The sequence below is a fragment of the Micromonospora purpureochromogenes genome (genome assembly GCF_900091515.1).
Taxonomy (GTDB): Bacteria; Actinomycetota; Actinomycetes; order Mycobacteriales; family Micromonosporaceae; genus Micromonospora; species Micromonospora purpureochromogenes.
Genome location: NZ_LT607410.1, coordinates 5,089,902 through 5,317,375, shown reverse-complemented (window position 1 = coordinate 5,317,375; position 227,474 = coordinate 5,089,902). Strand labels below are relative to the sequence as shown.

The window sequence follows — 227,474 nt, the reverse complement described above, 5'->3', positions numbered from 1 at the left end:
CCACCGCCGCGCTGGCCACCATGCTCGCCGACGTACGCGGGCTGACCGTGGTGACCAACTCGATCCCGGTCGCCGACGCGCTCTACCAGAACCCGCGCGCCGACCAGACCGTGGTGCTCACCGGCGGCATCCGCACCCCGTCGGACGCGCTGACCGGCCCGGTCGCCGAGGCGGCGATCAGTGCCCTCAACGTCGACCTGCTCTTTCTCGGCGTGCACGGGATGAGCCCGCGGACCGGCTTCACCACGCCCAACCTGCTGGAGGCGGCGGTCAACCGGCGGCTGATCAGCGCCGCCCGGCGGCTGGTCGTGCTGGCCGACCACACCAAGTGGGAGACCATCGGCATCGCCACCATCTCCCCGCTGGAGGAGGCCGACGTGCTGATCACCGACGCGAAGCTGCCGCCGGAGGGGCGCCGGCAGATCGGCGAGCAGGTCGGCGAGCTGGTCGTCGTCGAGGCCGACTGACCGGCGTCCTCCCGGCCGCCGGGCCACGCCGGACGGTCCGCTGCGGACGTCACCTGAGACCGGCCGCTGCCGTGTCGAGGTGGGTGAGGAACCGCCGTACCGCCGGAGGTCGGCTGCGGCCGGCGACGGTGGCGGCGAAGATCCGCCGGACGGACGCGTCGTCGGGGTGTACGCGCAGCAGCGCCAGATCGGGCGGGGCGGCCCGGACGGCCAGGGCCGGGACCAGGGCGACGCCCAGGCCGGCCGCCACACAGCCGAGCTTGCCGGTCCACTCGGCGGCCACGATGTCGATCCTGGGTCGGAAGCCAGTGGGCAGGGTGGCGCGCAGCAGGGTCTCCTCCGCGGTGGCCGAACCGGCGATGAACGGATCGTCGGCCAGCTCGCGCAGCCGGACGGTGCGCCGTCGGGCGAGCCGGTGCGCCCGGGGCACCGCCACCAGCACGGCCTCATCGAGGAGGTGGTGCAGGTCCACCCGCTCGCTGTCCAGCGGCTGATCCGGTGCGGCGCTGAGCACCGCCACGTCGGCGTCGCCGTCGACGAGGCGTTCCAGCAGGCGGGGCGTCAGCCCCTCGACCAGGGAGAGGGCCACGTCGGGATGGTCGGAGCGGAACGTCGCCAGAGCGCGCGGCACGAGCGCGGCGACCGCCGTGGGAAAGGCGCCGACCCGGAGCCGGCCGGCGGTCAGGTCGCGCAGTGCGGCCATGTCCCGACGCGCGGTGTCGAGCCGGTCGAGCACCGCCGTGGCATGGCCGAGCAGGCACCGGCCGTGCTCGGTGAGGGCGACGCCACGGGGCAACCGGTCGAACAGCGGGCAGCCGATGTCGGCTTCCAGCGCGGCAATCTGCCGGGACACCGCCGACTGGGTGTAGCGGAGAGTCCGGGCCGCGGCCGTGATGGAGCCGTGCTCGGCGACGGTGCGGAAGACCCGAAGGGTGTGTGGCTGCACCGGGCCATGCTTACACCGCATGGCGGAGATGACAAACAGTCGCTGGTCGCATGAGTGCCATCCGCCTAACGTTTCCGGTCATGGACGCCACCGCACTGCTGGGCACGGGCACGATGGGTACGGCGCTCGGCCGCCGGCTGCTGGCCACCGGGCACCGGCTCACCGTCTGGAACCGCACCGCCGAACGCACCGGGCCGCTCGTCGACGCCGGTGCCCGGGCCGCCGCCAACCCGGCGGAGGCCGTCCGGGACGCCGATGTGGTGATCACCATGCTCACCGATGCGACCGCCGTGCGGGAGGTGCTGTTCGGCGTCGACGGGGCGGCGGCCGCCCTGCGGACGGGCGCCCACCTTGTCGAGATGTCCACGATCGGCCCGCCGGCCGTCCGCGAGCTGGCCGAGCGGCTGCCGCGGGGCGTACGGCTCGTGGACGCGCCGGTCACCGGCAGCGCGGGCGCGGCGCAGGCGGGTCGGCTCGTGGTGCTGGCCGGGGGCGAGGAGGTAGCCGTGGACCAGGTCGCCCCAGTGCTGGCGAGCCTGGGGACGCTGCGCCGCTGCGGTGGCCCCGGCGCCGGCGCCGCCATGAAGCTGGTGCTCAACACCGCCCTGCTCACGGCGGTCGCGGCGGTCGCCGACGCGCTGGCCGTCGCCGACGCGGTGGGCGTGGATCGCCGTACGGCGTGGGAGGCGCTCGCCGCCGGACCGCTCGGCGGCGCGGTCGCCCGAGCGAGCGCCACCGACGCCGCATTCGCCGTCGCGCTGGCCGCCAAGGACGCCCGGCTCGCTCTCGACGCGCTCGGAGGCCGTCCGGCACCCGTGCTGAGTGCCAGCGCGTGCGTGCTGGCGGCCGCGTTGCGGCCCGACGCCGACATCGCCACCCTCACCGACGTACGCCCCGCGGACGTCGCCACCCCTGACAAGGAGAAATTGTGACCGTCACTCTGGACAACCCCGCGACCGTGTCGGCGCCGTTCGGCGACCGGTTCGCCCACGTGGCCCGCCTCGACCTGGCGGGCGGTGCGCTGCTCGTGCTGTCCGGCCAGGTCGCTGTGGACGGCGGCGGCGCCGTGGTGGCACCCGGCGATGTTCGGGCGCAGGCCGAACGGATCTTCGAGCTGATCGGTGCCCTGCTGGCCGCGCACGGCGCCACGTTCGCCGACGTCATGCATGTCCGCACGTTCATGACCGACTTCGGTGACCTGGCCGGCTACGCCGCCGTCCGCCGCCGGTACTTTCCGGACGCCAAGCCGGCCAGCACCACCGTGGAGGTGAGCCGGCTCTTCCTGGACGGCGCGGTGTTGGAGGTCGAGGTGACCGCCGCGGTGACCGGCGGCTGAATCGCCCACCGGCGGCGCCACGGCGCTGTCCATGACGGTGTTCTTCGCAGTCGGCGTCCATCGCGCTGGGGGTGATCCTCCGCGGCGGCGCTTTCCCAGGCAGCTCACAGTCGTCCGAGTTAGGGTGCCGTCGGTAACCGTGCGCTTCGGGGTGGAGCGCGTGTGGCGGGAAGCGGGAGTTCCGATGGTCTTCAAGAAGATGTTGAGCGCGTTCGGTGTGGGTGGGCCGAGCGTCGACACGGTCCTGGCCAACCCGAACACCCGGCCGGGCCTGACCCTCGACGGGCAGGTCAACCTCGTCGGCGGCGACGCACCGGCGAACATCGAGCAGATCACCGTCGGCCTGGTCACCCGGGTGGAGATCGAGGGCGGCGACACCGAGTACGCCGGCATCATGGAGTTCCAGCGAATGGCGGTCAGCGGGCCGTTGCAGCTGGCGCCGAAGCAGCAGCTGTCGATCCCGTTCCAACTGCCGGTGCCGTGGGAGGCCCCGATCACCGACGTGTACGGCCAGCGCCTGCACGGGATGACGATGGGTCTGCGTACCGAGCTGGCGATCGCCCGGGCCGTCGACAAGAGCGACCTGGACCAGGTCAACATCCACCCGCTGCCGGTGCACGAGCGGATCCTGGCGGCCTTCCAGCGGCTGGGCTTCCGGTTCAAGCACGCCGACCTGGAGCGCGGTCACCTCCGCGGCACCCAGCAGACGCTGCCGTTCTACCAGGAGATCGAGTTCTTCGCCGCGCCGCAGTACGCCCAGGCGGTCACCGAGGTCGAGCTGACCTTCGTGACCAGCCCGCACGGCGTCGAGGTGATCCTCGAGTGCGACAAGCGCGGTGGCTTCCTCAGCGCCGGCCACGACGCGTTCGGCCGGTACACCGTCTCGCACGCCGACGCGGACCGGGTCGACTGGGCGCAGGTCGTCGACGGCTGGCTGCGCGAGACCACCTCCCGCTACGGCAGCCTGCGCGCCGCCGGCTTCGGCGCCCCGCACGGGTACGGCCACGGCCGCCGGGGTCACGGCATGGGCGGCATGGTCGCCGGGGCGGCCCTCGGTGTCGCCGGTGGGCTGGTCGCCGGGGAGATGATCGAGGACGCCTTCGAGGGTGACTTCGGCGGCGGCGACTTCGGCGGCGACTTCGAGTGAGCTGACGCGACGATGGCCCCCGGGACGAATCCCGGGGGCCATCGTTCTCACGGCGTTGATCTCGTGGGTCAGTGACGGGCCTTGCGCTCTTCACCGCTGCGGAAGTTGCTGCCGGCCTTGGCCAGGCCCCGGCTGCCCAGGTAAGCGATGGTCAGCAGGGTGATGAAGAACCAGGCCTGCGGGGCGCGGAAGATGTCCACCCCGGCGGCGTTCTTACCGACCAGGTACGACGCGGCCAGCACGCCGATCACGCCGGCGATGTAGACCCAGAATTCTGTGGTCGCGAACGACGGCTTGGTCTCCGTCCCCGGTGCCTGCATAATCTGCTCGCGGTGCCCGTCCTGCATCATCGGCATCGGACGGGTCGGAGCCTCGTTCATCGCCGCCCGGTTGGGCGCGTCCTGCATCGGCCGGTTGATGGGCCTGGTGGATGCAGCCTGCGTGCTCATCTGGTCCTCCTCAGGATTTGATGAGTACCTGCACTCCCTCGCCCCGGTACCGCGTTTCGGCCACGGCACGGTTCGCGTTCATGGCGCGGGCAACCTCCGTCTACCCGACGCCTCCGAGAGGTAACACCGGCTCACCAGCGGATTGCGCCGCCGGTGGCGCCCTGCGGGAGAGCGCCACCGGCGTGGTACGTCAGCGCAGGCCGTTGCGCACGGCCACCCGGACGAGCAACTCCGGGTCGTCGGTGATCAGGCCGTCCACTCCCAGGTCGATCACCCGCTGCATGACCGCCGGGTCGTTGACGGTGTACGGCACGACCGTGAGCCCGTACCGCCGCTGCAGCTCCGGCACCCGGGGGCCGTGGAAGTAGGCCGGGTCCTCCCGCAGGTACCAGTCGGCCGAGGCGACAGTGCCCTGGCCCGGATCGTGCACCTGCCAGTTGGCGGAGACCGTGGTCGCGCCGGAGGCGCGGACCAGCTTGCCCAGGTCCTGGTGCTGCCACCAGTCGAGGCCGCCGGTCCACGGGCTCGTGACCGACGGGTCGCCGTAGACGGCGCGCAGCGAGCACTCGTCGGCGAGGGCGGCGCACTCGGCCGGGCCGTACTGCCAGATCAGGGCGACCGTCCCGATCCGCGGGTCCAGCCGGTGGGCGTAGCGGATGGTGCGCCAGTCGAACGACTGGATCGTGGTCCGGCGGGTGAAGCCGGCCCGCTGGATCGCGCCGACCAGCCTGCGGGTGAAGCTCGGGTACGACTCGGTGTCGTCGACCAGCGGGCTGATCTTCGTCTCCACGTTCAGCCGCACGTCGTCGCGGCCGCTGGCGCGCACCAGGGCGAACACCTCGTCGAGGGTGGGAATCCGGGCGCCGGGCGCGGCTACCTGGGCCGGGAACTCCGGCAACGTCCGCGAGCCGCAGTCGACGGTCTTCAGCTGGGCCAGGGTCAGCTCGTGCACCGGCTTGCCGACGTAGGGGAACTGCGGGTCACCCGGGCGGACCGGCGCGGTGTCGACGCAGTGCGAGCCGTTGACGGTCCGGTCGTGCAGCACCACCAGGTGCCCGTCGGCGGTGACGCCGGTGTCCAGTTCCAAAGTGGAGATCGCCGGGTGCTCCAGCGCGTGCGCGAAGGCGGGCAGGGTGTTCTCCGGGCGGGTGGCCCGGCCGCCGCGGTGCGCCTGGATGTCGAACGGCGAGGCGTACGCCGCAGGCAGTTGCCGGCCGCGCGTGGCCAGCAGGTCGCGGAGCCGGTCCGGGTAGTCGGTGATGAGCCCGTCGACCCCGTCGTCGAGCAGCTTCGCCATGGTCGGCACGTCGTCGACGGTCCACGGGATCACCTTGATCCCGTTGCGGTGCGCGTGCTCCACCATGTCCCTGGTGACGTACGGCCGGTATCCGGGGTCGGTGACGGTGCCGTTCTGCGGGAAGCCGTGCACCGGGGAGAACGCGCTCGCGCCGAAGCTGCGCACGGCCCGGATCGGGTCGCCGGCGAAGTCGTCGATGTCCAGGCCACCGAGCCAGGGCGACGCGCCGGGCGGCCGACCTGGAGGAAGTCGTAGTTGGTCAGGGCGACCAGGGGCAGCCGCGGCTCGGCCTGGCGCATCCGCATCAGCGCGCCCCAGTCGAAGCTCTGGACGGTGACCTGCTTGAGCAGCCCGGCGGCACGGATCTCCCGGGCGGTCACCTGGACGAACTGCTCGCGGGGCGCGGTCTCGGTGGGCGCGCCGGCCTCCACCTTGGTCTCCACGTTGAGCGTCACGTCATCGGCCCGGTAGCGCTTGACCAGGTCGAAGTCCTCCCGCAACAGGGGCATCCGGGCGCCGGGCACGGCCAGCTGGCCGGGCTTGTCCGGCAGGGTCCGGGAGCCGCAGTCGAGGGTGCGCACCTGGGCCAGGGTGAGCGTGTTGACGTGTCTGCCGACGTACGGGAACTCCGGGTCACCGGGGCGCACCGGGGCGCTGTCCACGCACTTGGCCCCGCTGACCTTGCGGTCGTGGGTCACCACCGCCTGGCCGTCCTCGGTGATCTGCACGTCCAGTTCCAGCGTGTTGACGCCGAGCTGGAGGGCGTTGCCGAACGAGGCGAGGGTGTTCTCCACCCGCAGCCCGAGGCCCCCGCGGTGGGCCTGGAGGTCGAAGGTCCGCTCCGGGACCGGTCGCGCCTGGGCGGGCGCGGCCAGACCGGACGTCACGGTCGCCACCACCAGGGCGGCGATGGCGGTACGGCGCATTCTGCGCACGCTGTCTCCTACGGGGGCGGGCGGTTCCCGCCAACCCGCCGGTCAGCATGGGCAGCGGGAACGGCCGGCAGGCGAGCGGCGGGCGGCCGGCCGGTGAACCGGCGCGGACCGGTTTGGTCGCGGCCTGACCGGGCAGGCAGTGGATTACCGCCAGATCTGCGAGGTGATGGACGTGCGTGACAACGACATGATGCGGGAGTCCACCCGCGTGGCCGAGAACCGCCTCACCGCCGGCGCCTACGGCGAGGGCGCCCTGGACGAGGTGACCGTGCCGCAGACGGACGTGCTGCGGGTCATCCAGGAGGTGGACCCGGACGATCCCGCCGACGCCCCGGTCGACCCGAACGTGCTGCGCGACGGCGGCCCGACCCGGGGGCAGGGGGCGATCACCACCACCGGCGGCACCGCCGGCCCGGCCAGCGTGCGCCGGTTGGCCCGCCAGCCGGAGCGGCACCGCGGCAAGGTCGCCCCGACCACCACCGGCGACGCCACCACGGGCGGCCTGAGCACGCCCGCCGGTGGCTCGACGAGCGACAAGTCCTCGACCGGTTCCCAGGTGGGCAACTTCACCAACGATCGCGCGAACCCCGGCTGACCCGGTCCCGCGACGATCGCGAAGCACAGAGCGGCAGTGGCCTCACCCGCACGGGTGAGGCCACTGCCGTCCACATCGCTGCACGCCGGCGGCGCCGGGAGCAGGGGTCAGGACGTGGGCCGGAGCACGCCGAGCCGCTGGGTGGCCCGGGTCAGCGCCACGTAGAGGTCGCTGCGCCCGCGCGGGGACTCGGCGACGATGGCGTCCGGGTCGACCACCAGGACGGAGTCGAACTCCAGGCCCTTGGCCTGCCCCACGGTCAGCACCACCACCCGGCTCTCCAGCTCCGGCTGCTCGCCGACCGCCGCCTCCGGCAGCGCGGCCACCACCGCGGCGGCCAGCTCGTCGGCCCGGCCCGCCGGCACGATCACCCCGAGCCGCCCGTCGTCCAGCCCGGCGGCCTCCCGGGTGGTCGCCGCCACCAGCTCCTCGGCGAGTCCGGCCGCGTCCACCGCGCGGTCCCACGGGGGTACGCCGCCGGCGCGTACCGAGCGGGGTGGGCGCAGTGCGGGGTCGATCTCGGCGAGCACCTCGGCGGCCACCGCCATGATCTCGGCGGGGGTGCGGTAGCTGACGGTCAGCTCCTCCTGCCGCCAGCGCTGCGCCACGTAGGGCTCCAGCGCGTCGGCCCAGGACGGGGTGCCGGCCAGCGCGCCGGTCTGCGCCACGTCACCGACGATGGTCATCGACCGGCTCGGGCAGCGGCGCATCAGCAGCCGCCAGGCCATCGGCGACAGCTCCTGCGCCTCGTCGACGATCACGTGCCCGAACGCCCAGCTCCGGTCGGCGGCGGCCCGCTGCGCGGTGGTCAGCCGGTCGGCCTCCTCCTGCCGCTCCAGCAGCCGGTCGGCGTCGATCAGGTCGGTGACGCCGAGGATCTCACCACCGTCGGCTTCGTCCTCGACGTCGATCGAGCGGGAGCCCCGGGCGATCTCCAGCACGCCCTCGGCGTACTCACGCTGGAACGAGCGGATTCGCTCGCGGCGGGCGGCAGCCGCCCGCTCGTCCTCCCCGAGCAGCTCGGCGGCCTCGTCCAGCAGCGGCACGTCGGCCGGCGTCCAGCCGCCCGGCTCCCGGTGCAGCAGCGCGCGCTCGGCGTCGGTGAGCATCGGCGTGGCCGTGGCGATCCGGTCGGTCGAGGCGTACAGGTCGGCGAGCAGGCGCTGCGGGGTGAGCACCGGCCACAGCTCGTCGAGCGCGGCCCGGATGCCGGGCTCCTCGCGCAGCTCCCGGCGGATCTCGGCGCGGTCGGCCTCCTCCAGCAGGTTCTCCCCGCCCAGCGGGTCGGCGCCGATCCGCTCGGCGATCTGCGCGGCGAGCGCGTGGACGACCTCGACGTCGAACACGGCACGGGCCAGGTTGTGCGGGCGGCCGGAGCGGCGGGCCCGGTCGCGGGCCTGGCGGACCGTCTCCGGGTCGAGCCGCACCGTGTCCCGCTCGATCTCGATCTCCAGCGGCTCGTCGGGCACCCACTGCCGGTCGCGGACCGCGGCGGCCAGCACCTCGGTCATCACCGTCCGCCCCTTGAGCGCCGCCGGCTCGGCCGGCTCGGCCCGCCGCGCGCTGACGCCGGGGAAGAGGTCGCCGGGGGTACGCAGCAGCACGCCGGTCTCGGCCAGCGTCGGAAGCACCTGCGAGATGTAGCGCAGGAAGGTCGCGTTCGGGCCGACCAGCAGCACGCCCCGGCTGGAGAGTTCCCGCCGGTGGGTGTAGAGCAGGTACGCCGCGCGGTGCAGCGCGACGGCGGTCTTGCCGGTGCCGGGGCCGCCCTGCACCACCAGCACGCCCGGCAGGTCGGCCCGGATCACCCGGTCCTGCTCGGCCTGGATGGTCTCCACGATGTCGCGCATCCGCCCGGTCCGGCCGGCGTTGAGCGCGGCGAGCAGGGACGCCTCGCCGGTCAGCTCCTCGTGGGCGGTGGGGGAGGCGGTGGCGAGGTCGAGCACCTCGTCGTTGAGCCCGGTCACCTTCCGCTGCCGGGTACGCAGGTGCCGGCGGCGCTTGACGCCCTGCGGGTTGGCGGCGGTGGCGAGGTAGAACGGTCGGGCGGCCGGGGCCCGCCAGTCCATCAGCAGCGGGTCGTAGTCGCCGGTGGTGTCGAAGATCCCGATCCGGCCGATGTAGTGCCGGGCGCCGTCGGTGTCGTCGAGCCGGCCGAAGCAGAGCCCGTTCTCCACGGCGGAGAACTGCTCGACCTGGTCGGCGTACATCTGGACCGCGCTGTCGCGCTGGGACCGGGCCTGCAACGTGCCCCCGGTGTTCCGCAGTTCCTCGGTGAGCCGCTGGGCGGCCTGCTCACGCATGTCGTCCAGCCGGCTGTAGAGCAGCGAGACGTATTCCTGCTCGCGGCCGATCTCGTCGTCGTGCCGCTGCGCGACGGAACCGTCGGATTGCGTTGACAAGCCGTCTCCTCGTCATTTAAAATAGCCGCAGGAATGGCCATCGTCGCCATTCCTTTTTTGTTTCTCCGAACGGAGAAAGATACCGCGCCCCGACCCGCCGCACCAAGCATCCCGGCCCCCCGGCGCCCACATCACACCCCCACCACCTCCTCGCCCACCCACCCTCCCCAGGCGCACCGGCCCTGATCCCGCCGGGCCACCCCCTGGCGCACTTTCAGAGAAAGAGTGCCTTTACGAGGCCGGATGGCCACGCTTTCTCTGAAAGAGGCCCCGACGGGACGGGGGAGGCCTCGACTGGACGGGGGAGGCCACGGGGTGGGGTGAAGGAGTCAGCGGCGGCGGGTGCAGACCTCGGCGGCCCGGGCGACGGTGTCGGTGGACCAGACCACGGCGACGGTGAAGCAGTAGTCGTTGGTGCGGTCCAGGCCGTAGACGACGAAGCTGTTCGTGCCGGCGGGCAACTCCTGGAAGGCGCGCGGGTCCTGCCCGGCGCGCCCGCCGGAGATGACCACCGGCCCCTCCGCGCCCGCCGGGTACTCCCAGTCCAGCGCGATGTTGTCGCGCCGGTCGCGCAGGGTCACCTGGGCCGGTGGGGTGCCCGGCGGGGCGGCGACCCCGGCACTGGTCGGCGTGGACGACGCGGTGGGGCTCGGCGGGCCGGTCGGCGCGGCGGCGGGCGCCGGCGGGTCGTCGCCACCGCCGTCGACCTGCGACACCCCGGCGACCACCGCGACGGTGCCCAGCACCACCACGGTCAGCCCGGCCACCACGGCCGGGGTCGCCCGGTTGCGGCGCGGTGGCGGCGCGTGGTGCCGGGGCACCAGCACCGGCAGCAGCCGGGAGTCCTCCGGGTGGTGCTGACCCACCCGGTGCACCCCGTCGGCCTCCTCGGCGTACCCGTTGGCCAGCCCGACCACGGACGGGGGGACCGGCTCGTGGGCGGCCCGCTCCGGCTCGGCCACCGGCTCCGGCGGCCACCAGTCGGCGTACGGGTCGTCGGCCTCCGGGGCGTCGGCGTCCTCGGTGGGCAACCGCTGGCCGGGCACCGTCGGCGGGTACGCCTGGTCGGTCGCCGCCGGCCCCACCGGCCAGGTGGGCGGCTCGGGCGGCCCCTCGTCGGCCGGGGCGGTGCGGGCGGCCGGCACCACCGGGGTGTCCCGCTCCGGGGGCGGCTCGTCGGCGCAGACGTGGTCCGGGTCGGCGGCCGCCCGGGCCAGGGACGCTACCTGCCGGGCCAGCGGGTCGTCGGCGGGCAGGTGCTGCCGGGCCAGTTCCCGGGCGAGGGCCAGGTTGTCGTGCGCCTCGGTGAACCGGCCGCAGTCGCGCTGCATCGCGCCGAGCCGGGCCAGCATCTTGATGCCGCTGGGGTTGCCGTCGCCGTAGACCTCGCGGTGCAGCTCCCAGGCGTCCTGGAGGCGTTCCCGGGCCTGCGCGCACTGGCCCCGGGCGTACTCCACGGTGGCCAGATCGGCGTGCGCGGCGAGCACCCGCAGCGACTCCGGCCCGTCGCGGGCGGTCAGTTCCAGGATCACCTCGGAGTAGAGCCGCGCGGCGCGGGCGTCGCTACCGACCCGGTGCAGCACCGCGGCCAGCGTCGCTCCCGCCGAGATCGTCCGCTCGTCCGAGCGTCCGTAGAGCCGGGTGGCGGCCGCGTACGCGAAGGCCGCCCAGCCGCGCGCGGAGTGCGGCTCGCCGAGTGCGACCAGCACCCGCGCCTGCAGCCCGGCGGCGTCGGCCAGTTCGGGGGTGGCGTGTTCGGGCCGGGGGTCGGCGTCGGTCAGCGCGTCGGCGAGCAGTCGCTGCGCGCCGGCCAGGTCGCCGGCGGACACCAGGTGGTGCGCCTGGAGGGTCAGTTCACCGAAGCCGGAGGGCACGCCCCATCGTGCTCGTCCGGCCACGGGTTGTACAACCCCCGACGGTGATCGGAGTCGTCAACCGGTCAGGTGGGCGACCAGCGTCTCGCTGATCCGGCGCAACTGGTCGACCTGGGCCGGGCTGAGCGCGTCGAAGAGGTGCCGGCGTACCCCCTCGACGTGGCCGGGCGCGGCGGCGGCGAGCACCGCGAAGCCGTCGTCGGTGAGGACGGCGACCTGGCCGCGCCGGTCGGTCGGGCAGTCCTCACGCCGGAGCCACCCGGCCGCCTCCAACCGGGTGGCGGCGTGCGAGAGCCGGCTGCGCGAGGAGCCCGTCAGGTCGGCCAGCTCGCTCATCCGCAGTTGCCGCCCGGGCGCCTCGGAGAGCCGGACCAGGATCTCGTAGTAGGCGTGCGGCATCCCCGCGTCGCGTTGCAGGTCGCGGTCGAGGGTGTCCATCAGCGCTCGGGAGGCGGTCAGGAAGGCCCGCCAGGTGCGCTGCTCGTCGGGGTCCAGCCACCGGGTCATGGCGTCCATCATAGCGGCAATGGTTGAACGCTCAACCAAACCGCGCTAGCGTGGGGTGCATGGGAATCCACCGCCTCAACCACGCCGTCCTCTACGTCAGCAACCTCGACCGCAGCGTCGCCTTCTACCGCGACGTGCTGGGCTTCCGGCCGGTGGCGATGACCCCGGACGGGTTCCGTGGCGCCGCGTTCCTCCAGGCGCCCGACTCCACCAACGACCACGACCTCGGCCTGTTCGAGATCGGCGCGGCGGCCGGCCGCTCGCAGGCCGGGCGCGCCACCGTCGGCCTCTACCACCTGGCCTGGGAGCTGGACACCCTCGACGAACTGGCCGCCACCGCCGAGCGGCTGGCCGCCGCGGGCGCGCTGGTCGGCACCTCCGACCACGGCACCACCAAGAGCCTCTACGGGCAGGACCCGGACGGCCTGGAGTTCGAGATCGTCTGGATCGTCCCGGCCGACCTGCTCGACGACGAGGCGCTGGCGGCGCGCAAGCGGATCGGCCGGCTGGACCTGGACCGGGAGCGGCGGCGCTACGGCGGGCAGACCCGGGGCGGGGTGGGCATCTCCGTGCCGGCCTGAGGCCGCCGTACGGTACAACGGCAGGATGGCCACCGACACCGTCCTGCGTGAACTGCTCGTCCGGCAGCTCGACCACTGGCTGCCGGGGGCGCTGCACCGTTCCCGGCGGGCCACCCTCGCCCTGTCGTACCCCGATCCCGACGCCGCCGAGGCGGCGCTGCGGGTGGTGGCCGAGTTCGCCGACCGGCTGCGCGGGCGGCGGCTGACCGTCCTGGTGCTCGCCGGCGGTGGGCCCGACCTGCCGGCCTGGCTCGGGCCGGTCGAGGCGACGCTGCCGGCCGACGTGGCCGTGCACCTGGTCCCGGGCGACGCGTCCCGGCTGCCGGTGGTGCTCAAGGCGGCCGGCGCGGCCGGCGCGCCGCTGCTGACCATGGTGGACGCCGCAGCCGCCGAGCCGGCGCTGCTGGCCGCCGCGGCGACCGGTCGCCCGGCCGAGCTGCTGCTCACCGCTCCCGCGTCGGCAGCGCTGCGGCCGGCCCTGACCGACGCCGGCTTCCCGCTGGTCACCGAGGTCGAGCTGGTGCCGGCCGACGGCTCACCGGCCCGGCGGGTCGCCTTCGGCACCGGACTGGAGAAGAGCCTGGAGGCGTTCAAGGACGCGCTGTGGGAGGTCGACGAGTTCGCCGGGGTGCGCTACCGCGACCCCGAGGACCCGGCCGGCGGGCTGCTCGACATCGCCCTGCACCCTGAGCCGGGGCCGCTGCGCCGCGAGCTGCTGGCCGAGCTGGCCCGCTCCGGCCCGCGTACGGTCACCGAGCTGCGCCGGCACACCCTCACCGCGACCGTCTACCGGGCCGCGGACACCGTGGGCGCGCTCACCAGCCTGCTGCACTCCGGCGCGGTGCGCCGCGACCCCGAGCACGGCCGGCTCGGCGGCGACGTGCTGATCACCGCCGGCCCGGCCGCAAGCGCCCGGTCAACTGCTTGACCAACACCGACGCGCCCGTGGCCACCACCGGCGATGCTGAACACCATCTGCCCGCAGACCACTCCCGGGCCCGGGGGCCGCGGGGTACGGGGCCGCCGAACGTCGAGCGGGGTGCCGGTGAGTCACCGGCACCCCGCTCGACCTCGGGACGTCACGCCCGGGTCTTGTCCTGCTTCCAGGAGAGCGGCCCCGGCAGATCGACGCGGTGCGCCTTGGCCTTGGAGTTCCAGGACCAGCGACCGATCTTGATGCTCCACGAGGAGAAGCCGTTCTCGGTGAAGTTCAGGATGATCGGCCCGTACTTCTTGCGCTTGCGGAACATCAGACCCATCGTGGGCTCCCTTCGCCGTTCCCTGTCCTGCCCTGCTCTGACGCCATCGAACATGCCCGAACCGGCGATTTGCGAAACCTGCCGCGGATCCGCTCCGGATCCGCTCTGGACGGTCACCGGAATCTCTACTCAGCAGGTAGGTGTTGCGGGGCGGTAAACGCAGCTCGGCAAGGGATGCAACAAAGTCAGCGACGCGCATCTCATGTTCTGGAAGGGCGTTGACCGGGCTCGTGGCGGCCCGGCAGCATGGGCTCATGTCGCAGCGGGACGAGCTTCTCCTCACCGCTCGCGTGCACGTCGACCTGGTCCGGCACGCGAGCGCGCTCTGTTGAGCTGACGCCCTCCGCCGTCCGCACCATCCCTCTTCCGCCACACCGCACGGCCCGGCCCACGACGGCCCGGCGCTGCGCGCCGGCGTACCCCCGCGCCACCGGGCGCGGTCCTCCTCGTGCTCAGATCAGGAGACGTCCATGTCCTCATTCCGTCGTACCCTCGCCGCCGTCGCGGCCCTGCTCGCCCTGACCAGCGCCACCGCCTGCGGCAGCGACGCCGAGGCGTCCGGCCAGACGAAGGAGCTGCGTTACCAGGGCTCCGTCGGCCAGGTCACCCTCCCCGAACTCGCCGCCGACCTCGGCTACCTCGGTGACGTGAAGCTCAAGTGGATCGGCAACGTCACCGGCGGCCCGCAGGACATCCAGGCCACCGCCACCGGGCAGAGCGACTTCGGCGGCGCGTTCAACGGCGCCATCGTCAAGCTCGCCACCGCCAACGCCCCGATCACCGCCGTGGTCAGCTACTACGGCTCCGACGCGCAGACCTTCCAGGGCTACTACGTCCTCGACGACAGCCCGATCCGCACCGCCCGCGACCTGATCGGCAGGAAGGTCGGCATGAACACCCTCGGCGCGCACGCCGAGGCGGTACTGAAGATCTGGCTGGCCCGCAACGGGCTCAGCCCGACTGAGATCGCCCAGGTCGAGCTGGTCGCCATCCCGCCCGTCAACTCCGAGCAGTCGTTGCGGCAGCGGCAGATCGACGTCGCGGTGCTCGGCGGCGTGATCCGCGACAAGGCGGTCACCAACGGCGGGGTCCGCACCGTCTTCACCGACTACGAACTGCTCGGGGCGTTCAGCGGCGGCTCCTACGTCTTCCGCGACGACTTCCTCAAGCGCAACCCGGACACGGTGAAGACCTTTGTCAGCGGGGTCGGCAGGGCCATCGAGTGGGCCCGCAGCCAGCCCCGGGAGACCGTGGTGGCCCGACTGGAGGCGATCATCGCCAAGCGCGGCCGCAACGAGGACCCGGCGCTGGTGCGCTACTGGAAGAGCAGCGGCGTCGCCGGAAAGGGCGGCCTCATCAGCGATCGGGAGTTCACCACCTGGATCGACTGGCTCGCCGGCACCGGCGAACTCAAGGGCGACAAGCCGAAGCCGGGCGACATCTACACCAACAAGTACAACTCCTTCGCCTCCGGCGGCGGTGCGGCGTGAGCGACGACAAGGTCCGCTTCGACCGGGTCACCAAGACCTTCCCGGTCCGCGCCGGGCGGCGCGCGTCCGCCGGCGCGGTCACCGCCCTGGACCAGCTCACCCTCGGGGTACGCCCCGGCGAGTTCCTGGTCGTCGTCGGCCCCAGCGGCTGCGGCAAGTCCACCCTGCTCGACCTGCTCGGCGGGCTGTCCAGACCCACCTCCGGGGAGGTGCTGGTCGACGGCCGCCCGGTCACCGGGCCCGGCCTCGACCGGGGCATCGTCTTCCAGCAGTACGCGCTGCTGCCCTGGCGTACCGCCGCCGGCAACGTCGCGTTCGGACTGGAGGCCAAGGGCGTGCCCCGCGCCGAGCGGGCCGAGCTGGTCGCCCACCACCTGGACCTGGTCGGGCTCGGCGGGTTCGCCGAGCGCTACCCGCACGAGCTGTCCGGCGGGATGAAGCAGCGGGTGGCGATCGCCCGCAGCCTCGCGTACGACCCGGACATCCTGCTGATGGACGAGCCGTTCGCCGCCCTGGACGCGCAGACCCGCGACTCGTTGCAGGACGAGCTGGTACGGATCTGGCAGCACACCGGCAAGACGATCGTGTTCATCACCCACGGCATCGACGAGGCGGTCTACCTCGGCCAGCGGGTCGCCGTGATGACCTCCCGCCCCGGGCGGATCAAGCAGGTCATCGAGATCGGCCTCGGTGACCGGGGCGCCACCGAGGACGTCCGCTCCTCCGACGCCTTCCGGCATCACCGGCACGAGATCTGGACGCTGCTGCGCGACGAGGTGCGCGCCGCGCAGTCCGCCGAACGCCCGCCCGCCCGGCCGACCGTCGGCCGGCCGGGCCGCACCCCCTGGCGGGCGCTGCTCGACCGGTCGACGCCCGCCCCCGATCACCCCGGCCGCAGCGCCGACACCCGGCCCGGCCCGGCGGAACCGGTCGACGTCGGGCAACCGCCCCGTGCCGCCGCCCCGGAAGCCGGCCGCTCCGCCGGCACCGCTGGGGACGGTGGTCGTACCCCCGCCGTCGCCGACGCCGACGCGGACCGCGCGGCGCCGGCGGCGACCCGAACCGAGGAGGCCCGCGTTGGTTGACATCGCCGAACGACCCACCCGGCTGGCGGTTCCCGCCGCCACGCCCCCGGCGGCGCCGGCCGTCGCCGGGCCCGCGCTGGCCGGCCGGCTGCTCGGGCTCGGCGGGCGGGCGCTGCACCGCAGCGCCGCGCTGCTCGGCCTCGCCGCCCTGTGGGAGACCGCGCCCCGCGTCGGCCTGGTCGACCGGGTCTTCCTGCCGCCGCTGTCCGAGGTGCTGGTGGCCTGGTGGGCGCTGCTGACCAGCGGGCAGCTCGCCGACCACGTCGGGGCCAGCCTCACCCGCTCGCTGACCGGGCTGGGGCTGGCCGTGCTCACCGCCATCCCGCTCGGGCTGCTGATCGGCTGGTACCGGCCCCTCGCCGACCTGCTCAGCCCGCTGCTGGAGGTGTTCCGCAACACGGCCGCGCTGGCGTTGCTGCCGGTCTTCGTGCTGATCCTCGGCCTGGGGGAGACCTCCAAGATCGCCCTGGTGCTCTACGCCTGCTCCTGGCCGATCCTGCTGAACACCATCGCCGGGGTGAAGGGCGTCGACCCGCTGCTGGTGCGCTCCGCCCGCTCGATGGGGCTCAACCACCTGCGGCTGTTCCAGAAGGTGATCCTGCCGGCGGCGGTGCCGACGGTCTTCACCGGCGTCCGGCTGGCCGGGGCCTACTCGATCCTCGTGCTGGTCGCCGCCGAGATGGTCGGCGCGAAGGCCGGCCTCGGCTACCTCGTCAACTACGCCCAGTACAACTTCGCGATCCCCGACATGTACGCCGGGATCATCACCATCTCCGCCATCGGCCTCGTCGTCAACCAGCTCCTCGTCGCCGTCGAACGCCGCTTCTCCACCTGGCGCGTCGACGTCACCGCCTGAGAGGAAACACCATGTCCCGCACCCTGCACCTGAACGCATTCCTGATGGGCGTCGGCCACCACGAGGCGGCCTGGCGGCACCCGCGCACCGACCCGAGCCGGGTCGGCGACGTCCGGCACTTCCAGGAGCTGGCCCGGATCGCCGAACGCGGCACCCTCGACTCGGTCTTCCTCGCCGACGGGCTGGCCGTCGGGCCGGCCGTACGGCACAACATCCAGGCCGTCTTCGAACCGCTCACCCTGCTCGCCGCGCTGGCCACCGCGACCGACCACATCGGGCTGATCGCCACCGTCTCCACCACCTACAACGAACCGTTCAACACCGCCCGCAAGTTCGCCTCGCTGGACCACCTCAGCGGCGGCCGGGCCGGCTGGAACATCGTCACCTCCGCGCAGTCCCGCGAGGCGTGGAACTTCAACCTCGACGAGCACCCCGCGCACGCCGACCGGTACCGGCGGGCCGCCGAGTTCGTCGACGTGGCGATCAAGCTCTGGGACAGCTGGGAGGACGACGCCCTCGTCCTGGACACCGCGGCCGGGGTCTTCGCCGACACCGACCGGGTGCACGAGGTCGGCCACGCCGGCGAGGCGTTCAAGGTCCGCGGCCCGCTGAACACGCCCCGACCGCCGCAGGGCCGGCCGCTGCTGGTGCAGGCCGGCTCGTCGCCCGACGGCATCGCCTTCGCCGCCCGGTACGCCGAGGCGGTCTTCACCGCCCAGCAGACCCTCGCCGACGGCCAGGCCTTCTACGCCGCCCTCAAGCGGGCCACCACCGCCGCCGGCCGGGACCCGGACCTGGTCAAGGTGCTGCCCGGCATCGCCCCGGTGATCGGCGGTACGGAGGCGGAGGCGCAGGCCCTCGCCGCCGAGCTGGAGGCGCTGATCGTCCCCGAGCACGCCCTCGCCCAGCTCTCCGGCATGACCGGGATCGATCTGAGCGGGTACCCGCTGGACGGCCCGCTGCCCGACCTGCCCGCCGTGACCAGCGTCCAGGCCCACCAGAGCCGCTACCGGCTCGTCGTCGAGCTGGCCCGACGGGAGCAGCTCACCCTGCGGCAGCTGATCGGCCGGCTCGGCGGCGGGCGTGGGCACCGGGTGGTGGCCGGCACCCCCGAGCAGATCGCCGACCAGATCGAGCTGTGGTTCACCGAGGGCGCCGCCGACGGCTTCAACGTGATGCCGCCGCTGCTGCCCAGCGGGCTGGCCGACTTCGTCGACCACGTCGTGCCGCTGCTGCGCGCCCGGGGGCTGTTCCGGCACGAGTACACCGGTCGGACGCTGCGCGAGCACTACGGGCTGCCCCGCCCGGCCAGCTCGTACGCCACCCGCGAGCTGGTGACAGCGTGAGCGCGAGGAGTGAGCCGGGGTTGCGAGCCCCGCAGTCGCGAGCTGAGGTGGCGGCGTGAGCGCGAGGAGTGAGCCGGGGTTGCGAGCCCCGCAGTCGCGAGCTGAGGTGGCGGGCGTGAGCGCCGACCTGCTGCCGGTGGATCGGGACCTGTTCCGGGGGCTGCTGCGCCGGCAGGCGTCCACCGTCACCGTGGTCACCGCCGTCGCCCGGGGCACCGACCCGGCCTGCCTGGGCGGGATCGGGGCGCCGCTGCGGGCCGGCTTCACCGCCACCTCGTTCACCTCCGTCTCGCTGGACCCGCCGCTGGTCTCGTTCTGCCTCGGCGTCGCCTCGTCGAGCTGGCCGGTGCTGGCCCGCGCCGAACACGTCGCGGTGCACCTGCTCGCCGCCGACCAGCGGGAGGCCGCCCGCATCTTCGCCACCAGCGGGATCGACCGGTTCGCCGCGTACCGGGAGTGGACCCCGGGGCCGTTCGGGCTGCCGCTGCTCGACGGGGTGCTGGGCCGGCTGCTCTGCCGGGTCGTGCACCGGGTGCCGGCCGGCGACCACACCGTCGTCATCGCCGAGCCGCTGGCGCTGGCCGCCGGCGTCGACGCCGAGCCGCTGGTCTACCACCGCGGCGGCTACACCAGCACCGCCACGGCGGTGGCCGCGTGACGGGGGCGTCGGTGGCAGCGGCGCCGGACCTGCTGGCGCTGGACCGGAACGCCCAGGACCTGCTCTTCCGGGCGGCCCGCACCGCGAACACCTTCACCGCCGAGCCGGTCACCGACGACCAGGTCGCCGCCATCCACGACCTGGTCCGGTACGGCCCGACCGCGCTCAACGGCCAGCCGCTGCGGGTGCTGCTGGTGCGCTCCGCCCCGGCGCGCGCCCGGCTGCTGCCGTACGTGTCCGCCGGCAACCGGGCCAAGACGGCCGCCGCCCCGCTGGTCGCGGTGCTCGCCGCGGACGTGGACTTCCACCGGCGGCTGCCGGAGCTGTTCCCGCACCGGCCGGAGGCGAAGGACTGGCTGGCCGACCGGGCGGAGCGGGTCGCGCAGGCCCGGTTCAACGCCACCCTCCAGGCCGGCTACTTCCTGCTCGGGGTGCGCGCCGCCGGGCTGGCCGCCGGGCCGATGGCCGGCTTCGACGCCGCCGGCGTGCGACGTGAGTTCTTTCCCGACGGCCGGCACGAGGTGCTGCTGCTGGTCAACATCGGCCGTCCGGGCCCGGACGCCTGGCAGGACCGGCTGCCCCGGCTGGCCGCCGAGGAGGTGATCGAGACGGTGTGACTCCGGGGGCGCGCGCCGGTGTCGGCTCAGGCGGGCACCGGCGCGCGGTCGACGGCGAGGACCCGGGTGATGCTGCCGTCGTCCTCGGTGATGTCCCGCTGGTGGACGAAGCCGAGCTTGGCCAGCAGCGCCAGCGAGGCGGTGTTGGCCTCGGCGACGGTGGCGTACACCCGGCTCAGGTCGAGGGTGTCGAAGCCGTAGCGGACCAGGGCCCGGGCCAGTTCGGTGCCGAGGCCGGCGCCCCAGGCCGGCTTCGCCAGGGCGTACACCAGCTCGTGGCCGTCGACCTGGTCGGTGCGCTTGATCTCGGCGTGCCCGACGTACCGGCCGTCGCGGCGCACCGCCCACACGTCGAACAGGTCCTCGGCGTAGACCGTGGTGAACACCCGGCCGAACAGGGCGGCGGCGTCGGCGGGGGTCATCGGGCCGTCGCCCATGTACCGGGCCACCTCCGCGTCGCTGAGCAGGGCGACGAAGTCGTCGGCGTCGGCCGGGCGGTAGGGCTCCAGCAGCAGCCGGTCGGTGCGCAGGGTGGGGGTGGGCATCAGCGGGGCTCCCAGGCGTCGGGCAGAGCGGTCAGCTTGCGGATGTGCGCGGGCAGTCGGCCACTGACCACCTCGGCGAGGCTGACCTCGTCGAGCACCTGCCGGACGGCGGCCCGGACGGCCACCCAGAGCCGGGGGAGGTTCTCCGCCGAACCCTCGTAGCGGGTCTCCTCGGGGCGCAGGCCGCGCACCCCGGCCAGCGGACCCTCCACGGCGCGCAGGATCGCCCCGACGGTGACCTCGCGGGGCGGCCGGGCCAGCGTGTAGCCGCCCTCCGCACCGCGCTGGGCCCGCACGATGCCGGCCCGGCGCAGGTCGGCCAGGACGGCCTCCAGGAACTTGCGCGGCATGTCCTGCTCGGTGGCGATCGCCTGGGTGGACAGCAGCGAGGGGTACGCGGTGGCGAGGCTCAGCGCCGCCCGTACCGCGTAGTCGCCGCGCGCGGAGATCTGCACCCCGCCATCATGCCCGGCCGGCTCACTCCGCCTGGTCGGCGGGCCGACGCTGCCGGACGATCCGGCGCAGCGGCTGCTCTCGCGCGGCCCGGAACGCCCCCGGGCTCACCCCGACCTCCCGGGTGAAGAAGCGGCCGAAGTTGGTCGGCTCGGGGAAGCCCAGCCGGCGACCGATCCGGGCCACCGGCTCGTCGGTGGCGGCCAGCAGCCGGCTGGCCTGGAGCGCGACCCGCTCGTCCACCACCTGCTTGGCGCTGCGCCCGGTCACCGCCAGGCAGGCCCGGGTCAGGGTACGCACCGAGCAGCCCAACTGGGCGGCGTAGTCCTCGACCCGGCGGGTGTGCTGGTAGCCGCGCTCGATCTCCCGGCACAGCCGGTGGAAGGTGGCCAGCTCCGACCGGTGCGGCCCGCCGTCAGCACCGCCGGGCCGGTCGGTGGGGAGCAGTGCCAGGCGCAGCAGCAGTACCGCCAGCTCGTGGCGGAGCAGCGCCTGGGCGGCCGGGTTGGCGCGGTGCCGGCGACTGTCCACCGCCAACTGGCTGACCTCGTTGATCACCGCGTCCTCGTCCTCGCCGGCGAGCTGGTGGTGGGTCGGCACGGCGTCCGGCTCGACGTCCAGGCCGCGCAGCGTCTCGCCGCGCCAGCGCACCACCGTCGCGTCGAGCTGCGGGGTGCAGCGCAGCACCTGGCCGGGGCTGGCCCGCAGCAGCGTGCCCGGCCGGCACGGCAACGGGCGGAAGTCCAGCTCGGCCGTGCCATGGCCGCCGGTGACCAGGATCAGCAGATCCGCGTCGAGCAGGGTCGGGCGGCGCCACCCGGGCTCGGCGGCGAGGTCACCGAGGTCGAGCAGGTCGATCTCGGCGGTGGGCAGGTCGGGGCGCGTTGCCGGGGAGAGCTGACCGGAAGGGACCATCACCTGCGACGGTAACCGGAGGTGGGGGTGGTCGCATCCCGGCGACGGGACCGCGGTGTCGCGTACGCGGGGTTGTCCCCGGTCCGGAGCCCGGTTACGTTACCGAGCGGTAGGTCCACCGACTCGCGAGGGATGGGCATGACGGAGCTGTTCTCGGTCGCCGACAAGACGGTTCTGGTCACCGGCGGCACGCGGGGGATCGGGCTGATGATCGCCCGGGGCTTCGTGCAGGCCGGCGCCCGGGTGATCGTCTCGTCCCGCAAGGCCGACGTCTGCGCGGCGGTGGCCAAGGAACTCTCCACCGAGGGGCGGTGCGAGGGCGTGCCGGCCGACCTGAGCCACGACGCGGGCGCCGAGGGGCTGGCCGCGGCCGTGCGGGAGCGCACCGGCGACCGGCTCGACGTGCTGGTCAACAACGCGGGCGCGACCTGGGGCGCGCCGTTGGAGGCGTACCCGGAGAGCGCGTTCGACAAGCTCTGGGCGGTGAACGTCAAGGCGGTCTTCCGGCTCACCACCGCGCTGCTGCCGGCGCTGCGCGCCGCGGCCACCGCCGACGACCCGGCCCGCGTGATCAACATCGGCTCGGTCGACGGCATCCGGGTGCCGTTCATGGAGGTGTACGCCTACTCGGCCACCAAGGCCGCCGTGCACATGCTGACCCGCAGCGTGGCCCACCAGTTGGCCGGTGAGCAGATCACGGTCAACGCGATCGCCCCGGGCCCGTTCGAGAGCAAGATGATGGCTTTCGCCCTGCAGGACCCGGCGTCCCGTTCGGCGATCGAACAGCAGGTGCCGCTGGGTCGGATCGGCCGCCCGGAGGACATGGCGGGCACGGCGATCTACCTGTCGTCGCGCGCCGGGGCGTACCTGACCGGCGCGGTGATTCCCGTCGACGGCGGCCTCACCACGCACGGCTGAGGCGTACCCGGTCGCGGGTGAGCCGGAGCCGCGCGGACTCGGCAGATCCGCGCGGCTCCGATCGGATGGGTCAGCGGCCGGCGAGCAGCCGGTTCACCGCTGTGTCGACGTCGAGGTGCTCGGCCTCGCGGCCGCGCGGGACGACGACGTAGGTCCGCCGCAGGAAGCGCACCAGCACGCTGCGCGGCACCTCGAAGAGCGCGTTGCCGTCGGGTGACGACAGCGCCAGCGCGACGAAGTCGCCGCGCGGGGTGGCCCACGGCCAGACCCGGACGTCGCCGATGCCCGCCGGTTCGTCGAGACCGGTCACCAGCAGTTCGCGGGCGAAGGACCAACTGACGGCCTCGCCACCGGCGGATTCGGCGTGGAACAGGACATGGACCGCATACGGGTCAGCAGGGTCGTAACGCAGACTGGCACGCACCGGCAAGGCGGTGGCGTCAGGTGCGACGAGCCTTAGCGACGTCTCGACCTCTACGGTCGTCGGTCGGATGACACTCATGGACGTTCTCCCCCCGGCACCGCTGCGGAACGCGCGTGTCCCGCTTTTCCCATACTCAGGTGCTACTCCTGGCTACGCTCCGCCATACGCTGACTTCACCCAGTGGTGGGAAGTGCCTCGGAAGCGCCGCCAGAATGTGAAACTTCTTGTACGATTTCCGGTCTGCCCAGTGCGTGATCCCGCCCGGCGTCGGGTGGCTCAGTCGTCGACTTACTCCGGTAACGTCCAGTGGTCTGCGCAAGTGACGGGCCGGGGCGACACTGGGGGGTGAAATGGTCACGAACCGATCCTCAGTGGATGCGGCGACCGTGACCGACCCACCGAAAGTAGGGGCCCGAGCAGCCGAAAGGCGGGGGAACGCGGTGCCGAAGGATCAGCACGACGGGACCGGTCGGCCTGCCCCCGGCGGCCGCTCCGGTCAAGGTCGTGCGACTGCTCGCGGCGCCGCCTCGCGGCCCGTCCGCCCGGCTCATCGCGGCCCCTCCGGCCTTGCCGCCGGCGGTCGCGGGTCCACCGGTACGGCCGTCGCCGAGCGGCCGCCGACAGGCCTCCGGCAACGGGTACGGACCAGTCTCGACCTGATCCGCGCCAACCCCACCGGCCGGGTCGCACTCAAGATCTTCATTGCGATCGCCGGGGCGCTGGTCGTCACCGTCGGCCTCGCCCTGATCCCGCTGCCCGGCCCCGGCTGGCTGATCGTGATCGGCGGCCTCGCCATCTGGGCCGTCGAGTTCCACTGGGCCCGCCGGCTGCTCGCCTTCACCCGCCGGCACGTGCAGGCCTGGACCCGCTGGGCCACCTCCCGGTCCCTGCCGGTACGCATCGCCCTCGGCTCGGTCGGCCTGATCTTCGTCGCCACGGTGGTGTGGCTCTCGCTCAAGTACAGCCTCGGCATCGACCTGGTGGCCCGGCTGCTGCACTACCTCGCCACGCACTGACCGGTCGGGTGCGGCGGGCGGCCGAGCCGGGTGCGGCGCGCGGGACCCGGATTTCCGGTCCGCTCGCACGATCAGGTAGAGTCATCGGCGCTGAGGGCGATTAGCTCAGCGGGAGAGCGCTTCGTTCACACCGAAGAGGTCACTGGTTCGATCCCAGTATCGCCCACCATAGATACATGCAGGTAGGAAGCCCGTCACCGGTTCAGCCGGTAACGGGCTTCCGCGCTGTTGCCCCTTAAATTGGGAGCAGATTGGGAGCAGGGCGTTCGGCTCTGGGGTCCGATCGCCGTGGGGGCGCCCGGCGGCGGCCTCGGGTTACCGGTCCGACCGGGCTGGCCGGCTGATGGAGGACTTGGAGCTACCAGTACCGGGCCCCATGTCACGAGGGAGCCGTCCCGCTATCGCTCATGTGCCTGACTGATGGCTGGCGGTCCGGTGGGCTGCCCACTCACCGGTCCACGTCGCCAGGTCGTGTACCCAGCTTTCGGTGCTCTGCCGGGACTTGGCCGACCACTTGGATGCGTTCTTTGACGCGAAGTCTTCCAACACCTCGCGGTCGGTCGCGGTCCATGCGGGAAGCTGCGTCAGCCACTCTTCTGCCTGTTCGGCGCTGTGGCCGCTGCCGATGAGCCACTGGACGAGCAATGCGAGTTCGACCCACGGAGCTGCCTTCGTTGCCCATGCCCAATCGACGATCCGTAGGCCGTGCGGAGTCACGATCAAGTTGGCCGGATTGAGGTCGGAGTGGATGAGTATCTCGCCGTCCATCGCCGGGTGTGCGAACCCGAGGCGGGCTGGCGGGGTGAACCATGAGTCGCCGGGCGCGGGAGTCTCCTGGAGTCCCTTGAGTGCGACGGCGAGCAGATCGAGATCCGCACTGCCGGGTGACAGGTCGGGGTGGGGACCGGCGAGATGCTCGGTCCCCACCACCAGCCAACCATCGGAGTCGAAGTGCCACAGGACTGCGGGCGGGTACCGGTCGATGGCCTGGGTTACCGCCAGCTCGTAGCGCAGTGACCGAACGCTCAGCTCTCCAGAGGCCGCCTTGACGAAGACCTGACCGGCTGGCCCGGTGACCGTCGAGGCGATCTCCGCATGGTTCCCACTCGTAGCCGGGGCTACGCCGAAGGCTCCACCGACCCGTTCGGCGATCCCTGTCGTGACAGTCTCCGGCAGAGCGGTCCAGTCGCTACGCATCGGTTCTCTTTCTGCTACTTGCCGGGCTGAGGCGGGTTCGGCGGACAGCAGGACTCGGCCTGGCCACCCCAGAATTCCATGTCGACGCGGTAGCCGGTGTCGTGCAATGCCGCGAGTGTGTAGGTGATGGCGGTGCCGTCCTGCATGGCTTCGGTCTGGATTGGCCGGTGGTGCACGTAGTGGCCCGCGATCTCCTTGCAGGCGGCCGTGTAGGGCTCGCTGATCTGGAGGGCGGCGTGCCAGACAGCGTCGACCGGCCGGGTCGGCACGACGCGGTAGGACTCGCCGGTCGGCAGGAGCATCCCGAAGTCGGGCTTGTCCACGCGGTCGGCGTACGCCTTCAGAAAGACGAGGAACTGCCCGACCGCACGCTCGGCGTAGCCCTGGGTCACCTCCTGCCTGGCGGCGAAGTAGTGGGCGATCTTGTCGAACACCTCGGCCGAGACGAGGGTGCGAGGGTCTGCGGCGATTGTCGTGGCCGGCCTGTCTGCGGTAATACTCAAGACTCCTCCTTCATTCTGTGCGGGTCAGCGAGGAGGGTGCGTCATCGCGGTACCTTCGAGGCTGAGTTGCGTCGGTGCATTTCATGTCGTGGATCGGATCATGAGGCGCGGAGGGCTCGGGCGGTCGGTTACGGAGGCCCTCTCATCCTCAGCAGGTGACAGCGCATGGTCACCGGCCCTCCACGATCGACTTTCGGAATGGCCCCCAGGCGACGAAGCGCTCGAACATCTCGCGCGGGCTTGGCCCGTCGTGCGGGTTCAGATGGAGCAGGTCACGCATCGCCTCGTACATCAAGCCGCTGAGGTAGATCGACAGGGCGGGGAGAGCGGACTCGTACTCAACCTTCAGTAGGAGACGCGCTTCGGCGCAGGGCCATGGCTGGCCGCACGAGCGGCACACCCAGATCGGCCGCAGCGGGGTGTGTGGGGGTGCTGTCTCCGTCCTGTAGCTCGGCCGGATCGGCTTGGGCCCGGCACTTGGGATCGGCAGCTTGGATGTCACCAGCGGCCTCCATTCGGGCGCCGCTCCCGCGCGGAGCGAGGTGCCCACCCGGCCTGGCTGCGGGATCGGCAGCGGCACAGTGAGCTCCATGCCGCACCGAGGGAGGTGATGGCACTCACCTTCAGCGGTCTCGACAGCAGTTGCCGACCGGATGGGCAGTGTTGATCGGCACAGGGCTGCTGGTGCGGTGAGAGTTGCAGCGCAGAGGGTGTACGGCGAGACCGGAGAGGTCGGGTCGGCCTCGCGGTTGGGCCGATTCGCCGGGCCGCAGACGCTGGACGACGAGGCGGGCACAGCCGGTGAAAGCCCGATCGAACGCAGGCATCAAGCAGCCGGTTGGTGCCGAGTACGTTGGCTTGGGCGTAGTCGACGAACTCCGCGGCCCATGGCGGCCGGACTCCTGGCCGGGCGGCCAAGTGAAACACGGTGTCGCAGCCGTCCAGGGCGTCGCCGAGTTGGTCGGTGGACAGGTTCCGGCACACCGGGGTGCACAGCCGATTCTCGACTGCCGCCAGGTTCTCATCGGCGATGCCGTGATCACCAAGCCCGCGACGGTCGAGGCCAACGACCTTTACGCCGCGGGAGAGTAGCGCGTCGACCAGATATGGGCCGATGAATCGGGCAGCGGCGGTCACCCGCACACGGGCCATCATCGCTGCCTGCTGATGTCGGTCCGCTGCGCGAACACCCGCTGCCACACATGCGTTAGGAGGGGAGGGTCTCCCGGCGATACCGCCGCCCGGTCGGTAACCACCCGCACCGAGACGGGAACCAAGTGGTGTGGGATGTCCGTGGTTCCGGCGAAGGCGTGCTGCGAGATATACAGGGTCATGGCGCCACCGGTCGACGAACCCAGCTCCTCGGCCAGTCCTGGCGGACCCGCCGGAATCCCGGCGGGTCCGCCATCGCGAGGCGGCGGCTGGGAGCACGCCGCCGGTCACCCGCCCGCGCAGCCCCGATGGCGGTACGCGGACGAGGAGTCACCCTCACGAACGCGCATCCGGCCACCGCCACAGTCGGCCGAGCAAACTCCCTGGCCGCCTTGCCAGATTCGATCAACCTGTCCACCATGAATCTCCTGGCGTCGATGACAATGGGTCAGTGAGCTGGCCCGCCGCTCCGCAGCGGTCTTCGATGCTCAACATCAGCGAACCGTCCACAGGAGCCGGGCGGTACCGTCCACCAGCCGTCCGCTCGCAACCAGGCGGTGACGAGCCGTAGCGGAGGTAGCTAGCGTCGACTGCGGTCGACAAGCAATGCGCGGAGGTGTTCAGATGGCCGGACGGCGCTATCCCCCCAACCGGCGGCTAGCGTGGGAGAGGCTCCAGCGGGGCTGGTCGTACGAGGAGGTCGCCGAGCGCATTCGCGCGGGGATGAGCCGCGCCGGAGAGACGGACACCGGCCTCAACGCCAACACGGTGCGGCGATGGGAGACCGGCGAACGGTGGCCCGACCCCCGCTACCGCAAGCACATGGTGGCCACCTTCGACAAGCCAGCCAGCCAGCTCGGCCTCCTCACCCCCGACGAGCTGGCCATGTGCCCGCAGGCGGAGACATTGCACGAGTTCAGGACGTTGTGGGACATGCTCACCGGAGACGAGAACGAAGGCGGTTGGGACCGGGCAGCGGTCCTGCGCGCACTGTTCGGCGCGAGCATGCTGCCCCTGGTCGCTCCGCTGCTGTCACTGGACCCGCAGGCAGCGCACGCCGACACGAAGACCAACGACCCGGACGCGTACACGGACAGGTCCGCTGCCAGCGGGCGCTGTACTGGACCAGCCCGGCCCGGCCGCTCTACGAGGCCGCATACGCCCATACCCAGCTCGGCACCGGACTCGTCCGCGCGGCGAGCGGCACCAGCCGCACTACCCTCGCGGCCGCCCTCGCCGAGTCCGCGCTCCTCACCGCCCGCCTGGCGTTCTTCGACCTCCGCCAACCCGCCATCGCCCAGCGCTGCTACGACGTCGCCCTCGCCGCGACCCGGGAAGCCGGAGACCACGCCCTGGCCGCCGCCGTCCTCGGCCACATGGCCTTCATCCCCGCCTTCAGCCACGACCCCTCCGCCGCCCGCCCACTGGTCGACGCGGCGCTCCAGCACACCTGGTACGGCGTCAGCCCGGCCGTCCGCTCCTGGCTGCACTGCGTCGCCTCGGAAGTCGAAGCCCGCGCCGGCGCCGGCGCCGCCAGCCGCCACCAGATCGACCTCGCCGCAACCACGATCGAGGCCAACCCCACCCCGCCGGAATGGCTCGACTTCTACGACGCCGGCCGGCTGCGCTCCTTCGCCGGCTACGCGGCACTCGCAGCCGACGACCACACCGAGGCCACCAGGCAGCTCACCGAGGCCCTCACCGGCCTGAGCGCCAACGCGGCCAAGCAGCGCAGTGTCATACTCGCCGACCTGGCCTCCGCACACAGCGACGACGGCGACCACGCCGCCGACTACCTCAACCAGGCGATGGACGCCCTACACAACGACTGGTACGGCACCGGCCTCGACCGAGTCAGGGAAGTTCGGCCCATACTCGGCGACAGCCGGCAGGGCAGGCAGCTCGACGAACGCGTCGCCGCCCTCGCCGCCAGCCGAGCCGCCCTACCCGGCAGCTAGGCCGCCGACTCGTTGTGCTTGCGCACCAGCTCGGGCAGCTCAGCCAGCGAGTCGAGCCGGAACAAGCAGCGCTCGCTGACGGCCTTGTCGTCGAGGATGTGCCCCCACGGGCCGCGCCGTACCAGCGCGGTCGCGATCCCGGCGTCCTGCGCGGGCCGGATGTCGTTGTCCAGCCGGTCACCGACGTACAGCACCTGATCGGCTGGGCAGCCCGCCTCCGCGACAACCCGCTCAAAGAACGCCGCCGACGGCTTTTCCACGCCCCAGCCGTCCGACGTGCCGATCACTTCCACCGGCAGGTCCAAGGCGCGCAGGATCGTCTCGGCCCTTGCCGTCTGGTTACCGGCCAGGCCAACCTGCACGCCCAACTCACGCAGCGCGGCCAGGCACGGCCGAGCATCCGGGTAGAGGTTCTCCTCGGAGAAGTGCTCGGGCTGGCCGACCGCTGCGCGGCGCTTCCGTTCCTCGGTTAGGTCGAAGCCGGGCCGGAAGACTTGGAACGTTTCCCGGTAGTCCAGACCGCGAGCGATCACAGCCCCGAAGACCGCCGAGAACGTGTGCCGGGGCACGCCCAGCCAGTCCGCCCAGGTTCCGTATTCCCGGGACTCGTCGACGATCGTCTCGCCCACGTCGAAGAACACGCTCGCGATCACCCTGCGATTATGCCTTGCCCGTGCCTGAGTGCAGGAGTGCGCCTACGGTCGCCCGTAGCTTAGGACGGCCGCTGGCTGGCCGGCCTGCCGAAGCTGCTCGTGCAGCACGTCGAGATCGCGCTCCGCGAAGGCACCTTTGCGGGATTCAACCAGGGGATATGCAACGGCCGAGCCTCGCCCGGCTGACGAGTACCTCCGGCACGTGCCTGCACGGAGATGTCCGTGCTCTCGCGGTAGCCAGGGAGAAACGGTTTCCTAAACCGCAGGATTCCACATCACGCAGGCCGCTGACCTGCAGTTTTCCCGTTTTTGTAGGCTGTTCCGGGGTCGCAGGCTGCGAATTTCTGCTCCGCCAGGAGGTCGTCAGTCGGACCTATCTGGACGGTTGCCGAGACCGATCGCTGTACGCCCGCTCGAAGCGCTCGGTGTGCGTCGCCTCCGGGGTGAGCAAGGTGCCCGGCCTGTTGGTAGCGCTCTCGGTAGGGTATGTCTCGGATCGCACTGTGGACAGTCCCGACCTGCCGCGACGCTTGTCCAGGCGGCCGGCCCAGGCCGGTGGGTTCGCCGCGTTCCGTAGGGGCGTGCGGCGTACGAGCTCAGCGGCGGTGGTAGCGGGGCGCTCTCCCCGATTCCAGACTCCACGCACCTACCTATTGTGGACACACCGGGCGGCCACTGACCGATAAGACCGTTTTCGCGATATAAGAACGCAGCCCCTATCAATGGAAACGCTTGCACGTTACATTGACTCACATCTGTTTACTGCCCGGTAACATGCGAGGAGGTGTGCGATGAAGGCTATGCTGCGGCTTGCGCTCTTTGTCCTGAGCGCGCTTGCGATGACGCTCGCCGGAACCTCGGCGGCGACTGCGGCCACCACGTACAAGGACACGGTCAGCGGCGAGGAGACCCAGTGGACCGCGACCCAGGGCACGTTCGTCGGCACGGCCAAGGGCGACCTGCCCGGCGACTGGAAGACCACCATCAACCACACACCGCTCACCCCGGACGCCACGGTGACCGGCGGCAACTTCAGCCTCAACACCACGATGAACGGCTCGTCGGTCACGGTGAGGGGTGACAGCGCCACCGGCACCGTCAAGCTCAAGAGCGGTACCCTCTGCACCGACCAGCAGTACGCCGTCGACGTGACCTACTACCACGTCGGCCCCGGCGGCAAGGGCAGCGGCACCGCGCACTTCACCGGGACGCTCACGCACAAGGTATCCCTGTGCGTGGTCGTCGCCGCCACGGTTAGCGGCAACCTCACCATGAACTTCTAAGCGCCTGGCCAGAGTTATGTCCGCAACTCGCCCGAGTTGAGGAGCGCTGAGGACCGCGGGCGACGAGCGACGGAACATCCGGTCGAGGTGCTACGTCTTTCCTGATCGCCGCCGAGTGCGCGGGCCGCGCGCCCCTGGTTCGGCGACCCGGAGACCCCGCCGCCCTCGCGGCCGCCACTACCGGCCTCGGCGGCGGCGAGCAGCGCGGCGGCGTCGACGACGGTGACCCGGGCGCCGAGCAGCGTCACCGTCTCCACGTCCGGCCGGAGTTCGTACCCGTGTCCCGTCATCCATCCACGTCCCTCGCTGCGGCGTCCCCGCTCTCGAGTCTGACACCGGGCCACCGCGACTGCCACCAAACCGGGAGTCGCGGTGGCCCGGTCAGCGGGCCTCGGCGACCAGGCCGGCCCAAGGTGTCGGCGTACGGGTCGACGGGCCGCTCGGTCAGGCCGCGGTTGCACACCTGGGTCCACCGGTCGTGACCGGCGGCCCGTCCCCGGTCCAGACGAAGGTTCCCGCCAGGCCGGCGACGAACTTGCCGCGGCCCGTTTGCGGGCCGCCTTGATCCTTAAAGAGGTCAATTCGGCAATGGGCAGGACTAGATACCTTGTCGTGTCCCGGGAGATGCTTGACAGTGGCGTCCCACCAGATGCCCGAACCGCCACACCGCCCTGGTGGCGGCAGCGCCGGCCAGCCGGCGCCGTCAAGGGTGACCTGGGTGCCGCAGGTGCCGGTTAGCGGCTCGCGGGCAGACACGGCGAGGCGGGCGACCAGCAGCCGCTGGATTGGGGTGACCGCGAGAGCCAGCGCCGCCATGGATACAGTGGACGTCCTCGTCGGCCGCCTCACGTCGTGCAGCTACACCACGTTCGCGTGTACCTCCTGACCGGGCTCAGAAGTTCGCGGCACCCGTGGCAGCGCAAACCGAAGCGTCAGCGGTTCAGGTCGCGGTATCCCTGGGGCGGCGTTGCACCTGCCGAAAACCTCATCCGCCCTGGTAGGAGTCGGTGCGTGGGGGGACGGGATGTCGACCCCGGTTGCTTGCGCTGGGCTCTCGCGCAGCTGACGATCGCTGCGGCATGATGGTCCGCCGTGCTACCGCGACTGGCCTACCTGGGTGTGACGAACGTGTTCGCCATGCTGCGCCTGCTGCCGATGAGCGATCAAGATAAGGACGTGGAGATCCTGGCGCTGCGCCATCAGATCATGGTGCTGGAACGACAGCTGGGCAAAGAGAAGGTGCGGTTCGACCCGAGTGATCGGGCGTTCCTGGCGGCGCTGCTGCATCGGCTGCCAATGGACGCGCTGCGCAGGGTGCGGCTGCTGGTGCGCCCGGACACGGTGCTGCGCTGGCATCGCAACCTGGTCGCCCACCGCCACGCAGCAGCGTCCCGGCCGAAACGTCCGGGCCGGCCGCGGACCGTCCGTTCCGTCCGCGCCCTTGTGCTGCGCCTGGCGGGCGAGAACCCCAGTTGGGGCTACCGGCGCCTGCACGGCGAACTGCTGGTGCTCGGCGTGCACGTGGCCGCGTCCACGGTCTGGGAGATCTTGAAGGAGGCCGGGATCGACCCGACGCCCGAGCGGGCCTCCAGCACCTGGGCCGACTTCCTGCGCTCGCAGGCAAACGCACTGCTGGCCTGCGACTTCTTCGAGACGGTCACCCTGTCCGGAGCGCGGCTGTACGTGTTCGCGGTCATCGAACACGCCAACCGCCGGATCCGGATCTTGTGCGCAACCGCACATCCGACCGCATCCTGGGTGGTGCAGGCCGCGAAGAACCTCGTCATGGACCTCGAGGACGCCGGTTGCCGGACGCGGTTCCTCATCCGGGACCGGGACGCAAAGTTCCCCGAGATGTTCGACGCTGTCCTCGCGGACGCGGGCATCGCAGTCGTGCTGAGCGGCGTCCGAGTGCCGCGCATGGACTCGATCATGGAAAGGTGGGTACAGACCTGCCGCCGCGAACTGCTGGACCGAACCTTGATCTGGAACCTGCGGCACCTGCTCCACGCCCTACGCGAGTTCGAACAGTTCTACAACTCCCACCGCCCACACCAGGGCATTGCGAACGCCCGCCCGCTGTACCCGTTGCCCGCACCGATCGCCGATCCGGACAAGATGGCCCGCCTCGACATCCGAAGACGCGACCGCCTCGGCGGAACACTTCACGAATACGAACATGCCACCTGACCAGCACGGACATGGTTTCGGCAAGGGCAGGGTCGGGAGTTGGCGGTGCCACTGATCGGCGTGATGCAGTGGGGGGGCCGGCACCTTGCGAGCCCGGCTGGTCCACCGCAGGTGGCCCGCCATCACGACTGCGGTGGCGCGCTCCGGGTGGAGCTGCGGTGTTCGGTCTGTGCAGCGTGCCAGCCGCCGGGATCGATGTGCTGCCGGGCGCGGTCAGCTGATCAGCGCCGACGTTGGTGCGCCAACGACCGGCCGTCAGGGTTGCTGGGCGGTGACTGGTTCGATGTGGTGCCGGCGTGCCAGTACGACGATGGCCAGGACCGCCATGGTGACGATGGACAGGAGTGAGAGGAGGTAGGGCTTGCCCGGGATTACCTGGGCTGAGATGAGGGAGAAGTCCCACATCCCGTGGATGATGGCCGGCACGGTGATGCCGCCGGAGCGGCGCCGGATGAGGTAGAGGAAGTAGCCGGCGACCACGGTGGTAAGTACCTGGGCGAAGGCTACGGCACCTACGGCGAGCAGGTTGGTGGCGTGGGCGAGGGCGAAGATGACCGTGGACCACAGGGCGACTTTTCCTTCGGTGAACCCGGTGGAGCGGAACACGGTCACCCCGAGCCCACGGAATATCAGTTCCTCGCTGGTGCCGATCAGCAGTGCGGAGAGCAGGAGTGTCAGGGTGAAGGTGGCGCCCTTGGTGGCGAGGGCGCCGTAGTCGGTCACGATGAGAGCGCAGGCCGCCATGCCGATGGGCACGACCACGACCCAGCGCTGGACCGGATGGTTATCCCGCAGGACCGGCGGCCACCAGCGAAGCCAGGAGATGGCCGCGATCACCAGCACGACGGAGACCGCCTCCGGAACCGTGATGCTGCGCCACATCTCGTTCAGCGTTCTGGGCGCGGCGTACCTCGTTTCCAGGCCACTGGTCAGGGTCAGTGCCAGCCCGTGGAGCACGACCAGGTAGGCGACGACCATGCCGACGAACGCGACCACGGATAGGCGTCGGCTGTCCGCCGGCAGGAGGTGCCGCGAGTTCGGCGGCGGCGTCATGTCACCTCCGTTCTTTCATACTGAGTCAGGTCCACGCCTCGCCGCCGTATCACGGCGCCGGCTACCCCGCTTCGGCCGAATCATTCCGGCCGTCTACGGCTGGTCTTCGACTGTCGCGCAGTCGGTGGTGGCGATGGAGGGGGCCGACGTAGGTTGACTGCTTCGTCCGAGCTGCCTGAGCGGATCTGCCGATGGGCGCGCGCTTCCTGGCGGATAGCGTTGGCGGCGTGACGGACGACCCGAAAAGCTACAGCCGGACAGACATCACGGTCTTGGAGTTCGACGGCTCTGTTCGAAATCCTCGTCTGGCAACCGAGGTGCTGTGCGCGGTCCTGCGGCACGCGCTTCATCCGGCAATCAAGGTCGCTCCGATTCACACGCCCTACGTCACTGCGCAGATTCCGCTGATCTCGCCTTCTCGGTGATCGACGACCAGGCAGACGCTCTGACCGATGAAGGCGGGCCTCGGCCCGGCTACTACGGCTCGCTGCTCACCACCGATCGTTGGTTGAGTGCTGCAGCAGCGGCCCTGAGCTCGCGGACCATCGTCGAAATCTGGCGAGACGGCCAAGGCTTCCGACAGGAACTCATCGGCGTACGGCCAGTCGAGCCGCCCGTGAAGTTCTCCGCTCCGGCCGGAACCGGCACTCGCGTGGCCTACACCCTCGATACCGGCTACTTCGGCCCGACCGCCGCCATCACGACCGAGATTACCAATCTCGACGTGCACGGCCCGTACTGCACCGAACCAACCGGGCCCGGCTACGTCACCATCCGAGACTTCAGACGCCGGAACCGCCCGGCAGAACACCGATGTGACTGATCGAGACATCCGGATCTGCCGCGAAGCGCGCGCTACGCGGCGTCACGAAGTGCTGACTCGACCGGCATGCGCACATGCCGAGGAGCGGATGCGGTCAAGAGCGTTCGGTCGGTTGACGGTAAGGGATCATGGCAGCGTGGACGAGCGCCAGCGCCAGTCGCACCTTAAGCAGTTGAGTCGACGCCAGGAGGTGGTCGGCTTGCCCATGATCGCGTTGCGCCACCATGCGTACCTAAGCCCGCCATCGACCGACCACTGCTGGCATCGCGAGCCGCCGTGCGGTTGGTATCGGGGCCGATGGTCAGGCAATCGCGCTGTGGGATCACCACGCTGCCCGTGCGCGCCTGTTGACTCGCCATGGAGTCGGGGCTGAAGACCACGATGCGGTAATCCTGGGCGGAGCGCGTCGGGCCGACTTCATCCAGCCTCTTCCGGATGGCCGAGTCTTACTCGTTGATGCCCGCACCAGGGGTACGGCCGAGAGTGCGGAGGTGTGGAACAGCGCCGGTGGCTGGGAAGGCAGCGGGCATCTCGGCGATGCCGTGGAGCATGTCCTGGCCACAGCGAGCGGCGACATCTGGGTCGGCTACTTCGACGAGGCTGCGGCGTCTGGCCGAGGCCTCGGCGGGCACGGTCTGGTCCGCTTTGACTCCGACCTGCAGCCCCGATGGTGCTACCCATTCAACGCCGACCTGCCTCGCATGGACGATTGCGAAGCACTGAACGTCCAGGGGGAGACCGCCTTCGCGCTTGTGTACAACGCTCATCACCTCGTGAGTGCGCGCGGTAGGCGCGGCGTTGACCACGGCAGGGCGCCGAAGGGCGGAGTCGTGGCAGTGCTCGTCGACGGTGAGCGGGCGGCGCTGATCGGAGGCTATGGGGCTGATTACGACCTCGTCACGCCTGTACGCATCGATGCCGAGGGTGTACAGGTGGCCGGCGGGCAATCCCGCCTGGTTCTGCCCGACGGTATGGAGATACGGAACGCGCGCTGGACCTGCCGCGGTCCAGAGCTGCACGTCCTGATCAATGGCTCGTGGTACCGCGCAAACCTCGACGACTTCCACCCCGCAGCCTGAGAACGCCGACATGAACGTCCGCTTCTGCCGCAGACCGCGCGTTACGCACGGCAAGCAGCGGGCGTCCGCTGTCTCGGGCGGTGGCCGCTGGTCGCTGGTTGCTCAAGTGTCAGCAGCGGTGGCGTGGAGGCGATCGGAGGGGTCAACACCAAGACCAGTCGGGGAAGCGTCAGATGTCCAGAGTGTCGGCTTCCCACTCCTACGACACCGCATCCTGCTCGGCTGACGTCGCCCTTCGTCACCACCGAGAGTGAGACAGCCGAAAGTTGAGAAAGAGCCGTTCACGAGACGGCCCCCTTCTCGGAGCCCTTGGAATCCAGGAAGAGTCCGAGGGCCTCGACTTCGACGAACGCTGGGGTGCAGATCGGGGAAGGACCACCCGAAATCGCCCCGCCGCATCACGCCGTGATGGCAGCGGTGCTGGCGTTCGAGGCACGTGGTGACGCGGTCGCGGCGGGCGTGAAGCCGGTACGGCGCACGGCGTACGCCGCGAAACGGATCCGCTGAAACGTCGGCGGCTGACGTTTGGACGGAAGGGCCGGGGCCGGTGCCCTTGGCGGTCGACTGCCTCGGGCGGCTCGGGAGTGGCGGTCCTTTGGACCCCGGCCTTCCGCGCGGTGAAGAGTATCGGCGCGCACTGACCCTCGGGCGCCGCTTATAGCGGATTTAATCCGCAAATAAGATCGTTGATTAGCTATACGCACTGGCTCACGGAGGGTGTGCGGGGCGATCGGTTCGCCGACGTCGATGCCGCCGGGGTCGGGGGCAGCGGGATGGCGGGCGCCCGCGTCGCAGTAGAGGGGCCCAGTAACCCCTGTCCGGCGCCCACACGGGCGCGGGTCCTGCGCGACGAGAGGATGTGCCAGCCGGTCAGTTGCCGCTGGTCTCGCGGCCCGAGATTGGGGAGCAGGCTGGGAGCAACCGGGGGGCACTGAACGGCGTAAAACAGCGCCCAACGGCACCGAACGGCACTCAGCTGCGCCACCCCGACCTGCAGGTCGGCGTCGGCGGCACTGCGCCCAGCCCGTCCGACCCGCCGTGACCTTGTTCGACCGCGCCGCCTGCCGACTCTGCCGCCCACAGGGCATCCGCACATCCGCCGAGCGAGCGCACCGGCTTTGCAGCGCATCACCGTCCGTACCTCGAGCCGGCGGTTCACCGTGTCTGGAGACGCACGCACGTGCCGATGTGCGCGCACCTGACCTTGCTTCAAGGCGCTTCTCCGATGTCAGGCGATCGCGCGGGTGCGGCCGCCCCGCACGGCCACCAGCGTCGGGCACGACCCGAACCACACCAAGGTTCTCCACCAAGACCACTGGGCGAGCCGGCCGATCCGCCCACCTGCCCCCGTCCCGCCTCGGAGCCAGACAGCGCTTCCGCAGGTGCCCACGCCGAGTAATCGAGCCCGTGTGGACGGACATCGTGGCCGCTCGTCCTGACGGCGCCCGACTAGAATTCACGCCACATCAGGCGCGACCTGCCGATTCTCGGTGTCGCTGCCACTTCCCAGTCTTGCAACTAGCCCATCGTGAACCCGGTCAACGTGCCGTCCACGCGGCGTGGCAAGCAGACGAGTGACCAGGTCCACTCACCGCCATGGGATCGACGACGGATCATGTGCTACGGTAGCCGAGTTGCAGTTTTGATTTCCGTAGACGTTTTCCGGCGCCTGATGGGGCATCTGAAACCCATCCAGGCGCTTTTCGTTTTTCGTGTCGTTTCGACGCGGGTGATCAACGCGGCGGCGTAAGGGTCCGCACAGTGCGGTCTCTAACAGCCTGCGAAGGAGCAGACATGACTACAGGTACCGTGAAGTGGTTCAACGCCGACAAGGGCTTCGGCTTCATCAGCCCGGACGACGGCGGCGCCGACGTCTTCGCCCACTTCTCCGCGATCTCGGCGAGCGGCTTCCGCAGCCTCGACGAGAATCAGAAGGTGGAGTTCGACATCACCCAAGGCCAGAAGGGCCCGCAGGCGGAGAACATCCGTCCGCTTTGATCCACACTCTGCGAACGGCGGCCCGACTGGTTCAGCGGGCCGCCGTTCGGCGTTTCATGGCCTCACAACGGCATCGCGAAAATCGTCTGATCGGCAGAAGGCCGGCCATCTCGGTGTGGAGCCAGCTCAGCATTGCCCCCGTGTTCTCTTCTCTGGATCGATTCGGACCTCGGGCGCTGTCGGGGCGCTAGTCTGCCCAGGCCGACTGTCAGCTCGCCCAAGGCGCGCCTCTGGCTCATGAACCAGACAGACACAGACATCGACCCTTATCGCTAACGAGAAGTCCGCATCGCCGCCGCCCTGACGGTCGAGGCACGTACGGTCGCGGTCCAGGTGGAGCACACCATGGTCGGACTCGACGCCTCGCCTCCTGATGACTGTCAGACAGCCGGGACCCGGGGTGCACGGCGTTACATCCTGAAGGGTTGATGACTATGACGACGACCTACTCGGGTCCTGCGAGGCTGATCCTGGTCGACGGCGCATGCATATCCGGCATGGCTTCCCTCAGTACCAACCAGCGCGGAGGACTCAACGGCTGGGGCGGCACGTTCCGTCCGGACGAGATCACGACAGACCTTCGCAACGCAGTCGAAGGGCTGCAATTGGAACTGCCCTACGATCGGATGGGGACAGTCGCCGTCACCGGCATACGCAAGCTACTCGCCACGCAGGTGTTGATATCGTTGGCAGGCCGCGGACCCGCACCATTCTGATCGTGCGCCGCACGGCCGTCGCTACATCGCCGCCGCGACGCGGTCACTCTGCTCTGACGCAGCGACGAGGGCAGGACGGTGTTGATCGGTAGACTATGCCAGGAACCGTTAACTCTCATGCCGCCTTCCGAGCGTCGCTCTGCGTCACAGTAATCAGCTGGCCGAGAGCTGGGAAACCTGAGCGAGGTCGGGCTGAGGAGCGCCGGATACCATGGTCGCCCATGGCATCGACGAACGAGACGCCCGCGACGTTCCAGCCGTTACCTGGGCGTACGGCTGATCGCTCGGCGGTCTATCACGCCTCGCTACGGGCACTGCTCGACCTCGTCGGCGCCGAACATCCAGAGGTCGACGAGCCCGACGACCGTCTGTTCTGGCGTCATCGTGCCCGGCGGACGATCGGTGAGACCGTCGCACGCCGGGCCATGCACCCGGCGGGTGCTCGCGGCATGCCCGACGAATGGTTCGAACCGCTTATCCGGGCCGCAGTGTACGAGCCGGATCCGAGCTTCAACCGGCAACTGGTCGAACCCGCCATCGCCGCGTTCGGCCGCCGTCGCGTCCAGGTTGCGCTGCTTGACTACCTCGACACCGGTGCCCCCGCCGGCGCGGCAGGCGCGGCCCGCGCCTGGTACTGGACCTCGGTAGGAATCAGGTACCTACCGGGAACGACGACCATGACCCCGGAAAGCGCCGCCGAATATGAGGCGGTCAGCGACCTGCGCGAGCGGTACCCCGCACTACGCCGCTTCCTGGCCGACGACGACCTAGACCTGCGCCGCTGCATACTGCCAGGCCTCACCCTGGACCCACAGATGTACCCCAGCCAGATGCGCGACCAAGTTGCTCAGGCCGTGCAGATCGCTCGCACCTCAAACGACGACTACCTCCGGCATCGAGTGGAGGTCCAGGTCGTGCCCGAGCGATGACCGCGACCAGTCGACGCCATCCGGATCTGCCGCTGACTGCGCGGCGCATCGTGAAGCCGGGATGAGGAGCCAGCGTGCGAAGCAGCTTTCGTCGTCCAGTTCGGTGTACCAGCGGATCTTGAATCGGTACACGCTGTCAGCGGTCTGGATCAGCATGCCGGGGTCCGGCTCTCGCGAGGGGGGACCGTGAACGATCGGCACCGGCCCGGGCTGTGCCGGCGATAGCCGGGTCGAGTGTTCCCCGGCGCCGTCGACGGCTGCGCTGAAGACCGCCAGTTCACCACCGACGAGGAGGTCGTCACCCTCGTCGTCCTCTGCGTCCGGGTACTTCAGTGCTGCCGCGAGTACACCCGGGTAGTCGGGCCCTGATGCCTGGACGAAGGCCAGGGCACCGTCCTCGGACTGGAAGACCTCGATCCAACTGTCGTCACGGACAACACCGTCCCCGCCGACCAGAGCCGCGCTGCCGGCCTCGACGGAGATGCTGCTGTCCTCAGGCACCATGTCGACGACCCGTTCGAAGTCGTCGTCGCGGTAACCGCGCCAATCGCTCCGGCGTGTCGCGTCGATGGCGAGGAACGGCTCGCCGTTGGTCCACAACCGGCCGACATGAACCCATGATCCACGCACTGACCCAGTATCACTCCGAAGAGGCTGACCGGTGGCCGCGGCCGGGTCCGCGATGGCCGTCTCCTGCGCCACCAGTGCAGACGCGACCCCTGGGAGCTCCGGCCGTGGAATCAGGATCGGGGGAGCGGGGTGGGAGCAGCCGGGTGCACTGAACGGCAGTCAACTGCACCCAACGGGACCGAACAGCGCTCAACGGCACCCGCGCCCACCTGCGGTTCTGCGTATCCGCAGGTCAAAGTCGGTGCAGCGTCCTGCTTCACACGGAGTGCTCAGCCGTATAGAGCAGCAGTCGGCAGCAGTCGATGTTGCCTGGTGGGCCAGTATCCGCAGGTCAGGGCGGTAGGCAGCCATCGGACTGCGCGGCCTTGCAGGTGGATGCAGATTGGGTGCAGCTTGGCGAAGTGGTCACCGCGCCCGAAGTGCTCAACGAAGCCGGCTAGGCGAGACCGCTTTGACCTGCGGTGATGTCGACCAGTGGGCTGGCGTGACCTCCCAGAGAAGACCGAAGTGGTCAGCCGTCCGGCGCGTCGGCGCTGAGCAACTTCAGATACCAAATCGATGGCTGGGGCGCGCCGGCGGTGCGGCCGGCTCATAGGTGGCCGTCTCTGCGCGCGTCTGTCTGTCAGTCCGGAGTCGTCCTGCTCTCTGGAAGATCAATCTCAGCGGCACCGCCCTGACCTGGGCTTCCTGCTCGGTGACCTCTTCGGCGCGCCCGAAGGCGTCAGCACCGGCAGCTCCGCTTCACAGGCCGGCGACGTCAGCTCATGGCTCCCCTCTATTTCAAGCGCCGGCAAGGAGGGGTGTTCTAGGGTGGGTGTCGGCGGGTCCGGGAAGTGACTGTTCCGAAGAGCTGGCCTCGGGGATTGGGCAGCCGCGCTGGATTGCAGGCCGCTCCCCGTCGTCCTCCCGGGCCCGTCCTGGCCGCCTTCGCGTCTGCCCAGAAACATCCTGAGATCGTTCGGATGCGACGACGTGGGATTGACGTTTGCCTACCGTCGCCGAGAGTGGCGAGGTAGCCTCGCGGAGTTGGCCGGGCGTGGGCGAAGAGGTAGAAGACGTTGCCGTAGCCACCGGTCGCCTGGCAGCTACGGAGCCACTGATTATGCTGGCTCCAGCAGCCTGGGGCCGCCGAGACAGACCGCAGGTTGATCGCCTCGGCCCGGATGGGGCGCGAGAAGGAAGCCGGGGCGGGTCGTGGTGCCCCAGGGGCACGACGTCACACATCGCCGACAACGCTCAGATCAATGACAGGTGCACCGGCGTACCTCTCCGGGCCGGGCAGTTGTCCCTAGCGGCGGCGGCAGCGGAACAGCAGTCACCGACTTCTCGTCGTTGCGGCAAATTCGGCCGACTCTGCCATCCGTCGCAACCGGCCCGCGATGAGCTCGACGCCCCAGAAGGCTGGGCCACCCGCCGTCCCGAGCACCTTGCGGGCGCAACGCCGGGTTAGGCCACCACCATCGTGGTACGACTGACGTGCAAACGCCGCAAAGCCGACAGGATGGGCGTGCCGATGACCGCCGGGAAGACGGGCGAACTGCTGCGGGATCACGCCGAGCCGCAGCGCGCCACCTACGTCGAACTCTTCTTCGACGTGATCCTCGTGTTCGCGCTGACCCGGCTCTCGCACACCCTGTTCAACGACCTCACCTGGCTCGGCGCCCTGCACACCGTGATCCTGCTCGCGGCGTTCTGGTGGGTCTGGGTCTTCACCGCCTGGACCACGAACCGCCTCAACCCCGCCCAGCCCGCGATCCAGCTAGTGATCATCCCCATCATGCTCGGCACCCTGATCATGGCGGGTGCGGCACCTGAGGCGTTCGGCGACGATGGCATGATCTTCGCCGCCACCTACGTCATCATCCAGGTCAGCCGCGCCCTCTTCGTCACGGTCGCACTGCACGGCCGAGAGGTGGCGATCGGCTCCCTGCAACAGCTCATCTGGTCCTGCTTCTCCGGGACGCTGTGGATCGCCGGCGCATTCACCCACGGCACCGCCCGAGTGGTGATCTGGCTCGCCGCGGCGGCCCTCGGCTACACCATGAGCCGGCTGGACTTCCGGCTGCCCAAACTCGGCCCGGCCCGGATCGCCACGCAGACGGTCAACGCGGAGCACCTCGCCGAACGCTACCAGCAGATCATGATCGTCGCGTTCGGCGAAACGATCCTGGCCTCAGGCGGCCAGTTCGCCGCCTTCGGCTTCGACCGGGACCGCGTGACCGCCTTCGTGCTGGCGTTCGCCATCACCACGCTGCTGTGGCGGATCTACTTCTACCGGGCAGGGCTGCTCCTCCCGGCCGTGATCGCAACGAGCACCAGCCCCGCCGTATTCAGCCGCTCTGCCTCCTACGCCCACCTGCTCATGGCCGCCGGCATCGTACTCAGCTCCGTCGGCGACGAAATCATCATCACCCACCCGTTCGCCGAACCCAACCTGGTCTGGTCCGCTGTCATCCTCTGTGGACCAGCGATCTACCTGGCCGGCCGCGCCCGACTCGACTATCTGTCCTTCAGCCGCGTCGCGTATTCCCGGGTGATCGGACTACTCGTGCTGGTCGCGCTGGCGCCCGCGATCGCGTTCCTGCCACCGATCTACATCGCCGTCGTGGCCGTCATCATCCTCACCGCGATCGCCACCTCGGACACCATCTCCTGGCGATTCCGCCCCAGCGAGCCAACCCCGCCACCAGCCCGCGGACTGTATCTACGCCCATAGGTCGGACGAGCAGCCACGCGTCCACAAGGGATCGAAAGTCACCCTTGTCCGCGTGATCGCCCACGGACATGTACGAACACCTGCACGAGTCCTGCCGCAGCCCGACACCAACGTCACCACCCTGATCCGCGTGGCCCGAGCCCGCGACGGCGGGCCGGCCCGCGCCCCCATGCCCCGCAGGTCGAGACGGCCAGGCCGGGTTGGGGCAGCCTCCGTGCCCAGGATCGGGGCGCCCTCCTGGAGCTGCTTGATGTAGGCGGCCCACCTGTCGGCAGTGCGCTGCTTTTCCATGATCCTCAGGACAACTGTGCCGTTCCAGGTGCGGGCCGGGTCCTTCATTGCATAGCACCCCTCGTGGACCGCGGTCAGAATGTGGCGATCGGGTTGACCGGGCTGCCGGACGTACCGGCGAAGCGGACCGGCGCGACTGCGAGGTGGAAGTCCCACTGGCCGAGCTCGGCAGCCGTCGTCGCGCACACCTCCAGGTCGCAGTTGTCGAGCAGCCACAGACCCATCGCGACGAGGCTCACGGCGTGAACCGGCATCAACACGTCTTCGTACCCCGACGGCTGAACGTCCTGGGGGGTGTCAGCGCCGATCAGCGCGACCTCCCGTTCATGCAGCCACGGCAGGCAGGACGCGTGCCAGCCGGCCTGCGTGAAACCGCTGGCCGCACCGGCCTCGTGCCGGACGCGCCCATAGCCGGTCCGCAGGAGTACCGCATCGCCGGATCGCACCCGCACACCCTGGCGACGCTCGGCCTCCTCGAGATCGTCGGGAAACACACCCTGCCCCGGTTCCAACCACGGCACATCGCGAACCCTCGCAATGTCCAGCAAGACACCACGCGTGATGATCCCGTTCGCCGCCGCCGTGACAGCCGCCCACGCCGATCCCGTTGCGGCGCCGACCAACGAGTGCGACCGTCCGTTGTACATCGTGCCGTCCCAGAAGATGTGGCACGGCGAGTCGACGTGGGTGACGGTGTTGCCGTGGAACGTGATGCCGAGCCGCTCCGACGAAAAGCCCCAGCGCCGGTCGTTGCGGAATTCAGGCACCGGCATGTCCTCGGCACCCGGCATGTCGGCGGCGCACGGGCACGTCGTCGTCGACCGCTCCATGTCCTCCGGTACGGCAACCTCCCATGCGCACGACACGCTCCTGCCGTGGTGCACGGCCCGCGCCGCCGCCAGCCGGACGTCGTCGGTGATGTGGTTCAGAGTGCCGAGTTCGTCGTCGTCGCCCCACCGTCCCCAGTTCGACAGCGTGTTGAAGTACCCGAGCACGTCGTCCTGTGTGGGCATCGGTCGCCCTGCCGTCATCGCAGCACTGACTCCTCGGGTAACGCGGTTCGAGGCACCGCAGGCACGCTATCCTGGCCCTCGCCTTTGGCACGCCAAGGCCCGCTGGACTGGCATGACACTAGACCATGATCACGTGCGCACATCCGCCGCTGACAAAGCGCGGTGTCCGCGAGCGCGCTCGTCACCGTCCGTTTCCACTGTCGTCGGGTCGCTCGCCTCGTACCCGCAGGGCGGACCTGCGTTAGGCAGACTGTCCCGGCTGACCGCATGAGGCGGGATGAACCGCCCCGGGTTCTGTGGAGACCTCAGCTGTTGGCTCCAACCACCTCACGGGGCTGGGGTTGAGCGTAGAACATCGATTCGTACTCGGTCGGCGGGACGTGCCCGATGGCGGAGTGCACGCGCTGGTTGTTGTACCAGTCGACCCACTCGGCGGTGGCCAGTTCGACCTGGGCGAGGCTTCGCCACGGGCCCCGGGGTTTGATCAGCTCGGTCTTGTAGAGGCCGATGGTGGACTCCATCAGCGCGTTGTCCAGGGCGTCACCGACGCTGCCGATCGAGGCGTCGATACCGGCATCGAGCAGGTGGGTGGTGAACCGGAACGACGTGTACTGACTGCCCGCATCGCTGTGATGTACCAGGCCCGCCCCGACCGGCTGGCCGGCGCGGTCACGGCGCCACAGCCCCATGTCCAGGGCGGCCAGGACCAGCGGGGTTCGTTTGTTCGTCGCCGCGGACCAACCCACGATCGCCCTCGAGTAGACGTCAACGACGAACGCGACGTAGACCACGCCGGACCAGGCGGCGACGTGGGTGAAGTCCGCGACCCAGCACCGGTTCGGCCGGGCGGCGGTGAAGTCCCGGTTGAGCAGGTCGGCGGCCCGTTCATGCCCCGGATCGGCGGTGGTGGTGCGGATCTTCTTGCCCCGCACGACACCGGCCAGGCCAGCATCACGCATCAACCGCTCGACCGTGCACCGGGCCGTCGGATGCCCTTGGCGGCGCAGCTCGTGCCAGATCTTGCGGGCTCCGTAGACGCCGTAGTTCGCCGAGTGGATCTCCCGCATGAGTTCTGTCAGCTGCGCATCACGCACCTGCCGCTTCGACGGCGGACGCTTCTTGGCCGCCCAGTAACCGCTCGGGGTGATCTGCAGCCCGTGCTGACGCAGCACGCGACAGATCGGCTCGACTCCACCGAAGCGGTCCCGATGCTCGTCGACGAAACTCACGAGCGTGTCGTAGGCCGGTCGAGCTCGGCCGCGAAGAAAGCCGACGCGGCCTTCAAGATCTCATTCGCCCGACGCAGCTCGGCGTTCTCCCGACGCAGCCGCTTCAGCTCCGCCGACTCCTCCGACGTCACCCCCGGCCGCCAGCCATCATCGACCTGTGCCTGCCGGACCCACTTACGCAACGTCTCGGCCGTGCCGATCCCCAGCCGGGCCGCCACCGCCGTGATCGCCGCCCAGTCCGACTCGTAGTTCGGCCGCACCTCCGCGACCATCCGCACCGCCCGCTCCCGCAGCTCCTGCGGATACGGCTTCGTTCCTGCCACCTCTCGATCCTTCCCAAGCGGGGAAGTCTCTACAAGATCCGGGGCGGTTCAGGTCGCGGCGCGGAGCCGGGTTTTTGTTGACCTTGGGCTGGTGCTGCCGCCGAGAGTGTGGCGCTTGACTGGCAGTAGGGCGTATCTGATCCGAGCGAGTTCCCTTGGCGTTGGTGGCTCAGCGTGACATGGGTCAGGTTTTGCGGACTGCGCTGGTGAAGCCGGCGATGAAGAGGGTGGCGAAGGTCCAGGCGAGCAGTTGCAGGAACCAGCTGGCGATGGTGAGGGTTTGGCCGGCGGGGGTGTGGGTGGGTTGGCAGCGGTCGCCGGCGCCGGTTTTGATCAGTGGGGTGCCGAGGTCGAGGCCTACGCCGATCTGGTCGATGGTGGTGCAGGCGGTGACTGCGACTGCTCCGGTGATCGCCGGCTTTTCGGCGAGGCCGCCATGGTGGCCGGCGGTGACGCTGAGGGTGACTGCGGTCGCAAGCGTGGCGAGGAGCAGGAGCAGGGAACGCCACGGCTGGTAGCCGTAGCCGAGGGTGATGCCGGTGAGGCGACCCCAGGCGCGTTCAGAGGTGGCCAGTCCGGCGCGCTCGATCTGGTCGCGGCGTTGGGCGATGAGAACGGTGCGGGCGTCGCGGTCGTGGCCGGCGGCGCGGTAAGCGGCGGCGAGGTGCTGGTAGGGCTGGGCGGCGTAGCCGGGGGTGTGCTCGCGCAACACGGTCAGCCAGCGCGACAGTGACGCTGGCCGCGGCAGCCCGCTGTAGGTGAGCCCGTCCAACTCGATCAGCGATCCCTGGTTCGGTGCCATGTGCGTAGCTCGGTCGGTGTCGAGGCGGAAAGTCCCGCCAATCCGCGCACCGGTTAGCACCAGCACCGCCTGGCCGTCTGCGCTGGTGGCCGTGAACCCGCCGTCCAGGAGCACGTCCTGGTCGACCCGGAGGCCGTCGGTGTTGAGGGCGGGTCCGGTGGCGGTGTTCTCCAGCCGTGCCCCGCTGCAGTACAGGACGCCGCCGATGTGGGCACCGGGCAGCTGGACCGTGCCCAGCTCGCTGGCGCTGGTGGCGGTGAACCCGGCGTCCAGGGCCACGTCCCGGTTGACCTGGAGGTGGTCGGCTTCGAGGGCGGGTCCGACGGTGTTCTCCAGCCGCGCCCCGCTGCAGTCCAATGTGCCGAGGCGGGCACCGAGTAGCCGGATGGTGCCCTGCTCGCTGGCGCTGGTGGCGGTGAACCCATTGTGCAGGAACACGTCCTGGTCGACCTGGAGGTGGTCGGCGTTGAGGGCGGGTCCAGTGGTGTTCTGCAGCCGCGCTCCGCTGCAGTTGAGTTGGCCGCCGAGGTGGGCACCGAGTAGCCGGACCGTGCCTCGCTCACTGGCGCTGGTGGCGGTGAACCCGTCGCGCAGGAACACACTTTGGTCGACCTGGAGGCCGTCGGCGTCGAGGGCGGGTCCGCTGGTGCTCTCAAGCCGCGCTCCGCTGCAGTCCACTGTTCCTATGTGGGCAGCGAGCAGCCGAACCGTGCCTTGCTCGCTCGCGCTGGTGGCGGTGCTCCTTTCGAGGGAGAGCACCCGCGCGGCAAAGCGCGTGGCGTCGACTGGCGCGTCGTCCGAATCTGCCGCTTGCTCGATGCGGCACCCGGTCAAGGCAACCGCCAACAGTTGGGCCTTGCGGAGATTCAAGCCGCTGGGCAGCAAACAGTCGCGCAGCTCCAGCGCCAGGTCACTGGTGATGTTCTCCAAATCGATCTGACCGGCGATCCGGGCTCCGCGTAGCCGCAGGCCGTGTGGGTCGGGTTCGCTGACCAGACGGCCGCGGACGAGCTCACGGATGACCGAAGCCGAGATCGTCCGCTCCTCGCCCCAGGACCGCATCGCTGCCTCGTCGACCGGCCCGTCACCGGCCAGATCGAGCACCTCGCCGGAGGCGACTGACTCGATCAGTCGCTGCTCCACAGGACTGTGCGCTCGACCGTCCGCATCCCTCACCCGCTGGCCGCCTACCGATGTCATGGCACCAATAATGGACAGCCACGTCATCTACCGCGATCCCCTGACCGAGCCACGGCCCGCGACCCGTCAGTCGTTCCCCGTCGCGCACGGTGGGAAAGGGTGATCGGGGCCTTCGAGGACTGCTGCCCTACTTCGACCCTGTAGGCCGGCCCGGGACGTAGCGGTTCCGAGTGGGCCTGGCGTGATTGTGCTGCCGGCTTGCGGATCACCGATGCCAAACCGGTCGGGCGTCGGGGTAGTGATCCGTCAGCGCGCCGGCAGTCTTACGAGTCTGCTTCCTGGGCAACATCATGCGCGAGCAGTACGACGGAGCGATCGGTTGGCAGCGCGAGAACAGCAACATCCCCCACGACTATGACTGGCCGGCGCGGCACCGACCCCAGCATGGTCAGTCGGTAGATAGGTCCAAGCCGAGCAAGTCACCGCCGAGGCGACCCTGCGGCGCCTCGGCGGACGCCGACCCTCACCACAGACGGATCCACCGTCGCCACCCGGTCAGGCGGGGGCGGGCGCCACCAGAAGCGCGCGCAGCTCACGGACCGCTGCCCGCCCCGCCCGGTTCGCGCCGACCGTGCTCGCAGACGGCCCGTAGCCCACCAGGTGGACCCGGGGATCGGCCACCACCCGGGTGCCGTCCACGACGATGCCGCCGCGGGGCCCGCGCAGCCGCAGCGGGGCCAGGTGGTCGAGCGCCGGCCGGAAGCCGGTGCACCAGAGGATGATGTCGACGTGCTGTGCCGTGCCGTCGCGCCACTGGACGCCGTCGGGGACGATCCGGTCGAACATCGGCCGGCGTCGGAGGAGGCCGCGTTCCCGAGCTTCGAGCAGCTGCGGTGTCCACGCCAGCTCGGTCGCGCTGGCGATGCTCCCCGGGGGCAGGCCGGCGCGTACGCGTGCCTCCACCTTGGCGACCACCTCGCGTCCGTAGGCCGGCGTGAACGGCCCGTCCCGAAACACCGGCGGGCGGCGGGTGACCCAGGTGGTCGTAGCCGCGACGTCGGCGATCTCGACCAGGAGCTGCACGGCCGACGTTCCGCCCCCGACGACAACCACCCGCTTCCCGGCGAATTCCGCCGGTCCCCGGTAGTGGGCGGTGTGCAGCTGCCGCCCGTGGAACGTTTCCTGGCCGGGGTAGTACGGCACGAAGGGCCTCGTCCACGTTCCCGTCGCGTTGATCAATGCCCGGGTGGTCCAGGTGCCCTTGTCGGTTTCGACGAGGAGTCCTCCGTCGCCGGCGTTCCGGACGGCCGTGACGGCCACCGGCCGCTGCACGTCGATGCCAAATTCACTCTCGTAGGCCGCGAAATAGGCCGGCACCGCCTCGGCGGCCGGTTCGTCCGGCCGTGGAGGCGTGAAGTGCATTCCGGGCAGGTCGAAGATGCCGTGCACGGTCGCCATGCGCAGCGTCGGCCACCGGTGCTGCCAGGCCCCGCCGGGCGCCGCGTCGGCGTCGAGGACAGCGAAGTCAAGACCGGAGGAGCGCAGGTGGTACGCACTGGACAGCCCCGCCTGCCCGGCCCCGACAACCACCACATCCGTATCCGGCACGTGTCGGACAACATCTCGGGCTCGCCGGGCCTTCCCACGGGCGATCGATCTCACACCGCCCGAAGGTAACCCGCCGGACCCGGCCCCTATTGCTGTCACCGCTGGTTGTCGGGCTGCCGGCGGCACAAGAGCGCACTGTTATGCGGTGCAGTGCATTAAGAGGCAGGGAGCGGATCCGGCATCTCCTTGGATCCCGCGCCGCGCGGGATCCCGGGCGCTGTGGCAGCGGCATGTGCGTACACCCGATCGCTGTTGCCGGTCGCGGTGGGCCACGATGGCGGATCGCCGGATGCGGGCACCGCGAGAATCGACGCGCGTCCCCGTGCTGGCCCGGCCTGCTCTGCCAATCCGAGAGCCATATAGTCGCGTGGTGAACATGGAGCAGGTCCGGCAGGCATATGCGTCCGTCGCCGAGCTCTACATCGAGCTGTTCGGTACAAGCCAGCAGGTACACGTCGACGACCTCGCCTTCATCGGGCGACATCTGGCGCGCCGACCCGGCCCGGTGCTCGATCTGGGCTGTGGGCCTGGCCATATCACCGACTACCTTCGCTCGCTGGGCGTCAACGCAACGGGAATCGACATCGTCCCCGAGTTCATCGCCCATGCGCAGGCAGCCCACCCGAGCGGTAGCTACCAACTCGGGTCGATGGAAGATCTCGCCGTTGTCAACCACTCCATCGCCGGCATCCTGGCCTGGGGCTCCTTGGTCCATCTACCGCCGCAAGATCTCGACGGCGTGCTCGCTGAGTTCCGGCGAGTAATGGCCCCGGCCGGAACGTTGGTGCTTGGTCTCTTCGTAGGTGACGAGGTCGCCGCCTTCGACCACAAGGTCATGACCGCCTATCGCTGGCCCGTCGACGAGTTCTCCGAACGACTGGCGCAAGCCGGCTTCACGGAAGTTGAGCGCCTGCAGCGGCCCGGCGAAGGCACTCGTCGGCCACACGCCGCCATCGCGGCAATCGCGGCCGAACGGTGAGCTGAGTCGCGAGCCTCCGTGCACTCACGTCGGCACGGCCGCGCAGCGAGAAGCCGGAACGTCGACCAGTAAGCCCCTGCCGATCGCACATCGCGCCCTGGCGCGTCTCGGTCTCACCGGGCCGCCGGAACGGCTCGACACCGACGAGCTGTGAGACTTCGTCAGCGAATGCGATGCGCCGCAGGTCGCGGCCTAGCTGGCCGTTGATCCAGCATGGACCCGCTACCCCCCGACCTGGCCGTTCACGGTCACCCGCTGATCGCCTGGCCCGAGTCCGACGCCGACATCAGCATCCTCCGTGGCTGCCACGTCTTCCACCTGTGAGATGACCAGTGCTAGCGGGTACATGGATTGACGGCAGCGGAGCCAGGCAGCTCGCGTGATCAGCGGCAGATCCGGACGCCGGCTATCGTAAGGTCCGCACCTCGCCGGAGCCGCGGGCTGACCAGGTACGACAGGACCCGCGCCGGCAGTCCTTCACCACCAGGATCACGGGTCCGGTCGGCCGCGTGGGTGCTTACTGCTGGAGTGACGAGATGACCTCGACGAGGACATCGGGCGCCTCCCAGTTGAGCAGGTGTCCGGCATCGGGCACGGTCACCAGCCGCGCTCCGGGCACGCCGGCGGCGAGCCGGTGTGAGTGGCTCGTGGGAGTCGTGCGGTCCGCCGAGCCCACCACGACGACGGTCGGTACGGTGATCTCGCTCAGCCGGGGGTAGCGGTCCTCTCGGCTGAAGGCCCGCACGATCGGAATGAGCGGCTGGTGGCTCTGACGGACGAACACGTCCCGGAACACGGAGATCATGGCCGGCGACGGCCGGGTGCCGCACTGCGCGGCTCCGAACAGCACACCACCGGCACGAGTGCGCGCGAGCCGCTGCAGAAGTCCGGTTTCCAGCAGCGGAATCTGCAGCCGGTTCTGCGGTGCCTGGTCGAGGATGCGGCCAGCCCAGGTAGCGAACAGCACCAGGCCGCGCAGGCGCCGGGCCAGCTCGGGGTGGTCGAGCACAGCACGGATCGCGATGAACCCACCCATGGAGTGGCCGACCAGCACGGCGTCACGCACGTCGAAGTGCTCCAGAATGGCGGCGTAGTCCGCCGCCATGGGTTTCGAGCCGGTACCGGCGGAACCGAGTGTCGAGCGCTCGTGGCCGCGCTGGTCGAAGGCGATGACGCGGTGACCGCGGGCGACCAGGGTGTCCCACACCACGTTCCACTCCAGCAGCGAGGCCCCGTATCCGTGGGCGAGCACCACCGGCGGGCCGTCCCCGGTCACGATCGCGCGCAGCACCGTTCCGTCCGGACGCGGGACGAGCACCTCCTCGCCCTGGGGCTCCCGAGCAAGCCGGTCGTACGGCAACGGGTCCGGGTTGCGTTCGATCCTGGCGACCGCCGCCCGTGCCGCCCCGATGGTCGCGGCACCGAGCAGCGCGACGGCCGTGCCGCCGACGATCCAGGCGCGGTGCATGCTCAACCCCGCCCGAACCGGAGCGGCAGGCTCTCGGGTCCATGGATGGCGGTGGGCGGACGCCAGGTGACGGGGCCGGCTATCGACGGCGGCGCCAGTTGACTGCTGAGCGCGATCAGCGACTCGGCCATCTCGACGCGGGCGGTCGGTGCGCCGATGCAGTAGTGCGGTCCACCGCCAAAGGTCAGGTGCGGCACCTGCCGGTGGATCGTGATGTCGAAGCGGTCACCGTCGTCGACGGCGAGCGGGTCCCGGCTGGCGGCGTGCGTGCCGAGCAGCAGGAAGGTGCCCGCTGGGACGTGGACACCGTGCACGTCGAGGTCCTCGACGGGGAACCGGAAGATCGTCGGTACCGCCGGCGCCCATCGCATGACCTCCTCCACGGCCTGTGGCGCGAGCTCCGGGCGCTTCGCAAGCAGCCGCCACTGGTCGGGGTACTCACTGAACGTCGCCAGCGCCTGACCGAGCTGGTTACGGGTGGTGTCGTGCGCGGCGAACACGAGGGTCAGGGCGAGGTTGCGCAATTCTTCAGTGCTGAGCCGGTCCCCGCTTTCCTCGGCGGTGATGAGCGCCGACAGGAGGTCGTCCCGCGGCTCGGCGCGGCGCTGCTCGATCAGTGAGTCGACGTACGCACGCAGCCCCACGACGGCCTCCTCCACCCGCGTACGCAGCTGCGGCAGGGTGAAGCTGTAGACCAGTCCGACATCGGTCGACCAGCGGCGGAACAACTCGTAATCGGTCGGTGGGACGCCGAGCAGCGCGCACATCACCCGCACCGGCATCGGGTCGGCGAAATCTGCCATGAACTCGCACTCGCCCCGCGCGGCGATCGCCGCGGTCAGACTCGTCGCGGTGTCACGCATGAACGGCCGCAAGCCCTCGATCATCCGTGGCGAGAACGCCTTGCTGACCAGTCGCCGCAGGCGCAGATGGTCGGCGCCGCGCTGGTGCAGGATCATCGGCACGAACCAGTCGTACAGCGGTCCGTCGGAAATGCCCATCAGCTCCAGGTAGCGCTCGCCGCTCTGCGCCAGCCGCGGGTCGCGGAGCAGTTGGTGCATCTCGGCGTGGCGCAGCACGATGAGTCCCATCGGCGTCATGGCACACCAGTTCGCCTCGCGTGCCGCAGCGACCGCGGGAGAGTCGAACCGAAAGTCCGGCGCGGTGATGTCGAGGAACGGAAGGTCCACGGCGGGGGTCGTCGTCATCGTCACTCCTGACCGAATGATCTAGGTACATGAATCGATGCCGTGGTCACGGTAGCCGCACCGCCCCCCTGCGCGACACCCCTTGTAATCAACGTCCCACCATGTGTCACCGTCGTCATGTCTCGTGCCGCGTCGGCCTCGGCGGAACCGACACGTGCGTGCGGAGCGGCAGGGATCAACAACCCGGGGGCAGGCCCTAGCTGTGGCCCGGATCCGGACCACCCTGGCGACGGGCGGGATCCGGTCCACGGACGCCGCGGCCGGCTTCGTCCTCGACCGCCTGCCAGCCGCGCACCGCCGGGTGCTGGCCGACGACGCCGGGCGATCTATCGCGGGCTCGCCGCCGAGACCTGGGACGCGCTGCGGGACCGGATCCGCCGCCACGCCGATCACCAGGTCGCGGAGATCGAGCGGCCGGCGGCGGACCCGTGACCCGGGCTACCGCTCGTCGAGCAGGTCGCGCAGCTCACGCAACGCTTCGCGGAGCCGGTCGGCAAACGTGTACATCATCCCGGCGACCGGGCGCGGGGTGCTGAGGTACAGGTTGAACCGGTCCGGCAGCAGCACGTACGCGATCCCGATGCAGCGACTGCTGGTGGCCCCGAACCCGAAGTAGCGGATGCTGGTCGACGGCGCCGAGCTGGTGCTCAGGTAGTCGTCGCGCATCTTGAGCCACCCCGGCGTCTCGTACAGCCGGGACGACTCGGGCACGCCGAGCGCCGCCCCACGCCGCTTTTGGATCAGCTGCAGCTCCCACAGGTGCTGCTCCGGTGCCGCACCGGCCTGGCACTGCTTCGCCCGTTCGACATGCTTGTCGGCCGCGGCCCGGAAGGCCGCCCGCCGCTCGTCGGGTGACGCGGCGAGGTCGTCCATCGTGGACACGAACCGCAGCACCTCGGGCGTGACGACGCGCATCGCCTCGGTCCGCCCCCGCAGGTACTGGCGGGTGGCGATGGACTCGTAGGTGGCGCCGATGAAGCCCTTGGCCCGCTTGTGCGCGAGCTGGTATGCCACCTGCACGAACGCGTCCGGCGACATCCGCAGCCGTTTGACCTCGTCCACCCCGAACTCGTCGAAGGACAGGGTCACGGTGGCGGTGTCCGCGCCGTAGTGGGCGAACGACCGTGCCGCGGCGGCGATGTCGGCCCGCAGCGCGTCGTCGAGCACGAACGTGACCGGCTCGATCGCCGGCACCCCCTGCGCCGCCGCACCCGACTGCGCGGCGTGCTCCTCGGGCGACGCGGTGAGCATCGTGTCGACGAAGCTGAGGATGGTGGTGCCGTCCAGCCCGCAGTGCTCGACGTTGATGCCGGCCGTGCCGTCGGCGAACACGATGAGCGACACCGCCTTGTCGAACCACCGGTTGCCGCTGTCGCCGTGCAGCAGCTGGTCGCAGGCCGCCAGGTCGTCGGCCGGCGTCAGGTCCTCCAGGCACACGCAGAACAGCGCCGTCTCGATGGTGTCCAGCGCCGCGGCGTTACCGGGATCCAGTGCCGCCAGCCGGCCCCTGGCCGCCGCCCACTCGGCCCGGGCCATCGTGGTGAGATGACCGGCCGCGGTGGCCGTCGCGGCCGGCGCGGCACCGGCCTTCTGCACCTCACCCAGGCCGGCCGCCAGGTCGTCGAGGGAGTACGGGCGCCCGTCCGGACCGACCACGTCCATCCGGAACGCGTTGCCGCGCTGGAACACCACGATGTGCCGCGCCGTCGACGGGCCCGGCATCTCGTCGCTGTACGGCGCTCGGACGGTGTCCTGCACCGACCCCGGGATGCGGGTGGTCGAGAACAGAAATTTGTTCTGCTCCATCGACAACGGCTGCCCGCGCGTCACGATCGGCGGGATGCGCTCGTCGTCGAGCTGGGTCTTGTAGTTCACGGCGGCGGCGATGAGCCTCGCCGCGCGCTCCACCTGCGGCTCGGCGAACCCGCGCAACGGCGTGTCGCGGAACAGGAAGAAGAAGTTGGCGTTCAACGCGATCCGGTCCCGGCGACCGAGATAGCGCGCCGGCCAGAACGTGTCCAACCAGCTGTGCGTGGCCGGATCCGCGTTGTACCGCACCAGATCGGCGTGCAGCTTCGGCCCCGGACCGTCGGCCCGCCCGAACTCCTGCACCGCGGCCTCGGTGTCGGCGAACTCTTCCTCCGTCAGCAGCGGCGCAGACCACTCGAGGAACCGGGCGCAGGTGTCCTCCAGCGCGGGCATCGGCACCCGCGGCAGCGTGTCCTCGTTTTCGAACGTGCTCACTCGGTCTCCTGGAATTCGCTGCTCATCGGGCGGCCTTCTGCATCAGTGACTGGTCAACGTCAAAGGTCAAGGGGTCGGGAGTGCCGATGGGCCGGGAAACGTAGAGCTGAGCGTACAACCAGCCGTCGGTCTCCAGACCCTCCGGATCAACGCCGGCGGCGGACATCGTCTCCAGCACCTGCCGCTGTTCCCGGTCGGACGCGAAACGGCGCTGCCGGAACGTCCGGTCCACCCGCACCGTGTCGTAACCGAGGGCCGCGAGGCTGTCGGCGATCGGTTCGAACGGGAACATCCGCAGCACGAAATGCGCCATCCACGGCAGCCGGTCCCGGCGGGACTCGACCACGCGCACGAGCGTCCGGCCGGTGACGTAGCCGAGGCATCCGGTGGAGATCACGATGTCGGCACCGGCGAACAGGGCGCGCTGCCGCGCGGTGGGTTCGCGCGCCTCCAGGTCGGCCTGCACGGCGTCGTCGAGGAACCCGGCCGCCGATGCGTACCCCAACGCCGGCCGGGAGACGTCCAGCCCCACGAACCGGGCCGGGGACCGGTGCGCCCGGACCAGCTCGCGATCGCGCTCCAGCAGCGCTTGCCGGGTGCACTCGGCGCCGGCGTAGCGGTCGTACAGGTCGTCCATGGTGGCGTCGCAGCGCAGCAGCGCCGCGTTGACGCCGTAGGAGCAGCCGACGTCGACGACGGTCGGGACGGCCACCTGCCGCGATTGACGGTACTGCCCGATGATTTGTTGGAAATAGGGCTTGGCGAGTTGGGGAATGTAATAGTCGAGCTCACGCAGGGTGGTGAAATAGGCGCGGGGATCGGGTTGCGTGTAGATGCCGTCGAGGGAAACTTTTCCGGTCCGGTCGAAACGCACGGGGGCGGCTCCTCGCGATTACTAGTCCAGCAACTGGTCGACTCGCACGGCATTGCGCTCGGCGTCGCGGTGCGCGGGCAGGACCCGGCCGAACAGCTGCCGCGTACGGGCGACGCTGCCCATCACGCCGGGGCGTTCGGAGTAGGCGAAGATCGCTGAGTGCCGGGCGGTGGCGCCGCGCACCGCGCTCACCCGGTGCAGCGCGTACCGACCCTTGAACAGCTGGAGGTCACCGGGGCGCAGGGTCAGGGCCCGCACCGGCGAGCGGTCGGCGCCGGTGAGCACCGAACGGACGGCGCCGAAGTTCTCCGCGCCCGCCGAACGGATGTTCGGGCAGTACTCGAAGACGCCGCCCTCCTCCGGCTCCTGGGTCAGCATGCTGACGGTGAACTCGTTGGTGTCGAAGTGCCACGGGTGCTCCATGCCGGGCTGCACGACGTTGAGCACCAGGCCGGACAGCGGGTCGGCGAGCTCGTGCAGCTCCGGGAGTTCGAAGCAGGCGGCGACGAAGCGCACGAACGACGGGTCGATGTAGAGGCGGTGGATGACACTGTCGGTGGGGATCCGGTCGCGCGCGACGAACGCGTTGCCGCGCTGCATGACGATGCGGCCCGGGTGCTCGGCCGGCAGGTCGTCGTCGAACGCGATGTTGTAGACGTTGGTCTCCTCAACGTCGTAGTACGCCAGCGGGGCGACCCCGGCGCCTTCCCGCCGCAGCGCCTCCCGGCTGCTCGGCAGAATGAACTCCGGCAGCACGCTGCACCCGAGTTCGCGCAGTTCGGTGCGCGTTCGGGAAACGACGCGTTCCCATGCGTCGCTGCCCGGTTCGGCCAGTGGATAGCGCGCGGTGTCCACGATTTGCATTTGGACGGACCCCTTCTTCAATGGTGGCGGCATGAAGAAATGCGGAATCCTAACAAGATTTACCGGCGTCAAGCCCCCTGTTGGTTACATTGTTCACAGCGCCGCGGCCGGAGCGCGGCCCGCTGGACCAGCCCAACTACCGGTAGTCCGCCCCGGGGCGGGCCGACGGTCATGGCCCGTCCCGTCGTGCGGCCGAGGCGCTGCGGGCGGCGTCCGAACAGGACTGGAACGTCGTGCTGAGCGCCGTCTCCCCGGGTCAGCCCGGCAGCGGCGCCCGGGCGCGCAGCAGCGCCGCGACGCGCTCGCACCACTCGCGGTTCTCCTGCTCGAACCGGCGGCCGCGCAGACACGTCAGGTACGGCCCGATCCGGTCGCCCGCACACAGGAACGTCTCCTCGTCCAGCTCGCCACGCATCCGCTGTAGCATCCGGTCGAAGATTTCCACCTTCGCTGCGGCCGTGACCGCGCGCTCCTCGAGCTGGGCGATGACCGGGGCCGGGTCCAGCCGGTCGACGGCCTGGACCATGACGAGCAGGTCCTCCCGGATGGACGACGGCTTCGACGGCGTCGCGGCGAACGCGGCCAGCTCCGCGAGGCCGGCGTCGGTGACCGTGAACAGTCGCTTGTTGGGCCGGTCGTGCTGGATGACCTGTCGGCCGGTGATCAGCCCCTCGCGCTCCAGCTTGGCCAGCTCGGCGTAGAGCTGCTGGGGCACCGCGTACCAGAAGTTCGACAGCGACACATCGAAGGTCTTGGCCAGCTGGTACCCGCTGTACTCGCCGTCAAGCAGTGCCGCCAGTACCGCGTGGCGCAACGCCATCGGTCACACCTCCCACTTCCCTCGCTGCATAGTCAGTGATATGACTACTCCTGTTGTTGACTATAGGGAGGCCGCCGTGACGACCATCGAGCGGTTCCGTTCCGCCGTCGAGGCCCGGGACCTGGGCGCGTTCGACGGGCTGTTCAGCTCGGACGTGCGCTTGTTCAGCCCGGTGAAGTTCACGCCGTTCGAGGGGGCGCAGGCCGTCCACGGGCTCCTCCGCGTGCTCCTGCGCACGTTCGAGGATTTTCGGTACGTCGGGCAGCTGGCCGGCGAGGCCGAGGTCGGCCCGGCGGGCCGGCCGGTCGAGTCGCACATCCTCATCTTCCGCGCGACCGTGCGCGGCAAGCAGATCCACGGCCTCGACCTGCTCCAGCTCGGCGACGACGGTCTGATCGACGAGTTCACGGTCATGGTCCGCCCACTTTCCGCCGTCACCACGTTGAGCGAAGCGGTCGTCGCCGGTCTCGCCGCCGACGGCATCGCCCCGTGACACGGAAGGCCGCGCGATGAAACTCGGGTACACCACCGGCTACTGGTCCTCCGGCCCACCCGCCGGCGCCACGGAGGCCATAGCGGAGGCCGACCGCCTCGGCTTCGACTCCGTCTGGGCCGCCGAGGCGTACGGGTCGGACTGCCTGACCCCGCTCGCCTGGTGGGGCGCCAGCACCTCCCGCGTGCGGCTGGGCACCAACATCATGCAGATGTCGGCCCGCACGCCGACCGCCGCCGCGATGGCGGCGCTCACCCTCGACCACCTGTCCGGCGGCCGGTTCATACTCGGGCTCGGCGCCTCCGGCCCGCAGGTCGTGGAGGGATGGTACGGCCAGCCCTACCCCCGGCCACTGGCCCGCACCCGGGAGTACATCGAGATCATCCGCGCCGTCCTCGCCCGCAGCGGCCCGGTTCAGTACGACGGTGAGTTCTACCAGCTGCCGCATCGCGGCGGCACCGGCCTGGGCAAGCCGCTGAAGTCCACCGTCCACCCGCTGCGCACCGACATCCCCATCTTCCTCGCCGCCGAAGGGCCGAAGAACGTGGCGCTGGCCGCCGAGATCGCCGACGGCTGGCTGCCGTTGTTCTTCTCCCCCAAGGCGGACGGCTTCTACCGCGCCGCGCTGGCCGAGGGCTTCGCCCGAACGGGCGCCCGCCGCAGCCCGGACGGGTTCGAGATCGCCGCGACCGTGCCGATCGTCGTCGACGATGACGTGGAGCGGGCGGCCGATCGGATCCGGCCGTTCGTCGCGCTGTACGTCGGCGGCATGGGTGCCAAGTCGACCAACTTCCACCGGGATGTCATCGCCCGCCTCGGGTACGAGCGGGAGTGCGACATCATCACCGAGGCGTACCTTGCGGGCAACAAGCCGGCGGCCATCGCCGCCGTGCCCACCGCACTGGTGGAGGACATCGCCCTGATCGGGCCGACCGCGAAGATCAAGGACGAGCTGCAGCAGTGGCGCGAGACCGTGATCACCACTCTGCTCGTTTCCGGCGGCCCACGGCAGCTGCGCCAATTCGCCGAGCTGGTCGACTGACGACACGCGGCGACCTTGGAAGGCCCCTCCCCTGCGCGGGGCCCCCCTCGCCGACGTCGTTGCTCGCGGTTGGCCGGGGAGTCAAGCGGGCGAGTGTCCGTTTCGAAGGACGGAGGTCGATCCTTTCCTCAGTCACTACGCCGGGGCTGCCTTGAGAAGGAGTTTCCGGGATGGTGTCGTATCAAGGCGCAGCCGTTCGTGGAACCAGTGTGCGGCGGCCTGCCGGGCCGCCGGACACGAGGAGTCGGGAAAGGCCCTCGTCCGGGGACTGAGAGGAGACGACCATGACGGAGTACCTGATCACCTTCAACGATGAGTGGGTGCCCGACCACACGGCGGAGGAGGTGCGCGAGAAGGCCACGGCCGCCCGGGCCGTGATCGAGGAGATGCAGGCCGACGGTGTCCTGATCTTCAGCAACGGCGGGCTGGACCGGTCCACCGCGGTGTGCAGTGTCGAGCCGGTCGACGGCAAGCCCATCTTCACCGACGGCCCGTACGTCGAGACCAAGGAGCACCTCGGCGGCTTCGCCGTCGTGGACGTGCCCGACGACGCGGCGGCGCGATACTGGGCCGGCAGGCTCGCGACCGTGCTCGACTGGCCGCAGGAGGTGCACCGGTTCCGAGGTCCCGGGCAGGCCCGGCGTAACGGCTCCGGGGAGAGGTGAGCGCGGTGCCCAGGTACCTGCTGTCCGTCTACGGACCGGCCGAGCGCACCGAGTTCGGCACCTACCCCTCCCAGGAGGCCATGCTGCAGGCCTTGGCCGACACCGGCGCCTTCAACGAGATGCTCCAGAGAAACGGTCACCTCGTCTTCGCCGACGGCCTGGAGCCCGCGACGACCGCCACCACCGTCGACGGGCAGGGCGAGAAGCCGGCCTTCACCGACGGGCCCTACCTGGAAACGAAGGAGCACCTCGGCGGCTTCTGGGTCATCGAGGCGGCCGACCTCGACGTGGCCCTGGCGCTTGCCGGCGAGGGGTCGAAAGCGTGCCGCGGCACGGTCGAGGTGCGTCCCTTCCGAACCGAGGAATCCGTCCGAGCGCTGCTGGCGCCGTGACTGGTCCCACCGTCGAGCAGGCGATCACCCGTGTCCACCACGAGGAGTGGGCGCGGGTGGTCGCCGGCCTCGCGCGCCGTCTCGGCGACCTCGACGTCGCCGAGGAAGCGACGGCCGAGGCGTTCGTAGCGGCTGCAGAGCGGTGGCCGCGTGAGGGCGTACCGCCCAATCCCGGCGGTTGGCTCGCCACCACCGCGACCCGCAAGGCGATCGATCGGCTCCGTCGCGAGTCGCAGCGCGATGCCAAGCACCAGGAGGCCCGGATCGTGTACGACGACACCCCTCCTGAGCCGACCGGCCCGGTCGAGGACGACCGGCTCAGACTGGTCTTCACCTGCTGCCACCCTGCGCTCTCGTTGGAGGCACGGGTGGCGCTCACCCTGCGCCTGCTCGGCGGTCTCACCGTCCCCCAGATCGCCCGCGCCTTCCTGGTGCAGGAGACCACGATGGCGCGACGGATCACCCGCGCCAAGGCAAAGATCAAGGCGGCACACATTCCCTACCGGGTGCCCTGGGCCGACGACATCCGCGAGCGGCTCGCCGGCGTGCTCGCGGTCGTCTACCTCGTCTTCAACGAGGGCTATCTCGCCAGCGAGGGGGACGACCCGCTGCGCGTCGACCTCACCGACGAGGCGATCCGCCTCGGCCGCCTGCTCCGAACTCTCCTCCCGGACGACGGCGAGGTAGCCGGCCTGCTTGCCCTGATGCTCCTCACTGACGCCCGGCGGCCGGCGCGCGTGTCCCGCACCGGGGAGCTGGTGACCCTCGACGAGCAGGACCGCGGCGCATGGGACCGCACCCTCATCGCCGAGGGCAACGCCCTGGTTCGCGAGCGGCTCGAGGCGGTGGCGGCCGGCGGTGACCCACCCGGGCGCTACCAGCTGCAGGCCGCGATCAACGCGGTTCACACGGATGCCCCATCCGCCCGAGACACCGACTGGTCCACGATCCTCGCCCTCTACGGCCGCCTGGTGCTGCTCGACCCCTCGCCGATCGTGCGGCTCAACCGGGCGGTCGCGGTCGCCGAGGTCGACGGCCCCGGGGTCGGGCTCGCCGAGATCGACCGGCTCGCCGAGGTCCTTGACGGCTACCACGCCTTCCACGCCGCGCGCGCCGACCTGCTGCGGCGACTCGCGCGCGGCGGCGAGTCGCGGGCGGCGTACGACCGGGCCATCGGTCTCGCCGGCAACCCCGCGGAGCGGGCCTACCTCACCCGCCGCCGCGACCAGCTCGCCGGCTGACCGACACGTGGAGCCAGCAGGTTCCAGCACCGTTCGCGCCGGATCCGGATGCCGTGAACCCGGTCGGCGGTGAACTATGCCGGGACGAGTACGTCCGGACGTGGGGCATCGGATCTCGGGCTGCAGCCCTTCGTCTGCACGTGGGCACGTGACGGCAGAGATTGCCGGCTCCGTCGGTGGACCCGTCTCTTAGGGGATATGAAGGTGGCCCATGTGGCAGGTACCTCGGCTAGGCCGTCCACCAGCCGCGCCGGTTGCCCGTCCCGGATCTCACCGTCGAGGCGGCCCAGTAGCCGCAGCCCCACGCCCGCTCAGCAGTCAAACACCGACCAGCAGATGTCGTTCCGCAACCGCTGGTCGTCGAGCACGAGCTCGCGAATCGCATCCGGGAGTCGGTCACGCTGCCATCGGCACTCGAGTCGCCCTGCGGCATCGCTCTCGCCTTCCGGCGCGGCAGCACGTGCGGCCTTGATCGCATAGGCGGCCGCACCGAGTTCGTGCGCGGCGACGTGTGCGACCGCCCCCGCCTGGCCAGCAGCGTACGCGGCATGCCGTGCTGCCCCTCGCAGGTCTCTGGCCGCGCCCATTGCATGGCCGCCCGCCGCGCGAGCCTGCATCATCTTGACCTCACCGCGCACCCAGGCGCGGGTGTGCTCGATCGCTTCACGTGGTCGTGGGTCCTCAGGCTGAACCGACTCGAAAAGGTGAAGGACGTGTTCCGCGCACGACGCCGCCCAAAGAGCGAGGAGATGATGATCCGAATCAGTAAGGGTCCCACCGCGACGAAGCGTGATGAAGCGAGGGTCCCGAACCTTCGGGAGGATCATGGTTGGGCGCTCCTTGCAGGGGACGGGCCGCATCGTCAACCGTAGCGTCGTTCGAGCACCAGAGCGGGCTTCGGGCGTCGTGCACCCTGACCCGGGATCCCCTCACACATCCTGTACTCAGCAAAGCCGGACGTGTCCCGCGGGTGGATCCGCCAACGCCCCATCAGCGGCATGACCCCACCCTCGACATGCACGCGTTCCTCGTCACGCGCTGGGAAGGGGAACCGGTCAACGCCGCACCCGAGGAGCACGACGGTCTTCGCTGGTTTCGGCCCAGCGATCTCGCAGACCTGAAGATGGCCCACCCGGCCAGCCTGTCGAGCATCCTGAGCGCCGTCCAGGTCGCAACCGATTAGCCACTACGAACCCGTCCGCTCATCGACATGACCGAGCGTCGAGCGTCACCACGAGTTCGTGACGCATCGTGACGCGCGGTCGGCGGCAGATCCGGACGTTCGATGAGGACTTCACGACCACGGAGTGACGCGTTCCCTGCCGGTGGGTCGTCACCGGGTCTCTGACTCGCCGTGCCAGCATGGCCTCGTGCGCAACCAGCAACGCTTACGAACACGGACGCCCGAGTCACGAGCCTTCGCGGAGCGCGTACAGCTCGTCATGAACCTGACCTCGCGCCTCAACGTGCTGCCGTTCGACGATCTCGACGCGCGCAGGGCGGTACTCGCCGAGATCTTCGGTGAACCGATCCCTGACTCGCTGTCCATCCTGCCCCCGTTCTATTGCGACTACGGGCTTGGAGCATCGTTCGGGGAGCGCGTGTTCATCAATCAGGGATGCTTCTTCCTCGACTACGGGGGCATCACCATCGGTGACCGCGTCCTGATCGGTCCCCGAGTGACTCTGAGCACGGCCGGGCACCCCGTCGAGCTCGACGAACGGTACGACTTCATCACGCACGCGCCCATCGTCATCGAGGATGATGTGTGGATCGGCGCCGCAGCCACGGTCACCCCTGGAGTGAGAATCGGTCGCGGCTCGGTCGTCGGCGCGGGCGCCGTTGTCGCGAAGGACGTGCCGCCGCTGAGTGTGGTGACGGCAACAAGCGTTGTCGAGCGAAAGCGCCTGAAGCCGGCGTCCAGCGCAACCTCCTGAAGCCTGTGACTCACCCGCGCACAGTCGACAGTTGGGGATGTCGCCGCTGGTCAGCGAAACCCAACGGACGCTGACGACTTCGGGTCCGCCGAAGAGGTCACCACGCAGGAAGCGCTGGTCATGACGTTGCGGGTGGGATCCGAGTCGCAGATGACGGGATCAGCAAGCGGCTTCGGCGGAGCCCCCAATACCGCGCCCGGACCTGCCACTACCAGCGAAGACACCGGCTCACTCAACTGCAACTGGAGTAGTACTAACCCGCGTTGGCGCGGCGGGCCGTGCTGAACCGGCGTTGGTAGGCGGCGGGGCTGATCGACAATTTCCTGGCGAAAACCCGTCGCATGCTTTCGTAGCTGGGGAACCCGGCGAGGGTCGCGGCCTGCGTCGCGGTGTGTCCTTGGTCGAGCAGCGCCCTGGCCATGTCGAATCGGATGTTTTCAACGTAGCGGGCCGGTGTCGTGGCCAGCTCGTCGTGGAAAAGCCGGGTGAGGTGCCGGGTGCTCACGTTGAGGTGTCGCGCGAGTTCACCGAGCGAGTGGTCCCCGCGGGGGTTCGCCGTCACCAAGTCGGTGACTTTGCGGAGAGCCGGCGAGCGGGGCGGCGGTCCTTGCAGCGGTGCCGAGAACTGGGACTGGCCGCCCGCACGCTGCATGTACACCACCAAGGCGCGTGCGACGTCGCGCGCCAGGTCGGGCCCGTGGTCCTCTTCGACGAGAGCGAGCGCCAGATCGATACCGGCCGTCACCCCTGCCGACGTGTACGTGGTGCCATCGCGAACGTAGATCGCGTCGGGCTCGACGCGGCACGTCGGATACCGGGCGGCAAGCTCGTGCGCGACCTGCCAGTGCGTGGTGGCGCGCTTGCCGTCGAGGACGCCGGCGGCGGCGAGGACGAACGCCCCGGTGCAGATCGACGCGACCCGGCCGGCCACAGCCGCCGGTATCCGTGCGGCGTCCGCCAGGTCGGCGGGGACACGGGCGCGCGGATAGAGGTCGGACCCGGTCACCAGTAACGTGTCGAAAGCCGGCTCCGAGGAGGCGGCGCCGTCGACCGCGATCCGGACCCCGAGGTTCGACGTTACGTCCGCACCGGTCGGCGACAGCAGCACGATCCGGTAGTCGGCACCGAACCGGTTCGCCTCCTTGAACACCTGCGCGGGACCGGCGACGTCCAGCAATGTCACTCCGTCGTAGACGAAGATCGCGACGCGATGGGGACCAGCGTTCACCACTCCGGTCCCTTCGGAGCCGGATCCGCGCGGTGAGCGCCCGGCGGCACTGACCGCCGTTGGGTCGGCGAGACAGGAGGCATGGACACCGTTTATTGGTAGCACGCCATTACCGGAGATGACGGGGGTCCTCGTGGGCGAGGTTGCTCACGTTACGACTATTGAGCCTTTTCATCGTGACCGGCACCGCCACGATGAAAAGGCTCATCGTGCAAGCCGCAAAAAGGCAGCATCTGGAGTCATTCGTCGCCGCGAATGCTGCAGTTATCGCCGGTACCGGTGCCCAGCTTCGCGCCGGACGCCGGTACCGGTCAGGTCAGGCCCGGCCGAGGTGGCGGGACAGGAACGTGTCGTCCACCCCGACCCACCGGACGCTGCGGTGGTCGCCCGCGTTCGCGTGCAACGTCTTCTCCGCCGAGGCGAACGCGTCGAACAACGCGAACCCGGACGAACGGTCGACGTGCTCGTCGTCCCACGGCAGCAGGAACTGGACCGGCACGGTGATCTGCCGCGCCGCCATGATCACCGGTTCGTCCACAAAGAACCCGCCGCCGAAGATCGCGGCGGTGATCCGGGGCTCGGCCGCGGTCAGCCGTACCCCGATCGCCGTGCCCATCGAGATGCCCCCGCCGTAGCCGACCGGCGCGTCCGGGCCGATCTGTGGCAACGCCTGCAGGGCGTCCAGCGTCGCCTGCCATTCCGCTACGGCCCGTTCCGCGAGCGAGGCCATGAAGCAGACGCTGGCCGCCGCGAACCGCGGGGTGTCACCCGCCGTCACGGCTTCCCGGATCTCCGCACGGGCCTGCTCGTCCTCGTCCGTACGCGGGCGGTCGCCGTGTCCCGGGGCGTCGATCGCGACGACATTGAACCCCCAGGTGGCCGCGGTGTGCAGGGCGCGGGCCCGGAGGCCCGGCGCCTTCTTGTGCATGCCGCCGTTGTGCCCCACGAGCACGATCGGGGCATGATCGGCGCCGGATACGGGTGCCCAGAGCACACCCGGGATCTCGCCCACGACGAAGTCGCGTTCGACGACACCGTCGGACAAGGTCTCAGCGGTGAAACGTACAGAATGCATGGTTTGGTGCCTTTCGGGAGTGCCATCCTGATGGGCGCTCCCGGCGACGGTTACGTCAGTCGCCCGTCCGTGACGGGAGGGAGCACCACGTGCGAACTGCGTTCACGGGTCTCACCTCCTCGGCCGAGCCACGGATCTGGGGGCACGCTATCAACCCGGCCGCACTGCCAGCCAGTCAATTACCCGTCGGCCACGCGTTCACGGTCCGGCTCGATCCGGAGAGCCGTCCCGAGGTCGTTCGCTGGACGGCCGGCCCGGCGGGCAGGGAAGCCGTGGCCGATGGCGCGGACCCGGGCGGGGGCCCGGGGCGGGACGTGGTGGAGCACGCGACTGCGATCTCGCCTGTCCGGATATAGGTGTTTCCTGGCCGAACCAAGGCGGCGCCGTACGACGATCGGTGGGCAGCATGGAGGTCGGAAACACGCTCCGCACATATTTTCCGGAAGGTCAGAGACCATGCCAGAGGTCATCGCGGGGTTGGAGATTCCTGAGACAGCGGCGGTCGCCGAAGCGACCAGGCGCATCCAGGAGACGACCAGCCCCCTCATCTACCACCACTCCCGACGGGTCTTCTTCTTCAGCCTGATTCACGCTCACAAGCTTGGCGTGAAACCGGACCCGGAGTTGCTCTATCTGGCGGCCATGTTCCACGATACCGGCCTCCTGACTCCCTTTTCCGACGTCGAGCAGCGCTTCGAAGTCGATGGCGCCGACCACGCGCGCAAGTTCCTCCTGGACCGGGGGTTCGCGACGGCCGCCGCCGAGACCGTTTGGACGGCGATCGCGCTGCACACCACGCCGGGCATCCCCGACCGGATGGCCCCGGAAATCGCGACCACGTACCTCGGTGTCTTGACCGACGTGCTCGGCTTCGGCCTGGACGGACTGGAACACGATCAGCTGGGCGAAATCCTCGCCGCCCATCCACGAGGGGACTTCAAGAACGAGTTTCTGCGAACCTACGTCGACGGGCTGAGGAACCGCCCTGAAACCACGAACGGCACCGTGAACTCCGACGTGCTCGAACACTTCATTCCCGGCTTCCAGCGCGTGACGACGGTCGAGCGCATCGTCGGTTCGCCTTGGCCGAGCTGATCGGACACAAGCTCACCAGCGCACCGAAGACGGGCGATCTGCGACCTCCGCGGACCGGCACCACGCGCACCACGAGCGGACCCCGTGCTGAGCCCCCACACCCACAACCACCCCATACCGACGAACTTTCTTGGAAGGGATTCGAGCATGCGAGCGATCACCGTGCGAGACCGTGACGCAGGTGTCAGCGGGCTCAACCTGACCGACATGCCTTACCCCCACGCTGCGGAAAACGACGTCATCGTGCGCGTGCACGCCGCAGGCTTCACCCCCGGAGAGCTCGACTGGCCGGCAACGTGGTCTGATCGCGCCGGTCGCGACCGGACACCCAGCATCCCCGGGCACGAGCTGTCCGGAGTTGTGGTCGAGCTCGGCTACGGAACGACCGGCCTCACCGTGGGCCAGCGGGTGTTCGGACTGACCGACTGGGCCCGCAACGGATCGCTGGCCGAATACACCGCGGTGGAGGCTCGCAACCTCGCCCCCCTCGCGGCCGACATCGAGCACACCGTGGCCGCCGCGCTGCCCATTTCCGGACTGACCGCATGGCAGGGACTGTTCGACCACGGCCACCTCGCGACCGGCCAGACCGTCCTCATTCACGGCGCCGCGGGCGGCGTCGGCTCGCTCGCCGTGCAACTCGCGCGGGAGGTGGGCGCCCGTGTGATCGGCACCGGCCGAGCCGACGACCGTGATGTCGCGCTCGGTCTCGGCGCGCAGACCTTCCTCGACCTGGACGCCGACGATTTGCAGCACGTCGGCGAGGTGGACGTGGTGTTCGACGTCATCGGCGGCGACATCCTCGAGCGATCGGCCGAACTGGTACGCCCGGGCGGCACCCTCGTCAGCATCGCCATGCCATCCGTGGTGCAGCCCAAGGACGGGCGAGCCATCTTCTTCGTCGTCGAACCTGATCGCGCCCGGCTGGCCGACCTCGCCCAGCGCCTCCGGACCGGACGGCTCAACCCCATCGTCGGCGCCGTGCGACCGCTTTCCGAAGCGGCCTCCGCGTTTGCCCGCCGCCTCCGCACGCCCGGCAAGACGATCATTCAGGTCGCGGACGAACAAGGAACGCAGCACTCGTGATCAGTGTGCGAACGCCAGCGGCGCGCTGATCGCCGGCACGGCTGCCGCGGTCGTCGGATGCGCCCTGCGACCGGAGCGTCCGACCACCTGGCCACCGCGGGCAGGGTTTCGAGCATGCGCTGGCCACGGATGCTGACGACTTCGGGCTCGCCGAAGTGGTCACCGCGCAGGAAGATCTGGTCAGGGGGTTGCCGGCGGGATTCGAGTTTCAGCTCTCGGATCCATGCCGACGCCAGCACGGGAGGGGCCAGAGGCACACGTCGATACTCCAAGACCTTCTTGGCTGGCGTCAGCGGTCCCAGGACGACAGCCGGCACCAGCCAGGCGCGGCAATGCGGTTCAGTGCACCCGGCTGCTCCCAATCCGCTCCCCGGTCCGGAAACCCCTTCGGCGGGCCGTTGAAGGTGCCAGCAGACGGTGCGCGCAGCGAACCTCAGTCGGTGGCGCCGGGCACCTGCTCGGCGGCGCGGCGTACGTCGTCGAGCAGCACCTCCATATCCTTCCGTGTGGTGCGGTAGTTGAGTACGCAGCCGCGTAGCGCGAACCGGCCGTTGATGGTCGCGTTCGACAGATACGAGCTACCGGACTCCTGCAGCGACACCAGGATCCGTTCGTTGACGCGGTCGAGTTCCTGCCCGTCGACCCCCGATCTTGGCCCGGTACGTGCTGCCGGGGGCAGGTAGCGGAAGCAGAAGATGGAGAGCTCCACCGGGGAGAGCAGTTCGAAGTCGTCGCTGGCGTCGACGAGTTCGGCGAGGTAGCGGGCGCAGTCGAGGTTGGATTCGATCGCTTCGCCGACAGCCTGGGAACCGGCGTGGGCCAGCACCATCCAGACCTTGAGGGCCCGGAAGCGCCGGGAGAGGTCCGGGCCGTAGTCCCAGAACGTGAACGCCTCGGCGGGCTCGGTCTGCATGACCCGGGTGTAGTCGGCGTCCAGGGCGAAGGCGCCGCGCGCCGCCTCGGGGTCGCGGTAGATGAGACAGCCACAGTCGGCGGGCAGGTATAGCCACTTGTGCGGGTCGAGGGCGATCGAGTCCGCCTCCGACAAGCCGTCGAAGAGCGGGCGGGCCGAGCGGGCGAGCCGAGCGAAGCCGCCGTAGCAGGCGTCGACATGCATCCACAGCCCATACCGCTTCGCCGTCGCCGCGATCTCCGTCAGCGGGTCGACCGCACCGGTGCCCACCGTGCCCGCGCTCGCCACCACACAGAACGGATCCGCGTCCGCGGCCCGGTCCTCTTCGATCTTGCGTACCAGGTCGTTGACGTCCATCCGGAAGCGCGCGTCAATCGCGACCTCTCGTACGTTCCCGCGCCCGATGCCGAGGAGGGCGGCCGCCTTGTGGATCGAATGGTGGGCTTCCTGGGAGGCGTAGATCCGTAGCGGCCTGGGGTGGGCGCTGACGCCGTGCCTGGCGACAACATCGCCGCAGTGACGGTGCCGCGCTGCGGCGAGAGCGGCGAAGTTGGCCATCGAGCCGCCGCTCATGAAGAGTCCACCAGCGGTGGGGGCGCAGCCGAGCGCCTCCTTGATCCAGTCGATCGCTACGTGTTCCAACTCGGTGGGGGCCGGCGCGGATCGCCAGGCGGGAAGGTTCGCGTTCAGCGCCGAGGCGAGGAAGTCGGCCACCGATGCCACGGCCGTGCCCGGAGCGGAGACGTACCCGAAGAAGCGCGGATGCCCGTTGTGCCGGCTACCAGGCACGATCACATCGCGAAAGACGTCGAGCAGCTGGCTGAAATCGCGACCTTGGACGGGCAGCGGCTCGGCGAGTAGATCCTTCAGCGCGGCAGCCGAGGTACGCGGAGCGACCGGCCGGTCGCGGATCGAGCCGTGGTAGGCGGCGACCCACTCCACGGCTTCCATACCCATCTCGCGGATCGTGCCCGGTGAGGGATCCAACGCGGAATCGTCGGTCGGTCGGCCGGACGAGGTCGGACTCATCGCCGGAGCCTAGCCCAGGTTCCGTCGTACGCGGGACAGCGAGGATGACCCCCCGAGCTACCGAGGACGGCGCCGGGATTGCTCCCAACCCGCTCCCCCGTCATTCATCAGTAGATCATGGGGATTCCGCTTGGCCCGAGGCGAGTGGGCGTACCTACGACCGGTTGACCGGACTGCGATACCTCATCGACGACGACCTGGCCATGCGCTTGCACCGGCGTTCACGAACGTGACGACGAGCAGTTGTCACAGGTTGTGGCGGTCGTCGGCCGGCAGGCGGGGCGGCTCCGGTGGCTCGGGGGACTGGTCGGGCTGACCAAGCTGCGCGACCCGCGTCGGGTCGAGGACCCGAGAGAGGAACGAGCGGGTCCGTTCGTGCCGCGGTGCGCCGAGCACCTCCTGCGGCGGCCCCTGCTCGACCACCACGCCGCCGTCCATGAACACGACCCGGTCTGCGACTTCCCGGGCGAACGCCATCTCGTGGGTGACCACCATCATCGTCATGCCGTCCTCAGCCAACTGGCGCATGACGGTGAGCACGTCGCCGACCAGTTCCGGATCCAGCGCGGAGGTCGGCTCGTCGAAGAGCATCAGCTTGGGCTCCATCGACAGCGATCGGGCGATCGCCGCCCGCTGCTGCTGCCCGCCGGAGAGCTGCGCCGGGAACGCCTCGGCCTTGTCGGTCAGGCCCACCCGCTCCAGGTTCTCCCGCGCGATCTGCTCGGCCTCGGCGCGGCCGCGCCGGAGCACCCGGCGCTGGGCGATGGTGAGGTTGTTCAGCACGGTCAGGTGCGGGAAGAGATTGAACGACTGGAAGACCATCCCGATGCCGCGGCGTACGGAGTCGATCTCGACATCCGGGTCGGTCATCTCGACCCCGTTCACCCAGATCTTGCCGGCAGTCGGCTCCTCCAGCAGGTTGACGCACCGCAGCAGCGTCGATTTGCCGGATCCGGACGGCCCGATGACGCAGACCACCTCGCCGTGGCCGACCTCGAAGTCGATGCCCTTGAGCACTTCGAGCGGCCCGAAGGATTTGTGCAGGTCGCGGATCTCGACGGCGGGCCGGGATTGGATAGTCGTCATGTGCGTCACCGGGCCTTGGCGTAGCGGAGTTCGAGGCGTCGTACCACCTGGGAGAGGGGCAGGGTGATGACCAGGTAGGCGAAGCCGGCCACCAGCAGCGGGGTGGCGTTCACCCGGTCGTTCAGCGTGTCCCGACCGAACTTGGTGACCTCGATGGTCTGCGCGGTCACGCCGAGCACGTAGGCGAGCGACGAGTCCTTGGTCAGCAGGATGAGTTCGTTCGTCAGCGGCGGGATCACGACCCGGAACGCCTGCGGGATGACGATGGTGCGCATCGCGCTGAAGTGCGACATGCCGAGGGTGCGCGCCGCCTCCATCTGCCCCTTCGGCACGGCCTGGATGCCGGCCCGGATGGTCTCGGCCATGTACGCCGCGGCGGTCAATCCGAGACCGATCGCGATCGAACCGAACACGCCGCCCGGAATCTCGCGCTCGGGGAAGGCGATGGGAACGCCGTACCCGACGAGGAAGAGCACCAGCAGCGCGGGCAGACCCCGGAACAGCTCGATGTACGCCGTTGCGACCCAGCGGTACGGAGCCACCCGGGACAGCCGCATCAGCGCGAGGATGGTGCCGAACACGAGGCCGAAGGCGAACGCACCCAGCGTGTAGAGGATCGTGTTGCGCAGCGCGACGGTGATGATCGTCGGGAACATCGACTTGATGATGTCGACGCGGAAGAACGCCTCGCGCAGCCTGTCCCAGTCCGCGGCGAAGATCACCACGGCGATGATGGCGATGAAGGCCAGGTACTGGAGCCAGAGGGACAGCCGCTCTCGCTGGCGGCGTCGCAGCTTCACCGTTCGACGCTCCTTGACTGTGCGAAGGTTACCGACGCGGAGGGCGCGCGCCAGGCGCGCGCCCTCCTGCCAGGCGGTTGAATCACGCGTTCGGCTGCTTGCCGATCCACTTCTCGTAGATCTTGCCGTAGGTGCCGTCCTGCTTGGCCTTGGCCAGCACCTCGTTGATCTTCTTGAGCAGTTCCGGGTTGCTGTCCTTCTTCACCGAGAACCCGTACTGCTCGCCGGTGTCGAACTCGGCGGTCACCTCGAACCCGCCCGGGTGCTCCTTGATGTACTCGGTCCAGACCGGCAGGTCGTTGATGGCGGCCTCGATCTGGCCGTTGGCGAGGGCCTGCTGCAGGGCGGCGAGATCCTCGAACTCGACGAGCTGCAGGCCCTTTTCCTTCTCGAACTTCCGGGCGTAGTCACGACCCGTGGTCGCGGCCTGGACGCCGAGCTTCTTCCCCTTGAGGTCGTCGAGCGACTTGTACGGCTTGCCGGTCTTGACCAACATCGCCTGGGTCGCGTCGAAGTAAGGATCGGAGAAGTTCATCACCTTCTGCCGTTCCTCGGTGATCGTCATGCCGGCGGCGGCCGCGTCGCACTTGCCGGTGTTCAGGTCCTGGCCGGACTTGATGCCCTCGAACGGCGTGTCGACGATCGTCTGCTCGACGCCCAGGTCCTTGGCGACCAGGTCCATCACGTCGACGTCGAACCCGACCACCTTGCCGCTGGCATCCTTCGACTGGAAGGGCGCGTACGGCAGGTGGGTGCAGACGGTCAGCTTGCCCTTCTCGACGAGCTTGACCCCGTTCGCCTGGACCTCGCTCTCGTCCTTCTTGGCGCATCCCGCGCTCACCGCGAGGGCGGCGATCGCCACGACGAGGCCAGCCTTGCGGACTGCGCTATTGAACCTCACGCTGTGTCCCTCCGATTCGGCCCCCGTATGACGAGCAGCCAGGGTTGGTACGAAGACGGTGTAACAGGGGACGGTACCTGATCGGGCGAGCCGTACCCAGATCACGCCCAGTCGTTGAGCCGATGCGGTAACCGTCACGCTCAGTAAATGCGGCACTCGGCAAGCAACCGGACGGCGAGCGCGACACCAGCAGAACCGGGCAGTCGGGGCCGAGGAACCATGACGGCACAGAATCAGACCGGCCCGGACACGCGTAGGCTGGGGCTATCCCGGAATCGACGACATCCCACTCCTGAGGTGCCCGCCACGCCGGCTCCGCCCGAGGCGATGCCATGTTCGTACCCGACCGCACCCGGTTCGCAGTGGCCCGACCGACCGATCTCCCGCCGTCGGAGCATCGGGAAGCACTCCCCACCTTCGCAGCGGCCCCGGTGCCGTTGACTCGCGCCGGCGCGACCCGGATCAGCGTCCGCGCCGCAGCGCTCGCGACAGTCGCCATGGTGCTCGGCACCGTCCGCATCGCCCAGCTGCAGGGCCGCCGCTGAGCGGGGCAACCGACGACCCGGCCGGACGGGTCGGCGAACCGGGCATCCCGCCCAGCGCATGACGCAATTCCGCGCACGACTTCACCCGCTACACCCCGGTCACGGCGACAAAGGATCCGACATGATGCCATCGACCAACGCCCTCGCTCCCCCATCGCCGCCGTCGACACCGCGCCTTCGGATCGAACCGACCCGGTCCACGCGCACGCTGCTCGACGGCGGCTGGTGGCCCCGCTCGACAGATCCGCTCGCGGAGCTGCCCGGCCTCATCCTCGCCATCGACCTACTGCGCGGGCCGATCGTCCGGCTGGTCCTCAGCGCCGACACCTGGAACGGCAATCCGCGCCGCCTGGCCGTCGACGGCAGGGTCCTGCGATTGGGCTACTTCACCAGTCAGCCCGCCAGCCTGCTGACCGCGATCTGCCTCAACGACGACCGGGTCGACCTGCTGGTCGTGCCACCGGAGACCGCGGCCGACCTGGCCGAGGCGGCGATGGCGCTCGCCGCCACCGCCGGCAACCGGGTCCATGCTCCGCAGCTGCTCACCGCCGCAGGCACCATGTCCGACGCGAGGGCCGACAGCGCGGGCAGGCGCACCTGGGAGGGGGAGGGCGGCCGTCTCCGCACCGCCCCCGATGCCCCTTCCGCCGTCGCTTCCCGCCCGGCCGAGGCTGGACCAGCCGGGAAGTTCGCGCCGGTCGAACCGGCGTCCGCGCCGGCAGCACCTCCGCCGAGGCGGCGGAATACCGGTGATCTTCCCACCGTCACTACCGAGGAGCAGAGCATGACAATCGCCCGGCACACGATCGTCTCCGCGCTGCGTCGACGCGGCCAGCACACCAGGGCCGACTGGGTCGAGCGGGAGCTGCCGGAGCAGGTCGACACCACCCGGCACGCGGGACTGCTCGCGACTCTGCATCTCGACCCCGCCGAACTCGGCGAGCCGACAGCCCGGTGAGAGTCGCCCTGCTGGGACCTACCCGGGAAGGCAACACACGCCGAGTCCACGCTGGCGCACCAACCCGCAGGTTCGTCACCATCGCGGCCCTCGTCGGCGAGATCCAGCGCACGCCTTGCAGCGCCGCGTCGACCGGTTCCAAACGGCCGACGGCCTCCCGGCCGCCGGGACTGACCTGCCTTCAGGTCGAACCGAGCAGCAGGACCTACGGAGACGACTCCCATGCGCTACCTCAGTGACGTCAACCTGCGCGCCGTACTCATCGTCCTCATCGGCCGGTCCGGTCGCACTGTGGAGATCAGCAACGAAGAAATGTACGACGCGATGCTGCCAGACCACAGCCACGGCGAACGAGTGCTCATCGAGGAAACGGAGACCGGCCTCCGACTGTCCATCGTTCCTCGCCCATAGTCCGGACCGCGCAACACCAAGGACGCCAAGTCCCCGGACCCTGCTCCGGCTCAACCCGGTCGCGCTGCACCGCGGGGCCCCGCAGGCGAGTCGACCGGATCACGGCGACGCACCGCCGTAGCTGTCTCATGTCCGCCCGGCGCCGGTCGTCGTCTCGTCCGACGGCTCCGGCGGCGACGCGCGATCCGTCCGCTCCCGCTCCTGTCGCCGGCGGTCCCGCCGCCGGTCGACGAGCGCCGCGAGCAGTAGCGACCCGGCGGCTGCGGCGCGGCCCGACCGGCGCAGGGCGACCCGGACCGGGCCGGGTGGTGGGGGCGGCGGCGGCCCGGGCACCACCAGCCGGTCGACCCCGGGGTACGCGAGCCGCGAAGCCGAGACCGCCTCCTCCTCCGATTGCACCGCCCGGCTCGCGGTGACGACGATGTGCCGTGCCTCGTCCCGGTAGCGCCACCGCCACAGGTCGCCCTCCGGCCACATCTCGATTCGCTCCCCCGGCCTGTCCCTGCCGAGCATGTCGGAGGCACCGGAGCGACCCTCGCCGTCGGACCCGGGGGCCGCCCGCCGCGCCGCCCGCCGCAGGTCCGCGCGGGTGAGCTCGCCGATGCCGGCGGCGTCGCCGCGGCGCAGCGCCCGCGCGACCAGGAGGGCGAGCAGTCCGGCGAGGAGCGGCAGGACGAGCACCAGCACCTGGAACACCGACAGCAGGTCGTGGACGGGCACCCCCAGGAGCCGGGCGAGGATGTCGTCCCCGGCGGCGACGGTCAGCAGCGCATAGAAGGTCAGCGCTACGACCCCGACCGCCAGCCGGGCCGGGTGGTCGCGGGGCCGGTCGAGCAGGTGGTGCTGTCGGTGGTCCTTCGTGCGCAGCCGCTCGGCGAACGGCCAGGCGTAGAGGGCTAGGAAGGTCAGCCCGCCGAGCACGACGCCGGGGAAGAACGGCGCCGGCACCAGATACCCGGCGATGCGGAACTCCAGGGGTGGGAACAGCCGCAGGGCGCCGTCGCCCCACGCCACGTACCAGTCGGGTTGAGCAGGTGAGGTGGCCTGGGCCGGTTCGAACGGGCCGTAGATCCAGACCGGGTTGATCTGCACCAGGCCGCCGAGGGCGAACAGCACCGCCAGCACCCAGGCGAACAGGGCGAGCGTGCGCAGTGTGTAGCTCGGCCACAGCGTCGACCCGACCAGGTTGTGCTCGGTCCGTCCCGGGCCGGGAAACTGGGTGTGCTTCTGTCGCACCAGGATGCCCAGGTGCAGCGACACGAGGGCGACGAGGACGGCGGGCACCAGCAGTACGTGGGTGACGTACATCCGGGGGATCATCTCGTCGGAGGGGAACTCCCCGCCCAGGGCCAGGGCGGCCAGCCACGCCCCGGCCACCGGGATCGACTCCACCACCGAGGTGATGATCCGCAGGCCCACCCCGGAGATCAGGTCGTCGGGCAGGGAGTAGCCGGTGAAGCCGTTGGCGAGGGCGAGCGTCAGCATGGTCACGCCGATCAGCCAGTTCAGCTCACGGGGTTTGCGGAACGCCCCGGTGAAGAAGATCCGGGCCAGGTGCAGCACGATCGCCGCGACGAAGACCAGCGCGGCCCAGTGGTGGGTCTGCCGGATCAGCAGACCGGCCCGGACGTCCCAACTGAGCCGCACGGCCGAGGCGTAAGCGGCGGAGGTGGTGGCGCCGTCCAGCGGGGCGTAGTCGCCGTGATAGACCCGGTCGGCGGAGCTGGCGTCGAAGAAGAAGGTGAGGTAGACGCCGGTGAGGATCAGCGCGACGAACGAGTAGAGCGCGATCTCGCCGAGCATGAACGACCAGTGGTCGGGGAAGACCTTCGCCAGCGCTCGGCGGGTGATCGGGGAGAGCCGCAGCCGGTCGTCGAGCGCTCTGGCCAGCCGGTCGGTGATCACGGCCGGCTCCAGAAGCCGGCGCCGGGTGGGGCGGTGAAGTCGCCGGTCGCGCGGAGGAAGCCGTCCGGGCCGACCTCGATCGGCAGACCGGGCAACGCCCGCGCAGCCGGGCCGGCGACCGGCCGGGCGTCCGCCAGCAGGTCGAACGACGACTGGTGGCAGGGACAGAGCACCCCTGCGGCGCCCTTGAGGTAGAGCCGCACCGGACAGCCGGCGTGCGTGCAGAGCAGCGAGTAGACGACCAGGCCGTCGAGATGCCCGCCGGAGGGCGGCCGGGAGAAGCGCGCCGGGTCGAGGCGGACCGCGAAGGCGGGCCCGTCCCCGGCGTCGAGGTGGCCCTCCGGGAAGATGCCGACCACGGTGTCGGCGGGCACGTCCCGCGGCCGCAACGGTCGTCCGTCGGCGTCGACCAGCCGCACGCCCGGCCGCCACGGAGTGTCCTTGAGGTCCTGGACCGGGCGGGCACCGGGGAAGGGCAGCAGGGAGCGCAGCGGGAACAGCGCGGCGGCGCCGAGCGCGGTCAGCGCCAGCCCGAGCGCGGCGAGCAGGCCCCGCCGCCGCACCGGGCTGTCCGGCGCGGTGAGCACCGCGGCGCTCATCGCCTGCTCCGCCGGGGTTGGGGCGAAGCCCTCGTGCTCCTCGACGTAGCCGCCGACCGGCACGAGCCGCCGCCCCCAGACGGCGAGGCCCACGGCCAGTCCGGCGAAGGCCACCGCAAGGCAGACCCCTTCCCAGCGGGTGTTGCCGCCCAGGCTGTACGTCACCGCGAAGCCCATCCCCCCGGCCGCGCTGGTCAGGAAGGCGGCGACGACGCGACGGCTCGCCGCCCGCTCACTCGTCGAGGGACACCGACCGCTCAATCCCCCGCCCTCCTGCCCAACCATCGGGCGGCGGCCACCAGCAGCGCTAGTACCGCCACCCAGGCGACCAGCCCCTCGGCCAGCGGGCCGAGCCGGCCGAGCGGGTTGCCGCCCCGGTCCAGCCGCTCACTGCGCAGCCGCTGCACGTAGGCGGTCACGTCGTTGACCTGCTGGTCGTCGAGCACCTGACCGGGGAAGACCGGCATCAGCCCCGGGCCGACGCGGACCGCCTCGGCCACCTGCGTCGCCGTCGCGTCGTACAGCGGCGGGGCGCTCCAGCCGGCGGTCAGCGCGGCCCCGGAGCCGGTCGCGCCGTGGCACGGGGCGCAGTTGGCCGCGAAGATCTCCCGGCCGGAGGTCAGGCTCCCCGCCGCGGCCCGGGGAATCTGCGGGCCGCCGCCACCGAAGCTGTCGACGTGGGCCACCAGCGCCGCGATGTCGTCGGCCGAGAGCGCCGGTTGCCGACGCTGAGGCTGCTGTACCTCCCGCGACACCGGCATCCGTCCGGTCGAGAGCTGGAAGTCCACCGAGGCGGGCCCGACGCCGATCAGGGACGGTCCCCGCTGCGTGCCCTGCCCCTGGTCGCCGTGGCAGCTCGCGCACTGCTCACGGTAGAGCCGGGTGCCCCCCGTGCCGGGCGGTGGTGCGGAAGCGGCCGGGGTCGCGGACTCCCCGGGGATCGGCGCGGGGGCGAGCGCCACCGGGCCTGCGGCGAGCATCAGCACCGCCCCGACCGCGAGGGCCCGGTGCGGGTGCAGGGCGGGCCGCCGGGTCGCCGCTCGTGAACGCCGCACCTTCAGTCCAGGGTGTAGAGGTAGGCGGCGATGTCCTGCGCGTCGATCGCGGTGACGCCCAGGTTCGGCATGGCGGTGCCCGGCTCCACCGCCTGTGGATCGGAGATCCAGCGCCGCAGGTTGTCGGCGTTGTTGGGCAGCTGGCCGGCGACGTAGGAGCGGGCGCCGAACCGGGTCAGGGGCGGGCCGACCAGGCCGTCGGCGCGGTTGACGCCGGGGATCGTGTGGCACGATCCGCAGCCGTACCGGGTGATCAGTTCCGCGCCCCGGTCGGGCCGTCCGTTCCGCGACTCGGGTGGTGGCGGTGGGGTCGTCGAGGCGCAGGCGGTGACCGCGACGACCGGCAGGATCATGAGGGCCGCACCGAGCGCCCAGAGCCGGCCGGGCACCATCATCGGACCATCCTTTCCGTTTCAGCTGTTGTCGCCATCGGTCCGGCCCCTTGGGGTACTGGCTTTCCGCCCAGGCCGTCGGGCCGGTCGCGGTCCATCCGCAGCAGCCAGCGCAGGAACACGGCCAGCGCCACGACCAGCACGGCCAGGTCCATCGGCGCCCACATCAACAGGCCGGCGAGTTGCTGGTCGGCCAGCGGGTCGGCGCCGAGCACCCGCTGTGGATAGACCGGTTGCGGGGCGAAGGTGAGCACGGCGCCGAGGGCAGAGGCGGGCAGCATGGTGCCGGCCAGCAGCAGCACCGTCACCGGGGCGGGGGCGCGCTGCCGTGGCGAGCCGACCACCGGCGCCCAGAACAGCCAGGCCGTCGCCAGGAAGCACAGATGCTCGGTGGCGTGCACCGCGGGCCGATCGACCGCGGCGGCGTACGGCCCGGGCAGGTGCCAGAACCAGAGCACGAGGGTCTGCCCGCCACCGGCCAGCAGGGCGTACGTGCTCGGATGGCGTAACCGGCGCACCGGCGGCGCCACCCGGCATCGGGCGAGCAGCCGGCGCAGCGGCAGCGGCGCGGCCAGGCTCAGCGGCAGCCCCGCCGCGCCCGCCGCGAGCAGCGGCCCGGCCACCAGCAGGAGCAGCATGTGCTGGGCCATGTGCCCGGCCAGGCCGGACTCCGCCAGGTCGTGCACCGGTCCCTGCTCCGCGCCGAGCAGCACCAGCAGTCCGGCACCGAAGGCGCCGACCCGCCAGCCTGGGATGACCCGGCCGGTACCGCGTCGGGTCCACAGCTCCTGGACGCCCCGCCCGTAGCCGGCCGCGAGCAGGCAGACCGTGACGACCGCCAGCATGGTCAGCAGGCTCTCGGCGACCGGACTCTGACCGGGTGCGTGAGCCCGGTAGAGGTTCAGCTCTGACATGGCGGCAGCACCAGCACGGCGATCCCGCCGAGCACGATGATCGTCAGGAACAGCAGGTTGAGCCAGATGCCCACTATGGCGAGCATCCTGGACCGGCCGAACGCCCGGTCCTCGGCGCCCGCTGACTGCGCGCCGGCGGTGCGCCGCCACACGAGCGCGGCGACCGCCAGCGAGCCCGCGGTGACCAGGGCCGGGACGACTACCGCCAGCCCGACGGCCGGCCCGAGCGGTACGGCGGAGACGCGCTCGGAGCCGGCGGCGCAGGCCAGTTCGTCCAGGCCCCAGGCGACGAGGACGTGCACCGTCCAGGCGACGGCGCCACCGAGCACGCCGTACCAGAGCAGCAGCCCGCCGGTGAGGCGGGCCCGGGGGCCGGGTCGGGTGGTCGTCACAGTCGTGGGGAGAGGTAGATGGTGAACAGGATGGCGGCCCACACGGCGTCGACGAAGTGCCAGTAGATCGCGCCGTTGCGGACCCGTTCGTGGTGGTGGGTGCCGGAGCCGCCGCCCAGGGAGGTGGCGAGCAGCCAGCCGATCATGGTCAGTCCGACCAGGACGTGCAGCCCGTGGAAGCCGGTGATCAGGTAGAACAGCGAGCCGTAGACGTCGGTGGTCATGGTGAAGTGCCGGAGCTTCTCGACGTACTCGGTGGCCTGCAGGGCCAGAAAGGTCAAGCCGAGCACCATGGTGGCGGCCAGCCCCGACCGCAGCCGCCAGAGCTGGCCGCGCCGGCTGCCGCGTTCGGCCCAGATCATGGGCAGGCTGCTGGGCAGCAGCACCGCCGTCATCACCAGCGGCTTGACCAGCTCCGGCGCCCCGATGCCGGTCGGCGGCCACTGCGGGCCGTACTGGAAGCGGAGGTAGAAGTAGCTGCCGAGCAGGCAGGCGAAGAGGGTGGCCTCGGTGGCCACGAACATCACCATGCCCCACCAGCCGGTGGACCGGCCGACCGGCAGCTCCGTGCTCAGCGCCTCGGCGCCGGTGGCCGCCGCCACGACTCCGCCCCGACCCGTCATGCCGTCACCCCAGGTTCCTGAACCGGGCTGGGCGGCCAGAGCCAGACCGCGATCGTCGCGATGACCGCGACCATGGCGACGGCCGCCACCGGGTACCAGGCGAAGAGCAGGGCAGTGAAGAAGATCAGCAGCGCGCCGGCGAGCACGAGTGGCTTCAACGTCGACTCCGGCATCTCCACCGCCCGTTCGCAGCGGGCGTCCAGCTCGCTGGTGAACAGGGTGCGGCGCCCCGCACTGAGGATGCGGTCCTCGGTGGCACCCGCGCCGGTCGACTCGGCGGTCCGCTCGTCCCACACCGGGTGCAGGCTGTGCACCCGGGGCAGGACGGGGAAGTTGTACGGCTCGGGCGGCGACGCGGTGGCCCATTCCAGGCTGTCGGCGTCCCACGGGTCCGCCGGGGCGGGCCGGCCCCGGCGGACGGCGTGCACCACGCCGACGAGCACGAGCAGCAGTCCGAGGGCGAGCAGGTACGACCCGACCGTGCTGACCAGGTTCCACCCGCCCCAGCCGGGCTCGCCGGGGTAGGTGTAGATCCGGCGGGGCATGCCGAACAGGCCGTAGAGGTGCATCGGGAAGAAGGTGACGTGCATGCCGGCGAAGACCAGCCAGAACGCCCAGCGGCCGAGCCGCTCGTGGTACATCCGCCCGGTGATCTTGGGCAGCCAGTAGTAGATGCCGGCGAGCATCGGGAAGACCGCGCCGCCGACCAGCACGTAGTGGAAGTGCGCCACCACGAAGTACGAGTCGGTGACCTGCTGGTCGAACGCGGTGATGGCGAACATCGTGCCGGTGACACCGCCGAGCACGAAGGTCACGACGAAGCCGATGACGAAGAGCAGCGGCACGCGGATCACCAGCCGGCCGAGCAGCATGGTGGCCAGCCAGGCGAAGATCTGCAGGCCGGACGGAATGGTGATGATGGTGCTGGCCGCGCTGAAGAAGCTGTAGGACAGCGCCGGCAGGCCCGTGGCGAACATGTGGTGCACCCAGACCCCGAACGAGATGATCGCGATCGCCACGATGGACAGCACGATCAGCGGGTACCCGACCACGCCGCGCCGGGTGAAGGCGGGCAGCACGGCGGAGACGATGCCCAGCGCCGGCATGACGATGATGTAGACGTCGGGGTGCCCGAAGATCCAGAACAGGTGCTGCCAGAGCAGCACGTTCCCCCCGGCGGACGGGTCGAAGAAGTGGGTGCCGAACCGGCGGTCGAGGAACAGCATCGCGTTGTCCAGGTTCAGCGCCGGCAACGCGAAGATCACCATGAACGCGGTGGCCACGATCGTCCAGACGAACAGCGGCACCCGGTTCAGCGACATCCCCGGTGCGCGCAACTTGAGCGCGGTGGCGATGAAGTTGATCGAGCTGGCGGTCGTCGAGATGCCGAGGAAGAGCAGCCCGAGGGCGTAGACGTCCATGTGCAGGCCGGGGTTGTGCTGCTCCGAGTTGAGCGGCGCGTACGCGAACCAGCCGTTGTCGGGGGCGGCGCCGAAGGGCAGGCTCGCCCACATGAACAGCCCCGCGAACAGGAACACCCAGTAGCCGAAGGCGTTCAACCTCGGGAACGCCATGTCCCGGGAGCCGATCATCAGGGGGAGCAGGAAGTTGCCGAACCCGAAGAGCATCGGCGTGGCGAACAGGAAGACCATCGCCGTGCCGTGCATGGTGAAGAGCTGGTTGTACTCCTCGGGCGACAGGATGCCCGCCTCGGGTCGGGCGAGCTGGGTGCGCATCGCCAGGGCGCTGAGCCCGGCGAGGACGAAGAAGAACCCGGCGGTGACCAGGTAGCGGCGGCCGATCCTCTTGTGGTCGACCGTGCTGAACCAGGCCCGCAGCGAGGGTCGCTCGCCCCAGTGTTCCGTCAGCCGCGCCAGGTCCTCCCGGCTGACGCCGGTTGACGGCGTGGTGGTGGTGGACATCGTCTCCCCTCCCCGGCCTACTCCAGCGACCGCACGTACGCGATGAGGTCGGGCAGCTGGGCGGCGTCGATCGGCTGTGGGGGCATCGCGTTGCCGGGCTTGACCGTCTGGGGGTTGGCGATCCAGCCGCCGAGATGCCCGGCGTCGTTGGGCACCGCCCCGGCGCCGAGGCTCCACCGGGTGCCGACGTTCGACAGGTCGGGCCCCGCCTGGCCCTGGGCGCCGGTGCCCCGCACCGCGTGGCAGGCGGCGCAGGTGCCCTGCAGGAACGCCTGCTGGCCGCGGCGCTCGGCCGCGGTGTGCGGCTGACGGGCCGGGGCGTTCAGGCGGGTCAGCCACGCGTCGAAGTCGGTACGGGGTTCCGCCACGACCAGGAAGGCCATGTGGGCGTGCTGGGTGCCGCAGTACTCGGCGCACTGGCCGCGGTAGCGGCCGGCCCGCTCCGCCCGCAACCAGGTCTCCCGGGTCTCGCCGGCGATCAGGTCCGTCTTCGGCATGAGCTGCGGCACCCAGAAGCTGTGCAGCACGTCGTCGGTGCGCAGGCGCACCTTCACCCGCTCCCCCACCGGGATGTGGATCTCGTTGGCGGTGGCTCCGGACGCCCCCTGGTAGCGCACCTCCCACCACCACTTGTGCCCGGTCACCTCCACGGTCGGAGCGTCCCGGCCGGGGTGGTCACCGAGCGCGGCTAGGTCGCGCAGACCCACTCCGTAGACGGCGACGAGGATGACGAAGGGCAGCCCGGCGCCGGCGATCGTGACGAAGCGCAGCGGCTGCCCGTGGCGCACCCGGGCGTTGCCCCGCCGGAACACCAGCGCCCAGAGCAGCAGCACCATGACCTCGGCGAACACCGCCGTGGAGATCCAGAACAGCAGCCACCAGAGGTTGGCGACCCGGGCCGCCCCCGTACCGGCGGGGTTCAGGGCGGACGGCGGGTCGCCGGCGCATCCGGCGAGCAGCGCCACGCCGCACAGCGTCGTCAGCGCCGGGAGCGGGCGCGGTCGGCGGCGCCGCCCGGCGGGTCGGGCCGCGCTCAGGTTCATCCCCGCTGTCGTGTCCACCGGGAGCGACACTAGGCCCTTCTGACCCCCTGTTTGTCCCTGTTTGCGACTGATACCCGGACGGGTGCGACCAGAGCGATTTATGGTGAGTTCCCACTCGTTCATCCGCAAGCGCCCCTCAGGGCACGGACAGGGAGATCATGCGAGCCTCCACGGTGGACCTTGTCGCGGACACCGGCAGAGCCGCCGCCGGCCGCCGGACGATGGCCTGGCTCGCCGGTGGGCTCACCGCGGCGGCGACGGTGGCCGGCGGGTGGCTGGCGCCCCCCGACGAGGTGCAGGGCCAGGCGCAGCGACTGATGTACCTGCACGTCCCCGCCGCCTGGGTGGCCTACGCCGCGTTCGCCGTCGTGCTGGCCGCCAGCGGGGCGTACCTGATCGGGGGTGACCTGCGCTGGGACCGGTTCGCCCGGGCGGGCGCGGAGATCGGGGCGGCGCTGACCGCCGTCGCGATCGCCACCGGGTCGCTCTGGGGGCACCTGGTCTGGGGTGCCTGGTGGGCCTGGGACCCCCGGCTGGTCAGCACCGTCCTGCTCCTGCTCGCGTACGCCGGTTACCTGGCCCTGCGCCGCGCGGTGGCGGAGCGGACCGGGGCGCGCGACGGAGGTGACCACCGGGTGGCGCGACCGGCCGCGGTCGTCGGCGTGGCCAGCTTCCTGCTCGTCCCGGTGGTGCACTTCTCCGTCGTCTGGTGGCGGTCGCTGCACCAGCAGGCGACCGTGCTCGCCCCGCAGCGCCCGCCGATCGACCCCAGGATGGGCGTCGCCCTGCTGCTCGCCGCGGCCGCCGCGACGCTCGCCGCGCTCTCCGTCCTGCTGTACCGGGTGGTCCGGCTGGAACGCCGGCTGACCCCCGACGCGTCCCCCGCCCCCGACCGCGTCCCGGTCCGGGTCGGATGATCCGTCGCCGCGCGGGCCGGACCGCCGTCGTCGCCGTGCTCCTCGCCGCCGGCGCGCTGCTGGTCACCAGCGCGCTGCAGGACACCCTGACCTACTACCGCACCCCCGGCGAGGTGCTCGGCGACCCGGACGCGACCGGGGAACGGGTACGCCTCGGCGGCGACGTGGTGCCCGGGTCGCTGCGGCACACCGGCGACCTCGTGGTGTTCCGCCTCGCCGAGGACGGTCACGAGATCACCGTCGAGCAGCGCGGCGTCCCACCGGAGACGTTCCGGGAGGGCGAGGGAGCGGTCGTCGAGGGCACCCTGTCGCCGGACCGGGTGTTCCGCTCCGACCACGTCGTGGTCCGGCACGGTAACGAGTACCGGCCGTCCACCGCCCCGGCAGGGCCGGTAGATGCTCGGTGACCTCGGCACCGCGAGCCTCGCGGTCGGGCTGCTCTGCGCCACCCTGACCGCCCTGCTCTGGCTGCGGACGGCCCTGTTCGCCGTACCCACCCGACCGGCCCGCCTCGCCACCGCCGCGACCCTGGCGACCGCCGCCGTCGCCTGCGGCCTGCTGGAGGCGGCCCTGCTCCGGCACGACTTCAGCGTCCGCTTCGTGGCGGAGAACGGCGGACGTCAGGTGCCGTTGTACTACACGCTGACGAGTCTCTGGTCCGCCCTGGACGGGTCGCTGCTGCTCTGGCTGCTGATCCTCGCCGGGTACGCGGCACTGCTGGCCCACCGCCGGCACCCGGCCCGGCTGCACGCGTACGCGATGGTGGTCGTCAGCACGGTGACCATGTTCTTCTTCGCGTTGTCCTACTTCGCCGCGAACCCGTTCCGGGAGGTCGGTCCGGTACCCGCCGACGGCCCGGGACCGAACCCGCTGCTGCAGCAGCACCCGGCGATGGGGGTGCACCCTCCCCTGCTCTACGCCGGCTACATCGGCCTGGTCGTGCCGTTCGCCTTCGCGATCGCCGCACCGCTGGCCGGCCGGCAAGGGCGGGGCTGGCTGCGGGCCGCCCGACCCTGGGCCCTGGCGGCCTGGGCGGCGCTGACCGCCGGCATCGGGCTCGGGGCCTGGTGGTCGTACGCGGTGCTGGGCTGGGGCGGCTACTGGGCGTGGGACCCGGTGGAGAACGCCTCCCTGCTGCCCTGGCTGACCGCCACCGCCTTCCTGCACACCACCCTCGGCCGCGCCGCCGGCCGGGCCGGCTGGAACCTGACCCTGGCCTGCGCCAGCTTCGTGCTGGTGCTGCTCGGCACGTTCCTCACCCGGTCCGGCGCGGTCGCCAGCGTGCACGCCTTCACCGACTCACCGCTGGGGCCGATGCTGCTCGGCTTCGTGCTGCTGACGGTCGTCGTGTCGACCGTCCTGACCGGATGGCGCACCCCCGAACCGGCCCGCCACAGCACACCGCTGCTGTCCCGGGCCACCGCCGTGCTGGTCAACGGCGTGCTCCTGGTGACGATCACGGCGGTGGTGCTGATCGGCACGATCTTCCCGCTGCTCTCCGACCCGCTCGGCGGGGTGCGCACCTCGGTCGGGCCCGGCTACTACCAGCGCACCGCGGTACCGCTGGCGATCGCGGTGCTGCTGGTGATGGGGGTGACGCCGGCCCTGCGGGCACACGACCGGACGCAGGCGCTGCGGCGACTCGCCGTACCCGGCGGCGTGGCGCTCGCCACCGTCGCGGTGGTGGGACTGCTCAGCCGGCCCGGCCCGGCAGCGCTCACCGCGTTCGGCGCGGCGGCGTTCGTGCTCACCGGCCTGGCCGCGGAGCTGGGCGGCCGGCTGCGACGGTCCGGCCAGGACCGGAGACGGGGCAGGCTCGCCGGGCTCGTCGGGCACGCCGGAATCGCCCTGGTCGCGGTGGGCGTCGCCGGATCCTCGGCATACGGCCAGGACGCCGAACGGACCCTCCGCACCGGAGAGTCCCTGCGGGTGGCCGACGTGACCGTACGCCTGGTCGGGGTGGACCGGGCCGCCAGCAGCGGTGGCATGGCGGTGCACGCGCGGCTCCGGCTCACCGAGGCGGGCGGCGCGGAGCGGGACGTCACGCCGGCCCTGCGCTACCACCCCGCCCGGGACACCGCGGTAACCGTGCCGACGATCGACACCGGGCTGCTGCGGGACACGTACCTGACGCTGATCGCGGTCGCCCCGGACAGCGGCAGCGCGACCGTACGGCTCGCGGTGAACCCGCTCGTCGGGCTGCTCTGGGCCGGCGGCGCGCTGACCGCCACCGGGGGACTCCTGGCGGCGATCGGCACCGCCCGTTCCCGGCGCCGGCTGCACCGGGACGTCGCCCTGCCGACTCCCGACCCGGTCGCCGCCGGGGCCCCGAAATGATCAGCCCCGGCACCCGTCAACGACTGGGCCCGCTGCGCACCGGACCTGCGCTGGTGCTGGCCGTGACCGTCGCCGTCGGCGCGGTGGTCGCCCTCGGCCTCCGGTCGCCGGCCACGCCGGGGCCCGTCGCCACCACCGCTGTGACGCCCACGTCGGCCCCGGCACTCTCGGGCGCCACCCTGGACGGTGGCCGGTTCGACCTGGCCGACGCCCGCGGCCACGTGCTGCTGGTCAACGTCTTCGCCTCCTGGTGCGGCCCGTGCCGGGATGAGCTGCCGCTGCTGGTCGACACGGAACGACGGTGGTCGCCGCAGGGACTACGGCTGGTCGCGCTGAACGTCCGCGACGGCACCGAGGCGGTCCGGGCGCTGCTCGAGGAGACCGGCGCGCGCGGACTGACCGTGCTGCCGGACCCGGAGGGCACCCGGGCGGTCGACTGGGGCGTACGGGCGGTGCCGGAGACCTTCGTGGTGGACCGCGACGGCCGCATCGTCGACCGGCAGCAGGGCGTGGTCACCCGGCAGTGGCTGGAGCAGCGGGTGGCGCCGCTACTGGCCGGATGAGGTGGCCCGCCGCCCTGGCGGCACTCGTCCTCACCGCCCTGACAGCCGCGGCCGGCGCGGGACTGGTCCGGTCGGCCAACGACAGTGGCGGGGAGGATCCGGTCCGCGCGGTGGCCGCCGGTCTGCGCTGCCCGGCCTGTCAGGGCGAGTCGGTGGCGGACTCCCGGTCACCCATCGCGGCGGCGATGCGGCAGGTCGTGGCGGACCAATTGACACAAGGGCGGGACCGCGACGAGATCCGGCAGTGGTTCGTGCAGCGCTACGGCGCGGAGGTGCTGACCGATCCACCGGCCGGCGGCGCGGAGCTGCTGCTCTGGGCCGTACCCGCGCTGGCCCTGCTGGCCGGTGGCTACGCGGCCCTGCGCACGCTGCGCCCGCCCGCGACGTCGACCGCTCCCGCCACGCAGGTGCGGCCCGCGCCGATCGGCCGGGCCGCCCGCCGGGCGTGGCGAGCCGGGTCGGTCGGGCTGGTGGCCCTCGTCGCGTCGGTGGCGGTCGCCGCCGGCGCTCTCGACCGGCCTTCGCCGCAGCCGCCACCGGCCGACCCGGTCGCGGTCGCCGTGCAGCTGGGCCGCGACCTGGAGACCCAGAACCGGTACGACGCCGCGGCGCAGATGTACCGGGAGGCGCTACGGGACCGGCCCGACGACGCGATCCGACTGCGGCTCGCCTTCGCGCTGCTCCGAGCCGGCGACACGACGGGCGCGGAGCAGACCGCGCGGGACGTGCTGGCCCGCTCTCCGGACTCCCCGGACGGGCTGCTCGTGCTGGGGCTGGCGCAGCGCGGCAGCCGTTCCGCCGAGGCGGCACGCACCCTGCGACGCTTCCTGGCCGTCGATCCGGAGCACCCGGCCGCCGGGGAGATCAGCCGTCTGCTGGTCACCGCCCCGTGACCCCTGACGGAGCGCGTGCCCAGATCCGCGATCAGCGCAGCCATGTGCCGGGTATGTCGCAGCTGGGGCAACAACACCTTGATCAGATCCGAGGCAGGAGCGGTCTGGTGCGGTGGCCCTGCCGGCGAAGTGGCAAGGGGCATATGCAGGGTGCCACGGAACGCGCGCTCATCGGCACGAGCGGGCGGCGCAGCCCGCCAGGCAACCGTTACAGAACGTAACGCCCGGTCGGCGGCATGAGCGAACGTTCGCAGGGGGTTGGGTCTTAGCTCTCGACCTCGGGCAGCGGGAGCACCTCAGTGTCCCGTCGAACGGCTCCGGGTGATCGGTCGGCGGTAGGCTGCGACGTGGAGTCCTGCACGAGCTTCATCGACATGAGTTCGGTGAATCCGGCGCGTCGCGCGAAGCGCACTTTCCGACGCTTGTACATCGTGAAGCCGAGCTTGGCGTAGAGGCCGAGGGCGGGTGCGTTGGTGTCCTTGATGTCCTCGAGCACGTACTCGCGATACCCGGGCAACGCCAGCAGGTGACGCAGCAACGCGGTCGCGACGCCGCGACCCTGATAGGCCGGCTCGGTGGCGACGAACCCGATCTCGGCGAGCCGGGGTCGGGCGCCGTCGGAGGGGCGCATGAACCATCTCCGGATCACCACGTAGCCGAGCAGCCCGCGCGCCAGCCCGAGATGACGCCGGATCTCCCGCCAGCGCGGCGCGAACAGCGTCTGGTCGCCCTCGGTGAGCGAGGCGAGGCCGGCGGGCTCCCCGTCCACGAGCGCGATGTAGAACCGTTCGAGCAGCAGCATGTGCTCGAACGCGTCGGCCAACTTCCCGGTGTCGCGCGAGAACGCGACGAAGTCCGCTGCGAAGCTGCGCACGTAGACCTCGGTGATGCGGCGCCGGTACCCCTCGCCGAGTTCGTCTCCCCGCTCGACCACGACCATCGTCTCGACCGTCCCCGTCCACTCCACGTGTCACGCACCCGTACGGGTTCGACCATATCCACCGGCACGCACGCTGAAGCACGCCCGAGATTTGATATCGCCACCGATCTGGGCGGAGTGACGCACGCTCATCGGCTAGATCCGTGCGCTGAGGGCTGCGATCTCTCCGTTACACCGCGTGACGCGCGGATCGCGGCAGCGGCGTGCGTCCTTCTCGGCCCCGGTCGTGCACCGGCCGCTGGTGCTGCCTCGCAACGTGGTCGACCTGTCCGAGTGGCCACCACCTCGGCGGTGACGGCGATCCGGCACCTTCGGGGGGACCGTGGGTGCCGCCAGGTTCACCCACCCACTCGACCAGCCTGTCCGGATGATCAATCCGATCGGGCTTGTCATCTTCGACTGCGACGGGGTGCTGGTCGACAGCGAGCGCATCGCGGTCCGCGTCAACATCGCGCTTGGCGCGGAACTGGGCTGGCCACTGACCGAGGCAGAGGTCATCGAGCGCTTCGTCGGCCGGTCCAGCACGTCCATCGGTGAACAGATCGCGGCCCGCCTCGGACAGGGCGTGGCTGCCACCTGGGCGGACCGGTTCGACCTGGCACACCGCCAAGCGGTGGACGCCGGACTGACCGCCGTCGACGGGATCAACGACGCGCTCGATGAGATCACCCAGCCGACGTGCGTGGCCTCCAGCGGTACGCACGAGAAGATGCGCCACACCCTGGGCCGCACCGGCCTGTACCCCCGCTTCGACGGCCGCATCTTCAGCGCGACCAAGGTCGCCCACGGCAAGCCGGCCCCCGACCTGTTCCTGCACGCGGCGGCGGCGATGGGCGTCCCGCCCGCGGCGTGCGTCGTGGTCGAGGACAGCCGCTACGGAGTCCAAGCGGCCCGCGCCGCCGGTATGCGCTGCTTCGGCTATGCGGGCGGATTGACCCCCGCGCACCGGCTGGAAGGCCCGGACACGGTCGTCTTCGACGACATGCGCAAACTCCCGGCTCTGCTGGAGGCAGCCTGACCAATCGCGACGATCACAGCATCAACCGCAGCACAGACGGAGAAACCCCTGGCACTCATGAGCAGCACCGCAGGCTACGGCGAAGCCGCCGACACCCTGGCCGAACAGTACGAGAGCGTTTCGTTTGCCGACGTGCACCGAGATGTCCTGCACCTGTTCCCCATCGAGCCCAGCTCGATCCTGGACATTGGCGCGGGCACGGGCCGCGATGCGGCAGCCCTGTCCGACCTGGGACACCGGGTCGTCGCCGTCGAGCCCACCCCGCAACTTCGCGCGCATGGTCAACGCATCCACGCCGCCAACGACATCGAATGGGTCGACGACAGCCTGCCCAACCTGACGGTGCTGTACAAGCGCCCCCAACGCTTCAACCTGATTCTTCTGACGGCCGTCTGGATGCATCTGGACCAGCACGAGCGATCGTCAGCGATGAAACACATCAGCGGCCTGCTTCTACCTGAGGGCCGCGTGGTCATCTCCCTGCGCCACGGCCCCGTACCTGCCGGCCGGCAGATGTACGACGTCTCCGCTGAGGAGACGGTCGCGCTGGCCCGTCACTTCGGCCTACACCTCATTCACGACTGCGAACGGGCGGACCCCCTCGGTCGCCACGACGTGCGCTGGAGCTACCTCGGCCTGCAGCTGTAACGAATTCGACTGCTGCCGGCGCCCGCCAGCTGGTCTGAAACGCTGGGGCACACATGACACAGGGAGAACGAGCACCGTACACCGAGTCGACAAACAGTCCGCTCATCGGCACGACCGCGTGCCGAGCGCTGCCGTTCCTCCGTCACGCACAGTGACGCCCGGTCGGCGACGTGAGCGTGCAGGTGATCAAGCGGCGTCGTCAATCTGCCCGAGCCATCGACGGACCGCTGAGAAATCCGCTTCGGTCAGGCCCACGTATGGGTCGACACGTTGCAGCAGGGCCCGCACCGGGTGGTGTGCTGCGACCCAGCGCCGGTCAGCATCAGTTATCTCGTCGTCAAGCCACACGAATGGGCGGCCGGCTGCCCACCGGGTAAGGAATACGGTCTTCCAGTGCAGACCGTGCTCCGGATCCTCGTCGTCGTCCGGCCATTCGACGACCGGCAGGTCCGGAAGCCCGAGCCGTGGCGAGATGACCTCGTTCGCCTCCGCCATCCATGTCGTCGCCCAGACCAACTGGCATCCCAGTGCCAACAGCCTCCGCCCGTCATCTGGGTCAAGCCGATCGAGCAGAGGGTTGCCAGTACCGTCCAGTGGCTGCACGACTGCACCGCCCAAAGAACGCTCGCGGCTAACCGGCCGGGCTTTGAACGGGATCAGCGGCCCGTCGACATCGACGAAGATCAAGGAGCTGTTGGCAAGGTCGGCCATCACGCTCGAACCGTATCGTGGGCCCATCCGGGCTGAGCCAGGTGCGCACTCTCCCGGGAAGGACCGGCTGTTCGCTGCACGCACCCCTCGTAATACACCCGGCACGCCCGGTCAGCGGCAGGACCGGTCACGCTATACCGACCGACCAGCGCCGGCATGACAGTCCGTTTGCGCCGCGACCGCAGCCAGTTTCGTATGCGGCAATCTCGCTCACTCGGGGAGTGGCCGGCGCGAAAAGGCTGGCGCGCATAAGGTCGGCTCGACACGGCGACCTTCGCGAGACTAGGACGGGCAGGACATGGACCAAGGCACCCGCCACGAGGTGCTCGGCCGCCTGGCTGAGGCAGTCGGGTCCGTCACAGCCGCACACCCGACGCGGGTTGCTATCGACGGACCGCCCGCCGCAGGCAAGACCACGCTCGCCGACGAACTGGCCGTCGTCTTGCGCACACAGGGCCGCGACGTCATCCGCGCGACGATCGACGATTTCCTCTTCCCCCGGGCACAGCGCTATCCGCGCGGCGAGTACTCGGCCGAAGGCTGCTACTTCGACACCCACGACTACAACGCGCTGAACCGGGTTCTGCTCGATCCGCTCGGCCCGGGCGGAGATCGACGCTTCCAACACGCGGTCTACGACCGCACCGCGGATACCGCGCTGTCCCCGCCGGTCACGACTGCGCCCGCCGACGCCGTGCTGCTCTTCGACGGCGTCTTCCTCATGCGCCCGGAACTGATTGATCGGTGGGACCTGCGCATCTTCGTGTCGACCGCGCTGGAGACGACCGTGGATCGTGCCGTGATCCGAGAGCGTCAGGTGTTGGCTCGGGCCGAAGTCGAACGGCGCTGGCGCGAGCGTTACATCCCCTCCCAACAGTTCTACTTCGCTACGGTCCGCCCGACCGATCACGTCGACATCATCGTGCACAACGACGAGCCCCAGCAGCCGGTCTGGGAGACCCAAACACACTGACCGCACTCATCTCGGCAGATCCGCTCGTCGTGGTCGTTACGTTCCGGAGGCCATGTAGGCGGCGAGAATGTAGTTGGGGTGGCGGTCGAGGTTCTTACGGGCGCGGTCGTAGCGCATGGTGGTGCGCGAGTCGGCGTGGCGGGCGGCGATCTGCACGTCGCGCAGGCTGACGCCAGCGTCGAGCATGGTGGTGACGAAGGTGTGGCGGAGCATGTGCGGGTGCATCCTCGGCATCCGGATCCCGGCGTTGGCGGCGAGGTGCTTGAGCCGGCGGGTCGCCGCGTGCCGGTCCATCCGCGCGTCGAGGGTGTTGAGCAGGATCGGGCCGTCGAGGCGGCCGTCGACCGCCCGGTCTATGGCCCTGGCCACCGCTGTCGGCAGCGGAACCAGGACGACCTTGCCGCCCTTGCCGCGGACTCGTAGGACCCGGTGACCGTGTTCCTCGCCGAGGTCGCCGATGTTTGCGCCGCAGGTCTCGAAGATTCGCAGTCCGAGGAGTCCGAGCATGGCGATCAGCGCGAAGTCGTTCGGGTTGGCCGATAGTCGTGCGGTGGTGATCAGTGCTTCGAACTGGAGGTGGCCCAGTCCGAGGGTGGGTGATTCGGGTGGCACCGTAGGTCTGCAGACGTAGTCGGCTGGTGAGTGCGGCAGGATGCTGTCGATGACGCAGACGCGGTAGAAGCCGACGACCACCGACAGGCGGCGGGAGACGGTCGATGGCTGGAAGCGGCGTACGTCCTGGAGCCACCGCACGTACCGCTCGATGTCCACCCGAACCGCCGCCAACGGATCCAGGTTCTGGCCCGTGCACCAGGCCAGGAAGACAGGTAGGTCGGAGTTGGTATGCAGGCGCGTGTCACCTCGGTATCGACCGAGGTATGCGGCTACGGCCGCACGGAGAACGAGATGATCAGAAGAGACGATGTCGGGGCCGGAAGCGGGAGAGGTAGTCATACCCCACCGTGCGTCACCGCTCACAGTCGGCGTCAACGCCCTCTGCGCAGCAGATGCGTGCGTTCGTGACTGTAGGAAGTCGCGCGGCGCGGGCGCCAGCTCAGGGAAGGTCGGGATCTGGGTGCTCGGCCACGAAACGCTCGCCCGTTTCGTCGTCGACCAGCGCGTTGTCGACCAGCCATTCAACAGCCCGCCGCTGTGCGCGCACGTCGCGGAAGGCGTACCACGCTGGCAGTAGGTGCGGGTGCTCCTCGTGCAACTCGTTCTTGAACCGGCGAAAGGCGCCCTTGCCCCGGATCGCTCGGGCGAGTCTGCGGCCGGCCGCCGCGTCACTGATCCTCTCGGCAAAGTCGGCCATGTCCTGGTACCAGACGTAGGACGGCAGCGGATCAATACCGACCAGGTCGAGGTCGTCAAGGTCAATGGGCGTGTGCCCGTCGATGCCGCCGTCCGTCGTCCAGAACACGATCTCGCCGGTCTGCGGGTTGATCAGCCATCGGTGCTCGTAGTCGGTCTGGTCCTCGAGCGCGGTGGCGATCTCCTCCAGGTCTAGCCTGCCCAGGTCAAGCATCCGGCCACCATAAACCCGCTCCTGCCCGCGCTTCGACCCGCGACCAGCGGCAGATCCGGATGCCATGCCTGGCGTCGCATAGCAATGTCGTCGATGGTGCGCCTTGGTCGTGAGCTACGACAGACAACGACCTTCGCTGCGATCGGTGGCAACAGCACAGATCCAGCGTGCCCCCATGTCACAGCTCGTGGCCGTCGGGTTCGTGCAGCCTCACATCCGGGATCTCAACACGTCGAACTCACAGCCGGGCAGGGACGGGTCGAAGCCGTGCTCGACCAGCCAGCGGGCCGCCACCAGGCTTCGCCACGACCACCACCCGCGGATCACGTCGAGGTCGACATCGGTGCCGTAGCCGGCGACCACATCGTCAAGGTGCTCCTCGTGTCCGAGCGTCAGGACGGCGAGGTCGTACAGGGCATCGCCCTGGGCCGCCTCGGACCAGTCGATCACACCGGTGATCTCGTCATCGTCGACGAACACGTGGGTGATCTGCAGGTCGCCGTGCATGAACACCGGTTTCCACGGCCGCAGCGCAGCCTCAGCAACCTGGCGGTTACGGGTGACCACGTCCGTGGGAAGGACACCATTCGTGACGAGCCACTCGCATTCGCCGTCGAGGCGCGATGCGATCTCGTCGAGGCGCCGACCGGGCCATGGCGGCAGGGGCGCGTCGTGCAGCGTCCGCGCGGCCGCACCCGCCGCGGCCCACGCCGCCGACGACGCGGGCGACGGCTCGCCGAGGCGGCCCAGTGCCATCCCGGGCAGGGCGGCGAGCGCGAGCACGGGTGGCTTGCGCCACAGGACCTGCGGAGTCGGGATCGGCGCCAGAGCCATCGCCTCGACCTCGACGTCGGTGCGCGTCTGATCAGCGTCGATCTTCAGGAACACATCACCGACACGCAGGGTCGCTCGCTCGTCATGGGCGACGACGACCTTAACTTCTTCCACGTCGGCCATTATCGCGAGATGATCATCGACGCCGCCCCGGGTTTATTGCGTGCGAATTGAAGTGCGCTACGGCGCACAGGCAAGCGACCTGGCCGACTCGCGCACATCGGCAGTTGAGCACATCACCGGCCAGCACGACCCACTGACGCCGCTGATGCCTTCGGAATCGCCGAAGAGGTCACCGTGCAGTAAACCCTGGTCGGAAGATTGCCGGTGGGATTCAAGTCCCAGCGTTCAGGAGTCATGGCGATGCCAGCACGGCGCCACCCAAAGCCACGCGTCGATGCAACGAATCCCAATTGGCCGGCGCCTGCGCGATCCCGACGACAAACCGACACCACCCAATCGGGGGCCAGCAGAGCGTGACCTCTTCGGCGTTCTCTGGGAGGTCACACCGCCCCGTCCGTCCGCATCACCGCAGGTCAGAGCTCTCAGCCCTGCCTGGCTCCATTGAGCACTTCGGGCACGGTGACCACTTCGCCAAGCTGCACCCAATCTGCTCCCAGATGCAAGGCCAGGCCGTCCAGCGGCTCCTTAACCGGCCTGACCTGCACATACTCTCCGAGCAGGCGACATGGACAGCCTTCGACTGCTGTGCAATGCGGCTGAGCACTCCGTGTGAACGCGGGGTGTGGGGCACCGTTTGATGTCATCCGGTGCTCTTTTGCAGCCCGAAGCGCGGCTACCTTGCTGCCTGCTGTCGCATGTTGTCGGCTGCCGCCGACGCTTTCGCTGCCTCTTCGCTGCCTTGCTCGCATGGCGGCGGGCGGCGGGTCTGCTAGCCGCCGAACTGGTCCCAGGCGAAGCCCGGAGCGCGCAGTGGGCGGAGCGCCGACCGATGCCGGCTTCCGGCATACACCTCGACCGAGGCGTCGTCGTAAGTGGCGGTCGCGACGACCAAGCCCGGGGCAACGTAGTGCCGGGTAGGGTCACCCGGCCACCGCAGGGGTCGCAGGGGCACCTGGTGCAGTTGTTCAACCAGTCGCCGCGCCTGGTCGGCGGTCACAGTCGCGAAGCCGCAGAAGGGACTGGAATAGGACGCTTCACAAAGGAGGAACTGCAGCAGAAAGGCGCTCAGCGGCTCTCGCTCCTGTTCCACGTGAAGTCCGCTGTACTGAACTGTCGGGTCCGCCTCGGTCGGGTCCAGCAACATGCCGAAGACCCCTTGGTTCTCCGACCCGAACTCCACCAGCCCGTCGTCCTCGTCCTCCAACTCGTCGGCGGTGTGGATCCGGTTGTGCAAACCGAACACCTCTCGGCGCCCGGCGGCGGCACGGTAGAAGGCGAGCAGCGGTTCGGGAAGCGGCCGGTCCGGGTCGCGGAGTTCGTCGTCGCCTGTCGGGATGTCGGCGTACCAACCGGCCACGAAGTCGCGCAACCCGGCAATAGGGTCGTGGGGCAGGAACCTGAGCCAGTCGAGACTGGGAAGCGGATGTTGCAGCGTTGGTCGCACCTGGTCGAGGACGTCGAACGGCAGGCTGTCCGCGATACTCAGTTTGCAAAACGAGAGTCCGCTTTTACCAGGGAAAGGCCACTGACTGCCGTCAGGTACGTAGAGGGGCCCCCGGTGGCTGACCACATGCCGCAATTCCCCTAGTGGCACATAGCCCTCGGACACGCGAACGAATCCTAGAAGCGGAAGGTCGGAGCCGGTCAGCCGCGCCTCCGCGGCCTCGGGAAACGGCTCATGCAGCGTCAGGACGTCGCCGTTTTGCACGGCGTTGCCGTCAGGCCGATCGCCGGCCTGCAGGATGACGAGCGTCGCCGACGGCCCGACCACGTAGGTGACGTTTGCTGCCGGCAGGGTCTGCGCTTGCGTTCCGGCGTACGACATCACCTCGGATTCCTTCACAACGGACCACCGCTCAGTCATGAACCGAGGCTAGTGGATCTTTGCCGATGCTGGGGTGCAGCCAGTCCCATGTGAGGTGGCCGAGGAGGTCGGTCCCTCGCAACCTCTTGCCGTAGGCGTGAGTGTCAGACGTTGAAGCGGAGCTACGTCCGCCTATCCGTGACCTGCGACAACCTGCTTGCCGTGCTGGTCGTGGCCGTCGTGGGCTCACGTCATTGATGGCTTGTTGCCGACGTTTCACGCTGTCTTGGGCCTCGTGGGTGCCCCGGACGACTACTTCCGCCCCCAGGCAACCTACACCTGGCTTTGACCTGCCGCTTTGTTGCAGTGCTGCTGTGGTCATCCTCTGGGTCCATGCTCGTCCGCCAGCGTGCGCTCCGATCGTCACTCAGTTAGTCACTCAGCCAGAGTCTCGGCCGACGCCTGGTCGCCATTCTTGGAGGCGGACCGGCTCGCTACGAACTCTTCTCCTAGTTCGCTGCACAGCCGGTCGCGTGCCTCGTCAAGCCGCTGACCATAGTCACGGGCGAAGATGAGCGGCTCTTTGTCGAGGGATTTGCTGATGCGGTGAAGCGCAGACCAGACAGCGGGGTCCTCGTCGACGATGCTGTCGAACAACCTCGTACCCATAACCGTGCCCAGCCAGTGCGAAAGCACAAGCGCCTGGTCTGGACTGAGCGTGATCGTTACTTGATCGTCCGACATGCCGGCCAGGTTAGCCCCCTGGTATCGCTGGTCTACGCCGACCGCTTCGGTGTGAACGTCGATCTCGCCTGTCGGCAGTTCACAGCCGACACCACGTGATGTCGTCGCGTGCGCTCCAGCCGCCGCCGGAGGTCGCCCCGTGATGGATGACGCCAGACCTCTTGCTGACTTCTTGCTGACACAGCGACCGAGGGGTCTGGCCGCGACCGGCTTAGGCAATGCTGCTGCCAGACGCTGGCACCCCGGTGGGGAACCAGGCTGCCCGGCGGATCACCGTCGGTGGCACGACACAGGCTTGTCGCGTGGCTTTTATCCAACGACCGCCAAGAAATCCGAGTAGAACAGGCCCAGGCCGACCGCCACGCAGACACCGGCCACGATCCAGAACCGGACCACAATATTGACCTCGCTCCATCCGGCCAGCTCGAAGTGGTGGTGCAACGGCACCATCCGGAAGACACGTCTTCCGGTGGTCCGGAACGAGACGATCTGGATCACCCAGGTCGTCGTGATGATGACGAAGAGCCCGCCGATCATGACCGAAAGCAGCGTCGTGCGGGTTGCCACTGCGAGCCCGCCGATCAGGGCGCCGAGCCCGAGCGAGCCCACGTCACCCATGAAGATCCGCGCCGGGGACGTGTTCCACCACAGGAAGCCCACGCAGGCGCCGGCCGCCGCCGCCGCGATCATGGCGATCTCCAGGGGATCCCGGACCTGGTAGCAGTAGTCGTTCACGCGGGCGTACGCGTCGTCGGCGCACCAGTGCCGGTACTGCCAGAAGCCGATCAGCGCGTACGCGCCGAGCACCAGGATCGACGCGCCGGTGGCCAGGCCGTCGAGGCCGTCGGTGAGGTTCACGCCGTTCGACATCGCCATGATCACGAAGACGATGACCATGACCGCGCCGACCTTGCCGACGTTCAGCCAGCTGATGTCGCGGATGAGCGAGATGTGCTCGCTGGCCACGGTCTGGCCGTTGGTGCTCGGCACGTAGAGAGCGGCGATGCCGAACCCGCCGCCGACGATCGCCTGGCCGAGCAGCTTGCCTTTGGCGGACAGTCCGTCGGAGTTGCGCCGGCGCACCTTGAGGAAGTCGTCGAAGAAGCCGACCGCGCCGCAGAAGACGAACAGCCCGAGCAACACCAGGGCCGTCATGGTCGGCCCCTCCTGCGCGATCTGCCGCTCGGGCACGGTGGTCAGGGCGATGTGCCCGGCGACGTAGGCGAAGACGGTCGCCACGATGAAGACGACGCCGCCCATCGTCGGCGTGCCCTTCTTGCCCTGGTTGCTGGCAAGCCCGATGGATCGGATCGGCTGGCCGGCCTTGAGCGCGGTGAAGACGCGAATCGCCACCGGCGTGCCGAACAGGGAGATGACGAACGCGACCGCGGCCGCGACGATGACCGCCCTCACGAGCGAACCTCCACGAGATCGAGCTTCCAGACCAGCGCCTGGCGTATCGACCTGAGCTGGCCGTGTAGATAGTCCTTAGCGAAAGCATCGATCACGAGAGACGATCTTGCCATCCGACGGCAGGCGGAGCAGCCCTGGACCTCACGGCGCCGTGGTTCGTAACTCGCCGACACGAACCGACGACGATCTTGCAGCGCCAGGCCCGAGGCTGAGTAGTAACAGTTCGCTATGGTGCCGTTCGGTGCCGTTGGGAGCTGTTTTACGCCGTTCAGTGCACCCGGTTGCTCCCAACCTGCTCCCCAATCTCGGGCCGCGAGACCAGCGGCAACTGACCGGCTGGCGCATCCTCTCGTCGCGCAGAACCGCGCCCGTGTGGGCGCCGGACAGGGGTTACTGGGCCCCTCTACTGCGACGCGGGCGCCCGCCACCCCGCTGCCCCCGACCCCCGGCGGCATCGACGTCGGCGAACCGACCGCCCCGCACACCCTCCGTGAGCCAGTACGTATAGCTAATCAACGATCTTATTTGCGGATTAAATCCGCCATAAGCGGCGCCCGAGGGTCAGTGCGCGCCGATACTCTTCACCGCGCGGAAGGCCGGGGTCCAAAGGACCGCCACTCCCGAGCCGCCCGAGGCAGTCGACCGCCAAGGGCAACGACCCCGGCCCTCCCGTCCAAACGTCAGCCGCCAGCGTTTCAGCGGATCCGTTTCGCGGCGTACGCCGTGCGCCGTACCGGCTTCACGCCCGCCGCGACAGCGTCACCACGTGCCTCGAACGCCAGCACCGCTGCCATCACGGCGTGATGCGGCGGGGCGATTTCGGGTAGTCCTTCCCGACCGTGCTCGAATGCGCTTCGAGTACGCAGCGGTCGATAGAGCCCTGCGGGTCGGGCCGACTTCGCCGACCGCCCCCGTACGAAGTGGCCGTCACGATCGGCCCTTCAGATTGGACATCGGGTACGCCCGGTTAAAGCGGAATCTCGGTAGGAGGCTCCAGGGAGCCCCGCGTGAGGTTTCTCCACCGGCATGCATGGTGCGTGCGTCGGCGTCAAGCCGCCGAATGCCGATCCCGTCGAAGAGACATGACGCCGAGTAGGTGCGAAAGATCGGCTCTCCGTCGGCCGGCCAGCCATGGTCAGAGACGGTTTCTCCTTTGCCGCCAACACTGTCCATAGCAGATGCTGCCGATTGGCAGCGAGCGCCGGACGGAGCGCTTCGGCGGTGACGTGAACGGTGTCGGAACCCGCTCCGCGAGCCGCGGAGCTCTCTGCCGCCAACGTACCTGCTTTCCCCACTAAAGACAGTCAGATTGATAGTCTGCCCAGGCTCACAACTCGGCTCGCTGGTCACGATTGCCCCTCGGATTCGGTGAGGAGCAATTCCCATTCCTTCTCCAGAGCTTCGTTGATTCGATGGTCGCGGGAGATGGCTTCTTTGAACCAGGCGATGGTGGCGGGTGCCATGGCGAGAATCTGGTTGTAGTTGAGGGCGGCCGGGTTCATGCCAAACAGCAGCCCGGTCTTGAGAAGCGTGCCTGAGGTGGCGATGGTGTGCCCGAGCAGCAACATGGAGGTGAGTTTGGCGTGCTCCAGCTTCCGTTGCGCTGCGGTACCGCCGGTGGCATAGCTCTTGAGAAGCCAGTACCCGCGGATGATCGCGGACACGACGCCAGGAGTGATGCCCATTGTGAAGAAGTGGCGCAGGTCGTAGCCGTTCGTATACATGTAGCGGGCCAGGTCGGTCCAGGGCACCTTGACACCGGAGGGGCCTAATGCGAACGGGGAATTAATCTGTCCGAGTTGAAGCAGGCTGAAGAACGGGGGCTGCAGGCCGGCAGGAGTGTAGACGTCCGAGAGCAGATGGCGCACCTGGGTGATGAGAGCGTTGATCAGGTCGACCGGGTCGTAGTCGGTGGCGACCTGGACCAGTTGCCCTGCCTTGTCGATGTAGGTGCCGGTGCCGTGCATGAGATCTGCCACGCCGACGAGGAAACCCAGGGCCGGATCGTGGCCGAGGCTCTGGAGCCGATGGGTAACCGGCCGCATGCCGCTGACCGGGCCCCCGGTGGCCTTCGTGGTGGGGGCGTCATAGGGCACTTTGGCCAGCTTCTCGAAACTCTTGAAGAAACGGTCGTGGATGTCTTGTGCGCGGTCACGGTCCTGAAGCCACTTGGTGAGGGGCGATCCCGTCTGCTCTTTGCCTAGGAAGGCGGAATCCTTGGGGATGCGGACGAGGATGACGTCAAGGAGGGTCGCGAGGACTCCGGCAACCAGGACGACCGTCCAGTCGGTCTTGTCCCAGCTGACGTCGCCATGTTCCTCGGCGTAGCTGCGCAGGCTGCGAGCTATCTGGCCGGCGGGAAGAACCTGCTGGAGCGGGTCCCGGGTCAGATCGATACCCAACAGATCCAACCGGGCTTCGGCAAGCCTGACGAGCTGATCGAAGTCGCCATCAGTCGGGATGATGGGCACGGCGTAACGGGGGTAGCTCGGTGTCTCGACACTCACGGCGGTCACTGCGCTCGACTGGGACTCTTCGGCTGGTACGAGGACGCCCATCGCTTGGAGACGGGCGCGCACCGCGTCGAACTCGGACTCGACCGAGTCCAGGGTGTCGCTGACGCGAAGTTCGCGTTCGAGGACATCCTTGAGGTCGAATTCCACCTGGTCGAACAAGCCCCGCAGTTCGGTCAGCGTGACGGCCTGGTAAGCCACGACCGCGGCAGCAGCCGAAAACTGGTCACCCGACACTGAGCGGCTCCCGCCGTTCGAAGGCCTCCTGACTGTTCTGCAGATTCACCAGGGCCAACTGAAAGGCGGCCAACTCATCCCTGAGCGCGGCGAGTCGCTCCTCGTTCCTCATGGTCTGGGTGAGGTAGGCCTCCATCCGGTGACCGAGCCCCGTAATGTCGTCGGTGAGCTCGGCCATCGCCTGCTGGTGATTCTTGATGACTTGCTGAATCAGATGCTCCCGCCGATTTTCTCGTTCACGCTCGTTGGTGGCCAGCGCCCAACGCGCCCCCTGATGGACCGCGACCCCGAGAATCACCACGGTGCCGATCCCGGTGACCATCGCGCTCAAGCCCAGCAAGCCGCCGAACCCCAAGGCCGCCAAACCCGAGGTGATTCCCGCCCCGCTGAGGCCGGAGACGCTGCCAGCAAGACTGATCGCGGCGATCGGGGCACCGAACGCAGCCGCCTTGGCAGCAATGTCCTTGGTGGTGGCCTCCAACTGGCTGGTCGTGATCTTGCCGGAGGCGAAGTCCTCTTCCGCAATCACGAACCGTTCGGTCGCCTCCACGACCTTGTCAGCTGACTCGGCGAACACGAGTCCTGCGACCAGCACGATTCGCTCACGCTCGGCGTCCGCAGCATGCCTGTCAGCACGCGAAATTCGCACCAGATCGCGCACCAGCACCGTGAACACCGGCTCGCGCTGATCCTCCTCGAGGCGGTCGTGCAATTCCCTGGACAGCTCCACCGCGGCGTCGGGGACCCCTGCGTCGCTCGCTGCATCCCGTTGCGCCCCAGTGATTTCCCTGCGCAACTCCGATCGCGCTTCGCCGTCGAGACCAATCGTCGATGCGAACAAGTACAGATTCGCGATCTCGCGAGGATCGAGGAGGCCGTCGACCAGCGCCAAGCTCACCAACACCCGGCAATAGAGCAACTTCCCGTCCGCGCTGAGCGCGGACAAGTCGCCGAAATCGGCGGGGTTGCGGGACGACCAGGCCGAGAGGCCGTCCTTGACTTCTCCGACCTTCGCCATCACCTGCTCGGCGGACTGCTTCACAACCTCCTGTGCATCGCCAGCAGCATCAGCGACACGCTGCCTCGCGACGCTCGTGCTGTCGGCAACCATCCGTCCAGCGGCGTCGGCAACGCCCTTCAGCCGTCCAAGCCCAACTTCACGAAGGTCCATCGCCATCCCTTTCACGTCTTTGGCGAAAGGCTATCGGTAGCCACCGACGAGACGACGTCCTCCCAGCGGCCCTAGCGCATGTCCTCATCGGCCAAATTTCGATGCCCTACGGCTGTGGCGCCGCCAGCCTCAGCGAGCGCCTCTATGCCTGGCGAGCCACCCGGAGCCCGGCCGCCGCCGCGCGGCTCATCTGCGCCACGACTTCTGCCCTGAACCTGCCGTGGTCGGCGGTGTCAGCTGGAGAGGAACCGGTGGTCCTGGGTGATCTGCCCGTGGACCCGTCCGGGATGGTCATCGGCGACGCGGTTGCGCTCGACTCATGGGTCGGCTTCCTGCCGACGGCGCGCAGTGTTGACGGGTTAGCCGACCTGCGAATCTGGGGCAAAGGCGATGAGGAGGCCTGGGCGCACTTCGGCGCGCAACCGATTCCGGCCTTCCACACCAACCGCCTGCACGGCTGGTTGGATCTACCCCTCGAAGTCGCGCACGAGCGAGCGGCGACGATCAACCGGTGGGCGGCGGCGAGGGGGCACTTCGCGCACATGGCGTCCGTCGACCTACACAGCCATCACCATCTCGGATGGCGAGCAGGCTGGCAGGATCCGCTCGGCGCCGGAGTCATCGAGGTAGCCAACTGCCCGATCCTTTGTGTCGGCTGGGCACCGAGCGAACTTCAGCGATTCAAAGCCGGCAGGCCGTTTGGACAGGTGTACCCGCTGACTCTGGAGCACGTCGCCGGCAAGGCCGTACTGCGATGGAGCATCCCACCCGCCGCCACCGAGGTCTGACGAGTGCGGCAATCAGCGTTACGAGACGACGCTGTACCTGCACGCTCATGCCGCTGAGCGGCACGCGGCTCGTCGAGGCCCCGTGACGATGCGTGAGTAACCGCGGGTCGCTGAGCGCATGGACGTCGCGGATGACCCGGCTCGGCGCCGTTGCATTATCTGATGGGGAGGCGCGTTACGCCCGGGTTGGGTCCGCGTCAGATGACCCGGGCGAGTTCACTGAACGCCGAAGCGACTCGGAGCTTCGGCTGACTGTCGAGCCCGAGTGCGTAGTGTCCCGGGCGGAGGTTCTGGATGAATGCGTGTCCGGCGATGATCACTTGCGCGCTCTGGTCGGTTCGGAGCCCGCGCATCGGTCGTAACCGGTGTTTGAGCTGGCTGTGGTCGGCCTCGATCGGATTGTTGGCATGCTGTTCGACGTGGTGCCAGGCCGAGGGGATCAGGTCGTCGAGCACGGCGGGGTAGACCGGGGCGGCGTCGGTGACCACCTCGGTAGGCGTCACCTTCAGCATCTGCAGCGCCCGCTGGAAGAACCGCCGGGCCGCGGCGGCATCACGGCGGGCCGAGACGAGCACGTCGATGACCTGCCGTGCTGGTCGATCGCCCGGTAGACGTACCGCCACACCCCGTTGACCTTCACATACGTCTCGTCGACGAACCACCGATCACCCGGGGAGTGGCGAGCGAACCGGGCGGCGTCGGCCAGCAGCGGGGTGAACCGTTGCACCCATCGGAAGACGCTGACTGGTCAACCTCGACACCGCGCTCAGCCAGGAGTTCCTCCACGTCCCGGTAGGAGAGGTTGTACCGCAGGTACCAGCGGACCGCGACGACGATCCCTCCGCGGGGAACCGGAACCCGGTGAACGCCGACTTCGGCGGCGACCATGGACGACGAGGACTCGACCGCTGCACCCGTCAAGCCTGCCTCGATCCCTCGACACGGGCAACGCAACAGACCCCACGCGAGCATGCGGCTCGCGCCCGAGGAACGGCGCCGCACCGTCACTGACAAGATCTGGGAGAGCATGGCGCTGCAGATGCTCGCCGAGGTCGGGATCGCCACCACCGCCACCGATCCAGGCCTGCGGTGGATCGCCAAGCGGTATGCCGATGACCATATGCACATCGTCGCCACGCTGGTGCGCGAGGACGGCCGAACCAACTGGCTGCGCAACGACTACCCGCGCTGCGTCAAGGCCACCTACAACGCCGCCCGCCGCTACAACCTGCACCGCCGGGTGCCGCCGGCTGGCCGCACCGCCCACCGCCGCCCGCACCCGGTCGAGGTCAGCAAGGCCCGTCGCACCGGCCGGGTTCAGACACCCCGCGACGAGCTGCGCCGGCGCGTACGCACGGGCGTGGCCGCCGCCGGATCCGAGGATGAGTTCTTCGCCCGGCTACGCGAGGCAGGGGTGCTGGTCCGGCTCCGACGCAGCAGCACCGATCCTCGCAACATCACCCGGTACACGCTGGCGCTTCCCGGCGCACGCACTGCCGGCAGGCAGCCGGTGTACTTCGGCGGGGGCGGGTTGGCGCCCGACATGACCCGCCGGTCAGGGCTGGTACTGGCTGCGGGTGCGGGGCAGCCACTGGGGGTGCTGGTCGCGCAGGTAGCGGATCAGTCCCTCGCGTAGGTCGCAGCGCAGGTCCCAGGCGCTGGCGCCGTCCGCGGCCGAGGCCTGCACCTGGATGACCACGGTCTGCGGGGTGGCGTCGACCATCTGGAGCACCCACCGGTCTCGGTCCCACAGCGGTGAGGACTCGACCAGCCGGCGTGCCTCCCGGCGCAGGTCGTTCAGGTCGGCGGTGTGGTCGACATGGATCTGGATCTTGCCGATCACCCGGGACTCGTTCCGGGTCCAGTTCTGGAACGGCCGCTCGGTGAAGTACGTGGTCGGCAGGATGAGCACCCGGTCGTCCCAGAGCCGGATGACCACGTTGGTCAGCTTCACCTCCTCGACCCGGCCCCATTCGCCGTCCACCACCAGCACGTCGCCGACGTGCATCCCGTCGGCGAAGGCTATCTGGATGCCGGCGAACGCGTTGCCGAGCGCGGTTCGGGCGGAGAGGCCGATCACCGCGCCGACCACGCCGGCCGAGGTCAGAATGGAGATGCCGGCGAGGCGTACCGGCCGGAAGGTGATCAGGATCAGGCCGATTGCGGCGACCGTGACCACGGCGACGGTGAGCCGCCGCACGGGGCGGATCTGGGTCCGGGCCCGCCGGACCCGCCGGCTGGTGACCAAATCGCTCGGCAGCCTGCTGAACGCGACCGCTTCGACAACGCTCAATGCCTTGATCACCAGCCACGCACCGATGGCGATCAGGACCAGCAGGATGGCGTGCCGCAGGTAACGCTGCCACTCGGCCGGTCCGAGCGGCAGCGCGTAGTACAGCGCCCCGACCAGCAGGGCCGCGGCCGCCGGGCGGCGGCAGGCGTGCCGCAGCGGTTCCAGCAGCCACTTGTAGCGGCCACGGGCAGCCCGGCGGATCAGCACGCCGGAGACCAGGTCCACGACCACGGCCGCCGTCAGCGCGGCCAACACGATCAACGCGGTACGCATCAGAGGCCGTTCACCGTGATCCCGATGCCGCCTCTCCTGAGCTCGCGACCGCACTCCCCGCGTTCAGGGTGTCATCGGATCCGGTGGCAAGCGGCGGATATCGGGAATGCCAGACGGCCGTGACGGACGTCCGGCGACACGCCACTGCTTGAGCCGGTTGAAGCAGCGCTCCACGACGTTGCGCTGCTTGTAGATCACCTTGTCGAGGCCGGTGGCCGCCCGTCGGCGTGCCGGCAGGGTGGGCCGCCACGGGCGAGACCTACGACGAGCCCGGCTACCGGTGAGGAGCACCGATGACCCACAGTGAACAGCACCGCCCGGAGATCGTCGTCGGACTGGTGGCGACCCCGCCGGACCACCCGGCCCGGGTGGCCGCGCGGCTCACCGCCGAGCTGGCCGGCCGGCTCTCCGAGCGGGTGGACGCGGACGTGCGGTGGACCGTCCGGGAAAGCTGGGGTGAGGTGGCGCCGCGCCGCGACGGCGGCGTTGAGGCGCTGCTCGACGATCTTGCCCAACGGCGCACCGACGACCGGTGGGACGTCGCGGTCTGCCTGACCGACCTGCCGCTGCACACCGAGCGGGTGCCGCTGGTCGCGCAGACCTCCGCCCGGCGCCGAGTCGCGATGGTGTCCCTGCCCGCGCTGGGACTGGGCCAGCTGCGTGCAGCCCGCGCGGCCGTTCCGGATCTGGTGACCCGACTACTCACCGACGCTTCGGACCAGCGGGTGCCGCCGGCCGGCTGGGCACCGGCCGAGATGGCAAGCCGGGTTGCCGCCATCCACCGGGTGGTCGGCGAGGCCGACCCCGGGGAACTGGGCTACGTCGCCTCGCGGCTGACCGGCCGGGTGCGGCTGTTGACCGGAATGGTCAAGGCCAACCGCCCGGGGCGCGCCCTGCTGGGCCTGTCCAAGCTGCTGGTCGGCGCGTTCGGCACGGCCGCGTTCGCGCTCACCACGAACACCATCTGGCAGATGGGCGATGCGCTCGGCGGACTCCGGCTCGCCGTGATCATGCTACTCGGGCTGACCGCGTTGGTGGCCTGGCTGATCGTCGCGCACGACCTATGGGAGAAACCAGACCGGGAGACACCGGCTGAGCTGGCCCGGCTGTCCAACCTAGGTACGATCCTCCTCACTCTGGCCACGGCGGTGTCCTACCTGGTGCTGTTCGCCGGAACGGTGCTCGCCGCAGCGCTGCTGATCGACACATCCGTGCTGGAACAGACCCTGCAGCTGCCGGTCGATTTCACCGACTACCTGACGCTCGCCTGGATCACCAGTTCGCTGGCCACCGTCGGCGGCGCGATCGGCTCCGGGCTGGAGAACGAGGACACGGTGCGGGCCGCCGCTTACGGCTACCATCCCGAACCCGGCGGTTGGCGGGACGAGAAGGACGTGTAAGCCACCGCGGGCGGGTCAAGCCAGCGCATGCCCCGAGTCGGCACCGAACCGCCCGAGGGAGTGGCCTTCTGCCCAGCACAGGCCCTTCAATGTCGCCACCACCCGCCGGAAGTGTCGCTTGACAAGATCCTCTGAACCGCCCCGGATCTTGTAGAGACTTCCCCGCTTGGGAAGGATCGAGAGGTGGCAGGAACGAAGCCGTATCCGCAGGAGCTGCGGGAGCGGGCGGTGCGGATGGTCGCGGAGGTGCGGCCGAACTACGAGTCGGACTGGGCGGCGATCACGGCGGTGGCGGCCCGGCTGGGGATCGGCACGGCCGAGACGTTGCGTAAGTGGGTCCGGCAGGCACAGGTCGATGATGGCTGGCGGCCGGGGGTGACGTCGGAGGAGTCGGCGGAGCTGAAGCGGCTGCGTCGGGAGAACGCCGAGCTGCGTCGGGCGAATGAGATCTTGAAGGCCGCGTCGGCTTTCTTCGCGGCCGAGCTCGACCGGCCTACGACACGCTCGTGAGTTTCGTCGACGAGCATCGGGACCGCTTCGGTGGAGTCGAGCCGATCTGTCGCGTGCTGCGTCAGCACGGGCTGCAGATCACCCCGAGCGGTTACTGGGCGGCCAAGAAGCGTCCGCCGTCGAAGCGGCAGGTGCGTGATGCGCAGCTGACAGAACTCATGCGGGAGATCCACTCGGCGAACTACGGCGTCTACGGAGCCCGCAAGATCTGGCACGAGCTGCGCCGCCAAGGGCATCCGACGGCCCGGTGCACGGTCGAGCGGTTGATGCGTGATGCTGGCCTGGCCGGTGTCGTGCGGGGCAAGAAGATCCGCACCACCACCGCCGATCCGGGGCATGAACGGGCCGCCGACCTGCTCAACCGGGACTTCACCGCCGCCCGGCCGAACCGGTGCTGGGTCGCGGACTTCACCCACGTCGCCGCCTGGTCCGGCGTGGTCTACGTCGCGTTCGTCGTTGACGTCTACTCGAGGGCGATCGTGGGTTGGTCCGCGGCGACGAACAAACGAACCCCGCTGGTCCTGGCCGCCCTGGACATGGGGCTGTGGCGCCGTGACCGCGCCGGCCAGCCGGTCGGGGCGGGCCTGGTACATCACAGCGATGCGGGCAGTCAGTACACGTCGTTCCGGTTCACCACCCACCTGCTCGATGCCGGTATCGACGCCTCGATCGGCAGCGTCGGTGACGCCCTGGACAACGCGCTGATGGAGTCCACCATCGGCCTCTACAAGACCGAGCTGATCAAACCCCGGGGCCCGTGGCGAAGCCTCGCCCAGGTCGAACTGGCCACCGCCGAGTGGGTCGACTGGTACAACAACCAGCGCGTGCACTCCGCCATCGGGCACGTCCCGCCGACCGAGTACGAATCGATGTTCTACGCTCAACCCCAGCCCCGTGAGGTGGTTGGAGCCAACAGCTGAGGTCTCCACAGAACCCGGGGCGGTTCATCCATCGCCAGCGGGATCGCGATCATCGGCTTCGGCGCCGTCGTCCTGCACCACGTCGGTGTTGTCACACGTGTACGGCAGCAGTTCACCGCCCTGACCCAGAACCCACCACCACCGGCCCAGTCCACTCGAGAATCACCAGCCCCAACGACGCACCGTAACCGGGCCCGCGAATACGGACTCCTGCCAGTCGCCAGCTCCCGGCTTGGCGACCGTTCCGGCACTCAACCGCGCTCAACTGCACGCGCGATGATCTGCCGGTTCTCGTTTACGTAGGCCAGAGTCGGCGAGCAGCCCGCTTCCCACGACGTGGGCGACCACCAGCGGCACGATGTCTCCGTAGCCCCGTTTCCGCCGGGTTCAGTCACCGGCGGCGCATGATGGCGTAGACCATCCTGCTGCTGGCGAACTCGGAGACAGTGATGAGTTCCCACCCGAACTGCTCGAGCACTTCGGCCGCCGCCACTGCCTGGGTGACCAGATCGCCGCCGATCCCGTGGTGGGAGACGATGGACAGGAGCCGGTAGGGATACCCGCGCAGGTCGACTTGGTTACCGAGGATCGCGCTGGCGGTGACCGTGCGGATGCGTGTGATCTGTTCCAGGGCTTCACGGGCGCTCATGCCGGCACCATAGCCGCTTGTTGCACGGTCAGTTCCGGGCGGTGACAGCGGGTATGTTCGTGGTCGTGCTGGTGTCGCCCCGTGTTCCCTGCCTGCTTGCTGCACTCGTCGTCATCGTGGTCGCCGGCTGCGACGGCGGCGCGGACCCTCCCACCGCTGTTCCGTCGGCAGAGGCGCAGGCATCCACCGGTGTTCCCAGCGCCTCCACTTCGGCCGGCCGGCCCTCCTACACTGCGGTCAACGTGGACTTGTGTGCGCGTACGGATCTGAGGCCGCTGGCGGACCTCGGTGTGACGGTGACGCGAACCGACCCGAAGCCGCCTGCCGGACGGCCGGGGGCGGCGTGCCTGTTCGAGATGCGCACCAAGGCGGGTTATCAGGCGAACCTGCGTGTGGAGGCGTCCACTCCCTCGACCGCTGAGGAGGCTCGCCTGCTCTACCGGGGTACCCGGCAGGCGACCGGCATGATGCCGGTGGGAGCGGTGGCGAACGTGGGGGAGGAGGCAGAGGCGTTCACGAAGCGGTCCGAGCCGGGGTTCCGGTACGCCGAGTACATGGTGCACGCCCGCAGCGGCAATCTGGTGGTGAAGGTGTGGCTGGCCGTCGGTGCTGACTCCTACACGCCCACGGAAACGCTGGCCGGAAAGTCCCTGACCTTCCTCAAGGCGGCCCAGGCGTCCGTGCCCACCGCATGATGCCGCGGACCTGCGGGTAGCTAGACATGTTGCGTGTCGGGCACGGCGGGTGTCGAGGCCAGGGCGACGCCAGGAGCGCCTGTCCTCCGCCGGCCCCGCCTTCCTGGAGGCGGGTGGAGACCGGCGCCCATACCGGAGCCCTGGGTCGCCTCTCAGCCGCGCACGGCTTGCGGCCACTGACCTCCCGGCAGCTTCGAGTAGTCCCCGACCTGGGTGGCGATGTCCCGCACGTTGCCCAACGCGTCCACGAACCGTTGCCCGATGGTGAGCAACGTGTTCAGGCCGTCGGTCACGGAGTCGCCGACGGACTTCGCGAGGGTGGAGATGGCCCAGGGCAGGTCGATCACGGTGGTCGCCTCGGTCGCTGCCTGCACCAGCTTGCCGGCGAGGCCCGTGACGATCTTCGCTAGTTGGACGGCGTAGTCGACGTTCGCCTTGGCGATCTTGAACAGCCACTGGCTGATGAACTCCGACTTCAGCACGGATTCGTCGACGGCGGCCTTCTGCTTGACGGCCTTGGCGTTGTAGGCGCTCGCCGCGTCGCCGGTCCACTTGGCGAGGTTTTCGTCGACTGGTTCCGTGGTGACGAATGACAGGTCGGAGACGGGCCTCTTCACGTCGTTGACCCACCGGAAGCTGATGTTGATCAACGAGAGCACCGGCAGTTGATGCTCCAGGGCCCGGTCGACCTGGTCGAGGACGGCGTTCAGTGCGCCGCGGGTGGTGTCCAGATTGTGCTTGATCCACCAGAGCGCCGCCGGTCCGAGGAGCCACTTCCACTCCTTGACCTGGTCGACGATCTCGTTGAACTTGCCGACGGCGGTGTCGATGCCCAAGCGGATCTGGTCGAAGGCCATGTTGAACGGCTCGCCGTACTCGAGGTCGGAGGTTCCAGGCTGCATCGGGTGTTCGTGTCCTTCGTCGTCAGGCGGTGTAGATCTTGTTGAGGTCGAGGGCGACAACCTTGTCGGCGCGGTCGTATTCGTCAGCGATGCGCCGGAGCGCTCCGCCGATCTGCTCGAACTCGGTGACGGCGCCGCCGAGGATGTCGATCATGAAGGCGTGGAAGTCCCGGTACGCGACCGAGTGAATGAGGACGTTCGCGTCGCCGATGAAGAAGGCCGAGGCGTCGAGGTGTAACTGCTCGGCTGTGCTCTTGATCGCGGCGACCTGGTCGGACAGCTTCAGCCACTTGCCGCCCTCGTCGCGGACGGCATCGGTGATGACGTTCAGTTCGTTCATGCGTGCACCTCAGGAGCGGTTGCGGACGCGGGCGAGTGTGTAGGTCCCGAACAGGGATCGGGCCTCGAACTGGACCTGGCCCGCATCCATATGTGCGATGCGGGCGACGTCCTGTGTGATGGCGACGATGCTCCCGCCGCGCAGGCGGAGCGTCAGGCAACCGTGTGGGCCGGAGATTGCCTGCTCGGCGTCGACGTTCGGCTCCTGGGCCAACTGTTGGAGATCCGCATCGATCTCGTGCAGCGTGCGCCAGGTGCGACGCAGCCAGAGGTGCTCCTCGTCGGCGTGATCATCTTGATTGGCGTCGGATGCCGGCGTCGTCGGCGGCGTGTCCTGGTCTGTCTGCAACTCCTGTAGTGCTGATGCCTCGAGTGCGGTGTGCAGCGCTGCGGTGTAGGCCTGAAAGAGTGCGTCGGCCAGTCCGCCCACGCCGAGCTGGCTGCGCCAGTTCTGGGCGATGGACACGTCTTCGACGTCGCGGTGTGCGTCGATGAGGACTGTGACGGATCCGGTCCGGTCCTGCCCTGTGTGGGTGCCTGGCGCCTGGCGGCAGTCCGTCTTGAGGTAGGCCTGATGAGCCTGTGTCCGTAACTCGGTGTCGCTGCCGAGGAAGTCGAGGCTTGCCAGGGACAGGCGTGCGCTCCGTCTGTCTCGCTGCATTCGTCCCCCGGGTCTCCTCGTACAACGAGTGTCTGCTGTGGTTCGCCGGTCACGGCGAAGCAGGACCCACCGTACGTGAAGACTGCCGGACCATGGGGTCCGTAGATGCCCGACCCGCGCCGGTGCCGTTGGCCGACATCGCCAGCCCGGTCGACTGACTGGGCACTGGCGGGTCCTGATCGTGCACGACCTCGTCACAAGCGAGGGATCGTCAGTGCGCCTGCCAACGAGGGAGCGGTGGTCGGGGTTTTCAGCCGACCCTTCGACCGATGCGAGTCTGGCCTGGGCCGCCCATGGCTTCGGGCAGCGAAGTCGTACCCGGAGGTGGCGGGTTCAGGCGATGAGCAGGCGAAGGCCAAGCTCTGCTGCATCGAGATCGACGAGGTCGCGGTTGCGGTCTGCCCAGCGCCCTGAGGCGAGGTCATCACGGAGGCTGCGGACTGCCCTCTGCTCGGCGTCCGGCCCGACTCTGGTCCAGACCGATACCCCGCGACGGACGTTCTCGTTTAGGTATGCCTCGGGCCGGCGCCAGTAGGCCTCGAAAAAGCCGTCAACGCAGTCCCACGGGATGAGCACCGGCTCCGCGCGGGCGCCGATCGCGCTGGCCAGCTCGGTCAGCGAAGGTCGATCGACAAGGAGGTCCGCGACCTCAGGAAGGTAGTCGCGAGTAAGCCAGAACCGACGAAGCCATCCGGTGTCACTGGTGTCGTGCGTGAACACCACCACGCGGCGAGCAACGCGCCGCATCTCGCGCAGGCCCGCGATCGGGTCCTGCCAGTGATGGATGGTGGCAAAAGCCATCGCTGCGTCGAAGGACTGGTCCTCGAACGGAAGGCTCTCCGCGGCGGCAGCCACGCACGGCACTGCGCCTGCGGGGCGCTGCGCACGCATGAGTGCGGACGGTTCCACCGCAATGACGTCACGGTCGGCGGGCTCGTAGGAGCCGGTGCCAGCCCCGACGTTCAATACCGTCCGCGCATCGCCGAGCGCAGCCCAGACCCTTGCGGCGATCCGCGGCTCGGTGCGCCGCGTCACGGTGTAAGTGGCTCCGATGGTGTCGTACAACTGCGCGCTGGACATTTCGCCGCCTCCCTGGCAGTCACCAGCCCCACACCGCGCATGGGGCCTGGCGTCGCTGCCCTGGAAAGTAGGTCACGGGCGCACTATTTCACCAGAAGCACCTTCACCGAGTCGCGAGACGTCCTCAGCCTTCGAGGATCCCGAGGTGGCCCCCGCAGCACAGCAGGACGACGCCACCGAGGGCCAGGAAGAACGCCCACATGAGCGCGTCGCCGAAGCCGTCGCCGCTGCCCTCGAACGCCGCGACGATGCCCAGCAGGAGCAGGATGACGGCGATGCCCAGCAGCACCCAGCCGAAGGTAGCGAGTCCGTCGCTCACGACCGCACCTCCTGGCCCCAGAGACGTATGTCGATATCAGCGTAGGGGAGTGGTCAAGCGTTGCGGTCGCGGCGGCCGACGTCCCACGGCCACCACATATGGCGTCCGCCCTTGAGGCGGGATGTCAGGTCCACTTGACGTGGCAGGCCGGGCGGCGGCCCGCTGCCCAGGAGGGCGGATCGACGGCCTACGGGATGGCGCCAGGCGTCGTGTGTTGCCGTCGGTGTTCGAGGAGGTCTGCAACAGGTTCGCCCCAGCCGGCGATAGTGAGGTGTGACAAGCCAGATACAACCGTCTGACCAAGATCTGTGGTCGGCTATCGCAGCCGGTGACGAGATCGCCTTCGGCCGGCTTTTCGACCGGTATGCCCGGGCGGTGTACAACCACGCGTTCCGGCTCACCGGCTCTTGGACCCTGGCGGAAGACGTTACGCAATCGACCTTCCTGGTCGCGTGGCGTAGGCGCGGTGAAGCAGGCCTGGTTGACGGGTTGGCGTTGCCTTGGCTGCTGGTGGTCGCTACCAATACGACCCGTACTGAGTGGCGTTCCGCCCGGCGGTGGTTGGCAGCCCTGCGTAGGTTGCCGCCGGAGCGGGAGGCTGACGTAGACCCGGCCAGCGACGTAGCCGCGCGGCTCGATGACGAACGGCAGATGACCAAGATCCTGGCGGTGGTCCGCCGACTGCCTCGCGCAGAACGCGAAGCGGTTGCCCTGTGCCTGTGGTCCGGTGTGCCGTACGGCGAGGCGGCGACAGTCCTCGGAATCAGCGAGGGTGCGGTCCGTTCGCGCGTGAGTCGCGCACGAGCCCGGCTGGCACGGATGGTCACTGACGACAACAAGGAGGATGCGCGATGAAAGACATTCTCGACGCGCCTGTCGAGCGGGATCTGCCCCCCGACAAGGCGGCGCGGATGCGGGCGGATCTGATGACGTCAATCCACCGGCCGCGGCCCCGCACGGCGAGGCGACTCGGGATTGCCGCTACGGTGGCGGCCGCAGCGGTGGTGGCCGGCGTCGCGGTGGCGCCGAACGGCGACGGTGTGCAGTACCTGGCGATGGGTCCGGACGAGCTGTCACCGACGCTGCGCCAGGCGATGGAGCAGTGCCTGTCGTGGAACGCGCAGCACGAGCGGTTTCCGGTGTCGATGGACCAGCTGGCCGTGGCCGCTGAACAGGACCACCATGCCGTGGCGCTGTTCATGACGGAGACCGGCTACTTCACCTGTGATGTCTCGATGTCGCCAGGTGAGGAGGTCACCGGGGGTACCAGCGGGGAACGGGACTGGCCACAACGGGACTGGTTGCCCGGCCCGGTCCAGCCACTCCTACTTACGTCGACCGAAATCAACGGCGGTGACGTCGCCGTGACTGGCCGGGTCAGCGCTCGGGTGCATCGGCTGGTGCTCGACCACGGCGACGGGCACACGACGGCGGCCCGGCTGACTGGCGGCGTATTCGGCCTGCTCACCGAGGGTGCCAACGTTAACAAGGACGCTGAGCTGGTCAGCTATGACGCCAGCGGAACCGAGATCGGCCGCCGTCTGCTGTTTCGTCCGTCAGACGAGTTCGACAACTGCTACGCCGACTCATCCGGCACCCTCGTCTACGGCAAGACTGGCACTGACTGCCGACCCGCCGAGCGCTGGAATCGATAGGCAAGCTCTGCAACCCCATGCCGTGGCCGGGCGACCTACGTCGTGGACGGACTGGTCGTCACGACCGCCGCCACCCCGGACGGCTCAATCGAGGTGTACGCCGGAAGCCGGCACCGGTCGGCGCTCCGCCGGCTACGCGATCCGGGCTTCGCCTGGGAACGGTTCGACGGCGGCAGGGCCGCAATTGCCGCGACCCGGCCAGGAAGGCAGCCCGGAGGTAGCGATACCACCGGCCGCTGACACCATCCGGCAGTAGGCGGGCGGCCGACTACGACGACACGGACTTCGTTGAATCCGACGTGGGCTGGCCCGCGCCGTACTGGCAAGAGTGGTGCTCGATGTGCAGCCGCCCGCCGACGGCGTTCGGCGGGCGGCACGGGAGACGGGGTCAGGCGGTGCCGCGCAGCTCGGTGAGCAGCTGCTCCACTCGGCTGCGGATCTCGTCGCGGATGGGGCGCACGGCTTCGACGCCCTTGCCGGCCGGGTCCTCGAGCTTCCAGTCCTCGTACCGCTTGCCAGGGAAGATCGGGCAGGCGTCACCGCAGCCCATGGTCACGATGACGTCCGAGGATTCGGCCGTCTCGTACTCGAGGAGCTTGGGGGTCTGGTCGGTGATGTCGATGCCGACCTCCCGCATGGCCTCCGCGGCGGCGGGGTTGACCGTCTCGGCGGGGGCGGAGCCGGCGGAGCGAACCTCGACGGCGTCGCCGGCGAGGTGGCGCAGCCAGCCGGCGGCCATCTGGGAGCGGCCGGCGTTGTGCACGCACACGAACAGGACGCTGGGCTTGTCGGACATCAGGAGCCTTCCTTGCAGTACGGCTCGCAGGGCCGGTTCACCGGCGCCTCCGAGTGGGCTGTGGGCAGGGACCGGGCAGGGTCGCTGTTGCGGTCGAGCACCCGGTAACGGCCGGCCGGACGCGGCGGATTGACCAGGGCGCGATAGGAGTCGTCCGCGCCACCGTGCGCCGGGTTGGTGCTCATGGGCGCTGGTCGAGCGCCGGGTCGCGCTCGTCGGTAGGCACGACCACCTGGTCTGCGGCTTGCCCGGCGTCGGGGTAGAGCGCGGCCAGGAGACCGATTCCCACGGTGAGGCCGACGATCTGGGCGACGATGAAGCCGGGCACGGACGCGGGGGCGATGCCGGCGAAGGTGTCGGTGAACGCCCGCCCGATCGTGACCGCCGGGTTGGCGAACGAGGTCGACGAGGTGAACCAGTACGCGGCGCCGATGTAGGCACCGACCGCGGCGGGGGCGACGGGGGCGCGCCCGGAGCGGGCCAGGGCGAAGATCAGCAGGATCAGGCCGGCGGTGGCGACGATCTCGCCGAGCCAGAGGTGCCCGGCGGTGCGGTCCTTGGCGGAGAAGTCGACGGCGGCCAGGTCGAACATCAGGTTTGCCAGGATCGACCCGCCGATCGCTCCGGCGACCTGGGCGGCGACGTAGCCGCCGAGGTCCCGGCCGGTCAGCCCGGTGCCGGCGCGGCGGCCGAGGAACCAGTCGGCGGCGGAGACGACCGGGTTGAAGTGGCCCCCGGAGACGGGTCCGAAGATCAGGATCAGCGCGCCGAGAGCGAACGCGGTGGCGATCGAGTTCTCCAGCAGCTGGAGGCCGACGTCGCCGGGGGAGAGCGCGGTGGCCATGATGCCGGAGCCGACCACGGCGGTGACCAGCAGGGCGGTACCGGTGAACTCTGCCAGCAGGCGCCGCCAAAGTGCGATGGTCATCAGTCTGTACTCTCCCGTTGCAGTGAGGTCCCGAGCCGCTTGTGGGCCGGGGGCGAGGGTTGTCGCTGGCGGGGACGTGCAGCTCGTCGAGGAGCCGGCGGACGCGGCGTTCGATCTCGTCGCGGATCGGCCGGACCTCGGAAAGGGCTCAGGCCAGCGGGGTCGTCGTCAAGGTCCCCGTTCCGGTGTACAGGCGAGCTGCTGGTCGACGGAGAGGTCTTCACGCAGGTACGCGCTTGTCAGTCATGGTGATCTCCCGAACTCATGGCGGGGGTCACGACGGGGGCGACCCGCTCGACGCGTGCGGCCAGGTCGGCGAACGCCGCCTCGAACGCGGCATCGGTGTCCAGCCGGACCGGGTCGGGCACGGACCAGTGCAGCCGAGGCCGGACCGGTCCGGTGAGTTCCTCGTGGGCGTTGTCGCAAACGGCGATGACGAGGTCGTCATCCCGCACGATGTCCGCGACGTGAGAGGTGCCGGTCGGGTTCAACTCCAGCCCATGTCGCTGAGCCACAGCTACAGCACGGGGATGAACCCGATCTGCGGGCTTCGTCCCCGCGGACGCCGTCGAGGTGTGGGTGCGGTCGGACCAGATGGCGGCGGCGAGCTGCGAGCGGGCGGAGTTGTGGGTGCAGACGAACACCACCCGGCCCACCCCGGCCAGCGGCGCCGGGGTGAGCGTCGCCAGGGCCGCCGGCCGCAACCGGAGGTAGGTACGACGACGGTCTCCCTCCGACCGGCCACGGACCACCAGGCCGGCCTCGGTGAGGACCTTGACGTGATGGGCAACCAGATTCGTCGGCATCCCCAGGTCGGAGGCGATCTCGCCAGGGGAAGCATCACCCAGGGTGAGCGCGTCCACGATCGCCAGCCGCGCCGGATCGCCGAGCGCGGCGTGAATCCGAGCGCGCCCGTGCAGAGCTGCAAGGTCAGTAGCCATTGACTCAATGATTACTGAGTTAACCTGCGAACGTCAAGCGGAAGAAGCCATCGGTCGGGTGGGGTGCTCGCAGACGCGCCCGGCCCGGCGGAAGCCGGGGTTGGGTCACGCCGTTGCCTGAAATCGAGCGGCTGGCTCGTGCGCGCCCGACTCGCCCAGGGGGCCGCCCATCTGGTGGGGCAGGGGAGCCGGCGTTGCCGGCTCCGCGTCGAGGCCGCGGTCAGCAGCAGGTCATCAGGTACGACTGCAGCTTGGCCAACGCCGCGACGGCCCCGTCGCGGTCGGCCCGGTAGTACACGGTCTTCCCGTCGCGCCGCGACGTCACCACGCGCCCGCGGCGCAGCAGGGTCAGCTGTTGCGACGCCGTGGCCTGACTGATCCCCGTGCGCTCGGCCACTTGCCCGACCGACAGCTCGGCACCTCCCGCGAACAGCAACATGATCCGCTGTCGCGTCGGGCTGCCCAACGCCTTGAGAAACTCCTGCGTGTCCAGCGCCAGCCCTGGCAGTCCGGCGCCGGGCGCGACCGCGGGCGACTCTGGCTCATCCATGCTTCCCAGCTTTCCGCAGCATTGTCATATTGTCATTCAACGAAACGACAATATGATGGTCATGTGACCACCTCTTCCGAACCCGTGATCATCGTCGGCGGCGGCCAGTCGGGCCTCGCCGCCGCTCGCGCTGCGCTCTCCGTCGGCCTGCGCCCCGTCGTTCTGCAAGCGGGCGTCGAGACGATCGGGTCCTGGCCCGACTACTACGACAGCCTCACTCTGTTCTCCCCGGCCCGATACAGTGCGCTGCCCGGCATGGCGTTCGGCGGTGCGGACCCCGACCGCTACCCCACCCGCGACGAGGTTGCCGCTTACCTGCGCCGCTACGCCGGCAGCCTTGATGCCGACATCCGCACCGGCGTCCGCGTCACCGCCGTGCACCCGCGCCGGGGCGCCGGGTACGTGGTTCGCACGGACACCGGTGACGAGATCCCTGCGGCGGGTGTCATCGCCGCCAGTGGCTCCTTCGGCAACCCGTATCTTCCGGTACTTCCCGGTCGGGAGGACTACGCCGGCGAAGTGCGGCACGTCGCGCACTACCGGCGGCCCGAGCCGTATGCCGGCAAGCGGGTCGTCGTCGTCGGCGCCGGCAACTCCGCCGTCCAGGTCGCCCACGAACTGGCGTCGCACGCGCGGGTCACGCTGGCCACCCGGGCACCGATCCAGTTCGTGCCGCAGCGCATTCGCGGCCGGGACCTGCACCACTGGCTCCACGTCACGGGCGCGGACCGGCTTCCACGGGCGGTGCTGACCCGCCTCGTCCGGCACGCCGCCGTGCTCGACACCGGCGTCTACCGCGAGGCCATCGCCTCCGGACTTTTAGCCCGCCGGGAGATGTTCACCGCCCTCGCTCCCGACGGGGTCATCTGGGCCGACGGCAGCTTCGAGGTGGTTGACGCGGTGATCCTCGCTACCGGCTACCGCCCGAATCTCGACTATCTGGCCCCGCTCGGGACCTTGGAGCGCGGGATGCCGCGGCAGGTCGCCGGCGTCTCCACCACCCACCCCGGGCTGGTTTACCTGGGGTTGGAGTTCCAGCGCTCGTTCTCGTCGAACACCTTGCGCGGGGTCGGACGCGACGCCGCTCATGTCGTCGCCGCCTTGGCCGAGCGTGTGCCCGGCGCAACGCCGCGCCGGCGGTGGCTTACCGGGCGGCTGCCGGTTCGACGGTGAGCAGCGCGGCGAGTTGGCGCAGGATGGCCGGCCGGGCCCGGTAGTACACCCAGGTGCCCCGGCGCTCGGCGTCGACCAGCCCTGCTTCGCGCAGCGTCTTCAGGTGATGCGAGATCGTCGGACCGGTGAGATCGAAGGTGGGGGTGAGGTCGCAAACGCAGGCCTCACCGCCCTCGGCGGAGGCGATCATCGACATCAGCCGTAGCCGTACCGGGTCGCCGAGGGCTTTGAACGCGGGCGCGAGCAGCGCGGCGGTCTCGGCCGGTACGCGCCGCTCCGCCAGGGGAGGGCAGCAGGGGGTGTCGGCGGTCAGGTCGACGAGGGTGAGCGGCGTCGTTTGCTTCGACATTTCTCTAGGTTGACATCTCTCTAATCAACGTGCAAGTCTCTACTTCGACGGACGTCAAGACAGGCGTCTCGGGAAGGGGGTCGCCATGTTCAGGTTCATCCGTGGACCGAAGTTTCCGGGAGCCTGTTAGGCTTTATCGCCTATCGGCGATAGACGATTAAGGACGTGGCGATGGCGGACGAGTTGCTGGATCGGACGACGGCGCAGACGTATGCGTCGTGGTTCCGGGCCCTCGCGGACCCGACCCGAGTGCAGATCGTGGAGTACCTGGCCCGCCATGCCCGGCCGATGAGCGTGGGGGAGATCGTCACGGCGGTCGGGTTGGCCCAGTCCACCGTCTCCCAGCACCTCAAGATCCTTACCGAGGTGCGGTTCGTGCTGGTGGAGCCGGCCGGAACGGCCCGCCACTACCGGATCAACGACGCGTGTGTCGGCTGCTTTCCGTCCGCCGCCGACGTCGTCATGGGCCGACCCGCCCCCAGTCCGAACGGAGGCTGCTGATGGCCGACATCACCGTCCGTGTCATGGTCGCCAGCGACGCCGACCGGGTCCTGGCGATCTACCAGGCGGGCCTCGACGCCGGCAACGCCAGCTTCGAGACCACCGCGCCGACCTGGGCGGCGTTCGACGTCGCGAAGCTGCCCGAGCACCGCTTCGTGGCCGTCGACGGCGACGACAACCTGCTCGGCTGGATTGCCGTTTCGCGTACCTCGAATCGGGCCGTCTACGCGGGGGTGGTCGAGCATTCCGTCTATGTGGACCCGGCCGCGCAGGGCCGGGGCGTCGCCCGGCTGCTGCTGCGGACCCTGATCGCCTCCACCGAGGCCGCCGGCATCTGGACGATCCAGTCCGGCGTCTTCCCGGAGAACAGCGCCAGCCTCGTCCTGCACGAGCGCGCCGGGTTCCGCGTCGTCGGCGTGCGTGAGCGGGTCGGACGGCACCACGGCCGCTGGCGGGACGTCGTCCTGCTGGAGCGCCGCAGCCCCGCCATCACCTGACGAGCACCGGCCCAGAGGACCCGGGCCGCCGTCCACCTATTTGATTCGACAGCTATCTACACAGAGGAGTCACCCGATGAGGACCCTGGACAACCTTCCCGTCGTGGTCATCGGCGCCGGCCCGGTGGGGCTGGCCGCCGCCGCGAACCTGCACGAACGCGGCATCGCCTTCACCGTCCTGGAAGCCGGCGACTCCGCCGGCGCCGCCGTACGGCAATGGGGACACGTGCGGGTGTTCTCTCCATGGCGATACGACATCGACCCCGCTGCCCGCCGCCTCCTGGACGACGCCGGCTGGGTCGCTCCGGACCCCGAGGCACTGCCCACCGGCGCGGAACTCGCCGCCGACTACCTCCAGCCCCTGGCCGAACTGCCGCAGCTCAAGCCACACCTGCGCTACGGCGCGCGGGTGGAGGCGATCAGCCGTCTCGGCCTGGACCGGCTGCGCACCGCCGGCCGCGAGCACACGCCGTTCCTGATCCGCCTCGCCGACGGTGACGAGGTCCTGGCCCGAGCGGTGATCGACGCCTCCGGCACCTGGGGCACCCCCAACGTTCTGGGCGCCTCCGGCCTGCCCGCCCGCGGCGAGGCCACCGTCGCCGCGTTCCTGGAGCACGCGCTGCCGGACGTGCTCGGCACCGACCGGGACCGGTTCGCCGGCCGGCACACCCTGGTCGTGGGCGCCGGCCACTCGGCGGCGAACACCCTGCTGTCCCTGGCGGAACTGGCCGCCGGCGAGCCGGGCACGGAGGTGACCTGGGCGATCCGGACCGCCTCACCGGCGCGCACCTACGGCGGCGGAGACGCCGACGCCCTGCCGGCGCGCGGCGCGCTCGGCTCCCGACTGCGCGCGCACGTCGACGCCGGCCGGATCCGGCTGCTCACCGGCTTCTCCGTGCACGCCCTCACCCCGACCGACGGCCGGGTGAGGGTGCTCGTGCGCCACGCCGACGGCGGCGAGGAGTCGATCACGGTGGACCGCATCGTCGCGGCCACCGGCTTCCGCCCGGACCACTCGATCGCCTCCGAGCTGCGCCTGGACCTCGACCCCGTCATGGGCGCCACCCGGGCCCTCGCCCCGCTGATCGACCCCAACGAGCACTCCTGCGGCACCGTCCCCCCGCACGGCGTGGACCAGCTGTCCCACCCGGAGGTCGGCTACTACGCAGTGGGCATGAAGAGCTACGGCCGCGCGCCGACGTTCCTCATGGCCACCGGCTACGAGCAGGTCCGCTCGGTCGTCGCCGCTCTCGCCGGCGACTGGGACGGCGCCCGTGACGTCCAGCTCGACCTGCCCGAAACCGGCGTCTGCAACAGCAACCCTGCCGACTCCGCGACCGGCGACAGCTGCTGCGGGCCGGCCCCGACCGGCGAGCCGGCAGCGCGCGGGCTCGCCACCGGCATCACCGGTGGCCTGCTGTCCGCGCCGCTGAGCCTGGTCACCCTCGACGCCGCCCCCGCGGGCGGCCAGACCGGTGGCTGCTGCGGCAGCTGATGCCCACCACCACGACGGTGCCCGCCGACCCCGCGGTCGGCGGGCACCAGGCCCACGGCTGGCGGATCGTCGCCGCCCTCGCCATCACCTGCACCGTCGGCTACGGCACCCTCTACTACGCCTACGCCGTCCTGCTGCGCCCGATGGCCGTCGCCCTCGGCGCCTCCACCACCGCCGTGACCGGCGCGCTGACCGCCTCGGTCCTTGCTGGCGCGGTCATGGCCGTCCCGGTGGGACGGTGGCTCGACCACCACGGCGGACGCGCGCTGATGACCGCCGGTTCGGTCACCGCCACCGCCCTGCTCGTGGCCTGGTCGCAGGTTCACTCCATCGCTCAGCTCTACGCCGTCATGATCGGCATCGGGATCACCGGCGCGATGGTGCTCTACGAGCCCGCCTTCGCCGTCGTCGTCTCCTGGTTCACCCCGGACCGACGCGCCACGGCCCTGTTGGCTGTCACGATCGTGGCCGGGTTTGCCAGCACCATCTTCATGCCGCTGACCGGCCTGCTGGCCGAACACCTCGGCTGGCGCGGTGCGCTGCTCGTCCTCGCCGTCATCCACGGCGTGGTCACCGTGCCCCTGCACGCGCTCACCATCCGCCGGCGCCCGTCGTCGGCGACGACGGCCCTTGCCGGGCCGACACCACCGGATCCCGCCCAGCGGCGGGCGATTGCCAAGGCCGCGATGCGGGATCCCAGGTTCTGGATCCTGGCCGGTACCTTCATCGCCCAGGGTGCGGCGACCAGCACCATGACCGTTCACCTCGTCGGCTACCTGACCAGCCGCGGCCACCCCGCCACCTTCGCCGCCACCGCCACCGGCCTGCTCGGCGTCCTGTCGGTCACCGGCAGGCTCATCCTCACCGGCGCCCGCCGGCGTCTACCCATCCCCACCATCGTGGCCGCCGTCTTCGCCACCCAGGCCGGCGCTGTCCTCGCGATGCCGCTGCTCGCCGGCACCCGCACCGGCGCCGTCATCACCGTCGTCGGCTTCGGACTCGGCTTCGGCATCACCAGCCTCGCCACCCCAGCTCTGCTCGCCGACCGTTACGGCGCCACCGCCTACGCCACCATCGCCGGACGACTCGCCGCCCCGGTCACCATCGCCAAAGCCACCGCACCCCTCGCGGCGGCGATCCTCCTGCACACCGCCGGCGGATACACACCGCTGCTCACCGCCGTCGCCATCAGCTGCGCACTCGCCGCCGTCGGCATGACCACCCGAGGGAAGATCCCTGCGCCGCACCTGAGGCGGTAACCACCGCTGCCTGTTGTTCCGTGACCGACAGTCAGGGCGTCAGGGAGTCAGTTGGCGGGTGGGTTGATGACGGCCTGGATGACGACGAACCCGGCGATGACCAGGACGAGGTAGGCAAAGGCGCGGCTGAGGTGCCGAGCCGGTAGCCGAGCGGCGATTCGTCCGGCGGTGAGGGAACCGATGATCGCGGCGGCGGCGAATGCCCCGGCGATGCGGTAGTCGAGGGCGGCGTCGCCGACGTGGGCAGCGAACCCGGCGGCGGAGTTGATGACGATGATGACCAGCGACGTGCCGACCGCGGCGGGCATGGGCAGGCCGAGCAGGAGTACCAGGACGGGGATGAGGAGGAACCCGCCGCCGACGCCGAACAGGCCGGTGAGAAAGCCGACTGCGATGCCGGCACCGACAGATTTGGGCAGGCAGCCGCGCCAGTTGACGCCGCCGCCGGGCAGGGCACAGTCGCCGCCGGCTTCGCCCTCATCCCGCAGCATCCGGATCGCGGCAGCGACCATGAGCACGGCGAACCCGATCAGGACGATCCGGGAATCGAGCAGCCGGTTGACCGCGGCGCCGGCGAACGCGCCCGCCACCCCTGCGACGCCGACGATTCCAGCGATGCGCCAGCGGATCTGCCGGGCGCGTAGCCGGGGCAGCAGCGCGGTGGCCGAGGAGATCCCCACGACCAGTAGCGACGTCGGCACGGCTGCGCTCAAGGACATGCCGGTGCAGTAGACCAGGGCGGGGACGGCGAGGATGGACCCGCCGCCCCCGAGCAGGCCGAGCAGAATGCCGATGAGCGCGCCGAGGCCGAGGGCGGCGGTCACGGCCGTGGACCGGCCAGGGCCGCGACGACGCCGTCAAGGTCGGTACGGGGACCGCGGTTGTAGGGCAGCTTGGACAACAGCATCCCCATCGCGCAGGTGTTGGACAGAGCGGCGAAGGTCAGGCCCGCGCCGATGAACGCGGCGACCCATTTCGCCGGGGGGAACACCACGCTGGCCAACACGGCCACGAGCACGATGGACCCGGCGGTGAGGCGTACCTGGCGTTCGAGATCCCAGCGGGCCCTGCCCGTGCAGATCGGCGCGCCGACGGCCTGCCAGGCGGTGATGCCGCCGTGCAGCACACGCACGTTCGGCAGGCCGGCGGCGGCGAGTGCCGCTTCGGCGGTGGCGGCGCGCTGCCCGGATCGGCAGACGAGCACGACCTGTTCGTCGAGGTGCGCGCGGAGTTCATCGCGGTGTTCGCGCAGCAGGTCGAGGGGCACGTTGTAAGAGCCGGGGATGTGCGCGGTCTCGAACTCGCCCGGGGAGCGAACGTCGATCAGGCGTGGGGCGCTGCCGGTGGCGATCAGGTGTTGCAGGTCGGTGGCCTGGATGATGGCCGGGGTGCCGGTGGTCACGCGTTCTCCTTGCTGGTGATGATGGTCAGGCCCGCGTCGGCGGCGTTGGCGTAGGCGTCGTCGACGTGCACCACGGTGCGCCCGGCACGTTGCAGCAGGCTGGTCGCCGCGGCGGCGCGGTAGCCGGAGCCGCAGTGCACCCACACCGTGCCGGCGGGCACGTCGGCGAGGCGGTGCGGCAGGTCGGGCAGCGGGATGTGCGCGGCGCCCTCGATGTGCCCGGTGCGCCACTCGTTGGTCATTCGGACGTCGAGCAGCGCCTCGGGTGCGGGCAGGCCGTGCGGGACGGCTCCGTCGCGGGCGGCGGCCAGGTCGTGGAACGTGGCGGTGGTGAGCTTGGCCAGGCGGGTGTCGTCGCCGGCGGCCCAGTCGTCGGGGTGGCCGGTGGCCGCGGCGGCCGGCCGGTCGATGCCGATGCGGGCGAGTTCGCGTTGGGCGTCGGCGACCTGCTGCTCGCTCTCGCCGAGCAGGGTGATGGGCGTCCCCCATGGGGCCATCCAACCGAGCCAGGTCGACATCGGCCCGTCCAGGCCGAAGCTCAACGTGCCGGTCAGGTGCCGGTGCGCGAACGCCTTCCGCGAGCGCAGGTCGACCACCCACTCGCCGGCGGCGATACGCTCGGCGAGTTCCGCGGCGTCGGCGCGGCGGGCCGGAGTCAGGTCGATCAGGTCGGCGCCGTCGGTGTTGCGGGCACCCATGTGCGCGTAGTACGCCGGATAGGCGTCCAGCCCGGCGAGGGTCTCGGCGATGAACGCGTCGGCTTCCAGGCGCAGCGCCGGGTTCACCTCCCGCTCACGGCCGATCGTGGAGTCCGGGGCGTCGGACTGGGTGGCGGAGCAGAAACTGCCGAACCCGTGCGTCGGCCAGACGTGAGCGCCGTCGGGCAGCAGGTCGGCGAGCCGGCGCACCGAGTCGTGCTGATGCTCGGCCAAGGTGTGAGCGTGCTGCTTGCCGAGCAGGTCGGTACGCCCGGTGGTGCCGAACAGCAGCGACCCACCGGTGAACACCCCCTGCGGCCCGTCCGGCCCGTACAGGACGTAGGACAGGTGGTGGAACGTGTGCCCGGGGGTGGCGACCACACCGATCCGCATCGTGTCGGACACGGTGACCTCGTCGCCGTCGGCGACCGGCAGCCGGTCGAAACCGACCGTGTCTGCGCCGGCCACCAGGTACGTCGCGCCGGTCAGCCGGGCCAGCGCCAGGCCGCCGGAGACGTAGTCGTTGTGCAGGTGCGTCTCGGCCACATGCGTGATCCGCACCCCGAGCCGGCCCGCGAGGGCCAGCACCCGGTCGATGTCGCGCTGCGGGTCCACCACGACCGCGACCTGCCCGTCGTGGGCCAGGTAACTGCGGTCACCCAGCGACGAGGTCTCCACGACCTCCACCTCGATGCCAGTCATCATCGTCTCCACTCCTGAATTCCGGTTGTCGTTGCTGCGCTCGCTCACCGGGTAGCGCCTTGCTCGACCGGGTGGCCGGCCTGCACCCAGGCCTGACCGATCTCTCGAACCGTCACAGGCAGACTCACTCCTCGTGGGTATACCCCGGGGGGTATGTGTTGAGCAGACTCGTGTGAGGTCGGCAGGCGGCAAGACCCCGCCGAAGCGGGGTGCCACACGTCAGGTCAGGACAAAGCCATGAACAGCTTCTCCAGCTGCTCCTCGGTCATCGGCGGCTGCTCGCCGCGCTCGCGCGCCTGCTGGCATTGCCGCATCCCGGTCGAGATGATTTTGAACCCAGCCTTGTCCAGGGCGCGCGACACGGCCGCGAGCTGGGTCAACACCCGCTCGCAGTCGTCACCGTTCTCGATCATGGCGATCACCGCGCCCAACTGTCCGTTCGCGCGCTTCAACCGCGTCAACGCGTCCGACAGCACCTTGGCGTCCATCTCCACGTCGCCCACCTCCACGACTCAGCATACCCCCGGGGGTACCCATCGCCAGGTGGAACAACTCACGCACAGTTTGCCTCCGCCAAGCCCGCACACCCCCCAGCGCCATCGCGCCTCGGTCATCCACCACCCCGGCGGACAGCGTCGATCGTCTGGGGAAGCAGTCGGCGGCTGGCCTGGAAAACGGTGCCGTCGGGGCGGACGACGGCTGCGCGAGCAGCGCCCGTCCGCAACCATCGGTGCAGTTCGCTGCCTCGGTGGGCCACGATCAGGACCGCTCCACGCCGTTCGATGTCGGCGCGTTGTGCGGCGGACGGCTCGATGGACGTCACGATTGCGAACCGGCCGGCGGCCAGGTCGTCGAAACGCCGATCGCCGTCGACGACCGCGTTCGGGCACAGCCTGCCCGCGAGGCCGCGGCGAAGCCGTGGCCGCACCACGAGGTCGGAGCGGTGCAGCGGGGGTGTCCGGCTGTCCGTGGCCAGGTCCGTGAGGCCTGGTACGAGGTGCAGCCGCGGCGCCACGGCGCGACGGATGACATTGCCGAACTCGCCGCCGGCCGTCATTGCCGTACCGATGAACTTCGCCAGCTTGATCATGGCCCGGGCGTGGTGCTTGCGTTCGATCTCGTACGTGTCGAGCACGCTCTCGGTGAGGGCCCCGTCGAGCACGCCGGCGAGCTTCCAGGCCAGGTTCATCGCGTCGCGCAGCCCGGCACACATGCCCTGCCCGATGAAGGGTGGGGTGAGGTGGGCGGCGTCGCCGAGCAGGAACACCCGCCGGTCGCGCCACCGGTCGGCGACCTGCGCACGGAAGGTGTACCCGGCGACGCGGATGACCTTCAGCTCCGCGACGGGGATGTCCCCGGTCCACCGTGAGATCAACGGGTGCAGCCGGGCCATGTCGCGGTAGTCGTCGGCGGCCTCGCCGCGCGTCAGCTGAAACTCCCAGCGGTAGCGGGTCTTCCCGACCCGCATGTAGGTGCCGGCGCGGGCCGGGTCGGCGAGCTGGTGCACGCCCTCCCACTGGCCGAGGTCGGCCTCCGTCACCACGTCGATGACGAGCCAGCGTTGCGTGAAGCCCAGGCCCTGCATGGCGGCGCCGATCGAGGCCCTGGACAGGCTGTTCGCACCGTCGCACCCCAGGACGTACGCCGCCCGGACGGACTCCTGCTCTCCCGTGACAGTGTCGGTGACGTCGATTCGCACCCCGCCGGCGTCCTGGGTCAGCGCGGTGACCTCGGCGTTGCCACGGAACGTGACGGTGCCGTGCTGCTTGAGATTTCGGCGGAGGATCGTCTCCAGTTCCGGTTGGTCGAACATGCTCCCCTGGGGGTAGCCGTGCCGGCCCGGCGCCGTGTCGCGCCGGAACTCGGCCAGCACCCGCATGTCCCGGTCGAGGAGGCGCAGACCCTGGTGCGGCCGGGAGATCGCGGCGAACTCGTCCCGGAGGCCGAGCCGCGCCAGGATGCGGTGGACCTCGTCGTCGAGGGCGACGGCACGGGGCTGGGGATAGATCGACTCCCAGCGCTCGAGGATCAGGCCCTCGACGCCGTACTGGGCGAGCAGCGTCGCGGCGGTGAGCCCGGTGGGCCCCGCGCCGACGATCACCACGGGAACCGTCCTCATCGGGCCGATACGGGGTGGAGGGCGAGGTACCCGGCGACGAGGAGTCCGCAGACGAGGGCCGGGGCGTACTTCTGCGGGCCGTCTCCCTTGCGCAGGTGGACGACGAGGGCTCCGCCGAGCAGGAGCAGCAGCCCGGCGCCGGCGAGGGCGCCGATCAGCGGCTCGGCCAGGCCGATGAGCAGTCCGACCGCCCCGGCGACCTCGAGCACGCCGAGCCGGCGATAGGCGGCGACGGAGAAACCGGCCTCGGTGGCCAGCTCACGCATGCGCGGCAGGGCGAGGATCTTGGCCGTGCCGAGGGCGAGGAAGATCAGGGCGAGCAGCACCGCGAGGATGCCGGCAGCGAGCGTCATGACACAACAACCAATCGCCATTCAATGGCATAACGGCCCAGGATGGCCTTGATGGCAGAGCATCGCCTCCTGTTGCGCAAGTCGATGCCGGCATGCCGGCAGGGTGGCTCACCCTGCCGGCACAGCCTGGACAAGGAGACCGGTCGTGGCTCGGGCCTAGCGGGGTGGCAGTGCTGCGACCGGGCGGACCGCGGTGAACTGGGTGTGCGCGTACCGGGTGGCGGAGAGCAGCAGTAGCCACTCGTCGCAGCCCTGCCACGGGTAGAGGTCGGCGGCGCCGCCGCGTACGGTCCGGGGCCCGTCGCCGGTGCGTGGCCGGGCGTCCGCCGGCGCGCCCGCGAAACCGGGAATCCACACGTCGGCGCAGACCTCATTCGCCGAGCCCATCGCCGCCAGCCCGAACGCGTTCTCCCCGGCCGCCGTCCGCTGCTCATCACCGAAGTCGTCGAGGATCTGGTCCTCGTCGGGTTTCCCGTCGCCGCGGAAGGTCAGCGTGGTGGTGCCGGCCCGGGCCGCGTACTCCCACTCGGCCTCGCTGGGCAGCCGGAACGGCAGGGCCTCGAGCAGATCATCCAGGTCGTCCTCGAGCCGGGCCGTGCCGGAGTCCGTGTCGGCGTAGTCGTCCTCGTATTCGGGCAGCCAGTGCCGGACCTGCGTGACCGTCAGCGGGTGCCGGGCGATCAGGAACGGTTCGACCCGCACCTCGCGGACCGGCTGGGCATCCCCGGCGCCGGCGAAGAAGGGCGCGAGAGTGTCCTCGGCTCCTCCGCTGCGCTCGATGGCGCGTACCGCGTCCAGCTCGGCGTCGGACAGGCCCATTCCGAACGTGCCGCGCGGCACCTCCCGGAACACCACGCCCGACATAATGTGCCGCCATGCCGGACGCCCGGCGACGATCTCCTCGCTCCACATGGCGGCGAACGCTAGCAGCCCAGGCGTCAGTTGAACCCCCGCCAGCAGCGGAGGCCGGATCTCACCGCAGACCAACCGCCTGCCATCTGGTCAGGAATCGAGAAGCCACAGGGTGTCGCCCGGCCTAGCCTTTTCACAGGTAGCCGGCAGCACGCCGAGCCTTCACGCACAGGGGAGCCCGAGAGTGTCCGCGAAGAATTCCACCACCGTGTCCGACGGCTTCAGCGCTGAGGAGCGTGCCGCGATGAAGGAGCGCGCCGCCGAGCTGCGCGCCGAGGGCAAGAAGGGAGCCAAGAAGGCCGACGATCTGCAGGCGGTCCTCGACAGGATCGCGCAGATGGCGCCGGAAGATCGTGCGCTCGCCGAGCGGGTGCATGCGACGGTGACCGCTACCGCCCCGCAGCTGTCGCCGAAGACCTGGTACGGGATGCCTGCCTACGTGAACGCGGACGGCAAGGTCGTCGTCTTCTTCCAGGACTCGGGCAAGTTCAACTACCGGTACTCGACCCTGGGCTTCCAGGACGCGGCCAACCTCGACGACGGAGACCTGTGGCCGGTGTCGTACGCGCTGCAGAAGTGGAGCCCCGCGGTGGAGAAGAAGGTCGTCGAGCTGGTGAAGGCCGCTGTCTCCTGACCGCACCCGACCGCACCCACCCCTGCCTGGAGACCGGTCGCGGCTACTCAGGTTGCTGAGGTGGGCTGAGCCGGGCGAGTGGTTGTCCGGTCAGTGCGGCGTCGGCGAGCCGGTGAGCCGACGCCGTCCTCAGCGCCGCGCGTGAGCTGTCGATCCACCGTTGGACGTTGTCGATGCCCTGGTGGCGGTACTCGACTGCTTGGACGAGGCATTCGAGCTTGTCGGCGTCGCGAGCGACGACGGCTTCGCGGGTCTCGCCGGCTTCGTACTCGGTGACGGCGGCGGTGATGAGGTCGGCGACGGCCGGCGGACAGGCCGCGACCTGGTCGGCGGTGACGGTGGTGTTGGGTACGGCGGTGAGGTATCGCTTGGCGATGTGGGGGATGTCGGTGATCCGGGTTTCCTGGGTGTCGTGCAGGACGCAGAGCATGGACACCCGGGCCGGGTCGGCGCCCTCCATGGCGGCGAGCACCATGCCGATGAGCGCGGTGCGGAAGGAGTGGTCGGCGATCGATTCCGGCTGCTTCACCCCGGCGAACCACCAGCCGGTGCGGGCCGCGCGCTTGAGTACGCCCGCTTCGAAGATGAAGCTCACCACGCCGGCGGCGTCCTGATCCTCGCTCATCTGTCCGTCCCTGTGCCGGTGAGTCCGTCGGTACGGAGGCTGTGGACGCTGCACGTCAGCTCCCGCCGAGGCTGCGGAAAGATCCTATCGCTGCCGAGGAGCAGGGTGCTGCGATTGCCGAATGCTCGACCGGTGCGTGGGTCGTCGGGGGCGAGGCACGTCGGGCCGTGAGAAGCGTCCAGTTGTCGTGAACCGTCCGGCCATGGGGTGCGGATAACAGGTGATGCTTCCCGACACCGCGAAGGGCCATACATGAAACACCTGCGACGAGTGAAGGACGTCGACGTCGGTGCAGTGACGGACGCAGCAATCATCGCGCGGTCTGTGCAGGAACCCGAGATATTCTCCACCATCTTCGACCGGCACGCGCCGTACATCCATCGCTACCTGGCACGGCGCCTCGGTGTGCCCGCCGCGGACGACCTGGTCGCTGAGACCTTCCTCGCGGCGTTCCGTCGCCGGGATCGATTCGACATCACCTGTCCGAACGCCCGGCCCTGGCTGTACGGGATCGCCACCAACGTCGTCGGCCAGCACCGGCGGACGGAGGAGCGCGAGTACCGACTGCGGCAGGCGTACGTCCCCGCGACGAGCGAGGCATCACATGCCGACCGGGTCGCCACCGTGGTGACGGCGCAATCGCTACGTCGGCTTCTCCTCGACGCGTTGGCCATGCTCTCCGACGGAGATCGCGACGTGTTGCTGCTGATCGCCTGGGAGGAACTGACGTACGACGAGGTTGCCGCCGCACTGGCGATCCCGGTCGGCACCGTGCGATCACGACTCAACCGAGCCCGCAGGCTGCTCCGTGAGCAGTTGGGCGGCGAACCGGCCGGCACGATCGAGGAGGCACTGAGCAATGGATGAGATGCGACTGCTCCAGCAGTTCGGCGACGAGACCGAGCTGCCGACGGCCGAACGGTTGAGCCCGGCCCGCATCCGGCTGACGACCGCGATGACGGCAGAGTCGTCCGTACCCATGACGTCGACCGTGCCTTCGACGCTTCCTCGGCGGAGGCGACCGGCCTGGCGGCTCGTGCTCGGCGGGGTGGCATCGGTGGGCGTCGCGGCGTCGCTCGCCGCGGTGCTGGTGCTCGCGCCCGACCGGCTCGGTGGTAGCACGCCGGCGGCCCGGGCCGACGCCACCCAGGTTCTCCGGAACGCGGCAACGGCTGCGCTGCGAGGGCCCGACGTCAATCCCCGGCCCGACCAATTCGTCTACTCACGCAGCCAGGAGGGTCGGGGGATGCGGGAGAGCTGGCTGTCGGTGGACGGAACCCGGGACGGTCTGATCATCGAGACCTCCGCCAGCGGCCGCACGGAAAGCATCGTCCCCGGCTGCCGGAACGGACGGGCCGCGGTGCTCAAGGGCGACAAGGTGGTTCCGGGCGAGACCGAGCGGTGCACCTCAGCACCGGCCTACCGTGCCGACCTGCCCACCGACGCCGCCGCCATGCGGACCTTTCTGATCGAGCATCGCCAGGGTGAACCGGGTGACGCCAATGCCGCCGGCAAGGACGTGCTCTACTACCTCACCGGCAGCTACCTACGCCCGCGAACCCTCGCGGCGCTCTACGAGGCCGCGGCGACGACGCCGGACCTGCAAGCCGTGGAGCATGTCAAGGACGGCGCGGGCAGGTCGGGAATCGGGATCACCTGGCCGTCGACGCGCGGCTCGGGCGAAATCGTGCTCGTCTTCCACCCCGAGACCTACACCTTCCTCGGCGTGGGCGGGTCGGCGGGATCGTCGGCCGTGCTTGCCCTCGACATCGTCGACCGAGTCGGTCAGACGACCTGACTCCCGTCGCACCGGGCGGGCCGCCTCGGCGCGCCCGCCCGGTCTCCGGATCTCAACGGACGTACCTCGGTGCGTGAGGGACGACCGGGCGACGGGCCTGGCTGCGCCTGCCGGGGCTACCGTCCCGTTGGCCGTCGGCTTCCTACGGGTTGGCCGCCCGGCGCGTGGCCCGCTGTCGCCATTGAGCCGCCAGCAGGAGGGCGGCCAGTATGACGGCGGCGCCGAGGCCGAGGATGGCCGACCACGAGAACGATGGTCCTGCCCCAGCCTGACCGTTGCGCTCGCCTCTGACCTCGGCAACGGGACGATCGTGCTTCTTCTCATCGGGAGTGACCAGGCGGCCGACCGACGCGTCGGTCGGGAGAGCGAAGCCCCAGTCCAGCAGGGCCGCCGCCTCGCCGAGGCTCCCCAGTGGCGCGGTCTCCGCGCCGAGCAGGGTCACGGCGAGCCGCCGGCCGTTACGTTCGGCCACCCCCACGTATGTCTGTCGCGCCAGGTCGGTGAAGCCCGTCTTCCCGCCGAGCGTACCCGGGTAGTGGTCCAGCAGCGTGTTGTCGTGGGTGACGGAGAAGCCCGGCGTTCCCGGCCCTGCCGGTATCTCCGCCACTCGGCTGGCGATGTATCGCCGGAAGTCCGCGCGAGCGTACGTGGCGCGTGCGATCAGCGCCAGGTCGTACGCGCTGGTGTACTGACCGGGACCGTCCAGGCCGGACGGTGTCGCCGCGTGGGTCTGGTTTGCGCCCAGCCGGTGTGCCTCGTCGTTCATCGCCTGGACGCCGCCCTGCCGCCCGGCGGTGCCGCCGCCGACGCGGGCCAGCACGTTGGCCGCGTCGTTTCCCGATTTGAGGAGCAGCCCCAGCCACAGGCTCTCGACCGAGTAACGGCCGCCCTCGACCACCCCCATCACTGAACTGGCCGGATCGAGATCATGCAGGTCCGCCCGGGTCACCTCGACCATTTGTGCAGGGTCGAGGTGAGGCATCAGGGCCGCGGCCAGCAGCATCTTCTGCACGCTGGCTGGCGTGCGGTGCTCGTGCGGGCCGCATCCACCCAGCACCGCGCCACTGTCGAGGTCGGCCACCACCCACGAGGTGGCGGTCACCGACGGCGCCATCGACGCACCCGCGGGAATGGCCAGCCCCGGCGTCGCCAGCGTCTCGCCGCCGACGGCCAGGTCGGCGGGACCGACCGGTGGTGGCGACGGTGCGGCGGGCGGGGGCACTGCCGGCTTCACGGCCGGGCAGGGCACGTACGGCGCGGACGCCGCCGACGCCGTCGAGGACCCGACTGCCACGGCGGGCATGGTCAGTAAGGCGCTGAGCGCTATGGCAGCAATCCGAACGACCTTCATGTCAAAGCACCGTAATTGCTGACAAAGGCAGGCACAGCCCGGTTCCAGAAAGGCGGCGAGGATTCCGTTCTCTGGGCGGGCTGCGCTCTTTCGCTCACCTTGTGCCGTTCCGCAAGGCTCTTCCTGCGGATAGTGGACAAACGGGATCGCAGCGTTCGGGACGAACCGGGACGGAATGGTCTGGTTGGACTCCATTGGGATCCCCCGGGACGCGGGTGACTGCAGGGTCGAGCGTCGCCGCAAGCGGAAGCACCGTGGCGCATTCGGGCAGAACGGGATGGAGGGCTGTTGCGTCGCACTTATGGCCGACCAGTCGCGCGCCCGAAAGGCGAGTCGTACCAACGAGCCCACCACCCGGCGGGCATCGATTCTCTAGACCACGCCGGACAGGTACTCCCGGCGTCGCTGCGGTTCAAACTTTTCGATCGCGTACCGCAGCATGACCCGCGGCATGACCCGGTAACGTCGGGCCAGAAACTCCTCCTCCGCCGCTCTGTCACGGTTGCCTACCTCGCGCAGCATCCAGCCCACCGCCTTCTGAACGAGGTCGTGCGGGTCGCGCAGGAGCCGTTCGCTGAGGCGGAAGGTCCAATGGAAGTCACCGGCTTTGATGAAGGCGAAAGTTGCCATGATGGCGATGCGCCGGTCCCACACCAGGCTTGACCCGGCCAACCGATCCAGTGCGCTCCGGTCCTTGCCGATCAGCCAGGGGCCGACGATGTACGGCGCTGATGAGTCCACCAGGTCCCAGTTGTTGATGTGGCCGGTGTTGGCCAGGACGATGCCGAAGATCCGGCCCCGTTCCTCCTGGTCTCCCTTGGTGAACTTTCGCACCAGGATGAACAGCGACGTCAGCCGCTCCTCGTGCACGCTGCTGGTCAGCAGCTTCGCCGTTTCGGCCAGGGAGAGGTCGCGCCAGTACCGGGCGGCCACCCTGCGCTGTTCCGGTACCGGGACACCAATGGCCGTGTCGCCCTCGCCGTACCCGCCCGCAGCCATCTGCAGAAACCGGCTCAATGCCTCCGCCCGCCGCGGGTCGGCGAGGCTGGCGAGTTCGTGCCGGACGTCGGCGGTCGTGGCCATGACTGTGCAACCTACCGCGACCGCCGTTGCCTACGGTGCTGCGCCGATCGGTTGGCCAGTCCCGGTGGCTCCGGAGCAGAAGGCCTGGGTAGTTTCCCTGTCATGAGTGAGGACACCTTCCGCTCGGTCGAGATCGAGCGCACCAGCGTGGGGCAGTACGTCGTGCGGAACGTCCGCGGCGGATCGATGTCGATGGGCGCGGGCGAGGACGCCAGCTTTACGCCGGTGGAACTGCTTCTGGCTGCCATCGGAGGCTGCACCGCGATAGACGTGGACCACATCACCAGCCGCCGCGCCGAGCCGACCCAGTTCTCCGTCGACGTCACTGGCGACAAGATCCGGGACGAGGCCGGCGGAAACCGGATGCAGAACCTCAGGGTCGAGTTCGCCGTGACGTTCCCGGTGGGCGCGGACGGCGACAGGGCGCGCGAGGCGCTGCCTCGGTCGCTGCAGCAGTCGCACGAACGACTGTGCACCGTCTCCCGTACCGTCGAACTTGGCACTCCCGTCTCGATCGTCGAGGCTGCCGGTTCCACCGGGGACTGAGGTCTCCGGGCGTCACCCGGGGTTGCACCTGCACCCGCACCGTGGATGTCAGGAGTTGCGCGGGGTCGCCAGGCCGGACTCGTAGGCGAGGACCACGAGTTGGGCGCGGTCGCGGGCGTGGAGCTTGGTCATGGCTCGGTTGATGTGGGTTTTCGCCGTCAGCGGGCTGATCACCATGCGATCGGCGATCTGGTCGTTGGACAGGCCCTGGGCGACCAGAGCGACGGCCTCGCGTTCGCGGCTGGTCAGCTCGCTCAGCCCGGTGCCGGCGGCGGTGTGGAGCGGCTGGTTGACGTACCGGTTGATCAGCCGGCGGGTGATCGACGGTGCGAGCAGGGCGTCGCCGCGCGCGGCGACGCGTACGGAATGGAGGAAGTCTTCCGGTTGGATGTCCTTGACGAGGAATCCGGCCGCGCCGGCGCGCAGCGCGTTGAAGACGTGTTCGTCCAAGCCGTAGTTGGTCAGGATGACGACGTGCACCCGGGCCAGGGCCGGGTCCGCGGCGATGCGCCGGGTCGCCTCGATGCCGTCGATGACCGGCATCTGAATGTCGATGAGCGCGATGTCGGGCAGGTGTTCCCTGGCCAGCGCCAGGCCCTCGCTCCCGTCGGCGGCCTCGGCCACCACCTCGATGTCGTCCTCGAGGTCGAGCAGCGCGCGGAATCCGCTGCGAATCAGCGGCTGGTCGTCGACCAGCAGGACACGGATCATGACGTCTGGTCCACGGGGAGTTCGGCCTGGACGGTGAAGCCGCCCTCGCTGCGCGGCTCCGCGCGCAGGCGGCCGCCGAGGGCGGTGACTCGTTCGCGCATCCCAAGCAGCCCGACGCCGGGCGTCGGCGCGGCGTCCGGCGTGGCCTTGCCGTCGTCGTCGACCTGGATGGCGAGGACGTCGGGACGGCAGTCGATCCGGACCGACGCGTTGGCCGCGGCGGCGTGCCGGGCGATGTTGGTCAGCGACTCCTGAACGATCCGGTAGGCGGTCCGGCCCACCGCGGCCGGCACGTCCTGCCGCTGTCCCTCGATCGTCAGCGTCGCCTCCAGGCCGGTCCTGCCAGCCCGCTGCACCAGCTCCGGGATGTGGTCGAGGCCGTGCGGCGGGGTGGTGTCGTCGTCGCGCAGCGCCTCCAGGGTCGCCCGCAGCTCCCGGGCCGCCTCACGGCCCGCCTCCCGGATCGCCAGCAGGGCCTCCGGCACGGGTTCACCCCGCTTGCGGGCCACGTGGACGGCGACCTCGGCCTGCACCTTGATGACCGAGATCTGGTGGGTGAGCGAATCGTGCAGCTCCCGCGCGATGTGCAGCCGCTCCTCGTCGGCGCGACGCCGTGCGGTCTCCTCCCGGGTGCGCTCGGCTTCGTCCGCCCGCCGCTCAGCCTGCCGCAGCGCCTCCCCGGCAGCGCCGGCAGCGATCAGCCAGGCGATTTCGAGGGCGCCTCGGGCCTGCGCGAACGCCTCGCCCGTGTCGTGCAGGCCCGAAGCCAGGGCCGCCAGGGGGAGAGCGGCCAGCAGGGTCACGCTCGCCGCCACCGTGATGACGCGGTGTCCCGCCCGCACGGCCGCGTACACCGCGAACAGATACGCGACGGCAGGCACGTCGAAACCGGTCGCCTGGTAACCCGCCGCGCACAACCCGGTCACGGCCAGCACGGGAACCGGAGCCCGGCGACGCGCGGCCAGCGCCAGACCACTCGCCGCCAACAGCGCGTAGCCGAGCAGGTCGACGTTCGTGGCGGAGTGCTGCCCGGACAGCCCGGCGATCAGCAGCGCCGCCGCCACGCCGACCGCAATCGCCCAGTCTTTGACCCCGACCGGGACGCCGAACCGTCCTCTGTCCATGCGCGCACCCTAGCCGGACGCCGCTGCGAGCGAATCCCGCGCGCGGACGAGTGGCCGTATACCGCGCCCACAGTACCTACCCGGCGCCTGCGGCAGCCGCGGCAGCCGGCTACGGCGTCGGCAGCAGCGCGAATTGCCTGCGCCCGCAGGACGACCAGCGGTGGGTCCAGCGGACAGGATCAGGCGACGTCCAGTCGCCAGAGGAGAAGGAGCACCTCATGTCCGTCCGTCATCTGCTCGCCACCGCCATGCTCGGAGATTTCGGGCTTGCCACACCGTCGGCCGCGCACGTCCTGGTCCAGCCGGTCGCCGCCAGTTCCTACACCTTGACCGCCGGGCGTCTCTGGTCCCTGGTGGCCGCGCTGCTGGGGCTGGTCGGCGTGGTCATCGGTGGGCTGGCTCTGGCCCGCTCCGCCGGTCGTATCGGCACCGGGAGAAGAGGGGCCGTCGTGGCCCTGGCGGCGGGGCTGGCCGGCGCGGTCATCGGCAGCCTGGTGGTGGCCGCCGCCGATGGTGGCCCCGGTACCGGCGGCGGAATAGTCGGCGGCTTCGTGGCCGTGGTGGTGGGACTGATCGCCATGGCCCTCGGCGGGCTGGGTCTGGCCCGCTCCCGCCGCACCGGCTGACCAAGCCTCCGCACCGCCGGCACGAACGCCGGCGGATCTTTCCCCGGGCTGCGGTCAGGTGGTTGGCGTGGCGGGGGGCTGGTGGGCGGGTTGGAACAGCTCGATCAGGTTGCCGGCGGGGTCGGCGAGCAGGATCTGCCGCCCGCCGGGCCCGGAGACCGGCTCGCTGCGGAACGACAGCCCCGCGCCACGGAGCCGGGCGATCTCAGCGTCCAGGTCGTCGACAACCAGGTGGATGCGGTTGCGGCCCGGGCTGGTGGCGTCGTCGGGGGTGGCGCGGGCGCCGGAACTGGCTGGCCCGGACAGCAGCAGCCGCAGCGGGCCGCGCAGCACGTCAGCGAACGCGGGCGCGGCGCTGGTGTTCAGGGTGAAGCCGAGATGGGCGGTGTAGAAGTCGACGGCGGCCTGGACGTCATCAACGAGGTAACGGACGTTGGCGTACTGGTCGGTTGCTGTCATGACTGAATCTCCTTCAGAGCCGGGTGGCGGCGAGCACGGGCAGCAGGTGCGTGATGCGGGTGTCGATGTCTGTCGCGGTGTGCTGGAAGGCGGGGTAGCTGGTCTGGTCGGTGGTGCCGGCTGTGGCGGGGTCTGGGATGCTCCAGTGCACCCGCCGAGGATGGTCCGGAAAGTCGGGGCAGGCCTCGCGGGCCTTGTCACACAGGCTGATCACGTAGTCGAACCGACGGTCGGCCACTGTGTCCAGGTGCCGGGGGCGCCGGCCGGTGATGTCGATGCCGTACTCGTCCTGTAGCACCCGTACGGCGTTGGGATGATGGCGAGGCTTGGGCCGGCTGCCGGCGCTGGCCACCTCGACCTGGCCGCCGGTGCGGTGGCGTAGCAGGGCCTCGGCGACCGGTGAGCGGGCGCTGTTGCCGGTGCAGACGAACAGCACGCCGACGCGGGGCGAGCGCCGCAGGTCCACCGGTGTGTGCGGTGCGGGCTCCCGGCGCAGCGCCGGGTGCAGCGCGGCGCCGGTGTCGGCCAGCGCCTTCGTGCAGCGATCCAGATCCAGGTGGTAGTAGCTGTCGCGGCCGTCGAAGCTGCTGCGCGTGGCCGTGACCAGGCCGCCGTCACGCAGCAGCCGCAGATGGTAGGAGACCAGGTTCTGCGGCTCACCCACCAGCTTCACGAGTTCCCGGACCCGATAGTCGCTCTCGGCGAGCTGGGTCAGCAGCCGCCACCGCAGCGGATGGGCGGCCAGGCGCACGAACGCCGGGGGAGCTTGACTCAACAGCGCCACGATCAGCAGAATACATCAAATGGGCTTGATGTAATAGCAGGTGTCCGGCGGGGCATCGCCGCTCAGGTGATCCGGCGCTGGATCCGCCAGCGGCCGAAGAGCGTCAGCAGCCCGGCGAGGAGGAGGTAGAGCCCCGACTCCAGCACCTGGAACGGCCAGTAGCGGTGGTACGGCTGGTAGGTGATCGCCACGTGCAGCGAGATCGCCGCCGAGCTGTTCATTTCGCTGAGCACGGTCAAGAGTCACGTCTCCGGGATCCACACCAAGCTGGACGCCCGCAACCGGGTCGAGATCGCCGCCTGGGCGTGGGAGAACCGCATCGTGGAAAGCACCTGAGGGACAGGGCCGGAGGTGGGACCGGTCTTCGGTCAGCGTCCGAGCCGGCAGTGCGGGACCAGTCGGGACGCCGGCCGGGACGACCGGGCGGCGCCGACCAGGGCCACATCGAGAAAGGCGCCGACGCCGACCTGCGCCACGAGGGCCAGGTGGGTGATCAACAGCAGCCGACGCGGCGTCTCCTCCGGATCACCGGGCGTCGCCGCCGGTCGTGCACGGTGCCGCCGGGAGAGGAAGGTGAGCAGAGTCGGGTCCGCTCGCGCCCACGGCGCGAGTCCGGCACCGGACGGCACCGGGGGCGGCCAGTGGACAGACCCGGGCGGGCCGAGTTCCTCGGCCAGCAGCTCGGCGGTGTGGTCGAGGACCTGATCCACCCACGGCCGGGGCAGGCGTCGCAGGCGGCTGACCGCCGCCTCGAAACCCGCCCGGTCCGATGCGCCGGCCGCGCGGACCCCGTCCACCACGGCGTTCCACAGTGCCCGCTCGGTCGGCGTGCTCGGCGGATACGACATTTGTCTCCTCTTAGCCCTCGGCGCGGGGCGAGCCTTTCGCCGACGCCCCCGGGTTGGGGGACGCCCTCTGGAGATGGCCGGCACGGGCCTCGTAGGAGGCGAAGGCCCGTGCCGGCCGTGGTGACCACCCAAGTCACCGTCTTCCCGCTCGCGGGCACCGGATGGATCGTGTCCGTGTCCGGTCGGCCCGCGGCGGCGTCCTGCCCGCCGGGCGACCGTCCGCCGTCGTTGCGGACGCGTCGCCCCCGGTGTCGGCACCCCCGGACCTGTGGTGGGGGAGGCTCGCCAACGTGAGTCAATGATACGACAAAATTAACTAAATGTTACGTTTTCGCCTGACTGCGGCTTGCGTGTCGCGTCGTCATCGCATGGCGGCCGCCTCCTGCTGCCGAGCGTCCGCCACGGCGACGTCGCCCGGGTGCTCTCCGACCGATTGAGAGGGTCCGGGCGCCCTCGTGGGACGTGCCCAGGGCAGCAGACGGGGCCGACGCCGGGCGCTGACGTCCTCGATCCAGCCCAGAGCCAGCACCACCCCGGCGAGGATCACCAGGGCCACCGCCAGGTAGCCCACCTGGCCCCGCCGCAAGAGGCCCAGGCCGTCGCCGATGGCGAAGCAGACCGCGATGGCGGCGTTGTGCCAGAGGTAGATGGTCAGGGCCCGACCGTTCAACGCCGTCACCAACACCTCGAGCGGCCGGACCCGGGTCAGCCAGCCCATCGGGGGCGTGACCCGGAGCAGGACCAGCACGAAGGCCAACGACCAGAACGCCTGGGCGACGGGGATGTCGTTGAGGTCCAGGCCCTGGCCGGGGTGGGTGGCGAGCCAGCCGAGCGCGAACCCCAGGCACCCGGCTGCGGCGGCCAGCAGCGCTGACAGCGGAAGCCGCCGCAGCCGGCCGTCGCGGTGCGCGAAACCCACCAACCAGCAGGCGCCGAACGTGGCCAGGTCGGTGAGCACCGACCCCACCGGCCCGTCGAGTGACGGGCCAGCCGTCTGCAGCACCACCACGCCGGCCAGCGGGACGAGCACGGACCCGACCGGCAACCGCCGGTACACCGCGAGCAGCACGGGGGAGAGCAGCACCAGCCACAGGTACGCCACGAGGTACCACAGCACCCCCGTCACGTCCGCCGCCCACTCGTTGCCCGGCGGCTGCACCAGCGGAACCAGCCAGCTCAACAGCGCCGGCCAGGCCGGCCGGTCGGACCAGCCGTGCCAGACCATCACGGGCACCAGCACGAGCCCCATCGCCCACAGGGCCGGCAGCAGGCGGCGCAGGCGGCTGATGACCGCCCGGTTCGGCGCCCGGTCCAGCGAGGCGGCCATCAGCGAACCGCCCAGCGCGAACATCACCCCCATGGCGGGGAAGACGAAGCTCAGCCAGACGGCGCCGAACATGTGGTACACGATGACGCGGCCCAGCGCCACCGCCCGTAGCGTGTCGAACCAGCGGTCCCGGACCGGGAGTCCTCCCGTGCCACCGTCCGTCGACGCCGGTGGCGCGGCATGGTGGTCCACGATGTCGCCGGCGCGCTTGACCTTGCGCCAACCCAGGCGGGAGCCGGTCACCGCCGTCACCACGGACCGGGCCAGTACCAGGTACATCAGCTGGCGGTAGGCGAACTGCTGAATCGGCAGGGTGAGGAGCGGACGCAGCGGTTCCCCGTCGAGCCGGAAGGCCACCGCCGCGGTCAGGGCCTGCACGACCAGCATCGCGACCCACGCCACGGCCGTCTTCTTCGTGTCCATGAAGAAGAGCCCGTACAGGGCGAGCAGGTCGAGCACCGGACCGAGCAGGGGCAGTACCACGCCGAAGAGGGCGAGCATGGGCAGGCCGAAGCGGCCGAAGCGGCCCGAGGCACCGCGGTCGAACACCGCCCTCCGGTGCTTCCACATCGCCTGCAGGGTGCCGTAGCTCCACCGGCAGCGCTGTCGCCACAGGTCGCCCAGCGACGCGGGCACCTCCGTCCAGGCGCGGGCGCGGCCCTGGTACACCACCCGCCAGCCGGCACGGAGGACCGCCATGGTGACGTCGGTGTCCTCGGCCAGCGTGTCGCCGCTCATCCCACCGATACCCGTCAGGGCGCGTCGGCGGAAGGCGGCGATCGCCCCCGGCACCGTCGGTATGCAGCCGAGCGTCTCGTAGAACCGGCGGTCCAGGCTGAAGCCGATGACGTACTCGATGTGCTGCCACTTGCCGAGCAGCCCGTGCCGATTGGTGACCTTGACGTTGCCGGCCACCGCGCCGATCCCCGGATCGGTGAACGGTTCGACGAGCCTGCGGATCGCGTCCGGCTCGAAGACGGTGTCGGCGTCGGCGGTCACGATGATGTCGTGCGAGGCGTACAGGAGGCCGGTGTTGAGGGCGCTCGCCTTGCCTCCGTTGGGCTTGCGGATGACCCGCACGGTGTCGAGGCCGAGCGCGTCGACGAGGTCGGCCGTGCCGTCGGTCGAGCCGTCGTCGACCACGATCACCTCGATGCCCGGGTGGTCGTTGGCGGCCAGCGAACGAACCGTGGCAACGATGCCGGCCCGTTCGTTGTAGGCGGGCACGATCACCGACACCGGTGCGGTGGTGACCCCCCACGGCCAGCGGTGCACCCGCCGTCGCCGCGCGAGTTTGCGGGCGAGCAGGACCAACAGCAGCGTCCGGGCCAGCATGAGCGCCCCGACCACCACGAAGAGGACGGCCAGACCTCGCAGGATCGAATCGGCCAGCACGATCGCCCAGCGGAGCGGTGCCGCCTGCCAGCGGTCCGCGGTCGACGCCGGGACATTGCCGACGAAGGCGTCCGCCCCCGGCCGCGCCTGGTTCATCCCGTCGCTCACCGTGGTGAAGGTGTAGCCCTGTGCCTGCATCAGGGGAATGAACCTGTCCAGTGCGGCGATGGTCTGCGACCGGTCGCCGCCGGCGTCGTGCAGCAGGACCACGGCACCCGCTCCCGCCGCCGGCGTCATGTTCCGCACGATCGCGTCCACGCCGGGGCGGGCCCAGTCCCTGCCGTCGATGTCGTTGACCACGGTCAGGTAGCCGAGTCGGGCGGCCGCCCGGATGATCGGCCAGTTCGAGTCGTCGACGGCGCTGGGCACCGACGAGTAGGGAAACCGCAGGAGGTTGGTGCGTACGCCGGCTGCGTCCACGATCGCCATCTGGGTCTGTGCGTACTCCATCCGCTGCCGCCAGCTCGGCAGCGCGCTCACGTCCGGGTGGGTGAAGGTGTGCACACCGAGCTCGTGCCCCTCCGCGACGGTCCGCCGGGCCAGGTCCCGGTGCCTGGCCGACTGCGAACCGATCACGAAGAACGTGGCCCTGGCCCGGTGCCGTCGCAGGACGTCGAGCACCTTGGGGGTCCAGGTGGGATCGGGCCCGTCGTCGAAGGTGAGCGCGATGGTCTTCGCGGGCATCCGGTAGGACCGGGGTTGCTCGCCCCGGGCGTCCAGGACCGGGCCGCCGCTCAGGATGTCGGTCGGAACGGTGAACTGGTCCTCGGACTCGCCCACGTGGTCGGGTCTGAATCCCGCGTTCGCGTACGCCTCGACCAGGAGCACGCACACGACCACCGTCAACAGGGACGCCCAGACGAACCGGCCGGTCCACCGACCGGGGCGGCCGGACCTGCGCCGCCCGGGCGGGCCACTGGCGCGAAGGCGGCTCAGCAGGGTCATCGGCCCGCCTCCGTGCCGGGTACGGGCAGGGCCGGCGAGGCCGTGTCCGGTACCGGTTCGCGGCTTTCGGGGGTTGACGGCGTCGCCTCCCGGCCGGGAACGGGCAGGGCCGGCGAGGCCGTGACCGGTGGCGGTTCGCTGCTTCCGGAGGTCGAAGGTGCGTTGGGCTCAGGCCGGTCGGGTGCGGGGTCGGGCGGCTGGGCTGGCCGGTCCGGCTTGTTGGGCTCCCGCTCCTGACGGGCTCGCCGCGCTGGCCGGTCCACCGTGTCCGACGGCCCCTCGGCCCGCTGTGGGTACGCGGCGTCGAGTGGCGATGGCCTGCTGGCCGGCGGGCGTCCGCTGCGATCGACCGCAACGCCGCCGACGGTGAGCGGCCCGGGTTGCGCCGGCGCCGGCGGACCGGGCAGCAGGCCGCTCCCGGCCATCGGCAGGTACGTCAGCGATGCGAGGGCGACCATCACTCCCGCGCGTCCGATCCGTCGGCGGCGGGTCCCGGTGATGTCGACGAACACCGGTCGAACGGGTCCGGACTGGAGGGTTGACGAAGCGAACTGCGGTCCACGGGGGAGTCCATCGAAGGAGAGGCGAAAGGGCACCGGTCGAGGCTATGGGTCCAGTGATGAGGCATAAGTCCTGATTGCCCGATCAAGCAGTCCGCAGATGTACCGCTATCTGCATATTCGAATTTCAGGCCATAGACATACCAAACAGGACGTCAAAACCTCGACCGGCGAAACAGGACATCGAGGTGTGAAGCACCAGGGCACTGAGTGACAGAACAGGACACCGAGGTTTAAAACGCCTGGCCCTGGAGCTGTAGGTGAGGCAGTTTCAAACCGGCGTCCGCCGCCGCCGCTCGTGAACGGCCGTACTTCACAGCAGAGGTTGCATCCCGCCCCAGCCCACACCGAGCCGGATTCTGGCGGCGAAGCTCGTGCCCCGACCGCGATAGAAGTACAGGTAGCTCGTGGACTTCTCGATGGCGAGCAGATCCGGGTAGCCGTCGCGGTTGAAGTCACCGACGCCGACGAGGTCACGCATGCCGTTCCATGCGGTGCCGACCTGCAACTTCGTGCCGAGCCCCCCGGTCCGGCCCGGGTAGAGGAAGAGGTTGCCGGTGGACTTCTGCCGGGCGATGAGGTCTTGATGGCCGTCGCGGTTGAAGTCGCCGACTCCGGCGAGTTCGTCCATGGTGTTCCAGCCGGTTCCGAGAGACGACCGTGGACCGAACGACGTGCCGCGGCCCGGATACAGGTAGAGGTATCCAGTGGAGGCCTGCACGGCGAGCACGTCCCGGTAGCCGTCCCGGTTGACGTCGTCGACGGGGGTGATCTCGCGCATCGAGTTCCAGCCGGTACCGAGGCGGATCCGACTGCCCCACCCCGATGGCGTGTGCGGATACAGCCAGAGGTAGCCGGTCGCCTTGTCGCGGGCGATGAGGTCTCCGTGACCGTCCCCGGTGAAGTCCGTCCGGATGATGACATCCATGCCGTTCCATCCCGTGCCGATGGTCGTGCGAATGCCGAGGGACGTCCCGTTGCCGGGGTAGAGATACAGGTTCCCCGTGGCGGGCTGGCGGCTCAGCAGGTCGGACCAGCCGTTGCCGTTGAAGTCCCCGAAGGAGGTCGCCGGGATGGGAGCGACGTCGAGGTAATCGTTGTCGATGTTGATGGACACCCCGCCCCACGTCTCGTTGTGGTCGCCTCGGTACTGCTTCATCCGCCGCTGGGGGGACCAGTACGAGCTGGGGATGGCCGGGTCGGACACGGTGGCGACCCCGTCCCAGCGGGCGAAGTCCAGGTAGTCGGGGCGGACGTAGCCGGTGGTGTTGTAGGCCGCCACCTGGTCGGCGACGCCGGAGGCCATGCTGCTGTAGAAGCCGGAGAGGTAGCCGAGGTCGTGCAGCCGCGCCGTCCAGGCGCTCATGAACGCGAGCACCGCGGAGCGGCAGGCCGGATCGTCGGTCCGGTACGCCTCCATGTCGAAGATGAGTACGCTCTCCGGCGCCAGGCCCAGCGCCTTCGCCTGTGCGACCGCGTCTTCCGCCTGTATGCGTCCCTGCGCCGCCGCGTTCGCCGCGTCGATCAGATAGCGCTTGGTGGACGTCGTGCATGGTGCCTGCAACCCGAGATAGACCGGTACGAGATGCCAGCCCGCCGCCTGCTGGGCGGCGACCCACGAGGCGGTCAGGTTGGGCTGGGTGCACGCGCGGTTGACACCACCGAAGTAGATGACGATCGCCCGGTAGGGCGAGGCCGCCAGCCATGCCTGCATGGTCTCGGCCGACGGAGCGGTGCAGGCGTCGAAGCCCAGTCCGGTGAACGTGCCGGGCGACGGGGCCGTCACCGCGGCCGCCGTCCTGCGGGCGGCGGTGGCGGGGGCGGCGGTGGTGCGGTCGGCGGCCGGCGCCGCTGGAGCGAACGCCAGCAGGGTGACGGCGCCGACCAGGAGGGCGCAGCTCAGGTGGCGCACACTTCGAGGGAAATACCTGTTGTCCATGCCGGTCTCGATTCCGGTCCAGATGACCAACCGAGTGGTCCTGTCCCTCAGCGGACCAGGTCAGAGGTCGCTCCACCAGAGCTGAACGGACTGATTCGGCTGCTGCATGGAGGCGTCACGGGCGACCGGGGCGTGGCCGACGGCGGGAACGGTTGCTGCGGGTCGACGAGGAGTGGTCGGCCCCGCCGCTCCCGTCGTCGTCCCGGAGACCCGGTGGTCGAAAGGTCCGGGTGGCGGATCGCCGGTTACCGTTGCCGGTGTGCGGGCGGAGGCGGGCGAGACGATCGGTTTCTCGGTGCTCGGCTCGCTCAGGGTCGTCCGCGCCGGCGCCGAGCTGCACCTGGGGGCCCGCCAGCAGCGCCTGGTGCTCGCGTTGCTGCTGGCCCGGGCCGGCTCACCGGTCTCCCTGGCCGAGCTGGTCGACCTGCTCTGGGACGAGGAGGCCCCGGCCAGCGCCGCCAACGTCGTGCACCGGCACGTCGGGGTGCTCCGGCGGCTGCTCGAGCCCGACCTGCCCACCCGGTCGGCGGGCCGGCATATCCTCCGGGAGCTCTCGAGCTATCGGTTGCGCGCCGACGAGGACTCCCTCGACCTGCTGAAGTTCCGGTCACTGAGCCGGCTGGCGGGCCGCAGCCTGCAGGACGGCGACCCGGAGTCGGCGCTGCGACATTCCCTCGACGGGCTGCGGCTCTGGCGCGGCCGGTGCGCCGCGGGCCTGGAACCGGCCTCCCGCCTGCATCCCGCGTTCCTCGCCGTGGAGGCCGAACGCGCCCAGGCCGTGCGCGACGCCGCCGACGCCGCTGAGCGCTGCGGCCGGATGAGCGCGGTGCTGGCGCCGTTGCGGCAGGCCGCCGAGCAGCACCCGCTCGACGAGTCGCTGCAGAGCCGGTTGCTGCTGGCGCTCGCCGCCGACGGCCGCCAGGCGGAAGCCGTCGAGATGTACCGGGTGGTGCGCCGCCGGCTCGCCGACGAGCTGGGCATCGATCCGGGCGAGGAGCTGCGGGAGGCGTACGACCGGCTGCTGCACCAGCGCACCCAGCCGGCGCGTACCGAATCGCCGTCGTCACTTCCCCGGCCCGCGCAGCTGCCGCCGGACCTGCCCTTCTTCAGCGGTCGGGACGACCTCGTCGCCGAGGCCCGCGCGGCGGTCGCGCGCCCGGGCGGGCCGGCGGTGCTCGCGATCGACGGCATGCCCGGGATCGGCAAGACCGCCCTCGCCGTCCACCTCGCCCACGAGTTCGCCGGCGGCTACCCGGACGGGCAGCTCTATGTCGACCTGCGCGGATACGACGGGCGGGAGCCCGCGATGAGCCCGGCCGAGGCGCTGCGCGGCTTCCTCGGCTCGCTCGGGGTGCCCCAGGAGGGCATTCCCGCCGAGCTGCACGCCCAGGCGGGCATGTACCGCAGCAGGCTCGCCGGCCGGCGCCTGCTGATCCTGCTCGACAACTGCCGGGACGCCGAGCAGATCCGGCACCTGCTGCCGGGCAGCCCCGGCTGTCTGGTGATCGTCACCAGCCGCAGTCGGCTCAGCACCCTGCTGACCACGGCCGGCGCCCACCCGCTGCCGGTCGGCCTGCCGAGCGTCGACGAGGCCCGCGCGGCGCTCCTGGGGCCGCTCGGCGCCGGCCGCGTCGCGGCGGACCCGGCCGCGATCGACGCCATCATCGCCAGCTGCGGGCGACTGCCGCTTGCGCTGGCCGTGGTGGCCGCCCGCGCGGCGAGCCTGCCGCGGACGCCAACGGCGCAGATCGCCGCCGAACTGGCCAAGGCGCCTGGGAGCCTGGACGGCTTTGACGGCGAGGACCCGCAGACCGGCCTCCGGGCCATCTTCTCCTGGTCCTACCAGGCGCTCTCCGCCCCGGCCGCCCGGCTCTTCCGGCTGTTGCCGATTCATTCCGGCCCCGATATCTCGATCGCCGGGGCGGCGGGCCTGGCCGGCGTCCCGCTGCGGAGCGCGCGGGCACTGCTCGGTGAGCTGAGCCGCGCGCACCTGATCGGCGAGGACCTGCCGGGCCGCTACCGCACCCACGACCTCCTGCTGGCCTATGCCACGGAGCTTGGCGAGGAGAACGACAGCCCGGCCGAGCGTGCCGCCGCGGAGCTGCGCTGCCTGCAGTTCTACCGGGCCACCGGCTATCAGGCGCACCGACGGCTGCTGGCCTCCGAGTACCACCCGATGATCGAGCCGGGGCCGGGCGAGACCCCGCTGCGCTTCGCCGGCCACGGCGACGCCATGCGCTGGTTCACCGCCGAGCGGCAGGTCCTGATCGCGCTGGTCGGCCGGGCCGCCCGGCAGGGCCGGCACACCGAGGCCTGGCAGCTTGCCCTGGGCATGCAGCACTTCTTCGAACGCAGCGGCCGGTGGGCCGACTGGACGACGACCGGCGAGGTGGCCCTCGAGGCCGCCCGGGCGGGCGGCGACCTGGTCGGGCAGGCCCGGATGCACCGCAGCCTGGCCGGCGCGGCCTACTTCCGGAACGAGCACGAGAGCGCGGTCGGGCATCTCGACCAGGCGGTTGAGCTGCTCGCCCGGCTCGGCCTGTACGACGAGATGACCCGGGCCGGGATCAACCGGGCGATGATTCTGAGCGCCCAGGGGCGACACGAGGAGGTTGTGCGGGCGCTTTCCGCGGCGCTGGGGCCATGGGCGGCCGGAGACGACAAGCTGCTCGCGGACGTCCTGGTGATCATGGCCGCGAGCTACGCCGAACTGGGCCGGGCGGAAGAGGCCGTGCGCTGCGCCGAGCAGGCGATGACGCTGTCGCGTGGAGCGCAGTACAAGCTCGGCATCGCCGAGGCGTGGGAGGTGCTCGGCCAGGTGCATTCCGCCCGCCGGGAGCCCGGCAAGGCGGTCGACTGCTGGCGCGAGGCGGCCGTCGCTTACCAGGAGGCGTCGGCGTCGGCGCCGGCCGCGGAGGTCCTGGCGCTGCTCGGCGACGCCCTCGCCGCCGCCGGCGACCAGGACGCCGCGGTGCGGGCGTGGCAGGAGGCGCTGGCCCTGATCCCGTACGCGCAGACCCGGACCGGTCGGCGGCTGGCCGGCCTGCTCGCGGCGGTCACGTCGCGTCGGTGACCGATTGCGATCGGCGACGGCACTCGATCCGCACTTGCGCGTCAGTTTATTCGCATCGGTCGTCCCTAGGCTCGTGCCTCATTCACCGTTGCTCCTGCCTGTGGGGGAAATATGGTGCTCGGGGCACTCGACGAATCACCGGTCGGCCGGGCTGAGCGGATGACCGCGCTGCATGCGGACCACGCCCGTGCCGTGCTGCGTCTCCTGCTCGTGCTGACCCACGGCCAGCGGCAGACCGCCGAGGACCTGCTCCAGGAGACGATGCTGCGGACCTGGCGGCACCTCGACTCGGTGCCGGCCGAGCCCGATGCCGCCCGCCGGTGGCTCTGCACCGTCGCCCGGCGGCTCGTCATCGACGGCGTCCGGCTGCGGCGGGGCCGCCCGGCCGAGGTCCATCTCGTCGACATGACCTGGATCCCCGCCGGTGACGACACCACCGGCAGCGCGCTGGCGTCGCACGCCATCCGGCACGCGCTCAGCCGGCTGAGCCCGGCGCAGCGCAGTCTGCTCTCCGAGGTCTACCTGGTCGGGCGGTCACCGGCAGAGGTCGCGGGCCGGCTGGGCGTGCCGATCGGCACGGTGAAGTCCCGGACCCACTATGCGCTGCGCGCCCTGCGCACCGGGATCCAGGCGGCCTGAGCAGGGACGACTCCGTCGACCGGTGGTCCGGCCGCTGAGTCGAAGCTCACATTGCCGCAGCGCGTCCGTCGGGCGGCGCGGGCCCTGCCATGCTATGGCGATCGTGGCAACCAGCCCTGTATGGATCCCATCGAGATGACCACCCCGCTCTCCTTCGCCCTTCTCGGCCCCGTGCGGGCCTGGCGCGGCCAGTCCGAGATCGACCTGGGCACCCGGCAGCAGCGGCTGATCCTGGCGTTGCTGCTCGCCCGGGCCGGCGGCGCGGTCAGCGTCGCCGAACTCGTCGACCTGCTCTGGGCGTCCGACCCCCCACCCAGCGCGGTCAACGTGGTGCACCGGCACGTCGGGATGCTCCGGCGGCGGTTCGAACCGGGCCTGCCGACGCGGGCAGCGGGCTCGGTGCTGACCCGCGACGGCGCCGAATACCGACTGCGGATCGACGGGGAGTCGCTCGACCTGCTGCACTTCCGGCGCCTGGTCGCCCAGGCCGCCGGCAGCTCCGGCGAGCCGGCCGTCGAGCTCTACCGGGAGGCGCTGGCGCTGTGGCGCGACCGGTGCGCCGCGGGCCTGCAGACCGGCGGCCGGGCCCATCCGGAGTTCGTCGCTGTCGACGGCGAACGGTTCGCGGCCGTCCGGGCGGCGACCGACGCCGCCTTGCGGGCCGGGTGCGTCCACGCGGTGCTGCCCGCGATCCGGCTGGCCGCCGAATACGAGCCGCTGGATGAGGCACTGCAGGCGCGGCTGCTGCTCGCGCTCGCCGCGGACGGCCGGCGGGCCGAGGCCCTCGCGGCTTATGCCGACATCGAACACCGGCTCGCCGACGAACTCGGCATCCAGCCGGGCGGCGACCTGCGCGCCGCCCGGGACACCCTGCTCGACCACGACGCCCCGGCCGACGGCTCCAGGTCGCGGCGCGCCGTCGGACGCGTCGAGCTGGAGTCGTCGCCACCGACCCGGGCCGAGCCGCCGGCGCAGTTGCCGGCCGACCACCCCCACTTCACCGGCCGCCGCGACGTCCTGGCCGCCGCGGCGGAGCTGCTGGCCGGGGACCGGCGGACCACCGCGCTGGTCATCGACGGAATGCCCGGCGTCGGGAAGACCACCCTCGCGGTGCACCTGGCCCACCGGTTGGCCGCCCGCTACCCCGACGGGCAGTTGCACGCGGACCTGCGCGGTTTCGACTCCGGCGACTCGGTGATGACACCGGCGGAGGCGCTGCGCGGTTTCCTGTGGTCCCTCGGGGTCGCACCCGCCGCCATCCCGGCCGAGCTGCACGCCCAGGCCGGCCTCTACCGCAGCATCCTGGCCGAGCGTCGGATGCTGATCCTGCTCGACAACTGCCGTGACTGGGACCAGATCCGGCACCTGCTGCCCGGCACCGGGGGCAGTCTCGTCATCGCCACCAGCCGCCGCCGGATCACCGGCGTGGCCGGCCAGGCGGGCGCCCACCCGCTGCACCTCGACCTGCTCACCCACGCCGAGGCCCGCGAGCTGCTCACCCGGCGGCTCGGCGACGCGGCGGCCGCCGACCCGGCCGCCGTCGACGAGATCATCGTGCGGTGCGGCCGGCTGCCGCTGGCCCTGGCGCTGGTGGCCACCCGCAGCGTCGGCCGGCCGGGGCTGAGCCTGCCCGCGGTCGCCGGTGAGCTGGCCGAGGCCGACGGCCGGCTGGCCGGCTTCGGGGACACCCACGCCGACCTGGAGGCGATCTTCTCCTGGTCCTACCGGGCCCTGACTCCCGAGGCAGCCCGGCTCTTCCGGCTGCTGCCCCTGCACCCGGGCGGGGAGCTGAGCGCGGAAGCGGCGGCCGCCCTGGGCGGCCTGTCCCTGCGCTGCGCCCGCGGCCTGCTCGCCGAGCTCGGGTCGCAGCTGCTGGTCCAGCCCGGCAACGGCCGGTGGCGGATGCACGATCTGCTGCGCGCCTATGCCGTGGAGCTCGGGGAGGTGCACGACGACGCGGCCGAGCGGGACGCTGCCATCGAGCGGGTCTACGACTATTACCAGCTCAGTGCGTACGCGGCGCATCTGCCCCTGCAGCCGCAGGTGCCGCTGCCGGAGCCGGAGCCGTCCGAGCGCGGGGTCACCGGGCGCGGCCACACCGGCCGGGCCGACGCGATGGCCTGGTTCGCCGCCGAGCAGCGGGTGCTGACCGCCATCGTCGCGCGGGCCAAACAGCGCGGCCGGCCCCGTACGGCCTGGCAGATCGCGTTGGCCCTGCAGAACTTCTTCCAGGACACCGCGCAGTTCCGGCAGTGGGCGGCAACGATGAGCACCGGCCTCGCCGCGACCGGGGACGACCCCGCCGCCCAGGCCCTGCTGCACCGCAGCCTCGCCGGCGCCTGCTACTTCCTGGCCGATCTGGACCGCGGGCTGTCGCACCTGCAGCACGCCCGGGCGCTCTTCGAGCGGCTCGGCCGGCGCAACGAGCAGGGCCACGCGGAGAACAACATCGCCGAGATCCGGCTGGACCAGCGGCGCTACCACGAGGCGATCCGGCATGCCGAGGCCGCGCGGGCGCTCTTTCGCGCCGAGGGCAACGTGCGGGGCGCCACCAACGCCCTGCTGGTCATCGCGCGGGCACAGGGCTGGCTCGGCCGGCACGCCGAGGCGCTGGGCATGTTCGTCGAGGCGCGGCGGCAGTTCGAGGCCCTCGGCGACCTGCACGGGATGGGCACCACGCAGGCCTGGCTGGCGCACACGTACTCGATGATCGACGACCTGCCGCACGCGATGGCCACCTGGCAGCAGGCGATCGACATCTTCCGCGACGCCCGGGCCACCCACCACACCGCGGAGGTGCTGGTCTCCATCGGCGACTTCCACTCCGCCAACGGCGACCCGGTCCTGGCCGGGCAGGCGTGGAGCGAGGCCCTCGCCGAGCTCGACGGGACGGACTCGCCGATGGTCCGGCGGATCCGCGACCGGCTGCTCTGGCACCGGTGACCCGGACGCGGCGCCGGTGGGCGCCGCGTCCGGGGGCCGTTCTCAGTAGCGGTAGGCGCGGATGACGGTCTGCTTGACCGTGTTACCGCTGGTGTCCGTCGCGGCGGCCCGTAGCGAGACGAAGCCGGTGCCGGCCGGGTTGTGCACCCAGGCGACGGCCTGCTCGCCGGACCGCTGCACGGTCAGTTGCCGCCAGGTCTTGCCGTCGTCGAAGGATGCCTCGACGGTCAAGGCGGTGGTCTGGCCCGGCGCCGCCCCGACCTGACGGTCGAGCGAGACCGGGATCGCGAACAGCCGGTTGGCCGGCGCCCGGTTGTTGATGTTGAGCTCCGGGGTGTACCGGATCGCCGTCATCGGCAGCTTCACCAGTTCGCCGTCGCCCACGTGCCCGGACTTGAAGGTCCACTCCGCGTCGACCACCGTCGACAGGGTGAACGCCGGGTCGCTGCGGAAGGTCGCAGCCAACCGGTAGTCACCCGGCTCCGCAGGCACCTCCCACACCCAGGGCGCCTGGTTCGCGTCGCCGACCTTGACCCCGTTGCGGTAGAGGTTCACCTCGACGCTACCGCCGCGGACATGCCGGAAGCCCATGTGCCCGGTGCCGTCGCCGTGCAGCGGCCCCGGCCCGCCGATCAGGTCGCCCCAGTAGCGGGTGGCGAACTGCTGGCCGAAGTTGGGCTCCGGGAAGACCGGCCCGGCCACCGCGTTGGCCCACTTCACCGTGTACGTGCGCCCGGGCTGGAAGCTGGTCCACGGCGACTGGTAGTACGTGTACCTCAGCTGGGCCGAGGTCGACTGCCACACCGCCTGCTTGTCCTGGTTGTAGTACTCGGTGATGGTGCTCGGCACGTCGTAGCTGAAGCTCGGCGGGACGCTGCGCTCGTCGCGGTAGATCGGCGAGTTGCCGGGCGCGTGCGCGACCGCGGTCCGGGCGACCGGCACGCCGGCCACGTCCGCGCTGATCTGGGAGCGGACCGTGGCGAAGTCGCCCGCGCCCAGCTTGCGGGTCAGCCCGGTCATCATCTTCTGCGGCTCGTAGAGGTAGACCCGGTAGGCGTACGGGCTGTTGTGCAGGCTGCCGTCCTGGGCCACCTGGCCCCACATGCCGTTGACGTAGGAGACAAAGCCGGGCGTCTCGCCGGCCCCGATCTGCGCGGTCCGCAGGTATTCGAAGGGGATGTTCATCAGCACGCCGTACAGGTCGTTGCTGCCCCAGATCTGCGGCTGCTCGGTCCGGATCGTCCAGCCGAACTCCTGGTGGACCGCGGTGGCCTTCGAGTTCGGCACCGACACCGCGATCGGCTTCGCCAGGCGGGCGTCCATGGTGAGCGCCTGGTCCGTGGTCAGGTCGAGGCTCGGGCGTACCAGCGTCGTGACGTGCGGGAGGAACGGGTCGCCGCTCACCAGATAGGTCTGGACCAGGTAGCGGCCCGCGCGGACCCGGTACCTGGTGGTCGCGGGGTCGCCGAGCACCAGCATGGTCTGCCGGTCCAGGTCGGTCAGGACGGTCACCCAGCCCTGCTCGGGGGTGGGCGCTCCGCCGTCCGGCCCGACCAGCTTGAGGGACAGCTGGTGGCGGGCGATGTCGAGCGCGACCGGGGTCTGCACCTGCACACCGCCGCTGGTGGCGGTCACCTCACCGCCGAAATAGCGGTCGGGCAGGTCGGCGCCGGCCTGCACGGTGACGGTCACGGTGGCCGTGCCGCCGGCCGGGACCGTCACCGAGGAGGCGCTGAGGCTGAACAGGCCGGCCGGCGCCGGGGCGCCGTCGGCGTCCTTGGCGTCGAGGGAGACGGCCAGGGTCAGGGCGGAAGAGCCGCTGTTCGTGTACGTGACCGTGCGCTGCTGCGCAGCGGTGGTCCGCTCGAAGGCGGCGCTGACCGGGCTCGCCGTGACGGTCTGCTGGATCGCCCGGGCGACGTCGAGGAAGCCCGCGCCCTGCTCGTAGACACCGATGCCGGCGTTCGGCTGCGCGGCCGCCATCAGCGTGGACTTGATCCGCTCGGGCGTCCAGTCCGGGTGCTGCTGGGCCAGGATCGCCGCCGCGCCGGCCACGTGCGGAGTCGCCATCGAGGTGCCGGAGAGGCTGGCGTACTGCGGGTTCTCGTCGTTCGGCCACAGGTCGGAGGTCGAGCTGCGGGCGGCGACGATGCCGACGCCGGGTGCGGTGATGTCCGGCTTGATGCCGGCGTCGCCGGTGCGCGGACCCCGGCTCGAGAACTCGGCCAGCTCGCCCGTCTTGCTCACGGCGCCCACGGTCAGCGCCTCGGCCACGCCGCCGGGCGAGTTCACCGTGGAGTCGCCCGCCATGCCGGTGTTGCCCGCGGCGACGACGAAGAGCACGCCGTAGCGGGAAGTGAGGTCGGTCAGGGCCGCCTCGATCGGGTCGATCTCCGGGTCGTCCTGGCCGCCGAGGCTCATGTTGGCGACCTTGACGCCCTGTTCCGCCACCCAGGTCATGCCGGCCAGGATCGCCGACTCGGGGCAGCCCTCCGCCATGCACACCTTGGCGCTGTAGAGGGTCGCGCCGGGCGCCATGCCCTGGTAGCGGCCCTGCGACGCGGCCGCGGTGCCGGCGATGGTGGAGGCGACGTGGGTGCCGTGGCCGACCCGGTCGAGAGCGTCCGGGTCGGGGCTGAAGTTCTCCGCGGCGGCGACGCGGCCGGCCAGGTCGGGGTGGGTCTGGTCGACCCCCGTGTCGATCACACCGACCTTCACCCCCGCGCCCGTCCAGCCGGCCTGCCACGCCTTCGGCGCGCCGGTCAGCGGGACGCTGACGTCGAGGGTCGGGTGGCGCAGTCCGTCGAGCCAGATCTTGTCGAACCCGGCCCGCAGCTGCCGCTCCGTGCCACTCCCGGCGGACGTGACGTTGTTCCAGAAGGACACCGCATCCGCGCGGTTCTCCGCGACAGCGCTCGCCCCGGAGAGCTGCCGGGTGGTCCGGGCGCCGGCGAGGCCGGCGGCGGCGCCGCTGCCGTGCTGGACGATGAGCGGCAGGGTGGCCCGGGTGTCGTCGTAGCCGAACTCGACCAGCTTCGAGATGTCGAAGAGCCGCGCGTCGAGCTTTCCCCGGTTGAGCAGGCCGACGGCGTCCGCGGGGATGACCCGCACGTCCTTGCCGGCGCTGTGGGCGAGGAACGGGATCCGTTCCCGTCCCTTGCCGGGCACCACGTCGACGGTCGTCTGGCCGTTCACGGTGCCGAGATGGACGGTGTCGCCGGTGAGCAGAGTGACCGTCCGGGGCTGGGCCGCGACCTTGGGTGTGGTCGCCGGCTGCGCGGCCGTGGGCTGCGCCGATGCCGGCGCACCCCCCGGAGCCACCGCCGAGACGCCGAGCACCAGCAGTGCCAGCGCCGATATCTTGCGAACTGAACGCATCATTCTCCCTGGATGAACGCGAGAGGTATCCGGGTGCTCCGGACGTGACCGGCGGGTGAAAGTTCATCCGTTGTGACCTGGGTCACTGTCCTGCCCCGACCGCGGGCATCCTGATTCGCGCCGCGCGGCACCTCGACCGCCCCTACGCTGTAGCTCAGGCGAGGCCGTAGACCACCGCGTTGTCATCGCATCGAGCCCGCTCGGACGTCCGCCGCGCCTCGTACCGGTTCTGAGACAGGAGCGCACCATGCGGGTGGCGGTCGCCGGCGCATCCGGCAACATCGGGTCCCACACCATGACGGCCCTGCAACGCCACGGCCACGACCCGGTACCCATCAGCCGGTCGCACGGCGTCGACCTGCTGACCGGTCAGGGACTGGCCGAGTTCCTCAGCGACGTCGACGTCGTCGTCGATGCGATCAGCGCGCCACCCGCCGACCGCGAGGCCACGATGATGTACTTCGCCACCACCACCGAGAACCTGCTGACAGCGGAGCGGCAGGCGGGTGTCCGACACCATGTGTTGCTCTCGATCGTCGAGGTACACCGCATCGCGGGAACCGCACACTATTCCGGCAAGCGCGAGCAGGAGCGGCTGGTGTCCACCGGACCGGTGCCGTGGACCATCGTGCCCGCCACCCAGTTCTTCGACTTCGCCGCGACGGTGGCCGGCTGGACCGAACGTGACGGCACCGCCTACCTCGCGCCACTGCTCGTCCAGCCGATCGCGCCGGCCGATGTCGGCGAATTCCTGGCCGAGGCCGCCGGTGGATCACCGCAGGGACGCCATCCTGGTATGGCCGGCCCCGATCGTCACGACCTCGTGGACATGGCCCGCCGGACCCACCAGGCGATGGGACGCGACATGAAGATCGTCCCCACCTGGGAGGCGATCCTCGGCCCGGACATGGCCGGAAACGTGCTGTTGCCGGGACCGGATGCCCGGATCGCACCCACGACCTTCGACGACTGGCTCGCGGAGCAGGAAGCGGAACGAGTACGGCCAGGTTGAGAACGCATCGAGGTTCGGTAGCCGCCCAGAAGCCGCCCGGGTGGCAACCCAGTCACGCAGCGTCCGCCTGACGCCTCGTCGAGGACGGCGTGGAGAGTCATGCTTGCCGCAGTGCTTCGAGAGTTCGGTACCCCGCTGAGGGCCGAACAGATCGACCAACCCGTCGCCGGCGCCGGTCAGGTGCTGGTGCGTGTCATGGCCAGCGGGGTGAACCCGCTCGACACCAAGATCCAGCCGGGAGGGCCCCGCACGCGCGCATCGGACTGCCGGCGGTGCTCGGCCTGGACCTCGCCGGCGTCGTCGCCGCGCTGGGCCCGGAGGTGACCGGCTTCGAGCTGGGCGATGAGGTGTACGGGCTCACCGGCGGGGTGGGCGACCTGCAGGGCTCGCTGGCCGAGTACGCCGCCGTGGACGCCCGACTGCTGGCGCGCAAGCCGCGGACGCTGTCGATGCGTGCGGCCGCCGCGCTGCCGCTGGCCGTGATCACCTCCTGGGAGGGGCTGGTCGACCGGGCCGGGGTCCGCGCCGGGCAGAAGGTACTGGTCCACGGAGGTGCCGGCGGCGTCGGCCACGTCGGCGTTCAGCTTGCCCTGGCCCGCGGCGCCGAGGTGTACGCGACCGGCGCGCCGGCGAGCATGGGCGTAATCGAGAGCCTCGGCGCGGTGCCGATCGACTACACGTCGACCAGCGTCGAGGAGTACGTCGGCAGGTACACCGCGGGTGAAGGCTTCGACATCATCGCCGACAACGTCGGCGGCGCGACACTCGACGCGTCGTTCGCCGCTGTGCGTACCTATCACGGGCACGTCGTCAGCGCGCTGGGCTGGGGGTCGCACTCGCTCGCGCCGCTGTCGTTCCGGGGCGCGACCTACTCCGGGGTGTTCACCCTGCTACCGATGTTGACCGGGCACGGTCGTGAGCACCACGGCGAGATCCTGCGGGAGGCCGCGACCCTGGCCGACGCCGGGGCGCTGCGGCCACGACTGGACCCACGGCGGTTCACGCTCGACACGGTCATGGACGCCCACGCGCTGGTCGCCGGCGCCACCAGTGCCGGCAAGGTCATCGTCGACATCGACGGCTGAGCGACGAGGACCGGGCCCGGCCGCCGCCGGTGGCCAGGGGCCACCACCAGCACCGATCGTTCCCTATCGTGCCCTCGTCCGGCCACCCGGCCGGGCGCCACGGGGGAATCGCCATGAACCATCGCACCACGCTGTTCACGCTGGGTCTGGCCGGCGTCCTGCTCGTCGCGGGTGGGTGCACCGGGTCGGCGGAGCCCACCCGGGCCGAGCCGACGGTCCGGGCCGGAAGGGCCACCCCGTCTCCGACGCCCGACACCGCTCGGGTCGAGTTGGTCGAGGCGTTGCAGCGGTCGCAGGGCGTCGCCCACCGGTACGCGGTGCGCGGCGACCTGCCCGAGGGAGACCGTCAAGGGCACCGGCGTCTTCGACCCGAAGGCGCGCCGCTTCCTGTCGACGATCGCGGTCACCGGCGGGAAGTACCCCTCGGCGGGTAGCCGGATCGTGATCGGGACGGACAGCTACGTACGGCCGTCCGACGAGAAGGACTGGGTGCACGTCGACCTGAAGCGGGTGAAGCGGGACGACCCCTTCCTGCGCTTCGACTGGGCCGACCCGACCGGCCTGAAGACGTTCACCTCGACGATCACCTCGGTGCAGCGGACCGGCCCGCACTTTTGGACCGGCCGCTTCGACCCCGACGGTGCGAACGTGCAGTCGTTTCTCCCGGTGGGCGCGCCGAGCATCGTCTCGCTCGGTATGCCCCTGTCGCCGTTCACGATCACGACCGACGACCAGGGCTGGGTCACCTCGATCAAGGTGGAGCTCACTCCCAGCGCGGGCCCGAAGCTGACGATGACCACCACGATGAGCGGCCACGGGAAGGCACCGCAGATCAAGGCGCCGGCGCGGGCCGGGAGGCGGCCGACTTCTACTACGTCAGGTGACGCGCAGCGCCTCAGCCGCCGGCGTGGCGGCGCCGGTCCCGGCGGGCCGCCAGCACGCTCCAGCCGATCGACACCGACAGGGTCAGTACCACCACCAGCAGGGTGAGCCAGAGCGGCAGCGTGCCCACCGGCGTCTCGGCCAGGATCAGCTTCGCCCCGGCGAACGCCAGCAGCACCGCCAGGCCGTAGCGCAGGTGGCCGAAGTGCCGCAGCAGTCCGGCCAGACAGAAGTAGAGGCTGCGCAGCCCCAGCACGGCGAACGCCGTCGCCGTCCAGACGAGGAAGGTGTTGGTGGTGATGGCCAGGATCGCCGCCACGGAGTCGATCGCGAACACCACGTCGGTCGCCTCGATCGCCACCAGCGCCACCAGCAGCAGCGTTGCCCGCCGCCGGCTGTCGACCCGGACGGTGAACCGGTCGCCGTGGTACCGCTGTTCGGTCGGTACCACCCGTCGGAAGAACCGGACCACGACGTTGCGGTCGGGGTCGACGTCGGGCTCGCCGCGTACCGCCAGGCGCCACCCGGTCCAGATCAGGAACGCCCCGAGCACGAACCCGGCGAAGGTCAACCGGTGCAGCAGTTCCGCTCCGGCGAAGATGAAGACCAGTCGGAACGCGAGCGCGCCGACCACACCCCAGAACAACACCTTGTGCTGGTACTTCTCGGGCACCCGGAAGTAGCCGAACAGCAGCGCGAAGACGAAGACGTTGTCGACGGAGAGCGCCTTCTCCAGCAGGTAGCCGGAGTAGTACGCGACCGCCGGCTCGCCGCCCCACCCCACCCAGACGATCAGGCCGAAGGCCAGTCCGGCGGCGATCCAGACGCCGCTCCAGATCAGCGCTTCCCGTAGCTCGATCACGTGGTTGTCGCGGTGGGAGAGCACGTCCGCCGCGAGCATGACGGCGATAACGGCCCCGATCGCGGCCCAGGCCCAGAGCGGAGCCGGGAACATGCCCGGGTCCATCAGACGCCCTCCGCATCCACCAGAGGAATCGACGGCGGCTGTCGCCGCCGTGCAGCCGGATCAGGCAGGCGGCTGCCGTGCGAGCGGAGCGGTCAGGTGTTCCGTTGCCGCGACGCAACGTCGCTGAGCCTAGCCAGCGATCACGACGCACCGCCGTCCGCTCGGTCGGCGTCACCCGTCCGGGGCGGCCCGCCGCCGATGTCACCGGCCGGCGAGCCGGCAGCCGTCAGTCGGGCAGGCCGGTGCAGGCCGCTCCGTCGATGGTGCAGGCCGTGGGAGTCGAGCTGATCGGCGCGCCGCTGACCCGGAAGGTGACCTGGACAGAGCTCTCGGCGGCCACCTCTGCGGTCGTCCCGTCCGGCACGAAGGTCCAGATCGCGCCCTCGCGGGTGGCTCGGGCGCCGGTGACCGAGGAGACTTCGAGGGATTCCCGAGGCAGCGTGATGACCAGGGTCCAGTTCGTCACCCGCGTCCGACCGGCGTTGCTGATGGTCACGTCGGCGCCGTAGCTGAACAGGGCCCGCTCCTCGATGGCGAAGGCGGCGCGCAACGCCGCCGGGCTGCTCGACCCCGCCGCCGACGGGGTGCGCGCGGACGGCGCCGTGGCCGGCGGGGCCGCCGCGGCGACCGGCGGGCCCGCCGCGGCCGTCGTCCGCCTCGCCGCCGCCGGGCTGGAGGCGGCCGGCCTGGCCTGCGGGTCGGGCCCACCGACCGCGGGGTCGGTGGGCAGGGCGACGTCCGGCGGCGGGTCGAGGGCCACGGGAGCCAGCCGCTCCGGCGTCCGCAGGACCAGGACGACGGAGGCCGCCGTCGCGACCAGGACCACCAGCGAGGCGGCCAGCAGGACCCGGGTACGCCGGGACGAGGCCCCGAGGCCGCCGATGGCGCGCCGCACGTGCCCGGCCAGGGCCACGATCCGGTCGAGCAGGATGACCGCTACGGTCCGCCGTGGCTGAGGCGGTGATGACGGCACGTGCTCTTCTCCCTCAGATCCTTCACCGTCGCTCGTCCCCGGCCCACGCTGTAGGTCACAGCGCCTGGAGCCCGGTGAGCATCGCTTCGAGTAGCTCCCGGGACGGCAGCTCGGACAGCGTCGGCGACACGTGCGTCTCGATCAGCCCGGCGTCCAGCAGCTCACCGAGCAGTACCCGAACCGTACCCAGCGGCAGGTCCAGTTGCGCGCCGACCTCCGCCACCGACAGTGGACGCCGGCACAGCTCGAGGATTCGCGCCTGTTCGGGAAAGAGCGGCGTGGCCGCGGGAACCGCAGCCCGGGCCACGACCACGGTCATGAGGTCGAGATGCGGGCCGTCGTCCGCGCCGGTCGCGCGGGTCACCACGTACGGCCGGACCAGGAGCCCGGCGTCGTCGTCGTACCACGCCTCGTCAGGGTCGTCGGCGGTCGGCATCGGGGTCTCCGCTCATCGCCGTCGAGGACCGTTCCAGGTCGTCCGGGGCGCCATTGTGGGGGATCATCTGTCGTCCTCTGCTGCGGGTCGTGGTGGCGTCTGCGGGGGGTCGGCGATGTCGAGCCGGGGCGGCGGTCCACCGTGGGCCGCCGCCAGCGCGGCGAGCAGGGTCCGCATGCCGTGGTCGCCGCATGCCGTGGTCGCCGGTGCGGGGCCGGCTCACGAAACGGACCGTTCCGGCCAGGGCTGTCCGGCCGCCTGGCGCGACCGGTCGGCCAGGATCGTCCGCAGCAGGGCCAGCAGCTCCGTCCGGTTGGCGCAGTCCAGCCGGGACCGCATCCGGGCGACGTGGTGCTCGACGGTCTTGGCGGAGATGAACAGCCGGTCCCCGATCTCCCGGTAGGTCAATCCGGCCAGCACCAGCTCCGCGACCTCCCGCTCCCGGTCGCTGAGCCGGTGCGGGGCCGGGCCGGCGAGGGCGTCGACGGACGCCGGCTGCTGCCCGGGCTTCGCCCCCGCCGGCCGACCCTGCAGCATCCGGGCGCAGTCGAGCAGCGTGGTCATCGCCCGCCGGTCCGAGGTGCGGATCGCCGCCTGCCCGGCGAGGCGGGCGCCGTCCCAGCAGAGTCCGGCGTCGTGCAGGCCGCGGGCGGCGGCCTCCACCCGGACCGGGTCGACCATCCCGCGCAGCACGTCCACCCAGGCGGCGGCGGCCGCGGCGACCACGGCCGCGTACCGGTTGTGGTCCGCGGCGGCGAGCAGGGCGGCCACGTGGCCGTCGGCGACCGCCGGCTCCTCGGCCAGGATCGCCGCGTGCAGTCCGCTCCAGTGCAGGGGCGTGCTCCACAACGGCGGGTCGCCGAGGCGGGCCAGCAGCAGGTGTGCCTCCCGCAGGTACGGCTCCAGCCGGCCGAGGTCGCCCAGCCGGGCCCCGGCGATGGCCAGTTCGCCGAGCGGCAGCAGTGTGAACAGGTCGACGGGGTGGCGGACGACGGCCTCCAGCGCGTGCCCCCATCGGCGCTGGAGCGCGCCGAGGTCGCTGTTGCGCCGGGCGATCCCCAGCTCCAGCGCGGAGGCGAAGAGCAGGTCCCGCGACTCGAGCGGCCGACCGTCGCCGGTCACCGCAGCGAGGTGGTCGGCCGCGACGACGGTACGGCCCCGGACCATCGCGATCCACGCCTGCAGCAACCGGTGGCGGCGGGCCAGCAGGGGGCCGCCCGTCCCGCTGGTGGCGGCGCGGTCGAGTACCCGCTCGGCGATGTCCAGTTCGCCGCAGTGCAGGCCGGTCAACGCGGCGAGCGCCGCCGGGCTGTCCGGCAGGAGCGCCGCCCGGCCGGCCGGCTCCAGCAGTGCGGCCGCCTGCACGAGGGTGGAGAGCGCGGCGGTCGGTGGGCCGGCGACGCTGTCCCGGATTCCCTCGGCCATCAGCCGGGCCGCGCTGGCGTGCAGGGTGGGCGGTCCACCCGCCCGGTCGTCCCCGGACGGGGGCGTCACGTCGGCCGGGCGGCCGACGGCGAGCGCGCCGACGGCGGCGAAGGCCTCCGCCGAGGCCGTACCCGACCATCGGTACAGCTCGACGCCGCGACCGACCTGACCGCGGTGCGCCAGCGCGGTCGCGGCGACCACCGCCGCCTCCGCCCGGTCGGCCGGCGCGGCCGTCGCGAGGAGTCGGTCGGCCAGCCGGAGAGCGGTGTCCAGGTCGCCGGCGAGGGCCGAGGCCACGGCCTGCCGGACCGCGGCCGGCTGTCCGGCGGCCGTCGCCGCCGCGAACAGCTCCGCTGCGAGGGCCGGCTCGCCGGCCAGCGCCTCCTCCGCCGCGGCCTCCAGCGTCGGCGCCGGACAGTCGGCGGCCACTCCCGCCGAGTACAGCGAGCGGACCAGCGGAAGCACCGGCCCACCCCGGGCGAGCTGCAGCTCGGTGAGCCGCCGCCACACCGCGCCGCGGTCGGCGGCCGGGCTGAGCGCGGTCACCGCGCGCCGCACGATCGGGGCGAGCCGGCCGTCCGCGCCGAGCAGGCCGGCCGCCCGGGTCGCGGCGATCAGCTCGTCCACCTCACCCGGCTCCCGGCCGAGCAGCGCCCCGAGCAGGTCCACCGGCAGCGGTACGCCGGCGGCGACGGCGAGCAGGAGCCGCCGGACGTCGGGCGCCAGGTCCTCCAGGTCCGGTCCGAACTGGAGGACGGCCTGCCGGGGCGGCTCGGTCGGGACGCCCGGCGGGATCTCCTGCCCCCGCAGGCCGCGGACCAGCCGCTCGACGTCGCGGGGGACGCCGGCGGCCTGCCGGTGCACGAAGTCGACCAGGTCGGGCCGCCGGTCGACCTCCGGCACGCCGGTGAGGTAGGCGGCGGTCCGCTCGCGGGTGAACGGGGTGAGCAGCACCAGGTGGCCGTCCCGCCGAAGCGCGTCGGCCAGCCCGACCAGCGCCGCCGGCCGGGGCCACGGCCGGTAGCCGACGATGAGGCGGTGCCGGCGGGTGACCACCAGTTCGCGCAGCACCCGGAGCCGGGCGTCGTCGAGCAGGTGCGCGTCGTCGACCACCAGCACGGCGTCCGGCTCGATCTCCTCGGGTCGGTCGGGGGCGCCCTCCAGCACGGTGCTCCCGGCCCGCCGGTAGACCCGGGCCAGCTCCTGGAGGTACGCGCTGCGGCCGTGGCCGCCCGGCCCGGTCGCACCGAGCGCGAGCGGCGCGTCCGGGTCGGCCGCGACCGCGTCGAGCAGGGCCTGCGGCCCCCGGTCCAGCACCAGCCGGGACCCGGTGCCGCTGCTCATGATCATGGTGGTCATCCTTCCCGTCCCCGGCCGCGGGCCAGCACCAAACGAGAGGCCTTCGGCAGTTCCAGCGGGGTGATCCGGACCGGGGGACGGGGTGGTGGCTCGCTGCGGGCACAACGGTCGTGCTCGGGTGCACGCTGCGCCGGGACGGCCGGCGCGGCGGCCCGTCCGGTCTCGACGGCCGGGGCGGGCCCGCGGTCCGGCTCCGGCCGGCGCGGGCGGGGCGACACCACCTGACAGGCGGCCAGCGCCGCGCCGGTGGCTGCGGTCAGCTGCGGATCGGGCTCCACCTCCACCGGTACCGGGAAGGCCGCGGCGAGCAGCTCGACGACCAGGGGGATACGGGTGGAGCCGCCGGCGAGCAGGACGCCGTCGAGCTGCGCCGGCAGCAGCCCGGCGGAGTGGACGGTCCGGGTCAGCAGCTCGACGGTCGCCTGCACGGCCGGCCGGATCATGTCCTCGAACCGCACCCGGCTCACCGGCACCCGGACCGGCCCGGTGGGCAGGGTCAGCAGCACGTCGGTCTCCGTACCGACGGTCAGGTCCCGCTTGGCCCGGTCGCACTCGGGCAGCAGCGCGCGCAGCGTGGCGTGCGTCTGCCGAGGTCCGGCCGCGGCGAGTTCCCGGGCGAGCACGGTACGCACGTGCTCGGCCAGCGCCTCGTCGAAGTCGGCGCCGCCGATCCAGTCCAGCCCCTGCGGCAGGCCGAACGTCTCGTAGGTGCCGCGGGGGGTGCGGCGGACCAGGGCCGCCTCGAAGGTGTTGCCGCCCAGGGCGTAGACGGCCGCCGTGCTGCCCGGGAAGCCCCGTGCCGCGTGGCTCTCGGCCACCGTGACCGTACGGGGCAGCAGCGTCACGTTGTCCAGGCCGAACTGCCACAGCGCCTCGTGCAGCAGCTCGCGCCGGTGCCGACCCCAGCCTGCGGGGTGGCTGAGCACGACCGCCTCGGCGGGCTCACCCTCCCGGTCGAGGACCCGTTCCACCACCCACGCCGCCAGCAGCGCGGTCAGCATCTGCGGCGGGCAGGCCTCGCCGCCGAGCAGCAGGGGTACGTCGTCGCCGACCCGGCGGACGAACCCGCGTGCGGTCCGGCTCCCGTCCTCGACGGACGGTTCACCCACCACCAGCGTCCCGTCGGCCGCCAGGTGCAACACCGACGGTACGGTCACCGACCCGCCGTCCAGCGCGACCACCTCGGGTCGCGCCCAGGTCGCACCCCGTCGCCCGGCCACGCTGGCCGCGGTGTTGGTGCTTCCGATGTCGATCCCCAGGACGTACGGCATCCGCAATCTTCCTTCACCGTGAGTTGGCCGGCCGGTGGCGACGGTGTCGGCACGTGCGGCGACCCACCCCCGGCGACACCCCGTGGGCTCCTACGTTCGTACCAGAGATCGCTCCCGGATCGGGACCCTAAATCTGGCCGGCCCGGTTCCCCCAGTCCCCCTAACGGACGAGGCGGTGGGCACCCTAATCGGGCGGGGCGGATTGCGGGCCGATCCCCGATGACCCATGCCGGCCCGCGGTCATAGCGTCCCTGTCGACGATCACGGTCGCTGACGCCAACGTCCGAGGAGAAACCGGCACATGGACCAGACCCTGCACGACTTCGTGCTCAACCTGCTGACCAACCCTGACGCCAAGTCGGCGTTCGACCTCGACCCCGAGGGCGCGCTCCAGGCCGCGGGGCTCACCGACATCACCGCCGCCGACGTGCAGGACGTGGTCCCGCTGGTCGTCGACTACGCCCCGGTGCACGGGCTGGCGCCGGTGGCCCCGGTGGCCGGGCAGCTCGGGGTCGACCCGTTGCTGGCCGACACCACCGACGTGGTCGCCCAGCTCCAGGCCGTGCCGCAGGACATCACCATCAGCAGCTCCTACTCGGGAGTGGACGTCAAGGCCGGCGTGCTGGGTGCCATCGCCGTCGACCCGACGGGCGTCGCCGCCGGGGCGACGCTGCTGCCCGGGATCGGCCTCGGCATCGGGCCGGGCGGCATCCAGACCGACGTGACCGGCGTGCACGACGTGGCACACACCCTCGACGCCGACGTGGTGGGCCCGGTGAACACCGTGGCCGACCCGACGGTCGGTGACGTGGCCGGCATCGCCGGCAACCCGGACGCCCTGCTCGACGGCACCGACGCCGGCCTGCTCGGCACCCCGGACGGCCTGCTCGGCGGCCCGCTCTCCGGCACCCACGGCCAGGTCGGCGGCGTCGTCGACTCGCTCGGTGTCGACGACACCCTCGGTGGGCTCGGCGTGACCGACACCCTGGGCGGGCTCGGCATCAGCGACTCCGGCGGCCTGGTCCCGCAGGTCGACGTGTCCTCCACGGTGGGCGGCGTGACGCACCAGGTGGACGGCGTCATCTCCGGCGTCACCGGCACGGTGGGCAGCGTGACCGGTGACGTCAATGGCGGGGTGAGCGGCGACTCCGGGGTCCACGCCGATGCGTCCGCGTCGGCCGGCGGCGGGCTGCTGGGTCTCGGCGACGGTCTGTTCTGATCAGGGTTCGGCGGGACCGGAAAGCCGGATCGCCACTGGTGATCCGGCTTTCCACCTGTTCCTGCTCAATTCACCACTTGATAATTAATCCGAAATCCGCACACTTGGTGCGGTGATGGCGGGGATCTGGCTGGACGTGCTCGACGGGATCGCCCGCACGTGCCGCGAACACGGGCGGGCGGACCTGCTCCAGGCGGTCCGGCAGAAGCGCGCCCAGTTGCTCGACCCGAAGCTGCGCGTCCTGGTCGTCGGCGAACCGCACCAGGGCAAGAGTCAGCTCGTCAACGCGATCGTGAACGCGCCGGTGTGCCCGGTCGGCGACGGCCGCACCACCGTCCTGCCGACCGTGGTGCAGCACGCCGAGGTGGCGTCGGCCACGGTGGTCCAGGCGGCGTCCGCCCCCGGGCGACCCGCCGGCGCCTCCGTCCCGACGACCGCCGAGCGGACCCCGGTACCGCTCGACCAGATCGCGGCCGGGGTGGGCGGCACGCTGGGGCGCCGATCCGGTGGCGGGCCGGCGTACGTCGAGATCGGACTGCCGCGCGCGCTGCTCGGCGCGGGGCTGGTGCTGGTGGACACGCCCGGCACCGACGAGGTGGCCCTGCTCGGTGCCGGCGCCTCGGCCGCCGCGCTGAACCGCGCCGACGCGGTGCTGGTCGTCTCCGATTCCACCCGGGAACTCTCCGTCGCCGAGCTGAACATGCTGTTGCACGTCACCCGGTCGCACCCGAACGTGGCGGTGGTGCAGACCAAGACCGACCTGGTGCCGGACTGGCGCGCGGTCGCCGAGCGCAATCGGCAGCACCTGGCCGAGGCGGGCGTACCGGCGGCGCTGATCCCGGTCTCGGCGGCGTTGCGCCTGCGTGCGGCGGTCAGCGACGACCACGGGCTCAACGCCGAGTCGGGCTTCCCGCAACTGATCGCCCGGCTGCAGCGGGACCTGGCCGGCAAGGGCGACGTGCTGGCCCGGGCCTCGGTCGCGGTGATCGCCCGCACCGTGGTGGAGCAGCTCGCCGCGCCGCTGCGCGCCGAGCTGGAGAGCCAGGAGGCGGAGGACCAGTCCGGGCCGATCTCCCGGCTGCACGCGGCCCAGCGCGAGGTCGACGAGCTGCGCCGCTGCTCCACCCGCTGGCAGAACACCCTGGCCGACGAGATGGCCGACCTGCTGTCCGACATCGAGTACGACCTGCGCGACCGGACCCGGCAGATCCTGCGGATGGTCGACGAGGCGTTCGACACGGCCGACCCGCTGGTCTCCTGGGACACCTTCCAGGAGTGGTTGCAGCGCAGCCTGGTCGAGGCCGCCGAGGCCAACCACGAGTGGTTGGCCCAGCGCTGCGACTTTGCTGCCCGGCGGGTCGCCGGCAACTTCGCCCGGTACGGCTACGACGTACTGCCGCCCTGGTCCATGGCGGTGCCGGCGGATCTCGTGGACCGGCTGCCGGAGATGGAGCGGCCGACCATCGACCGGTTCACCGCGAGCCAGAAGGTGATCACCGGCATGAAGGGCTCGTACGGCGGCCTGCTGATGTTCGGCCTGGCGATGACCCTCGCCGGCATGCCGATGATCAATCCGGTCTCGATCGGCGCCGGCGCGCTCTTCGGCGGCAAGAGCATCCGGGACGAGAGCAGGCAGTTGCTCCGCCGCCGCCAGGCGAGCGCCAAGACGGCGATCCAGCGGCACGTCGACGACTTCTTCGTCCGGACGACCAAGGACTGTCGGGACACCGCCCGGCAGGTGCAGCGGATGCTCCGGGACCACTTCACCGCGCTGACCGAGGAGTTGCAGGAGGCCATCGTCCAGTCGTTCCGTACCGCGAAGCGGGCCGCCGACACCGACGCGGCCGCCCGCGAGCAGCGCCAGCGCGAGATCCGGCTGAAGATGAGCCGGCTGGCCGCCGTCTACGAGCAGGCCCAGCAGTTGACGGCCGCCCGGCCCGCCCCGGCGCCGTTGGAGCCCCGGGCATGACGGTCGGCCTGCGGCTGGACGAGGCGGTCTGGGGGCTGCTGCACCAGGCTCTCCAGCTCTACCGGGACAACCCCCGCGCGACCGGCCACCTCCGGCACCAGCTGGCCCGGCTGGAGCAACCGCTGCGGGTCGCGGTCGCCGGCCCGTGGCGGTCCGGCAAGTCGACCGTGCTGAACGCGATCATGGGCGAGGAGGTCGCGCCGATCGACGGCCCGGACGGCAGCGGCATCTTCACCTGGTACGAGGACGGTCCACAGCCGCGCGCCACCGCCTACTCCGGCAGCCAGCCCCCGCAGGAGCTGACGGTGCTCAAGTCGGCGACCGGGATGCGGGTGGACCTGGTGGGCCGGCGGGAGGGCGAGCTGCGCGACATCGTGGTGCAGTGGCCGACCCGGGCGCTGCGGCAGGTCACCCTGATCGACACGCCCGCGATCATCGGCGCCGACGAGCACGGCCGGGCGCCGGTCATGGACCGGGTGCTGCGGGACGCGGACGCGGTGCTGTACCTGACCCGCGACGGTCGCGGTACCGACCTGCGGGTGCTGGAGTCCACTCGGGACAGCCGGGTCGGGCAGGCCGCCCCGGTGAACGTGATCCTGGTGCTGTCCCGGGTGGACGAGACCGGCGGCGGACGGATCGACGGGCTGCTCACCGCCCGCCAGCTCGCCCGACGGCAGCACCGCGACCCCCGGGTGAACGCCCTCTGCGTCAACCTGGTGGCGTGCAGCGGGCTGCTCGGGCTCGCCGGACGGGTGCTCAGCGAGTCGGACCACGCCGCGCTCGCGCAGCTGGCCCAGGTGTCGCGGGAGGAGCTGGACCCGCACCTGCTCTCCGCCGACCGCTTCGTCCGCGCCGAGCTGCCGGTACGGCTGGACACCGAGGTACGCGCCGCGCTGCTGAACCGGCTCGGCCTGATCGGGGTCCGGCTGGCGACCACCCTGGTCCGTACCGGCTGCGACAGCCGGGGCAAGCTGGCCGCCGAACTCATCCGGCGCAGCGGCCTGACCGAGCTGCGCGAGTCGATCAGCCGGTTCTTCGTCGACCGACGGGACACCCTCAAGGCGCGCTCCGCGCTCGCCGCGGTGGAGGCGCTGCTGCAGGCCGAGCCCGGCCCGGGCACCGGGGAGCTGCTCAGCGCGGTGGAGCAGATCCTCGCCGGTGCGCACGAGTTCCGGGAGCTGCGCCTGCTCGCGGCGCTGCGGACCACCCGGCTCGGGTTCCACGCGGAGCTGGCGGCGGAGGCGCAGCGCCTGGTCGGCGGGGACGGGGTCGGCCTGCCCGCCCGACTCGGCCTGGAGCACGACGCGCCCGTACAGCGGCTCTGGGAGGTCGCGGCCGACGCGCAGTGGCAGTGGCGCAACCGCGCGGAGGATCCGCTGCTCCGGCTTTCCCAGCGGCGCGGCGCGCAGGTCGTCGTCCGCAGCTGCGAGGGGATGCTCGCCGAGCTGGCCGAGGGAGGCCGGTGACGGGTCGCCGGCCGGTGGCAGGGTTCGGGGCGCCCGGCGGTTCGCCGGGCGCCCCGATCTCGCCGGTCAGCGCGGGGCGCACTGTCCCGAGTAGCCGCCGGTGACCGTGCTGGGCAGCCCGTTGTCGCGGGGCGCCGGGTCGTTGTCGGCGCAGGACAGCGCGCCGGTGACCGTGCTGGCGGCGAGCACCGGATCGGCGTTGCCGACGAGGTCGACCCCGCCGGCGACCTGACTTGCCTCGATGGCGGCCTCGCCGGTGGTACCGGCCACGGTGACGCCACCCCGCACGGTCACGCCGTGCAGCACCACCGCGTCGGCACCGCTGGCCGACACCCCGCCGGAGAGCACGCCGCCCCGCACGTACAGCGCGGCACCGGGCTGTACGGTCACCGCCCCGTTGATCGTCGCGCCGGTCAGGCACGTCACGCCGGACGTGACGGTCAGCTCGGCGTCCCGCCGTCCGGTGATCGTCGAGGTGCAGGCCGGCGACGGCCTCGCCAGCAACTCCACCTCCGCGAGGGTGGCCACCGGGTCGGCGGCGGTCACCTCCAGCCGGTAGTGGGCGTACCGGCCGGGCTGGTCGACCTGGAACGACCGGGTCTGCGACCGCCAGGGGAACGACTCCCCGGACCGGTCGTCGAGCACCGTCCAGTTACGGCCGTCGTAGGACCCCTTGAGCTGCCAGCCGTGCAGGTCTCCGGCGACCTTGCCGGAGGTGAGCGTGTAGTGGGTGACCTGCTCCGGGGTGCCGGAGACCTTCCACTGCACCGGGTCGTCGACCGCGACCGTGGTACCCGAGCTGTCGTCGGCCAGCGCGGCGGCCCCGCCGGTGACGGTGATGTCCGCCAGCGGCCGGGCGACCGGGCCCGGCCTGCTGAGCGAGGTCGGCAGGTCTTCGGCCGCGGTGGCCCAGGACGACGGGTACTCGCCCATCTCGAAGTCCAGCACCGCGCCGTCGGCCAGCTCGCCGTGCGAGATCGAGGACTTCCGGTGGGTCTGCCCGTCGACCGTCAACCCCTGCACGTAGACGTTGCGGGCGTTGTTCCCGGGTGCGTTGACGACGATCTGCCGGCCGTTGGGCAGGTGCACCGTCGCCTTGCGGAACAGCGGTGAACCGATCACGTAGTCCGCGCTGCCCACCTGCAGGGGGTAGAGGCCGAGCGCGCTGAAGAGGTACCAGGCGGAGGTCTCGCCGTTGTCCTCGTCGCCGGCGTAGCCCTGGCCGATCTCGCTGCCGAGGTACATCCGCGACAGCGCCTCCCGGACCTTGGCCTGCGTCTTCGCCGGCTGCCCCGCGTACGTGTACATCCACGGGATGTGGTGGGCGACCTGGTTGCTGAAGCCCCACATGCCCATCCGGACGTCCCGCGCCTCGATCATCTCGTGGATGGTGCCGCCGTAGGAGCCCGGGAACTTCGCCGTCTCCGGGGTGCGGAAGAACTCGTCCAGCTTGTCGGCCAGTTGCTGCCGACCGCCGTACAGGTTGGCCAGGCCCTGGCCGTCCTGCGGGACGTGGAACGCGAAGTTCCAACCGTTGGTCTCGGTGTAGTCGTGCTCGTGGCCCCAGACCCGCGGGTCGTACTCCGCCGGGGTGGACTTCCACTTCCCGGCGGCGTCCCGACCCTGGAAGAAGTCCACGTGCGGGTCGAACATGTGCACGTAGTTCTGCGCCCGGTTGCGGAAGTACTCCGACTCCTCGCGGTAGCGGGCCCGGTCCGCCTCCGGGGTGGCGGGGTCGTCGGCCAGCGCCGCGCCCATGTTCGCGATGCCGAAGTCGTTGATGTAGCCCTCCAGCGCCCAGGACACCCCTTCGGACACGTCCGAGGCGGTGTACCCCTGGAAGATCGACGTCTGCAGTCCCTTGCGACCGACGCTGGTGTTGTTCGGGTTGCTGCCCGGCGGGCTGACCGTGGCGTTCTTCACCGCCGCCTCGTACGCGGCCTTGACGTCGAAGTCGCGCACGCCCTTGACGTACGCGTCGGCGAACGACACGTCCGAGCTGGTGCCGGTCATCAGGTTCGCGTACCCGGGCGACGACCACCGCGACACCCAGCCGCCGTCCTTGTACTGCTGCACGAACCCGTCGACCAGTTCGCCGGCGGTGTCCGGGTCGAGCAGCGTGTACGCCGACCAGGTGGTGCGGTACGTGTCCCAGAAGCCGTTGTTGACGTACACCTTGCCGTCCACGACCGGGGCGCCGGTCCGGGTGGCGGTGGTGCCGGCCGGGATAGTGCTCGACGTGGTCGACTGCACCGCGTGCTTCCAGACCGGCGCCTCCGGCGTGCCCACGTTCTCGTGGGCGGAGTTGGGGTAGAGCGAGAGCCGGTAGAGGTTGGAGTAGAGGGTGGTGAGCTGGTCCTCGGTGGCCCCCTCGACCTCGATCACCCGCAGCTTGTCGTCCCAGAGCCGCTGCGCGCGCTCGCGGACCGTCTCGAGGGTGTCGTCGCGGCCGATCTCGTTATCGAGGTTGCGCCGGGCCTGCTCCACGGAGATGAGCGAGGTGGCGATCCGCAACGTCACCGTCCTGGCCTGCCGGGTGTCGAAGGCCAGGTAGCCGGTGACGTTGGTCCCGCCGCCGCCGGTGAGCCGGCCGCTGGCGGTGACCGGGGAGTCGACGACGCCGTAGACGAACATCCGGCCGGCGCCGTTGGACAGCCCGCTTCGCACGTCCGAGTAGCCGCTGACCACGCCGTCGGCGCCGAGGGTGAGGCCGCCGTTGTTGTTGACGTTGTCGAAGATCAGGTTGCCCTGGTCGCCGGTGAAGGTGAACCGGAACAGCGCGGCGTGGTCGGTCGGTGCCAGCTCCGTCCGGAGGCCGTTGTCGAAGGTGACCTCGTAGTAGTGCGCCTTCGCCACCTCGTTCTCGTGGCCGAACGGCAGCGCCCGGGCGGACCGGCCGGCGGCGGGTACCCCGGTGGCCGGTGACGGCATCACCTGGAAGGTCTGCCGGTCACCCATCCACGGGCTCGGCTCGTGGCTGACGGTGAACGCCTGCAGGGCCGGGCGGTTGGTGGCGGTGTTGCGGCTCTGGTAGTCGTACAGCCAGCTGATGGAGCCCGCGTTGGTCATCGGGGTCCAGAAGTTGAAGCCGTGCGGCACCGCGGTCGCCGGGATGTTGTTGCCCCGGGAGAAGCTGCCGCTGGAGTTGGTGCCGCGGGTGGTGAGCACGTGGTCGGAGGGGCGGGGCTTGGCCACCTCGGCCGGGTTGCCGGTGATCCGGATGTCGTCGACCCAGCCGTTGAACAGGCCGGTCCCGGTGGTGCTGTCGTAGGCCAGCAGGACGCGGTCGACGCGCTTGCCGGCGGCGACCGCGCCGATCCGGGACCGCTTGACGTTCCACTGGTCGGCGTAGAGCGACTTGGACTCACCCTGCGCCTGCGGGCTCAGCCCGAAGCCGTGCTGGTCCACCGCGCCCAGCTCGCTGAGGTAGGTGCCGTCGTCGAAGGCCAGGTCCACCGCCGCGTAGGTGCTCGGGTAGTCCAGGTCCTGCCCGGTCAGCTCCGGGAAGATGACGTACGACAACTCGGTCCGGTCGGTCACCGTGAGGTCGACGTCGAAGACCTTGTTGTACGCGTACCCGCGCCCGCTGACGGTCTGCCCGCCCGAGTACTGCAGCGCGCGGACCCCGGTCCAGCCGACGTTCGGCTTCATGGTCGGGCCGTTGACCGGGCCGCCGCTGCTCATGGTGCGCATGTTGCTGGGCGGTGGGGGAGTGGTGTCGCCGTTGGAGAGCTGAAGCTCGGCGAGCTGCGTGATGCCGCCCCCGCCGATCGCGGTGACGTTGAGCCGGTAGTACGGATACGCGGTGGCGTTGTCGAACCGGTACTCCCTGGTCTGGAAGCGCTCGGTGAACTGCTGCCCGGTCCGGCTGTCCAGGGTGGTCCAGTTCTCGCCGTCGGCGGAGCCCTGCAGGGTCCAGTCCTTCGGGTCCCGTTCCGGCGCGTCGTTGGCGGAGGTCAGCGCGTAGTGCACGACGGCGATCGGGGCGTCGAGCCGGACCCGTACCCAGCCGGTCGGCGTGAACGACAGCCACTTCGTACTGACACTGCCGTCGATGACCCGGTCCGCGGTCTCGCTGGGCGGGTTCTCCGCGTTGGCGGTGACCTCGGTGATCCGGCCGGCCAGGTTGCCGGGGATTCCCTTGACCGGGCTGCCGGTCACCCCTGAGGTCTTCTCGGCGCCGCCGGCGTCGGTCTCGGTGGTGTTGATCCAGGTCGGCTGGGGATCGCCGGCCTCCAGCGAGGTGGAGAAGTCGGTGGCGGGCGCTTCGGCCGCCAGCGCGGGCAGCGGTACGGCGGGGACCGCGAGGCTCGCCACCACCACGACCGGCAACAGGAACCTGCGTCTACTACGCCTCATGCGAAAACCTCCAGAGGGGACGTCCGAATGCGACGGTCGCGCACCCGGTTGGAGATTTCGCCAGCGTTCGCGGCGGATGACAAAGCTGTCAAGAGCCCTAACAAAAAGTCCCCGGCGCGAGCCGGTCAGGCTGGCTGCCGGCCGCGATTGATCGACAGCAGCAGACCGACGGCGGTCAGGGCGGTGCCGGCCACGGCGGCGTACCCCGGGAGGCCGGCGGGGATGCCCAGGTAGACGGTGATGCCGAGGATGCGGGACAGGCCCCAGGGCAGCAGCGCCAGTTGGTCGTTCCACACCGTCAGCGCGCGCTCCAGGCCGACCACCGCGACCAGCCCGGACAGGATCCCGAGCGGGACACCCGCGGCGGTCAGGGTCAGCCCGACGGCGCTGCGGCGCCGCAGACCGTACCGGTCGCGCAGCACCACGGCGGTGGCCACGAAGAGCCAGCAGAACGCCGCGAACGCGACGGTGACGTAGACCGTGCGCAGGGCAGGCGCGGTCCAGAAGGCGAACCAGTACTTCCCCGGCCCGCGCCCGGCGAGCGCCGCCAGCAGCAGCACGCTGCGCAGCAGCGCGACGCCGCCGACCACGGCCCACAGGTGGAACGGGTCCCGCCGGCCGGCGACGAGGCGTACGACCAGGGCGAACAGCGCCCATCCGCCCAGGGTGACCAGCAGGTGCGCGGGGGCGGCGAACCAGGTGAACACGAGCCGGCTCGCCACCAGCACCACGGCCGGGACCAGCCACACCAGCACCCGGTCCGCCCGCGACCGCGGTGCCGGCAGGGCGGCGACCCGCCACGGTCGGACCGCGCCGACCAGCAGCCCCCGCGCGGCGGCGCCGCCGAACCCGCGCCCGCGCCCGCCGATCAGCACCACCACCAGGATCAGCCCGAGCAGCACGCGGGCCGCCCAGGCCATGGCCGGGTCCCGGTCCGCGCGCTGCGCCCCCAGGTCGGCGGCGGTGAAGTTGTACGCGGGCAGGTCCAGGTCGGTGCCGTAGCGCTGCCGGTGCACGTCGCGCGCGCCGCGGTACGCCGTCTCGGCCAGCCGCCAGCCGTCGTAGGCGTCCGCCGAGCCGGTGTCCAGCCACTGGGCGTGCCGCAGCACCATGGTCCGGTAGGCGCCCAGCGTCTCGAAGAGGTTCACCTGGTAGTCGAGCGTGCTGGTGAAGTGCTCGCGCAGCCCGGCGTCCCGCCAGCTCGCCGGGTCGGTGGCGGCGACCAGGTCGCGCATGCGCCGGGCCAGCGCGACGGCCTGGTCACCCTCGTCGATCGCCGCGTCGACGCGACCGCCGGTGACCGCGTAGATGCTGTCGAGCGCGGCGGAGTCGCCGGTCGGAATGTCCCACTCGAAGATCCACATCATCGGCGGCGGCTCCAGTCCGAGCGCCCGCACCGACTTGTCGGCGTACGGCCCGATGTAGAGGCCCTTGGTGACCGCCTCCCGGGACAGCGCCATGGCCTGCCCGATCGCGGCGACAGTGGCCGGGTCGCCGGAGAACGTGCGGTACGCCCAGTCCGCCGTGACCTGGGCCGGATCGGCGTCCGGATCCCAGGCCAGCCGGGCCACGGCGTACGTGTTCAGGTCGTACAGCTGCCAGAATCCGGTGCGCAGGTAGAGCGACATCGGCCCGGCGCGCAGCGGGCCGCCGTCCTGGGTCCAGTTCCAGACGCCCTCGATTTTCGGGTTGGCGGCGAGGAACTCGCGCAGCGCCTGGCGGTGCAGCGGGCCGAGGTCGTTGGGGAGCGAGCCGAACGCCTCGAACTCGCGCCGGGCCTGGAACTCCACGATGCGGCGGTGCTCACCGGCCAGCAGGGTGGTGTTCAGCGGCAGGTGGCTGTAGAAGTCGCCGAGGGTGTACTTGGTGGAGACGATCAGGTGCGGGTCGTCGAACCCGCCCAGCACCTGCGCGTACGACTCGGGGTTGGTGTGCAGGTCGCCGACGGCGCCGACGCCGACGGTCCAGGTGCGGAAGATGACCTCCTTGCCGGCCTTCCCCGCGGTGTCCAGCAGTGCCCGCAGCATCGCCCGCACGGACGCGTCGGTGGTGACGGCGAGCTTCGACGAGTAGTCCCAGCCGTCCTCGGCGTACACCTCGCCGCCCTCGCCGATGCGGACCATCAGGCCGTCGACGAACGGCATGTTCTCGAACAGTTCGGCCAGCCCGGCCTGGTAGACGGCCCACAGCCGAGGGTCGGCCACGTCGAGCCCGCCGACGGTCCTGGTCAGGTACGCCTCCAGCGGCGGTGACACCGCGAGCATGTCGGTGAGCAGGAAGACCCGCACGCCCATCTCCTCGGCGTACCGGAAGACCGGGCCGAACGCCGCGACCATCGCCTTCGCGCGTTCGACGTGCGTGTCGCCGGGCGGATACACCGCGTGCCCGTCACCGACCTTGGCGAAGGTGACGTACTCCAGGAAGCCGGGCACGACGACAGCGTTGTAGCCCTGCGCCACGGAGTGGTCGACGAACTGCCGGAACTGCTCGTCGATGCGGGCCACCGCTTCCGCGTCCACCCACGGTGCCTGCGGCAGCAGCGCCTGCCCGACCACGTCGGCGTTCAGGTTGTAGTCGTCGCCGGCGGCGAAGGCGGCCGGGTCGGGCTCGCGGCCCACCGAGCCGGCGTCGGTCAGCCGCAGGCCGAGCCGGGGCGTGACCACCCGGCCCGCCTCGGCGGGCGGCAGCGCCTCGGTGCCGGAGCGGATCCGGTCGGCGAGCCGGTACAGCCCGGCCGCGGTGCCCGCGATGTCGGCCCCCTCGACGGCCAGTTCGGTCCCGCGCACGCTGAGCCGGTAGGACTCCGGCGCCGTGGCCAGGGTGGCGAGCACGCCGGCCCGCAGCGTGGTCAGCGCCGTGCCCGCCGGGGCCGAGGGTGCGGCGGTACCGGCCGCGCCGGCCTGCCGGCTGCCCGTGGCCGGTCCGGCCGTGGTCTGCGTACCGGCGGCAGGCGGCGCGATGGTCGCGGTCCGGGCCGCCGGCGTGTGGCCCGGCGCCGGCGGGTTGACGACCGGGCGGGGCAGGCCGCGGGAGACGAGCGCGTCGGCGACGGCTGCCGCGGCCTTGATGGTGCGCGGCTCCTCCGGCACGACCATGGACGCCAGCCGCGGCGCCGGTGCGACCACCCGCTGCGGCGCGGCGGCGACGTCCTCGCGCGGCACAGCGGCGGGGGTGTGGCTCAACCCGAGCGCGTCCCCGACGCCCCAAACCACGCCCGCGCCGAGCAACACCAGGACGATCGCGACGGCGAGCAGCGGGTACGACCGCCGGACCGGGGCAACGTGAATCACGCTCGCATAGTAGGGGCGCGGTTGCCTGTTGGACAGGACCGAAGCGGTGCGGCCGCCCCGTCGCGGTCTGCCGGCAGGTGCACCTCGGCGCGCGCTCGGATCGGGCGCGCGCCGGCGTCTGGGGGGATCAGGTGAAGTTGGCGCCGCCGTCGACCAGCAGCGACTGGCCGTTGATGTAGGCGCCGTCGTCGGAGAAGAGGAAGGCCACCATCGCGGCGAGGTCCTCCGGCTTCCCCAACCTCGGCGAACGGACCATCGCGAGCATCTGCTCACGGAACTCGACGGTCGTGGTCTCGAGCGCGGCGCCGGTGAGGATCACGCCGGGCGACACGAGGTTGGTACGAACGCCGTGCTTGCCGCCGAGGGTGGCGGTGTGCCGGGTGAGGCCGATCAGCCCGCTCTTGGCCGCCTGGTAGGCGACGCGCTCGGTCTCTCCCAGCCACACCGCGCTCGACATGGTGTTGACGATGGCACCCTGGCCTTGCCTGATCATGATCGGCAGGGCGTGCCGGAGACCGTGCATGTAGCCGGTGAGGGTGACGTCGATGGTGTGCTGCCAGACATCGAGTGGCACCGAGGTGACGTCGCTGTCGCGCCCGATGTTGTTCGGCGAGAGATCCGCGGCCACGTTGAACAGGCCGTGCAGACCGCCGAACCGCTCGACGGTGAAGTCGATCAGGCCCCGGTAGGACTGCTCGTCGGCGATGTCGAAGCCGCGGGCCACGGCCGTTCCGCCGGCTGCGGTGATCTCGTCGACCACCGTCTGGGCGGCGGCCTGCTTCAGATCCGCCGCGACGACCAGCATGCCTTCCTCGGCGAGCCGGATCGCGGTCGCGCCGCCGATGTTGCCCGGCGCCGCACCGCCGACGAGGGCGACCTTGCCGGTGAGTCCACGCATTGTCCTGTCCCTTCCTCGGGCTGTCCTTGCTTCGCGAAGCAACCATAGCTCGGGTAATTGCTTCGTCAAGCAAGTACACTTGGGGCATGTCCACCGTCACACCGAAGCCGCCACGGGCCCCGAACGGGCCGCAACCTCTCAATGCGGACGAAGAGGCCGTTGTCCGGGCCCTCCCGCGGATCATTCACGCCCTGCCCCGCGCCATCGACGCCGCCCTCGTACGCGAACAGGGACTGCCCAGCATCGAGTACGAGACCCTGATGCATCTCTCGGAGGCGCCCGACCGGCAACTGCGCATGAGCGAACTCGCCGCCGCCTGCGAGATGTCGCTCAGCGGCATGAGCCGCGTCGTGCAGCGGCTGGAACGGCAGGGTCACGTCCAGCGGGTCAGGTGCGCGCAGGACGCCCGCGGCTGGAACGCCGTCCTCACCGACGCCGGCCTCGCCCGGCTGAGGCAGGCCTGGCCCACCAACCTGGCCGCCGTGCGCCGGCACTTCCTCGACCACCTGGCGGGCCTCGACCTCAAGCAGCTCGCCGAGGCTCTGGGAAAGGTGGGCACCTGAGCCGACGGGCGGCTGTATTTCCCAGGCCCCGTCAGTCGCCCTGGCGGTTGGCGGACCGGACGTGCGGAGCGGCCGTCCAGCTGGCGAGCAGGTTGAGCGCCTCCTGCGCCGGCGAGCCCGGCTCGGCGCTGTAGGCGTTGAGCCGCAGACCCGTGTCGGCGGTGAGGTCCATCGACTCGAACTCCAGCGTCAGGTCCGACCACCACCGCTGAACCGCCGGTGGCCCGTCCCGCCAGGAACGACCTGATCGCCCCGCTGTGCCGTTCAGCGAGCGCCGACGATGCGGAGCGCCATCTCGGCGTACTGGGTGGCGATGTACTCGGGGCTCCAGCCGCCGTCGTCGCGGTACCACCGGCCGAGGTCGACGCCGAGGGACAGCAGGGCAGCTCCCGCGATTCGCGGATCCGGGGCGTCGAAGACACCGGCGGCGACGCCGGCCTCCACGAGCTGGCGGAACGCCTGCTCGATCCGGTGACGCACGGCACGGATCTCGGCGAGATGCTCGGGGCTCAGTGCGGCCAGCTCGTAGTTCACCACCCGGGTGCGGGTGTGGTCGCGGGCGTGCGAGACGACGAAGTCGTGCACCGCCCGCCGCAGCGCCGTGGCCGGGTCGTCGGACGACGCGATCGCCTCCTGCACGAGGCGCAGCACGTGGTCGTGTCCTGATCGCGCGATCAGGTAGAGCAGCTCCTCCTTGGATTTGTGGTGCACGTAGAGCGCGGCCGGGCTCAGCCCGGCCGCGGCGGCGATGTCGCGTGTCGTCGTGCCGTGGAAGCCTCGCTCGGCGAACGCGTCGACGGCCGCCTCGAGCAGCCGGGCGCGGGTCGCGTCGGCGCGAGAGTGATCGGCGGTGGAGGTCAACCCGCGTCCATCCTTCCTTCTGCCTGGCCGGCATTGATACCACAACGGCCCGGTGGGCCGGCCGGATGTCGAGCACCGGGCCGGACCTGTTGACGGCAGCCGCTGCGGCGTCGCACACTTCATCGAGCCTAACGTAAGCAAGCGCTTAGTAACCCTGAAGGGGAGGCCCGTGTCCCAAGCTGCAGCGACGTCGACGAGATTCACCGGACGAACGGCGATCGTGACCGGTGCCAGCCGAGGCATCGGCCTGGCCATCGCCGAGCGGCTGGTCGCCGAAGGCGCCAAGGTCGTCATCACCGCCCGCAGGCAGGAGGCGCTCGACCAGGCCGTCGCCCAGCTGGGCCCGGAGCACGCGCTCGGCGTCGCCGGCCACGCCGACGACGCCGACCACCAGGCCGAGGTCGTCGCACGCGCGGTCGACACCTTCGGCAGCGTCGATCTGCTGGTCAACAACACCGGCATCAACCCGACGTACGGCCCGATGGTCGACATGGACCTGGCCGCGGCCCGCAAGATCTTCGAGGTGAACTGCCTCGCCGCCCTGGCGTGGGTGCAGCAGGCCTATCGGCGCTGGATGAAGGAGCACGGCGGCGCCGTGGTCAACGTCTCCTCGGTCGCCGGCCTCCGGCCCGCGCCCGGCATCGGCTTCTACGGGGCCAGCAAGGCGATGCTCACCCACCTGACCCAGCAGCTCGCCGTCGAACTCGGCCCGGACATCCGGGTGAACGCGGTGGCCCCGGCCGTGGTGAAGACGAAGTTCGCCACCGCCCTGTACGAGGGTCGGGAGGAGCAGGTGGCCGGGGCGTACCCGCTCAAGCGGCTCGGCGTCCCCGACGACATCGGGAGCGTCGTCGCGTTCCTGCTCTCCGAGGACGCCGCCTGGATGACCGGCCAGCTGCTGGTGATCGACGGCGGCGTCACCCTGACCGGAGGTGTCTGATGCCGGTACGGGACAAGGGCGTCGTCGTCACCGGCGCCGGCCAGGGCATCGGTCGCGCACTGGCCACCCGACTCGCCGCTGAGGGCGCGCGGGTCGTCGTCAACGACCTCGACGCCGAGGCGGCCGTCCGGGTGGCCGAGGAGATCGGTGGCTCGCCCGCGCCCGGCGACGCCGCCACCGAGCAGGGGGTTGTCGCGCTGGTCGAGGCGGCCCGAGGCCACCTGGGCAGTATCGACGTCTGGATCGGGAATGCCGGGATCGACCGCGGCAACGGGCTTGGGGCCACCGAGGAGGACTGGGCCGCCAGCCACGAGGTGAACGTCATGGCCCACGTACGGGCCGCGCGACTGCTGGTCCCCGAATGGGTCGAGCGCGGCTCGGGTCGGTTCGTGGTGACCGCGTCGGCGGCGGGGCTGCTCACCATGATCGGGAGCCCGACGTATGCGGTGAGCAAGCACGCCTGCGTGGCGTTCGCCGAGTGGCTGTCGGCGACCTACCGGCACCGTGGCGTCGTGGTGCAGGCGATCTGCCCGCAGGGGGTGCGGACCCGGATGCTCGACAACGCCGGGCCGTTGCAGGAGCTGCTCAGCCACGATGTGCCGCTCACCCCCGAGGACGTCGCCGAGACGACCTGGCAGGCCCTCCACCACGACCGGTTCCTCGTCCTGCCGCATCCCCGGGTGGCCACCTACTACGCGCACCGTGCGACCGACACCGATCGCTGGCTGGGCGGCATGAACAAGCTCCAGCGACGACTCGAGGACCAGGGGGCGGCCCGATGAAGGCATGGCGGGTCGCCGACCTCGGTGAGCCCCGCGACGTGCTGCGGCTCGTCGACGTGGCCGACCCGGAGCCGGGTCCCGGGCAGCTCGTGGTGCGGGTGCTGGCCGCTCCGGCCAACTTCCCGGACGTCCTGATGTGCCGGGGCGAGTACCAGGTCAGGCCGGAGCTTCCGTTCACCCCGGGCGTCGAGCTGTGCGGCGAGGTCGTCGCGCTCGGCGAAGGTGTCGACGGGTTCGCCGTCGGTGACCGCGTGCTCGGCGGCGCGACGCTGCCGTACGGCGGGTTCGCGGAGTTCGCGCTGCTGGCTGCGGCGGCCACGTTCCCCGCGCCCGCGGAGCTCGACGACGCCGAGGCGGCCTCGCTCTACATCGGGTACCAGACCGGCTGGTTCGGCCTGCACCGGCGGGCCGGGCTGCGCGCGGGCGAGACGCTGCTGGTGCACGCCGCGGCCGGCGGCGTCGGCAGCGCCGCCGTCCAGTTGGGCAAGGCGGCCGGCGCCCGGGTGATCGGCGTCGTGGGCGGTCCGGAGAAGGCGGCGGTGGCCCGGGCGCTCGGGGCCGACGTGGTCGTGGACCGCCGGGAAGCGGACTTCGTCGAGGTGGTCAAGGCCGAGACCGGTGGTCGGGGCGCCGACGTCGTCTACGACCCGGTCGGCGGCGAGACCTACCAGCGTTCGACCAAGTGCGTCGCCTTCGAGGGCCGGATCCTCGTGGTCGGCTTCGCCGGCGGTCAGATCCAGTCCGCCGCGCTCAACCACGCCCTGGTGAAGAACTACTCGATCGTCGGCCTGCACTGGGGCCTGTACCACCGCTACGACCCGTCGGCCGTCGCCGAATGCCATCGGGCTCTCACCGCGTTGGCCGCCCAGGGCGCCGTACGACCCCTGGTCAGCCAACGCCTCGCGCTGAACGAGGTGGCCGACGGGGTGCAGGAGCTCGCCGACGGCGTCACCGTCGGCCGGGTGGTGTACGTCTCGTGAGCACCGCGAACCAGGTGGACGCCGTGGTCTTCGACTACGGCGGCGTGCTCACCGGACCGGTCCGGGACTCGATCGCCGCGTGGCTGCAGGCCGACGGCATCGACCCGGCGTCGTTCTCGCGCACGCTCAAGGCCTGGCTGTCCCGCGACGCCCCGGACGGCACCCCCGTCCACCGCCTGGAGACCGGGGCGCTGGGCGTCGACGAGTTCGACGCGCTGCTCGCCGCCGAGCTCACCACGCGCGACGGGCGTGCGGTCGATCCGGTCGGCGTCCTGGCCCGGCTCTTCGCCGGGATGCGCCCCGACCCGGCGATGTTCGACCTGGCCCGGCAGTTGCGCGACGCCGGCGTGCGGGTCGGCCTGCTCTCCAACAGTTGGGGCAACACGTACCCGCGCGAGCAGATCGACGGACTCTTCGATCCCGTCGTCATCTCCGGCGAGGTCGGCCTGCGCAAGCCGCTCGCCCCGATCTACGCGTTCACCCTGCAGCGGCTCGGGCTGCCGCCCGACCGGGTGCTCTTCGTCGACGACGCCGAACCGAACGTGCTCGGCGCCCGCGCGGTCGGCATGCGGGCGCTGCTGCACACCGACGCCGAGTCCACCCGGGCCGCGATCGCCGAGTTGCTTCCCGCCGCCGGCACCGGCCTCCCACGGCCGCGGCCCGGAGCCGACCTGCCCCATCCCGCCCCCATCGAGGAGTTGACCCCATGACCGTCACCCGCACCGCAGTCGTCACCGGAGCGGCCCGTGGCATCGGCGCAGCCGTCGCCAAGCGCCTTGCCCTGGACGGCTTCGCCGTCGCCGTCGTCGACCTGAACGAGGCGGCGGGCAAGCCGGTCGTCGAGGAGATCCAGGCCGGCGGCGGCCGGGCCCTGGCCGTCGGCGCCAACGTCGCCGACGAGCAGGCGGTGCGGGCCGCCGTGGACCGGATCGCCGAGGAACTGGGCGAGCCGACCGTGCTGGTCAACAACGCCGGCATCACCCGCGACAACCTGCTGTTCAAGATGACCGTCGACGACTGGGACGCGGTCATCAACGTGCACCTGCGCGGCTCGTTCCTGATGAGCCGCGCCGTGCAGGGCTACATGACCAAGGCCGGTTGGGGGCGGATCGTCAACCTGTCCAGCACCTCGGCCCTGGGCAACCGGGGTCAGGTCAACTACGCTGCCGCCAAGGCCGGCCTGCAGGGCTTCACCAAGACGCTCGCCCTGGAACTCGGGAAGTTCGGGGTCACGGCGAACGCGATCGCCCCCGGCTTCATCGAGACCGAGATGACCGCCGCCACCGCGGCCCGGGTCGGCATGGCCTTCGAGGACTTCAAGAACGCCGCCGCGGCGCAGATCCCCGTCGCCCGCACCGGCACGCCGGAGGACATCGCGCACGCCGTGTCGTTCTTCGCCAGCGAGGGAGCCGGCTTCGTCTCCGGCCAGGTGCTGTACGTCGCCGGTGGGCCGAAGGCCTGACCGGGAAAGGAGAGATGATGAAGGTCTTCCACGGCATCGAGGAGCTGGAGCCGGCGGTCGGCACCCACCTCGGCTACTCCGACTGGCACACCGTCACCCAGCAGCAGATCGACGCCTTCGCCGAGGCGACGGGTGACCGCCAGTGGATCCACGTCGACCCCGCGAAGGCGGCGCACGGCCCGTTCGGCAGCACCATCGCGCACGGATACCTGACCTTGTCACTGGTGCCGATGCTGGTCTGGCAGGTGTACAAGGTCGAGGGGCTCAGCATGGGCGTGAACTACGGCGCCAACAAACTCCGCTTCCCCTCCCCGGTCCCCGTCGACTCCCAGGTGCGCGCCGGGGTGGAGCTGCTGTCGTTGGTGCCCGGCGGCGGTGGCTACCAGCTCACGGCGAAGGTGACCGTCGAGTTGGCCGGCGCCGAGAAGCCGGCGTGCGTGGTCGAGACCGTCAGCATCCTGGTGCCGTGACCGCCGCCGACCGGCAGAGCCCGCCGGGCCTCGACCTGGCCCGACTCTCCGACTGGTTCGCCGCCTCGGTTCCCGAGGCGGCCGGGGAGCTGACCGCCCGACTGGTCGCCGGCGGCAAGTCCAACCTCACCTACGAGGTCGGTGACGGGCAGCGGACCTGGATCGTCCGGCGACCGCCGCTGGGGCACGTGCTGGCCACCGCGCACGACATGAGCCGGGAGTACCGCGTCATGTCGGCGCTCTGGCCGACCGACGTGCCGGTGCCGAAGACGTACGCGCTCTGTTCCGACGCCGACGTGCTGGGCGCCCCGTTCTACGTGATGGAGCGGGTCGACGGTACGGCGTACCGGCACGCGGCCGAGCTCGAGCGGCTCGGCGCGGAACGTACCCGGGTCATCTCGACCCGGCTGGTCGACACCCTGGCCGCGCTGCACGCGGTCGACCCGGTGGCCGTGGGGCTGGCCGACTTCGGCCGGCCGGACGGCTTCCTGGCTCGGCAGGTGAGTCGCTGGAAGAAGCAGCTCGACGCGTCGTACTGTCGGGACCTGCCGGCCGCCGACGAGCTGCACGCCCGGCTGGCGTCCGGCGTGCCGAGCGAGTCGACGCCGGGCATCGTGCACGGTGACTACCGCCTCGACAACGTCCTCACCGACGACCGCGACCGCCTCGCGGCCGTCATCGACTGGGAGATGGCCACCCTCGGCGACCCGCTGACCGACCTGGCGCTGCTGGTGCTCTACCAGCGCCTGGGGCGGCTCGTCGGGGTGGCGGTCGCCGACGCCTCGTCCGCGCCCGGCTTCCTGACCGAGGACGAGATCCTCGACCGGTACGCGGCGAGCAGCACCCGCCCCCTCCCGCCCCTCGGCTTCCACCTCGGGCTGGCGGCCTTCAAGCTGGCCGCGATCCTCGAGGGCATCCACTACCGGCACCTGCGCGGCCAGACCGTCGGCTCCGGCTTCGAGCGCCTCGGTGAGGTCACCGAGCTGCTGCTCGACGCGGGCCTGACCTACCTCAAGGAGCACTGATGGACTTCGCCCTGGACCCGAGGACCGAGGGGCTGCGGGACAACCTCCTGGACTTCATGGACAGCCACGTCTACCCGGCGGAGCACGCCTTCCACGAGCAGCTCGGGCAGCTCGGCAACCGCTGGGCCTGGGACGCGGTGCCGGTGCTCGCGGAGCTGCGCGCCGCGGCGAGGAAGCGCGGGCTGTGGAACCTCTTCCTGCCGGGTACGCACGGAGCCGGCCTGACCAACCTGCAGTACGCCCCGCTGGCCGAGATCACCGGACGTAGCCACCTGGCGCCCGCCGCCCTGAACTGCGCCGCCCCGGACACCGGCAACATGGAGGTGCTGGCGATGTTCGGCACCGAGCAGCAGCGCAAGCAGTGGTTGGAGCCGCTGCTGGACGGTCGGATCCGGTCGTCGTTCGCCATGACCGAGCCGGACGTGGCGTCCTCGGATGCCACGAACATCTCGACCCGGATCGAGCGGGCCGGCGACCAGTACGTGATCAACGGCCGCAAATGGTGGATCACCGGCGCGATGAACCCGAACGCCCGGATCCTCATCGTCATGGGCAAGACCGACCCGGACGCCGAGCGGCACCGTCAGCAGTCCATGGTGCTGGTCCCACGGGACACCCCGGGTCTGGTGATCAAGCGGGGCATGGAGGTGTTCGGGTACGACGACCACGACCACGGCGGGCACGCCGAGCTGGAGTTCCACGACGTACGAGTGCCGGTCGAGAACCTGATCGGCGGCGAAGGCGACGGCTTCGCGATCGCCCAGGCCCGGCTCGGCCCCGGCCGCATCCACCACTGCATGCGCTCCATCGGCCTCGCCGAGCGGGCCGTCGAGCTGATGTGCGCCCGCGCCGAGCAGCGGACCGCCTTCGGCAGGCCGCTGGCCGAGCAGGGGGTGATCCGCGACTGGATCGCCGAGTCCCGGGTGCGGATCGAGCAGCTGCGACTGCTGGTGCTCAAGACGGCCTGGCTGATGGACACCGTCGGCAACAAGGGCGCGCACACCGAGATCCAGGCGATCAAGATCGCCACCCCCGCGACCGTCCAGTGGATCCTGGACAAGGCGATCCAGGTACACGGCGCCGCCGGCCTCTCCCAGGACTTCCCGCTGGCGAACGCCTACGCCCGCATCCGCACCCTGCGCTTCGCCGACGGACCCGACGAGGTGCACAAGAACGCCCTCGCCCGCCACGAACTGCGGCGCCAGGCGGCGAGGCGGGTCAGCCCCGCCTGACCCACCGGAATCCGCTGCCGGATCGCCGGCTGACCACCGTCGCCCGGCTGTGACCTGCGTTACCTGTCGGGCGACGGGGAATCAGATCGCCGGATCCGGATTTGGATTCAGGTGTGACTTCTGCCCCGCACCCGGCCCGGCTCCGTGACGGCCGATCGGAGACGACCCGATGACCGTCGACGCCCCGCGGCGGCGGTCGGCCCCGCTGACCTCGGGCGACCTGATGACGCCCCGACAACGCCTGCGGCTCGTCCTGGTGCTCGGGTCGCTGATCGCGGTGGGTCCGCTGACCATCGACATGTACCTGCCCGCACTTCCCGCCATCGTCGACGACTTCCGGACGACGCCGGCGGCGGTCCAACTGACCCTCACCGGCACGCTGGCGGGCCTCGCCGTCGGCCAGTTGCTGATCGGTCCGCTGTCCGACGCCGTCGGCCGGCGCGCGCCGCTGATCGCCGGCATCGCGCTGCACGTCGTGGCGTCGGTGCTCTGCGTCGTCGCACCGAACGTCACGGTTCTCGGTGGCCTGCGGGTGATGCAGGGCCTCGGCGTGGCGGCGGCCACGGTCGTCGCGATGGCCGTGGTCCGCGACCTGTTCGACGGTGCCGCCTTCGCCCGGCTGCTCTCCCGGCTGCTGCTGGTCATGGGGGCGGCGCCGATCCTCGCGCCCACCCTCGGTAGCGGGTTGCTGCGCTGGACCGACTGGCGCGGCGTGTTCGTGGCCCTGGCCGCCTTCGGTGTGCTGCTCGTCGTGGTCGCCGCGCTCGGCCTCCGCGAGACGCTGCCGGCCGAGCGGCGCCGGCGCGGCGGGGTGCTCGCGACGCTGACCGTGTACGGCGCGCTGCTGCGGGACCGGACGTTCGTGGGCCTGGTGCTGGTCGCCGGGCTGGCCATGGCGGCGTTGTTCGCCTACGTCGCCGGGTCGTCGTTCGTCCTGCAGCAGCAGTACGGGCTGGACGAGCAGCAGTTCGGGCTGGCCTTCGGCGCGGGCGCGGTCGGACTGATCGCGGCGACCCAGTTCAACGTACGCCTGCTGCGCCGCCACTCGCCGCAGCGGATCCTCGTTGTCGCCCTCGGCGTGGGCACCGTGGCCGGACTGGCGCTGCTCGCCTTCGCCGCGACCGGCCTCGGCGGGTTGCCGAGCCTGCTGGTGTCGTTGTGGGTGGTGCTCGCGGCGGCCGGTCTGGCGATGCCGAACGCGCCGGCCCTGGCCCTGTCCCGGCACGGGGAAGCGGCCGGTACGGCCTCCGCCCTGCTCGGCGCCGTGCAGTTCGGCGTGGGTGCGCTGGCCGCGCCGCTGGTGGGCGTGCTGGGCACCGGCGCGGTGGCCATGGCCCTCGTCGTCGCCGGTGGCATGGTGGCGGCGATGGTCGTGCTGCTCGTCGTCGTGCGGCCGGCCCGGCTCGCCGACCTGGCGCCGGAAGCGGTGGTCGTGGCAGCGCACTGACGCGCGGTCAGCCGGCACCGACGACGCGGTTCGTCCGGGCCGCGGTGCCCGGGAGCGTTGCCGGCCTCACACCCGGATCCGCGGGCGGCCGTGCTTCGATGGTGCGGTGGAGTTCACCGTGAATGACGCGCCGGAGCGGGAGCGGTTCGAGGCGCGGGACGAGTCGGGTGCGCTGGCCGGTGTGGTCACCTACCAGTTGACCGGCAACATCATCGCCTACACGCACACCGAGGTCGATCCGCAGTTCGAAGGCCGGGGCCTGGGATCGACCCTCGCTCGCGCCGTGATGGACGACGCGCGGGCCAGGGGCCGGACCGTGGTGCCGATCTGCCCGTTCCTCGCCGAGTGGCTGGGCAAGCACCCCGAGTACGACGACATCGTGGTGCGATCCACTCGTAAGGTCCGATAGCCGGCGCCCGACCCCGGACAGGGCTCGGACCAGCGGTGTCCTGAAGGCACCTGGCCCGGAGTGGGTCAGCCGACAGTACGGCGGGCCGTACGCGTGGCGCCGGCGGGAACCGCCATGATGGGCCGGTGAAGATCCTGTCCATCCAGTCCTCGGTCGCCTACGGCCACGTCGGCAACTCCGCGGCCGCCTTCCCGCTTCAGCGACTCGGGCACGAGGTGTGGCCGGTGGTGACGGTCCACTTCTCGAACCACACCGGGTACGGCGCGTGGCGCGGGCCGCTGCTGGCGCCGGCCGACGTGGCCGAGGTGATCGCGGGCATCGGCGACCGCGGGGTCCTCGGCAGCGCCGACGCCGTGCTGTCGGGCTACCAGGGTGACCCGGCGATGGGTGCGGTGATCCTCGACGCCGTCGACAAGGTGAAGGCCGCCAACCCGGACGCGGTGTACTGCTGCGATCCGGTGATGGGCGACGCCGGCCGCGGGATGTTCGTCCGGCCGGGCATTCCGGAGTACCTGCGGGACACCGTCGTCCCGCGCGCGGACATCATCACCCCGAACCACTTCGAGCTGGACTTCCTCGCCGGCCGTGCCACCAACTCGCTGGCGGAGCTGCTGGACGCGGTCGACGTGGTACGCGCGACGGGACCCCGGCACGTCCTGGTCACCAGCGTGCTGCACGGTGACGTGCCGGTGGGGTCGCTGGAGGTGGTGGCCGTCTCCGACGAGGGCGCCTGGGCGGTGACCACCCCGCTGCTGCCGATCAGCCCCAACGGCGGCGGCGACGTCACCGCGGCGCTGTACCTCGCGCACCTGTGGACGACGGGTTCGCCCGCCACGGCGCTGGAACGCACCATCGCCTCCGTCTTCGCCGTACTGGAGGCGACCCTCGCGGCGGGCACCCGGGAGATCCAGCTGATCGCGGCCCAGGACGCGATCGCCGCGCCACCCGCCAGGTTCGCCGCCCGGCGGCTGCGCTGAGGGGACGTCCCTCGGGGCGGCCACCGCGCAGGCGGGCCGGATCGCGGGTCAGGAGTGGGACGGTCCGAGTAGGCGATCCAGCGGCCGGGGTACGTGGTTCGGGTCGAGGGCGTCGACGAGCGCGCGGGCGTACCGGGCCTTGCGACCGCTGGTCGTACCCATGAAGCGGCGCAGCTGCCGCTCGATCGCGCGCCCGCGCTGCGCGGGCTGGTTCTGGAAGACCCGGAAGCGGGCCAGATCCCGTTCGGCCGCCAGGACCCGCTCGACCCCGGCCGGGCCCAGCGCGCGGATCAGCTCGTCCTCCAGATCGGCGACGCACACGTAGAAGCCCAACGCCTCCATCCCGGAGCGGGTCAGGTGGCTGCCGAGGCCGGCCTGCTCCAACCCGCGCCGGAAGTAGCCCTCCTCGGCCTCGTCGCAGAGCCCCCGGATGTTCACGGCGAGCCCCTGCGCGCCGAAGAGCCGCAGGAACCGACCGACGCTCATCGCGCCGCCGATCGGCAGGACGCACACGCCCTCGCCGGCCAGATCCCGGTTGCGCCGGACGGCCAGCGCCTCCACCGCGCTCCGGTCGCTGACCCCTTCGACGAGGACCACCGTCGCCAGGCCATCCTGGGCCAGTGCGCGGGCCGCCGCGGCGGCCGCCGCGGCGTCCGTGCCGCCGGCCGCCCACGTGCGGACGGCGGCGCGGAAACGGTCCGACTCTCGCACAGCGCAGAGTCTCGCAACGGCCGGTCCCGGACCGCCACCGGAATTGCGGTCGGGCAGCCGCGTATCGAGGTGACGCCAAGCCCTCCGACCCCGCCGCCTTAGCTGACCGTTAAGTAACCCTCCACCCGGTTCACCCGGCCGGGCGGCACTGGGCAGACTGAGGCAATGCCCGCCGCCGATCCGCCCGCTCACCGCCGTCGTCGTACCCGCGCACTCGTCGCCGTCGTCACCGCGCTCGCCCTGGCGGTCGCGGTCGGCGCCTGGTCGGTGCGAGAGCGGATCGTCGACGACGAACGCGGCGCCGTGGCCGCCCTCGGCCCGGCAGCCGACGGCGGCCCGGCGTCCGCCGCTCCCCGCTGCGCCGGCCGGGCGGCGCGGGCGTCGCGCGAGTTGCGTGGCATGTGGATCACGACGGTGAACAACATCGACTGGCCGAGCCGGCGCGGGTTGCCGGCCGAGACGGCGCGGGCGGAGTTCCGGGGCTGGCTCGACCTGGCCGTGCGGCGCAACCACAACGCCGTCTTCGTGCACGTGCGGCCCAGCGGGGACGCCCTCTGGCCGTCGGAGTACGCGCCCTGGTCGGAGTGGCTGACCGGACGCCGCGACGGCCGCGACCCGGGCTGGGACCCGATGGAGTTCATGGTCAGCGAGGCGCACGCCCGCAACCTGGAGTTCCACGCCTGGTTCAACCCGTACCGGGGCGGGCAGCCGGCCACCGTCGGGGGGCCCGGCCCCCGGCTGGACCAGTTGGCGCCGACGCATCCGCTGCGGCGGCACCCCGACTGGGTGGTGACCTATCCCAGCGCCGACCGGCCCGGCAGTCGCCTCTACTTCAACCCGGGCATCCCCGAGGCCCGCGCGTTCGTCGAGGACTCGATGCTGGAGGCGGTCCAGCGCTACGACGTCGACGGCGTGCACTTCGACGACTTCTTCTACCCGTACCCGGAGGCCGGGCAGGACTTCCCGGACGACGCGGCGTTCGCCCGCTACGGCCGGCGCTTCGCGGACAAGCACGCCTGGCGCCGGGACAACGTGAACACGCTGGTCCGCGAGATGAGCCAGCGGATCAAAGCGATCAAGCCGTGGGTCAAGTTCGGCATCAGCCCGTTCGGCATCTGGCGCAACAAGCGCACCGACCCGGCCGGCTCGCCGACCGCCGGTCTGCAGAGCTACGACGACATCTACGCCGACACCCGGCTCTGGGTCCGGCAGCAGTGGCTCGACTACGTGGTGCCGCAGCTCTACTGGCACATCGGATTCGACCGGGCCGACTACGCCAAGCTGCTGCCGTGGTGGGCGGCCACGGTGCAGGGCACCCGCGTGCAGCTCTACATCGGCCAGGCCGACTACCGGGTGGGGGAGCGCGGCGCCTGGCGCGACCCGGCCGAGCTGGACCGCCAGCTCGCCCTCAACCGTCGGCACGGGGTGCGCGGAAGCGTGCACTTCAGCGCCAGTCAGGTCCGCGCTGACAAGCTCGGCGCCGTCAGCCGGTACAGCGCAGCGCACTACGCCGGCCCGGCGCTGGTGCCCACGATGGCGCAGCTACCGGCGGCGCCGCCCGCCGTACCCGCGATCACCGGCGCGCGGCGCGACGCCGGCGGGGTGGCGCTGACCTGGCGCGGAGACGGTGCCGCGAGCTTCGCCGTCTACCGGGTGGACGGCGACGCGGCCCGGCTCGTCGGCACCGCCCGGGGAGCCGGCTGGGTCGACCGCACCGCCCCCGCCGACCGCCCGCTCTCCTACTGCGTGTCCGGCCTGGATCGCAGCGGGAACGAGGGCCGACTCAGCGCACCGATCTCCGTCGACATGCGGTAGGAGCACGTTCTGCTCGGTGTGGCGGCGGAGCCGACCCGGTCGGCCCGCACCACCTGCCGGGGGCGGACGAGCGCCGATCACCCCGGTGACCGATTCGTCGGAACGAACCACCCCGAGATCAGCAGGATGACAGGGACGGTTGACGCTGCTGAGGGGCTGCTCCGGGCCGGGGAGGACTAGGATTCTGCCGTGATTGGCGTCCAGGGTGGCGGGAGCGACGAGCGGTTACGCCGTATCGAGGCGGTCACCGACGCCGCGCTGTCCAAGCTTGACGTCGACGACCTTCTCGACGAACTCCTCGACCGGGTCCGAGAGGTGTTGCGGGTCGACACCGCCGCCATCCTGCTGCTGGACGTGCACGCCCGGCAGTTCGTGGCCACCGCGACGAGGGGGTTGGAGAACGAGGTCCGGCAGGGCTCTCGGATCTCCGTCGGCCGCGGCTTCGCCGGCCAGATCGCCCGGGAGAAGCAGCCCGTCGTGCTGGACGAGGTCACGGCCGCGGACGACCCGGTGCTGTTCGACAGAGGGGTCTGCTCGCTGTTGGGTGTGCCGATGCGCGCCGGCGGCGAGGTGATCGGCGTACTGCACGTCGGCTGCCTCCAGCCGCACCGATTCACCGACGACGACGTGCAGGTGCTGCAACTCGCCGCCGACCGGGCGAGCCTGGCCAGCCGGAGCCGGGCCAGCAGCATCGACCGCACCGCCGCCCTCGCCCTGCAACGCAGCCTGCTGCCCACCCACCTGCCCGACGCGCCGGGCGTGGACATGGCCGCCCGCTACGTGCCCGGCCACGACGCCGGCGTGGGCGGTGACTGGTACGACGTGTTCACCCTCCCGTCCGGCTGGCTGGGCGTCGTCATCGGCGACGTGTCGGGACACGGGCTGCGCTCGGCGGTCGTGATGGGGCGGCTGCGCAGCGCGCTGCGCGCGTACGCCTTGATCTGCGACGATCCGGCGAGCGCGCTGACGCTGCTGGACCGTAAGATCCACCATTTCGAGGCCGGGAACCTCGCCACGGTCCTGTACGCGATGATCTCCCCGGACCGCACCGTCATTCGGATGTCCCTCGCCGGGCACCTGCCACCCGTGCTGGCCGCACCGGGACAGTCGGCCGACACGCTGAACATCCCAGTCGATCTTCCACTGGGTGTGCGCCCGGATCGACCGGCCCGCCGACACACCGAGGTCGCGTTCCCCGCCGAGGCAGTGCTGGTCTGCTACACCGACGGGCTCGTCGAACGCCGCGGCGAAGTCATCGACACCGGCATCGAACGGCTCTGCGCGGCCGTCGAACCAGGTGCCGCCGAAGCGGTCTGCGCCCGTATCATGAGCACACTCGCCGGCGAACAGCCGACCGACGACATCGCCCTGCTCGCCATCCAGGCGACCGGCAGGTCCGGTGTGAGCCCGGGGGCCGACCGTCACCGCCGGGCCGCCGCCGGCGGGAGTCGTCCGCTCAGGCAGCGGCGGCAGTCCGGGCCGGGTCGGGGCTGACCGGCCGTGCGGTCGCCCCGGCCGTACACTTCACCTGACCGGCGCCAACCAGGTATCCGGACTGACGCTGCGGTGGCCCGACGAGGCGGCTGGACCACGCACTCGGAGGCTGCCGCATGAGCATCTCGGTCGCCACCAGGACCGACAGGTTCGTCCACCCCGCCCTCTTCTACGGCGACCGCGAGGAGTATCTGGCCGGCACCGTGCCGTTCATCCACGCCGGCCTCGCCGCCGACGAGCCGGTCATGGTCGCGGTACCGGGGGACAACCTCCACCAGATCCGTACCGCGCTCGGCGTCGACGCGGACCGGGTGCAGTTGCACGACATGAGCGAGGCCGGGCGCAACCCGGGGCGGATCATTCCCGGCGTCCTGCTCGCCTTCGCCGCCGCGCACCCGGGCAAGCGGGTACGCATCATCGGCGAGCCCATCTGGGCCGGCCGGACCGCTGTCGAATACCCCGCCTGCGCCCAGCACGAGGCCCTGATCAACGCGGCGTTCGCCGGCCGGCAGGCCACCATTCTCTGCCCCTACGACACCAGCCGCCTGGACCGGAGCTGGCTCGACGACGCCTGCCGCACCCACCCGGTCCTGCAGAAGGACGGCGCGGAGTGGGCGAGCCCGTACTACGCGGACCCGGTCGCGGTGGCCGCCGGGTTCAACCTGCCGCTGCCGGATCCGCCTGCCCGGGCGAGCACCATCGCCGTCGACGCGCACGCTCTCCCGGCCATCCGCGGGTTCGTGACCGCGCACGCCGTCGCCGCCGGGCTGCACCCGGACCGCGTCTCGGACCTGACCCTGGCGGTCAACGAACTGGCGGTGAACACGGTCAGACACACCACCGGGGGCGGTACCGTCGCGGTCTGGACCGACGCCACGCGCCTGATCTGCCAGCTCAGCGACACCGGGCACATCACCAACCCGCTCGCCGGCCGGCTTCCCGTGCCACCGCGGCAGCCGGGCAGCCGAGGACTTGTCCTGGTCAACCAACTCTGCGATCTGGTGCGCGTGCACACCAGGCCCGGTGCCACCACGATCCGCCTGCACATGCATCGCTGACGGGTCCGGGCACCGCTCAGCTCTCCTTGTCACCTTCGTCCCAGCTTCCGCCCCGGCCGTCGGGGCAGGTATGGCGGTGACGTTCATGGGTAAGCGGCTGCCCCCAACGGAGGAGGAGCGGGCCCATGAGTGACGCGGCAGCGGGACGGTCCGGCGGAATCGGACGGGCGGCCGGTCCGACCGACCGCTTGGCTGCCGAGGTGGCGGAGGTGGTGCGCGCGGAGGTCCGCGAGGTACGCACGCACGTCCTGAGGGCGGTTCGTCCGGCGGGGGTCGGTCTGGCGCTGCTCGCCACCGCCGGCGGGTGTGTGGTCCTGGGCGCCGGGGCTGCCTCGGCGACCGCGCTGCGCCTGCTGGAGACCTTCCTGCCCCGCAGACTGGCCACGGCGGGACTCACCGGGGGCTACCTCGTCGCCGCCGTGGTGCTGGGCCGGGCAGGCCTGACGCAGCTGCGGGCGGCCGGCGGCGGCCCGGCCTGGCTGGCGGACGAGATGCAGGACGCCGTCTCCGCCACCGCGAGTCAGGTGGTGCCGGCCGGTGCCGCCGCCGTTCGCGAAGAATTCGACCGGTGGGCGTCCGACCGGCAGGGCCACTGACCTCCGCGCACGCCGTCTCGCGGCCTGTAGGAGCGCTACCGCGGCGCGCGGCTACGGCGTCGCGAGCCCGAGGCCGATCGTCTTGGTCAACGTGGCGTTGTCGTCGTCGCCGTCCAACGACCAGACCATCGCTCCGGCCAGGCCGGCCCGTCGGATGTACAGCGTCTTCTGCAACACCACCGCCGGATCGTCGTACGTCCAGAAGGTCGTGCCGTCGAACAACCAGGCATGCCCGGCACGAAGGTCGCGGTGGACGGTGAAGCCGTTGCCGGCCAGGGTCTTGAGCTGCCGGTAGTCCTCGTAGCCGGCCTCGAAGGTGGCCGGCGCGGGCCCGGTCGCGGGCTGGAAGAGGCCGTTGCCGCTCCCGCTGACGCCGGTCCAGCCCCGGCCGTAGTACGGGATGCCCAGGACCAGCTTCTCGCGCGGCGCACCACGGGCGAGCCAGCCGTCGATCGCCACCTCGGCGGAGAAGTCCGGGTCGTCCGGCGCTCCCGAGGGTACGCGCAGCGCCGACTGCTGGTTGGTCACCGGGTCCCACCCGCCGTGGAAGTCGTAGCCCTGCACCGCGGCGAAGTCCAGGTACCGGAAGATCTCGCGGCCCTCGTAGCCGGCGTCCATGGCCGCCGGGTTGGCCGGCAGGAAGGCGGTCAGCGGGTGGTGCCTGCGGGTCGTCCGGCCGTACGCGTCCAGTTGCCGGCGGAACTCGGCGACCAGCTCGGTGAAGTTCCGCCGGTCCTCCGGGCGGACCACGTTGCCGGGCTCACCGGGCCAGTTCGGCCACTCCCAGTCGAGGTCGATGCCGTCGAAGACGCCGGCGGCGGCGCCCGGGCCGCCACTGCCACCGTCGAGGACCGGAAGGTTGCCCTTGAGGTAGAGGTCGATGCAGGAGGCCACGAACGCCTTGCGGGACGCGTCGGTGCGGGCGGCGTTCGAGAAGTACGTCGACCAGCTCCAGCCGCCCAGCGAGATCAGCACCTGCAGGCCGGGGTGCTTGGCCTTGAGCTTGGCCAGCTGGCCGAAGTTGCCGTTGAGCGGTTCGCCCCAGGCGTCGGCGACGCCGTCGACGCTCTCCTGCGCCGGGACGGGACGCTGGTAGTCGGCCCAGGCGTCACCCTCGCCCGGCCCACCGTCCACGAAGCAGCGCCCGTCCTCGCTGACGTTGCCGAAGGCGTAGTTGACGTGGGTGAGGCGGCTCGCCGCCCCGGAGGTGTCGAGCTTCCTCACCGGGAAGGCCCGGCCGTAGATGCCCCACTGGGTGAAGTAGCCGACCCGGTGGTAACCCGCACGGCGGTTCCCGCTGTCGTCCGCGCCGGCGGCCGTCGGCGGGGCGGCGGTGACCAGCACGGTCGCCAGGGCGACGACGGCGGTGAGGCGGCGGTGGCGGATCGGTCGCATCGGCACTCCCACGACGGTGGAGAGAATTAGTAAAGAGACCTTTCTGATTGATGAACCTAAGCGGACCGGCATTCCGCGGTCAAGAGGGTCGCTGCGACCGACCGCGAGCTGGCTCCACCCGGCGGCTCGCGCCGCGATGTCCTGAGGGGACAAGCCACTCAACCCTGCCCGCTATCCGGACAGGGTTGAGTGGCGTCTGATCCGGCTCAGGCGAAGTCGAACACGAGCGGGAAGGCGAGGACGACCGTCCAGGCCCAGACCGCGTACACGATCACGTACCGGGTCTGCCACCGTTCGAGGCGGGCGAAGGGCATGCGGCCACGGACGAAGCCGAGGAACAGCCAAGCCGACCATGCCAGGTTGGTGAGCAGGATGACGTTCTCGCCGAGGGCGGCGGTCTTGTTCGGACTGAAGCCCCATTCGGTGATCCGGCCGGTGATCGCCAGCAGCACCAGGGCGTCGATGAGCAGGGCGCTGACGACGAGCGCGAGCTGTAGGCGGTCGAAGAGGCTCGGCCGGGCCGTGAGATCACGGGCGGAGATGGCGTACAGCAGCAGGCCCAGCACGACGACCAGCAGCAGGTCGAAGAGGATGAGCGCATCGCGCTCGACGTCGATGCCGTTGCTGGTCCAGACGATGGCGACCAGGAAGGCCAGCAGGGCGGCCGCGAACAGCGGCGTGAAGACGCGGGTCAGCACGGGCGCCATGTTCTCGATGACGCTCTGCTTGGCCTCCACCAGCCAGGCCGCCACGATGACCGCGGCGGTGGCACCGCACGGCAGCAGCCACGACTGGATGAAGCCCTCGGCGTCGATGCCGATGGCCCGGAAGGTGCCCATCGTGAAGGCGGAGAGCACGCCGCCACCCAGTCCGATGAGGGCGAAGTAGATCAGCCACTCCCCGGTGAACCGGATGAAGTCCATCCGCCGCCGGTCCGAACGCCAGTCGCCGCCCGCGTAGGCGACGCCGACCACCAGCCACAGCGCGAGCGGCAGGTGGATCGCCGTCAGCACCAGGGTCTGCGAGTCGTCCGCCAGCGGGTACGCGTTCGCGGCGACCGCGCCGAGCACGAACAGCGCCGCGAGCACCCCGATGACGCGGGGGCCGACCCGGCGCTGCCAGGCGAAGTAGGCGGCCAGCGCCGGCAGCGCGAACAGGCTGATGTTCCGCGCGTAGAAGGCGCCGTGGTCACCCGATGCCAGGTCGAGGCCGAACAGGGCCGGCACCTTGATCGAGAGTGCCGCGACGGCCGCGCAGAGCATCATGACGGGCAGTTCGCGCCGGGTACGGGCGGCGGCGGGTGTGTCCGGCTCCCCGGGCAGGACGAGCTGCTTCCACAGCCGCTCGGAATGCTCGCGAGCGAACTCCCGCGACAGCTCGTCGAGGTTGCCCATCCGCTTGACGGCGATGAGGAAGGCCTCGTCGGCGCGCAGGCCCGCCTCGGTCAGCTCGGTGATCCGGCTGCGCAGGTGGTCTTCCAGCTCCTCGGCATCGGTGTGGTGCAGCTCCCGGCGGCGGTCCGTGTAGGCCCGCCACTCGGCGATCTGGCCCTCCAGGTCGTTGTCGCTGTTGACGCTCATCGTCCCGCCTCCCAGGCCGGTGCCGCGATCGGCGTGATGGACTGGGCGGCGTTCCAGACGCCCCGCAGGGCGTCGACGACGGCGGCCCACTGGCGGCGCTGCTCGGCGAGCTCGGCCCGACCCTGGTCGGTGATGCGGTAGTACTTGCGGCGGCGGCCCCCGGGTGGGGTCTCCCAGGCCGACTCGACGTGCCCCAGCCGCTCCAGGCGGTGCAGCAGCGGGTAGAGCAGACCGTCGGTCCACTCCAGCTGCCCGCCCGACAACTCGTTGACCTGCTTGAGGATCGCGTAGCCGTAGCTGTCGCCCTCGGCGAGGATCCCCAGCACGAGCGGGGTCGCCGAGGCCGCGACGAGATCCTTGGTGATGTGCATGTGACCACCTAACCCTAGAACTGCAATGCATAGTAGTTCTAGGTATGGCGGCCGCGCAACGGATCACGGGGTGGCTCTCGCCGTACGCGATGTCGCCGGTGTGATGCGGCGCCGCCCGGAGTCAGCGGCGCTTGAGTTCCGACTGCAGCCGTTGGACGAGCGTCTTGCGGTTCTTGCCGGCGCGTTCCTGCTTCAGCGCCGCCTTGAGCTCGTCCGTGTCGAGACCACGGACCAGCCCGGCCGCCTCGGCGACCGTCACCTCCGACAGCCGGTCGACCGACGTGGCCTCCCTGCGCGCGCGTTTGGCGGGTTCGGTGTTGGCGACGAACTGCCGGCCGGACCTGGACGCCTCGCGCTTCTTGGTGTCCGTTGCGCGCTGCTCGTCCGCCGAGAGCCGTTCCCAGGCCTGCTTGGGCAGGTAACGCTTGGTTTCGCCGCCCTTGCGGGCCCGGGTGGCGCCGTTCCTGGTCTGCCAGTCCTCGGCGCCCCAACGCTGCAGGGACTTCTGCCGCTCATCCTTCGGGCCCTGATAGCCTCCGCCCCGCTTCTGGTACTCCTTGGTGAGCAGCTGCGACTTGCGCGCTGACCACTGCCCCGGCCTGCCGCCCTTGTCGGAAGCCTGCAGCTCTTCCTTGATCTGGTTTCTCAGCTCGGGCTTCGTGTACCTGGCCATGTGCAGCAGTTTCCCGAGGTGACCTGGCCTATGCGCCCTGCCGCGGGCCACCGCCCGGCTGACCCGGATCGGCCGCCTTGTCCAACGCCGCGAGGAAGTCGTCCACCAGGTCGGCGGTGTCCTCGATGCCGGTGGAGACGCGGACCAGCCCGTCGGAGATGCCGCTGGCGGCGAGCTGGTCGGCATCCACGATCCCCGCCCACATCGACCGGGGGTGCACCACCAGCGTGCTGACGCTGCCCAGGCTGGCCGCCCGCTTGGCCAGCCCCAGCCCCGCCAGCAGCGCGGCGGCCCCCGCCCGACCGGCCTTCACCTCGACGCTGAGCACCCCGCCGAAGCCGGTCATCTGCCTGCGGGCCAGGGTGTGCTGGGGATGCGACGGCAGCCCCGGGTAGCGGACCCGGGCCACCGCCGGGTGCCCCTCCATAGCCTCGGCCAGGGCGAGGGCGTTGGCGTTGTGCCGCTGCACCCGCAGCGGCAGCGTACGGATGCCGCGCAGCAGCAGCCAGGCGTCCACCGGGCCGAGGGTGCTGCCGGTGACGATCGCCGTCTGCCACACCCGCTCGATCAGCTCGGCGGAGCCGACGACCACCCCTGCCGACACGTCGGAGTGGCCGCCGAGGAACTTCGTGCCGCTGTGCCACACCAGGTCCGCCCCGGCGCCCATCGGACGCTGGTTCACCGGCGTGGCGAAGGTGTTGTCGACCACCACCAGCGCCCCCGCCGCGTGGGCCAACTCCACCACGGCCGTCACGTCGGTCAGTTCCAGCAGGGGATTGCTCGGCGTCTCCACCAGCACCAGGCGGGTCCGCTGTCGCATCGCCCGCTCGAACGCCCCGACGTCGGTCTGGTCGACCTGCGTGCAGGAGACCCCGAAGCGCGGCAGCAGGCCGGTGGCGAGCGAGGTGGTGCCGCCGTACGTGCTGCGCTGCACCACCACGTGGTCCCCGGCGGAGAGCAGCGCCAGCGCCACCGTGCTGATCGCGCCCATTCCGGAGGCGGTGACCAGCCCCGTCTCCGCCCCCTCCAGCTCGGCGACCACGGCGGCCACCTGGGCATGGTTGGGATTGCCGTAGCGGGTGTAGAAGCTGCTTCCCCGGGTCTCGGTGGCGATCGCGGTGAACTGCTCGTCGGACTCGGCGCTGAAGGTCGCGCTCTGCACGATCGGCGGGGCCACCGCCCGACCGGGGACGAGACCGTCGTCGCCGTGCACGGCGATGGTGCCGAAGCCGGTCACAGATGCTCCTCTCGCGGGTTGTACGCGCCGGGTCAGCCGACCGGGGCCCGGACCACCGGCCGCGGGTTGTCAGGCATCGCGGGCCACCCGGTCCACCAGAGCACCGTAGCTGCCCAGCGCCACGAACTCCGGCAGCGTCAGGTCGCTGCCGTGGCGCTGCCGCAGCACCGTGACCAGCCGCAGGGCGCGCAGCGAGTCCCCGCCGGCGGCCTGGAACCCGGTCGCCGGGTCGGCCGGCGCGACCCCGAGCACCTCCTGCCACGCCGCCGCCACCCGGGCCGCCCATCGGGCCCGCGCGTCGTCGTCGGCCGCCGGCCCGCCGGTGGCCACCGCCGGCAGCGGCGCGGTCGGGTCGGCCGCCAGCAGCCGGCGGAAGCCGTCGGCGAAGGCGTCCACCCGGTCCGTGGCGACGTGCCGGTGGTCGTACTGGACGGTGAGGGCGAGGCGGCCGGTGTCGGCGTCCAGTTCGGCGTCGACGGCGAAGCTGAACGCCACGTCCACGGTGATGCCCCGACTGTCCACGATGCGGCTGCCGCCGCCGGCCGGCCGGTTCGGGAAGTGGGTCCAGTTGAAGAAGTGGTCGAAGCGGGGGCCGGCGGCACCGGCCCGGACGATCTCGGCGAGCGGGAAGCGGTGCTGCCCCATCAGTTCCCGCTCCGCCCGCCACACCTCGGTGGCCAGCTCGACCACCGACCGGGTACCCAGCTGCACGCTCACCGGCAGGGTGTTCAGGAACAGCCCGAGGGTGGCGTCGCTGCCCTCGCCCTCCGGCCGGCCACCGACCACCAGCCCGCTGACCACGTCGTCCCGGCCGGCAAGCTCGCCGATCAGCCGCAGGTGCATGGCGAGCAGCCAGGACTTGACCGGCACCCCGGCGGTCCGGGCCGCCGCGCCGACCACGCCGGTCGGGTCGGCCGGCAGCGGCATCCGCCGGGTGGTGGTGGTCCGCGGGTCCGCTCCGCCGAGCAGCAGCGGCGGCACCGCGCCGGGGCCGTCGAGCCAGAACCGGCGGGTGACCGGGTCGGCCAGGGCGTGCCGCTCGGCCGCCACGTACTCGCGGAACGGCAGGCCGGGGTCCGCCGTGCCGGCCGTGCCGGCCCGTTTCCGGTCGTACGCGGCGAGCAGGTCGGTGAGGAAGAGGTGCAGGCTCCAGCCGTCGAGGATGGCGTGGCACTCGGCGACGATCAGGGTGAACGCGTCGGCCTCCTCCCGGACGGCGTGCAGCCGCAGCAGCGGCGGGCGGTCCCAGTCGAAGGGGCGTACCCGCTCCTGCGCCACCAGGTCGTCGACCCGCGCCCGGCGGGCCTGCGGGTCGGCGTCGGCCAGGTCGGTCACCGGCACCTCCACCGGCACGTCCGCGTGCACGAGCTGCAACGGCTCGGAGTACGCGCCGAGCGCGAACCGGGTGCGCAGCACCGGATGGGCGGCCACCAGACCGGCCAGCGCGCGCCGCAGCGCCGCCGCGTCCAGCGGCGCGGCGATCCGGTGCGCGGTGACGTTGTGGTACATCGCCGGGTCGCCGGTCAGCTCGCAGTGGTAGACCATGCCCTGTTGAAGAGCGGTCATCGGGTACGCGTCGGCGAGCCCGGCGGGCAGCAGCTCCCGGTCGGCGGGGGCGACCAGCGCGAAGGGCGCGGCCTGCCCGGCCTCCGCGACCGGCGGGGCCCCGTCCAGGGTGATCTCCCCGTGCGTGACCAGCTCCCGGATCGACTGGTACGTGAAGATGTCGCTGAGTCGGAAGGACAACCCCCGCCTGTTCGCCGCCACCTGCATCTGGATGCTGCGGATGGAGTCGCCACCGAGGGCGAAGAAGCTGTCGGTGACGCCGACGGTGGCCACCCCGAGGACCTCGCGCCACGCCTCGACCAGGATCTCCTCGGCCCGGCCGGCGGGCGCCACCGCCGCGCTGTCCCGGGGCCGGTCGAGGCGGGGCGCGGGCAGCGCCGCCCGGTCGAGCTTGCCGTTGCGGGTCAGCGGCAGCGCGTCGACGAGCACCACCGCGGCCGGGACCAGGTGGGCCGGGAGCCGGTCGGCCAGCCAGCCGGTCAGGCGCTCGTCCAGCGGGCCGGCCGCCGGCCCCGCCGGGACGACCACCGCCGGGCGCGGATCGGCGGCGTACTCGGGACGCACGGCGTGCAGGGTGTGCCGGTCGGTGCCGGCGAGCAGGTCGTCCTGTCGGGTGACGACGTCGAAGCCGCGCTCGGTGAGCAGGCGGGTCAGCTCGTCCAGCCGGCCCTCGGTGTCGGTGCCGGCCGCGTCGTGCACCTCCATGGCGACCTGCGCGACCAGCGGCCAGTGCCGGTCCGCCAGCCCGGCGAGCACGTCCGCCTCGGCGCGCTGCACGTCGATCTTCAGCAGGTCGATCCGGTCCGGCGCGAGCTCGTCGAGGACGGCCGACAGCGGCCGGACCGGCACGGTGAGCTCCCGTCCGGCGAAGCGCTCCGCGAGCAGTTCGTCGGCCCGGTCGAGCAGGACGTCCCGCTCGTCCGCGCCGGCGTCCCGCTCGTTGGCGAGGTACCGCTTGATCACCGCCACCTCGGCGTCCGGGTCGGCGTACGCGGCGTGGCCGGACATCATCGAGTAACCCGGGTAGTAGGTGAACGACACCTCCCCGGCCGCCCGGGACAACCCGAAGGAGTGCACCGTGGCCGGTACGCCGAACTCGGCGACGTTGCGCCGCAGCACGTCGGCCACCGAGGGCACCGGCTCGAACGCGTGGATCGTCGCGTCCGGGCAGACGGTGTGCACGAAGAGCGAGAACATGCCGATGTTCGCGCCCACGTCGAGCACGGTCGCCCCGGGCCGCAGCACAATGCCGTCGCGCAGGTAGACCTGCTGGACGAAGATCTCGTCGTACAGGTAACGGGTCTCGTGCCGGTTGATCCCGGCCACCCGCTCGACGTCGACGGCCACGGTGGCGGCGGCACCCGGCCGGACGTAGGCGACGAGCCGGTCGCCGTGCCCGTCGTCGTCGCGGGCCACCACGGCGGCGTCGGCGACCTCCGGGTGCTCGCGCAGGACCGCGGCGACCTCGCCCGGCTCCACCCGGAAGCCGTGGATCTTCACCTGGTCGTCCAGCCGACCCAGGTAGCGCAGCCGCAGGTCGGCGTCGAAGCGGACCCGGTCGCCGGTGCGGTACACCCGTTCGGTGCGGCCGGACGGCAGGGCCACCGACACGAACCGGCGCGCGGTGGTCTCCGGGTCGCCCAGGTACCCGTCGGCGAGCTGCGGCCCGCTGACACAGAGTTCGCCGGCCACGCCCGGCGGCACCGGCCGAAGCCGCTCGTCGAGCACCCAGACCCCGACGCCGGGCAGCGGCCGACCGATGGTCGGGGCGTCCCCGGCGCGCACCTCGGCCGCGCTGGTGTCCACCGTGCACTCGGTCGGGCCGTACAGGTTGACCGCGTGGACGCCGGGCAGCGCCGCGACCGTCTCCCACAGGTCCGCCCCGATGGCCTCGCCACCGAGCAGCAGCAGGCCGGGCAGCCGGGCGTCGCCCGCCCCGGCGAGCAGGATGCGCAGTTGGGAGGGGGTCAGGTCGAGCACGTCGACGCCGTGGTCGGCGAGCGCGGCGGCCAGCGCCGCCCCGTCCCGCCGGACCTCCTCGGGCACCAGGTAGAGGCTGCGGCCGTGGCCGAGCTGCACGAGCTGCTTCACCGACGCGTCGAAGGTGAGCGGGGCGTTCACCGCCACCCGCAGTCCCGGGCGGCTGTCCGCGTACACGGTCCGCTCCAGGGCTTCGGCCAGGTGCGCGGCGGCGCCGTGCGACACCTGCACCGGACGGGGCGTGCCGGTGGAGCCGGAGGTGAAGATCACGTACGCCGGGTCGGTCGGGGTGGGCACCGCGGCGGGCGGTTGGCCACCGGCCGCCACGAGGTCGTCGACCGTCACCGTCGCCGGGCCGCCGACGCCGACGACGACCGCCGCGCCGACCGCGCGGACCTGGGCGGCGAGCCGCTGCGCCGGGGCGTCCGGGTCCAGCGGGACGAACACCGCGCCGGCCCGCAGCACGCCGAGGAACGCCACGACGGTGTCCCGGGACCGGGTGGCCAGCACCCCGACCGGGGCGCCGGAGAGCCCTCGGGCGGCCAGCGCGCCGCCCACCCGCGCGGCCCGCTCGCGCAGCTCACCGGCGCTGTACGCGCCGTCCGCGGCGACCACCGCCCGGTCGCCCTGGTCGGCACCGGCGAGGCCCGCGTCGAGCAGGTCGACGAGGGTACGCGCGGACGCCTCGGACGGGTTCCCGGCCGCGTCGGCCAGCCAGCGGGCCTCGGCGTCGCCGAGCACGGCCGGCGGGACGCCCTCGGTGAGCGCGGCGGGCAGGGTGCGCAGGATCGCCAGCAGCGCGTCGAGCAGCCACTGCCCGCCGACCACCCGCAGGGTCACCCGGTCGCCGTCGGTCAGCGCGGTGAGCTGCGGACCGGCGACGGGTGCCGGGGTGGCGACCTCCACCGCGAGGCCGCCGAGCCCGGCCACGGTGGCCGGGTCCACGGCGGGCGGCACCGCGAACCCGGCGACCGCCGCGGACTGCTCGTCCACCGGGTCGACCAGGTGGAACGTGTCGTCGGCGGCGACCTCGGCGGCGCGGACCAGGGCCAGCAGGTCGGCGGGGGCGGCGGGCAGCGGCAGCGCCAGCCGCAGCGGGCCGTAGCCGCCCAGCGGGCCCACCACCTCGGCGGTGCCGGCGGCCTGGCGGCCGTCGCTCCACCGGGCCAGCACCAGGTCCGCCTCGGCGGCGGAGTCCGGCGCCTCGGCCCGCCGGGAGAGCGCGACGGCCCAGGCGGCGAGGAGCACGGTGGCCGGCTCGACCCCGGCGCTCCGGGCGGCGTCGGCGAGGGCGGCGGCCGGCACGGTGGCGGTGACCACCGCGCTCGGGTCGTCCGCGTGCGGGGTGACCAGCCGCGCGGCCGGCGCGGTCGGCGCGGGGGCGGGGGCCTGCTCCCGCTCCTCGAGCTGCCACTCGGCGACGTCGAGGAACTGCAACGCCTCCGGGTCGTCCGGCAGCGCCTCGCCGGTGTAGGCGCGGGCCAGGTCGGCGAGGACCAGGCGCAGGCTGGCCGGGTCGGCGATCAGCGGGGTGGCGGCCAGCTCCAGGGCGTCGTCGGTGAGGGTGACCGACAGGTCGCCCTGCGCGCCGACCACCACCGCCCGGCTGTCGTCCACGTCCTGCAACGGCACCCGCAGGCCGGGGTGGTGCACCAGGGCCAGCCGCAGCGCCTCGTGCCGGGCCACCACCGTGTCGACGGCGGCCTGCAACCGCGCCCGGTTCAGGGGCCGGGCGAGCCGGACCCGGGCCCGGACGAGATCCTGCTTTCCCGACCAGGCCAGGCGCTGGGTCGGCGACAGACGGTACCCGTTCACCGCACACTCCGGTTGACGTAGAGATCGGACATGGCGACGAGGATCTGCCGGTCGCCGCTGAAGGGCTCGCGCCCGTGGGTGGCCAGGAAGTTGTCCACCACCAGCACGTCGCCGCGCTGCCAGGGCACCGAGACGGCGTGCCGCCGGTACAGCTCGCGGATGCCGGTGACCACCTCGTCGGGGATCGGCTCGCCGTCGCCGTAGTACGCGTTGCGGGGCAGCCCGTCCGGGCCGTACTCGCGCAGCAGCGCGCCGGACACCTCCGCCGGCATGTTGGAGACGTGGAACAGGTGGGCGTGGTTGAACCAGACCGTCTCCCCGGTACGCGGGTGGGTGGCGACCGCCTGCCGCCGCGCCCGGGTCCGCAGCCCGTCCGAGCCCAGCCAGGTGAACTCGGTCGCCGAGGCGGCGCAGTACGCCTCCACCTCCGCCCGGTCGGTGGTCTGGAACGCCTCCTGCCAGGGCAGGTCCAGGTGCGGGCCGTAGTTGCGCACGTAGCAGACGCCCGAGCGGAGGAACCGCTCCCGCACCTCGGCCGGGATCAGCGGCGTGATGACCCGCTCGCTGGCCAGCGGGGTCGCCCCGCCGCTGCCGGTGGCCGGCTGCTCGCACCAGAAGTAGAGGTGGGTGGGCCAGTTGTGCGAGTAGGACATCTCGTGGTGCAGCGGAATCCACTGCTCGGCGTTGAACTCGGTGGAGGTGAACACCCGGTCGGCGACCTCGTGGCGCGGGGCGGCCCGCTCCAGGTAGCCGAGCAGGTCCGGCCTGACCGCCCGGGCGGCCTGGCCGAAGTCGTCGGCGGTGCGCACCTCGAAGCCGCGGAAGAACACCGCGCCGTGGCGGTCCAGGTCCCGCAGCAGCTCCTCGCGCCGGCCGGCCAGCCAGCCGGCCAGGTCGAGGTCGGGAACGGCCGCCTCGACGAGCAGCACGAACTCCTCGTCCACGAGCACCCGCCGGGACACCGGCGAGGCGACCGCGCCGGTACCGCGCCGACGCGGGGCCGGCCCGCTCACGCCGCCATCTTTCGTTCGCGACTGCGGGGCTCGCAGGCCCGGCTCACTCCTCGCGCTCACGCCCGGCCTCCCGTCGCGGCCGTGCCGGAGCGGACCGCCTCGGCCAGTTCGGGCGCGGCGACCGGGTCGGACATCGCGGTGAGGATCCGCCGGGGCGGGGTGAACGGCTCCCGCGCGTGGGCGGCCAGCATGTTCTCCACCAGCAGCACGTCGCCGGGTCGCCAGTCGAAGGAGCGGGTCTCGGCGGCGTACGCCGCCCGCAGCTCGGCCAGCACGTCGGCTGGAATGGGCGTGCCGTCGCCGTACGCGGTCTGGTACGGCAGGTCCTCCTCGTCGAGGGCGGCCCGCAGGCCGGCGCTGACGTCCTCGGGCAGGGAGCTGACGTGGAAGAAGAGCGCGTGGTTGAACCAGGTCCGCTCCCCGGTGACCGGGTGGCGGCGTACCGCCGGGCGGACCTGCCGGGTACGCAGCTGCGCCTCGCCCACCCAATCCACGTCGATCAGCGCCCGGGCGCAGTACGCCTCCACCTCGTCGCGCCGACCGGTCTGGAACGCGGTCTGCCAGGGCAGGCTGATGCCGGGCAGGTAGTTGCGCCGGTAGAGCACCCCGCGCCGCTCGAACTCGGCGACGGTCTCCGGGCGGAGCCGGGCGAGCACCCGGCGGCTGTCCGCCAGCGGGGTACGCCCACCGGCGGCCGGCGCCACCTCGCAGTGGAACACGATGCGCAGCGGCCAGTTCACCGTGTACGACTGCTCGTTGTGCAGCACGATCGGCTGGTCGGCCGGGTGCTCGGTGGAGGTGTACACCCCCTCGGCGACCTGGCTGCGCGGTGAGGAGCGTTCGCCGTAGGAGAGCACGTCGTCGGAGAGCGCGGCCATCACGGTGCGGAAGTCGCCGGCGCCGGCCACGGCGAAGCCGCGGAACAGCACTGCCCCCGCCCGGCGGGCCAGCTCGTCGACCTCGTCGCGGTGGCCGGCCAGCCAGCCGGCCAGGTCGACGTCGGGCACTCCTGCCCGGACCAGCGCCGGCAGTGGGCCGTCGGGCCAGTCGGGGTGGACGTCCACCAGGTTCCGGTCACGGCCGCGACGAGGGATGGGCCGCGCGACCCGGGTCTGCTCAGTCATCTGTCACTCCCAGCGGTGTCGACGCAGTCGGCCAGACTGCGCCGGGGGTCGACGGCGGCGGTACGCAGCAGCGCGGTGAACCGGCGGTGCCACGCGACCACCCCGTCGTGGTCGAACAGGTCGGTGCGGTACGTCCAGAGCGCCGCCAGCCCGTCCCGCCGCTCGTCGAGCCAGAGGGTCAGGTCGAGCCGGGCGGTGTCCGGGGTCAGCTCCACGCCGGTGAACTCGACACCGGCCGCGTCGTGGTGCCGGGCCGCCGGGGCGTTCTGCACGCCGAAGGCGACCTGCACCAACGGGTTGCGGTGCGGCCGGCGGGCGGGTCGGAGTCGTTCGACCAGCAGGTCGAAGGGGACGTCCTGGTGGGCCGCGGCGAACAGGGTGACCCGGCGGGCCTCGTCGAGCAGGTCGGCGAAGCGGCGGTCGGGGGCGGGACGCAGCCGCAGCGGCAGCGTGTTGACGTAGCAGCCGACGCTCTGCTCGGCGGCGACGCTGGTCCGGCCGGCGAAGGCCACGCCGATCAGCAGGTCGTGCCGGCCGGTGGCCGTGCCGAGCAGGGTGGCGAAGGCGGCCAGCCCGACCATGTGCAGGCTGACCCGCTCGGCCCGGGCCAGCTCGCGTACCGCCTCGGCGGTGTCGGCGTCCACCGTGGTCCGCAGGGCGGCGCCGGCGGGAGGGTTGTCGCCGGGCCGGCGCCCGGACGGCGGGTGTTCGTCAGGCTGGGCACCGGTCGGGCCGGGTCGGCGTGGCCCGGGCGAGGCAGGTCGGCGCGGCCCGGGCGGGGCGGCGGGCAGGTCGAGCAGGTCCGGTGCGGCGCGCAGCTCGTCCAGCACGTCGGTCACCGCCTGCCGGCCGACCGGCCCGGCGAGCCAGTCCCGCTGCGCCAGGGCGAGCGCCGCCGGGCCGACCGCCGGACTCTCCGCGCCCGTCCCGCCAACGCCCTCGGCGTCGTACGCCCCGGCGAGGTCCCGGACGATCACGCCGAACGACCAGTCGTCGCAGACGATGTGGTGGATCACCAGCAGCAGCGCCACCGCGCGGCCGGTGTCGTCCGGTACCAGGTGGGCGCGGAGCAGCGGGCCGGCCGCCAGGTCCATGGGGGACCGGGTGGCCTCGGCGGCGAGCCGGGTGAGCCGCCCGTCGAGCGGCATGCCCTGATCGGGCGGCGCGACGACCGGCGCCGGATCGGTGCGGGGGTGGACGAGCTGCACCGGACCCTCGGGGCCGGTGGGGAAGACCGTGCGCAGGGCCGGATGCCGGTCGACCACCCGACGCAGCGCCCGGGCCAGCCGGTCCGGGTCCAGCGGCGCGGCGAACCGGACCGCGAAGGCCAGCAGGTAGGAGGTGTCGGCCGGGTCGAGCCGGTGCAGGAACCACAGCCGGGTCTGCGCGGCGGAGAGCGGCGCGGGACCGGCCGGTACCGGGCCGGCCGGCTCCCCGACCGACGCCGGGTCGACGGCCAGCCCGTCGACGTGGGCGGCCAACGCGGCGACGGTCGGGTAGGCGAAGAGGTCGCCCGGTCGGACCGGCCGGCCGGTCGCGGCGGCCAGCCGGGTGGCGCAGCGGACCGCGAGCAGGGAGTCGCCGCCGAGGGCGAGGAAGTCGCTGTCGGCGTCGCGGACCGGCACGCCGAGCAGCTCATGCCAGACCGCCGCCACGGTGCCGGCCGTGCCGTCGAGCGGTCCGGGGTCGGGCCCGGTATCGTCGCCGAGGGTGGGGGCGGGCAGGGCGGACCGGTCCACCTTGCCGTTCGGCAGGGTGGGCAGCCGGTCCAGCCAGACCACGGTCGCCGGGACCAGCGGCGCGGGGAGCACCTCGGCCAGCCGGGCCCGTACGTCGGCACGCCGCTCGCCGACCAGGTAGCCGACCAGCAGCCGGTCCCCGCTCGGTCCTTCCCGGACGGCGGCGGTCGCCTCGCGCACCCCGGGCAGGGCGGCGAGGCGGGCGGAGACCTCACCCAGCTCGATCCGGTAGCCCCGCAGCTTCACCTGGTCGTCGAGCCGGCCCAGGTACGCCAACTGCCCGTCCGGCCGCAGCCGGACCCGGTCCCCGGTGCGGTACATCCGCTCGCCGGGGCGGAACGGGTCGGGCAGGAACCGGGCCCGGGTCTCCTCCGGCCGGTCGAGATAGCCCCGGGCCAGGCCCGCCCCGGCCAGGTGCAGCTCGCCCGGCTCGCCCGGCGGGACCGGCTGCCCGTCGGGGTCGAGGAGGTAGGCGCGGGTCTGCGGCAGCGGGCGGCCGATCGGCGGGTCCCCGCCGTCCGGCGGCACCTCCGCCCAGGTGGAGTAGGTGGTGTCCTCGGACGGGCCGTAGAGGTTGCAGAGCCGGCGTACCTGCCGGCGGGACCAGACCCGGGCGGCCAGCGCGGCGGTGAGCGGCTCGCCGGCCAGGCAGACCGTACGCACGCTCGCCGGCAGGGCGTCCGCGGTGAGCAGCTCGCCCATCGCGGAGGGAACGGTGTTGACCAGGGTGACGGGCAGCCGGTCCGCCCCCGGAGCGGCGAGCGCGAGCACGTCGTCGACGAGCAGCACCCGGCCGCCCCAGCAGAGCGGGCCGAAGATCTCGAAGGTGGACAGGTCGAAGCAGACCGAGGTGGCGGCGAGCATCCCGCCCAGTTCGGTGTCGTCGAAGGCCTGCCGCACCCAGTGCATGAGCACCGACGCCGAGCGGTGCTCGATGGCCACGCCCTTGGGCCGCCCGGTGGAGCCGGAGGTGTAGATGACGTACGCCAGGTCCGCCGGGGTCGCCGCCACCGCCGGGTCGGTGCCGTCCCCGCCCGGGTCGAGCCGGTCGACCGGGAGGGCGCTGTCGGGGAACCGGTCGGCGAGGTCGGCGCGGGTCAGCACCAGCCGCACGCCGGAGTCGGCGGTCATGAAGGCCACCCGGGCCGGCGGGTACGCCGGGTCCAGCGGGACGTAGCAGGCGCCGGCCTTGAGCACGGCGAGCAGGGCCACCACCAGCTCCGGCGTACGCGGCAGGCAGACGCCGACCCGCTCCTCCCGGGTCACCCCACGCTGGAGCAGCACCCGGGCCAGCCGGTTGGCCGCCTCGTCCAGCTCGCGGTAGGACAGGGCGCGGTCGCCGTACCGGACCGCCTCCGCCTCCGGGGTCCGGGCGGCCTGCGCGGCCACCATCCGGTGCAGGCAGTCCACGACCGCCGTTGCCGCGGTCGCGCGCCGGCCGGTGGACCGGCGGGTGGGGCCGGCGGGCCGGGTGGGGGCGCTCACCGGCGACCACCGCGCACCGACGCGGCCCTCCCCGTCGCGTCGCCCGGGCCTGGACCGCCGCTTCTGACCAGCGCCAGTTCCTGGTCGGCCGCCTCCTGCAGGCGGTCCTTGTCGGTGAGGACGATGCTGCCGGGGATGCTGTCGGGCAGTTCGTCCTCGAGGTCGCGGATCGGCCGGTAGGCGATGCCGACGGCGGCGAGCGCGAGCGAGCAGAGTCCGGCGACGATCGCCGCGAGGGCCATGCCCCGGCCCGGTCCGGTGCCGACGACCGCGGCCAGTACGCCGTCGGGGGACACCAGCGGGGCGAAGACGTGCTCGGCGAGCGGGCCGGCGCTGAGGAAACCGGCCGGCACCATCAACCAGGACAGCATCTGGCCCATGGCCAGCACCCGCCCCTGCAGCTCCAGCCCGACCTTGGCCTGCACGATGGCCAGCCAGTGCGTGTTCACCAGCGCGGTGGCCAGGCCCATGCCGAACAGGCCGACGGCCGGGAAGAGCGGGCTCGGGTGCAGGCCGACGGTGAGCAGCGACGCGCCGAGGAGCACGACGCTGGCCAGGATGCCGGTGGTACGCCGGGCCGTGCCGCCCCACACGCCCATCAGGACCGAGCCGACGAGCATGCCGACGCCGCTGGCGGCGAGCACCCGGCCGAGCACCGCCGGATCCCCGAACGACAGGGTCAGCGGGGTGACCAGGACCTCGACCATGGCGAAGAAGTAGTTCAGCGACGCGGTCAGCACGACCAGCGCGACCAGGCCGTGCCGGCGGGTGATGAACCGCCAGCCGCCCAGGACCTCCCGCCGGAACGGCTCCTCGCGCCGGACGAACAGGGTGTCCGGGAAGCGGACCGACAGGGTGACGGCGACCGCGAAGGCGAAGGTGAGCAGGTCGACGACGACGATCCCGCGCAGCCCGACCGCGATCACCAGGGCACCGCCGACCAGCGGCGCCAGCACGGTGCTCGTCGCCGTGCCGAGGGAGACGATGCCGTTGGCGCGCCCGTAGTAGCGCTTCGGCACCAGTTGCGTGACGGCCGCCAGGTAGGCCGGTTGCTGGAACGCCGTGGCCACCGCGGTGACGGTGATGGCGGTGAAGACGTGCCAGAGCTGGAGCTGGCCCAGCCAGAGCAGCAGCGCGAGGCTCACCGTGCCGGTGGCCGCCAGGCAGTCCGCGACGATCATGATCAGCCGCCGGTCCCACCGGTCGGCCAGCGCGCCCGCGATGGGGGAGAGGACCACGGCGGGCAGCAGCGCCAGCACGGTGGCCGTGGCGAACAGCGAGACCGACCCGGTCCGCTGGTAGACCCAGAGGCTCATGCCGAAGCCGGTCAGCCCGCTGCCGATGAGCGAGACGAGTTGCCCGACCGCGATCAGGTAGAACACCGTCAGGCTGGGCATCGCGCGGCGCGCGGCGGGCCGGTCGGCGGGGGCCCTGCCCCGCACCGCCGCAGGCTGCTCGCGCGGCGGCGTGGGTACGGCCTTGTCGCCCTGTCGGGCGCCGTCGGCCGGCTGCCGCTGCCCGGGCACCGACGCCGGCCCGGTCGCCGGGTCGCAGTGCGCCAGGATGATGCGCGCCACCTCGTCGGGCTGGTGCTTGGCGAAGTAGTGGCCGGCGCCCTCGATTACCTCCAGCGACACCCGGTCGGAGAAGAACTCCCACTCCAGGTACCGCTCCTGGTACAGCTCCGTGGCGCGGTCCCCGCTGCCGATGACGTTGACGATCGGGGCGGACAGCTTCCGGGGCAGGCCGCCCGCATAGACGTCGGTGTAGTAGTCCTCGCCCTTGGCGGAGTCGGCCAGCACCACGCGCATCACGAAGTCCTTCTCGCGCTCGTCGAAGACCTCGGTGAAGAAGCCCATCGCGCGCAGCGCCTCCAGGGTCCGCCGCTTCGACGTCCAGCGCTCCACCGGGAACCACCGCCGCAGCCAGCTGAACACCCGGCCGGGCAGTCGCGGGGCGGGGAAGTGCGCGCCGATGACCACGCCGGTCAGCTCGACGCCGGCCGCCTCGAGCCGGCGGCCCAGCTCCACCGCCTCGGCGCCGCCCACGCAGTGCCCGTACACGGCCACCGGTCCGGTGATCTGGTCGAGTACCTCGGCGACACAGCGGTCCACCAGATCGTCCATGTCCAGCAGGGGTTCGTCCGGGCGGTTCAGGTCGTGGCCGGGCCGCTCCAGGGCGTACAGCGCCACGCCCGCCGGCAGGGCGTCCGCCAGCGGCTGGAAGGTGATCGCGCTGCCGCCACCGAACGGTACGCAGAGCAACGTCAGCCGCGTCGGCGTCGCCGGTCGCGAGGGGGTCAACTCGTGCAGCAGCCGACCGGCGGAACCCCCGGTCGCCGCCAGGTGCTCGGTCAGCGACCGGATCGTCGGGTAGCGGAACAGGTCGAGGACGCTGATCGCCGGGTCGTTGCCGGCCAGCGCCTTGATGGCCTTGAAGGAGTCGCCGCCGAGGTCGAAGAAGTCGTCGTCGATGCCGACGCTGTCGTACCCGAGCACCGCCGCCCACCGCTCGGCCAGGGCCTTGCGCAGTGGGGTGTCCGGCGCAGCGGCCCCGACGACCGCGCCGCCGCGTCGTGGTGCCGGCAGCGCCGCGCGGTCAACCTTGCGGTTGGCGCTGAGCGGCATCCGGTCGAGCACCACGAAGGCCGACGGCACCATGTAGTCCGGGAGGTAGGTGCGGGCGAACGCCCGCCACGGCGCCGGGTCGGCGTCGAAGTCCGCCGTGACGTCCGTCCCCTGAGCCGCGTCCGGGTCCCCGCCGGTCTCCGCAGTGGTGGTCAACGTCAGGTACGCCACGATCGCCTTCTCGCCCGCGTCCTCGCGGACCACGACGGCGGTGTCGCGTACCGACGGGTGGCGGCGCAGCACCTGCTCGATCTCGCCCAGCTCGATGCGGAATCCGCGCACCTTCACCTGCGAGTCGCTGCGGCCGACGAACTCGATGCGGCCGTCGGCCAGCCACCGGCCCAGGTCGCCGGTGCGGTAGAGCCGGCCGCCGCCGTACGGGTCGGGCACGAACCGCTGCGCGGTGAGCGCCGGGTCGCCGAGGTAGTCGCGCGCCAGTCCGGCACCGCCGAGGTACAGCTCACTCACCACGCCCACCGGGGCGGGGGAGAGCTGCGGATCGAGCACGTGGACGCGCATGTTGCCGATCGGACGGCCGATGGTCAGGTGCGTGAAGCCCGGCTCGATCCGCTCCATCGTGGACCAGACGGCGGCCTCGGTCGGGCCGTACAGGTTCCACAACACCCCGACCCGCTCGGCCAGTTGCCGGGCCAGCGGCGCGGACACCGCCTCGCCGCCGCACACCGCCGTCAGCCCGGGCATTCCGGTCCAGCCGGACTCGATCAGCAGCCGCCAGGTCGCCGGGGTGCCCTGGGCCAGGGTGACGCGTTCCGCGACGAGCAGATCGGCCAGCCGCGTCGCGTCGTAGGCGACGTCGCGACCCACCAGCAGCATCCGGGCGCCGACCACCAGGGGCAGGAAGAGCTCCGGTACGGACATGTCGAAGGCGAAGCTGGCCATCGCGAGCATGGTGCCGTCGCTGGTCAGCCCCGGCCGTTCGCGCATGGCGGCCAGCAGGTTGACGACGGCGCCGTGCGTCATCCGGACGCCCTTGGGGCGTCCCGTCGACCCGGACGTGTAGATGACGTACGCGAGGTGGCCCGGCCCGGCCAGCGGCTCCGGGTCACTGTCCGGCTCCGCGTCCGGGGCCTGGCCGCTGTGCAGCAGCTCGCCGGCGTACCCGGCGAACCGGTCGGCCAGCTCCGCCTCGGTGACCAGGACCGCGGCACCGCTGTGCTCCAGCACGTAGCGCTGCCGCTCGATCGGGTAGTCGGGGTCCACCGGCACGTACGCGCCGCCCGCCTTGAGCACCCCGACCAGCGTGACCGGCAGTTCCTGCGAGCGGTCGAGGCAGACGGCGACCGTGACGTCCGGGCCGACGCCGGCCCGGCGCAGCCGGTGGGCGAGCCGGTTGGCCCGGGCGTTGAACTCGGCGTAGCTGAGCGTGGTCGCCCCGAACGTCACGGCCGGCCGGTCGGGGCGCGTCGCCGCCTGGCGTTCGATCAGCTCCACCAGGGTCGGCACGCGCCCGGCCGGTGTGGCCCAGTCGAGCGCGGTGGCGGTGTCGTTCCACTCGGCGACCCGGGCCAGCTCGGCGGGGGTGAGGACGGGGACGTCCGCGAGCCGGACGCCGGGGTCGGCGACGGCGGCGGCGAGCAGCGTCTCCAGGTGCCCCATCATCCGCTCGGCGGTCGCCGCGTCGAACAGGTCGGTGTTGTACTCCAACCGGAACCGCAGCCCCTCGTCCACCTCGTACGCGTACAGGGCCAGGTCCTGCTGGGCGATGCCCGGCTCGACGGCGAACGGGACCATCCGCAGCCCGGGTGCTCCCAGGTCCCGCTGTTCGGGGAGGTTCAGCAGGTTGAACATCACCTGGAACAGCGGGTTGCGGCTGAGGTCGCGGGGCGCGTCGACGAGGTCCACCAGCCGCTCGAACGGCACCTCCTGGTGGTCGTACGCCCCCAGCGCCGTGCGCCGTACCTGGCCGAGCAGCTCCTCGAAGGTCCAGTCGCCGTCGATCACGGTCCGCAACGGCAGCATGTTGACGAAGAAGCCGACCATCGGTTCCAGCTCGGCGCGGACCCGGCCGGCGACCGGCGTGCCGACGCAGATGTCGCGCTGGCCGGTGTAGCGCCAGAGCAGCGCCTTCAGCGCGGCCAGCACCGTCATGGCCAGCGTGGCGCCCCGGGCCTGGCTGAAGCGGCGCAGCTCGTCGGCGGCCCGCGGGGGCAGGACGCGGGTGCGGACCGCGCCGTCGAACGTCTGCACCGGCGGGCGGGGCCGGTCGGTGGGCACCTCCAGGACCCCCGTCACCCCGTCGAGCTGCCGGCGCCAGTACCGCAGGTCGTCGCTGTCGGGGTCGGCCAGCCGGCTGCGCTGCCAGCGCGCGTAGTCGCCGTACTGCACGGCCAGCTCGGGCAGCGGCGAGGGGCGCCCGGCGAGGGCGGCGTCGTAGAGGGTGGCCACCTCGCCCGCGACGATGCCGAGGGACCAGCCGTCGGAGACGTTGTGGTGCATGGTCAGCGACAGCACGTGCCGGTCGTCGTTGATCCGCAGCAGTACGGCTCGGAACAGCGGCCCGCGGGCCAGGTCGAACGGGCGCCGCACGTCGGCGGCCAGGGCCGCGTGTACCCACTGCGGCACCGCGTCGGCGACCCCCGACTCCACGATGGTGCGCGGCCCCGTGTCGTCCGCGCCCGCCGGCGCGGACCCGACCGGCAGGTCGACCGCGCCCGGCGGCAGCACCTCCTGGACGGGGTCGCCGTCGGGTCCGGTCGGGAAGACGGTACGCAGCGACTCGTGCCGCCGCACCAGCTCAGCGAGGGCCCCGCGCAGCGCGTCGACGTCCAGGGCGCCGTCGAGCAGCAGCGCCGTGCCGACGGTGTACGCGTTCTGGTGGTACGCCTGGTCGAGGAACCACAGCCGGTGCTGCCCGGAGGAGAGCGGCGCCGGGCCGGCGCCCGGCTCCGCGCGGGGAATGGCCGCCTCGGCCGGCTCGGCCCGCTCGGCCGGCTCGGCGGACGTGGTCGGCGCGGCGGTGGGCTGCGCGACGGGGGCGGCCGGGGTGGCGGGTGCGGTGCCGGTCGCCGGCAGCGCCGCCGCGATCCCGGCGACGGTCGACTGGGCGAAGACCGTCTCCAGCGGCAGCGCCACGCCGAGCCGGGCCCGCAGCCGCACGACGAACTGGGTGGCGAGCAGCGAATGCCCGCCCAGCTCGAAGAAGTTGTCGAGCGCCCCGATCGGCTGGATGCCGAGCAGCTCGGCCCAGATCTCCGCCACGCACCGCTGTTCGGACGTGCTCGGCGCGACGTAGGCCGTGCTGAGGGCGGGCCGGTTGCCGGCGTCGACCGGCTCGGGCGCCTCCGGGTCGACCGGGGCAGTCGCCGGCGGGGCGGGCGCGGGGTCCGCCGCGCCGGTCCGCGGCGCCGCATCCACCCAGTACCGGTGCCGCTCGAACGGGTAGCCGGGCAGGGCCAGCCGGCGGCGCGGGCCGCCGTGGAACCGCTGCCAGTCGACCGGTACGCCGGACAGCCACAGCCGGCCGACCGCGTCGAGCATCGTGGTGAGGTCGTCGACGTCGCTGCGCGGGTGCCGCATCGCCGCCACCACCTGGCCCGGCCGCAGGCCGGCCAGCCGGACCAGGCCGCCGAGGGCGTGCCCGGGACCCAGCTCCGCGAGGACCACGTCCTGCTCGGCGAGGAGCGCGGCCGACTCGGCGAACCGCACCGGCTCCCGCATGTGCCGCACCCAGTACCCCGGATCGAGGACCTCGCCGGGGGCGACGGGCCTGCCGGTCAGGTTGCTCAGGTAGGGGCGCTCGGGTGCGTGGTGGACGATCCGGCGGGCGTGGTCGGCGAACTCGTCGAGCACGGGGTCGAGCAGCGCCGAATGGTAGCCGCGGGTGACCCGCAGCGGCCGGCAGTTCACCCCGTCGCGGGTCAGCCGCAGCCGAAGCTCCTCGATCGCCTCCGGAGCGCCGGACAGCACGCACAGCTCGGCGGCGTTGACGGCCGCCAGCGACACGCCCTCGCCCAGCAGCCCGGCCACCGCCGTCTCGGGCAGGCTCACCGCGAGCATCGCCCCGGCCGGGGTCCGCTCGACCAGCTCGCCGCGGACGCACACCAGGCGCAACGCGTCGGCCAGGGAGAAGACGCCGGCGAGGCACGCGGCGACGTACTCGCCGAGGCTGTGTCCCACCATCAGGTCCGGGGTCACGCCCCGGGCGAGCAGCGACCGGGCGAGGGCGTACTCGGTGACGAAGAGCGCGGGCTGGACCAGTCGGGGCGACGCGAGCAGCCGCTCGGCCCGCTCGTGCCCGTCGGGTGCCGGGCACAGCAGGGTACGCAGGTCCAGCCCCAGGTCGTCGCGGAGCAGCTCGGCGCACTCGTCCACCACGGCCCGGTAGGTCGGCTCGGCGCGATACAGGCCGGCGCCCATCGCCACGTGCTGGGCGCCGTGCCCCGGAAAGGCGAAGACCAGCGGCCTCCGGCCGCCGGGCTCGGTGCCGGTGAACTGCCGCTGCGGCGAGTCGAGGGCGGCCAGCGCGTCGGCGCGGTCCGCCGCGACGAGGAACCGCCGGTGGGCCATCGGCTGGCGCCGGCCCAGGTTGGCCGCGACGTCGGCGAGGTCCACCCCGGACTGCCCGTCGAGCCAGTCGCGGACCTGGCGGGTCTGCCGCTCCAGCGACTCGACGGTACGGGCCGACACGACCAGCAGCTGCGGCCCGGTGGCCGGTTCGGCGGGTGGCGCGGCGGTCGTGGCCGGCGGCTCCTCCAGCACCACATGGGCGTTGGTGCCGCCGATGCCGAACGAGCTGACCCCCGCCCGGCGCGGGCCGTCGGCGAGCCACGGGCGGGCGGTGTCGTTGAGGTAGAACGGGCTGCCCGCGAAGTCGATCGCCGGATTCGGCCGGCTGACGTTGATCGTCGGCGGCAGCGCACGGCTCCAGAGCGCCATGATCGTCTTGATCAGGCCGGCGACCCCGGCCGCGGCGTCGGTGTGCCCGATGTTGGCCTTGACCGAGCCGAGGGCGCAGAAGCCGCGCTCGTCGGTGCCGCGCCGGAACGCCTCCGTCAGCGCCGTCACCTCGATCGGGTCGCCGAGGATCGTGCCCGTCCCATGGGCCTCCACGTAGCTCACCGAACGGGGTTCCACACCGGCCGCGGCCAGCGCGCTGCTGATCACCCGGACCTGGCCGTCGACGCCCGGCGCGGTGTAGCCCGTGCGGCGGGCCCCGTCGTTGTTGACGGCCGAGCCGCGGATCACGGCGTAGACCGTGTCGCCGTCGGCGACGGCGTCCTCCAGCCGTTTCAGCGCCACGATGCCGACCCCGCTGGATTCGATGCTGCCGCGCGCGTCGGCGCTGAACGGGCGGCAGTGCCCGTCGGGGGAGTAGATCCCGCCGTCGTGGTAGAGGTAGCCGCGCCGCTGCGCGGGGAAGACGCTGACCCCGCCGGCCAGGACCAGGTCGGACTCGCCGGTCAGCAGGCTCTGCCGGCCGAGGTGCACGGCCACCAGCGAGGTCGAGCAGGCCGTGGCGACGGTGACGGCCGGGCCGGTCAGGTCGAGCTTGTAGGCGACCCGGCTGAGCAGGAAGTCCTTGTCGTTGCTGATCGACAACTGGTGCTCGCCGATGGTGCTCGTCAGCTCCGGATGGCTGCTCAGGTGGTCGAGCAGGTAGCTGCTGCGGCCGGACCCGGCGAACAGGCCGATCCGTCCGGGGTGGCCGGACGGGTCGTAGCCGGCGTGCTCCAGCGCATGCCAGGCGCACTCGAGCAGCAGCCGGTGCTGCGGGTCGAGGGTCTGCGCCTCCCGGGGCGTGAAGCCGAAGAAGGCCGCGTCGAACTGGTCGATGCCCGGCAGCCAGGTGCCGGCCCGCACGTACGCCGGGTCGTCGAGCCGGTTCGGGTCCGCACCGTCGGCCAGCATTTCCTCGACGGTGAACTCCCGGACCGACTCCACCCCGGCGCGGATGTTGTGCCAGTACTCGTCGACGGTCCGCGCGCCGGGGAAGCGGCCGGCCATGCCGACGACGGCGATCAGGCCGCTGGGCTGGCCGGTGTCGGCGCTCGCGACCAGGGACGGCCGGGCGGCGCGGGCCGGCGCGGCGTCAGCGTGCGGGTCGGCGGGAGCGGTGGTGCCGGTGGTGGCGGTGGTCAGGAACGCCGCCAGGGATTCGACCGTGGGGTTGCGGAACAGGTCGGTGACCGTGACGACGTCGCCGAGTTCGGCGCGCAGCCGGTCGAGGACGGCCAGCAGGCGCATCGAGTGGCCGCCGAGGTCGAAGAAGTTGTCCCGCAGCCCGACCCGCTCGACGCCGAGCACGTCGCGCCACACGTCCACGACCAGCCGGTCGAGGCGGGGCCGTGCGATGTCCCACCGGGCCGGGTCGGGGTCGGCGGGCGCGGCCACCGGCGGTGCGGGTGTCGCGGGCCGCTCGGGTGCGGGTCGCTGCCGCGGCACGTCGCGGGCGCGGTCGGGAGCGGGCAGCGCGGCGGCGTCCACCTTCCCGTTGCTGGTCAGCGGCAGCGCGTCGAGGAAGACGAACGCGGCGGGAACCAGGTAGGACGGCAGCTCGGCGGCGAGGGCCGTCCGAAGGGTCCCGGCGTCGGTTGCCGCGCCGCCCGCCACGTACGCGACGAGCTGCGGGTCGTCGGGGTCGTCCCGGCGTAGCTGCACCGTGACGTCGCTGTCCGGCAGGCACCGCCGGACGGCCGCCTCGATCTCGCCGCACTCCACCCGGAAGCCGCGCAGCTTGACCTGGTTGTCGGTGCGGCCGAGGTATTCGAGGTTGCCGTCGGGGCGCAGGCGTACCAGGTCGCCGGTGCGGTACAGCCGCGCGCCGGGGACGGACGAGAACGGGTCCGGGACGAACCGCTCGGCGGTCAACCCCGGTTGGTGCAGGTACCCGCGCGCCACGCCGCCTCCGCCGACGTACAGCTCGCCGACCACGCCCGCCGGGACCGGGTTCAGCCACCCGTCGAGCACGTACAGCTCGGTGTTGGCGATCGGCCGGCCGATGGGGACCGAGCCGTCGGCCGGCGTGCTCGGGTCCACCTCGTACGCGGCGCAGCCGACCACGGTCTCCGTCGGGCCGTACTCGTTGACCAGCGCGGTGCCGGGCGAGTGGGCCCGCCACGGCGCCACCTGGTCGGCGCGCAGGTTCTCGCCGCCGATGACGAAGCACCGGGTGCGGTCGGCCAGCTCGGCGGGGCTGAGCTGACGGCTCACGAGGTCGAGCTGGGCCGGGGTGATCTTGACCAGCCCGAACGCCGTCCGCTGCCGGCGCAGCGCCTCGCCCAGCGCCTCGGGGCCGAGGTGTTCGCCGATCATCAGCACGGTGGCCCCGCTGGTCAGCGGCACCAGCAGACTCGTGACGGTCAGGTCGAACCCGATCGACGAGTGCAGCGGGACGGTGTCCCCGGGCCGCAATCGGTAGGCCTGCGCCGCCCAGCGCACGTAGTTGCACACGCCGCGATGGGTGACCATGACGCCCTTGGGGCGGCCCGTGGACCCGGAGGTGTAGATGACGTACGCCAGGTCCTCCGCCGACGGCATCGGCCGTCGGCGCGGCCGTCGCCTCGGCCCGCCGCCCGAGCCGTTGGCGCCCCGACCGGGGTCGGCGGCCGCGACCGGCGTGTCCGGGCCCGGCACCAGCAGCGCCGTGCCGTCGGGCACCAGGTGCGCCAGCTCGGCGCAGGTGAGGACCACCGGGGCCGCCGTGTCCTCGACCAGGTACCGCAAGCGGGCGGGCGGGTTCGCCGGATCCATCGGTACGTAGGCCGCGCCGGTCTTCAGCACGGCGAGGACCGCCACGGCGAACGGCACCGAGCGCGGCAGGAGCACCCCCACCAGGCCGCCGATGCCGACGCCGCGCTGGCGCAGCGTCTCGGCCAGCGCCTCGGCCCGGATGTGCAGCTCGTGGTAGCTCAGCGCGGCGTCGCCATCGGTCACCGCCACGCCGGCTGGGGTCCGGCGCGCCTGCCGCTCGATCAGCACGTGGACCAGCTCGTCCGGCTCGGCCGGGGTGGCGGTGCGGTTGGCCTCCAGGACGAGCTGCCGGTACTCGCCGGGGGTGAGCATCGCCGCCGAGCCGATCGGCCCGGCCGGGTCCGCCAGCAGTGACCGCAGCAGCGTCTGGAAGTGCCCGGCGAGGCGGACCATCGTCTCGTCGTCGAACAGGTCGGTGCGGTACTCCAGCACGGTCCGCAGGCCGTCGGCGTTCTCCCGGACCGAGACGGTGAGGTCGAACTTGGCGGTGCCGCCGGGTAGTTCGATCGGGGTGACCGCGAGGCCGTCGAGCGGCGGGGGCGTCGCCTCCCGGCCGTAGACGAACATCACCTGGAACAGTGGGGTGAAACCGGGTCGGCGGGCCGGACGCAGCGACTCGACCAGCGTCTCGAAGGGCAGGTCGGAGTTGTTCAGGGCATCGAGGACGGCGGTGCGCACCCGCGCGAGCAGCGTCTCGAACGACGGATCGTCGGCCAACCGGGCCCGGATGGCGACGGTGTTCAGCAGCAGCCCGACCAGGTTCCGCGTCTCAGGGCGGTGCCGGTTGGCCACCGGCGTGCCCACCACGATGTCGCGCTGTCCCGTCCAGCGCGCCAGCAGCACCTGGAGCACGGCGAGCAGCACCATGTACGGGGAGACCCGCGTTCGCTGGCAGAGCGCCATCAGCGCGTCCGTGGAGGCGTCCAGCGGCATCGACAGGGTGGCCCCGGCGCCGGACGGTACGGCGGGCCGAGGCCCGCGGGTGGGCAGTTCGAGAACGGCGGGTGCGTCCGCGAGCTGCGTCCGCCAGTATTCGCGCTGGGCGGCCGCCTCCGCACCGCCGAGCCAGTCGTGCTGCCACGCCGCGTGGGCGCGGTGGTCGACGTCGACCGGGTCGAGGTCCGCCGGCCGCCCCGCGCGGTGTGCGTCGTAGAGCTGTGCCCACTCGTCGTGCAGGATGCCGAGCGACCACTCGTCGACGGCGACGTGGTGCATCGTCAGCAGGAGCACGTGCTCCTCGGGCGCGCAGCGCAGCAGGCCGGCGCGCAGCACCGGGCCGCGTTCCAGGTCCATCGGGGTGCGCGCCTCGGCGTGCATCCGGGCCTGCAACTCCTGGTCGCGTTGCCAGCCGGGCAGGCCGCTGAGGTCGTCCACCCGCAGGAGCCCCGGGCGCGGCTCGTGCACCACCTGGACCAGGCGCTGGGCCGCACCGGCGTCCCCACCCGACGGCCCGGCGTCGGCGTCCGGGGCCGGCGCGAGGGTGGTGCGCAGGGCGGCGTGCCGGGCCACCAGTGCGTCGAGCGCCGCCGACAGCGCCGCGGTGTCCAGCGACCCGTGCAGCCGGTACGCCAGCGGCACCAGGTACGTGGCCGACTCGGGATCGAGGCGGCTCAGCTGCCACATCTGGCGTTGCGCGTACGAGGCCGCGGCCGGGCCGACGCCTGCGGGGTCGACCCGGAGCGACGCCACCGGCGTCGCCTGCCGGGACCTCAGGACGTCGGTCATCGCGGATGCCTCCTGTACGCCGGCAGCGACCGGGGACGCGCCGTCGGACGCGCCGGTCGGTGCCAGCGGTAGCTCGTGGTGGACAAGCCCGAACCCGTCGATGACGGCCGATTGACGTGGTGCCGGCTCGGCCTGGTCGAGTGGGGTCGCGGGTGCGGTGCCGGAATGCGGTGACACGACCGGCCGGCGGGTTGATCCCGCAGGTCGGAAGCTACCCGCGCCGGCCTCCGTGAACAGTCATTCATGTGACAGGTGTAGATCTCTCGACAGCGGAAGCTGTTCCACATCATGGCACTGATGATCTTCGGCGGAGATCCCCGGATCGTGCCAGCCGTCGATGCGTTCGGCCGGAGCCGGTGCACGTTCGTCTATTTTCTGGCGGCCCTGACATCCATGGGTCGCAATGCGGCCAGCTCCCGGGCCGCGACGCCACCAGCGGTCCGCGCCGGCTACCGGCAGGGCCTCGATCGTCCGGCTGCCCCGCACGGGCCGACCGGACGGCCGGCTCCGCCACCGGGACCGGAAGGTCGCCCGTCAGGTTGATCAGTCGTCACCACCGGCCGATGGCCCGGGATGCCTGGGCCGACGGCGAAGCGGCGGGGATTCCGTCGCGTGCGACGCGGCGCAAGGGGTACTCCGCTGCGGCCTTCAGCGGAAAGCGTCCGGATCGACCGCGCCGGACCGCCGCCAGCAGCTCACCTGAGGAGCACGTCTGATGCGGAACGCCGGACAGGGGCGGCTCTCGCCGGGTGTCGCCCTGTTTCTGCTCGCCTCGATCCTGGTGTCGTTCCTGGCCGCGTCGGCGGCCCCGACCCCCCTCTACGGGATCTATCAGGAGCGCTGGCACTTCTCGCCGATCACCACCACCGTGGTGTTCGCGGTCTACGCCCTCGCGGTGCTGGCGTCCCTGCTCACCTTCGGCAAGCTCTCCGACCACGTCGGGCGGCGGCCGGTCCTGCTGGTCACGATCGCGATCCAGATGATCGCGCTGGTCATCTTCGTCTTCGCCGGCGGCGTACCCACGCTGGTGGCCGCCCGCGTCGTACAGGGGCTCGCGGCCGGCGCCGCCACCGGCGCCGTCGGTGCCGCCATGCTCGACATCAACCCCGCACGCGGCACGCTCGCGAACTCGATCGCCCCCGGCGTCGGGACCGGTACCGGTGCCCTGCTCTCGGCGCTGCTCATCCAGTTCTTCCCCGCGCCGACCCGGCTGGTGTACGTCGTCCTGTTCGTCGTCCTGCTGATCCAGGGCATCGGGGTGGTGCTGATGGGGGAGACCGTCACGCCGATGAGGGGAGCGCTGCAGAGTCTTCGACCGGAGATCAGACTGCCCCGCGCCGTACGCGCGCCGGTACTCGTCGTCGCTCCGGTGGTCTTCTCCGTCTGGGCGCTGGCCGGCTTCTTCGGCGCGCTCGGTCCGGCGCTCACCCGCGCCCTCATGGAGAGCTCGATCGTGGCCGGCGGCCTGGTCGTCTTCGTCTTCGCCGTCTTCGGGACCATCGCCGTCCTGCTGCTGCGCAACGCCCCCGCCCGGACGGTGATGCTCACCGGAATCAGCGCACTCATCCTGGGCATGATCATCACGCTGGTGGCGGTCACCACCGAGTCCGTCGCCGGATTCTTCGTCGGGCTCGCGTTCGGGGGCGTCGGCTTCGGTGCCGGATTCCAGGGCAGCCTCAAGACGGTCGTGCCGCTGGTCGAGGCGCACGAACGCGCCAGCATGCTCTCCGTGCTCTACATCGTCTGCTACGTCGGCTTCGGCCTGCCCACCGTCATCGCCGGCTTCCTCGTGGTCCACGGCGGCCTGCTCCTCACGGCCAAGCAGTACGTCGTCGCCGTCATCCTGCTCGCCCTGGTCGCCCTGCTCGGGCTGCGCAAGGCCGACAGGGCGCCGGCCCGCCGTTGACCCACGCCGGCGGCGATCGGGCGCTAGGTCTTGGCGCCGCCCGCCGCCTGCCCGTCGCGGTACGGGGCCAGGAACGCCGTCAGCGCCGCCAGCATCTCGTCGGGCGCCTCCTCGGCGACGAAGTGCCCGGCGCCGGGAATGACCAGGCTCTGCACGTCGTCCGCCACCAACTGCACGTTGTGCGAGACGTGGTCCCCGAAGCTCGCCGCTCCACCGATCGCCAGGACGGGCATGGCCAACTTCCTGGTCTTGCGCTGCTGGTCCTGTTCGATGGTCTGGTCGAGCGCCCGGTACCACCCGAAGCTGCCGCGCAGTGAGTCGGGCTGGGAGAGCAGGCCGACGTAGTAGTTGATCACCTCGTCGGGGAGCTTCCTGGCGGCCGCCTCGAACTCCCAGCGAAAGAAGGCGTCCTCCCGTCCCTGGACGAGTTGTTCGTTCACCTTGTCGAGCCGGTTGAAGCTGAGGTGCCAGAGCCGGTCGTTGAGCGGTCCGGGGACGAACAGGGGCGGTGAGGGGGCCGTACCCGGGGACCCGGGGATCTCGGCGAGGACCGCGCGGTCGACCCGGTCCGGGTGGTCCGCGGCGAGCGCGTAACTGATCGCGAATCCGGTGTCGTGGCCGACCACGGCGAACCGCTGGTGGCCGAGTGCGTCCATCAGCGCTACCAGGTCGGTGGCCTGGGTGCCGGTGTCGTACCCGTCCTGGGGCTTCTCGGAGAGCCCCATTCCCCGCTGGTCGACCGCGATGACCTGGAAGTCCCGGGCCAGCGTCGGCATCAGCAGGCGCCACGCGTACCAGGTCTCCGGCCAGCCGTGCACCAGCAGCAGCGGCGGTCCGTCGCCGCCGATGACGGCGTGCAGGCGTACGCCGTTGGCGTCCACGTACCGGCCGCTGAACGTGTCGGTGAAGCCCGCCGGAAGCTGTGGCGCCTGCGCGATGGAGCCGGGGCCCTCGGGGACGGGGTACTGGGTGGAGGACGAGCTCACGACGGGTCTCCTTCGCACATCACCTCGGGGCGACCACCTGCCCGTCCCCTGGTGCGACCCAGAATATGGGAAACCCGAACATCAGGGGCGGACCGGTTAAATTCCCCGCCCGACGGAGACCGCTACGGCCGTGGCGCCGACGATCGCCTTGTTGCCGTGGTGCTGCACATAGCCGACCACCGAGGCCTGTCCGGG

205 protein-coding genes, 1 tRNA gene and 3 pseudogenes (2 of these 209 cut by a window edge) are annotated in these 227,474 nt (G+C 71.3%); 94 read left to right on the top strand and 115 right to left on the bottom strand.

Translation table 11 applies throughout. The annotated features are described in order from the left end of the window. Window positions 1-467 carry the 3' portion of a DeoR/GlpR family DNA-binding transcription regulator gene (locus GA0074696_RS24205; RefSeq protein ID WP_088963216.1) on the top strand. Its footprint begins 310 nt before the window's first position, so only the last 467 of its 777 coding nucleotides appear in the window; its start codon lies off the left edge, out of view; the stop codon is at window positions 465-467. A gap of 49 nt (window positions 468-516) precedes the next feature. Here GA0074696_RS24205 and GA0074696_RS24200 read toward each other — a convergent pair whose 3' ends face one another. After that, window positions 517-1,413 carry a LysR family transcriptional regulator gene (locus GA0074696_RS24200; protein ID WP_231925140.1) on the bottom strand — a complete coding sequence of 299 codons (897 nt, stop codon included), beginning with the start codon at window positions 1,411-1,413 and terminating at the stop codon, window positions 517-519. Between the two features lie 80 nt (window positions 1,414-1,493). Here GA0074696_RS24200 and GA0074696_RS24195 point away from each other — a divergent pair, with 80 nt between their 5' ends. From GA0074696_RS24195 to GA0074696_RS24185, 3 genes are all read left to right on the top strand, one after another. Further along, window positions 1,494-2,345, top strand: a complete 852-nt coding sequence (locus GA0074696_RS24195; protein WP_088963214.1) for an NAD(P)-dependent oxidoreductase — start codon at window positions 1,494-1,496, stop codon at window positions 2,343-2,345. Next, a complete protein-coding gene (locus tag GA0074696_RS24190; RefSeq protein ID WP_088963213.1) occupies window positions 2,342-2,749 on the top strand; it encodes a RidA family protein in 408 nt (135 codons plus the stop codon). The genes GA0074696_RS24195 and GA0074696_RS24190 overlap by 4 nt, the downstream gene beginning before the upstream one ends. Before the next feature lie 184 nt (window positions 2,750-2,933). Continuing rightward, a complete protein-coding gene (locus GA0074696_RS24185) occupies window positions 2,934-3,896 on the top strand; it encodes a sporulation protein (protein ID WP_088963212.1) in 963 nt (320 codons plus the stop codon). 68 nt (window positions 3,897-3,964) lie between these two features. Here the strand turns inward: GA0074696_RS24185 and GA0074696_RS24180 are convergent, their stop codons facing one another. The 3 genes from GA0074696_RS24180 to GA0074696_RS24175 form a co-directional block, all read right to left on the bottom strand. After that, window positions 3,965-4,345, bottom strand: a complete 381-nt coding sequence (locus GA0074696_RS24180) for a hypothetical protein (RefSeq protein WP_088963211.1) — start codon at window positions 4,343-4,345, stop codon at window positions 3,965-3,967. Window positions 4,346-4,535: 190 nt separating this feature from the next. Next, complete coding sequence (locus GA0074696_RS31520) at window positions 4,536-5,708, bottom strand: glycerophosphodiester phosphodiesterase family protein (RefSeq protein WP_231925480.1); 1,173 nt, start codon at window positions 5,706-5,708, stop codon at window positions 4,536-4,538. Continuing rightward, entirely contained in the window at window positions 5,672-6,568 is an 897-nt protein-coding gene (locus GA0074696_RS24175; RefSeq protein ID WP_231925479.1) for a glycerophosphodiester phosphodiesterase family protein, read from the bottom strand. The genes GA0074696_RS31520 and GA0074696_RS24175 overlap by 37 nt, the downstream gene beginning before the upstream one ends. 181 nt (window positions 6,569-6,749) lie before the next feature. Between GA0074696_RS24175 and GA0074696_RS24170 the strand changes: the two genes are divergently transcribed. Further along, a complete protein-coding gene (locus tag GA0074696_RS24170; protein WP_088964773.1) occupies window positions 6,750-7,172 on the top strand; it encodes a hypothetical protein in 423 nt (140 codons plus the stop codon). 107 nt (window positions 7,173-7,279) lie between these two features. Here the strand turns inward: GA0074696_RS24170 and GA0074696_RS24165 are convergent, their stop codons facing one another. The 3 genes from GA0074696_RS24165 to GA0074696_RS24155 form a co-directional block, all read right to left on the bottom strand. Further along, complete coding sequence (locus tag GA0074696_RS24165) at window positions 7,280-9,574, bottom strand: HelD family protein (protein ID WP_088963210.1); 2,295 nt, start codon at window positions 9,572-9,574, stop codon at window positions 7,280-7,282. Between the two features lie 329 nt (window positions 9,575-9,903). Then, window positions 9,904-11,448 (bottom strand): tetratricopeptide repeat protein, encoded by a 1,545-nt coding sequence (locus GA0074696_RS24160; RefSeq protein ID WP_088963209.1) that lies wholly within the window; start codon window positions 11,446-11,448, stop codon window positions 9,904-9,906. 57 nt (window positions 11,449-11,505) lie between these two features. Continuing rightward, window positions 11,506-11,964, bottom strand: a complete 459-nt coding sequence (locus tag GA0074696_RS24155; RefSeq protein ID WP_088964772.1) for a MarR family winged helix-turn-helix transcriptional regulator — start codon at window positions 11,962-11,964, stop codon at window positions 11,506-11,508. A 50-nt stretch (window positions 11,965-12,014) separates the two neighbouring features. Between GA0074696_RS24155 and GA0074696_RS24150 the strand changes: the two genes are divergently transcribed. Further along, entirely contained in the window at window positions 12,015-12,536 is a 522-nt protein-coding gene (locus GA0074696_RS24150; RefSeq protein ID WP_088963208.1) for a VOC family protein, read from the top strand. 25 nt (window positions 12,537-12,561) lie between these two features. Then, on the top strand, window positions 12,562-13,464 hold the full coding sequence (locus GA0074696_RS24145; RefSeq protein ID WP_088963207.1) for a hypothetical protein: 903 nt from the start codon (window positions 12,562-12,564) through the stop codon (window positions 13,462-13,464). Window positions 13,465-13,615: 151 nt separating this feature from the next. On the opposite strand, the gene GA0074696_RS24140 is transcribed toward GA0074696_RS24145, so the two are convergent. Next, complete coding sequence (locus GA0074696_RS24140) at window positions 13,616-13,795, bottom strand: DUF4236 domain-containing protein (protein ID WP_088963206.1); 180 nt, start codon at window positions 13,793-13,795, stop codon at window positions 13,616-13,618. 254 nt (window positions 13,796-14,049) lie between these two features. Here GA0074696_RS24140 and GA0074696_RS32680 point away from each other — a divergent pair, with 254 nt between their 5' ends. From GA0074696_RS32680 to GA0074696_RS24110, 7 genes are all read left to right on the top strand, one after another. Continuing rightward, the gene (locus tag GA0074696_RS32680; protein ID WP_349881247.1) at window positions 14,050-14,127 is read left to right on the top strand and encodes a putative leader peptide; all 78 of its coding nucleotides are present in this window, start codon (window positions 14,050-14,052) and stop codon (window positions 14,125-14,127) included. 138 nt (window positions 14,128-14,265) lie between these two features. Next, entirely contained in the window at window positions 14,266-15,285 is a 1,020-nt protein-coding gene (locus GA0074696_RS24135) for an ABC transporter substrate-binding protein (protein WP_088963205.1), read from the top strand. Continuing rightward, window positions 15,282-16,370, top strand: a complete 1,089-nt coding sequence (locus GA0074696_RS24130) for an ABC transporter ATP-binding protein (protein WP_231925139.1) — start codon at window positions 15,282-15,284, stop codon at window positions 16,368-16,370. The genes GA0074696_RS24135 and GA0074696_RS24130 overlap by 4 nt, the downstream gene beginning before the upstream one ends. Further along, complete coding sequence (locus GA0074696_RS24125; protein WP_172894412.1) at window positions 16,363-17,226, top strand: ABC transporter permease; 864 nt, start codon at window positions 16,363-16,365, stop codon at window positions 17,224-17,226. Before GA0074696_RS24130 ends, GA0074696_RS24125 begins: the two co-directional genes overlap by 8 nt. Window positions 17,227-17,237: 11 nt before the next feature. Continuing rightward, the gene (locus GA0074696_RS24120) at window positions 17,238-18,572 is read left to right on the top strand and encodes an LLM class flavin-dependent oxidoreductase (protein ID WP_088963204.1); all 1,335 of its coding nucleotides are present in this window, start codon (window positions 17,238-17,240) and stop codon (window positions 18,570-18,572) included. Between the two features lie 106 nt (window positions 18,573-18,678). After that, window positions 18,679-19,230: a flavin reductase family protein gene (locus tag GA0074696_RS24115; protein ID WP_088963203.1), complete on the top strand. Its 552-nt coding sequence runs from the start codon at window positions 18,679-18,681 to the stop codon at window positions 19,228-19,230. Window positions 19,231-19,241: 11 nt separating this feature from the next. Continuing rightward, on the top strand, window positions 19,242-19,847 hold the full coding sequence (locus GA0074696_RS24110) for a malonic semialdehyde reductase (RefSeq protein WP_088964770.1): 606 nt from the start codon (window positions 19,242-19,244) through the stop codon (window positions 19,845-19,847). 26 nt (window positions 19,848-19,873) lie between these two features. On the opposite strand, the gene GA0074696_RS24105 is transcribed toward GA0074696_RS24110, so the two are convergent. The 3 genes from GA0074696_RS24105 to GA0074696_RS24095 are packed head-to-tail and all read right to left on the bottom strand — an operon-like array spanning window position 19,874 to window position 21,760. Beyond that, complete coding sequence (locus GA0074696_RS24105) at window positions 19,874-20,392, bottom strand: GNAT family N-acetyltransferase (protein ID WP_088963202.1); 519 nt, start codon at window positions 20,390-20,392, stop codon at window positions 19,874-19,876. After that, window positions 20,392-20,847, bottom strand: a complete 456-nt coding sequence (locus tag GA0074696_RS24100) for an RrF2 family transcriptional regulator (RefSeq protein WP_088963201.1) — start codon at window positions 20,845-20,847, stop codon at window positions 20,392-20,394. Before GA0074696_RS24100 ends, GA0074696_RS24105 begins: the two co-directional genes overlap by 1 nt. A gap of 22 nt (window positions 20,848-20,869) precedes the next feature. Next, complete coding sequence (locus GA0074696_RS24095) at window positions 20,870-21,760, bottom strand: helix-turn-helix transcriptional regulator (protein ID WP_172894410.1); 891 nt, start codon at window positions 21,758-21,760, stop codon at window positions 20,870-20,872. Between the two features lie 138 nt (window positions 21,761-21,898). Here GA0074696_RS24095 and GA0074696_RS24090 point away from each other — a divergent pair, with 138 nt between their 5' ends. Then, window positions 21,899-22,678 carry an SDR family oxidoreductase gene (locus GA0074696_RS24090; protein WP_088964769.1) on the top strand — a complete coding sequence of 260 codons (780 nt, stop codon included), beginning with the start codon at window positions 21,899-21,901 and terminating at the stop codon, window positions 22,676-22,678. Window positions 22,679-22,748: 70 nt separating this feature from the next. Here GA0074696_RS24090 and GA0074696_RS24085 read toward each other — a convergent pair whose 3' ends face one another. Beyond that, a complete protein-coding gene (locus GA0074696_RS24085; protein ID WP_007457244.1) occupies window positions 22,749-23,180 on the bottom strand; it encodes an SsgA family sporulation/cell division regulator in 432 nt (143 codons plus the stop codon). 293 nt (window positions 23,181-23,473) lie between these two features. Here GA0074696_RS24085 and GA0074696_RS24080 point away from each other — a divergent pair, with 293 nt between their 5' ends. Further along, a complete protein-coding gene (locus GA0074696_RS24080) occupies window positions 23,474-24,118 on the top strand; it encodes a TIGR02611 family protein (protein WP_407940508.1) in 645 nt (214 codons plus the stop codon). Window positions 24,119-24,212: 94 nt separating this feature from the next. After that, window positions 24,213-24,287 (top strand) — tRNA-Val (locus GA0074696_RS24075). A gap of 236 nt (window positions 24,288-24,523) precedes the next feature. Here the strand turns inward: GA0074696_RS24075 and GA0074696_RS24070 are convergent. The 5 genes from GA0074696_RS24070 to amcA all read right to left on the bottom strand — a co-directional run bounded on the left by GA0074696_RS24070 (window position 24,524) and on the right by amcA (window position 27,152). Then, window positions 24,524-25,315, bottom strand: a complete 792-nt coding sequence (locus GA0074696_RS24070) for a phosphotransferase family protein (RefSeq protein WP_088963198.1) — start codon at window positions 25,313-25,315, stop codon at window positions 24,524-24,526. A gap of 14 nt (window positions 25,316-25,329) precedes the next feature. Continuing rightward, on the bottom strand, window positions 25,330-25,818 hold the full coding sequence (locus GA0074696_RS24065) for a glycine-rich domain-containing protein (RefSeq protein ID WP_088963197.1): 489 nt from the start codon (window positions 25,816-25,818) through the stop codon (window positions 25,330-25,332). 169 nt (window positions 25,819-25,987) lie between these two features. After that, window positions 25,988-26,323: a hypothetical protein gene (locus GA0074696_RS24060; RefSeq protein WP_407940621.1), complete on the bottom strand. Its 336-nt coding sequence runs from the start codon at window positions 26,321-26,323 to the stop codon at window positions 25,988-25,990. Continuing rightward, the gene (locus tag GA0074696_RS32675; protein WP_407940620.1) at window positions 26,317-26,970 is read right to left on the bottom strand and encodes an NAD-dependent epimerase/dehydratase family protein; all 654 of its coding nucleotides are present in this window, start codon (window positions 26,968-26,970) and stop codon (window positions 26,317-26,319) included. Before GA0074696_RS32675 ends, GA0074696_RS24060 begins: the two co-directional genes overlap by 7 nt. Beyond that, complete coding sequence (amcA, locus tag GA0074696_RS32450; RefSeq protein WP_088963194.1) at window positions 26,970-27,152, bottom strand: multiple cyclophane-containing RiPP AmcA; 183 nt, start codon at window positions 27,150-27,152, stop codon at window positions 26,970-26,972. Before amcA ends, GA0074696_RS32675 begins: the two co-directional genes overlap by 1 nt. 780 nt (window positions 27,153-27,932) lie before the next feature. Here amcA and GA0074696_RS24045 point away from each other — a divergent pair. After that, a complete protein-coding gene (locus GA0074696_RS24045) occupies window positions 27,933-28,928 on the top strand; it encodes a hypothetical protein (RefSeq protein ID WP_231925137.1) in 996 nt (331 codons plus the stop codon). Here GA0074696_RS24045 and GA0074696_RS24040 read toward each other — a convergent pair. Further along, on the bottom strand, window positions 28,925-29,581 hold the full coding sequence (locus GA0074696_RS24040) for an HAD family hydrolase (RefSeq protein WP_088963193.1): 657 nt from the start codon (window positions 29,579-29,581) through the stop codon (window positions 28,925-28,927). The genes GA0074696_RS24045 and GA0074696_RS24040 overlap by 4 nt on opposite strands. A 791-nt stretch (window positions 29,582-30,372) precedes the next feature. On the opposite strand from GA0074696_RS24040, the gene GA0074696_RS24035 reads away from it, so the two are divergent. After that, the gene (locus tag GA0074696_RS24035; protein WP_157746101.1) at window positions 30,373-30,864 is read left to right on the top strand and encodes a hypothetical protein; all 492 of its coding nucleotides are present in this window, start codon (window positions 30,373-30,375) and stop codon (window positions 30,862-30,864) included. A gap of 14 nt (window positions 30,865-30,878) precedes the next feature. Here GA0074696_RS24035 and GA0074696_RS24030 read toward each other — a convergent pair whose 3' ends face one another. Both GA0074696_RS24030 and GA0074696_RS30960 read right to left on the bottom strand, forming a co-directional pair. Then, window positions 30,879-31,154: a hypothetical protein gene (locus GA0074696_RS24030; RefSeq protein WP_088963191.1), complete on the bottom strand. Its 276-nt coding sequence runs from the start codon at window positions 31,152-31,154 to the stop codon at window positions 30,879-30,881. 154 nt (window positions 31,155-31,308) lie between these two features. Then, on the bottom strand, window positions 31,309-31,680 hold the full coding sequence (locus tag GA0074696_RS30960; protein WP_157746100.1) for a hypothetical protein: 372 nt from the start codon (window positions 31,678-31,680) through the stop codon (window positions 31,309-31,311). A 303-nt stretch (window positions 31,681-31,983) separates the two neighbouring features. Between GA0074696_RS30960 and GA0074696_RS24025 the strand changes: the two genes are divergently transcribed. After that, complete coding sequence (locus GA0074696_RS24025) at window positions 31,984-33,054, top strand: integrase core domain-containing protein (protein WP_231925136.1); 1,071 nt, start codon at window positions 31,984-31,986, stop codon at window positions 33,052-33,054. Between the two features lie 255 nt (window positions 33,055-33,309). On the opposite strand, the gene GA0074696_RS24020 is transcribed toward GA0074696_RS24025, so the two are convergent. Beyond that, window positions 33,310-34,107 carry a CPBP family intramembrane glutamic endopeptidase gene (locus GA0074696_RS24020; RefSeq protein ID WP_088963189.1) on the bottom strand — a complete coding sequence of 266 codons (798 nt, stop codon included), beginning with the start codon at window positions 34,105-34,107 and terminating at the stop codon, window positions 33,310-33,312. 191 nt (window positions 34,108-34,298) lie between these two features. On the opposite strand from GA0074696_RS24020, the gene GA0074696_RS24015 reads away from it, so the two are divergent. The 6 genes from GA0074696_RS24015 to GA0074696_RS23990 all read left to right on the top strand — a co-directional run bounded on the left by GA0074696_RS24015 (window position 34,299) and on the right by GA0074696_RS23990 (window position 39,652). Beyond that, window positions 34,299-34,532: a hypothetical protein gene (locus GA0074696_RS24015; RefSeq protein WP_088963188.1), complete on the top strand. Its 234-nt coding sequence runs from the start codon at window positions 34,299-34,301 to the stop codon at window positions 34,530-34,532. Then, entirely contained in the window at window positions 34,529-34,930 is a 402-nt protein-coding gene (locus tag GA0074696_RS30955; RefSeq protein ID WP_157746099.1) for an ATP-binding protein, read from the top strand. The genes GA0074696_RS24015 and GA0074696_RS30955 overlap by 4 nt, the downstream gene beginning before the upstream one ends. Before the next feature lie 491 nt (window positions 34,931-35,421). Then, complete coding sequence (locus tag GA0074696_RS24005; RefSeq protein WP_088963186.1) at window positions 35,422-36,009, top strand: hypothetical protein; 588 nt, start codon at window positions 35,422-35,424, stop codon at window positions 36,007-36,009. A 1,794-nt stretch (window positions 36,010-37,803) separates the two neighbouring features. Continuing rightward, complete coding sequence (cspE, locus tag GA0074696_RS24000; RefSeq protein ID WP_013283833.1) at window positions 37,804-38,007, top strand: transcription antiterminator/RNA stability regulator CspE; 204 nt, start codon at window positions 37,804-37,806, stop codon at window positions 38,005-38,007. Between the two features lie 434 nt (window positions 38,008-38,441). Then, window positions 38,442-38,723 (top strand): hypothetical protein, encoded by a 282-nt coding sequence (locus GA0074696_RS23995; protein ID WP_231925135.1) that lies wholly within the window; start codon window positions 38,442-38,444, stop codon window positions 38,721-38,723. Between the two features lie 221 nt (window positions 38,724-38,944). After that, the gene (locus GA0074696_RS23990) at window positions 38,945-39,652 is read left to right on the top strand and encodes a hypothetical protein (RefSeq protein WP_088963184.1); all 708 of its coding nucleotides are present in this window, start codon (window positions 38,945-38,947) and stop codon (window positions 39,650-39,652) included. Here GA0074696_RS23990 and GA0074696_RS23985 read toward each other — a convergent pair. Further along, complete coding sequence (locus GA0074696_RS23985) at window positions 39,596-40,282, bottom strand: hypothetical protein (protein WP_231925134.1); 687 nt, start codon at window positions 40,280-40,282, stop codon at window positions 39,596-39,598. The genes GA0074696_RS23990 and GA0074696_RS23985 overlap by 57 nt on opposite strands. A 1,513-nt stretch (window positions 40,283-41,795) precedes the next feature. On the opposite strand from GA0074696_RS23985, the gene GA0074696_RS23980 reads away from it, so the two are divergent. Next, the gene (locus tag GA0074696_RS23980; protein ID WP_157746098.1) at window positions 41,796-42,998 is read left to right on the top strand and encodes a low temperature requirement protein A; all 1,203 of its coding nucleotides are present in this window, start codon (window positions 41,796-41,798) and stop codon (window positions 42,996-42,998) included. Between the two features lie 365 nt (window positions 42,999-43,363). Here GA0074696_RS23980 and GA0074696_RS23970 read toward each other — a convergent pair whose 3' ends face one another. The 4 genes from GA0074696_RS23970 to GA0074696_RS23955 all read right to left on the bottom strand — a co-directional run bounded on the left by GA0074696_RS23970 (window position 43,364) and on the right by GA0074696_RS23955 (window position 49,458). Beyond that, entirely contained in the window at window positions 43,364-44,284 is a 921-nt protein-coding gene (locus tag GA0074696_RS23970) for a cyclase family protein (protein ID WP_231925133.1), read from the bottom strand. 323 nt (window positions 44,285-44,607) lie between these two features. After that, window positions 44,608-45,854, bottom strand: a protein-coding gene (locus GA0074696_RS23965; RefSeq protein ID WP_456238168.1) for an IS3 family transposase whose coding sequence is annotated in 2 segments (ribosomal slippage) — window positions 44,608-45,572 and window positions 45,572-45,854 — 1,248 coding nt in all. Because the reading frame shifts where the segments join, the coding sequence is not laid out codon by codon here. Window positions 45,855-46,038: 184 nt separating this feature from the next. Continuing rightward, complete coding sequence (locus GA0074696_RS23960) at window positions 46,039-47,883, bottom strand: hypothetical protein (RefSeq protein ID WP_157746097.1); 1,845 nt, start codon at window positions 47,881-47,883, stop codon at window positions 46,039-46,041. A gap of 468 nt (window positions 47,884-48,351) precedes the next feature. Continuing rightward, entirely contained in the window at window positions 48,352-49,458 is a 1,107-nt protein-coding gene (locus tag GA0074696_RS23955) for an FAD-dependent oxidoreductase (RefSeq protein ID WP_269458690.1), read from the bottom strand. A gap of 316 nt (window positions 49,459-49,774) precedes the next feature. Between GA0074696_RS23955 and GA0074696_RS23950 the strand changes: the two genes are divergently transcribed. Then, window positions 49,775-50,383, top strand: coding sequence for a class I SAM-dependent DNA methyltransferase (locus GA0074696_RS23950; RefSeq protein ID WP_088964767.1), 609 nt, complete (start codon window positions 49,775-49,777; stop codon window positions 50,381-50,383). A gap of 517 nt (window positions 50,384-50,900) precedes the next feature. On the opposite strand, the gene GA0074696_RS23945 is transcribed toward GA0074696_RS23950, so the two are convergent. Then, the gene (locus tag GA0074696_RS23945) at window positions 50,901-51,851 is read right to left on the bottom strand and encodes an alpha/beta fold hydrolase (protein WP_088963179.1); all 951 of its coding nucleotides are present in this window, start codon (window positions 51,849-51,851) and stop codon (window positions 50,901-50,903) included. A 2-nt stretch (window positions 51,852-51,853) separates the two neighbouring features. Beyond that, window positions 51,854-53,059 carry a cytochrome P450 gene (locus GA0074696_RS23940; RefSeq protein ID WP_088963178.1) on the bottom strand — a complete coding sequence of 402 codons (1,206 nt, stop codon included), beginning with the start codon at window positions 53,057-53,059 and terminating at the stop codon, window positions 51,854-51,856. Between the two features lie 103 nt (window positions 53,060-53,162). On the opposite strand from GA0074696_RS23940, the pseudogene GA0074696_RS32670 reads away from it, so the two are divergent. Continuing rightward, window positions 53,163-53,357, top strand: a pseudogene (locus GA0074696_RS32670) (aminoglycoside adenylyltransferase domain-containing protein); the annotation flags it as partial. Between the two features lie 140 nt (window positions 53,358-53,497). Here GA0074696_RS32670 and GA0074696_RS23930 read toward each other — a convergent pair. From GA0074696_RS23930 to GA0074696_RS23915, 4 genes are all read right to left on the bottom strand, one after another. After that, window positions 53,498-55,303, bottom strand: a complete 1,806-nt coding sequence (locus GA0074696_RS23930; protein ID WP_088963177.1) for a choline/carnitine O-acyltransferase — start codon at window positions 55,301-55,303, stop codon at window positions 53,498-53,500. Between the two features lie 22 nt (window positions 55,304-55,325). After that, a complete protein-coding gene (locus GA0074696_RS23925) occupies window positions 55,326-56,177 on the bottom strand; it encodes a class I SAM-dependent methyltransferase (protein WP_088963176.1) in 852 nt (283 codons plus the stop codon). Between the two features lie 21 nt (window positions 56,178-56,198). Then, window positions 56,199-57,041: a HalD/BesD family halogenase gene (locus GA0074696_RS23920; protein WP_088963175.1), complete on the bottom strand. Its 843-nt coding sequence runs from the start codon at window positions 57,039-57,041 to the stop codon at window positions 56,199-56,201. Window positions 57,042-57,297: 256 nt separating this feature from the next. Further along, complete coding sequence (locus GA0074696_RS23915; RefSeq protein ID WP_088963174.1) at window positions 57,298-57,861, bottom strand: PadR family transcriptional regulator; 564 nt, start codon at window positions 57,859-57,861, stop codon at window positions 57,298-57,300. 76 nt (window positions 57,862-57,937) lie between these two features. Between GA0074696_RS23915 and GA0074696_RS23910 the strand changes: the two genes are divergently transcribed. From GA0074696_RS23910 to GA0074696_RS23890, 5 genes are all read left to right on the top strand, one after another. Beyond that, entirely contained in the window at window positions 57,938-58,354 is a 417-nt protein-coding gene (locus tag GA0074696_RS23910) for a nuclear transport factor 2 family protein (RefSeq protein WP_088963173.1), read from the top strand. A gap of 16 nt (window positions 58,355-58,370) precedes the next feature. Beyond that, window positions 58,371-59,396 carry an LLM class F420-dependent oxidoreductase gene (locus tag GA0074696_RS23905; protein WP_088963172.1) on the top strand — a complete coding sequence of 342 codons (1,026 nt, stop codon included), beginning with the start codon at window positions 58,371-58,373 and terminating at the stop codon, window positions 59,394-59,396. Window positions 59,397-59,680: 284 nt separating this feature from the next. Beyond that, window positions 59,681-60,061 (top strand): YciI family protein, encoded by a 381-nt coding sequence (locus tag GA0074696_RS23900; protein WP_088963171.1) that lies wholly within the window; start codon window positions 59,681-59,683, stop codon window positions 60,059-60,061. Further along, window positions 60,058-60,453 carry a YciI family protein gene (locus GA0074696_RS23895; RefSeq protein ID WP_231925132.1) on the top strand — a complete coding sequence of 132 codons (396 nt, stop codon included), beginning with the start codon at window positions 60,058-60,060 and terminating at the stop codon, window positions 60,451-60,453. The genes GA0074696_RS23900 and GA0074696_RS23895 overlap by 4 nt, the downstream gene beginning before the upstream one ends. Continuing rightward, window positions 60,450-61,694, top strand: a complete 1,245-nt coding sequence (locus GA0074696_RS23890) for an RNA polymerase sigma factor (protein ID WP_088963170.1) — start codon at window positions 60,450-60,452, stop codon at window positions 61,692-61,694. Before GA0074696_RS23895 ends, GA0074696_RS23890 begins: the two co-directional genes overlap by 4 nt. 311 nt (window positions 61,695-62,005) lie before the next feature. On the opposite strand, the gene GA0074696_RS23885 is transcribed toward GA0074696_RS23890, so the two are convergent. After that, window positions 62,006-62,521 (bottom strand): putative immunity protein, encoded by a 516-nt coding sequence (locus GA0074696_RS23885; protein WP_088963169.1) that lies wholly within the window; start codon window positions 62,519-62,521, stop codon window positions 62,006-62,008. A 143-nt stretch (window positions 62,522-62,664) separates the two neighbouring features. On the opposite strand from GA0074696_RS23885, the gene GA0074696_RS23880 reads away from it, so the two are divergent. Both GA0074696_RS23880 and GA0074696_RS23875 read left to right on the top strand, forming a co-directional pair. Beyond that, a complete protein-coding gene (locus tag GA0074696_RS23880; protein WP_197700779.1) occupies window positions 62,665-62,877 on the top strand; it encodes an NUDIX domain-containing protein in 213 nt (70 codons plus the stop codon). Between the two features lie 187 nt (window positions 62,878-63,064). Beyond that, entirely contained in the window at window positions 63,065-63,631 is a 567-nt protein-coding gene (locus GA0074696_RS23875) for a sugar O-acetyltransferase (RefSeq protein WP_088964765.1), read from the top strand. 253 nt (window positions 63,632-63,884) lie between these two features. Here GA0074696_RS23875 and GA0074696_RS23870 read toward each other — a convergent pair whose 3' ends face one another. Both GA0074696_RS23870 and GA0074696_RS23865 read right to left on the bottom strand, forming a co-directional pair. Then, window positions 63,885-64,859, bottom strand: a complete 975-nt coding sequence (locus GA0074696_RS23870) for a GlxA family transcriptional regulator (protein WP_088964764.1) — start codon at window positions 64,857-64,859, stop codon at window positions 63,885-63,887. Between the two features lie 316 nt (window positions 64,860-65,175). Continuing rightward, window positions 65,176-65,934 (bottom strand): dienelactone hydrolase family protein, encoded by a 759-nt coding sequence (locus tag GA0074696_RS23865; protein WP_088963168.1) that lies wholly within the window; start codon window positions 65,932-65,934, stop codon window positions 65,176-65,178. A gap of 456 nt (window positions 65,935-66,390) precedes the next feature. On the opposite strand from GA0074696_RS23865, the gene GA0074696_RS23860 reads away from it, so the two are divergent. Together GA0074696_RS23860 and GA0074696_RS23855 are read left to right on the top strand one after the other, a co-directional pair. Further along, complete coding sequence (locus GA0074696_RS23860; RefSeq protein WP_088963167.1) at window positions 66,391-67,029, top strand: HD domain-containing protein; 639 nt, start codon at window positions 66,391-66,393, stop codon at window positions 67,027-67,029. Window positions 67,030-67,176: 147 nt separating this feature from the next. Continuing rightward, window positions 67,177-68,115, top strand: a complete 939-nt coding sequence (locus GA0074696_RS23855) for an NADP-dependent oxidoreductase (RefSeq protein ID WP_088963166.1) — start codon at window positions 67,177-67,179, stop codon at window positions 68,113-68,115. A 433-nt stretch (window positions 68,116-68,548) separates the two neighbouring features. Here the strand turns inward: GA0074696_RS23855 and GA0074696_RS23850 are convergent, their stop codons facing one another. The 4 genes from GA0074696_RS23850 to GA0074696_RS23835 form a co-directional block, all read right to left on the bottom strand. Next, complete coding sequence (locus GA0074696_RS23850; protein ID WP_157746096.1) at window positions 68,549-69,985, bottom strand: pyridoxal phosphate-dependent decarboxylase family protein; 1,437 nt, start codon at window positions 69,983-69,985, stop codon at window positions 68,549-68,551. Window positions 69,986-70,303: 318 nt separating this feature from the next. Beyond that, window positions 70,304-71,143 (bottom strand): amino acid ABC transporter ATP-binding protein, encoded by an 840-nt coding sequence (locus tag GA0074696_RS23845; RefSeq protein ID WP_088963164.1) that lies wholly within the window; start codon window positions 71,141-71,143, stop codon window positions 70,304-70,306. Window positions 71,144-71,148: 5 nt separating this feature from the next. After that, the gene (locus tag GA0074696_RS23840) at window positions 71,149-71,943 is read right to left on the bottom strand and encodes an amino acid ABC transporter permease (protein ID WP_088963163.1); all 795 of its coding nucleotides are present in this window, start codon (window positions 71,941-71,943) and stop codon (window positions 71,149-71,151) included. An 82-nt stretch (window positions 71,944-72,025) separates the two neighbouring features. After that, the gene (locus GA0074696_RS23835) at window positions 72,026-72,844 is read right to left on the bottom strand and encodes a basic amino acid ABC transporter substrate-binding protein (protein WP_088963162.1); all 819 of its coding nucleotides are present in this window, start codon (window positions 72,842-72,844) and stop codon (window positions 72,026-72,028) included. 332 nt (window positions 72,845-73,176) lie between these two features. On the opposite strand from GA0074696_RS23835, the gene GA0074696_RS23830 reads away from it, so the two are divergent. The 3 genes from GA0074696_RS23830 to GA0074696_RS23820 all read left to right on the top strand — a co-directional run bounded on the left by GA0074696_RS23830 (window position 73,177) and on the right by GA0074696_RS23820 (window position 74,758). After that, window positions 73,177-73,389, top strand: coding sequence for a hypothetical protein (locus GA0074696_RS23830; RefSeq protein WP_088963161.1), 213 nt, complete (start codon window positions 73,177-73,179; stop codon window positions 73,387-73,389). A gap of 121 nt (window positions 73,390-73,510) precedes the next feature. Continuing rightward, entirely contained in the window at window positions 73,511-74,347 is an 837-nt protein-coding gene (locus GA0074696_RS23825; RefSeq protein WP_088963160.1) for a DUF5994 family protein, read from the top strand. A 222-nt stretch (window positions 74,348-74,569) separates the two neighbouring features. After that, window positions 74,570-74,758 (top strand): hypothetical protein, encoded by a 189-nt coding sequence (locus GA0074696_RS23820; RefSeq protein WP_088963159.1) that lies wholly within the window; start codon window positions 74,570-74,572, stop codon window positions 74,756-74,758. Window positions 74,759-74,884: 126 nt separating this feature from the next. Here GA0074696_RS23820 and qcrB read toward each other — a convergent pair whose 3' ends face one another. From qcrB to coxB, 9 genes are read right to left on the bottom strand one after another with little or no spacing between them, the layout of a single operon-like run. Further along, a complete protein-coding gene (gene qcrB / locus GA0074696_RS23815; RefSeq protein ID WP_197700777.1) occupies window positions 74,885-76,663 on the bottom strand; it encodes a cytochrome bc1 complex cytochrome b subunit in 1,779 nt (592 codons plus the stop codon). Continuing rightward, window positions 76,660-77,523, bottom strand: coding sequence for a QcrA and Rieske domain-containing protein (locus tag GA0074696_RS23810; protein ID WP_157746095.1), 864 nt, complete (start codon window positions 77,521-77,523; stop codon window positions 76,660-76,662). The genes qcrB and GA0074696_RS23810 overlap by 4 nt, the downstream gene beginning before the upstream one ends. Continuing rightward, window positions 77,520-78,317, bottom strand: a complete 798-nt coding sequence (gene qcrC / locus GA0074696_RS23805; protein ID WP_088963157.1) for a cytochrome bc1 complex diheme cytochrome c subunit — start codon at window positions 78,315-78,317, stop codon at window positions 77,520-77,522. The genes GA0074696_RS23810 and qcrC overlap by 4 nt, the downstream gene beginning before the upstream one ends. A gap of 2 nt (window positions 78,318-78,319) precedes the next feature. Then, complete coding sequence (locus tag GA0074696_RS23800; protein ID WP_197700776.1) at window positions 78,320-78,712, bottom strand: c-type cytochrome; 393 nt, start codon at window positions 78,710-78,712, stop codon at window positions 78,320-78,322. Next, window positions 78,709-79,623, bottom strand: coding sequence for a cytochrome c oxidase assembly protein (locus GA0074696_RS23795; protein WP_088963156.1), 915 nt, complete (start codon window positions 79,621-79,623; stop codon window positions 78,709-78,711). Before GA0074696_RS23795 ends, GA0074696_RS23800 begins: the two co-directional genes overlap by 4 nt. Then, window positions 79,611-80,015: a hypothetical protein gene (locus tag GA0074696_RS23790; protein WP_088963155.1), complete on the bottom strand. Its 405-nt coding sequence runs from the start codon at window positions 80,013-80,015 to the stop codon at window positions 79,611-79,613. The genes GA0074696_RS23795 and GA0074696_RS23790 overlap by 13 nt, the downstream gene beginning before the upstream one ends. Continuing rightward, the gene (locus tag GA0074696_RS30950) at window positions 80,012-80,638 is read right to left on the bottom strand and encodes a cytochrome c oxidase subunit 3 (protein ID WP_157746094.1); all 627 of its coding nucleotides are present in this window, start codon (window positions 80,636-80,638) and stop codon (window positions 80,012-80,014) included. Before GA0074696_RS30950 ends, GA0074696_RS23790 begins: the two co-directional genes overlap by 4 nt. After that, on the bottom strand, window positions 80,635-82,560 hold the full coding sequence (gene ctaD, locus GA0074696_RS23780) for a cytochrome c oxidase subunit I (protein WP_088963153.1): 1,926 nt from the start codon (window positions 82,558-82,560) through the stop codon (window positions 80,635-80,637). Before ctaD ends, GA0074696_RS30950 begins: the two co-directional genes overlap by 4 nt. A 17-nt stretch (window positions 82,561-82,577) precedes the next feature. Next, the gene (gene coxB, locus GA0074696_RS23775) at window positions 82,578-83,621 is read right to left on the bottom strand and encodes a cytochrome c oxidase subunit II (RefSeq protein ID WP_172894408.1); all 1,044 of its coding nucleotides are present in this window, start codon (window positions 83,619-83,621) and stop codon (window positions 82,578-82,580) included. Window positions 83,622-83,761: 140 nt separating this feature from the next. On the opposite strand from coxB, the gene ccsA reads away from it, so the two are divergent. Genes ccsA through GA0074696_RS23750 form a run of 5 tightly spaced genes read left to right on the top strand, consistent with a single transcriptional unit; the run spans window position 83,762 to window position 88,313 of the window. Further along, window positions 83,762-84,520 carry a cytochrome c biogenesis protein CcsA gene (gene ccsA, locus GA0074696_RS23770; protein ID WP_197700775.1) on the top strand — a complete coding sequence of 253 codons (759 nt, stop codon included), beginning with the start codon at window positions 83,762-83,764 and terminating at the stop codon, window positions 84,518-84,520. Beyond that, a complete protein-coding gene (locus GA0074696_RS23765; protein ID WP_088963151.1) occupies window positions 84,517-84,927 on the top strand; it encodes a cytochrome c maturation protein CcmE in 411 nt (136 codons plus the stop codon). The genes ccsA and GA0074696_RS23765 overlap by 4 nt, the downstream gene beginning before the upstream one ends. Beyond that, complete coding sequence (locus GA0074696_RS23760) at window positions 84,917-86,857, top strand: heme lyase CcmF/NrfE family subunit (protein ID WP_088963150.1); 1,941 nt, start codon at window positions 84,917-84,919, stop codon at window positions 86,855-86,857. The genes GA0074696_RS23765 and GA0074696_RS23760 overlap by 11 nt, the downstream gene beginning before the upstream one ends. Continuing rightward, on the top strand, window positions 86,854-87,420 hold the full coding sequence (locus GA0074696_RS23755; RefSeq protein ID WP_088963149.1) for a TlpA family protein disulfide reductase: 567 nt from the start codon (window positions 86,854-86,856) through the stop codon (window positions 87,418-87,420). The genes GA0074696_RS23760 and GA0074696_RS23755 overlap by 4 nt, the downstream gene beginning before the upstream one ends. Continuing rightward, window positions 87,417-88,313: a cytochrome c-type biogenesis protein CcmH gene (locus tag GA0074696_RS23750; RefSeq protein WP_088963148.1), complete on the top strand. Its 897-nt coding sequence runs from the start codon at window positions 87,417-87,419 to the stop codon at window positions 88,311-88,313. Before GA0074696_RS23755 ends, GA0074696_RS23750 begins: the two co-directional genes overlap by 4 nt. A 265-nt stretch (window positions 88,314-88,578) precedes the next feature. On the opposite strand, the gene GA0074696_RS23745 is transcribed toward GA0074696_RS23750, so the two are convergent. Further along, window positions 88,579-89,253 (bottom strand): GNAT family N-acetyltransferase, encoded by a 675-nt coding sequence (locus GA0074696_RS23745; protein WP_088964760.1) that lies wholly within the window; start codon window positions 89,251-89,253, stop codon window positions 88,579-88,581. Between the two features lie 367 nt (window positions 89,254-89,620). Here GA0074696_RS23745 and GA0074696_RS23740 point away from each other — a divergent pair, with 367 nt between their 5' ends. Further along, window positions 89,621-90,271, top strand: coding sequence for an HAD family hydrolase (locus tag GA0074696_RS23740; RefSeq protein WP_088963147.1), 651 nt, complete (start codon window positions 89,621-89,623; stop codon window positions 90,269-90,271). A 57-nt stretch (window positions 90,272-90,328) separates the two neighbouring features. Beyond that, the gene (locus tag GA0074696_RS23735; RefSeq protein WP_088963146.1) at window positions 90,329-90,919 is read left to right on the top strand and encodes a class I SAM-dependent methyltransferase; all 591 of its coding nucleotides are present in this window, start codon (window positions 90,329-90,331) and stop codon (window positions 90,917-90,919) included. A gap of 186 nt (window positions 90,920-91,105) precedes the next feature. On the opposite strand, the gene GA0074696_RS23730 is transcribed toward GA0074696_RS23735, so the two are convergent. Then, a complete protein-coding gene (locus GA0074696_RS23730) occupies window positions 91,106-91,630 on the bottom strand; it encodes an HAD domain-containing protein (RefSeq protein WP_088963145.1) in 525 nt (174 codons plus the stop codon). A 298-nt stretch (window positions 91,631-91,928) separates the two neighbouring features. On the opposite strand from GA0074696_RS23730, the gene GA0074696_RS23725 reads away from it, so the two are divergent. Next, a complete protein-coding gene (locus GA0074696_RS23725; RefSeq protein ID WP_088963144.1) occupies window positions 91,929-92,603 on the top strand; it encodes a cytidylate kinase family protein in 675 nt (224 codons plus the stop codon). A 36-nt stretch (window positions 92,604-92,639) separates the two neighbouring features. Here the strand turns inward: GA0074696_RS23725 and GA0074696_RS23720 are convergent, their stop codons facing one another. From GA0074696_RS23720 to GA0074696_RS23685, 8 genes are all read right to left on the bottom strand, one after another. Continuing rightward, window positions 92,640-93,389 carry a tyrosine-type recombinase/integrase gene (locus tag GA0074696_RS23720; protein ID WP_197700774.1) on the bottom strand — a complete coding sequence of 250 codons (750 nt, stop codon included), beginning with the start codon at window positions 93,387-93,389 and terminating at the stop codon, window positions 92,640-92,642. Window positions 93,390-93,657: 268 nt separating this feature from the next. Further along, window positions 93,658-94,128 carry a UPF0158 family protein gene (locus GA0074696_RS23715; RefSeq protein WP_088963142.1) on the bottom strand — a complete coding sequence of 157 codons (471 nt, stop codon included), beginning with the start codon at window positions 94,126-94,128 and terminating at the stop codon, window positions 93,658-93,660. A gap of 210 nt (window positions 94,129-94,338) precedes the next feature. Continuing rightward, a complete protein-coding gene (locus GA0074696_RS23710) occupies window positions 94,339-95,085 on the bottom strand; it encodes a phosphotransferase family protein (protein ID WP_197700773.1) in 747 nt (248 codons plus the stop codon). A 769-nt stretch (window positions 95,086-95,854) separates the two neighbouring features. Continuing rightward, window positions 95,855-96,949 carry a hypothetical protein gene (locus GA0074696_RS23705; protein WP_157746093.1) on the bottom strand — a complete coding sequence of 365 codons (1,095 nt, stop codon included), beginning with the start codon at window positions 96,947-96,949 and terminating at the stop codon, window positions 95,855-95,857. A 375-nt stretch (window positions 96,950-97,324) separates the two neighbouring features. Then, window positions 97,325-97,633, bottom strand: coding sequence for a hypothetical protein (locus GA0074696_RS23700; RefSeq protein WP_088963140.1), 309 nt, complete (start codon window positions 97,631-97,633; stop codon window positions 97,325-97,327). Between the two features lie 309 nt (window positions 97,634-97,942). After that, entirely contained in the window at window positions 97,943-99,046 is a 1,104-nt protein-coding gene (mraY, locus tag GA0074696_RS23695) for a phospho-N-acetylmuramoyl-pentapeptide-transferase (protein WP_088963139.1), read from the bottom strand. A 1,346-nt stretch (window positions 99,047-100,392) separates the two neighbouring features. Then, a complete protein-coding gene (locus tag GA0074696_RS23690; RefSeq protein ID WP_088963138.1) occupies window positions 100,393-101,796 on the bottom strand; it encodes a hypothetical protein in 1,404 nt (467 codons plus the stop codon). Continuing rightward, window positions 101,786-102,973 carry a TerB family tellurite resistance protein gene (locus GA0074696_RS23685; RefSeq protein ID WP_088963137.1) on the bottom strand — a complete coding sequence of 396 codons (1,188 nt, stop codon included), beginning with the start codon at window positions 102,971-102,973 and terminating at the stop codon, window positions 101,786-101,788. Before GA0074696_RS23685 ends, GA0074696_RS23690 begins: the two co-directional genes overlap by 11 nt. A 245-nt stretch (window positions 102,974-103,218) precedes the next feature. Between GA0074696_RS23685 and GA0074696_RS23680 the strand changes: the two genes are divergently transcribed. Next, window positions 103,219-103,755: a hypothetical protein gene (locus GA0074696_RS23680; protein ID WP_088963136.1), complete on the top strand. Its 537-nt coding sequence runs from the start codon at window positions 103,219-103,221 to the stop codon at window positions 103,753-103,755. A gap of 197 nt (window positions 103,756-103,952) precedes the next feature. Here GA0074696_RS23680 and GA0074696_RS23675 read toward each other — a convergent pair. Then, a pseudogene (locus GA0074696_RS23675) lies at window positions 103,953-104,669 on the bottom strand (IS6 family transposase). Between GA0074696_RS23675 and GA0074696_RS23670 the strand changes: the two are divergent. Beyond that, window positions 104,642-105,391 carry a hypothetical protein gene (locus GA0074696_RS23670; protein ID WP_197700772.1) on the top strand — a complete coding sequence of 250 codons (750 nt, stop codon included), beginning with the start codon at window positions 104,642-104,644 and terminating at the stop codon, window positions 105,389-105,391. The pseudogene GA0074696_RS23675 and the gene GA0074696_RS23670 sit on opposite strands and share 28 nt — an antisense overlap. On the opposite strand, the gene GA0074696_RS23665 is transcribed toward GA0074696_RS23670, so the two are convergent. Then, complete coding sequence (locus GA0074696_RS23665) at window positions 105,311-106,321, bottom strand: mechanosensitive ion channel family protein (protein WP_088963135.1); 1,011 nt, start codon at window positions 106,319-106,321, stop codon at window positions 105,311-105,313. The two genes, GA0074696_RS23670 and GA0074696_RS23665, sit on opposite strands and share 81 nt — an antisense overlap. A gap of 63 nt (window positions 106,322-106,384) precedes the next feature. Next, a complete protein-coding gene (locus GA0074696_RS32350; RefSeq protein ID WP_269458732.1) occupies window positions 106,385-106,519 on the bottom strand; it encodes a hypothetical protein in 135 nt (44 codons plus the stop codon). A 95-nt stretch (window positions 106,520-106,614) separates the two neighbouring features. On the opposite strand from GA0074696_RS32350, the gene GA0074696_RS23660 reads away from it, so the two are divergent. Together GA0074696_RS23660 and GA0074696_RS23655 are read left to right on the top strand one after the other, a co-directional pair. Next, window positions 106,615-107,721: a hypothetical protein gene (locus GA0074696_RS23660; RefSeq protein ID WP_088963134.1), complete on the top strand. Its 1,107-nt coding sequence runs from the start codon at window positions 106,615-106,617 to the stop codon at window positions 107,719-107,721. 183 nt (window positions 107,722-107,904) lie between these two features. Continuing rightward, window positions 107,905-109,151 (top strand): IS3 family transposase gene (locus GA0074696_RS23655; RefSeq protein WP_456238168.1). Its coding sequence is split into 2 segments (ribosomal slippage): window positions 107,905-108,187 and window positions 108,187-109,151, totalling 1,248 coding nucleotides; the frame shifts between segments, so codons are not numbered across the junction. Between the two features lie 391 nt (window positions 109,152-109,542). On the opposite strand, the gene GA0074696_RS23650 is transcribed toward GA0074696_RS23655, so the two are convergent. Beyond that, window positions 109,543-109,800, bottom strand: coding sequence for a transcriptional regulator (locus GA0074696_RS23650; protein WP_088963133.1), 258 nt, complete (start codon window positions 109,798-109,800; stop codon window positions 109,543-109,545). A 53-nt stretch (window positions 109,801-109,853) separates the two neighbouring features. Here GA0074696_RS23650 and GA0074696_RS23645 point away from each other — a divergent pair, with 53 nt between their 5' ends. Continuing rightward, complete coding sequence (locus GA0074696_RS23645; protein ID WP_231925131.1) at window positions 109,854-110,495, top strand: hypothetical protein; 642 nt, start codon at window positions 109,854-109,856, stop codon at window positions 110,493-110,495. A gap of 152 nt (window positions 110,496-110,647) precedes the next feature. Here GA0074696_RS23645 and GA0074696_RS23640 read toward each other — a convergent pair whose 3' ends face one another. The 5 genes and pseudogenes from GA0074696_RS23640 to GA0074696_RS23620 form a co-directional block, all read right to left on the bottom strand. Next, window positions 110,648-111,397 carry a hypothetical protein gene (locus tag GA0074696_RS23640; protein WP_088963132.1) on the bottom strand — a complete coding sequence of 250 codons (750 nt, stop codon included), beginning with the start codon at window positions 111,395-111,397 and terminating at the stop codon, window positions 110,648-110,650. A gap of 22 nt (window positions 111,398-111,419) precedes the next feature. After that, entirely contained in the window at window positions 111,420-111,737 is a 318-nt protein-coding gene (locus tag GA0074696_RS23635; protein ID WP_088963131.1) for a hypothetical protein, read from the bottom strand. A gap of 9 nt (window positions 111,738-111,746) precedes the next feature. Beyond that, window positions 111,747-112,397 carry a hypothetical protein gene (locus GA0074696_RS23630; protein WP_088963130.1) on the bottom strand — a complete coding sequence of 217 codons (651 nt, stop codon included), beginning with the start codon at window positions 112,395-112,397 and terminating at the stop codon, window positions 111,747-111,749. Window positions 112,398-112,730: 333 nt separating this feature from the next. Then, window positions 112,731-113,468 (bottom strand): annotated as a pseudogene (locus tag GA0074696_RS23625) (class I SAM-dependent methyltransferase); the annotation flags it as partial. A gap of 133 nt (window positions 113,469-113,601) precedes the next feature. Then, on the bottom strand, window positions 113,602-113,796 hold the full coding sequence (locus tag GA0074696_RS23620; protein ID WP_088963129.1) for a hypothetical protein: 195 nt from the start codon (window positions 113,794-113,796) through the stop codon (window positions 113,602-113,604). Window positions 113,797-114,069: 273 nt separating this feature from the next. Here GA0074696_RS23620 and GA0074696_RS23615 point away from each other — a divergent pair, with 273 nt between their 5' ends. Both GA0074696_RS23615 and GA0074696_RS23610 read left to right on the top strand, forming a co-directional pair. Then, the gene (locus GA0074696_RS23615) at window positions 114,070-114,651 is read left to right on the top strand and encodes an RNA polymerase sigma factor (RefSeq protein ID WP_088963128.1); all 582 of its coding nucleotides are present in this window, start codon (window positions 114,070-114,072) and stop codon (window positions 114,649-114,651) included. Continuing rightward, on the top strand, window positions 114,648-115,451 hold the full coding sequence (locus GA0074696_RS23610; protein ID WP_088963127.1) for a hypothetical protein: 804 nt from the start codon (window positions 114,648-114,650) through the stop codon (window positions 115,449-115,451). The genes GA0074696_RS23615 and GA0074696_RS23610 overlap by 4 nt, the downstream gene beginning before the upstream one ends. Window positions 115,452-115,839: 388 nt before the next feature. On the opposite strand, the gene GA0074696_RS23605 is transcribed toward GA0074696_RS23610, so the two are convergent. The 5 genes from GA0074696_RS23605 to GA0074696_RS23585 form a co-directional block, all read right to left on the bottom strand. After that, on the bottom strand, window positions 115,840-116,247 hold the full coding sequence (locus GA0074696_RS23605; RefSeq protein WP_088963126.1) for an arsenate reductase ArsC: 408 nt from the start codon (window positions 116,245-116,247) through the stop codon (window positions 115,840-115,842). Then, a complete protein-coding gene (locus GA0074696_RS23600; protein WP_088963125.1) occupies window positions 116,247-116,432 on the bottom strand; it encodes a hypothetical protein in 186 nt (61 codons plus the stop codon). The genes GA0074696_RS23605 and GA0074696_RS23600 overlap by 1 nt, the downstream gene beginning before the upstream one ends. After that, on the bottom strand, window positions 116,429-117,175 hold the full coding sequence (locus GA0074696_RS23595) for an aquaporin (RefSeq protein WP_088963124.1): 747 nt from the start codon (window positions 117,173-117,175) through the stop codon (window positions 116,429-116,431). The genes GA0074696_RS23600 and GA0074696_RS23595 overlap by 4 nt, the downstream gene beginning before the upstream one ends. A gap of 239 nt (window positions 117,176-117,414) precedes the next feature. Continuing rightward, entirely contained in the window at window positions 117,415-118,116 is a 702-nt protein-coding gene (locus GA0074696_RS23590; protein ID WP_088963123.1) for an arsenate reductase/protein-tyrosine-phosphatase family protein, read from the bottom strand. Between the two features lie 220 nt (window positions 118,117-118,336). Then, complete coding sequence (locus GA0074696_RS23585; protein ID WP_088963122.1) at window positions 118,337-118,666, bottom strand: ArsR/SmtB family transcription factor; 330 nt, start codon at window positions 118,664-118,666, stop codon at window positions 118,337-118,339. An 84-nt stretch (window positions 118,667-118,750) separates the two neighbouring features. Between GA0074696_RS23585 and GA0074696_RS23580 the strand changes: the two genes are divergently transcribed. After that, window positions 118,751-119,839 (top strand): flavin-containing monooxygenase, encoded by a 1,089-nt coding sequence (locus tag GA0074696_RS23580; RefSeq protein ID WP_088964757.1) that lies wholly within the window; start codon window positions 118,751-118,753, stop codon window positions 119,837-119,839. Here the strand turns inward: GA0074696_RS23580 and GA0074696_RS23575 are convergent. Next, on the bottom strand, window positions 119,811-120,188 hold the full coding sequence (locus GA0074696_RS23575; RefSeq protein ID WP_088963121.1) for an ArsR/SmtB family transcription factor: 378 nt from the start codon (window positions 120,186-120,188) through the stop codon (window positions 119,811-119,813). The genes GA0074696_RS23580 and GA0074696_RS23575 overlap by 29 nt on opposite strands. Window positions 120,189-120,359: 171 nt before the next feature. Between GA0074696_RS23575 and GA0074696_RS23570 the strand changes: the two genes are divergently transcribed. The 4 genes from GA0074696_RS23570 to GA0074696_RS23555 all read left to right on the top strand — a co-directional run bounded on the left by GA0074696_RS23570 (window position 120,360) and on the right by GA0074696_RS23555 (window position 123,940). Next, window positions 120,360-120,689 (top strand): ArsR/SmtB family transcription factor, encoded by a 330-nt coding sequence (locus GA0074696_RS23570; RefSeq protein WP_088964756.1) that lies wholly within the window; start codon window positions 120,360-120,362, stop codon window positions 120,687-120,689. Continuing rightward, the gene (locus tag GA0074696_RS23565; RefSeq protein WP_088963120.1) at window positions 120,689-121,186 is read left to right on the top strand and encodes a GNAT family N-acetyltransferase; all 498 of its coding nucleotides are present in this window, start codon (window positions 120,689-120,691) and stop codon (window positions 121,184-121,186) included. Before GA0074696_RS23570 ends, GA0074696_RS23565 begins: the two co-directional genes overlap by 1 nt. 76 nt (window positions 121,187-121,262) lie before the next feature. After that, window positions 121,263-122,681: an FAD-dependent oxidoreductase gene (locus tag GA0074696_RS23560; protein ID WP_088963119.1), complete on the top strand. Its 1,419-nt coding sequence runs from the start codon at window positions 121,263-121,265 to the stop codon at window positions 122,679-122,681. Next, the gene (locus GA0074696_RS23555) at window positions 122,681-123,940 is read left to right on the top strand and encodes an MFS transporter (RefSeq protein WP_088963118.1); all 1,260 of its coding nucleotides are present in this window, start codon (window positions 122,681-122,683) and stop codon (window positions 123,938-123,940) included. Before GA0074696_RS23560 ends, GA0074696_RS23555 begins: the two co-directional genes overlap by 1 nt. A gap of 47 nt (window positions 123,941-123,987) precedes the next feature. Here the strand turns inward: GA0074696_RS23555 and GA0074696_RS23550 are convergent, their stop codons facing one another. The 7 genes from GA0074696_RS23550 to GA0074696_RS23520 all read right to left on the bottom strand — a co-directional run bounded on the left by GA0074696_RS23550 (window position 123,988) and on the right by GA0074696_RS23520 (window position 130,126). Then, a complete protein-coding gene (locus GA0074696_RS23550; protein ID WP_088963117.1) occupies window positions 123,988-124,764 on the bottom strand; it encodes a sulfite exporter TauE/SafE family protein in 777 nt (258 codons plus the stop codon). Then, window positions 124,761-125,342 (bottom strand): rhodanese-like domain-containing protein, encoded by a 582-nt coding sequence (locus GA0074696_RS31515; protein ID WP_088963116.1) that lies wholly within the window; start codon window positions 125,340-125,342, stop codon window positions 124,761-124,763. The genes GA0074696_RS23550 and GA0074696_RS31515 overlap by 4 nt, the downstream gene beginning before the upstream one ends. Next, a complete protein-coding gene (locus GA0074696_RS31510) occupies window positions 125,339-126,745 on the bottom strand; it encodes an MBL fold metallo-hydrolase (protein WP_407940619.1) in 1,407 nt (468 codons plus the stop codon). The genes GA0074696_RS31515 and GA0074696_RS31510 overlap by 4 nt, the downstream gene beginning before the upstream one ends. 221 nt (window positions 126,746-126,966) lie before the next feature. Further along, entirely contained in the window at window positions 126,967-127,230 is a 264-nt protein-coding gene (locus GA0074696_RS23535) for a metal-sensitive transcriptional regulator (RefSeq protein WP_407940618.1), read from the bottom strand. A 122-nt stretch (window positions 127,231-127,352) separates the two neighbouring features. After that, window positions 127,353-128,861 carry a bifunctional 3-(3-hydroxy-phenyl)propionate/3-hydroxycinnamic acid hydroxylase MhpA gene (mhpA, locus tag GA0074696_RS23530; RefSeq protein WP_088963115.1) on the bottom strand — a complete coding sequence of 503 codons (1,509 nt, stop codon included), beginning with the start codon at window positions 128,859-128,861 and terminating at the stop codon, window positions 127,353-127,355. After that, window positions 128,858-129,214 (bottom strand): DoxX family protein, encoded by a 357-nt coding sequence (locus tag GA0074696_RS23525; protein WP_088963114.1) that lies wholly within the window; start codon window positions 129,212-129,214, stop codon window positions 128,858-128,860. Before GA0074696_RS23525 ends, mhpA begins: the two co-directional genes overlap by 4 nt. 156 nt (window positions 129,215-129,370) lie before the next feature. Next, on the bottom strand, window positions 129,371-130,126 hold the full coding sequence (locus GA0074696_RS23520; protein ID WP_088963113.1) for a formylglycine-generating enzyme family protein: 756 nt from the start codon (window positions 130,124-130,126) through the stop codon (window positions 129,371-129,373). A 208-nt stretch (window positions 130,127-130,334) separates the two neighbouring features. Between GA0074696_RS23520 and GA0074696_RS23515 the strand changes: the two genes are divergently transcribed. Next, window positions 130,335-130,760: an iron chaperone gene (locus GA0074696_RS23515; RefSeq protein ID WP_172894717.1), complete on the top strand. Its 426-nt coding sequence runs from the start codon at window positions 130,335-130,337 to the stop codon at window positions 130,758-130,760. Between the two features lie 43 nt (window positions 130,761-130,803). Here GA0074696_RS23515 and GA0074696_RS23510 read toward each other — a convergent pair whose 3' ends face one another. Beyond that, window positions 130,804-131,385 (bottom strand): HD domain-containing protein, encoded by a 582-nt coding sequence (locus GA0074696_RS23510; protein WP_088963111.1) that lies wholly within the window; start codon window positions 131,383-131,385, stop codon window positions 130,804-130,806. A gap of 252 nt (window positions 131,386-131,637) precedes the next feature. Between GA0074696_RS23510 and GA0074696_RS23505 the strand changes: the two genes are divergently transcribed. Both GA0074696_RS23505 and GA0074696_RS23500 read left to right on the top strand, forming a co-directional pair. Then, on the top strand, window positions 131,638-132,252 hold the full coding sequence (locus GA0074696_RS23505; RefSeq protein ID WP_088963110.1) for an RNA polymerase sigma factor: 615 nt from the start codon (window positions 131,638-131,640) through the stop codon (window positions 132,250-132,252). Further along, window positions 132,245-133,183, top strand: a complete 939-nt coding sequence (locus GA0074696_RS23500) for a CU044_5270 family protein (protein WP_088963109.1) — start codon at window positions 132,245-132,247, stop codon at window positions 133,181-133,183. Before GA0074696_RS23505 ends, GA0074696_RS23500 begins: the two co-directional genes overlap by 8 nt. Window positions 133,184-133,325: 142 nt before the next feature. Here GA0074696_RS23500 and GA0074696_RS23495 read toward each other — a convergent pair whose 3' ends face one another. Together GA0074696_RS23495 and GA0074696_RS23490 are read right to left on the bottom strand one after the other, a co-directional pair. Continuing rightward, window positions 133,326-134,534, bottom strand: coding sequence for a D-alanyl-D-alanine carboxypeptidase family protein (locus GA0074696_RS23495; protein ID WP_088963108.1), 1,209 nt, complete (start codon window positions 134,532-134,534; stop codon window positions 133,326-133,328). A 372-nt stretch (window positions 134,535-134,906) separates the two neighbouring features. Next, the gene (locus GA0074696_RS23490; RefSeq protein WP_088963107.1) at window positions 134,907-135,617 is read right to left on the bottom strand and encodes a DNA alkylation repair protein; all 711 of its coding nucleotides are present in this window, start codon (window positions 135,615-135,617) and stop codon (window positions 134,907-134,909) included. Between the two features lie 102 nt (window positions 135,618-135,719). Between GA0074696_RS23490 and GA0074696_RS23485 the strand changes: the two genes are divergently transcribed. Further along, on the top strand, window positions 135,720-136,163 hold the full coding sequence (locus tag GA0074696_RS23485; protein WP_088963106.1) for an OsmC family protein: 444 nt from the start codon (window positions 135,720-135,722) through the stop codon (window positions 136,161-136,163). A 48-nt stretch (window positions 136,164-136,211) separates the two neighbouring features. Here GA0074696_RS23485 and GA0074696_RS23480 read toward each other — a convergent pair whose 3' ends face one another. Both GA0074696_RS23480 and GA0074696_RS23475 read right to left on the bottom strand, forming a co-directional pair. After that, a complete protein-coding gene (locus tag GA0074696_RS23480) occupies window positions 136,212-136,874 on the bottom strand; it encodes a response regulator (RefSeq protein ID WP_088963105.1) in 663 nt (220 codons plus the stop codon). Further along, a complete protein-coding gene (locus GA0074696_RS23475; RefSeq protein WP_088963104.1) occupies window positions 136,871-137,998 on the bottom strand; it encodes a sensor histidine kinase in 1,128 nt (375 codons plus the stop codon). The genes GA0074696_RS23480 and GA0074696_RS23475 overlap by 4 nt, the downstream gene beginning before the upstream one ends. 218 nt (window positions 137,999-138,216) lie before the next feature. Between GA0074696_RS23475 and GA0074696_RS23470 the strand changes: the two genes are divergently transcribed. Next, window positions 138,217-138,624, top strand: coding sequence for a DUF6223 family protein (locus GA0074696_RS23470; protein ID WP_088963103.1), 408 nt, complete (start codon window positions 138,217-138,219; stop codon window positions 138,622-138,624). A gap of 54 nt (window positions 138,625-138,678) precedes the next feature. Here GA0074696_RS23470 and GA0074696_RS23465 read toward each other — a convergent pair whose 3' ends face one another. The 3 genes from GA0074696_RS23465 to GA0074696_RS32340 all read right to left on the bottom strand — a co-directional run bounded on the left by GA0074696_RS23465 (window position 138,679) and on the right by GA0074696_RS32340 (window position 140,058). After that, window positions 138,679-139,083 (bottom strand): VOC family protein, encoded by a 405-nt coding sequence (locus tag GA0074696_RS23465; RefSeq protein ID WP_088963102.1) that lies wholly within the window; start codon window positions 139,081-139,083, stop codon window positions 138,679-138,681. Between the two features lie 13 nt (window positions 139,084-139,096). Beyond that, complete coding sequence (locus GA0074696_RS32345) at window positions 139,097-139,867, bottom strand: arsenate reductase/protein-tyrosine-phosphatase family protein (RefSeq protein WP_088963101.1); 771 nt, start codon at window positions 139,865-139,867, stop codon at window positions 139,097-139,099. Window positions 139,868-139,929: 62 nt separating this feature from the next. Beyond that, entirely contained in the window at window positions 139,930-140,058 is a 129-nt protein-coding gene (locus GA0074696_RS32340) for a hypothetical protein (RefSeq protein ID WP_269458688.1), read from the bottom strand. Between GA0074696_RS32340 and GA0074696_RS23455 the strand changes: the two genes are divergently transcribed. Further along, entirely contained in the window at window positions 140,048-140,203 is a 156-nt protein-coding gene (locus GA0074696_RS23455; RefSeq protein WP_197700771.1) for a response regulator transcription factor, read from the top strand. The genes GA0074696_RS32340 and GA0074696_RS23455 overlap by 11 nt on opposite strands. A 32-nt stretch (window positions 140,204-140,235) precedes the next feature. Here GA0074696_RS23455 and GA0074696_RS23450 read toward each other — a convergent pair whose 3' ends face one another. From GA0074696_RS23450 to GA0074696_RS23440, 3 genes are all read right to left on the bottom strand, one after another. Further along, window positions 140,236-140,715: a hypothetical protein gene (locus GA0074696_RS23450; protein WP_088963100.1), complete on the bottom strand. Its 480-nt coding sequence runs from the start codon at window positions 140,713-140,715 to the stop codon at window positions 140,236-140,238. A gap of 361 nt (window positions 140,716-141,076) precedes the next feature. Then, complete coding sequence (locus tag GA0074696_RS23445; protein WP_088963099.1) at window positions 141,077-144,382, bottom strand: glycosyltransferase; 3,306 nt, start codon at window positions 144,380-144,382, stop codon at window positions 141,077-141,079. Between the two features lie 873 nt (window positions 144,383-145,255). Beyond that, complete coding sequence (locus tag GA0074696_RS23440; protein ID WP_172894406.1) at window positions 145,256-146,854, bottom strand: glycoside hydrolase domain-containing protein; 1,599 nt, start codon at window positions 146,852-146,854, stop codon at window positions 145,256-145,258. Between the two features lie 286 nt (window positions 146,855-147,140). On the opposite strand from GA0074696_RS23440, the gene GA0074696_RS23435 reads away from it, so the two are divergent. The 3 genes from GA0074696_RS23435 (at window position 147,141) to GA0074696_RS23425 (ending at window position 153,536) form a co-directional block, all read left to right on the top strand. Continuing rightward, window positions 147,141-149,954, top strand: a complete 2,814-nt coding sequence (locus GA0074696_RS23435; protein ID WP_172894404.1) for an AfsR/SARP family transcriptional regulator — start codon at window positions 147,141-147,143, stop codon at window positions 149,952-149,954. A gap of 159 nt (window positions 149,955-150,113) precedes the next feature. Then, a complete protein-coding gene (locus GA0074696_RS23430) occupies window positions 150,114-150,593 on the top strand; it encodes a sigma-70 family RNA polymerase sigma factor (RefSeq protein WP_231925130.1) in 480 nt (159 codons plus the stop codon). Window positions 150,594-150,713: 120 nt separating this feature from the next. Continuing rightward, the gene (locus GA0074696_RS23425) at window positions 150,714-153,536 is read left to right on the top strand and encodes an AfsR/SARP family transcriptional regulator (protein WP_088963095.1); all 2,823 of its coding nucleotides are present in this window, start codon (window positions 150,714-150,716) and stop codon (window positions 153,534-153,536) included. A gap of 42 nt (window positions 153,537-153,578) precedes the next feature. Here the strand turns inward: GA0074696_RS23425 and GA0074696_RS23420 are convergent, their stop codons facing one another. After that, window positions 153,579-156,914, bottom strand: coding sequence for a S8 family peptidase (locus GA0074696_RS23420; protein ID WP_088964753.1), 3,336 nt, complete (start codon window positions 156,912-156,914; stop codon window positions 153,579-153,581). Between the two features lie 247 nt (window positions 156,915-157,161). On the opposite strand from GA0074696_RS23420, the gene GA0074696_RS23415 reads away from it, so the two are divergent. The 4 genes from GA0074696_RS23415 to GA0074696_RS32025 all read left to right on the top strand — a co-directional run bounded on the left by GA0074696_RS23415 (window position 157,162) and on the right by GA0074696_RS32025 (window position 160,001). Then, the gene (locus GA0074696_RS23415; RefSeq protein WP_088963094.1) at window positions 157,162-157,926 is read left to right on the top strand and encodes an SDR family oxidoreductase; all 765 of its coding nucleotides are present in this window, start codon (window positions 157,162-157,164) and stop codon (window positions 157,924-157,926) included. An 89-nt stretch (window positions 157,927-158,015) separates the two neighbouring features. Beyond that, entirely contained in the window at window positions 158,016-159,011 is a 996-nt protein-coding gene (locus tag GA0074696_RS23410) for a zinc-binding dehydrogenase (RefSeq protein WP_456238169.1), read from the top strand. Between the two features lie 113 nt (window positions 159,012-159,124). Beyond that, window positions 159,125-159,445 carry a hypothetical protein gene (locus GA0074696_RS32030; protein WP_231925129.1) on the top strand — a complete coding sequence of 107 codons (321 nt, stop codon included), beginning with the start codon at window positions 159,125-159,127 and terminating at the stop codon, window positions 159,443-159,445. Between the two features lie 7 nt (window positions 159,446-159,452). Then, window positions 159,453-160,001: a hypothetical protein gene (locus GA0074696_RS32025; protein WP_231925128.1), complete on the top strand. Its 549-nt coding sequence runs from the start codon at window positions 159,453-159,455 to the stop codon at window positions 159,999-160,001. On the opposite strand, the gene GA0074696_RS23400 is transcribed toward GA0074696_RS32025, so the two are convergent. The 5 genes from GA0074696_RS23400 to GA0074696_RS23380 form a co-directional block, all read right to left on the bottom strand. Then, window positions 159,907-160,848 (bottom strand): TerC/Alx family metal homeostasis membrane protein, encoded by a 942-nt coding sequence (locus GA0074696_RS23400; protein ID WP_197700769.1) that lies wholly within the window; start codon window positions 160,846-160,848, stop codon window positions 159,907-159,909. The genes GA0074696_RS32025 and GA0074696_RS23400 overlap by 95 nt on opposite strands. A 238-nt stretch (window positions 160,849-161,086) precedes the next feature. Then, window positions 161,087-161,833: a cellulose binding domain-containing protein gene (locus GA0074696_RS23395; RefSeq protein WP_088963092.1), complete on the bottom strand. Its 747-nt coding sequence runs from the start codon at window positions 161,831-161,833 to the stop codon at window positions 161,087-161,089. Window positions 161,834-161,888: 55 nt separating this feature from the next. After that, a complete protein-coding gene (locus GA0074696_RS23390) occupies window positions 161,889-162,269 on the bottom strand; it encodes a DUF742 domain-containing protein (RefSeq protein ID WP_088963091.1) in 381 nt (126 codons plus the stop codon). A gap of 219 nt (window positions 162,270-162,488) precedes the next feature. Then, window positions 162,489-165,053 (bottom strand): helix-turn-helix transcriptional regulator, encoded by a 2,565-nt coding sequence (locus GA0074696_RS23385; protein WP_197700768.1) that lies wholly within the window; start codon window positions 165,051-165,053, stop codon window positions 162,489-162,491. Continuing rightward, window positions 165,050-166,324: an Hsp70 family protein gene (locus GA0074696_RS23380; RefSeq protein ID WP_088963090.1), complete on the bottom strand. Its 1,275-nt coding sequence runs from the start codon at window positions 166,322-166,324 to the stop codon at window positions 165,050-165,052. Before GA0074696_RS23380 ends, GA0074696_RS23385 begins: the two co-directional genes overlap by 4 nt. Before the next feature lie 301 nt (window positions 166,325-166,625). Between GA0074696_RS23380 and GA0074696_RS23375 the strand changes: the two genes are divergently transcribed. The 3 genes from GA0074696_RS23375 (at window position 166,626) to GA0074696_RS23365 (ending at window position 170,978) form a co-directional block, all read left to right on the top strand. Beyond that, a complete protein-coding gene (locus GA0074696_RS23375; RefSeq protein ID WP_088963089.1) occupies window positions 166,626-167,543 on the top strand; it encodes an IniB N-terminal domain-containing protein in 918 nt (305 codons plus the stop codon). 115 nt (window positions 167,544-167,658) lie between these two features. After that, window positions 167,659-169,512 carry a dynamin family protein gene (locus GA0074696_RS23370; protein ID WP_088963088.1) on the top strand — a complete coding sequence of 618 codons (1,854 nt, stop codon included), beginning with the start codon at window positions 167,659-167,661 and terminating at the stop codon, window positions 169,510-169,512. Continuing rightward, window positions 169,509-170,978: a dynamin family protein gene (locus tag GA0074696_RS23365; protein WP_197700767.1), complete on the top strand. Its 1,470-nt coding sequence runs from the start codon at window positions 169,509-169,511 to the stop codon at window positions 170,976-170,978. The genes GA0074696_RS23370 and GA0074696_RS23365 overlap by 4 nt, the downstream gene beginning before the upstream one ends. Before the next feature lie 66 nt (window positions 170,979-171,044). On the opposite strand, the gene GA0074696_RS23360 is transcribed toward GA0074696_RS23365, so the two are convergent. From GA0074696_RS23360 to GA0074696_RS23350, 3 genes are all read right to left on the bottom strand, one after another. Further along, a complete protein-coding gene (locus GA0074696_RS23360; RefSeq protein WP_088963087.1) occupies window positions 171,045-175,337 on the bottom strand; it encodes a GH92 family glycosyl hydrolase in 4,293 nt (1,430 codons plus the stop codon). 125 nt (window positions 175,338-175,462) lie between these two features. Continuing rightward, window positions 175,463-178,627: a hypothetical protein gene (locus GA0074696_RS23355; RefSeq protein WP_231925127.1), complete on the bottom strand. Its 3,165-nt coding sequence runs from the start codon at window positions 178,625-178,627 to the stop codon at window positions 175,463-175,465. A gap of 127 nt (window positions 178,628-178,754) precedes the next feature. Further along, entirely contained in the window at window positions 178,755-179,525 is a 771-nt protein-coding gene (locus tag GA0074696_RS23350; protein WP_088963086.1) for an SDR family NAD(P)-dependent oxidoreductase, read from the bottom strand. Window positions 179,526-179,611: 86 nt separating this feature from the next. Here GA0074696_RS23350 and GA0074696_RS23345 point away from each other — a divergent pair, with 86 nt between their 5' ends. Continuing rightward, window positions 179,612-180,088, top strand: a complete 477-nt coding sequence (locus GA0074696_RS23345; RefSeq protein ID WP_088963085.1) for a MarR family winged helix-turn-helix transcriptional regulator — start codon at window positions 179,612-179,614, stop codon at window positions 180,086-180,088. A 31-nt stretch (window positions 180,089-180,119) separates the two neighbouring features. On the opposite strand, the gene GA0074696_RS30935 is transcribed toward GA0074696_RS23345, so the two are convergent. After that, a complete protein-coding gene (locus GA0074696_RS30935) occupies window positions 180,120-180,260 on the bottom strand; it encodes a hypothetical protein (RefSeq protein WP_197700766.1) in 141 nt (46 codons plus the stop codon). Window positions 180,261-180,352: 92 nt separating this feature from the next. After that, window positions 180,353-180,949, bottom strand: coding sequence for a TetR family transcriptional regulator (locus tag GA0074696_RS23340; RefSeq protein WP_231925126.1), 597 nt, complete (start codon window positions 180,947-180,949; stop codon window positions 180,353-180,355). Between the two features lie 169 nt (window positions 180,950-181,118). Here GA0074696_RS23340 and GA0074696_RS23335 point away from each other — a divergent pair, with 169 nt between their 5' ends. The 11 genes from GA0074696_RS23335 to pdxY all read left to right on the top strand — a co-directional run bounded on the left by GA0074696_RS23335 (window position 181,119) and on the right by pdxY (window position 190,673). Continuing rightward, window positions 181,119-181,889, top strand: a complete 771-nt coding sequence (locus GA0074696_RS23335; RefSeq protein WP_088963083.1) for an SDR family oxidoreductase — start codon at window positions 181,119-181,121, stop codon at window positions 181,887-181,889. Beyond that, window positions 181,889-182,671: an SDR family oxidoreductase gene (locus GA0074696_RS23330; RefSeq protein ID WP_088963082.1), complete on the top strand. Its 783-nt coding sequence runs from the start codon at window positions 181,889-181,891 to the stop codon at window positions 182,669-182,671. The genes GA0074696_RS23335 and GA0074696_RS23330 overlap by 1 nt, the downstream gene beginning before the upstream one ends. Then, window positions 182,668-183,651, top strand: a complete 984-nt coding sequence (locus GA0074696_RS31505) for an NADPH:quinone oxidoreductase family protein (RefSeq protein ID WP_088963081.1) — start codon at window positions 182,668-182,670, stop codon at window positions 183,649-183,651. The genes GA0074696_RS23330 and GA0074696_RS31505 overlap by 4 nt, the downstream gene beginning before the upstream one ends. Then, entirely contained in the window at window positions 183,648-184,361 is a 714-nt protein-coding gene (locus GA0074696_RS23320; protein WP_197700765.1) for an HAD family hydrolase, read from the top strand. The genes GA0074696_RS31505 and GA0074696_RS23320 overlap by 4 nt, the downstream gene beginning before the upstream one ends. Beyond that, the gene (gene fabG / locus GA0074696_RS23315) at window positions 184,358-185,113 is read left to right on the top strand and encodes a 3-oxoacyl-ACP reductase FabG (protein ID WP_088963079.1); all 756 of its coding nucleotides are present in this window, start codon (window positions 184,358-184,360) and stop codon (window positions 185,111-185,113) included. The genes GA0074696_RS23320 and fabG overlap by 4 nt, the downstream gene beginning before the upstream one ends. Before the next feature lie 17 nt (window positions 185,114-185,130). Next, complete coding sequence (locus GA0074696_RS23310; protein WP_088963078.1) at window positions 185,131-185,583, top strand: MaoC family dehydratase; 453 nt, start codon at window positions 185,131-185,133, stop codon at window positions 185,581-185,583. Beyond that, window positions 185,580-186,608: a phosphotransferase family protein gene (locus tag GA0074696_RS23305; protein WP_088963077.1), complete on the top strand. Its 1,029-nt coding sequence runs from the start codon at window positions 185,580-185,582 to the stop codon at window positions 186,606-186,608. Before GA0074696_RS23310 ends, GA0074696_RS23305 begins: the two co-directional genes overlap by 4 nt. After that, a complete protein-coding gene (locus GA0074696_RS23300) occupies window positions 186,608-187,840 on the top strand; it encodes an acyl-CoA dehydrogenase family protein (RefSeq protein ID WP_088963076.1) in 1,233 nt (410 codons plus the stop codon). The genes GA0074696_RS23305 and GA0074696_RS23300 overlap by 1 nt, the downstream gene beginning before the upstream one ends. A 223-nt stretch (window positions 187,841-188,063) precedes the next feature. Beyond that, window positions 188,064-189,287: a multidrug effflux MFS transporter gene (locus GA0074696_RS23295; protein WP_088964749.1), complete on the top strand. Its 1,224-nt coding sequence runs from the start codon at window positions 188,064-188,066 to the stop codon at window positions 189,285-189,287. 106 nt (window positions 189,288-189,393) lie between these two features. Then, complete coding sequence (locus GA0074696_RS23290) at window positions 189,394-189,696, top strand: GNAT family N-acetyltransferase (RefSeq protein WP_088963075.1); 303 nt, start codon at window positions 189,394-189,396, stop codon at window positions 189,694-189,696. A 125-nt stretch (window positions 189,697-189,821) separates the two neighbouring features. After that, the gene (gene pdxY, locus GA0074696_RS23285; protein WP_088963074.1) at window positions 189,822-190,673 is read left to right on the top strand and encodes a pyridoxal kinase PdxY; all 852 of its coding nucleotides are present in this window, start codon (window positions 189,822-189,824) and stop codon (window positions 190,671-190,673) included. Window positions 190,674-190,721: 48 nt separating this feature from the next. Here pdxY and GA0074696_RS23280 read toward each other — a convergent pair whose 3' ends face one another. Beyond that, complete coding sequence (locus GA0074696_RS23280; RefSeq protein ID WP_088963073.1) at window positions 190,722-191,384, bottom strand: TOPRIM nucleotidyl transferase/hydrolase domain-containing protein; 663 nt, start codon at window positions 191,382-191,384, stop codon at window positions 190,722-190,724. A gap of 165 nt (window positions 191,385-191,549) precedes the next feature. Here GA0074696_RS23280 and GA0074696_RS23275 point away from each other — a divergent pair, with 165 nt between their 5' ends. The 4 genes from GA0074696_RS23275 (at window position 191,550) to GA0074696_RS23260 (ending at window position 196,347) form a co-directional block, all read left to right on the top strand. Continuing rightward, window positions 191,550-193,199 carry a glycoside hydrolase family 10 protein gene (locus GA0074696_RS23275; RefSeq protein WP_088963072.1) on the top strand — a complete coding sequence of 550 codons (1,650 nt, stop codon included), beginning with the start codon at window positions 191,550-191,552 and terminating at the stop codon, window positions 193,197-193,199. 189 nt (window positions 193,200-193,388) lie between these two features. Continuing rightward, window positions 193,389-194,693: a PP2C family protein-serine/threonine phosphatase gene (locus GA0074696_RS23270; RefSeq protein WP_231925123.1), complete on the top strand. Its 1,305-nt coding sequence runs from the start codon at window positions 193,389-193,391 to the stop codon at window positions 194,691-194,693. A gap of 116 nt (window positions 194,694-194,809) precedes the next feature. Then, complete coding sequence (locus tag GA0074696_RS23265; RefSeq protein ID WP_088963071.1) at window positions 194,810-195,751, top strand: sensor histidine kinase; 942 nt, start codon at window positions 194,810-194,812, stop codon at window positions 195,749-195,751. Window positions 195,752-195,876: 125 nt separating this feature from the next. Beyond that, window positions 195,877-196,347, top strand: a complete 471-nt coding sequence (locus GA0074696_RS23260; RefSeq protein ID WP_088963070.1) for a phage holin family protein — start codon at window positions 195,877-195,879, stop codon at window positions 196,345-196,347. A gap of 51 nt (window positions 196,348-196,398) precedes the next feature. Here the strand turns inward: GA0074696_RS23260 and GA0074696_RS23255 are convergent, their stop codons facing one another. The 10 genes from GA0074696_RS23255 to GA0074696_RS23210 form a co-directional block, all read right to left on the bottom strand. Next, window positions 196,399-197,742: a glycoside hydrolase family 18 protein gene (locus tag GA0074696_RS23255; protein ID WP_088964747.1), complete on the bottom strand. Its 1,344-nt coding sequence runs from the start codon at window positions 197,740-197,742 to the stop codon at window positions 196,399-196,401. A 206-nt stretch (window positions 197,743-197,948) separates the two neighbouring features. Further along, window positions 197,949-199,322 (bottom strand): permease prefix domain 1-containing protein, encoded by a 1,374-nt coding sequence (locus GA0074696_RS23250; protein WP_088963069.1) that lies wholly within the window; start codon window positions 199,320-199,322, stop codon window positions 197,949-197,951. Beyond that, window positions 199,319-199,693 carry a PadR family transcriptional regulator gene (locus tag GA0074696_RS23245; protein ID WP_088963068.1) on the bottom strand — a complete coding sequence of 125 codons (375 nt, stop codon included), beginning with the start codon at window positions 199,691-199,693 and terminating at the stop codon, window positions 199,319-199,321. Before GA0074696_RS23245 ends, GA0074696_RS23250 begins: the two co-directional genes overlap by 4 nt. 121 nt (window positions 199,694-199,814) lie before the next feature. After that, complete coding sequence (locus tag GA0074696_RS23240) at window positions 199,815-200,366, bottom strand: DUF5872 domain-containing protein (RefSeq protein ID WP_088963067.1); 552 nt, start codon at window positions 200,364-200,366, stop codon at window positions 199,815-199,817. Between the two features lie 28 nt (window positions 200,367-200,394). Continuing rightward, on the bottom strand, window positions 200,395-201,603 hold the full coding sequence (locus GA0074696_RS23235) for a trans-sulfuration enzyme family protein (protein ID WP_088963066.1): 1,209 nt from the start codon (window positions 201,601-201,603) through the stop codon (window positions 200,395-200,397). Between the two features lie 69 nt (window positions 201,604-201,672). Beyond that, window positions 201,673-206,964 carry a non-ribosomal peptide synthetase gene (locus GA0074696_RS23230; protein WP_088963065.1) on the bottom strand — a complete coding sequence of 1,764 codons (5,292 nt, stop codon included), beginning with the start codon at window positions 206,962-206,964 and terminating at the stop codon, window positions 201,673-201,675. Beyond that, on the bottom strand, window positions 206,961-207,977 hold the full coding sequence (locus GA0074696_RS23225; protein WP_088963064.1) for a TauD/TfdA family dioxygenase: 1,017 nt from the start codon (window positions 207,975-207,977) through the stop codon (window positions 206,961-206,963). Before GA0074696_RS23225 ends, GA0074696_RS23230 begins: the two co-directional genes overlap by 4 nt. Window positions 207,978-208,033: 56 nt before the next feature. Beyond that, window positions 208,034-209,101 carry a TauD/TfdA family dioxygenase gene (locus GA0074696_RS23220; RefSeq protein WP_088963063.1) on the bottom strand — a complete coding sequence of 356 codons (1,068 nt, stop codon included), beginning with the start codon at window positions 209,099-209,101 and terminating at the stop codon, window positions 208,034-208,036. After that, the gene (locus tag GA0074696_RS23215; protein WP_088963062.1) at window positions 209,098-212,325 is read right to left on the bottom strand and encodes a non-ribosomal peptide synthetase; all 3,228 of its coding nucleotides are present in this window, start codon (window positions 212,323-212,325) and stop codon (window positions 209,098-209,100) included. The genes GA0074696_RS23220 and GA0074696_RS23215 overlap by 4 nt, the downstream gene beginning before the upstream one ends. After that, the gene (locus GA0074696_RS23210; RefSeq protein ID WP_088963061.1) at window positions 212,322-224,387 is read right to left on the bottom strand and encodes a hybrid non-ribosomal peptide synthetase/type I polyketide synthase; all 12,066 of its coding nucleotides are present in this window, start codon (window positions 224,385-224,387) and stop codon (window positions 212,322-212,324) included. The genes GA0074696_RS23215 and GA0074696_RS23210 overlap by 4 nt, the downstream gene beginning before the upstream one ends. Before the next feature lie 715 nt (window positions 224,388-225,102). Here GA0074696_RS23210 and GA0074696_RS23205 point away from each other — a divergent pair. Continuing rightward, complete coding sequence (locus GA0074696_RS23205) at window positions 225,103-226,293, top strand: MFS transporter (protein WP_088963060.1); 1,191 nt, start codon at window positions 225,103-225,105, stop codon at window positions 226,291-226,293. A gap of 23 nt (window positions 226,294-226,316) precedes the next feature. On the opposite strand, the gene GA0074696_RS23200 is transcribed toward GA0074696_RS23205, so the two are convergent. Together GA0074696_RS23200 and GA0074696_RS23195 are read right to left on the bottom strand one after the other, a co-directional pair. Next, window positions 226,317-227,279: an alpha/beta fold hydrolase gene (locus GA0074696_RS23200; protein WP_088963059.1), complete on the bottom strand. Its 963-nt coding sequence runs from the start codon at window positions 227,277-227,279 to the stop codon at window positions 226,317-226,319. Between the two features lie 96 nt (window positions 227,280-227,375). Beyond that, window positions 227,376-227,474: the final stretch of a DUF1223 domain-containing protein gene (locus GA0074696_RS23195; protein WP_088963058.1), read on the bottom strand. 675 nt of this gene lie beyond the right edge of the window; only the last 99 of its 774 coding nucleotides appear in the window; its start codon lies beyond the right edge, outside the window; it ends in the stop codon at window positions 227,376-227,378.

Bases quoted from the DNA above. Each gene is read 5' to 3' on its own strand.
- GA0074696_RS24195 (WP_088963214.1), top strand. From the start codon at position 1,494: ATGGACGCCACCGCACTGCTGGGCACGGGCACGATGGGTACGGCGCTC.
- GA0074696_RS24185 (WP_088963212.1), top strand. From the start codon at position 2,934: ATGGTCTTCAAGAAGATGTTGAGCGCGTTCGGTGTGGGTGGGCCGAGC.
- GA0074696_RS24180 (WP_088963211.1), bottom strand. From the start codon at position 4,345: ATGAGCACGCAGGCTGCATCCACCAGGCCCATCAACCGGCCGATGCAG.
- GA0074696_RS31520 (WP_231925480.1), bottom strand. From the start codon at position 5,708: ATGGTGGAGCACGCGCACCGCAACGGGATCAAGGTGATCCCGTGGACC.
- GA0074696_RS24175 (WP_231925479.1), bottom strand. From the start codon at position 6,568: ATGCGCCGTACCGCCATCGCCGCCCTGGTGGTGGCGACCGTGACGTCC.
- GA0074696_RS24155 (WP_088964772.1), bottom strand. From the start codon at position 11,964: ATGGACGCCATGACCCGGTGGCTGGACCCCGACGAGCAGCGCACCTGG.
- GA0074696_RS24150 (WP_088963208.1), top strand. From the start codon at position 12,015: ATGGGAATCCACCGCCTCAACCACGCCGTCCTCTACGTCAGCAACCTC.
- GA0074696_RS24145 (WP_088963207.1), top strand. From the start codon at position 12,562: ATGGCCACCGACACCGTCCTGCGTGAACTGCTCGTCCGGCAGCTCGAC.
- GA0074696_RS24140 (WP_088963206.1), bottom strand. From the start codon at position 13,795: ATGGGTCTGATGTTCCGCAAGCGCAAGAAGTACGGGCCGATCATCCTG.
- GA0074696_RS32680 (WP_349881247.1), top strand. From the start codon at position 14,050: ATGTCGCAGCGGGACGAGCTTCTCCTCACCGCTCGCGTGCACGTCGAC.
- GA0074696_RS24135 (WP_088963205.1), top strand. From the start codon at position 14,266: ATGTCCTCATTCCGTCGTACCCTCGCCGCCGTCGCGGCCCTGCTCGCC.
- GA0074696_RS24120 (WP_088963204.1), top strand. From the start codon at position 17,238: ATGTCCCGCACCCTGCACCTGAACGCATTCCTGATGGGCGTCGGCCAC.
- GA0074696_RS24105 (WP_088963202.1), bottom strand. From the start codon at position 20,392: ATGCCCACCCCCACCCTGCGCACCGACCGGCTGCTGCTGGAGCCCTAC.
- GA0074696_RS24095 (WP_172894410.1), bottom strand. From the start codon at position 21,760: ATGGTCCCTTCCGGTCAGCTCTCCCCGGCAACGCGCCCCGACCTGCCC.
- GA0074696_RS24090 (WP_088964769.1), top strand. From the start codon at position 21,899: ATGACGGAGCTGTTCTCGGTCGCCGACAAGACGGTTCTGGTCACCGGC.
- GA0074696_RS24085 (WP_007457244.1), bottom strand. From the start codon at position 23,180: ATGAGTGTCATCCGACCGACGACCGTAGAGGTCGAGACGTCGCTAAGG.
- GA0074696_RS24070 (WP_088963198.1), bottom strand. From the start codon at position 25,315: ATGCGTAGCGACTGGACCGCTCTGCCGGAGACTGTCACGACAGGGATC.
- GA0074696_RS32675 (WP_407940620.1), bottom strand. From the start codon at position 26,970: ATGGCCCGTGTGCGGGTGACCGCCGCTGCCCGATTCATCGGCCCATAT.
- amcA (WP_088963194.1), bottom strand. From the start codon at position 27,152: ATGACCCTGTATATCTCGCAGCACGCCTTCGCCGGAACCACGGACATC.
- GA0074696_RS24035 (WP_157746101.1), top strand. From the start codon at position 30,373: ATGAAGGCTATGCTGCGGCTTGCGCTCTTTGTCCTGAGCGCGCTTGCG.
- GA0074696_RS24030 (WP_088963191.1), bottom strand. From the start codon at position 31,154: ATGACGGGACACGGGTACGAACTCCGGCCGGACGTGGAGACGGTGACG.
- GA0074696_RS30960 (WP_157746100.1), bottom strand. From the start codon at position 31,680: ATGGCGGCGCTGGCTCTCGCGGTCACCCCAATCCAGCGGCTGCTGGTC.
- GA0074696_RS24020 (WP_088963189.1), bottom strand. From the start codon at position 34,107: ATGACGCCGCCGCCGAACTCGCGGCACCTCCTGCCGGCGGACAGCCGA.
- GA0074696_RS24015 (WP_088963188.1), top strand. From the start codon at position 34,299: ATGGGCGCGCGCTTCCTGGCGGATAGCGTTGGCGGCGTGACGGACGAC.
- cspE (WP_013283833.1), top strand. From the start codon at position 37,804: ATGACTACAGGTACCGTGAAGTGGTTCAACGCCGACAAGGGCTTCGGC.
- GA0074696_RS23995 (WP_231925135.1), top strand. From the start codon at position 38,442: ATGACGACGACCTACTCGGGTCCTGCGAGGCTGATCCTGGTCGACGGC.
- GA0074696_RS23990 (WP_088963184.1), top strand. From the start codon at position 38,945: ATGGCATCGACGAACGAGACGCCCGCGACGTTCCAGCCGTTACCTGGG.
- GA0074696_RS23980 (WP_157746098.1), top strand. From the start codon at position 41,796: ATGACCGCCGGGAAGACGGGCGAACTGCTGCGGGATCACGCCGAGCCG.
- GA0074696_RS23960 (WP_157746097.1), bottom strand. From the start codon at position 47,883: ATGACGTGGCTGTCCATTATTGGTGCCATGACATCGGTAGGCGGCCAG.
- GA0074696_RS23945 (WP_088963179.1), bottom strand. From the start codon at position 51,851: ATGCACCGCGCCTGGATCGTCGGCGGCACGGCCGTCGCGCTGCTCGGT.
- GA0074696_RS23940 (WP_088963178.1), bottom strand. From the start codon at position 53,059: ATGACGACGACCCCCGCCGTGGACCTTCCGTTCCTCGACATCACCGCG.
- GA0074696_RS23920 (WP_088963175.1), bottom strand. From the start codon at position 57,041: ATGCAAATCGTGGACACCGCGCGCTATCCACTGGCCGAACCGGGCAGC.
- GA0074696_RS23915 (WP_088963174.1), bottom strand. From the start codon at position 57,861: ATGGCGTTGCGCCACGCGGTACTGGCGGCACTGCTTGACGGCGAGTAC.
- GA0074696_RS23905 (WP_088963172.1), top strand. From the start codon at position 58,371: ATGAAACTCGGGTACACCACCGGCTACTGGTCCTCCGGCCCACCCGCC.
- GA0074696_RS23900 (WP_088963171.1), top strand. From the start codon at position 59,681: ATGACGGAGTACCTGATCACCTTCAACGATGAGTGGGTGCCCGACCAC.
- GA0074696_RS23885 (WP_088963169.1), bottom strand. From the start codon at position 62,521: ATGATCCTCCCGAAGGTTCGGGACCCTCGCTTCATCACGCTTCGTCGC.
- GA0074696_RS23865 (WP_088963168.1), bottom strand. From the start codon at position 65,934: ATGCATTCTGTACGTTTCACCGCTGAGACCTTGTCCGACGGTGTCGTC.
- GA0074696_RS23860 (WP_088963167.1), top strand. From the start codon at position 66,391: ATGCCAGAGGTCATCGCGGGGTTGGAGATTCCTGAGACAGCGGCGGTC.
- GA0074696_RS23855 (WP_088963166.1), top strand. From the start codon at position 67,177: ATGCGAGCGATCACCGTGCGAGACCGTGACGCAGGTGTCAGCGGGCTC.
- GA0074696_RS23850 (WP_157746096.1), bottom strand. From the start codon at position 69,985: ATGGGTATGGAAGCCGTGGAGTGGGTCGCCGCCTACCACGGCTCGATC.
- GA0074696_RS23845 (WP_088963164.1), bottom strand. From the start codon at position 71,143: ATGACGACTATCCAATCCCGGCCCGCCGTCGAGATCCGCGACCTGCAC.
- GA0074696_RS23830 (WP_088963161.1), top strand. From the start codon at position 73,177: ATGTTCGTACCCGACCGCACCCGGTTCGCAGTGGCCCGACCGACCGAT.
- GA0074696_RS23825 (WP_088963160.1), top strand. From the start codon at position 73,511: ATGATGCCATCGACCAACGCCCTCGCTCCCCCATCGCCGCCGTCGACA.
- GA0074696_RS23820 (WP_088963159.1), top strand. From the start codon at position 74,570: ATGCGCTACCTCAGTGACGTCAACCTGCGCGCCGTACTCATCGTCCTC.
- GA0074696_RS23800 (WP_197700776.1), bottom strand. From the start codon at position 78,712: ATGATGGTGCCCGGCCGGCTCTGGGCGCTCGGTGCGGCCCTCATGATC.
- GA0074696_RS23795 (WP_088963156.1), bottom strand. From the start codon at position 79,623: ATGTCAGAGCTGAACCTCTACCGGGCTCACGCACCCGGTCAGAGTCCG.
- GA0074696_RS30950 (WP_157746094.1), bottom strand. From the start codon at position 80,638: ATGACGGGTCGGGGCGGAGTCGTGGCGGCGGCCACCGGCGCCGAGGCG.
- ctaD (WP_088963153.1), bottom strand. From the start codon at position 82,560: ATGTCCACCACCACCACGCCGTCAACCGGCGTCAGCCGGGAGGACCTG.
- ccsA (WP_197700775.1), top strand. From the start codon at position 83,762: ATGCGAGCCTCCACGGTGGACCTTGTCGCGGACACCGGCAGAGCCGCC.
- GA0074696_RS23765 (WP_088963151.1), top strand. From the start codon at position 84,517: ATGATCCGTCGCCGCGCGGGCCGGACCGCCGTCGTCGCCGTGCTCCTC.
- GA0074696_RS23760 (WP_088963150.1), top strand. From the start codon at position 84,917: ATGCTCGGTGACCTCGGCACCGCGAGCCTCGCGGTCGGGCTGCTCTGC.
- GA0074696_RS23755 (WP_088963149.1), top strand. From the start codon at position 86,854: ATGATCAGCCCCGGCACCCGTCAACGACTGGGCCCGCTGCGCACCGGA.
- GA0074696_RS23750 (WP_088963148.1), top strand. From the start codon at position 87,417: ATGAGGTGGCCCGCCGCCCTGGCGGCACTCGTCCTCACCGCCCTGACA.
- GA0074696_RS23745 (WP_088964760.1), bottom strand. From the start codon at position 89,253: ATGGTCGTGGTCGAGCGGGGAGACGAACTCGGCGAGGGGTACCGGCGC.
- GA0074696_RS23740 (WP_088963147.1), top strand. From the start codon at position 89,621: ATGATCAATCCGATCGGGCTTGTCATCTTCGACTGCGACGGGGTGCTG.
- GA0074696_RS23735 (WP_088963146.1), top strand. From the start codon at position 90,329: ATGAGCAGCACCGCAGGCTACGGCGAAGCCGCCGACACCCTGGCCGAA.
- GA0074696_RS23730 (WP_088963145.1), bottom strand. From the start codon at position 91,630: ATGGCCGACCTTGCCAACAGCTCCTTGATCTTCGTCGATGTCGACGGG.
- GA0074696_RS23725 (WP_088963144.1), top strand. From the start codon at position 91,929: ATGGACCAAGGCACCCGCCACGAGGTGCTCGGCCGCCTGGCTGAGGCA.
- GA0074696_RS23715 (WP_088963142.1), bottom strand. From the start codon at position 94,128: ATGCTTGACCTGGGCAGGCTAGACCTGGAGGAGATCGCCACCGCGCTC.
- GA0074696_RS23710 (WP_197700773.1), bottom strand. From the start codon at position 95,085: ATGGCCGACGTGGAAGAAGTTAAGGTCGTCGTCGCCCATGACGAGCGA.
- GA0074696_RS23705 (WP_157746093.1), bottom strand. From the start codon at position 96,949: ATGACTGAGCGGTGGTCCGTTGTGAAGGAATCCGAGGTGATGTCGTAC.
- GA0074696_RS23700 (WP_088963140.1), bottom strand. From the start codon at position 97,633: ATGTCGGACGATCAAGTAACGATCACGCTCAGTCCAGACCAGGCGCTT.
- GA0074696_RS23685 (WP_088963137.1), bottom strand. From the start codon at position 102,973: ATGGCGATGGACCTTCGTGAAGTTGGGCTTGGACGGCTGAAGGGCGTT.
- GA0074696_RS23670 (WP_197700772.1), top strand. From the start codon at position 104,642: ATGGACGACGAGGACTCGACCGCTGCACCCGTCAAGCCTGCCTCGATC.
- GA0074696_RS23665 (WP_088963135.1), bottom strand. From the start codon at position 106,321: ATGCGTACCGCGTTGATCGTGTTGGCCGCGCTGACGGCGGCCGTGGTC.
- GA0074696_RS23660 (WP_088963134.1), top strand. From the start codon at position 106,615: ATGACCCACAGTGAACAGCACCGCCCGGAGATCGTCGTCGGACTGGTG.
- GA0074696_RS23650 (WP_088963133.1), bottom strand. From the start codon at position 109,800: ATGAGCGCCCGTGAAGCCCTGGAACAGATCACACGCATCCGCACGGTC.
- GA0074696_RS23645 (WP_231925131.1), top strand. From the start codon at position 109,854: ATGTTCGTGGTCGTGCTGGTGTCGCCCCGTGTTCCCTGCCTGCTTGCT.
- GA0074696_RS23640 (WP_088963132.1), bottom strand. From the start codon at position 111,397: ATGCAGCCTGGAACCTCCGACCTCGAGTACGGCGAGCCGTTCAACATG.
- GA0074696_RS23635 (WP_088963131.1), bottom strand. From the start codon at position 111,737: ATGAACGAACTGAACGTCATCACCGATGCCGTCCGCGACGAGGGCGGC.
- GA0074696_RS23630 (WP_088963130.1), bottom strand. From the start codon at position 112,397: ATGCAGCGAGACAGACGGAGCGCACGCCTGTCCCTGGCAAGCCTCGAC.
- GA0074696_RS23610 (WP_088963127.1), top strand. From the start codon at position 114,648: ATGAAAGACATTCTCGACGCGCCTGTCGAGCGGGATCTGCCCCCCGAC.
- GA0074696_RS23605 (WP_088963126.1), bottom strand. From the start codon at position 116,247: ATGTCCGACAAGCCCAGCGTCCTGTTCGTGTGCGTGCACAACGCCGGC.
- GA0074696_RS23600 (WP_088963125.1), bottom strand. From the start codon at position 116,432: ATGAGCACCAACCCGGCGCACGGTGGCGCGGACGACTCCTATCGCGCC.
- GA0074696_RS23595 (WP_088963124.1), bottom strand. From the start codon at position 117,175: ATGACCATCGCACTTTGGCGGCGCCTGCTGGCAGAGTTCACCGGTACC.
- GA0074696_RS23590 (WP_088963123.1), bottom strand. From the start codon at position 118,116: ATGGCTACTGACCTTGCAGCTCTGCACGGGCGCGCTCGGATTCACGCC.
- GA0074696_RS23585 (WP_088963122.1), bottom strand. From the start codon at position 118,666: ATGGATGAGCCAGAGTCGCCCGCGGTCGCGCCCGGCGCCGGACTGCCA.
- GA0074696_RS23575 (WP_088963121.1), bottom strand. From the start codon at position 120,188: ATGTCGAAGCAAACGACGCCGCTCACCCTCGTCGACCTGACCGCCGAC.
- GA0074696_RS23570 (WP_088964756.1), top strand. From the start codon at position 120,360: ATGGCGGACGAGTTGCTGGATCGGACGACGGCGCAGACGTATGCGTCG.
- GA0074696_RS23565 (WP_088963120.1), top strand. From the start codon at position 120,689: ATGGCCGACATCACCGTCCGTGTCATGGTCGCCAGCGACGCCGACCGG.
- GA0074696_RS23560 (WP_088963119.1), top strand. From the start codon at position 121,263: ATGAGGACCCTGGACAACCTTCCCGTCGTGGTCATCGGCGCCGGCCCG.
- GA0074696_RS23555 (WP_088963118.1), top strand. From the start codon at position 122,681: ATGCCCACCACCACGACGGTGCCCGCCGACCCCGCGGTCGGCGGGCAC.
- GA0074696_RS31510 (WP_407940619.1), bottom strand. From the start codon at position 126,745: ATGATGACTGGCATCGAGGTGGAGGTCGTGGAGACCTCGTCGCTGGGT.
- GA0074696_RS23535 (WP_407940618.1), bottom strand. From the start codon at position 127,230: ATGGACGCCAAGGTGCTGTCGGACGCGTTGACGCGGTTGAAGCGCGCG.
- mhpA (WP_088963115.1), bottom strand. From the start codon at position 128,861: ATGAGGACGGTTCCCGTGGTGATCGTCGGCGCGGGGCCCACCGGGCTC.
- GA0074696_RS23525 (WP_088963114.1), bottom strand. From the start codon at position 129,214: ATGACGCTCGCTGCCGGCATCCTCGCGGTGCTGCTCGCCCTGATCTTC.
- GA0074696_RS23520 (WP_088963113.1), bottom strand. From the start codon at position 130,126: ATGTGGAGCGAGGAGATCGTCGCCGGGCGTCCGGCATGGCGGCACATT.
- GA0074696_RS23510 (WP_088963111.1), bottom strand. From the start codon at position 131,385: ATGAGCGAGGATCAGGACGCCGCCGGCGTGGTGAGCTTCATCTTCGAA.
- GA0074696_RS23505 (WP_088963110.1), top strand. From the start codon at position 131,638: ATGAAACACCTGCGACGAGTGAAGGACGTCGACGTCGGTGCAGTGACG.
- GA0074696_RS23500 (WP_088963109.1), top strand. From the start codon at position 132,245: ATGGATGAGATGCGACTGCTCCAGCAGTTCGGCGACGAGACCGAGCTG.
- GA0074696_RS23495 (WP_088963108.1), bottom strand. From the start codon at position 134,534: ATGAAGGTCGTTCGGATTGCTGCCATAGCGCTCAGCGCCTTACTGACC.
- GA0074696_RS23490 (WP_088963107.1), bottom strand. From the start codon at position 135,617: ATGGCCACGACCGCCGACGTCCGGCACGAACTCGCCAGCCTCGCCGAC.
- GA0074696_RS23485 (WP_088963106.1), top strand. From the start codon at position 135,720: ATGAGTGAGGACACCTTCCGCTCGGTCGAGATCGAGCGCACCAGCGTG.
- GA0074696_RS23480 (WP_088963105.1), bottom strand. From the start codon at position 136,874: ATGATCCGTGTCCTGCTGGTCGACGACCAGCCGCTGATTCGCAGCGGA.
- GA0074696_RS23475 (WP_088963104.1), bottom strand. From the start codon at position 137,998: ATGGACAGAGGACGGTTCGGCGTCCCGGTCGGGGTCAAAGACTGGGCG.
- GA0074696_RS23470 (WP_088963103.1), top strand. From the start codon at position 138,217: ATGTCCGTCCGTCATCTGCTCGCCACCGCCATGCTCGGAGATTTCGGG.
- GA0074696_RS23465 (WP_088963102.1), bottom strand. From the start codon at position 139,083: ATGACAGCAACCGACCAGTACGCCAACGTCCGTTACCTCGTTGATGAC.
- GA0074696_RS23450 (WP_088963100.1), bottom strand. From the start codon at position 140,715: ATGTCGTATCCGCCGAGCACGCCGACCGAGCGGGCACTGTGGAACGCC.
- GA0074696_RS23445 (WP_088963099.1), bottom strand. From the start codon at position 144,382: ATGACCCTGCTGAGCCGCCTTCGCGCCAGTGGCCCGCCCGGGCGGCGC.
- GA0074696_RS23430 (WP_231925130.1), top strand. From the start codon at position 150,114: ATGACCGCGCTGCATGCGGACCACGCCCGTGCCGTGCTGCGTCTCCTG.
- GA0074696_RS23425 (WP_088963095.1), top strand. From the start codon at position 150,714: ATGGATCCCATCGAGATGACCACCCCGCTCTCCTTCGCCCTTCTCGGC.
- GA0074696_RS23420 (WP_088964753.1), bottom strand. From the start codon at position 156,914: ATGCGTTCAGTTCGCAAGATATCGGCGCTGGCACTGCTGGTGCTCGGC.
- GA0074696_RS23415 (WP_088963094.1), top strand. From the start codon at position 157,162: ATGCGGGTGGCGGTCGCCGGCGCATCCGGCAACATCGGGTCCCACACC.
- GA0074696_RS32030 (WP_231925129.1), top strand. From the start codon at position 159,125: ATGAACCATCGCACCACGCTGTTCACGCTGGGTCTGGCCGGCGTCCTG.
- GA0074696_RS23400 (WP_197700769.1), bottom strand. From the start codon at position 160,848: ATGTTCCCGGCTCCGCTCTGGGCCTGGGCCGCGATCGGGGCCGTTATC.
- GA0074696_RS23390 (WP_088963091.1), bottom strand. From the start codon at position 162,269: ATGCCGACCGCCGACGACCCTGACGAGGCGTGGTACGACGACGACGCC.
- GA0074696_RS23385 (WP_197700768.1), bottom strand. From the start codon at position 165,053: ATGACCACCATGATCATGAGCAGCGGCACCGGGTCCCGGCTGGTGCTG.
- GA0074696_RS23380 (WP_088963090.1), bottom strand. From the start codon at position 166,324: ATGCCGTACGTCCTGGGGATCGACATCGGAAGCACCAACACCGCGGCC.
- GA0074696_RS23375 (WP_088963089.1), top strand. From the start codon at position 166,626: ATGGACCAGACCCTGCACGACTTCGTGCTCAACCTGCTGACCAACCCT.
- GA0074696_RS23370 (WP_088963088.1), top strand. From the start codon at position 167,659: ATGGCGGGGATCTGGCTGGACGTGCTCGACGGGATCGCCCGCACGTGC.
- GA0074696_RS23365 (WP_197700767.1), top strand. From the start codon at position 169,509: ATGACGGTCGGCCTGCGGCTGGACGAGGCGGTCTGGGGGCTGCTGCAC.
- GA0074696_RS23360 (WP_088963087.1), bottom strand. From the start codon at position 175,337: ATGAGGCGTAGTAGACGCAGGTTCCTGTTGCCGGTCGTGGTGGTGGCG.
- GA0074696_RS23350 (WP_088963086.1), bottom strand. From the start codon at position 179,525: ATGCGTGGACTCACCGGCAAGGTCGCCCTCGTCGGCGGTGCGGCGCCG.
- GA0074696_RS23345 (WP_088963085.1), top strand. From the start codon at position 179,612: ATGTCCACCGTCACACCGAAGCCGCCACGGGCCCCGAACGGGCCGCAA.
- GA0074696_RS30935 (WP_197700766.1), bottom strand. From the start codon at position 180,260: ATGGACCTCACCGCCGACACGGGTCTGCGGCTCAACGCCTACAGCGCC.
- GA0074696_RS23330 (WP_088963082.1), top strand. From the start codon at position 181,889: ATGCCGGTACGGGACAAGGGCGTCGTCGTCACCGGCGCCGGCCAGGGC.
- GA0074696_RS31505 (WP_088963081.1), top strand. From the start codon at position 182,668: ATGAAGGCATGGCGGGTCGCCGACCTCGGTGAGCCCCGCGACGTGCTG.
- fabG (WP_088963079.1), top strand. From the start codon at position 184,358: ATGACCGTCACCCGCACCGCAGTCGTCACCGGAGCGGCCCGTGGCATC.
- GA0074696_RS23310 (WP_088963078.1), top strand. From the start codon at position 185,131: ATGAAGGTCTTCCACGGCATCGAGGAGCTGGAGCCGGCGGTCGGCACC.
- GA0074696_RS23300 (WP_088963076.1), top strand. From the start codon at position 186,608: ATGGACTTCGCCCTGGACCCGAGGACCGAGGGGCTGCGGGACAACCTC.
- GA0074696_RS23295 (WP_088964749.1), top strand. From the start codon at position 188,064: ATGACGCCCCGACAACGCCTGCGGCTCGTCCTGGTGCTCGGGTCGCTG.
- GA0074696_RS23275 (WP_088963072.1), top strand. From the start codon at position 191,550: ATGCCCGCCGCCGATCCGCCCGCTCACCGCCGTCGTCGTACCCGCGCA.
- GA0074696_RS23265 (WP_088963071.1), top strand. From the start codon at position 194,810: ATGAGCATCTCGGTCGCCACCAGGACCGACAGGTTCGTCCACCCCGCC.
- GA0074696_RS23260 (WP_088963070.1), top strand. From the start codon at position 195,877: ATGAGTGACGCGGCAGCGGGACGGTCCGGCGGAATCGGACGGGCGGCC.
- GA0074696_RS23255 (WP_088964747.1), bottom strand. From the start codon at position 197,742: ATGCGACCGATCCGCCACCGCCGCCTCACCGCCGTCGTCGCCCTGGCG.
- GA0074696_RS23250 (WP_088963069.1), bottom strand. From the start codon at position 199,322: ATGAGCGTCAACAGCGACAACGACCTGGAGGGCCAGATCGCCGAGTGG.
- GA0074696_RS23245 (WP_088963068.1), bottom strand. From the start codon at position 199,693: ATGCACATCACCAAGGATCTCGTCGCGGCCTCGGCGACCCCGCTCGTG.
- GA0074696_RS23240 (WP_088963067.1), bottom strand. From the start codon at position 200,366: ATGGCCAGGTACACGAAGCCCGAGCTGAGAAACCAGATCAAGGAAGAG.
- GA0074696_RS23220 (WP_088963063.1), bottom strand. From the start codon at position 209,101: ATGACTGAGCAGACCCGGGTCGCGCGGCCCATCCCTCGTCGCGGCCGT.
- GA0074696_RS23210 (WP_088963061.1), bottom strand. From the start codon at position 224,387: ATGACCGACGTCCTGAGGTCCCGGCAGGCGACGCCGGTGGCGTCGCTC.
- GA0074696_RS23205 (WP_088963060.1), top strand. From the start codon at position 225,103: ATGCGGAACGCCGGACAGGGGCGGCTCTCGCCGGGTGTCGCCCTGTTT.